220 protein-coding genes, 6 tRNA genes and 2 pseudogenes (2 of these 228 only partly in view) are annotated in these 230097 nt (G+C 71.0%); 75 read left to right on the plus strand and 153 right to left on the minus strand.

The features are described 5' to 3' along the window. The 5 genes from ACRAKI_RS32885 to ACRAKI_RS32905 all read left to right on the plus strand — a co-directional run. Window positions 1-5006, plus strand: partial view of a hypothetical protein gene (locus tag ACRAKI_RS32885; protein ID WP_447004374.1) — the 3' end only. 5704 nt of this gene lie to the left of the window's left edge; only the last 5006 of its 10710 coding nucleotides appear in the window; its start codon lies beyond the left edge, outside the window; it ends in the stop codon at window positions 5004-5006. Between the two features lie 249 nt (window positions 5007-5255). Continuing rightward, window positions 5256-5681 (plus strand): succinate dehydrogenase, cytochrome b556 subunit, encoded by a 426-nt coding sequence (gene sdhC, locus ACRAKI_RS32890; protein ID WP_447004375.1) that lies wholly within the window; start codon window positions 5256-5258, stop codon window positions 5679-5681. 2 nt (window positions 5682-5683) lie between these two features. Further along, window positions 5684-6097: a succinate dehydrogenase hydrophobic membrane anchor subunit gene (locus tag ACRAKI_RS32895; protein WP_447004376.1), complete on the plus strand. Its 414-nt coding sequence runs from the start codon at window positions 5684-5686 to the stop codon at window positions 6095-6097. Window positions 6098-6121: 24 nt separating this feature from the next. Beyond that, entirely contained in the window at window positions 6122-7873 is a 1752-nt protein-coding gene (sdhA, locus tag ACRAKI_RS32900; RefSeq protein WP_447004377.1) for a succinate dehydrogenase flavoprotein subunit, read from the plus strand. Further along, window positions 7873-8655: a succinate dehydrogenase iron-sulfur subunit gene (locus ACRAKI_RS32905; RefSeq protein ID WP_447004378.1), complete on the plus strand. Its 783-nt coding sequence runs from the start codon at window positions 7873-7875 to the stop codon at window positions 8653-8655. The genes sdhA and ACRAKI_RS32905 overlap by 1 nt, the downstream gene beginning before the upstream one ends. Before the next feature lie 87 nt (window positions 8656-8742). On the opposite strand, the gene ACRAKI_RS32910 is transcribed toward ACRAKI_RS32905, so the two are convergent. After that, window positions 8743-10041, minus strand: a complete 1299-nt coding sequence (locus tag ACRAKI_RS32910; RefSeq protein WP_447004379.1) for a D-alanyl-D-alanine carboxypeptidase family protein — start codon at window positions 10039-10041, stop codon at window positions 8743-8745. 60 nt (window positions 10042-10101) lie between these two features. Between ACRAKI_RS32910 and ACRAKI_RS32915 the strand changes: the two genes are divergently transcribed. Further along, window positions 10102-10335, plus strand: coding sequence for an SCO4848 family membrane protein (locus ACRAKI_RS32915; protein ID WP_447004380.1), 234 nt, complete (start codon window positions 10102-10104; stop codon window positions 10333-10335). A gap of 24 nt (window positions 10336-10359) precedes the next feature. Continuing rightward, window positions 10360-10707: a hypothetical protein gene (locus ACRAKI_RS32920; protein WP_447004381.1), complete on the plus strand. Its 348-nt coding sequence runs from the start codon at window positions 10360-10362 to the stop codon at window positions 10705-10707. 21 nt (window positions 10708-10728) lie between these two features. On the opposite strand, the gene yhjD is transcribed toward ACRAKI_RS32920, so the two are convergent. The 6 genes from yhjD to ACRAKI_RS32950 all read right to left on the minus strand — a co-directional run bounded on the left by yhjD (window position 10729) and on the right by ACRAKI_RS32950 (window position 18559). Further along, on the minus strand, window positions 10729-11745 hold the full coding sequence (gene yhjD, locus ACRAKI_RS32925; RefSeq protein WP_447004382.1) for an inner membrane protein YhjD: 1017 nt from the start codon (window positions 11743-11745) through the stop codon (window positions 10729-10731). A 70-nt stretch (window positions 11746-11815) separates the two neighbouring features. Beyond that, entirely contained in the window at window positions 11816-12799 is a 984-nt protein-coding gene (gene trpS, locus ACRAKI_RS32930; protein WP_447008586.1) for a tryptophan--tRNA ligase, read from the minus strand. Between the two features lie 106 nt (window positions 12800-12905). Further along, window positions 12906-13175 (minus strand): hypothetical protein, encoded by a 270-nt coding sequence (locus ACRAKI_RS32935; protein WP_447004383.1) that lies wholly within the window; start codon window positions 13173-13175, stop codon window positions 12906-12908. A 160-nt stretch (window positions 13176-13335) separates the two neighbouring features. Further along, the gene (locus tag ACRAKI_RS32940) at window positions 13336-15855 is read right to left on the minus strand and encodes a bifunctional FO biosynthesis protein CofGH (protein WP_447004384.1); all 2520 of its coding nucleotides are present in this window, start codon (window positions 15853-15855) and stop codon (window positions 13336-13338) included. Between the two features lie 84 nt (window positions 15856-15939). Further along, window positions 15940-17625 (minus strand): TIGR03767 family metallophosphoesterase, encoded by a 1686-nt coding sequence (locus ACRAKI_RS32945; protein ID WP_447004385.1) that lies wholly within the window; start codon window positions 17623-17625, stop codon window positions 15940-15942. Between the two features lie 631 nt (window positions 17626-18256). Further along, on the minus strand, window positions 18257-18559 hold the full coding sequence (locus tag ACRAKI_RS32950; RefSeq protein WP_447004386.1) for a hypothetical protein: 303 nt from the start codon (window positions 18557-18559) through the stop codon (window positions 18257-18259). 9 nt (window positions 18560-18568) lie between these two features. Here ACRAKI_RS32950 and ACRAKI_RS32955 point away from each other — a divergent pair, with 9 nt between their 5' ends. Continuing rightward, the gene (locus ACRAKI_RS32955) at window positions 18569-19066 is read left to right on the plus strand and encodes a hypothetical protein (protein WP_447004387.1); all 498 of its coding nucleotides are present in this window, start codon (window positions 18569-18571) and stop codon (window positions 19064-19066) included. Window positions 19067-19274: 208 nt separating this feature from the next. On the opposite strand, the gene ACRAKI_RS32960 is transcribed toward ACRAKI_RS32955, so the two are convergent. The 4 genes from ACRAKI_RS32960 to ACRAKI_RS32975 form a co-directional block, all read right to left on the minus strand. Further along, a complete protein-coding gene (locus tag ACRAKI_RS32960; protein ID WP_447004388.1) occupies window positions 19275-20075 on the minus strand; it encodes an exodeoxyribonuclease III in 801 nt (266 codons plus the stop codon). 9 nt (window positions 20076-20084) lie between these two features. Continuing rightward, a complete protein-coding gene (locus tag ACRAKI_RS32965) occupies window positions 20085-20303 on the minus strand; it encodes a hypothetical protein (RefSeq protein WP_447004389.1) in 219 nt (72 codons plus the stop codon). A 12-nt stretch (window positions 20304-20315) separates the two neighbouring features. Further along, entirely contained in the window at window positions 20316-20633 is a 318-nt protein-coding gene (locus ACRAKI_RS32970) for an SH3 domain-containing protein (RefSeq protein ID WP_447004390.1), read from the minus strand. Between the two features lie 190 nt (window positions 20634-20823). Beyond that, complete coding sequence (locus tag ACRAKI_RS32975) at window positions 20824-22044, minus strand: NADP-dependent isocitrate dehydrogenase (RefSeq protein ID WP_447004391.1); 1221 nt, start codon at window positions 22042-22044, stop codon at window positions 20824-20826. Between the two features lie 283 nt (window positions 22045-22327). Between ACRAKI_RS32975 and ACRAKI_RS32980 the strand changes: the two genes are divergently transcribed. Together ACRAKI_RS32980 and ACRAKI_RS32985 are read left to right on the plus strand one after the other, a co-directional pair. Then, window positions 22328-23134: a metal-dependent hydrolase gene (locus tag ACRAKI_RS32980; protein ID WP_447004392.1), complete on the plus strand. Its 807-nt coding sequence runs from the start codon at window positions 22328-22330 to the stop codon at window positions 23132-23134. A gap of 142 nt (window positions 23135-23276) precedes the next feature. Further along, window positions 23277-23756, plus strand: coding sequence for a hypothetical protein (locus tag ACRAKI_RS32985; protein ID WP_447004393.1), 480 nt, complete (start codon window positions 23277-23279; stop codon window positions 23754-23756). A 14-nt stretch (window positions 23757-23770) separates the two neighbouring features. On the opposite strand, the gene ACRAKI_RS32990 is transcribed toward ACRAKI_RS32985, so the two are convergent. From ACRAKI_RS32990 to ACRAKI_RS33005, 4 genes are all read right to left on the minus strand, one after another. Further along, window positions 23771-24028 (minus strand): Prokaryotic metallothionein, encoded by a 258-nt coding sequence (locus tag ACRAKI_RS32990; RefSeq protein ID WP_447004394.1) that lies wholly within the window; start codon window positions 24026-24028, stop codon window positions 23771-23773. A 58-nt stretch (window positions 24029-24086) separates the two neighbouring features. Further along, window positions 24087-24470, minus strand: coding sequence for an MmcQ/YjbR family DNA-binding protein (locus ACRAKI_RS32995; protein WP_447004395.1), 384 nt, complete (start codon window positions 24468-24470; stop codon window positions 24087-24089). 21 nt (window positions 24471-24491) lie between these two features. After that, window positions 24492-24565, minus strand: a tRNA-Arg gene (locus ACRAKI_RS33000). Further along, window positions 24566-24639, minus strand: a tRNA-Ser gene (locus tag ACRAKI_RS33005). Between the two features lie 57 nt (window positions 24640-24696). Between ACRAKI_RS33005 and ACRAKI_RS33010 the strand changes: the two genes are divergently transcribed. The 4 genes from ACRAKI_RS33010 to ACRAKI_RS33025 all read left to right on the plus strand — a co-directional run bounded on the left by ACRAKI_RS33010 (window position 24697) and on the right by ACRAKI_RS33025 (window position 29222). Then, window positions 24697-25806 carry a J domain-containing protein gene (locus tag ACRAKI_RS33010; RefSeq protein WP_447004396.1) on the plus strand — a complete coding sequence of 370 codons (1110 nt, stop codon included), beginning with the start codon at window positions 24697-24699 and terminating at the stop codon, window positions 25804-25806. Window positions 25807-25936: 130 nt separating this feature from the next. Beyond that, entirely contained in the window at window positions 25937-27115 is a 1179-nt protein-coding gene (locus tag ACRAKI_RS33015) for an LLM class flavin-dependent oxidoreductase (protein WP_447004397.1), read from the plus strand. A 52-nt stretch (window positions 27116-27167) separates the two neighbouring features. Continuing rightward, on the plus strand, window positions 27168-27743 hold the full coding sequence (locus ACRAKI_RS33020; RefSeq protein ID WP_447004398.1) for an HhH-GPD-type base excision DNA repair protein: 576 nt from the start codon (window positions 27168-27170) through the stop codon (window positions 27741-27743). Between the two features lie 9 nt (window positions 27744-27752). Next, entirely contained in the window at window positions 27753-29222 is a 1470-nt protein-coding gene (locus tag ACRAKI_RS33025; RefSeq protein WP_447004399.1) for a serine/threonine-protein kinase, read from the plus strand. Between the two features lie 3 nt (window positions 29223-29225). On the opposite strand, the pseudogene ACRAKI_RS33030 reads toward ACRAKI_RS33025, so the two are convergent. After that, window positions 29226-29811 (minus strand): annotated as a pseudogene (locus ACRAKI_RS33030) (MFS transporter); the annotation flags it as partial. 73 nt (window positions 29812-29884) lie between these two features. Here ACRAKI_RS33030 and ACRAKI_RS33035 point away from each other — a divergent pair. The 7 genes from ACRAKI_RS33035 (at window position 29885) to ACRAKI_RS33065 (ending at window position 33977) form a co-directional block, all read left to right on the plus strand. Then, window positions 29885-30202 (plus strand): ArsR/SmtB family transcription factor, encoded by a 318-nt coding sequence (locus tag ACRAKI_RS33035; protein WP_447004400.1) that lies wholly within the window; start codon window positions 29885-29887, stop codon window positions 30200-30202. Continuing rightward, window positions 30199-30639: a hypothetical protein gene (locus ACRAKI_RS33040; RefSeq protein WP_447004401.1), complete on the plus strand. Its 441-nt coding sequence runs from the start codon at window positions 30199-30201 to the stop codon at window positions 30637-30639. Before ACRAKI_RS33035 ends, ACRAKI_RS33040 begins: the two co-directional genes overlap by 4 nt. An 86-nt stretch (window positions 30640-30725) precedes the next feature. Continuing rightward, window positions 30726-31502 (plus strand): ABC transporter permease, encoded by a 777-nt coding sequence (locus tag ACRAKI_RS33045; protein ID WP_447004402.1) that lies wholly within the window; start codon window positions 30726-30728, stop codon window positions 31500-31502. Continuing rightward, window positions 31495-32301, plus strand: coding sequence for an ABC transporter permease (locus ACRAKI_RS33050; protein ID WP_447004403.1), 807 nt, complete (start codon window positions 31495-31497; stop codon window positions 32299-32301). Before ACRAKI_RS33045 ends, ACRAKI_RS33050 begins: the two co-directional genes overlap by 8 nt. Continuing rightward, on the plus strand, window positions 32298-33254 hold the full coding sequence (locus ACRAKI_RS33055; protein WP_447004404.1) for an ABC transporter ATP-binding protein: 957 nt from the start codon (window positions 32298-32300) through the stop codon (window positions 33252-33254). Before ACRAKI_RS33050 ends, ACRAKI_RS33055 begins: the two co-directional genes overlap by 4 nt. 35 nt (window positions 33255-33289) lie before the next feature. Then, the gene (locus ACRAKI_RS33060; RefSeq protein WP_447004405.1) at window positions 33290-33685 is read left to right on the plus strand and encodes a bacteriophage spanin2 family protein; all 396 of its coding nucleotides are present in this window, start codon (window positions 33290-33292) and stop codon (window positions 33683-33685) included. 67 nt (window positions 33686-33752) lie between these two features. Next, a complete protein-coding gene (locus ACRAKI_RS33065) occupies window positions 33753-33977 on the plus strand; it encodes a DUF1918 domain-containing protein (RefSeq protein WP_447004406.1) in 225 nt (74 codons plus the stop codon). On the opposite strand, the gene ACRAKI_RS33070 is transcribed toward ACRAKI_RS33065, so the two are convergent. Beyond that, a complete protein-coding gene (locus ACRAKI_RS33070; RefSeq protein WP_447004407.1) occupies window positions 33899-34609 on the minus strand; it encodes a TetR/AcrR family transcriptional regulator in 711 nt (236 codons plus the stop codon). The genes ACRAKI_RS33065 and ACRAKI_RS33070 overlap by 79 nt on opposite strands. A 72-nt stretch (window positions 34610-34681) precedes the next feature. Between ACRAKI_RS33070 and ACRAKI_RS33075 the strand changes: the two genes are divergently transcribed. After that, window positions 34682-35590 (plus strand): NAD(P)H-binding protein, encoded by a 909-nt coding sequence (locus ACRAKI_RS33075; RefSeq protein WP_447004408.1) that lies wholly within the window; start codon window positions 34682-34684, stop codon window positions 35588-35590. 34 nt (window positions 35591-35624) lie between these two features. Here ACRAKI_RS33075 and ACRAKI_RS33080 read toward each other — a convergent pair whose 3' ends face one another. After that, window positions 35625-36434, minus strand: coding sequence for an inositol monophosphatase family protein (locus ACRAKI_RS33080; RefSeq protein WP_447004409.1), 810 nt, complete (start codon window positions 36432-36434; stop codon window positions 35625-35627). Window positions 36435-36514: 80 nt separating this feature from the next. Beyond that, on the minus strand, window positions 36515-37504 hold the full coding sequence (locus ACRAKI_RS33085) for a malate dehydrogenase (RefSeq protein WP_447004410.1): 990 nt from the start codon (window positions 37502-37504) through the stop codon (window positions 36515-36517). 204 nt (window positions 37505-37708) lie between these two features. Between ACRAKI_RS33085 and ACRAKI_RS33090 the strand changes: the two genes are divergently transcribed. Further along, window positions 37709-38260: a pentapeptide repeat-containing protein gene (locus tag ACRAKI_RS33090; RefSeq protein ID WP_447008587.1), complete on the plus strand. Its 552-nt coding sequence runs from the start codon at window positions 37709-37711 to the stop codon at window positions 38258-38260. 4 nt (window positions 38261-38264) lie between these two features. Here the strand turns inward: ACRAKI_RS33090 and ACRAKI_RS33095 are convergent, their stop codons facing one another. The 3 genes from ACRAKI_RS33095 to ACRAKI_RS33105 all read right to left on the minus strand — a co-directional run bounded on the left by ACRAKI_RS33095 (window position 38265) and on the right by ACRAKI_RS33105 (window position 43437). Beyond that, window positions 38265-41198, minus strand: coding sequence for a glycohydrolase toxin TNT-related protein (locus tag ACRAKI_RS33095; protein WP_447008588.1), 2934 nt, complete (start codon window positions 41196-41198; stop codon window positions 38265-38267). 152 nt (window positions 41199-41350) lie between these two features. Further along, a complete protein-coding gene (locus tag ACRAKI_RS33100; RefSeq protein ID WP_447004411.1) occupies window positions 41351-42859 on the minus strand; it encodes a TNT domain-containing protein in 1509 nt (502 codons plus the stop codon). Then, complete coding sequence (locus ACRAKI_RS33105) at window positions 42856-43437, minus strand: hypothetical protein (RefSeq protein WP_447004412.1); 582 nt, start codon at window positions 43435-43437, stop codon at window positions 42856-42858. Before ACRAKI_RS33105 ends, ACRAKI_RS33100 begins: the two co-directional genes overlap by 4 nt. A 211-nt stretch (window positions 43438-43648) precedes the next feature. Here ACRAKI_RS33105 and ACRAKI_RS33110 point away from each other — a divergent pair, with 211 nt between their 5' ends. From ACRAKI_RS33110 to ACRAKI_RS33125, 4 genes are read left to right on the plus strand one after another with little or no spacing between them, the layout of a single operon-like run. Next, on the plus strand, window positions 43649-44857 hold the full coding sequence (locus ACRAKI_RS33110) for an MFS transporter (RefSeq protein ID WP_447004413.1): 1209 nt from the start codon (window positions 43649-43651) through the stop codon (window positions 44855-44857). Then, the gene (locus tag ACRAKI_RS33115) at window positions 44850-45779 is read left to right on the plus strand and encodes a DMT family transporter (protein WP_447004414.1); all 930 of its coding nucleotides are present in this window, start codon (window positions 44850-44852) and stop codon (window positions 45777-45779) included. The genes ACRAKI_RS33110 and ACRAKI_RS33115 overlap by 8 nt, the downstream gene beginning before the upstream one ends. 37 nt (window positions 45780-45816) lie before the next feature. Continuing rightward, window positions 45817-46674 carry a bifunctional methylenetetrahydrofolate dehydrogenase/methenyltetrahydrofolate cyclohydrolase gene (locus ACRAKI_RS33120; RefSeq protein WP_447004415.1) on the plus strand — a complete coding sequence of 286 codons (858 nt, stop codon included), beginning with the start codon at window positions 45817-45819 and terminating at the stop codon, window positions 46672-46674. A gap of 19 nt (window positions 46675-46693) precedes the next feature. Next, on the plus strand, window positions 46694-46987 hold the full coding sequence (locus ACRAKI_RS33125) for a DUF3017 domain-containing protein (protein WP_447008589.1): 294 nt from the start codon (window positions 46694-46696) through the stop codon (window positions 46985-46987). A 4-nt stretch (window positions 46988-46991) separates the two neighbouring features. On the opposite strand, the gene ACRAKI_RS33130 is transcribed toward ACRAKI_RS33125, so the two are convergent. Then, window positions 46992-47555: a TetR/AcrR family transcriptional regulator gene (locus ACRAKI_RS33130; protein ID WP_447004416.1), complete on the minus strand. Its 564-nt coding sequence runs from the start codon at window positions 47553-47555 to the stop codon at window positions 46992-46994. Between the two features lie 75 nt (window positions 47556-47630). On the opposite strand from ACRAKI_RS33130, the gene ACRAKI_RS33135 reads away from it, so the two are divergent. Beyond that, window positions 47631-48197: a dihydrofolate reductase family protein gene (locus ACRAKI_RS33135; protein WP_447004417.1), complete on the plus strand. Its 567-nt coding sequence runs from the start codon at window positions 47631-47633 to the stop codon at window positions 48195-48197. Between the two features lie 202 nt (window positions 48198-48399). Here ACRAKI_RS33135 and ACRAKI_RS33140 read toward each other — a convergent pair whose 3' ends face one another. The 10 genes from ACRAKI_RS33140 to ACRAKI_RS33185 all read right to left on the minus strand — a co-directional run bounded on the left by ACRAKI_RS33140 (window position 48400) and on the right by ACRAKI_RS33185 (window position 63473). After that, complete coding sequence (locus tag ACRAKI_RS33140; RefSeq protein WP_447004418.1) at window positions 48400-51714, minus strand: error-prone DNA polymerase; 3315 nt, start codon at window positions 51712-51714, stop codon at window positions 48400-48402. Between the two features lie 304 nt (window positions 51715-52018). Then, a complete protein-coding gene (locus ACRAKI_RS33145) occupies window positions 52019-53575 on the minus strand; it encodes a DNA polymerase Y family protein (RefSeq protein ID WP_447004419.1) in 1557 nt (518 codons plus the stop codon). Between the two features lie 87 nt (window positions 53576-53662). Beyond that, complete coding sequence (locus ACRAKI_RS33150; RefSeq protein ID WP_447004420.1) at window positions 53663-54349, minus strand: hypothetical protein; 687 nt, start codon at window positions 54347-54349, stop codon at window positions 53663-53665. Window positions 54350-54613: 264 nt separating this feature from the next. After that, the gene (gene purH / locus ACRAKI_RS33155) at window positions 54614-56197 is read right to left on the minus strand and encodes a bifunctional phosphoribosylaminoimidazolecarboxamide formyltransferase/IMP cyclohydrolase (RefSeq protein WP_447004421.1); all 1584 of its coding nucleotides are present in this window, start codon (window positions 56195-56197) and stop codon (window positions 54614-54616) included. Further along, entirely contained in the window at window positions 56194-56856 is a 663-nt protein-coding gene (purN, locus tag ACRAKI_RS33160; RefSeq protein WP_447004422.1) for a phosphoribosylglycinamide formyltransferase, read from the minus strand. Before purN ends, purH begins: the two co-directional genes overlap by 4 nt. Before the next feature lie 28 nt (window positions 56857-56884). Continuing rightward, entirely contained in the window at window positions 56885-58459 is a 1575-nt protein-coding gene (locus tag ACRAKI_RS33165; protein ID WP_447004423.1) for a cell division protein PerM, read from the minus strand. A gap of 105 nt (window positions 58460-58564) precedes the next feature. Further along, window positions 58565-59281, minus strand: coding sequence for a DUF5336 domain-containing protein (locus tag ACRAKI_RS33170; protein WP_447004424.1), 717 nt, complete (start codon window positions 59279-59281; stop codon window positions 58565-58567). Window positions 59282-59464: 183 nt separating this feature from the next. Further along, window positions 59465-60355, minus strand: coding sequence for a succinate--CoA ligase subunit alpha (gene sucD, locus ACRAKI_RS33175; protein ID WP_447004425.1), 891 nt, complete (start codon window positions 60353-60355; stop codon window positions 59465-59467). A 2-nt stretch (window positions 60356-60357) separates the two neighbouring features. Beyond that, window positions 60358-61527, minus strand: a complete 1170-nt coding sequence (gene sucC, locus ACRAKI_RS33180; protein ID WP_447004426.1) for an ADP-forming succinate--CoA ligase subunit beta — start codon at window positions 61525-61527, stop codon at window positions 60358-60360. Between the two features lie 305 nt (window positions 61528-61832). Continuing rightward, window positions 61833-63473: a hypothetical protein gene (locus ACRAKI_RS33185; RefSeq protein WP_447004427.1), complete on the minus strand. Its 1641-nt coding sequence runs from the start codon at window positions 63471-63473 to the stop codon at window positions 61833-61835. Window positions 63474-63586: 113 nt separating this feature from the next. Between ACRAKI_RS33185 and ACRAKI_RS33190 the strand changes: the two genes are divergently transcribed. Both ACRAKI_RS33190 and ACRAKI_RS33195 read left to right on the plus strand, forming a co-directional pair. Continuing rightward, window positions 63587-64594, plus strand: a complete 1008-nt coding sequence (locus ACRAKI_RS33190; RefSeq protein ID WP_447004428.1) for an esterase/lipase family protein — start codon at window positions 63587-63589, stop codon at window positions 64592-64594. 261 nt (window positions 64595-64855) lie between these two features. Further along, complete coding sequence (locus ACRAKI_RS33195; protein WP_447004429.1) at window positions 64856-65575, plus strand: M23 family metallopeptidase; 720 nt, start codon at window positions 64856-64858, stop codon at window positions 65573-65575. Window positions 65576-65896: 321 nt separating this feature from the next. Here the strand turns inward: ACRAKI_RS33195 and ACRAKI_RS33200 are convergent, their stop codons facing one another. Beyond that, window positions 65897-66316, minus strand: a complete 420-nt coding sequence (locus ACRAKI_RS33200) for a winged helix-turn-helix transcriptional regulator (RefSeq protein ID WP_447004430.1) — start codon at window positions 66314-66316, stop codon at window positions 65897-65899. A 116-nt stretch (window positions 66317-66432) separates the two neighbouring features. Continuing rightward, the gene (gene pcrA, locus ACRAKI_RS33205) at window positions 66433-68808 is read right to left on the minus strand and encodes a DNA helicase PcrA (RefSeq protein WP_447004431.1); all 2376 of its coding nucleotides are present in this window, start codon (window positions 68806-68808) and stop codon (window positions 66433-66435) included. 216 nt (window positions 68809-69024) lie between these two features. Here pcrA and ACRAKI_RS33210 point away from each other — a divergent pair, with 216 nt between their 5' ends. Then, window positions 69025-69285: a chorismate mutase gene (locus tag ACRAKI_RS33210; RefSeq protein WP_447004432.1), complete on the plus strand. Its 261-nt coding sequence runs from the start codon at window positions 69025-69027 to the stop codon at window positions 69283-69285. Here the strand turns inward: ACRAKI_RS33210 and ACRAKI_RS33215 are convergent. Then, window positions 69254-70339, minus strand: coding sequence for a histone deacetylase (locus ACRAKI_RS33215; RefSeq protein ID WP_447004433.1), 1086 nt, complete (start codon window positions 70337-70339; stop codon window positions 69254-69256). The genes ACRAKI_RS33210 and ACRAKI_RS33215 overlap by 32 nt on opposite strands. A gap of 64 nt (window positions 70340-70403) precedes the next feature. Here ACRAKI_RS33215 and ACRAKI_RS33220 point away from each other — a divergent pair, with 64 nt between their 5' ends. From ACRAKI_RS33220 to ACRAKI_RS33245, 6 genes are all read left to right on the plus strand, one after another. Next, window positions 70404-70721: a hypothetical protein gene (locus ACRAKI_RS33220; RefSeq protein WP_447004434.1), complete on the plus strand. Its 318-nt coding sequence runs from the start codon at window positions 70404-70406 to the stop codon at window positions 70719-70721. 341 nt (window positions 70722-71062) lie between these two features. Further along, window positions 71063-71908, plus strand: a complete 846-nt coding sequence (locus ACRAKI_RS33225) for a hypothetical protein (protein ID WP_447004435.1) — start codon at window positions 71063-71065, stop codon at window positions 71906-71908. A 277-nt stretch (window positions 71909-72185) separates the two neighbouring features. Further along, on the plus strand, window positions 72186-72884 hold the full coding sequence (locus ACRAKI_RS33230) for a hypothetical protein (protein WP_447004436.1): 699 nt from the start codon (window positions 72186-72188) through the stop codon (window positions 72882-72884). 158 nt (window positions 72885-73042) lie between these two features. Next, window positions 73043-73936: a hypothetical protein gene (locus ACRAKI_RS33235; protein ID WP_447004437.1), complete on the plus strand. Its 894-nt coding sequence runs from the start codon at window positions 73043-73045 to the stop codon at window positions 73934-73936. A 361-nt stretch (window positions 73937-74297) separates the two neighbouring features. Next, window positions 74298-75668: a serine/threonine-protein kinase gene (locus ACRAKI_RS33240; protein WP_447004438.1), complete on the plus strand. Its 1371-nt coding sequence runs from the start codon at window positions 74298-74300 to the stop codon at window positions 75666-75668. 108 nt (window positions 75669-75776) lie between these two features. Beyond that, on the plus strand, window positions 75777-77360 hold the full coding sequence (locus tag ACRAKI_RS33245) for a protein kinase domain-containing protein (protein ID WP_447004439.1): 1584 nt from the start codon (window positions 75777-75779) through the stop codon (window positions 77358-77360). On the opposite strand, the gene ACRAKI_RS33250 is transcribed toward ACRAKI_RS33245, so the two are convergent. Continuing rightward, window positions 77357-78250: a LysR family transcriptional regulator gene (locus ACRAKI_RS33250; RefSeq protein ID WP_447004440.1), complete on the minus strand. Its 894-nt coding sequence runs from the start codon at window positions 78248-78250 to the stop codon at window positions 77357-77359. The two genes, ACRAKI_RS33245 and ACRAKI_RS33250, sit on opposite strands and share 4 nt — an antisense overlap. A gap of 54 nt (window positions 78251-78304) precedes the next feature. On the opposite strand from ACRAKI_RS33250, the gene ACRAKI_RS33255 reads away from it, so the two are divergent. The 3 genes from ACRAKI_RS33255 (at window position 78305) to ACRAKI_RS33265 (ending at window position 81446) form a co-directional block, all read left to right on the plus strand. Then, window positions 78305-79249, plus strand: coding sequence for a DMT family transporter (locus ACRAKI_RS33255; RefSeq protein WP_447004441.1), 945 nt, complete (start codon window positions 78305-78307; stop codon window positions 79247-79249). Window positions 79250-79432: 183 nt separating this feature from the next. Further along, on the plus strand, window positions 79433-79843 hold the full coding sequence (locus tag ACRAKI_RS33260; RefSeq protein ID WP_447004442.1) for an SsgA family sporulation/cell division regulator: 411 nt from the start codon (window positions 79433-79435) through the stop codon (window positions 79841-79843). 22 nt (window positions 79844-79865) lie between these two features. After that, window positions 79866-81446: a protein kinase domain-containing protein gene (locus ACRAKI_RS33265; protein ID WP_447004443.1), complete on the plus strand. Its 1581-nt coding sequence runs from the start codon at window positions 79866-79868 to the stop codon at window positions 81444-81446. A 3-nt stretch (window positions 81447-81449) separates the two neighbouring features. Here the strand turns inward: ACRAKI_RS33265 and ACRAKI_RS33270 are convergent, their stop codons facing one another. Continuing rightward, on the minus strand, window positions 81450-82100 hold the full coding sequence (locus ACRAKI_RS33270; RefSeq protein ID WP_033436784.1) for a response regulator: 651 nt from the start codon (window positions 82098-82100) through the stop codon (window positions 81450-81452). Next, window positions 82097-83335 carry an ATP-binding protein gene (locus ACRAKI_RS33275; protein WP_447004444.1) on the minus strand — a complete coding sequence of 413 codons (1239 nt, stop codon included), beginning with the start codon at window positions 83333-83335 and terminating at the stop codon, window positions 82097-82099. The genes ACRAKI_RS33270 and ACRAKI_RS33275 overlap by 4 nt, the downstream gene beginning before the upstream one ends. A 110-nt stretch (window positions 83336-83445) precedes the next feature. Between ACRAKI_RS33275 and ACRAKI_RS33280 the strand changes: the two genes are divergently transcribed. Together ACRAKI_RS33280 and ACRAKI_RS33285 are read left to right on the plus strand one after the other, a co-directional pair. Next, window positions 83446-84654 (plus strand): PspC domain-containing protein, encoded by a 1209-nt coding sequence (locus ACRAKI_RS33280; protein WP_447004445.1) that lies wholly within the window; start codon window positions 83446-83448, stop codon window positions 84652-84654. Beyond that, entirely contained in the window at window positions 84647-84850 is a 204-nt protein-coding gene (locus tag ACRAKI_RS33285) for a hypothetical protein (protein ID WP_447004446.1), read from the plus strand. The genes ACRAKI_RS33280 and ACRAKI_RS33285 overlap by 8 nt, the downstream gene beginning before the upstream one ends. Window positions 84851-84940: 90 nt before the next feature. Here the strand turns inward: ACRAKI_RS33285 and guaA are convergent, their stop codons facing one another. After that, window positions 84941-86500: a glutamine-hydrolyzing GMP synthase gene (guaA, locus tag ACRAKI_RS33290; RefSeq protein ID WP_447004447.1), complete on the minus strand. Its 1560-nt coding sequence runs from the start codon at window positions 86498-86500 to the stop codon at window positions 84941-84943. A gap of 51 nt (window positions 86501-86551) precedes the next feature. Between guaA and ACRAKI_RS33295 the strand changes: the two genes are divergently transcribed. Both ACRAKI_RS33295 and ACRAKI_RS33300 read left to right on the plus strand, forming a co-directional pair. Continuing rightward, entirely contained in the window at window positions 86552-87277 is a 726-nt protein-coding gene (locus ACRAKI_RS33295) for a phosphotransferase (RefSeq protein ID WP_447004448.1), read from the plus strand. A gap of 35 nt (window positions 87278-87312) precedes the next feature. Beyond that, complete coding sequence (locus tag ACRAKI_RS33300; RefSeq protein ID WP_447004449.1) at window positions 87313-88758, plus strand: aldehyde dehydrogenase family protein; 1446 nt, start codon at window positions 87313-87315, stop codon at window positions 88756-88758. Here the strand turns inward: ACRAKI_RS33300 and ACRAKI_RS33305 are convergent. After that, complete coding sequence (locus tag ACRAKI_RS33305; protein ID WP_447004450.1) at window positions 88748-89314, minus strand: TetR/AcrR family transcriptional regulator; 567 nt, start codon at window positions 89312-89314, stop codon at window positions 88748-88750. The genes ACRAKI_RS33300 and ACRAKI_RS33305 overlap by 11 nt on opposite strands. A 113-nt stretch (window positions 89315-89427) precedes the next feature. On the opposite strand from ACRAKI_RS33305, the gene ACRAKI_RS33310 reads away from it, so the two are divergent. Together ACRAKI_RS33310 and ACRAKI_RS33315 are read left to right on the plus strand one after the other, a co-directional pair. Then, the gene (locus ACRAKI_RS33310; RefSeq protein WP_447004451.1) at window positions 89428-90219 is read left to right on the plus strand and encodes an SDR family NAD(P)-dependent oxidoreductase; all 792 of its coding nucleotides are present in this window, start codon (window positions 89428-89430) and stop codon (window positions 90217-90219) included. Beyond that, complete coding sequence (locus ACRAKI_RS33315) at window positions 90219-91580, plus strand: cytochrome P450 (RefSeq protein ID WP_447004452.1); 1362 nt, start codon at window positions 90219-90221, stop codon at window positions 91578-91580. Before ACRAKI_RS33310 ends, ACRAKI_RS33315 begins: the two co-directional genes overlap by 1 nt. Here the strand turns inward: ACRAKI_RS33315 and ACRAKI_RS33320 are convergent. From ACRAKI_RS33320 to ACRAKI_RS33330, 3 genes are read right to left on the minus strand one after another with little or no spacing between them, the layout of a single operon-like run. Then, complete coding sequence (locus ACRAKI_RS33320; RefSeq protein WP_447004453.1) at window positions 91555-92892, minus strand: FAD-dependent monooxygenase; 1338 nt, start codon at window positions 92890-92892, stop codon at window positions 91555-91557. The two genes, ACRAKI_RS33315 and ACRAKI_RS33320, sit on opposite strands and share 26 nt — an antisense overlap. Further along, window positions 92889-93848 carry an MBL fold metallo-hydrolase gene (locus ACRAKI_RS33325; RefSeq protein ID WP_447004454.1) on the minus strand — a complete coding sequence of 320 codons (960 nt, stop codon included), beginning with the start codon at window positions 93846-93848 and terminating at the stop codon, window positions 92889-92891. Before ACRAKI_RS33325 ends, ACRAKI_RS33320 begins: the two co-directional genes overlap by 4 nt. Before the next feature lie 34 nt (window positions 93849-93882). Next, window positions 93883-95601, minus strand: a complete 1719-nt coding sequence (locus ACRAKI_RS33330; RefSeq protein ID WP_447004455.1) for an FAD-dependent oxidoreductase — start codon at window positions 95599-95601, stop codon at window positions 93883-93885. A gap of 113 nt (window positions 95602-95714) precedes the next feature. Here ACRAKI_RS33330 and ACRAKI_RS33335 point away from each other — a divergent pair, with 113 nt between their 5' ends. After that, on the plus strand, window positions 95715-97514 hold the full coding sequence (locus tag ACRAKI_RS33335; protein ID WP_447004456.1) for a hypothetical protein: 1800 nt from the start codon (window positions 95715-95717) through the stop codon (window positions 97512-97514). A 105-nt stretch (window positions 97515-97619) separates the two neighbouring features. On the opposite strand, the gene ACRAKI_RS33340 is transcribed toward ACRAKI_RS33335, so the two are convergent. Together ACRAKI_RS33340 and guaB are read right to left on the minus strand one after the other, a co-directional pair. Then, the gene (locus ACRAKI_RS33340; protein ID WP_447004457.1) at window positions 97620-98753 is read right to left on the minus strand and encodes a GuaB3 family IMP dehydrogenase-related protein; all 1134 of its coding nucleotides are present in this window, start codon (window positions 98751-98753) and stop codon (window positions 97620-97622) included. 60 nt (window positions 98754-98813) lie between these two features. Beyond that, window positions 98814-100328: an IMP dehydrogenase gene (gene guaB / locus ACRAKI_RS33345; RefSeq protein ID WP_447004458.1), complete on the minus strand. Its 1515-nt coding sequence runs from the start codon at window positions 100326-100328 to the stop codon at window positions 98814-98816. Between the two features lie 67 nt (window positions 100329-100395). Between guaB and ACRAKI_RS33350 the strand changes: the two genes are divergently transcribed. Further along, window positions 100396-100845 (plus strand): DUF5319 domain-containing protein, encoded by a 450-nt coding sequence (locus ACRAKI_RS33350; RefSeq protein WP_447004459.1) that lies wholly within the window; start codon window positions 100396-100398, stop codon window positions 100843-100845. 59 nt (window positions 100846-100904) lie between these two features. Here ACRAKI_RS33350 and ACRAKI_RS33355 read toward each other — a convergent pair whose 3' ends face one another. The 5 genes from ACRAKI_RS33355 to ACRAKI_RS33375 all read right to left on the minus strand — a co-directional run bounded on the left by ACRAKI_RS33355 (window position 100905) and on the right by ACRAKI_RS33375 (window position 105435). After that, window positions 100905-101801 carry an anti-sigma-D factor RsdA gene (locus tag ACRAKI_RS33355; RefSeq protein WP_447004460.1) on the minus strand — a complete coding sequence of 299 codons (897 nt, stop codon included), beginning with the start codon at window positions 101799-101801 and terminating at the stop codon, window positions 100905-100907. Between the two features lie 36 nt (window positions 101802-101837). After that, window positions 101838-102410: a sigma-70 family RNA polymerase sigma factor gene (locus ACRAKI_RS33360; protein WP_447004461.1), complete on the minus strand. Its 573-nt coding sequence runs from the start codon at window positions 102408-102410 to the stop codon at window positions 101838-101840. A gap of 275 nt (window positions 102411-102685) precedes the next feature. Beyond that, window positions 102686-103282: a response regulator transcription factor gene (locus ACRAKI_RS33365; protein WP_015805222.1), complete on the minus strand. Its 597-nt coding sequence runs from the start codon at window positions 103280-103282 to the stop codon at window positions 102686-102688. Window positions 103283-103362: 80 nt separating this feature from the next. Further along, window positions 103363-104286 carry a hypothetical protein gene (locus ACRAKI_RS33370; protein WP_447004462.1) on the minus strand — a complete coding sequence of 308 codons (924 nt, stop codon included), beginning with the start codon at window positions 104284-104286 and terminating at the stop codon, window positions 103363-103365. 168 nt (window positions 104287-104454) lie between these two features. Next, a complete protein-coding gene (locus tag ACRAKI_RS33375) occupies window positions 104455-105435 on the minus strand; it encodes a MerR family transcriptional regulator (RefSeq protein WP_447008590.1) in 981 nt (326 codons plus the stop codon). A gap of 216 nt (window positions 105436-105651) precedes the next feature. Between ACRAKI_RS33375 and ACRAKI_RS33380 the strand changes: the two genes are divergently transcribed. Continuing rightward, complete coding sequence (locus ACRAKI_RS33380) at window positions 105652-105948, plus strand: WhiB family transcriptional regulator (protein WP_033428626.1); 297 nt, start codon at window positions 105652-105654, stop codon at window positions 105946-105948. Window positions 105949-106041: 93 nt separating this feature from the next. Here ACRAKI_RS33380 and groL read toward each other — a convergent pair whose 3' ends face one another. The 3 genes from groL to ACRAKI_RS33395 all read right to left on the minus strand — a co-directional run bounded on the left by groL (window position 106042) and on the right by ACRAKI_RS33395 (window position 108300). Continuing rightward, window positions 106042-107661 (minus strand): chaperonin GroEL, encoded by a 1620-nt coding sequence (gene groL / locus ACRAKI_RS33385; RefSeq protein ID WP_447004463.1) that lies wholly within the window; start codon window positions 107659-107661, stop codon window positions 106042-106044. Between the two features lie 82 nt (window positions 107662-107743). Further along, window positions 107744-108037: a co-chaperone GroES gene (gene groES, locus ACRAKI_RS33390; RefSeq protein WP_015105192.1), complete on the minus strand. Its 294-nt coding sequence runs from the start codon at window positions 108035-108037 to the stop codon at window positions 107744-107746. 104 nt (window positions 108038-108141) lie between these two features. Further along, window positions 108142-108300, minus strand: coding sequence for a hypothetical protein (locus ACRAKI_RS33395; protein ID WP_447004464.1), 159 nt, complete (start codon window positions 108298-108300; stop codon window positions 108142-108144). Window positions 108301-108425: 125 nt separating this feature from the next. Here ACRAKI_RS33395 and ACRAKI_RS33400 point away from each other — a divergent pair, with 125 nt between their 5' ends. Further along, on the plus strand, window positions 108426-109937 hold the full coding sequence (locus tag ACRAKI_RS33400) for an alkaline phosphatase D family protein (protein ID WP_447004465.1): 1512 nt from the start codon (window positions 108426-108428) through the stop codon (window positions 109935-109937). A 42-nt stretch (window positions 109938-109979) separates the two neighbouring features. On the opposite strand, the gene ACRAKI_RS33405 is transcribed toward ACRAKI_RS33400, so the two are convergent. Then, a complete protein-coding gene (locus tag ACRAKI_RS33405; RefSeq protein WP_447004466.1) occupies window positions 109980-110840 on the minus strand; it encodes an NAD(P)-dependent oxidoreductase in 861 nt (286 codons plus the stop codon). Between the two features lie 100 nt (window positions 110841-110940). Between ACRAKI_RS33405 and ACRAKI_RS33410 the strand changes: the two genes are divergently transcribed. Continuing rightward, window positions 110941-113952: a BTAD domain-containing putative transcriptional regulator gene (locus tag ACRAKI_RS33410; RefSeq protein WP_447004467.1), complete on the plus strand. Its 3012-nt coding sequence runs from the start codon at window positions 110941-110943 to the stop codon at window positions 113950-113952. A gap of 55 nt (window positions 113953-114007) precedes the next feature. Here ACRAKI_RS33410 and tsaD read toward each other — a convergent pair whose 3' ends face one another. Genes tsaD through tsaB form a run of 3 tightly spaced genes read right to left on the minus strand, consistent with a single transcriptional unit; the run spans window position 114008 to window position 116182 of the window. Further along, window positions 114008-115060, minus strand: a complete 1053-nt coding sequence (gene tsaD, locus ACRAKI_RS33415) for a tRNA (adenosine(37)-N6)-threonylcarbamoyltransferase complex transferase subunit TsaD (RefSeq protein ID WP_447004468.1) — start codon at window positions 115058-115060, stop codon at window positions 114008-114010. After that, window positions 115053-115511 carry a ribosomal protein S18-alanine N-acetyltransferase gene (gene rimI, locus ACRAKI_RS33420; RefSeq protein WP_447004469.1) on the minus strand — a complete coding sequence of 153 codons (459 nt, stop codon included), beginning with the start codon at window positions 115509-115511 and terminating at the stop codon, window positions 115053-115055. Before rimI ends, tsaD begins: the two co-directional genes overlap by 8 nt. Then, window positions 115508-116182, minus strand: a complete 675-nt coding sequence (gene tsaB / locus ACRAKI_RS33425) for a tRNA (adenosine(37)-N6)-threonylcarbamoyltransferase complex dimerization subunit type 1 TsaB (protein ID WP_447004470.1) — start codon at window positions 116180-116182, stop codon at window positions 115508-115510. The genes rimI and tsaB overlap by 4 nt, the downstream gene beginning before the upstream one ends. Window positions 116183-116253: 71 nt before the next feature. Between tsaB and ACRAKI_RS33430 the strand changes: the two genes are divergently transcribed. The 4 genes from ACRAKI_RS33430 to ACRAKI_RS33445 are packed head-to-tail and all read left to right on the plus strand — an operon-like array spanning window position 116254 to window position 119489. Further along, window positions 116254-116625, plus strand: a complete 372-nt coding sequence (locus tag ACRAKI_RS33430; protein ID WP_447004471.1) for a MerR family transcriptional regulator — start codon at window positions 116254-116256, stop codon at window positions 116623-116625. Then, the gene (locus ACRAKI_RS33435; RefSeq protein ID WP_447004472.1) at window positions 116613-116918 is read left to right on the plus strand and encodes a thioredoxin family protein; all 306 of its coding nucleotides are present in this window, start codon (window positions 116613-116615) and stop codon (window positions 116916-116918) included. The genes ACRAKI_RS33430 and ACRAKI_RS33435 overlap by 13 nt, the downstream gene beginning before the upstream one ends. A 34-nt stretch (window positions 116919-116952) precedes the next feature. Then, complete coding sequence (locus tag ACRAKI_RS33440; RefSeq protein WP_447004473.1) at window positions 116953-118278, plus strand: acyl-CoA synthetase; 1326 nt, start codon at window positions 116953-116955, stop codon at window positions 118276-118278. Continuing rightward, the gene (locus ACRAKI_RS33445) at window positions 118275-119489 is read left to right on the plus strand and encodes a carboxyl transferase domain-containing protein (RefSeq protein WP_447004474.1); all 1215 of its coding nucleotides are present in this window, start codon (window positions 118275-118277) and stop codon (window positions 119487-119489) included. The genes ACRAKI_RS33440 and ACRAKI_RS33445 overlap by 4 nt, the downstream gene beginning before the upstream one ends. Before the next feature lie 240 nt (window positions 119490-119729). On the opposite strand, the gene tsaE is transcribed toward ACRAKI_RS33445, so the two are convergent. The 5 genes from tsaE to glmS are packed head-to-tail and all read right to left on the minus strand — an operon-like array spanning window position 119730 to window position 125737. Further along, window positions 119730-120197 carry a tRNA (adenosine(37)-N6)-threonylcarbamoyltransferase complex ATPase subunit type 1 TsaE gene (gene tsaE / locus ACRAKI_RS33450; RefSeq protein ID WP_447004475.1) on the minus strand — a complete coding sequence of 156 codons (468 nt, stop codon included), beginning with the start codon at window positions 120195-120197 and terminating at the stop codon, window positions 119730-119732. Beyond that, entirely contained in the window at window positions 120179-121282 is a 1104-nt protein-coding gene (locus tag ACRAKI_RS33455) for an alpha/beta fold hydrolase (protein ID WP_447004476.1), read from the minus strand. The genes tsaE and ACRAKI_RS33455 overlap by 19 nt, the downstream gene beginning before the upstream one ends. Further along, window positions 121279-122391 carry an alanine racemase gene (gene alr / locus ACRAKI_RS33460; protein WP_447004477.1) on the minus strand — a complete coding sequence of 371 codons (1113 nt, stop codon included), beginning with the start codon at window positions 122389-122391 and terminating at the stop codon, window positions 121279-121281. The genes ACRAKI_RS33455 and alr overlap by 4 nt, the downstream gene beginning before the upstream one ends. Before the next feature lie 38 nt (window positions 122392-122429). Continuing rightward, complete coding sequence (locus tag ACRAKI_RS33465) at window positions 122430-123860, minus strand: NAD(P)H-hydrate dehydratase (RefSeq protein WP_447004478.1); 1431 nt, start codon at window positions 123858-123860, stop codon at window positions 122430-122432. Window positions 123861-123874: 14 nt separating this feature from the next. After that, complete coding sequence (glmS, locus tag ACRAKI_RS33470; RefSeq protein WP_447004479.1) at window positions 123875-125737, minus strand: glutamine--fructose-6-phosphate transaminase (isomerizing); 1863 nt, start codon at window positions 125735-125737, stop codon at window positions 123875-123877. Between the two features lie 134 nt (window positions 125738-125871). Between glmS and ACRAKI_RS33475 the strand changes: the two genes are divergently transcribed. Further along, window positions 125872-126687: a dienelactone hydrolase family protein gene (locus ACRAKI_RS33475; protein WP_447004480.1), complete on the plus strand. Its 816-nt coding sequence runs from the start codon at window positions 125872-125874 to the stop codon at window positions 126685-126687. Window positions 126688-126729: 42 nt separating this feature from the next. On the opposite strand, the gene ACRAKI_RS33480 is transcribed toward ACRAKI_RS33475, so the two are convergent. From ACRAKI_RS33480 to eccCa, 15 genes are all read right to left on the minus strand, one after another. Then, window positions 126730-127152: a hypothetical protein gene (locus ACRAKI_RS33480; RefSeq protein WP_447004481.1), complete on the minus strand. Its 423-nt coding sequence runs from the start codon at window positions 127150-127152 to the stop codon at window positions 126730-126732. A gap of 2 nt (window positions 127153-127154) precedes the next feature. Then, window positions 127155-129968 carry a hypothetical protein gene (locus tag ACRAKI_RS33485; protein ID WP_447004482.1) on the minus strand — a complete coding sequence of 938 codons (2814 nt, stop codon included), beginning with the start codon at window positions 129966-129968 and terminating at the stop codon, window positions 127155-127157. A 4-nt stretch (window positions 129969-129972) separates the two neighbouring features. Further along, the gene (locus tag ACRAKI_RS33490; RefSeq protein ID WP_447004483.1) at window positions 129973-130266 is read right to left on the minus strand and encodes a hypothetical protein; all 294 of its coding nucleotides are present in this window, start codon (window positions 130264-130266) and stop codon (window positions 129973-129975) included. A gap of 376 nt (window positions 130267-130642) precedes the next feature. Beyond that, on the minus strand, window positions 130643-131977 hold the full coding sequence (glmM, locus tag ACRAKI_RS33495; RefSeq protein WP_447008591.1) for a phosphoglucosamine mutase: 1335 nt from the start codon (window positions 131975-131977) through the stop codon (window positions 130643-130645). A 237-nt stretch (window positions 131978-132214) separates the two neighbouring features. Continuing rightward, window positions 132215-132877, minus strand: a complete 663-nt coding sequence (gene rpsI / locus ACRAKI_RS33500; RefSeq protein WP_447004484.1) for a 30S ribosomal protein S9 — start codon at window positions 132875-132877, stop codon at window positions 132215-132217. Beyond that, window positions 132874-133317 (minus strand): 50S ribosomal protein L13, encoded by a 444-nt coding sequence (gene rplM, locus ACRAKI_RS33505; RefSeq protein ID WP_053718450.1) that lies wholly within the window; start codon window positions 133315-133317, stop codon window positions 132874-132876. Before rplM ends, rpsI begins: the two co-directional genes overlap by 4 nt. A 285-nt stretch (window positions 133318-133602) precedes the next feature. Further along, window positions 133603-133890: a WXG100 family type VII secretion target gene (locus ACRAKI_RS33510; RefSeq protein ID WP_447004485.1), complete on the minus strand. Its 288-nt coding sequence runs from the start codon at window positions 133888-133890 to the stop codon at window positions 133603-133605. Between the two features lie 87 nt (window positions 133891-133977). Then, complete coding sequence (locus ACRAKI_RS33515; protein ID WP_447004486.1) at window positions 133978-134292, minus strand: WXG100 family type VII secretion target; 315 nt, start codon at window positions 134290-134292, stop codon at window positions 133978-133980. Between the two features lie 146 nt (window positions 134293-134438). Further along, window positions 134439-134861 (minus strand): hypothetical protein, encoded by a 423-nt coding sequence (locus ACRAKI_RS33520; RefSeq protein WP_447004487.1) that lies wholly within the window; start codon window positions 134859-134861, stop codon window positions 134439-134441. Between the two features lie 15 nt (window positions 134862-134876). Further along, on the minus strand, window positions 134877-136688 hold the full coding sequence (locus ACRAKI_RS33525; RefSeq protein WP_447004488.1) for a type VII secretion-associated protein: 1812 nt from the start codon (window positions 136686-136688) through the stop codon (window positions 134877-134879). Between the two features lie 138 nt (window positions 136689-136826). Continuing rightward, the gene (locus ACRAKI_RS33530) at window positions 136827-139952 is read right to left on the minus strand and encodes a BTAD domain-containing putative transcriptional regulator (RefSeq protein WP_447004489.1); all 3126 of its coding nucleotides are present in this window, start codon (window positions 139950-139952) and stop codon (window positions 136827-136829) included. Window positions 139953-140049: 97 nt separating this feature from the next. Beyond that, entirely contained in the window at window positions 140050-142779 is a 2730-nt protein-coding gene (locus ACRAKI_RS33535; RefSeq protein WP_447004490.1) for a BTAD domain-containing putative transcriptional regulator, read from the minus strand. 611 nt (window positions 142780-143390) lie between these two features. Beyond that, a complete protein-coding gene (locus ACRAKI_RS33540; RefSeq protein ID WP_447004491.1) occupies window positions 143391-146156 on the minus strand; it encodes a BTAD domain-containing putative transcriptional regulator in 2766 nt (921 codons plus the stop codon). Continuing rightward, window positions 146153-148903 (minus strand): BTAD domain-containing putative transcriptional regulator, encoded by a 2751-nt coding sequence (locus ACRAKI_RS33545; RefSeq protein ID WP_447004492.1) that lies wholly within the window; start codon window positions 148901-148903, stop codon window positions 146153-146155. Before ACRAKI_RS33545 ends, ACRAKI_RS33540 begins: the two co-directional genes overlap by 4 nt. A 553-nt stretch (window positions 148904-149456) precedes the next feature. Continuing rightward, window positions 149457-153461: a type VII secretion protein EccCa gene (eccCa, locus tag ACRAKI_RS33550; protein WP_447004493.1), complete on the minus strand. Its 4005-nt coding sequence runs from the start codon at window positions 153459-153461 to the stop codon at window positions 149457-149459. A gap of 324 nt (window positions 153462-153785) precedes the next feature. On the opposite strand from eccCa, the gene eccD reads away from it, so the two are divergent. Beyond that, window positions 153786-155180, plus strand: a complete 1395-nt coding sequence (gene eccD, locus ACRAKI_RS33555) for a type VII secretion integral membrane protein EccD (protein WP_447004494.1) — start codon at window positions 153786-153788, stop codon at window positions 155178-155180. Between the two features lie 7 nt (window positions 155181-155187). Then, a complete protein-coding gene (gene mycP / locus ACRAKI_RS33560; RefSeq protein WP_447004495.1) occupies window positions 155188-156618 on the plus strand; it encodes a type VII secretion-associated serine protease mycosin in 1431 nt (476 codons plus the stop codon). An 87-nt stretch (window positions 156619-156705) separates the two neighbouring features. Here mycP and ACRAKI_RS33565 read toward each other — a convergent pair whose 3' ends face one another. Genes ACRAKI_RS33565 through eccB form a run of 3 tightly spaced genes read right to left on the minus strand, consistent with a single transcriptional unit; the run spans window position 156706 to window position 159858 of the window. Continuing rightward, window positions 156706-157788 (minus strand): WXG100 family type VII secretion target, encoded by a 1083-nt coding sequence (locus tag ACRAKI_RS33565; RefSeq protein ID WP_447004496.1) that lies wholly within the window; start codon window positions 157786-157788, stop codon window positions 156706-156708. Further along, the gene (locus ACRAKI_RS33570) at window positions 157788-158156 is read right to left on the minus strand and encodes a hypothetical protein (RefSeq protein ID WP_447004497.1); all 369 of its coding nucleotides are present in this window, start codon (window positions 158154-158156) and stop codon (window positions 157788-157790) included. Before ACRAKI_RS33570 ends, ACRAKI_RS33565 begins: the two co-directional genes overlap by 1 nt. A 58-nt stretch (window positions 158157-158214) precedes the next feature. Next, entirely contained in the window at window positions 158215-159858 is a 1644-nt protein-coding gene (eccB, locus tag ACRAKI_RS33575; RefSeq protein WP_447004498.1) for a type VII secretion protein EccB, read from the minus strand. Window positions 159859-160030: 172 nt separating this feature from the next. On the opposite strand from eccB, the gene eccE reads away from it, so the two are divergent. From eccE to ACRAKI_RS33595, 4 genes are all read left to right on the plus strand, one after another. After that, window positions 160031-161326, plus strand: coding sequence for a type VII secretion protein EccE (gene eccE, locus ACRAKI_RS33580; protein WP_447004499.1), 1296 nt, complete (start codon window positions 160031-160033; stop codon window positions 161324-161326). Continuing rightward, window positions 161323-162045, plus strand: a complete 723-nt coding sequence (locus ACRAKI_RS33585) for a hypothetical protein (protein ID WP_184925445.1) — start codon at window positions 161323-161325, stop codon at window positions 162043-162045. The genes eccE and ACRAKI_RS33585 overlap by 4 nt, the downstream gene beginning before the upstream one ends. A 265-nt stretch (window positions 162046-162310) precedes the next feature. Next, on the plus strand, window positions 162311-163873 hold the full coding sequence (locus ACRAKI_RS33590; protein WP_447004500.1) for a S8 family peptidase: 1563 nt from the start codon (window positions 162311-162313) through the stop codon (window positions 163871-163873). A gap of 193 nt (window positions 163874-164066) precedes the next feature. After that, entirely contained in the window at window positions 164067-164813 is a 747-nt protein-coding gene (locus ACRAKI_RS33595) for a PIG-L deacetylase family protein (RefSeq protein WP_447004501.1), read from the plus strand. A gap of 46 nt (window positions 164814-164859) precedes the next feature. On the opposite strand, the gene truA is transcribed toward ACRAKI_RS33595, so the two are convergent. The 37 genes and pseudogenes from truA to rpsL all read right to left on the minus strand — a co-directional run bounded on the left by truA (window position 164860) and on the right by rpsL (window position 188231). Beyond that, the gene (gene truA / locus ACRAKI_RS33600; RefSeq protein ID WP_447004502.1) at window positions 164860-165651 is read right to left on the minus strand and encodes a tRNA pseudouridine(38-40) synthase TruA; all 792 of its coding nucleotides are present in this window, start codon (window positions 165649-165651) and stop codon (window positions 164860-164862) included. 59 nt (window positions 165652-165710) lie between these two features. Next, the gene (gene rplQ, locus ACRAKI_RS33605) at window positions 165711-166286 is read right to left on the minus strand and encodes a 50S ribosomal protein L17 (RefSeq protein ID WP_447004503.1); all 576 of its coding nucleotides are present in this window, start codon (window positions 166284-166286) and stop codon (window positions 165711-165713) included. Between the two features lie 58 nt (window positions 166287-166344). Next, entirely contained in the window at window positions 166345-167397 is a 1053-nt protein-coding gene (locus ACRAKI_RS33610) for a DNA-directed RNA polymerase subunit alpha (protein ID WP_447004504.1), read from the minus strand. A gap of 154 nt (window positions 167398-167551) precedes the next feature. Continuing rightward, on the minus strand, window positions 167552-168157 hold the full coding sequence (gene rpsD / locus ACRAKI_RS33615) for a 30S ribosomal protein S4 (RefSeq protein ID WP_447004505.1): 606 nt from the start codon (window positions 168155-168157) through the stop codon (window positions 167552-167554). Between the two features lie 23 nt (window positions 168158-168180). After that, a complete protein-coding gene (rpsK, locus tag ACRAKI_RS33620; protein WP_447004506.1) occupies window positions 168181-168588 on the minus strand; it encodes a 30S ribosomal protein S11 in 408 nt (135 codons plus the stop codon). 37 nt (window positions 168589-168625) lie between these two features. After that, a complete protein-coding gene (gene rpsM, locus ACRAKI_RS33625; protein WP_447004507.1) occupies window positions 168626-169006 on the minus strand; it encodes a 30S ribosomal protein S13 in 381 nt (126 codons plus the stop codon). 216 nt (window positions 169007-169222) lie between these two features. Next, window positions 169223-169336: a 50S ribosomal protein L36 gene (gene rpmJ / locus ACRAKI_RS33630; protein ID WP_010148647.1), complete on the minus strand. Its 114-nt coding sequence runs from the start codon at window positions 169334-169336 to the stop codon at window positions 169223-169225. 52 nt (window positions 169337-169388) lie between these two features. Further along, window positions 169389-169610 carry a translation initiation factor IF-1 gene (gene infA, locus ACRAKI_RS33635; RefSeq protein WP_005166804.1) on the minus strand — a complete coding sequence of 74 codons (222 nt, stop codon included), beginning with the start codon at window positions 169608-169610 and terminating at the stop codon, window positions 169389-169391. Between the two features lie 519 nt (window positions 169611-170129). After that, window positions 170130-170378 (minus strand): annotated as a pseudogene (locus tag ACRAKI_RS33640) (DUF1707 SHOCT-like domain-containing protein); the annotation flags it as partial. A gap of 39 nt (window positions 170379-170417) precedes the next feature. Then, on the minus strand, window positions 170418-171191 hold the full coding sequence (gene map, locus ACRAKI_RS33645) for a type I methionyl aminopeptidase (protein ID WP_447004508.1): 774 nt from the start codon (window positions 171189-171191) through the stop codon (window positions 170418-170420). A 50-nt stretch (window positions 171192-171241) separates the two neighbouring features. Continuing rightward, the gene (locus ACRAKI_RS33650) at window positions 171242-171793 is read right to left on the minus strand and encodes an adenylate kinase (protein ID WP_447004509.1); all 552 of its coding nucleotides are present in this window, start codon (window positions 171791-171793) and stop codon (window positions 171242-171244) included. Then, entirely contained in the window at window positions 171793-173106 is a 1314-nt protein-coding gene (gene secY, locus ACRAKI_RS33655) for a preprotein translocase subunit SecY (protein ID WP_447004510.1), read from the minus strand. The genes ACRAKI_RS33650 and secY overlap by 1 nt, the downstream gene beginning before the upstream one ends. A 771-nt stretch (window positions 173107-173877) precedes the next feature. Further along, window positions 173878-174321, minus strand: a complete 444-nt coding sequence (rplO, locus tag ACRAKI_RS33660; RefSeq protein WP_447004511.1) for a 50S ribosomal protein L15 — start codon at window positions 174319-174321, stop codon at window positions 173878-173880. Beyond that, window positions 174318-174503: a 50S ribosomal protein L30 gene (gene rpmD, locus ACRAKI_RS33665; protein ID WP_053715223.1), complete on the minus strand. Its 186-nt coding sequence runs from the start codon at window positions 174501-174503 to the stop codon at window positions 174318-174320. Before rpmD ends, rplO begins: the two co-directional genes overlap by 4 nt. 2 nt (window positions 174504-174505) lie before the next feature. Next, the gene (gene rpsE / locus ACRAKI_RS33670; RefSeq protein WP_184925483.1) at window positions 174506-175111 is read right to left on the minus strand and encodes a 30S ribosomal protein S5; all 606 of its coding nucleotides are present in this window, start codon (window positions 175109-175111) and stop codon (window positions 174506-174508) included. Between the two features lie 34 nt (window positions 175112-175145). Beyond that, window positions 175146-175544: a 50S ribosomal protein L18 gene (rplR, locus tag ACRAKI_RS33675; protein ID WP_447004512.1), complete on the minus strand. Its 399-nt coding sequence runs from the start codon at window positions 175542-175544 to the stop codon at window positions 175146-175148. 1 nt (window position 175545) lies between these two features. Continuing rightward, window positions 175546-176085, minus strand: coding sequence for a 50S ribosomal protein L6 (rplF, locus tag ACRAKI_RS33680; RefSeq protein WP_360789824.1), 540 nt, complete (start codon window positions 176083-176085; stop codon window positions 175546-175548). Between the two features lie 17 nt (window positions 176086-176102). Then, the gene (gene rpsH / locus ACRAKI_RS33685; protein ID WP_233825481.1) at window positions 176103-176501 is read right to left on the minus strand and encodes a 30S ribosomal protein S8; all 399 of its coding nucleotides are present in this window, start codon (window positions 176499-176501) and stop codon (window positions 176103-176105) included. Between the two features lie 127 nt (window positions 176502-176628). Beyond that, window positions 176629-176814 carry a type Z 30S ribosomal protein S14 gene (locus ACRAKI_RS33690; RefSeq protein WP_053715226.1) on the minus strand — a complete coding sequence of 62 codons (186 nt, stop codon included), beginning with the start codon at window positions 176812-176814 and terminating at the stop codon, window positions 176629-176631. A gap of 2 nt (window positions 176815-176816) precedes the next feature. After that, window positions 176817-177380 (minus strand): 50S ribosomal protein L5, encoded by a 564-nt coding sequence (gene rplE, locus ACRAKI_RS33695; protein ID WP_447004513.1) that lies wholly within the window; start codon window positions 177378-177380, stop codon window positions 176817-176819. Further along, window positions 177380-177694 carry a 50S ribosomal protein L24 gene (gene rplX, locus ACRAKI_RS33700; protein ID WP_447004514.1) on the minus strand — a complete coding sequence of 105 codons (315 nt, stop codon included), beginning with the start codon at window positions 177692-177694 and terminating at the stop codon, window positions 177380-177382. Before rplX ends, rplE begins: the two co-directional genes overlap by 1 nt. A gap of 2 nt (window positions 177695-177696) precedes the next feature. Further along, window positions 177697-178065, minus strand: coding sequence for a 50S ribosomal protein L14 (rplN, locus tag ACRAKI_RS33705; RefSeq protein ID WP_033436721.1), 369 nt, complete (start codon window positions 178063-178065; stop codon window positions 177697-177699). A gap of 75 nt (window positions 178066-178140) precedes the next feature. Continuing rightward, complete coding sequence (gene rpsQ / locus ACRAKI_RS33710; protein WP_033436720.1) at window positions 178141-178422, minus strand: 30S ribosomal protein S17; 282 nt, start codon at window positions 178420-178422, stop codon at window positions 178141-178143. Then, window positions 178419-178667 carry a 50S ribosomal protein L29 gene (gene rpmC, locus ACRAKI_RS33715; RefSeq protein ID WP_033428581.1) on the minus strand — a complete coding sequence of 83 codons (249 nt, stop codon included), beginning with the start codon at window positions 178665-178667 and terminating at the stop codon, window positions 178419-178421. Before rpmC ends, rpsQ begins: the two co-directional genes overlap by 4 nt. Then, window positions 178667-179086: a 50S ribosomal protein L16 gene (gene rplP / locus ACRAKI_RS33720; protein ID WP_033436719.1), complete on the minus strand. Its 420-nt coding sequence runs from the start codon at window positions 179084-179086 to the stop codon at window positions 178667-178669. Before rplP ends, rpmC begins: the two co-directional genes overlap by 1 nt. Before the next feature lie 3 nt (window positions 179087-179089). Beyond that, window positions 179090-179914: a 30S ribosomal protein S3 gene (gene rpsC / locus ACRAKI_RS33725; protein ID WP_184925493.1), complete on the minus strand. Its 825-nt coding sequence runs from the start codon at window positions 179912-179914 to the stop codon at window positions 179090-179092. Then, the gene (rplV, locus tag ACRAKI_RS33730) at window positions 179914-180330 is read right to left on the minus strand and encodes a 50S ribosomal protein L22 (protein WP_184925496.1); all 417 of its coding nucleotides are present in this window, start codon (window positions 180328-180330) and stop codon (window positions 179914-179916) included. The genes rpsC and rplV overlap by 1 nt, the downstream gene beginning before the upstream one ends. A gap of 35 nt (window positions 180331-180365) precedes the next feature. Continuing rightward, window positions 180366-180647, minus strand: coding sequence for a 30S ribosomal protein S19 (gene rpsS / locus ACRAKI_RS33735; protein ID WP_033436717.1), 282 nt, complete (start codon window positions 180645-180647; stop codon window positions 180366-180368). 18 nt (window positions 180648-180665) lie between these two features. Then, a complete protein-coding gene (gene rplB, locus ACRAKI_RS33740; protein WP_184925499.1) occupies window positions 180666-181502 on the minus strand; it encodes a 50S ribosomal protein L2 in 837 nt (278 codons plus the stop codon). A gap of 22 nt (window positions 181503-181524) precedes the next feature. Then, window positions 181525-181824: a 50S ribosomal protein L23 gene (gene rplW, locus ACRAKI_RS33745; protein WP_053715234.1), complete on the minus strand. Its 300-nt coding sequence runs from the start codon at window positions 181822-181824 to the stop codon at window positions 181525-181527. Then, window positions 181821-182513 carry a 50S ribosomal protein L4 gene (gene rplD, locus ACRAKI_RS33750; RefSeq protein ID WP_447004515.1) on the minus strand — a complete coding sequence of 231 codons (693 nt, stop codon included), beginning with the start codon at window positions 182511-182513 and terminating at the stop codon, window positions 181821-181823. Before rplD ends, rplW begins: the two co-directional genes overlap by 4 nt. A 2-nt stretch (window positions 182514-182515) precedes the next feature. Beyond that, window positions 182516-183166, minus strand: a complete 651-nt coding sequence (gene rplC, locus ACRAKI_RS33755; protein WP_447004516.1) for a 50S ribosomal protein L3 — start codon at window positions 183164-183166, stop codon at window positions 182516-182518. Window positions 183167-183218: 52 nt separating this feature from the next. Beyond that, complete coding sequence (gene rpsJ, locus ACRAKI_RS33760) at window positions 183219-183524, minus strand: 30S ribosomal protein S10 (protein ID WP_003938093.1); 306 nt, start codon at window positions 183522-183524, stop codon at window positions 183219-183221. Window positions 183525-183851: 327 nt separating this feature from the next. Further along, complete coding sequence (tuf, locus tag ACRAKI_RS33765) at window positions 183852-185045, minus strand: elongation factor Tu (RefSeq protein WP_033436712.1); 1194 nt, start codon at window positions 185043-185045, stop codon at window positions 183852-183854. A 141-nt stretch (window positions 185046-185186) separates the two neighbouring features. Next, complete coding sequence (fusA, locus tag ACRAKI_RS33770; protein ID WP_447004517.1) at window positions 185187-187289, minus strand: elongation factor G; 2103 nt, start codon at window positions 187287-187289, stop codon at window positions 185187-185189. Between the two features lie 97 nt (window positions 187290-187386). After that, entirely contained in the window at window positions 187387-187857 is a 471-nt protein-coding gene (rpsG, locus tag ACRAKI_RS33775; RefSeq protein ID WP_184925513.1) for a 30S ribosomal protein S7, read from the minus strand. Beyond that, window positions 187857-188231 carry a 30S ribosomal protein S12 gene (gene rpsL / locus ACRAKI_RS33780; protein WP_030473471.1) on the minus strand — a complete coding sequence of 125 codons (375 nt, stop codon included), beginning with the start codon at window positions 188229-188231 and terminating at the stop codon, window positions 187857-187859. Before rpsL ends, rpsG begins: the two co-directional genes overlap by 1 nt. 487 nt (window positions 188232-188718) lie before the next feature. Here rpsL and ACRAKI_RS33785 point away from each other — a divergent pair, with 487 nt between their 5' ends. From ACRAKI_RS33785 to ACRAKI_RS33800, 4 genes are all read left to right on the plus strand, one after another. After that, on the plus strand, window positions 188719-189588 hold the full coding sequence (locus ACRAKI_RS33785) for a phosphotransferase (protein WP_447004518.1): 870 nt from the start codon (window positions 188719-188721) through the stop codon (window positions 189586-189588). A gap of 38 nt (window positions 189589-189626) precedes the next feature. Next, window positions 189627-189929 carry a TFIIB-type zinc ribbon-containing protein gene (locus tag ACRAKI_RS33790; RefSeq protein ID WP_447004519.1) on the plus strand — a complete coding sequence of 101 codons (303 nt, stop codon included), beginning with the start codon at window positions 189627-189629 and terminating at the stop codon, window positions 189927-189929. A 107-nt stretch (window positions 189930-190036) separates the two neighbouring features. Continuing rightward, a complete protein-coding gene (locus ACRAKI_RS33795; RefSeq protein ID WP_447004520.1) occupies window positions 190037-190477 on the plus strand; it encodes a hypothetical protein in 441 nt (146 codons plus the stop codon). Window positions 190478-190539: 62 nt separating this feature from the next. Then, the gene (locus ACRAKI_RS33800; protein ID WP_447004521.1) at window positions 190540-190911 is read left to right on the plus strand and encodes a hypothetical protein; all 372 of its coding nucleotides are present in this window, start codon (window positions 190540-190542) and stop codon (window positions 190909-190911) included. A gap of 82 nt (window positions 190912-190993) precedes the next feature. On the opposite strand, the gene ACRAKI_RS33805 is transcribed toward ACRAKI_RS33800, so the two are convergent. From ACRAKI_RS33805 to rplJ, 16 genes are all read right to left on the minus strand, one after another. Continuing rightward, on the minus strand, window positions 190994-194890 hold the full coding sequence (locus tag ACRAKI_RS33805; RefSeq protein WP_447004522.1) for a DNA-directed RNA polymerase subunit beta': 3897 nt from the start codon (window positions 194888-194890) through the stop codon (window positions 190994-190996). Window positions 194891-195013: 123 nt separating this feature from the next. Beyond that, the gene (gene rpoB / locus ACRAKI_RS33810; protein ID WP_447004523.1) at window positions 195014-198496 is read right to left on the minus strand and encodes a DNA-directed RNA polymerase subunit beta; all 3483 of its coding nucleotides are present in this window, start codon (window positions 198494-198496) and stop codon (window positions 195014-195016) included. A 457-nt stretch (window positions 198497-198953) separates the two neighbouring features. After that, entirely contained in the window at window positions 198954-200072 is a 1119-nt protein-coding gene (locus ACRAKI_RS33815; RefSeq protein ID WP_447004524.1) for a hypothetical protein, read from the minus strand. A gap of 9 nt (window positions 200073-200081) precedes the next feature. Beyond that, window positions 200082-200594 (minus strand): hypothetical protein, encoded by a 513-nt coding sequence (locus tag ACRAKI_RS33820; RefSeq protein WP_447004525.1) that lies wholly within the window; start codon window positions 200592-200594, stop codon window positions 200082-200084. A gap of 13 nt (window positions 200595-200607) precedes the next feature. Continuing rightward, complete coding sequence (locus ACRAKI_RS33825; protein ID WP_447004526.1) at window positions 200608-201855, minus strand: MCE family protein; 1248 nt, start codon at window positions 201853-201855, stop codon at window positions 200608-200610. Continuing rightward, on the minus strand, window positions 201852-203042 hold the full coding sequence (locus ACRAKI_RS33830) for an MCE family protein (protein ID WP_447004527.1): 1191 nt from the start codon (window positions 203040-203042) through the stop codon (window positions 201852-201854). Before ACRAKI_RS33830 ends, ACRAKI_RS33825 begins: the two co-directional genes overlap by 4 nt. 41 nt (window positions 203043-203083) lie before the next feature. Beyond that, the gene (locus ACRAKI_RS33835; RefSeq protein ID WP_447004528.1) at window positions 203084-204253 is read right to left on the minus strand and encodes an MCE family protein; all 1170 of its coding nucleotides are present in this window, start codon (window positions 204251-204253) and stop codon (window positions 203084-203086) included. A 1-nt stretch (window position 204254) separates the two neighbouring features. Then, on the minus strand, window positions 204255-205283 hold the full coding sequence (locus ACRAKI_RS33840) for an MCE family protein (protein WP_447004529.1): 1029 nt from the start codon (window positions 205281-205283) through the stop codon (window positions 204255-204257). After that, window positions 205280-206308 carry an MCE family protein gene (locus tag ACRAKI_RS33845; protein ID WP_447004530.1) on the minus strand — a complete coding sequence of 343 codons (1029 nt, stop codon included), beginning with the start codon at window positions 206306-206308 and terminating at the stop codon, window positions 205280-205282. The genes ACRAKI_RS33840 and ACRAKI_RS33845 overlap by 4 nt, the downstream gene beginning before the upstream one ends. Continuing rightward, window positions 206305-207627 carry an MCE family protein gene (locus ACRAKI_RS33850; protein WP_447004531.1) on the minus strand — a complete coding sequence of 441 codons (1323 nt, stop codon included), beginning with the start codon at window positions 207625-207627 and terminating at the stop codon, window positions 206305-206307. The genes ACRAKI_RS33845 and ACRAKI_RS33850 overlap by 4 nt, the downstream gene beginning before the upstream one ends. Further along, complete coding sequence (locus ACRAKI_RS33855; RefSeq protein ID WP_447004532.1) at window positions 207621-207743, minus strand: hypothetical protein; 123 nt, start codon at window positions 207741-207743, stop codon at window positions 207621-207623. Before ACRAKI_RS33855 ends, ACRAKI_RS33850 begins: the two co-directional genes overlap by 7 nt. Further along, a complete protein-coding gene (locus ACRAKI_RS33860; RefSeq protein ID WP_447004533.1) occupies window positions 207740-208579 on the minus strand; it encodes an MlaE family ABC transporter permease in 840 nt (279 codons plus the stop codon). The genes ACRAKI_RS33855 and ACRAKI_RS33860 overlap by 4 nt, the downstream gene beginning before the upstream one ends. A 1-nt stretch (window position 208580) precedes the next feature. Continuing rightward, window positions 208581-209312, minus strand: a complete 732-nt coding sequence (locus ACRAKI_RS33865; protein ID WP_447008592.1) for an MlaE family ABC transporter permease — start codon at window positions 209310-209312, stop codon at window positions 208581-208583. A gap of 50 nt (window positions 209313-209362) precedes the next feature. Further along, window positions 209363-210508: an ABC transporter ATP-binding protein gene (locus ACRAKI_RS33870; RefSeq protein WP_447004534.1), complete on the minus strand. Its 1146-nt coding sequence runs from the start codon at window positions 210506-210508 to the stop codon at window positions 209363-209365. 208 nt (window positions 210509-210716) lie between these two features. Next, window positions 210717-211103 (minus strand): 50S ribosomal protein L7/L12, encoded by a 387-nt coding sequence (gene rplL / locus ACRAKI_RS33875; RefSeq protein WP_447004535.1) that lies wholly within the window; start codon window positions 211101-211103, stop codon window positions 210717-210719. Between the two features lie 63 nt (window positions 211104-211166). Beyond that, window positions 211167-211724 (minus strand): 50S ribosomal protein L10, encoded by a 558-nt coding sequence (gene rplJ / locus ACRAKI_RS33880; protein WP_447004536.1) that lies wholly within the window; start codon window positions 211722-211724, stop codon window positions 211167-211169. Between the two features lie 258 nt (window positions 211725-211982). On the opposite strand from rplJ, the gene ACRAKI_RS33885 reads away from it, so the two are divergent. Continuing rightward, complete coding sequence (locus ACRAKI_RS33885; RefSeq protein WP_447004537.1) at window positions 211983-212753, plus strand: hypothetical protein; 771 nt, start codon at window positions 211983-211985, stop codon at window positions 212751-212753. A 76-nt stretch (window positions 212754-212829) separates the two neighbouring features. Here the strand turns inward: ACRAKI_RS33885 and rplA are convergent, their stop codons facing one another. The 5 genes from rplA to ACRAKI_RS33910 form a co-directional block, all read right to left on the minus strand. After that, the gene (rplA, locus tag ACRAKI_RS33890) at window positions 212830-213546 is read right to left on the minus strand and encodes a 50S ribosomal protein L1 (RefSeq protein WP_447004538.1); all 717 of its coding nucleotides are present in this window, start codon (window positions 213544-213546) and stop codon (window positions 212830-212832) included. An 81-nt stretch (window positions 213547-213627) separates the two neighbouring features. Then, on the minus strand, window positions 213628-214062 hold the full coding sequence (rplK, locus tag ACRAKI_RS33895; RefSeq protein ID WP_447004539.1) for a 50S ribosomal protein L11: 435 nt from the start codon (window positions 214060-214062) through the stop codon (window positions 213628-213630). Window positions 214063-214168: 106 nt separating this feature from the next. Next, complete coding sequence (gene nusG, locus ACRAKI_RS33900; protein ID WP_447004540.1) at window positions 214169-215008, minus strand: transcription termination/antitermination protein NusG; 840 nt, start codon at window positions 215006-215008, stop codon at window positions 214169-214171. 64 nt (window positions 215009-215072) lie between these two features. Continuing rightward, window positions 215073-215474 carry a preprotein translocase subunit SecE gene (gene secE, locus ACRAKI_RS33905; protein WP_447004541.1) on the minus strand — a complete coding sequence of 134 codons (402 nt, stop codon included), beginning with the start codon at window positions 215472-215474 and terminating at the stop codon, window positions 215073-215075. A gap of 33 nt (window positions 215475-215507) precedes the next feature. Beyond that, window positions 215508-215580, minus strand: a tRNA-Trp gene (locus tag ACRAKI_RS33910). 186 nt (window positions 215581-215766) lie between these two features. Here ACRAKI_RS33910 and ACRAKI_RS33915 point away from each other — a divergent pair. From ACRAKI_RS33915 to ACRAKI_RS33925, 3 genes are all read left to right on the plus strand, one after another. Next, on the plus strand, window positions 215767-217008 hold the full coding sequence (locus ACRAKI_RS33915; RefSeq protein ID WP_447004542.1) for a pyridoxal phosphate-dependent aminotransferase: 1242 nt from the start codon (window positions 215767-215769) through the stop codon (window positions 217006-217008). 155 nt (window positions 217009-217163) lie between these two features. Continuing rightward, window positions 217164-217799 (plus strand): MmpS family transport accessory protein, encoded by a 636-nt coding sequence (locus ACRAKI_RS33920; RefSeq protein WP_447004543.1) that lies wholly within the window; start codon window positions 217164-217166, stop codon window positions 217797-217799. A 97-nt stretch (window positions 217800-217896) separates the two neighbouring features. Then, window positions 217897-218286 (plus strand): hypothetical protein, encoded by a 390-nt coding sequence (locus tag ACRAKI_RS33925; RefSeq protein ID WP_447004544.1) that lies wholly within the window; start codon window positions 217897-217899, stop codon window positions 218284-218286. Between the two features lie 33 nt (window positions 218287-218319). Here the strand turns inward: ACRAKI_RS33925 and ACRAKI_RS33930 are convergent, their stop codons facing one another. The 7 genes from ACRAKI_RS33930 to ACRAKI_RS33960 form a co-directional block, all read right to left on the minus strand. Further along, window positions 218320-218748 (minus strand): MaoC family dehydratase, encoded by a 429-nt coding sequence (locus tag ACRAKI_RS33930; RefSeq protein ID WP_447004545.1) that lies wholly within the window; start codon window positions 218746-218748, stop codon window positions 218320-218322. Beyond that, entirely contained in the window at window positions 218745-219194 is a 450-nt protein-coding gene (locus ACRAKI_RS33935) for an FAS1-like dehydratase domain-containing protein (RefSeq protein ID WP_447004546.1), read from the minus strand. The genes ACRAKI_RS33930 and ACRAKI_RS33935 overlap by 4 nt, the downstream gene beginning before the upstream one ends. A gap of 72 nt (window positions 219195-219266) precedes the next feature. Beyond that, window positions 219267-219431, minus strand: a complete 165-nt coding sequence (rpmG, locus tag ACRAKI_RS33940) for a 50S ribosomal protein L33 (RefSeq protein WP_015105301.1) — start codon at window positions 219429-219431, stop codon at window positions 219267-219269. A gap of 77 nt (window positions 219432-219508) precedes the next feature. Continuing rightward, window positions 219509-219581: transfer RNA gene (locus tag ACRAKI_RS33945), tRNA-Met, on the minus strand. A gap of 44 nt (window positions 219582-219625) precedes the next feature. Then, window positions 219626-219698, minus strand: a tRNA-Thr gene (locus ACRAKI_RS33950). Between the two features lie 72 nt (window positions 219699-219770). After that, window positions 219771-222374, minus strand: a complete 2604-nt coding sequence (locus ACRAKI_RS33955; protein ID WP_447004547.1) for a putative bifunctional diguanylate cyclase/phosphodiesterase — start codon at window positions 222372-222374, stop codon at window positions 219771-219773. Between the two features lie 175 nt (window positions 222375-222549). Continuing rightward, a complete protein-coding gene (locus ACRAKI_RS33960) occupies window positions 222550-223368 on the minus strand; it encodes a PhzF family phenazine biosynthesis protein (RefSeq protein ID WP_447004548.1) in 819 nt (272 codons plus the stop codon). A 38-nt stretch (window positions 223369-223406) separates the two neighbouring features. On the opposite strand from ACRAKI_RS33960, the gene ACRAKI_RS33965 reads away from it, so the two are divergent. Continuing rightward, entirely contained in the window at window positions 223407-224198 is a 792-nt protein-coding gene (locus ACRAKI_RS33965; protein ID WP_447004549.1) for a GNAT family N-acetyltransferase, read from the plus strand. Here the strand turns inward: ACRAKI_RS33965 and ACRAKI_RS33970 are convergent. After that, window positions 224195-224695 (minus strand): hypothetical protein, encoded by a 501-nt coding sequence (locus ACRAKI_RS33970; protein ID WP_447004550.1) that lies wholly within the window; start codon window positions 224693-224695, stop codon window positions 224195-224197. The genes ACRAKI_RS33965 and ACRAKI_RS33970 overlap by 4 nt on opposite strands. Window positions 224696-224962: 267 nt before the next feature. On the opposite strand from ACRAKI_RS33970, the gene ACRAKI_RS33975 reads away from it, so the two are divergent. Continuing rightward, the gene (locus tag ACRAKI_RS33975; protein WP_447004551.1) at window positions 224963-225205 is read left to right on the plus strand and encodes a hypothetical protein; all 243 of its coding nucleotides are present in this window, start codon (window positions 224963-224965) and stop codon (window positions 225203-225205) included. A gap of 81 nt (window positions 225206-225286) precedes the next feature. Here the strand turns inward: ACRAKI_RS33975 and ACRAKI_RS33980 are convergent, their stop codons facing one another. Together ACRAKI_RS33980 and ACRAKI_RS33985 are read right to left on the minus strand one after the other, a co-directional pair. After that, window positions 225287-225559: a hypothetical protein gene (locus ACRAKI_RS33980; RefSeq protein WP_447004552.1), complete on the minus strand. Its 273-nt coding sequence runs from the start codon at window positions 225557-225559 to the stop codon at window positions 225287-225289. Window positions 225560-225639: 80 nt separating this feature from the next. Then, window positions 225640-225720, minus strand: a tRNA-Tyr gene (locus ACRAKI_RS33985). Between the two features lie 123 nt (window positions 225721-225843). Between ACRAKI_RS33985 and ACRAKI_RS33990 the strand changes: the two genes are divergently transcribed. Both ACRAKI_RS33990 and rfbA read left to right on the plus strand, forming a co-directional pair. Further along, the gene (locus tag ACRAKI_RS33990; protein WP_447004553.1) at window positions 225844-226335 is read left to right on the plus strand and encodes a YajQ family cyclic di-GMP-binding protein; all 492 of its coding nucleotides are present in this window, start codon (window positions 225844-225846) and stop codon (window positions 226333-226335) included. After that, on the plus strand, window positions 226332-227204 hold the full coding sequence (gene rfbA / locus ACRAKI_RS33995; RefSeq protein WP_447004554.1) for a glucose-1-phosphate thymidylyltransferase RfbA: 873 nt from the start codon (window positions 226332-226334) through the stop codon (window positions 227202-227204). Before ACRAKI_RS33990 ends, rfbA begins: the two co-directional genes overlap by 4 nt. Before the next feature lie 3 nt (window positions 227205-227207). Here the strand turns inward: rfbA and htpX are convergent, their stop codons facing one another. The 4 genes from htpX to ACRAKI_RS34015 are packed head-to-tail and all read right to left on the minus strand — an operon-like array spanning window position 227208 to window position 229565. Continuing rightward, window positions 227208-228071: a zinc metalloprotease HtpX gene (htpX, locus tag ACRAKI_RS34000; RefSeq protein WP_447004555.1), complete on the minus strand. Its 864-nt coding sequence runs from the start codon at window positions 228069-228071 to the stop codon at window positions 227208-227210. A gap of 21 nt (window positions 228072-228092) precedes the next feature. Next, window positions 228093-228569: a 4Fe-4S binding protein gene (locus ACRAKI_RS34005; protein ID WP_447004556.1), complete on the minus strand. Its 477-nt coding sequence runs from the start codon at window positions 228567-228569 to the stop codon at window positions 228093-228095. Beyond that, a complete protein-coding gene (locus tag ACRAKI_RS34010; protein ID WP_447004557.1) occupies window positions 228562-229149 on the minus strand; it encodes an NADH-quinone oxidoreductase subunit C in 588 nt (195 codons plus the stop codon). The genes ACRAKI_RS34005 and ACRAKI_RS34010 overlap by 8 nt, the downstream gene beginning before the upstream one ends. Then, a complete protein-coding gene (locus tag ACRAKI_RS34015) occupies window positions 229146-229565 on the minus strand; it encodes an NADH-quinone oxidoreductase subunit B (protein WP_447004558.1) in 420 nt (139 codons plus the stop codon). Before ACRAKI_RS34015 ends, ACRAKI_RS34010 begins: the two co-directional genes overlap by 4 nt. A gap of 241 nt (window positions 229566-229806) precedes the next feature. Between ACRAKI_RS34015 and ACRAKI_RS34020 the strand changes: the two genes are divergently transcribed. Continuing rightward, on the plus strand, window positions 229807-230097 hold the 5' portion of the coding sequence (locus tag ACRAKI_RS34020; protein WP_447004559.1) for a LysR family transcriptional regulator. It continues 747 nt past the right edge of the window; the window shows 291 of its 1038 coding nt (coding positions 1-291); its start codon is at window positions 229807-229809; the stop codon falls past the right edge of the window.

The raw sequence follows: 230097 nt of genomic DNA on the forward strand, positions 1-230097 counted from the left end.
GCACGGCGGAGTCCTCGAACGCGGGCACGAGCACGACCAACCGCACCGGCATCCAGCTCAAGGGCGTGACCGGCCTCTACAAGGTGACCGCCGACGTCGAGGTGCGCACCCCCAGCGGCGGGAACGTCACCGTGCCGATCACCACCTACGTGCGGATGGGCACGCCGGAGGCCGCAGCGCTGAACCTGCCGGTGCCGGAGGGCACGCGGACGGGCATCGCCGAGCCGACCGCCGAACCCCGCTGGGCGCCGCCGTACCTGAACGGCGGGATCGCCGGCAACGCGAAGGTCGGCGACTTCGAGCCGGCCAGTCGGGTGCAGCCGCAGGTCGAGGCCGCGTTGAAGAACGTCAAGGGGCTCAAGGACTTCCTGCCGTCGTGGAACGACCCGAACGCGAACCCGCGCAGCGGCAAGGGCCAGGGCTTCACCGACGTGGCCCAGCAGCTGGCCAACCAGCGCAAGCTCAACCAGCTCTCACCGACCGCGCTCAAGTCCAGCATGGACAGCCTGCTCGGGCCGGGCGTCACGGTGCAGATGAAGAGCTCCGACGCCACCACCGACACGTACGTCAACATCACGGTCAAGGCGAAGCTCACCAACTCGACCCACCTCGGCCAGGCGGACGCCCGCAACGTGCGCGGCTCCTCGTCCAGCGGCCCGAAGCTGGACAGCTCCACCGCCACCACCAAGGGCTGGAGCGGCGGCGTCGAGGGCAAGGTGGTCCTCCCGAACAAGACCCCGGTCGCGACGGTCACGCCGACGCCGCAGGTGGGCGCGAAGTACAACCACTCGTGGACGACGAAGAACACCGGCGGCCCGTCGGTGAACAGCACCTCGCTGAACGTCGGCAGCCCGAACGCCCAGGTCTTCGCCAACGACGTCGCGTTCGAGGTCGAGATCACCACGTTCACCCGGCCCCGGTCGTGGGTGCAGCGGGTGACGCCGGGCAAGCCGGGCCGGCACGCCCCGGAGCCGCGCGTGGTCGCCCGCACGGTCGGCGCGTCGCTCGACCCCAGCGCACGGAACAACCCGGAGGTCCTGCCGCTGATCCACGGCAAGGTGAACCTGTGGGTGTCCGACAGCTCCGCCATGAAGGTGAACCCGTCCGGCTTCGCACCCGGTCCGCCGGTCGTGGCGGAGTTGGACGACGCGCCCACGATCAAGACCCTGCTCACCACCACCCGGCCGGTGCCGACGCCGGAGTTCCTGCACGTCGAGGCGGTGGCGAACACCACGGCACTGCGTGACCAGGCGATCGACGCGCTCAACCGGGCGGCGAACGGCGACTCCGCGCTGACCGTTCCGGGCACCGAGTCCCGCAACCAGGTCGACCGGCTGTTCAGCCAGGAGAACATCAAGGCCAACCTGCGCAAACTGGTCGAGACCGGGATGCAGGAGCCGAGCCTGCGGTACGACCGGCGGATCACCGACCGCACCGGCTCGGTCGGCATGTCGATGAAGCTGGGCAACCCGCAGCTGGTCTCGATCTCCGACGACACGGGCACCGAGAACGCCGTGACCGGTGGTTACAAGGCCGGTGACAGCAAGTCGGTGAGCCGGTCCGCGGACCTCACCGCCGGCATCAACGTGCCGGTCAAGCCGAACGTCACCCCCGGGCAGCCGAGCCCCACGAGCGGCGCTGGCGGCGTGGCCGTGACGGGCAAGTACACGCCGTGGGCGGACTCGAAGTCCGAAGCGCGGGAGATCAGCGGCAGCGTGGACCGCAACGTCGTGACGCCGCCCGGGGCGCGGACCGTGCTCGTGCAGCTGGACGCGGACGTGACGATCGTCGGCGAGAGCCGGGCGGGCAACGTGTTCCACGGCGGCACGCCGCGTGCCGAGGGCGCCACCGTGAAGCTGCCCAAGTCGGTGTTCGTGCGGGTCAGCGAGGACGTCGCCCGCCAGTGGAAGCTGCTCCCGGACGTCACGCCGAACGTCCCGCCGGCCGTGGTCCCGGGGATGGTGCCGCCGAGGATGCTGGCCGACGGGGAACCCGGCTCGCTCGGCCTGTCCACCGTGGACCAGGTGCCGGACATGTCCGGTGTGGTCACCGACCTGATCGCGGACGTGAACCGGAAGACGGCGAAGCGGTTCGGCGACCCGCTGGTGCCCGACTCGGTGCTCGAGGACTCGATGAACAACCTCCAGCGCCTGGTCGACTTCAGCTCGCCGACGAGCGTCAAGGCGATGATCGACAGCGCGCTCGACGGCGGCGTGCCGCTGGTGGTGCACCAGCCCGGCACGTTCGGCAAGGACTCGTTCCAGGTGACGCTGCGGGCGAAGACCGGCACACCGCAGTTCGACCGGGTGGTCAACGACGGCGTCGACATGGAGCACACGATCGCCGGCGCGGAGAAGGTCACCGGTGGCCAGGGGCGCGGCACGGGGTGGGGTGTCGGCATCAAGGCGCCCGGCCTGGCCCAGCCGGGCAGCGCGAACCCGAACGTCTCCGGCACGGCCGGTGTCGCCGTCGCCGCCGGCTTCAACCACGCGGTGAGCACGTCGACCACCGACGCCACCACGCGGCAGTTCGGCCACCTGCGCGCAGGCAGCGGCCCGGCGGTGAAGTACGCCGTGCCGGTCGAGTTCGAGCTGGTGGTCGAGAAGGGGTCCGAGACGATCGCCCGGGCCACCAGCGGGCCGCAGGAGATGGGCGTGCGGGTGCTCGCGGACAACCAGAAGGTCGCGGGCGGCGCTCCGAACCCGCCGTACATGGCGGCGGCGATCAGGCGCGGCGGCGAACTGGGCACCCCGACGGCCGCGCGGGCGTGGCAGCAGGCGGGCAGCCCGACGACGCTGCCGCCGAACGCGTCGGTGGAGGGCCTGCGCGGGGTGAAGGACCTGCGTGAGGCGGCGGTCCAGGCGTTGGTGGCGGCGGGCGCGAACCAGGGCGTGATCGGCAAGGGCTCGGGACCGCTGACCACGCTGCTGTCCACGGTGAGCTCGGAGAACCTCCAGCCGAGCCTGCCCGGGATGCTGCACGGGCCGCTTGAGGTGCCGGGTCTGCACGAGGCCGCGCTCACGTTCGGCCAACACGCGGACGTGAAGGTGTACGCGAAGCTCGTCAACCCGCGTCTGGGTGCGCTGAGCGACGGCGTGAAGCTGGAGAACCCTCGGTCCACCGTGAGCACGACCAGCGGTGAGGCGAAGGTCAGCGAGAACGCCGACGTGTCGGTGGGCTTCGCGACCGGCAGCGTCGGCGTGAAGCAGGGGACGGACCCGAAGGACACCGTCAACGTCCTCGCCAGCGGCATCGAGGTCCGGCACGCGGCCGAGGACTCGCAGGCCGTCTCCGGTGGCGTGACCGACAACAAGGTCAACAACCTGAAGCCCCAGGGCCGGTCGGGGTTGGTCGAGTTCGACGTCGAGTACCGGGTGGTCGCCACCATCGGCGGCCGGACCGGTGTGGTCGACCTGGCCGTGCCCGGCTCGGCTGTGGTGCGAATGCCGGCGCCGGAGGCGGAAGCCGCACTCGGCCGACCGCTCGGGCAGGCGCTCAGCGACGCCCAGGAGCAGGTCAAGGTGACCGCGAAGGCGTGGCGGGACGCGGAGGTCGAGGTGGACAGGGCTCGCAACGACGCCCAGGACACGATCAACGACGTTGCCGCCCAGCTCGCCAACCTCACTGCCGAGCAGGTCGCCGAACGGGCCGCCCAGCAGGAGCGCATCCGGGTGGCCGAGGTGGAGCTGAACGACAAGCGCCGGGCCGCGGACGTCGCGCAACAGGCCTGGTGGACCGCCAAGGGCGAGGTCGACCAGCAGGTCGACATCTTCAACACTCCACCACCGGCTCCCACACCGGCCCCCACACCACCCCCGCCGCCTCCCGCAGCAACCCAGCCCGCAGCAACCAGCCAGCCCGCAGCCACCCAACCCGCCGCAACCAGCCAGCCCGCAGCCCCGACCCCAGCTGTGCAGCCCACAACCGCACCGCCGGCACCCACACGACCCCCGCCCCCGCCGCCCACCCAGAACACCCCCGCCGTGCCGCCACCACTGCACGCGCCCCCGCCCCCGGCCAACACGAACGGCCGGCAACCCACCGACACCACCGCACCCCAGGCCACCGGCCCGAACCCCGTGACCGCCCCTCCCCCGGTGCCCATCACGACCACCCCCAGCACGACCACCGCCGGCACCAGCGCCCCCGCGAACGTGCCGGTCCCGAACGTGCCGCCGCCCAACGCTCCTTCCCCGAACGCCCCGATCGCGAACACCCCGGCCCTCAACACGCCTGCCCCGGCCGCCAACGTCCCGGCCGCGAACGCACGAGTCCACAACGCGGCGGTCGCCAACGTCCCGGTTCCCACCGCGTCGGTCTCCGACGTCGCGGTCCCGAACGCCCCGGTCCAGAACGCACCGATCCTGAACGCACCCGTCCCCAACCCACCAGCCCCCAACTTCCCAGTCCCGAACGTCCCGGTCCCCACCACACCGGCACCGAACGCGCCCGTCCCCAACGCACCGGCCCCGAACGTGCCGGTCCAGAACACGCCGGCCCACAACATCCCGGCCCCGAACATCCCGCCGGACGTGCCGCGAGCACTCGTCGACGAAGCCGTGCGCAGCCTCCAGCACACCGCGCACAACCTCCTCCCGACAGCACCACCGCCGACCCCGGACGGCCTGTACGCGGCCGTCGCGCACGCCGCCAAGATCCCGCCGGCGGCCCTCCGCCACGCCGTCGTCACCGCAGCCACCGCCCCGGGCGTCGCCGAGCACGTGGCGAACTTCACCGCCGCCCGCCCGATGCGCGAGAAGCACCTCTACGGCGCGCTGGTGGAGAACATGAACTGGACGCTCACCAACTCCCCGGAGGACGCCAGGGCCGCCAACGCCCGCGACCTCGCCGCACGCCTCATCGCAACCCGGTTGGGTGTGAACCTGGTCATCCACGTGCCCGGCGCACCACCGTGGCAGCTGCCGCCGTTCACCGCCCCGGTCACCCGGGAGATCCACGTCGACGTAGTCGTGGTGAACGGGGTGGCCACCTTCCGGCCGCGCTGACCCGCGCCCGGACCCGCGCTGACCAGGCACTGGTCAGACCCGGGGCCGGCCCTGAGCAGGCCCGCCGCACACCCGCGCACCCCGCGCTGCGAGGCGGATCGATCAAGTGGCCGTCAGGTGTCTCGTCGCTCACAGACGGGTCGGGCCGTTGGGTCGGGTGACGCGCACGGGTCTAGCATCCGATGGTCAAGGTCCGAGTACTCACGTACCCGGAGACCAGTCCACCACTGACGCTGGAGGCCGTTGCGCATGGCCGGCACCACCGCACCCGAGCGGTCGGGTACCCGTAAAGGGGTCGGAACGCTCTACCGCGGCGACCTGGGGATGTGGTCCTGGGTCGCGCACCGCATCACCGGTGTGTTGACGTTCTTCTTCCTGTTCGCGCACGTCCTGGACACCGCGCTGGTGCGCGTGTCCCCGGACGCGTACGACAAGGTCATCGAGACCTACAAGAACCCGATCGTCAACCTGTTCGAGGTCGGCCTCGTCGGTGCGGTCCTCTACCACGCGCTCAACGGCATCAGGGTGCTGCTCGTCGACTTCTGGGCCAAGGGCACCAAGTACCAGAAGCAGATGTTGTGGGCGATCCTCGGCATCTGGGTGCTGGTGATGATCCCCGGCACCTACTTCATGCTGGTCCGCACGGTGTCCAACCTGCTCGGTGGGGGTCACTGACCATGACTGATTCGCTGATCCTCGACAAGCCGCGCTCCCCGCGCCGCCCGGCCGCCCGCCGCAGCAACTTCGAGCTGCACAGCTGGCTGTTCATGCGCATCTCGGGTGTGGCGCTGGTCGTCCTCGTGCTCGGCCACCTGTTCATCATGAACGTGCTCGACGGCGGCGTGCACCGGATCAACTTCGCCTTCGTCGCGGGCCGGTGGGCCTCGCCGTTCTGGCAGTTCTGGGACCTGGCCATGCTGTGGCTGGCCCAGATCCACGGCGGCAACGGCCTGCGCACCGTGATCAACGACTACGCCCGCAAGGACACCACCCGGTTCTGGCTCAAGGTGCTTCTCTACGTCTCGATGGTCCTGATCATCTCCCTCGGCACGTACGTGATCTTCACCTTCGACCCGAACATCACCGACTGACCCGCCGCGGGGAGCACCAGAGCCATGCAGTTCCACAAGTACGACGTCGTGATCATCGGTGCCGGCGGCGCCGGTATGCGCGCGGCGATCGAGTCCGGCCAGCGCGCCCGCACGGCCGTGCTCACCAAGCTGTACCCGACCAGGTCCCACACGGGCGCCGCGCAGGGCGGCATGTGCGCCGCGCTGGCGAACGTGGAAGAGGACAACTGGGAGTGGCACACCTTCGACACGATCAAGGGCGGCGACTACCTGGTCGACCAGGACGCCGCCGAGATCATGGCGAAGGAGGCCATCGACGCGGTCCTCGACCTGGAGAAGATGGGCCTGCCGTTCAACCGCACGCCCGAGGGCAAGATCGACCAGCGGCGGTTCGGCGGCCACACCCGCAACCACGGTGAAGCGGCCGTGCGCCGGGCCTGCTACGCGGCCGACCGCACCGGCCACATGATCCTCCAGACGCTGTACCAGAACTGCGTCAAGCACGGCATCGAGTTCTTCAACGAGTTCTACGTGCTCGACATCTGCATGACCGAGACCGCCGACGGCCCGGTGTGCACCGGCGCGGTGGCCTACGAGCTGGCGACCGGCGAGATCCACGTGTTCCAGGCCAAGTCCGTGGTGTTCGCGACGGGCGGCTTCGGCAAGGTCTTCAAGACCACGTCCAACGCGCACACGCTGACCGGCGACGGCATGGGCATCGTGTTCCGCAAGGGCCTGCCGCTGGAGGACATGGAGTTCTACCAGTTCCACCCGACCGGTCTCGCGGGCCTCGGCATCCTGTTGACCGAGGGCGCGCGCGGTGAGGGCGCGATCCTCCGCAACGGCTCCGGCGAGCGGTTCATGGAGCGGTACGCGCCGACCATCAAGGACCTCGCGCCGCGTGACATCGTGGCCCGGTCGATGGCGCTGGAGGTGCTGGAAGGCCGCGGCGCCGGTCCGAACAAGGACTACGTGCTGCTGGACTGCACGCACCTGGGCGCCGAGGTGCTGGAGACCAAGCTCCCCGACATCACCGAGTTCGCCCGCACGTACCTCGCGGTCGACCCGGTGAAGGAGCCGGTGCCCGTCTACCCGACCGCGCACTACGCGATGGGTGGCATCCCGACCAACGTGCACGGCGAAGTGCTGCGGGACAACGACAACATCGTGCCGGGCCTGTACGCCGCCGGTGAGTGCGCCTGCGTGTCCGTGCACGGCGCGAACCGCCTGGGCACCAACTCGCTGCTGGACATCAACGTGTTCGGCCGTCGCGCGGGCATCGCCGCCGCCGAGTACGCGTTGGCACACGACCACGTCGACCTGCCGGAGTCGCCCGCCGCGGCCGTCGAGGCGCAGGTGGCGCTGGCGCTGTCCGAGCACGGCCACGAGCGCGTGGCGGACATCCGCACCGAGCTCCAGGCCACCATGGACGCCAACGCGTCGGTGTACCGCACCGAGGACACGCTCAAGACGGCGCTGCACGACGTGCAGGCGTTGAAGGAGCGCTACCAGCGGATCACCGTGCAGGACAAGGGGAAGCGGTTCAACACCGACCTGCTGGAAGCCGTCGAGCTGGGCTTCCTGCTGGAGCTGGCCGAAGTTCTCGTGGTGGGCGCGCTGGCGCGCAAGGAGTCCCGCGGCGGTCACGCGCGCGAGGACTACCCGAACCGCGACGACACGAACTTCATGCGCCACAGCATGTACTACAAGCAGGGGGACGGCTTGTCGGCCGACATCCGGCTCGACTACAAGCCCGTGACGTTCACCCGGTACCAGCCGATGGAGCGCAAGTACTGATGACCGCTACCGCTGAAGTGTCCACCGGCTCGCGCGGGAACCAGCCCCCCGTGCCGGACGGCGCGATCACCGTCACCCTGAAGGTCCGCCGGTTCAACCCGGAGTTCGACGACGAGCCGCGCTGGGACTCGTTCGAGATCCCGGCCCTGCCGTCGGACCGCGTGCTGAACCTGCTGCACTACGTGAAGTGGTACCTGGACGGCACGCTGACGTTCCGCCGGTCGTGCGCGCACGGCATCTGCGGCTCGGACGCCATGCGCATCAACGGCGTGAACCGGCTGGCGTGCAAGGTGCTGCTGAAGGACCTGCTGGCGCCCAAGGGCAAGCCGACCACGATCACCGTCGAGGCCATCAAGGGCCTGCCGGTCCACAAGGACCTGCTGGTCGACATGGAGCCGTTCTTCGAGGCGTTCAAGGCGGTCAAGCCGTACCTCGTCACGTACGGCAACGAGCCGACGCGCGAGCGGCTGCAGTCCGTCGCGGACCGCGAGCGGTTCGACGACACCACGAAGTGCATCCTGTGCGCCGCCTGCACCACGTCGTGCCCGGTGTACTGGACCGACGGCTCGTACTTCGGGCCCGCGGCGATCGTCAACGCGCACCGGTTCATCTTCGACAGCCGCGACGAGGGCGCCGAGGAGCGGCTCGACATCCTGAACGACGTGGACGGCGTGTGGCGCTGCCGGACGACGTTCAACTGCACCGACGCCTGCCCGCGTGGCATCCAGGTCACGAAGGCCATCCAGGAGGTCAAGCGCGCGCTGCTGTTCAAGCGCATCTAGCGCACCTGACGGCCGCTGACGTTCGAGGGCCCCCGAGCTGCGGCTCGGGGGCCCTCTGCGCGTTCCGAGCGTGGGACTCGCGCGGGGTCAGGGGGCTTGTTGGCTGGCGGCGCGGGCGGCGCGGGCGGCCTTGGCCCGGCGGCTGCGCAGGTACATGACGAAGCCGAGCACGAGGCCCAGGCCGGCCACGGCGGTGATCGGGCCGCCCACGTTGCCGAACGCCGTCTCCATGGCCGTCGGCGAGGTGGTGGTGCCGTCTGGCGACGTGTTGGCGACCTCGCCGACGCCCGCGCTGGTCGGCGAGGGCCGCGGCTCGGTGGTCTTCTTCTTCACCTGCGGCGCGCCCTCGACCAGCCGGCCGACCGGGTTGGCCGAGGCCGCGGGCTCCAGGTCGAACCCGTAGTCCAGCAGCCGGGCCGCCTGCTCGATGATCCGAACGGGCTGCTGCTGCCCGCGCAGCAACACCACGACCAGCCGCTTCCCGTTCCGCTGCGCCGCGCCGACGTACGTGTGCTGCGCGTCGTCGGTGAACCCGGACTTCCCGCCCAGCGCGCCCTGGTACGTGGTCAGCAGCCGGTTGTCGTTGACGATCGGCACGGTCCCGTTGCCGTTGGCCGCCGGGAAGTCGATCCGCTGCGTCATGACGGCCTTGACGAAGTCGGGGTACTTCATCGCCTCGCGGAAGATCAGCGCCACGTCGTAGGCCGACGTGGACGTGCCCGGCGCGTCCAGGCCGGACGGCGTCACCGCACGCGTGTCCAGCGCGCCCAGCTCGGCCGCCAGCGCGTTCATCTTGCGGATCGCCGACGGCACCCCGCCCAGGCGACGCGCCAGCGCGTGCGCCACGTCGTTGCCCGACGCCATCACCAGCGCCTGGAGCATCTGCTCCACGGTGTACTCGGCGCCGTTGCGGAGCCCGATGCAGGTGCACTCCTGCGCGATGTCCTCGGGCGTGGCCGCCACGGTCGCGTTCGGCGGCAGCTCCTTGGCCACCACCATCGCCAGCAGCACCTTGATCACCGACGCGGGCCGCTGCCGGCCGTGCGGGTCGAGGCCGGCCAGCACCGCGCCGCTGTCGATGTCGGCCACCAGCCAGCTCTCGGCCGTGATGCCGTCCGGCAGGGCCGGGGCGTTCGGCGGCAGCACCAGGCCGCACTCGCCGAGCCGCTGGCCGCCGATCGGAGTCTCCGGCACATCCAACGGCCGCGGTGGCGGTTCGCCCGGAGCGGGCTCTTCGGAGGTGTCCACCGCCGGGGGCGGTGACACCTTGTTCTCGCAGGCCGGCTGGGCCACGGCGACCGGCGCAGCCGCGAACGCCGCGGTGGCCATCAGCGCGCAGGCAGCCACGACCAGGGCAACGGGCCTTCGGAACGCGGAGGAACGCACGTGCCCAGGCTATCCACCCCGGATGAGTGACGTGCACCCGCCACGTCCGATACTGCTCCCGTGAAGCTCTCCCGAGGCATGTCCGCGTTCCTGCTTGCCTTCGGGGTGTGGTCCTGGGTGATCTGGCCGACCTTCCTGCGCAACATCTGGAAGGACCCCCGCTCGTGGGACGGCGGCCCGACCGCGTTCTTCACCGTCCACCTGCTGCTCGTTGTCGCGTCGCTCACATTCGGCACCGTCATCGGCGTGTTGGGCGCACGTGGCGTGCGCGCGGCCAAGAAGAGCACCGAGTAACCCACCACACCTGGAGGCTCCGCCGTGGAGTTCGTGCGCTTGCTGCTGCTGTTCCTGCACCTGCTCGGCATGGCCATGCTCGTCGCCATGTTCCTCGTCCAGCGCCGGGTCGGCGCGGACGAACCGCTGAACAAGGGCTGGCTGCACGCCGGTGCGCTCCAGCTGCTGACCGGCCTGGCGCTGGTCGGGTTGGCCCCGCTGACCGACCAGGACTACAACCACGTCAAGGTCGGCGTGAAGCTGGTGGTCCTCCTGGTCATCGCAGGCCTGGTCGCGGTGAACGTGAGCAAGCCGAAGCCCCCCACGTGGCTCACCCCGACGCTCGCCGGCCTGGTGGTCCTGAACACCGGTGTCGCCGTCTTCTGGACCTGACGGTCCCCCGAGCCGGGCACGTCAGCGACGGCGGAACAGCGCGCCCAGCAGCAGCCCCGCGCCGACCAGACCGGCGGCGGCGCGGGGGCTGGGGCCCGACCGCACCTCCACCACCGGCCGGATCACGGCGGGCGGCGGCGCGGGCGGCGGGTCGGACACCCGGTTCTCCCGCGCGGTCGCCGTCCACGCCGTGATGAACAGCAGGAACTGGGCCACCAGGTTCGCGAACACCAGCACACCGATGATCGGGCCGAACGCCACGCCCGCCGGTGACGTGGTCACGCTGGTCAGGTAGATCGTCCCGATCTGCTTCAGCACCTCGAACCCGATGGCCGCCGCCGCCGCGCCCTTGATCGCGCTCCGCCAGCCCACCGGCCTGCGCGGCAGCTTGGCCAGCACCCACAGGAACACCAGCCAGTTCGCCACCAGGGCGAGCACGATCGTGCCGATCTTCAGCAGCGCCTCGGCCCACCACACGCCGTCCAGCCCGATCCACCGCAGCACCAGCTCGGCGAACCCGGTGCCGACCGCCGTCAGGCCGAACGACACCACCAGCGCCAGCCCGAGGGTGACCAGCGCCACCAAATCCTTGAGGGCCGTCTTGAGCAGTGGCAGGTCGGCCTTCGCCTGGCCCCACTGCGCGGTCAGCGCGTCCCGCAGGTTGCTCATCCAGCCGAGGCCGGAGTAGGCGGCGGCCAGCAGACCGAGCACACCGACCGTGCCCTTGGACTTGATCGCCTGGTCGACCACGTCGTTGACGGTGTCGCCGAGCGAGCCGGGCACCGCCTCCGCGATGCCGGCCTTCAGCTCGTCCATCAGCTGGGGCTGCGTGGCGAGCACGAAACCGGCGACGGCGAACCCGATCATCAGCATGGGCACGAGCGACAGCACGCTGAAGTACGTCACGGCCGCCGCGTAGTGCGTCCCGTACTGCTTGCTGTACCGCTCGGCGGCGCGGAACAGGTGGTCGATCCACGGACGCCGTTCGCGCAACCGGTCGAGCTTCGACCCGCCCTTGGCCCCAGCCTGTTCCGCCACACGAAAACGCTAGACCGAGCGGTGATCACCCGCCAGTCGAAACCACCCGGGCGGGGTCAGTCGGGCGAGGTCAGTCGGCGGCGGGCAGGAACCCGATCCGGTCGTAGGCCCGCGCCAGCGTCCTGGACGCCACCGAACGCGCCCGTTCGGCGCCGCGCGCCAGCACCTTGTCCAGCTCGGCGGGGTCGTCCAGGTACTCGGCGACCCGCGCCCGCACCGGCGTGACGAACTCGGTGAACACCTCGCCCAGGTCCTTCTTCAGGTCCCCGTAGCCCTTGCCGTCGTAGTCCGCGACCAGCGACTCGACGGACCGCCCGGTCAGCGCGGAGTAGATCACCAGCAGGTTGCTCACGCCCGCCTTGCCGGCCGGGTCGTACACGATCTCGCGCCCGGTGTCCGTGACCGCCGACCTGATCTTCTTGGCCGACCGCTTCGGGTCCTCCAGCAGCTCCACCACGCCGGCGGGCACGGACTTCGACATCTTCGACGTCGGGTCCTGGAGGTCGTAGATCTTGGCGGTGTCCTTGACGATGTGCGGCTCGGGCAACCGGAACGTCTTGCCGTACCGGGTGTTGAACCGCTGCGCCAGGTCCCGGGTCAGCTCCAGGTGCTGGCGCTGGTCCTCGCCGACCGGCACGTGGTGCGCCTGGTAGAGCAGGATGTCCGCGGCCTGCAGGATCGGGTACGTGAACAGGCCGACGCCGACCGACGCCTCCTGCCGCGCCGACTTGTCCTTGAACTGGGTCATCCGGCTGGCCTCGCCGAACCCGGTCAGGCACTGGAGGACCCAGGAGAGCTGGGCGTGCTCGGGCACGTGCGACTGCACGAACAGCGAGGAGCGGTCCGGGTCGATGCCCAGGGCGAGGAGCTGCGCGGCGGACACCCGGGTGTTGTGCCGCAGCACCTTGGGGTCCTGCTCGACGGTGATCGCGTGCAGGTCGACGACGCAGTAGAACGCGTCGTGCGTCTCCTGGAGCGACACCCACTGCCGGATCGCGCCCAGGTAGTTGCCGAGGTGGAACGAGCCGGCGGTCGGCTGGATGCCGGACAGCACTCGGGGACGGTTCACCGGAGCGGCGTTGCCGACGGGCTCGCCGGCGTTCGCGGCGACGTTCTCAGCGGAGTTTTCGACGACCACGGGAGTGATTCTCCCAGGCCGATCAGACGCCCGTGGTGGCGGGCCGCACCTCGATCGGATCGGCTCCGCTCACGACGAGCTGCTCGGAGGCCGCGCGGACCACCACTCCCCGCCGGCGACGGACCAGACCGGCGACCAGGCCGATGATGCCGAGCGCCACCGCGCCGATGCCGACCGGGGCGTCCAGGGAGACCGGGGCCGCCACCGAATCGTCTGCCGCCGCCACACCCTCGATGACCAGGGATGACGCCGCGCCCAGGAGAACACCCGGAACCACACCGCGACCGCGCACTGCCCAGCCTCCTCACCAACATCGTGTCACCCACCGAGGAGTGAACCTTGTTGACGGACGGCCGCGAACCTACCGAAGCTGTGGGGCTGGGATGTTCGGTTCAGGTAAACACGACCGGCGGCAGAGTAACCACCGCCGATCGCGCGGTTCACCCCAGGGGTCAGCCCACCGGGTCCACTCGGCCATACGTCGTAGTCCGCTGCCGGGCCGGCCGTCCGGCCAGCGCCGCGGTCGCGTGGAGTTCCCCGGCGGTGCGCGCGGAACCGTGCTCGGAGCCCGCCATGCGGCTGATCGTCTCCTCCATGAGCGTCCCGCCCAGGTCGTTGGCGCCGCCGCGGAGCACTTCGGCGGTGCCCTCGTCGCCGAGCTTGACCCACGAGCACTGGACGTTGTCGACCCGCCCGTGCAGGGCCAGCCGGGCGAACGCGTGCACGGCCCGGTTGTCCCGTCGCGTGGGGCCGGGACGGGCCACACCGGCCAGGTAGATCGGCGCGTTGCGGTGCACGAACGGCAGGCCGACGAACTCGGTCAACCCGCCCGTCCGGTCCTGCAGGGCCGCCAGCGCCCGGAAGTGCACGAGCCAGTGGCCGGGGTGGTCGACGTGGCCGTACATCATCGTGGACGACGAGCGGATGCCCACCTCGTGCGCGGTGGCGACGACTTCGAGCCAGGTCGCGGTGGGCAGCTTGCCCTTGGTCAGCACCCAGCGGACGTCGTCGTCCAGGATCTCGGCGGCGGTGCCGGGGATGGTGTCCAGGCCCGCGTCGCGCAGTTCGGTCAGCCACTCGCGCACGCTCACGCCCGCCTTGGCCGCCGCGCTGACGATCTCCATCGGGCTGAACGCGTGGACGTGCATGCCGGGGACCCTGGCCTTGATCCCGCGCACGACGTCGGCGTAGTAGGTGACCGGCAGCTTGGGGTCGATGCCGCCCTGCATGCAGACCTCGGTGGCGCCCGCGTCCCACGCCTCCTGCGCGCGGTCGGCGACCTCGGCCACGGACAGCCGGAACGCGTCCGCGTCCCGCTCGCGCTGGGCGAACGCGCAGAACCGGCAGCCGACGTAGCAGACGTTGGAGAAGTTGATGTTGCGGTTGACCACGTAGGTGACGTCGTCGCCGACCACCTCGGCGCGCAGCTCGTCGGCCAGCCTGGTCATGGTCTCCAGGGCCGCGCCGTCCGCCGTCAGCAGCGCCATGGCCGCGTCCGCGTCGTCCAGGATCCTCGCCGGGTCGGACTCGGCGAGCCTGAGCGCCCGTGCCGCGTCCTCGGGCAGCCGCTCGACGGCCTTGGGGACGGTCAACGACGCCCAGTCGCCGTAGACGCTGTCGAAGTCGCCCCGGCGGTCCTCCGTGCGGCCCTCGGTGTCGATGGCCGTGTTCAGGTCGGCCCGGCCGTAGGTGTCGAGGCCGCCGTCCGGCTCCTGCCACTCCCGGCCGACGACCGGGGCGTCCGGGTCGGCCAGCCCGTCCTGCCCCGCCAGCGCGGAGACGTGCGCGGTGAGCCGGGTGTCGATCCACTGCCCGGCGGTCGCGTTCACGTACCTCGGGTAGACGGCGAGGCGTTCACGCAGGTCGAACCCGGCTTGCCGGGTGTGCGCGGCCAGCGCGTCCACGTGCGGCCACGGTCGTTCCGGGTTGACGTGGTCCGGCGTCACGGGCGACACGCCGCCCCAGTCGTCGATGCCCGCGCGCAGCATCAGGCCGAACTCGCCGCCGACCAGGTTCGGCGGCGCCTGCACGCTTGTGGACGACGGCATGACCAGCCGCGCGACCGCGATCGTGGCGGCCAGTTCGTCCAGGTCGGCGTCCGGCATCCCGCGCATCGCGGTGTCCGGCTTGGCCCGGAAGTTCTGGATGATCACTTCCTGGACGTGCCCGTACTGGCGCGCGACACCGCGCATGGCCAGCAGCGACTCGGCCCGTTCGGTGATCGTCTCGCCGATGCCGATCAGGATGCCGGTGGTGAACGGCACGTTCACCCGGCCCGCGTCGGTGAGCACCCGCAACCGGACCGCCGGGTCCTTGTCCGGGCTGCCGTAGTGCGCGCCGCCCGGCTCCGACCACAGCCGCTCGGCGGTCGTCTCCAGCATCATCCCCATGCTGGCCGCGACCGGCCGCAGCCGCTGCAACTCCTCCCAGCTCAGCACGCCCGGGTTGAGGTGCGGCAGCAGGCCGGTCTCCTCCAGCACGGCGATCGCGCTGGCCCGCACGTAGTCGAGGGTCGACTCGTAGCCCCGTGCCTCCAGCCACTCGCGTGCCTGCGGCCAGCGGTCCTCCGGTCGGTCGCCCAGCGTGAAGAGGGCTTCCTTGCAGCCCTGGGCGGCGGCGCGGCGGGCGATGTCCAGCACCTCGTCCCGCTCCAGGAACGCGGCGGGCAGCTTGTGCGGGACGGTCGCGAACGTGCAGTAGTGACAGCGGTCCCGGCAGAGGCGGGTCAGCGGGATGAACGCGTTGCGGCTGTAGGTGACGACACCCGGTCGTCCCTCCGCCAGCAGGTGGGCGTCACGCACCCGGCCCGCGGCCTCCAGCAGCACGTCCAGGTCGTCACCGCGGGCGTGCAGCAGCACGGCGGCCTCGGTGACGTCCAGCACCGCGCCGTCGGCGGCACGGCGCAACGCGCGCCGCATCGCCGACGGACTCGGCATCGGGTCCGGCGGGGTGATCGAGATGTCCACGGCCACGACAACGACCTTAGGTGGCGGAAATTCCTGTTCACCGCCGGAGTGACCTCCGGCACTGCGGACTTCCCGGCCATCGGGGGCGCGTCAGCGGACGGGCGTCCTCCCCGCGACGACCAGCTCGGTGTTGCGGTCGGTCACCGCGCCGACGGCGTTCGGGTCGGCGTGCGGGTCGTTGAACGCGAACTCCCGCCCCAGCGAGGCCAGGCCGCGCGGGGAGAAGTCGTCGTAGTCGGCCTGGTAGGGCGCGTCACCTTCCACCAATGTGGTGAACAGCGACAGCGTGCCGTCGCCGTTGTCGGCGAGTTCGACGATCCGGGCGTGCTGCGGGTGGTCGACGTGCGCGGCGGTGTTGATCTCCCAGAACGCCCGGTCGCCGGCGCCGTGCGGGGTGATCCGGTTCTCGTGGGTGTGGCCGTTGACCCAGGCGACCACGTTCGGGAAGCGGCCCAGGAGGCTGACCAGCGCGTTGCCGTCCAGGCGCGGGTCGAGCGGGCGGCGGCGGTCCGGCAGGAGGTTGCCCATGGTCCGGCTGGTGTGGTGGCTGAAGAGGACGAACAGCTCGTCGGTGACGTCCTGGCGGTGGCGGAAGCCGAGCACGTCGTAGTAGCGGGAGCTGTTGCGCTTCAGGGTCCGCTCCAGCCAGAGGTACTGGTGCAGGCCGATCGAGCCGTCCGCGAAACCGGCGGTGGTCGTGGTGTCGAGGCTGACGCCGGTGACGCCGGGTGCGATGCGGAACGTGTAGAAGACGTCGACGCCGTCCGCGTTGTCGGGGGTGAAGCCGTGGCCGTGCGGGCCGGGGCCGGTGTTGCGCGGGTCGAGGTGGGCCTGGACGAACTCGGCGGTGGTGAACGGCCGGCGGCGGGCGTCCGGGGTGACGGTCCGGACCAGCCCGCCCTCGGCGAGGACCTTCGCGGCGTCCAGCACGTGTGCCGGGTCGGTCATCGCGCGGACGAGGCGCTGGACCCGGGTGTCGCCGAACCCCATGATCTTGCGGTTCGAGGTGTAGAGGGCGTCGACGGGCGGGATGCCGTCGGGCAGCGAACCGACCACGCTGTCGTCGTGGTTGCCGAACGTGCAGTACCAGGGGATGCGCAGGCCGGGGCTGTCGAACGGGCGGATCGCGGCGTCGAGCAGGCCGGGGACGTGCGGGAAGCCGGCGGCCTTGTAATCGTCCGCTTGGGTGGAGTGCGGGTTCCAGTAGGTCGTGACGCCGGAGTCCTGCACGCCCTCGTACCGGGTCGGGTCGCCGGTGTTGGCGGTGATCCGGCCGCCGTTGAGGATGGTGAGGAACCAGTCCAGCTCGACCAGTTCGTGGTTGTCGGTGTTGTCGCCCGTGGTCATCATGAAGTCGATCGGACGGCCGGTGAACGGCCCGGTGCGGATGGCGTTGACCTTGTTCACCAGGGCCGTCGACGTGTGCTGGGCGAGCGTTTCGTGGGCGCGGAAGGCGCCGGAGCCGAGCAGCGGGTGGGTGTACTCGAAGCGGGCCGGGCTCTGCGTGTCGACCACGTGCATGTCGGTGAACTGGACGAAGCAGGCGAGTGACGTGCGCCGGTCCGCCCGCCCCGCGTCCGGCGTGGCCAGGTCGGGCCGGACCACCAACGGCCATCCCGGACCGGCCTGGAGCCTCCGGTAGCCGGCGGCGCCGACAGCCGTGGCCGCCACGTCCACCGTCGTGCCGGTGGTGGCCGCCCAAGCCGGCCCACCCCACAGCAACGCCGCCCCCGCCGCACCCGTCGCCTGGAAGAAACGCCGCCGGCTGATCCCCATCGACCGCTCCCCACGTCTCGGTTGTCGTGAAAAGTTCTCACGAGTTGGAGGGCCCGTCACGAACTCGGGGTGAAGTGGGGCCGAACGAGCGAAGTCGATCGTCGGGTGGATCGGTTCCGTTGCCCGACAACTCTTTTCACCCTCAGACTCCGGTCGCCACCTGGCGGCGGACTTGCGCTTGGCGCCAATGCGTTCAACATCGGTGCATGTCCAGCGGAAATGAACATGGCGAAACTTCGAACGCCGGCGTCCGGCTGGTCGAGCTGAGGGAGTGGCTGGGCCCGCTTGGTCTTGACGTCGACCTGCGGCTGGGCAAGCACGCTACAGACGAGGGTGCCGCCATGGTGGCCAGCGTCAGCCGAGCGTCGGGTGCGGCTCGGACATACACCGTCGTGATCAAGCGGGCTGTGCCACCCTAGCTCGCTACAGCCCTCCACCCGCACGCTTCACTACCCACGCTGGTCGTCGCCCGCTCGATCACCGAAGGAGCTGCGGGCATCCTGCGCCAGCGGGGCATCGACTACATCGACGAGGCGGGCAACGCCCACATCGCTTGGGGCGACGTGCTCATCGACGTCCGAGGGCGCCGCAGAGCGGGCGGGCGGTTCCTCGCCGCGCGGGAGCAAGGCGTTCAGCCGCGCAGGCTTGAAAGCCGCACTCGCTGATCGGAAAACGCCGAGTGGTGCGTGCCGAACAGACGGGAAACATCCACGTACGACGACGGTTCTGGACGATGCCGCGGCAGCCGTGGATCGTGCCGTCCACGTTGATCTACGCTGATCTCCTCGCCTCTGGCGACCCTCGCCGGCGCGAGCACGCGGACAGGATCAGAATCAGTGACGATCGACTTGCGGACCTCGACCGGCTTTGAGGTCTGCGGGCCGCCAAGGTGCTGGCACGAATCGATGAAGCGGCACGCGAAGCGGGGGTCCACTACCCGGTCGTGGGGGTGACCGCCCGCTCGCTCATCTCGTTCGACCTGCTGGGCAGCAGTCCCCACCGCCGGACCAGGGACATCGACATTGCGGCGGAGGTCGACTCCTGGGATGAGTTCGACAGTCTGGTTCGGGGACTCGACCGGCAAGGCAACAGCGTGCACGAGTTCATCGTCGAGGGCACCGAGGTCGACGTGGTGCCCTATGGCGGCATCGAACAAGACGACCGGACGGTCATGTGGCCCGATGACCACGCGATGAACGTGCTCGGTTTCCGCGAAGCAGTCGATACCGCGCAGACGGTGCTCCTGCCGGACGGGGTCGTTGTCAAGATCCCGTCCATTCCGGCGCTGGCTCTTCTGAAGCTATTCGCTTGGCGAGATCGCCATCGCGACGACACGCGCGACGCGCTCGACTGGCTACGACGCGCTCGAGAAGTCCGACTACGACCTTTCACGAGCAGGAGCGTGGCCGCTGGGTTCCCACATACCGGCTTTGCTCGATGACGATGGCACCGCCGAGTGCTTCGCATCCCGGACGACCACGAGTTGACGGGCGGTTGGCGAGAGATACGACCTCACCTCGTTCCACATCCCTGGTGCAGTCCATGGTCCAAGGTGTTCGGGACGCCATCAACGACGGCTGAGCGTCCACACCCGAGTGATAAACCCCAGGCGTGCGCTCGGTGTCGTGAGAAGTTCTCCAGCCGAGGCTTCAGTCGCCGTAGACGACCGTCACGGGTGCGTGGTCGGACCAGCGTTCGGCGTAACTGGCCGCGCGCTCGACCACGGCCGTGCGAGCGGTCCGGGCCAGGGCTTCCGTTGCGACGTGCAGGTCGATCCGCCAGCCCGAGTCGTTGTCGAACGCCTTGCCCCGGTACGACCACCACGTGTACGGCCCGGCCACACCGGGGTGCAGGGAGCGCACCACGTCGACGTACCGCGCCTCACCGAACACCCGGTCCATCCACGCCCGCTCCGACGGCAGGAACCCGGACGACTTCTGGTTCGTCCTCCACGCCTTCAGGTCCTCGGCCCGGTGCGCGATGTTCCAGTCACCGCACACCAGCACCTCCCGCCCGTCGGCGGCGGCCTTCTCGCGCAGCTCCACCAGGTACGGCAGGAACGCGGCCGTGAACCGGTCCTTCTCGTCCTGCCGGGGCGTGCCCACGTCACCGCTGGGCAGGTAGAGCGACGCGACCACCACATCCGCCAGCTGCACCTCGACGTACCGCCCGGAGTGCTCGAACTCCGGCACCCCGAACCCCGTCCGCACCGCCTCCGGCGCGACCCGCGTCAACACCGCGACCCCGTTGCGGCCCTTGGCCTCCGACGAGTGCGCGTGCGCCACGTGCCACCCCGCCGGCGACCGCACCTCCTCGGACAGCTGCCCCGGCTCGGCCCGCACCTCCTGCAGGCACACGACGTCCGCGGTCGTCGTGGCGAGCCACTCCAGGTAGCCCTTTTTGGCGGCGGCACGCAGCCCGTTGACGTTGATCGTGGAGACGGTCAGCACCGGCGCAGCCTAGCCGCGCTCGGCGACCGCCCAGCCGTACGGGTATTCCGCGCCGCACCGCGCGCAGAACGCCACCAAGCCCATCATGAGCACCAGCGGACTGCTGCCGTCCGGCGACGGCACGCCGGCCACGTCCTGCCCGTCCACCGAGGCGCGCAGGGCCGGCCACTCCGGCTCACAAGCGCACGTCACCACGCCACGGCGGAACGACCGCCACTTGAAGAACATCCACCCATCAGATCACGTGCAGTCGCTGTCCGACGTGGGCAGCACGAACTCGTCCTTCACCCACCGCCCGTCGAGCAGCAGCCGGAACCCGTTCTCCACCCGCCGCTCGGCCTTGGCCACCGCGTCGCGCCGCATCGTCGCCACGATCGGCTGGGTCTCGGCGGGCCCGGCGCGCACGTTCAGGATGTCGGCGACCACCGTCACCTCGCACTTGTGAGCGGCGATCTCCTCCAGCTCCGAACGCCCCCCGCCGTTGGAGACGTACATCAACCCGGCCAGACCCACCACACCGACGACGACCATGCCACGCACCGGAATCCCGAGCACCACGCCTCCCGACCTCGACTGAGGTGCAGATATAGCGCGACCACCACACCGGCGGGGCCTCCTGGGGCGGAATCCACCCGACCGGGAAACCGGACGGGTGAGCCGGCTACGGAGACGCATCAGGGGACCGCCCCGGAAGCCCGGAAGCGGTCCCCTGATGGAATCCCGGAAGGGATCAGGCGATGAGCGAGCCTCAGCCGGCCATCTTCTTCTGGAGGTTCTCGTCCAGCGTGCCGAGGAAGTCCTCGGTGGTCAGCCAGTCCTGGTCCGGGCCGACGAGCACGGCCAGGTCCTTGGTCATCCGGCCGCTCTCGACGGTCTGCACGATGACCTGCTCCAGCGTCTCCGCGAAGCCCGTCACCTCCGGCGTGCCGTCCAGCTTGCCGCGGTGCTTCAGGCCACCGGTCCACGCGAAGATCGACGCGATCGGGTTGGTGGACGTCGGCTTGCCGGCCTGGTGCTGCCGGTAGTGCCGGGTCACCGTGCCGTGCGCGGCCTCCGCCTCGACCGTCTTGCCGTCCGGCGTCATCAGCACCGACGTCATCAGGCCCAGCGAGCCGAAGCCCTGCGCGACCGTGTCGGACTGCACGTCACCGTCGTAGTTCTTGCACGCCCAGACGTAGCCGCCCTCCCACTTCATGGCGGCGGCGACCATGTCGTCGATCAGCCGGTGCTCGTAGGTGAGGCCGGCCGCGTCGAACTGCGCCTTGAACTCCTCCTCGAACACCTTCTGGAAGATGTCCTTGAACGCACCGTCGTACGCCTTGAGGATGGTGTTCTTGGTCGACATGTACACCGGGTAGTTGCGCTGCAACCCGTACGAGAACGAGGCACGCGCGAAGTCCTCGATGGACTTGTTGAAGTTGTACATGCCCATCGCCACGCCGCCGTCGGGGCCGTAGTTGGCCACCACGTGCTTGATCGGCTCGGAGCCGTCCTGCGGCGTGAACGTGATCGTCAGCTCGCCCGCGCCGGGGACCTTGAAGTTGGTCGCCTTGTACTGGTCGCCGTGGGCGTGACGGCCGATGATGATCGGCTTCGTCCAGCCCGGCACCAGCCGCGGGATGTTCGAGATGATGATCGGCTCGCGGAACACCACGCCGCCGAGGATGTTGCGGATCGTGCCGTTCGGCGAGACCCACATCTTCTTCAGGCCGAACTCCTCCACCCGCGCCTCGTCGGGCGTGATGGTGGCGCACTTCACGCCGACGCCGTGCTTCTTGATGGCGTTGGCGGCGTCGATGGTGACCTGGTCGTCGGTCGCGTCCCGGTGCTCGATGCCCAGGTCGTAGTACTCAAGGTCGACGTCCAGGTACGGGTGGATCAGCTTGTCCTTGATGAACTGCCAGATGATCCGGGTCATCTCGTCGCCATCGAGTTCGACGACGGTCCCCTGAACCTTGATCTTGCCCATACTCAGGGCGCTCCTCTCGCGACAATGCAAGCAAGACAAGCGTACTGCTATGTCGGGTTGCTTGCGTCCACCTCGGCTGAAAAAGGGAACGGCGTCACACCGGCGGGGACGCCGCGGACGAGGTGGCACGGGTGTTCTCGGGGCCAATACAACCAGCCGCCCCGCCGGTCCGCCGCACGGGGACCGCCACCCGGCGACACTCGAACACCCGTTCGCCGAATCACCACCGCCGGACGCGGCGCGTTCGCTAACCTCCCCCGGAAGAGTGATCAAGGGGGCAGCTTTGTCGATGGGTCCGACCCACGCCATGAGTGGACTGCTGGCCTGGGCGGCGGTGACCGCGATCGCGGAGAACCACCCCATCGGCCAACTCACCCCGCAGAGCTGGGCGGTCGGCGCGGTGCTCGCCACCGGCGCCGCCCTGCTGCCCGACCTGGACCACCCGTCGTCCACCGTCTCGCGCACGTTCGGGCCGGTCAGCGCGGGTGCGTCGACCCTGATCAACACGATCAGCTCGTTCGTCTACCGCACCACCCGCACCCGCAAGGACTCGAACCGGGACGGCGGCCACCGCGGCCTCACCCACACGTTGGCGTTCGCCCTGGCCGCCGCGGTCGGCACGACGGCCGTGGTGCAGCAGTCGCAGAAGTGGGCGCTGCCCGTGCTGATGTTCGTGTTCGCCGGCCTGGCCGTGCGCGGGATCATGAACGACTGGTGCCCGCAACGGGACGCCCTGCTCATCACGGGTGTCTCGGCCGCCATCACGGTGGCCTGCGTGGCGTGGACCGCGCAGACCCCGGCCAGCGCGGCGGCGTGCGGGGTGGCGGTCGGCGTGGGCTGCGTGGCGCACTACCTGGGCGACGCGATCACCGAACAGGGCTGCCCGATCCTGTGGCCGATCCCCCTGATGGGCAAGACCTGGTACCCCGTCGCGCCACCGAAGATCATGCGGATGAAGACCGGCGGCAAGGTCGAGATGGCGATCGTCGGCCCGCTGATCACGATCCTCAGCGTCTGGCTGTCCGCCGCCGCGCTCCAGCAGGCCGGCGCGCTGCCGTTCCTGGAGACCTTCGACCTGCTGCCGATCTAGATTTCAGATCACGGCCATTCGGCGGCTACCACTCCATCACCCGATCGGACTAGCCTCCACGAGATCCCCGTCCCGCGCCGATCCGCGTCGAGGAGGACTTCGTGGCACGACACGCGCACGACAACGTCGTCGAGGCGGCCGGATGACCACCTGGCTCGGCTTGAACGCCGGTCATGAGGACCGGGCGACCGCCGACACCACAGCGGTGGCGCTCTACGAGTCACTGCTGTTCCACGCCCAGGTCGTGTGCGTGCACGCGGTCGAAGGCCGGCACGCGATGTCGTTCCGGCTCACCGAGGACCCGTCGGACAACACCGTGTCGACGCTGATCGAGCGCGGTTACGGCGTGGCCGTGCACAACGGCAGCCTGCAACGGCTCGCCGGGCCGGAACCGCTCGCCAGGGGTGCGCTGAGGGCCGCGTTGGCGCACCGGGACCGGCGGGAGGGACGGGCGTTGAGGTTCCCCGGTCAGCGCGCGCTGCGCGGCCGTTACGGCGTGTCGGACATCCTCGCGTTCAGCGCGATCGAAGAGGTGCTGCCGCACGACACGAAGAGCGTGGACGCGCGCGGCGACCTCCAGCCGGTGTTCGTCAACGGCCGGCTGGTGCTGGACTGCGGCTAGTCCCGGGTCGGCCTTCAGCCCGGGTGGGCGCCGACGGTGTCCTTGATCTCCGCGCCGAGGCTGACCGCGCTGCGCGCGCAGTGGGCGCAGCAGAAGAACCGGCCCTCCACCTCGACGCCGTGGCCGAGGATGCGGCAGTCGCAGTGCTCGCAGCGCGGTGCGAGACGCTGGATCGCGCACTCGAAGCTGTCGAACGTGTACACGCCACCGCCGGTCGTGCGGACCTCGAAAGCCATCCAGTAGTCGTTGCCGCAGACGTCGCAAATCGCCATGGCCCGAGCCTGCGCCGGTCGTCCGGAGCCGGCAACTCGGACCGGCTGAGACCCGGCGTTAGTCCGACTGGCCGCTGATCCGACTGGGGCGCTGGTCCAACTGGGCGGCGAGTCGTTTCGGTGCGACCTGGCGGTAGGCGTCCCGGACGACCTCGGCGACGGCGTCCCAGTCGACGTCCACGTCGAGGTAGACGCCGAGCCAGCCCCGGTGCCCGACGTAGGGCGGCCGGAAGTACCGCTCGGGTTCGCTGCCGACCAACGCCTCCTGCACACCAAGCGGCGCCGCGCACCAGAACGCGAGCCGGTCGTCGTGGTGGTGGTCGGCGAACATGACGAACAGCTTCTTGTCGCGCACGAACCACGCCGGCTCACCGTGACTGGGCCGTTCGGTCGCCTCCGGCAACCCCAGGCACAGCTCCCGCAACCGCTCCAGCGTTCCCATGCGCGCCATCCTCACACCGAGCGGACCAGGCCGGACTCGAACCGGCGTACTCCCTCCACGCAGGAGGGCGCGTCAACCACTGCGCTACATGGTCCCGAGCCGGGCCGGATTCGAACCGGCGTCCTCCCTCCGAGCAGGAGGGCGCGACAACCACTGCGCTACCGGGCTCTTGTCCCAACACTAACCATGACCGAGGACGCGGAGACAGGGCCGCTAAGGTCTGCGCGTGCGCGGGGTCGACTATTACGAGCTCCTCGGGGTCGGTCGCTACGCGTCCGAGGCGGAGATCAAATCCGCTTACCGCTCCCTGGCCAAGGTCATGCACCCCGACGCGGGCGGGTCTTCCGGCACGTTCCGGATGCTGCAAGAGGCATATGACACCCTCCGCGACCCGTCCCGAAGACGGGACTACGACCGGGGTTGGACCGTCACCCGACCGGGCGCGCGGCCGACGTCACCGACCCGGCCGCCGCGCTCCGGCCGAACGGGCCGGTTGCGGAACTTCGGCGAGGACCCCGACTTCGTACCTCCGAAGCCAGTGGTGGACCTCGGCGCGATCGCGTGGTGGCACCTGGTCGACGTGGGCCAGCGGGTGCGTTACGTGCCCGCAGCCGGTCCCGGGCACGCGCCGGCGTTGGCCGCCGTGCTCGGGTGGTTCTTCCTCCTGCTGCCGGTGTTCCTGATCGACTTCTCGCCGCTCGTGCTGGGGGTGTGGCTCCTCCTGGTCGCCGCGGCGGCGATGGCGGCGTTCCGGTTGGTGCGGCGGTACCTGGCGGCGATCCGGGCGGACCGGGCGTTCACAGCGGACCACGACACCGGTGTGGTGCACGGGACCACCGACGACCGCCCGTGCGAACGGCTCACCGCCGACCTGCTCAGCCAGTACCTGACCCGGTTGCCGGGCGTGCGGATCTTCCACGGGTTGGCGTGGCCGGGCTCGGTGTTCGCAGACGTCGACCACGCGGTGCTGTGCGGGCGCAGGCTCGTGCTGATCGAGTCGAAGGCCTGGCTGCCGGGGCACTACGAGGCCGAGGACGACGGCTCGGTGTGGCGCAACGGGCACCCGTTCCGGGGTGGTGGCATGCGGATGCCGCGCAGCCTCGCCGCGTACCGGAAGTTGTTGCCGTGGCTGGACATCCGGACCGCGCTGCTGGTGTACCCGAGCCGGGCCGGTGCGGTGACGACCGAGGAACCGGCGGACACCGTGGTGCCGCCGATGACGCCGGCGCAGTTCGTCGAGGAGATCGGCGACTGGCTGGCGGAGGACCCGGCCACGGTGGACCGCGAGGCGTTGCGCCTGCTGCTCGCCCAGGTCGTGCCGATCGTACGTCCGTAGTCGAAGCTTCGGGCTCCGGGCTTGTGGGCTTCGGGCGTTCGGGCCTTGGACGCTGGTCAGCCGAATGGCGCATGTCCGTTCCGCCGCCGGAGGGTTAGGTTCGGCGGATCCAGCGCGGAGGAGCGGGCGCATGAAGGTCGACGTCTTCAACGAGATCCAGGACCCTCGTCCGTGGCAGGAAGGGCACCAGCACGCGCGCATCACGGAGGCGCTGGAGCAGGCGAGGCTGGCGGACTCGCTCGGCTACGGCTGTTGGTGGCAGGTCGAGCACCACGGCGCGGACGAGTTCAGCCTGTCGTCGGCGCCGGAGTTGATGCTGGCGGCGATCTCGCAGCAGACGTCCCGCATCCGCCTCGGCCACTCGGCGGTGCTGGCGCCGGCGCGGTTCAACCACCCGATCCGGGTCGCCGAACGCGCCGCCATGCTCGACCACCTCAGCGGCGGCAGGCTGGAGTTCGGCCTCACCCGCTCGACCGCGCCGGAGTGGCGGCTGTTCGGGGTCGACCCGGCGGAAGCGCGCCGGCAGACCCAGCAGGCGTTCGAGATGATCCCGCGGATGTGGACGTCGGAGCGGTTCTCGCACTCCAGCGAGGACTTCGAGATCCACGACGTGCCGATCGTGCCCAAGCCCGTCCAGCAGCCCCACCCGCCGCTCTGGCAGGCCGCCGCGAGCCCGGCGTCGTTCGAAGAAGCGGGGCGGCGCGGGGTCGGCGTGCTGGGGACGACGATCTGGGAGTCCATCGAGCGGGTGCGCCGCATGGTCGGGCTCTACCGCGCGGCGGCCGACGCGTGCACGTCACCGGTGGGTTCGTACGTCAACAACCAGGTCGCCTTCTTCACGTTCGTGCACTGCGCCGAGACCGACGAGCAGGCGGTCCGCAACGGCGCCGTGGCCGCGGCGGCGTGGTACACGGTCAAGGCCCTGACCTTCTTCGAGGCCGCGGACGCCTTCGTGGAGACCGTGCGGCACCAGCAGGAATTGATGATCGACCCGTCCGGCGGTGGCCTGACCGGCGAGTTCCTCCGCGAGGAAGCCGCGAAGTTCACCGGCCCGAACCGCGCCCAGGTGGTGATCGGGCGGGTGCTGCAAGGCGAGGACGTGGACCCGGAGGAGATCTTCGAGGCGCTGAACGAGCAGGACTCGCTGATCGTCGGGAGCCCGGAGACCTGCCGGAAGAAGCTGCGCACCTACGCCGACCTCGGCATCGACCGCTTGATGGCGTTCCACCAGGTGGGCAGCCTGAAGCACGAGGACGTCATGCAGAGCCTCCGCCTGATCGGCGACCTGATCCCCGAGTTCGACAGGTGAGCCGGCCGGGCATCCCGGGCGCGTTGCGCGGGTGGGGTGGGAAGATGGCGGCATGCCGAAGAAGCTGCGCCTGACCGGGGACCCGGCGGCCGACAAGCTGCTCAGCGAAGACCACTTCGCGCTGCTCACGGGGCTCCTGCTGGACCAGCAGTTTCCGATGGAACACGCCTTCGCCGGCCCCCGGAAGATCGCGGACCGGATGGACGGGTTCAGCATCGACAAGATCGCCGGGACGGACGTGGACGAGTTCGTGGAGCTGTGCGTGCAGCCGCCCGCGATCCACCGGTACGGGGCCTCGATGGCGCGCCGGGTCCACGCGTTGGCGTTGCACGTCCTGGAGAACTACAAGGGCAAGACGGCGAACATCTGGAAGTCCGGCAAACCGGACGCCAAGGAAGTGTTCCGCCGGGTCAAGGCACTGCCCGGCTTCGGCGACCAGAAAGCCCGCATCTTCGTCGCGCTGCTGGGCAAGCAGCTCGGCGTCACGCCGGAGGGCTGGCGTGAAGCCGCCGGGGCCTACGGCGAGGAAGGCTCACGCCGCTCCATCGCCGACGTCACCAGCCCCGAGACGTTGGCCGAGGTCCGCGCGTTCAAGAAGGCCGCCAAAGCAGCCGCCGCCAACAGCTAGAGTCCCAGGGTGCAGTTGCCGGGACTCTCCGATCTCACGCCGCTGGGCCAAGGCGGATTCGCCACGGTCTACCGCGCCCGCCAGGTCCAGCTGAACCGCGACGTCGCGGTGAAGATCGACAACCGGGTCTTGCAGACCGAACGCGACCGCCGGCGGTTCCTGCGCGAGGCGCACGCCGCCGCACGGCTGTCCGGACACCCGCACGTCGTCTCCGTGCACGACGCCAACTTCACCCCGCAGGGCACGCCCTACCTCGTCATGGAGTTGTGCACGGGCGGGTCGCTGGCAGACGCCGTCCGGCGGGACGGGCCGCTGTCGGCCGACCGGGTGCGGCAGATCGGCGTGCAGCTGGCGGACGCGCTGGCCACCGCCCACGCCGAAGGCGTGCTGCACCGGGACATCAAACCCGGCAACATCCTGCTGGACCGGTACGGCACGGTGAAGCTCGCGGACTTCGGGTTGGCGGCGCTGCTGGACGCCGAGGGCTCCAGCACGGTCACGCGTGACGCGTTGAGCCCCAGCTACGCGCCGCCCGAGGCGTTCGCGATGGCCCAGCCGACGCCGGCCGCGGACGTCTACGCGTTGGCCGCGACGCTGTACGACCTGCTCGCGGGCAAGCCTCCCCGGCCGGTGCCCTGGCCGGTCGAGTCGTTCGATCACCTGGGTGACGTGCTCCGGTCCCCCGTGCCGCCGGTGGCCGGGGTGCCGCGGGAGTTGCACGACGTGCTGGTGCGGGCGCTCGAACCCGATATCGCGCGCCGCACACCCAGCGCGGCGCGGTTGCGGGACGAGTTGAGCCGGGTGGCCATGGCGGCGGACCCGGTGGTTCCGGCCGGTCCGACGGGTCCGGTCGTGGTCGAGGGGCAGCGGTTCGAGCCGCAGTACGGGTCGAGCTACGTCCGGCCGCCCACCAAGAAGCCGTGGGCGCTCGTCATCGTCGCCGCGGTGCTGGCGACGATCGTGGCCACCGGCACCTGGTGGTGGGCGACGAGGAACAGCGACGCCGCGACCGGCGCGCAGCCCGGCGCCGCGGACGGGTCGAGCACCACGGCCGCGTCCACCACGACCGGCTCCACCACGGCAGCCAAGCTGCCTCCGCCGGACCTCAAGGAGTGCGTGACGGGCTACTGCGTCGACGAACCGACCTGCTACCGCGGCATCGTGTCGAACGGTGGCGAGGCCGCGACGGCACGCCGGGTCGGCAACTGCTCCGAAGAGCACTTCTGGGAGGCGTTCGCGGGCGGTTGGCTGTCCGGCCCCATCCCGAAGGTCGACAACGACGACCTGGTCAAGGCCCCTGAAGTCGCGAGCGTCTGCACGGCGGAGGCGATGAAGGCCAACACGCGGCCGACCGTGAACACCTCGGACTGGGTCTTCACCGCGGTCGGGTTCGTGGACGGCGAGGAGACCTACTTCCACTGCTTGGCCAGGCCTTCCGAAAGCGGCATGACGACCACCAGCGCGTTCGGCGGGTCCTGACTCGGCGGGGGCGAAGCGCTCGCGGAGGCGGACCACCGGCGGCGCCTCGACGCGGGGCAGCCAACGCCGGACCGCCAGCGCCGCTAGTGCGGAGACGGCCGCGATCAACGCGAACACGTCCTGGTAGCCGAGGGGTCCGCCGAGCAGGTTGCCTGCCGGGACGCCCAGGACGAGCGAGAACGTGAGGCCGCCGAACACCAGGGCCACGGCCCGGCCACGGCGTTCGGGTGGGACGAGGACGGTGGCCACGAGCGTCGCGGCGGGCGTGTAGACGGCTGCGCCCAGCGCGCTGATGACGCGTGCGGCCAGGAGGAGCGGGTGGTTCGGCGCGATGGCGGCCAGCAAGTGCCGAATGCGGAGACGCCCAGGGCGGTGACCAGGAGGTGCGGCGTTCCCAGCGGCCGGTGAGCGCGGCGAGCGGAGGTGCGGAGATCGCGTAGGCGATGGCGAACGCGGTCAGCAGCTGGCCGGCGGTGGCGTGGGAGACGTGCAGTTCTCGGCTCACGGCCGGGAGGACGCCCGACACGATGTAGGCGCTCGTGCCGATGGCGAACGCGCCGGCGGTGAGCAGGTACGCGCGGCCCGACATGCGCCCCCGATCGGGTGATGGTCCGATCGGCACCGTACTACGACGGCCGTCGAAGTTCGACCGATCTCGTAGTATGGGCGGCATGACGACCATGCTCGCGCACCCGGAGCGGGACGAGATCCGGATCGCGGCGGTGCTGCACGCGTTGGCCGATCCTGTGCGGCTGGAGATCGTGTGCGCGTTGGCCCGCGCCGAGGAAGGGCTGTCGTGCGGGGTGCTCGACCTGGGTGTCACGGCTTCGACGTTGACGCACCACGTGCGGACGCTGCGGGAGGCGGGCGTGGTGTGGGTCCGGCCGCAGGGGACTTCCCGGATCAGCTCACTGCGGCGGGATGACTTGGACGCGTTGTTCCCCGGGTTGCTCGATGGCGTGTTGGCGGCTCGGCGATGAGCGGCGCGAGTGGTGGCACGGGCAACGGCGCGGGCAACGGCGCGGGACCGGGCGACGCCAACGACTGGGAGTGGGTCCGGGTCTTGGCGCAGGGTCGGGTCTACGACGGGGAACGGCCGGCGGTGAATCGGGCGGCTTGGGCGGCGGTGGCGCTCGCGGCTTCGCACGGCGGCGAACGGGCGGGTGTGCGGCGCGCTCGGGCCGTGGCGGATCGGTTCGCCTTGCGGGCTCGACTGGTGGGATCGGTCGGCGTGTGGGCCGCCGATCCGGACGCGTTGATGGCCGATGTGTTGGCCGAGACGGATTTGCCGGATCGGTTCCTGAAGGCGGTGGCGCGGGGATTGGACCCGGTGGTGCCGTTGGTCCGGGATGGTGCTCTGCGGGAACGCGCGGAGCGCTGGTTGGCGGTGTGGGGTCCGCGTTCCGGCTCGATCTGACCCGGCGCGCCCGCTCCGACCGGGCGCGCCGGCGGTTCGGCGCGGGCGTGATAAATCGTTTGCGCCGGTTCCTAGGGTTTGTAGACGTGCGCGCCTACGCCCGTCTTGCGCTGGCCGGTTTCCGCAGGTACTCCACCTATCGACAGGCGATGGCCGCCGGGATGGCGACCAACGTCGTGTTCGGGCTGCTCAGGATGGCCGTGCTGGTCGCGGCCGTCGCGCAGGGGCCCATCGCCGGCTATGACGTCGCCGCCACCGCCACGTACGTGTGGCTCGGCCAGGGGTTGATGGCCGTCGTCGTGCTCTGGGGCGACAAAGAGCTCTCCGACCGCGTTCGCAGCGGGGACGTCGTGGTCGACCTCTACCGGCCCTGGCACCTCCAGATGGCGTTGCTGGCCGAGGACTTCGGACGGGCCGGGTACGCGGTCCTCGTGCGGCTCGCGCCTCCGATCGCGTTCGGCGCGTTGTTCTTCCCCTTTCGGTGGCCCGAATCGCGCACCCTGCCGTTGTTCGCGGTGAGCGTGGTCCTCGCGGTGGCCGTCAGTTTCGGAATGCGGTTCCTGTTGAACGCCACCACGTTCTGGCTCCTCGACAACCGGGGCGTGCAAGCGCTCTACACCGGGTTCGTGTGGCTGCTCAGCGGGTTGGCCGTGCCGCTCGCGTTCTTCCCCTCCTGGGCGATCCCCGTGCTGTGGTCCACGCCGTTCGCGGCCATGTTGCAGGCGCCGATCGACGTCTTCCTCGAACGCGGTTCGCCTTGGCCGCTGCTCGCGGTGCAGGCGCTCTGGGCCGTGGCGGCCCTCGGGACGGGGCACCTGGTGTTGAACCGGGCGGTCCGCAAGGTCGTGGTGCAAGGTGGCTGACCCGACTGCGGGCGTCTACCGCAAGCTCGTCGGCGCACGTCTGCGCGGCCAGATGTCCTACCGCGCCTCGTTCGTCCTCCAGTGCGTCGCCAACGCCCTCGGTCAGCTGACCGAACTGGTGATCATCCTCGTCCTCTTCAACCGGGTCAGCGGGCTCGGCGGCTTCTCGGTCGACGAGGTCGTGCTGATGTACGCGCTCGCGGGCACCGCGTTCGGGATCGCCGACCTCGTCGCCAGCCAGATGGACGAGCTGCCGACCTACATCCGCACCGGGACGTTCGACGTCCTGCTGCTGCGCCCGCTGGGCACGCTCGGCCAGATGATGGCCTCCGACCTCCAGTTGCGGAAGGTCGGCCGGATCGTGGCCGGTGTGGTGGCGCTCGTCTACGCGTTGAGCCACAACGAGATCGCGTGGTCGCCGTTCACGGCGGTGCTGGTGGTCGTGGCGCCGTTGAGCGGTGCGGTGATCTTCTCGGCCCTCTGGGTCGTGGCCAACGCGGTCTGCTTCTGGGTGGTCGACGGGCAGGAGCTGGCCAACACGGTCACCTACGGGAGCAACGCGTTCACCTCCTACCCCGCCACCGTGTACGACAAGTGGCTGCGTCGGTTCTTCGCGTTCGTCATCCCCGGCGCGTTCGTCGCCTACTACCCGAGCCTCGCCCTGCTCGACCGCCCGGACCCGTTGGGCGGACCCGCTTTCCTGAGCTGGATCTCACCGCTGGTCGCTGTGGCCGCAGCGGTCGTCGCGGGGCTGGTCTGGCGCACGGCCGTTCGACACTACCGAGGGACTGGATCATGATCGAGGTGCGCGACCTGTGTCGTGAGTTCACCGTGACGACGAAGGTCGGCCGCTTCCGGCGGGAGAAGCGGATCGTGCGGGCCGTCGATGCGGTGAGTTTCGACGTCGCCCCGGGGGAAGCCGTCGGGTACGTCGGACCGAACGGCGCCGGCAAGTCGACCACGATCAAGATGCTCACCGGCATCCTGGTGCCGACCTCCGGGCACGTCCGGGTGTCCGGTGTGGACCCGTCACGGGCTCGGCGCGACCTGGCACGGCGGATCGGTGTCGTCTTCGGCCAGCGCAGCCAGCTCTGGTGGGACCTGCCGCTCCGGGACAGCTTCGACCTGCTCCGGGCGATCTACCGGGTGCCGGAAGGCGACCACGGAGCACGGCTCCGGGAGTGCGTCGACCTGCTCGACCTCGGCCCGTTCCTGGACACGCCGGTCCGGCAGCTCTCCCTGGGCCAACGGATGCGCGGTGAGGTCACCGCGGCTCTGCTCCACGGGCCCGAGTTGCTGGTCCTCGACGAGCCGACGATCGGGCTCGACCTGGAATCCAAGGAACGCCTGCGCGAGTTCCTGGCCGATCTCAACGCCCAGCGCGGCACGACGCTCTTGCTGACCACCCACGACCTGGACGACATCGAGCGCCTCTGCCCTCGCCTCGTGGTGATCGACCGGGGCACCGTGCTGGCGGACGGACCGCTGGACGACCTGCGCGCCGAGGTCGCGCCGGACCGCGTGCTGGTGGTCGACCTGGAGAAACCGGCCACCGGGCTGGACCTGCTGGCCGGCGTCACCTCGGTGCGGACCGAGCTGAACGGATTGCGACACCACCTCACGTTCCGCCGTGCGGACACCACTGCGGCGGCGCTCATCTCGGCGGTGGCGTCGCGCGCGGAAGTGCACGACCTCGTGGTCGTCGAACCCGAGATCGACGATGTGGTGCGGCGCCTCTACGCGCGTCGGTAGAGTCGGGTGAAACGGTCAACGAACGGGAGCACTCCATGCGCGCAGGTCGTCCGCTCGCCACCATCATGCTGGCGCTGGGCCTCATCGGAGCTGCGACCGGCTGCGAGGCCGTGCAGCAGGCGTCGGACACCGCCAACCAGGTCGGTCAGGCCGCGGACAAGGCGACCCTCTGCATCGAGGCGCTCAAGCTCGCGAACTTCACCCCCGACAGCACCGACCCTCAGAAGGCGCTCGAGGAGACCCAGAAGAAGGCCGAGGAGCTGAACGCCCTCGCCGCGAAGGCCGGCGACACCACGCTCCAGGACGCCATCACCGGCGTTTCGGACAAGATGAGCAACGTGACGCTGGAGGACCTGAACCCGGCCAACGCCGCCGCTTGGGCGCAGGAGAAGCTGGACACCGTGGCGAAGCTGAGCAACGCCTGCTCCTGAGCGGAAATGCCAGGCTGTCGGTACCTTCGGAACCGTCCTACGCTGGGAGGCACCGGAGGTGTTGCAGATGCACGCGACAGTAGGTGACCGGTTGCACGTCCACAGCCGCACGGTGGGTCTCGACGAGAAGATCGGCGAGATCGTGGAAGTACGCGGCTCGGAAGGTGCGCCCCCGTACCTGGTCCGGTTCTCGGACGGCCACGAAGGGCTGGTCTACCCCGGCCCCGACACGCTGGTCGAACCCAGGACCTCTGATTCACCCAGGATCAAGGACTCGACCTCGGCGCGGTAGAGCAGCGCCGGGTCGATTCCCATCGGTCCGAACTGGCCGGAGAGCTCCAGGCTGAGCACGCCGTGCAGCCTGGTGAACCCGCGCACGCCGGCGAGCAGCACGGCGGGGGGCACGTACCCCTCGCCGCGTGAGTCGGCCCATGCCACGAGCTGGGCATCCAGCCCGGCCGTGGCGTCCTCCCGCGGCGGCGTCCTCTTCGGCAGCACGCTCAGGAACGCGCTCATCGTGCGGTGCGCGGCCATGATCGTGTCTTCCGGCGCGTGGTAGCCGGGCACCGGTGTGCCGAACAGCAGCAGGTACCGGTGGGGCTGGGCGACGGCCCACGACCGGAAGCCCTCCCCGAACGCACGCGTCCGATCCGGCACGTCCGCGCCCTCCGACGCCGCGACCGCCGCCTCCACGGTGTCCGCCAGGTCGTGCCACGCGTCCCGGACGAGCTCGTGCAGCAGGTCGTCGCGCCCCTTGAAGTACCGGTAGAGCGCGGGGCCCGTCACGCCCATGCGCTTGGCGATGGCGTTGACCGAGATCCCGGCGATCCCGTGGTCCGCCAGCTGCTCCAGCGCGATGCGCTTGGCCTCGACCTTCGTCTCCTCGCGGAACCGCTCGCGCCGCACGTTGACCACTTCCCGCACCTCCTTGACAGAAGCACCCTAACTTGTGTTAGAACTTCTAACAATAGTGAGAGAGTGGTACGAGGGGGCGTCGTGACGGTGGTCGTGCTGGGAGCGGGTCGGGGTATCGGTCGGGAGATCACCCGGCAGTTGGTGGCGGCGGGGAGAGAGGTCCGGGCTGTCACACGTTCGGGTGGAGTTCCGGAGGGCGCGCAGGACGTGCGCAGCGATCTGATGGACCGGGCGTCGACGCTCAGGGCCGTGGCGGGCGCGTCGGTGGTCCACCTGGCCGCCAACGTCCGGTACAGCAGTTGGGCGGACATGCTGCCGACGGTGGTCGACAACGCCGTCGCCGCAGCGGAGGCCGCGGGCGCGAAGATCGTGTTCGCGGACAACCTGTACGCGTACGGCCCGGTGTCCGGCCCGCTGACCGAAGCCACGCCGGAACGGCCAGCAGGACCGAAGGAGAAGCTGCGCGGCGAACTCGGCAAGCGACTGCGGCAGGCGTCCGTGCCGGTGGCGACCGGTCGTTCCTCGGACTACTACGGCCCCGGCGGCACGTCGTCGCTGCCCGGCGAGCTGGTGATCAAGCCGATGACGCGGGGCAAGGGCGGGCTGTGGTTCTGGCCGCTGGACGTGCCGCACACGTTCGCCTACCTCGCCGACACCGCGCGGGCGCAGATCGTGCTGGGTGACGACGAGCGGGCGGACGGGAAGGTCTGGCACACGCCGGCGGCCGAGACGTTGCCCGTGCGGGACTTCATCGCGCTGACCGGGCGGGTGCTCGGCAACGCGCGCAAGCCGCTGAGGCTGCCGTCGGTCGCCGTCACCGCGAGCGCGGTGTTCGACAAGCGGTTGCGCGGCGCGGCGGAGATGGACCACCAGCGGACCAGGCCCTGGGTGGTGGACCATTCCGCGTTCGAGGCGACTTTCGGCCCGTTCCCGGTGACACCGCACGAGAAGGCGATCGCGGAAACGGCACGGTGGTACCGGTCCGCGTGAGCGAAACGGCAACCTGGGAGCGGTCCCGGTCCGGTCAGCCGAGGATCGTGCCGATCAACTCGTCGGCGAGCGCCGGCGTGGCGGCGGCGATGCCCGACCACCGGCGGGACAGGTCCAGGTCGAAGGTCAGCGGCCGGCCGTGCAGGTCGAGCAGCGCTCCGCCGGCGGCGGGCACGGTCACCAGGGCGGCGATCAGGTCCATCAGCCGGTGGGTGTCCGAGCCGGGGTCGGCGAACGCGTCCACCGAGCCCTCGGCGACCAGCATCGCCTCCAGGCACGTCGTGCACAGCACGCGGATCCGGTCGGCCTCGTTCGCCACCCGCATCCACGCTTCCTCGGTGCCGCGCTTCGGCCGCATCATGCACACCGACGCGCCCTTCAGCTTCGTGCGGCCGGTCGTGCGGAACGACGTGGGGCGACCCGCCTGCGCCGACCACGCCCGGCCCGTGTCGAACCAGACGGTGAGGGCTTCGACCGGCTGGTCGTCGATCACCAGGGCGCCCGCGAAACAGGACAGCGGCACGCCGAGCGCGGCGTTCGCGGAACCGTCCACCGGGTCGATCACGAGGGTCGCGGCGGACCCGTTGTCGAGGAAACCGGCCTCTTCGGACAGGAGGTTCGCGCCCACTCCGGCGGCGGCCTCGGCGATCGCCGCCTCCACGATCGCGTCCACCCGCATGGTCGGCGTGCCGTCCGCGCCGTCGGCGACCTCCTCGCGCAGCTGCACGCGGGTGAACTCGCGGCGGGCTTCACCGTAGGCGCGGGACGCGGCGGTCGCGGTGGCGGCGAGCGCCGGGTGGACGTCGGCGGGCAGGTCTGGCGTGGGCACGGGCCACTGGTTCATGACCCCCAACATGCCACGAGAGGGCCACCCGTGGCGGCCCTCTCGTGGGGTACGACCCTTGTGACTCAGACCTCTGCGACTCAGATCAGGCCGAGGGCCTTGACCGCGTCGCGCTCCTCGACCAGCTCGGCCACGGAGGCGTCGATGCGGGCGCGGGAGAAGTCGTCGATCTCCAGGCCCTGCACGATCGAGTACTTCCCGTCGGTCACGGTGACCGGGAACGACGAGATGATGCCTTCCGGAACGCCGTACGAGCCGTCCGACGGGATCGCCATGGAGACCCAGTCGCCCTCGGCGGTGCCGTTCACCCAGTCGTAGACGTGGTCGATCGCCGCGTTCGCCGCCGACGCCGCCGAGGACAGACCGCGCGCCTCGATGATCGCCGCGCCGCGCTTGGCCACGGTCGGGATGAACTCGTTCTCCAGCCAGGCCTGGTCGTTCACGGCCTCGGCCGCGATCTGCCCGTCGACCTCGGCGTGGAACAGGTCCGGGTACTGGGTGGCCGAGTGGTTGCCCCAGATGGTCAGCTTCTTGATGTCGGTGACCGACACCCGGAGCTTCTTGGCCAGCTGCGCCAGCGCCCGGTTGTGGTCGAGGCGGGTCATCGCGGTGAACCGCTCGGCGGGCACGTCGGGCGCGTGCTGCTGGGCGATCAGGGCGTTGGTGTTCGCGGGGTTGCCGACCACCAGCACGCGCACGTCGTCCGCCGCGCCCGCGTTGATCGCCTCACCCTGCGGCTTGAAGATGCCGCCGTTGGCCTCCAGCAGGTCGCCGCGCTCCATGCCCTTCGTGCGCGGGCGGGCGCCCACCAGCAGCGCCACGTTCACGCCGTCGAAGGCGGTCTTGGCGTCGTCGGTGATGTCGACGCCGGACAGCAGCGGGAACGCGCAGTCGTCCAACTCCATCGCGGTGCCCTCGGCGGCCTTCACGGCCTGCGGGATCTCCAGCAGGCGCAGGCGGACCGGGACATCGGGGCCGAGCAGGTGGCCGGAGGCGATGCGGAACAGCAGTGCGTAGCCGATCTGGCCGGCCGCACCGGTGACGGTGACGTTCACGGGCGTGCGGGTCATGTGCCTTCCCGAATGTTGTGGCTTCAGTCCTCGGGCACGACCACCAGGCAGGCTGACGACCTGTCAGCGGCGGTCTCTACACCGGGACCGCGCACCGGGCGGGGTTACCCGGCAGGTCGGAGGTTACCAACTGGCGAACGATGACAAGGTGTGACAGTGGACATCATCGGGGACATCGTGGGTGAGGACTACTCCGACGCGGTCATGTACGGGGAGGAGTTGGCAGGCCGGTCGTTCGTCCGGTGCGACTTCACCGAGGCGGACCTGCGCGGGGTGACGACGTCCGGGTGCACGTTCACGGAGTGCACGTTCGACCGGACCGACCTGGGCGAGTCCACGCACGACGCCACCGCGTTCCGGTCGTGCCGGTTCACCCGGGCGGTGCTGGGGTCCACCACGTTCACGTCGTGCTCGTGGCTCGGGTCGGTGTTCGTGGACTGCGCGATGCGGCCGATCTTGTTGAAGGAGACCGATCTCACGCTCGCCGGGCTGAGCGGGGCCGTGCTGCCGAAGGCGTCGCTGCGCGGGTTGCGGATGCGGGAGGCGAACCTGGAGGGCGCCGACCTGCGCGACGCGGACCTCCGTGACGCCGACCTGACCGGCGCACGGCTGCTGGGGTGCCGGCTGGAGGGCGCCGACCTGCGCGGTGCGCGGGTCGACGCCGACGGGCTCGTCCAAGCCACCCTGCGCGGTGCGCGGGTGGACTTGGACACGGCCGTCGCCTTCGCCGCCGCGCACGGGCTGCGCGTCGACTAGGGCCTCAGTGGTTCGGGGCGTCCTGGTTGGCGACCTCCACCAGCACTCCGTCCGCCACCATGTCGTCGATCGTCTTCGGCATCAGGTAGGCGGTGCCGCCGCCCGGCTGCTCGAACCACGGCACGGCGATACCGGTCAGCACCTCGACCGGTCGGCGCAGGCGGTAGACGTGGTACGGGCGGTTGATCCAGGACGGCACCAGTGAGCGCTGGGCGAACGGGGTGCCCGCCGCGTAGACGAGGTTGCCCTCGCCCTCGCCGAAGCGGTCCACCTCCATGCCCGCCGGCAGTTCGACCATCTTCTTGTGCCGGAACAGGGTCAGCGGCGGTTCGCCGTTCATCGGGTTGATCGGCCAGGAGCGCTGGGACTTCGGCTCCTGGGTCGACGTCGCGGCGGCCGACTGCGGCGCGGGCTGCACGACCTGGGTGGCCTGCGCGGACGCCGGTGGTTCGACCGGCGGGCGCTGCGGCGGTCCGGGGCGACGAGGTTCTTCGCGGAACCCGTTGTTCAGGCCGTTGTTGAGGCCGTTGTTCGGGCCGTTGTTCGGGCCGGTGTTCATCGGCGGGCGCGGGGGGCGCTGCTGGGGCGGCGGAGGTGGCATCGGGGCCGGGGGCCTGGGTGCGCGGCGGTTGGTGAGCACCAGCCGGCCGATCAGGTAGGCGGCGGCGTCCTCCAGTCGGTCGAAGCGGACCGCGTTGGTGGGGCCGTGGTCGACGTACGACACCTCCCAGTCCTGGCCGTCGACGCGCAGCATCCAGGTGCGGTCGACGGGTTCGCCGCCGAACCGGTAGGCGCTGGGGGGCACGTCCAAGCCGTCCAGGGTGCGGCGGACGGCGGACAGCTCGCGCTCCTCCTCCGGCGTGACCTGGCGCGGCTCGACCTGCTTCGGCGCCTCGACCGGAACCGGTGGTTCGACCGGCGCCGGGGTCAGGCTCGGCGCCGGCGGCGCCGGCGGGTCCACGTCGTCGAACAGCTCCAGGGCGGGGGAGAACTGGGTCGCCTGGTCCGCGAACGGCGGCGGCACCTGCTCGGTGACGTGCTGTTCGCTGATGCGCTGCTCGGTGACGTGCTGGTCAGCGTCGTGCTGGTCAGCGTCGTGCTGGTCAGCGACGTGCTGCTCGTCCGGGTCGCTGAACGCCTGCTCGGCGAACCGCGACTCGGCCTGCTCGGCGAAGCGGTCGTGCGGCTCGGCGAAACCGGTGTGCTGAGGCGGGGTGTGGACGGCCTCGACGTGTTCCGGCTCGATGTGTTCCCGCTCGGTGTGTTCCCGCTCGGCGTGTTCCCGCTCAGCGGGCTCCGGCTCGGCGAACCGCGACTCCGTCCGCTCCGGCGCGTACAACCGGTCCTGGTCCACTTCGAACTCGGCGGTGACCTCGGCAGCGTCCTCGCCGGTGTCGTCGACCATGTCGTTCGCAGGGTCGTTCGCAGGGTCGCTCGCGGTGTCGTTCGCGGTGTCGTCAGCCGTGTTCTCGGCGGTGTCCTCGAAGTGGACCGCCGAGTGGCGTGCGTCGGCCCGCTCTTCGTGCGGCTGCGGTTCGCGCTCCGCCGACTGCTCGTACCCGGACCGCTCGTACCCGGGCCGCTCGTACCCGGGCTCGGTGTGCGCGGGCTCGTCGGTGACGGCCGCTGTCCGGGCGGCTTCCTCGGCGGGTTCGGGGTCCGATTCCTCGTCGGTGAACGGGTTCCAGGTCTGGGTGTCGTGCAGCTGGGGTTCGTGCGACTCGGGCGCATTCGACTCGACCTCGCCCGACTCCCGTTCGGCAGCCTCCCGTTCGGCAGCCTCCCGTTCGTAAGCGGCGGGGGCGAACAGGTCCATGCCGTCCACGTAGGACTCGCGCCGGTACCGGTCGTCGATGACCGGGCCGTCCTCGTCGAACCGCACCCGGTACGGCGGACCGTCCTGGGCGTACTCGATGATCTCCGGCCGGAGTTCGGTGAGGTTCGCGGTCTCCTCGACGTCCACCGGCGGGCCCGGCTCGTCGACCGGCACTCGCGCGTCCTCGGCGGCCGGGTCCGGCAGCGGCGCGGCGACCGTGGCGCCCACCTCCGGCTGCTCCACCGGTTCGGGGACCGGCAGCGTGGTGCCCTGCGGCGCGGCGGGCGCACCGAGGTTCGCCGCGGCGGCGACCCGTACCTCCTCCGTCACCTCGGGCAGCACGAAGTCCTGCGCCTTGGCCCGCTCCACCAGCTCCGGCTCCGGCGGCACGCCGTACGTCCGCAGGTAGTAGCCGACCGCGGCGGGCCAGATCCAGTGCCCGTCGGTCTGGAACGCCACCGGGACCAGCGCCGGCGCGTCCGGGTTCAGCACGTCCGCGTCGAACCCGCGACCGATCACCGCGACCGGCGCCCGGTCCAGGTAGCTCAGCAGCAGGTCGCGGTCCGCTTCGGCGACCGGCGGCCGGCTCACCGACGGACGCCCGCCCGGACCCGCGCCGTCGAACACCCGGGCCGTCCGGAACGCCCTCGGCGGCTGCGGCTGGTCGTGCGGTGACTGGTCGTGCGAGGGCTGGTCATGCAGTGGTTGGTCGTGGAGCGGCTGGTCGTGGAGCGGCTGGTCGTGCGGGAGCGGCGGCGCGGTCTGCTGGAGACGGCGGCGCAGCCAGTCCGGCACGTTCTCCTCGGTGCGCGGGAAGAACCGCATCTCGTCCAGGTACGCCTGCGGCGGCGGTGGCGTGGTCCAGGTCGGTTCAGCCCGGTCGAAGTCCAGGTTGTAGCTGGACGGGTGGTCCAGCTGGTACCGGGCGTTGGACCAGCTGCCCCGGCCGTCGCGGTACATGCCGGCGCGCAGCCGCGAGAACAGGCCGGCCACCTCGTGGGGCGGCGACCAGGCACGCAGGGCGCCGTCCGCCGTCCGCACCTCGGCGGCCAGCTCGAAGTACCGGCCGGTCGCGCGGTACTCGGCCGTCACGTGCCGCCACTCCTCCGGCGCGGCCCGCATCAGCGTCAGGCCGATCTGCTTGACCAGCGCATCCTGCTCGGTCGGGTTCAGCGGCTTCAGCTCGGACACGTGCAACATCTTCCCCCTCGGGTCCCGGTGCGCGCACGGGGACCCGCTGAGCCGAACGGACCAATGACGCCGTGCGACGGTCGTTAGACTCCCGGTGGCGACGTCCGGAGCGCCGTCGCGGCCTCCTCGACCAGGCTCCCACCGGCCGAAAGATCGCGCACCGACCGCGCCAGGAAGTACCCCGTGCCGCCACCGACCTGCCCGAACCACGGCACCGCGACGCCCTTCAGCGCCGGGATCGGCTTCAGCACGCGGTACACGTGGTACCGGCGGTTCGCCCACTCCGGCGGCAACGACCGGTTGTCGAACGCGGTGCCGGCCGCGTAGACGAGGTTGCCGGTGTCGTCGCCGAACCGGTCCAGCTCGGTGCCGACCGGGATGACGACGTCCTCGTGGTCCCGGAACAGCGACAGCGGCGGCTCGTCGGGCAGCGGCTGGATGCCCGCGACCGGCGTCACCAGCGCGCCCGTGTCCGCCGCGGGCGTCCGGTTCACGCCCCCCTGCCACAGCAGCTCGGCCAGCAGCGCCTTCGCCGCGTCCACCGCGTGCTCGTGCACCCGCGGCCGACCGTGCGGGCCTCGGTCGGCGTCCCAGTGCTGGACCTGCCAACCGAACCGACCGGGCGCGGGTTCGATCACCAACGCGTCGGGCTTCGGCTCGACGATGCCGTACGCGGACCCGGCGACGCCGTAGTGGTCGAGCAGGGACTTGAGGTGGTCCAGCGCGCGCTGGTCGACCTCGGTGATCACGCGTGGCCGGTGCTCGGGCGGCGACGCGCCCTCGGCCTGCCCGGTGGCGACGGCGATCGCCGCCTTCTCCGCCTCCGGTGAAACCGGCGGCACGGTGTACCCGTTGTCCCGGATGTGATCCACGAGCTGCGGCAGTGGCGGGACGCGGTGGTTGCGCAGGTAGTACGCCACGCCGGCCGGCCAGACCCAGGCGCCGTCGGTGTGGAAGGTCAGCGGCACGGACGGCGTCGCGTCCGGCTTGAACACGTCCGGTCCACAGGAGTGCGCGGACAGCACGACCGGCGCGTCCTCCAGGTAGGCGACGACGTCGTCGAGTTCCTGCGGGTGCACGGCCGGCCGGTGGTGCACCGGGTTGCCGTGCGGGTCGGTCCCGTCGAACACCGGCGCGGCGAACACGCTGCTCTTCGCCGGACCGAGCCCCGCCCGTTCCCGCAGCCACATCGGGAGCGCGTCGTCGTCACGCGGGTGGAGCCGCAGTTCCTCGGCGTGGTGCTCCGGCGTGGGCGGGTGGTCCCAGTCCGGCTCGTGGTCACGGTCGAACTCCGCCGAGTAGGTGTCCGGGTGCACGAGGTGGAACTTCATGGAGAACCACGTGCCGGCGCCCGGACTGGCCATGCCGTCGCGCAGGTGCACGAAGAACGGCAGCGCCTCCGCGGGCAGGTCCCAGTCGAACGACGAGCCGTACATCGTCGTCCCGGAGACCTGCGTCTCCACGTGGCTGCCCACCATCCGGAAGTCGACGAACAGCTGCTCCCAGTCGCCGGGCAGGCGCTGCACCAGCAGCGTGGTGACGGAGCCCAGGATGGCGTTCTGGTCCTCGACGTCCAACTGCGGCGCGGTCATGCCTTCTGCTCCTCGGTGCTTGCGTCCTCCGGGCGAGCGCCCCCCGCGTGAGCTTCTCCTGGGCGAGCTTCCTGCGGGCGAGCTTCCTGCGGGCGGGCTCCCTCCGGGCGTGCTTCAGCCGGGTCGGCGCTCGCCTCGACCAGCTTGGCGCGCAGCCAATCGGGGATGAAGCCCTCGTCGCGCGGGAAGGCCTGGAGGTCACGGACGAAGTCCGCCGCCGGCACCGGCGGGTCGAACCCGGGGTCGTGGTCGAAGTTGTAGGTGACGTCGATCGAGACCGGCGCGTTGACCACGCACCGCGCCGAGAACCACGTGCCGCGCCCCGGCTGGTACAGCACCTGCCGCATCTCCTGGAACGCGGTGATCAGCCCTTCCGACGGGACGACCTGGGGCGTGCTCCGGTCCGGCATGTACACCCTCAGCGTCGCGTCCTGCGCCGCCACCGTCATGCGCACCAGCAGGTCGATCCGCCGGAAGCCGTCCGGTGCCGCGTCCAGCAGCACGCCGCCGATGTGCTGGAGCAGCTCGTCGTGGCGCTGCTCTGGAGCCGGCCGGTCAGATGGCTGCGTTGGGCTCATTCGGATAGCTCCTGACGTAGATCTCAGTGGTGCCGCCGGCGGGCGTCACACGCCATCGGGTTGGTCCGTGTGCCGGTGGTGCTGCGGCGGGACGCGCAGGGCGACCGTGTCGATCACCCCGACCGTACCGCCGGGCTTCGCGCGCACGCAGGGCCGCGGGTCCACCGGGGCATCGGGCACGGCCTGCCGGGGGTGGGGGCAGAGTGTCACCGTGCTCCGTCCGTACCGGCAACTCGCCGCGATCCCCCACCTGCCACGGCTGTTCCTGTGGTCGATGGTGGGCCGCATCCACCTGCCCGCGACGCCGTTGGCGGTGTCGTTCCTGATGGCCGGGTGGACGGGCTCGTACGCGGTGGCGGGTGTGGTCGGCGGGGCGTTGACCTTGGGCTTGGGCGTGGCCGGACCGGTGCGGGGGCGTGCCGCGGACCGGAGCCCGGCCGGGCGGTTGCTCGTGGTCACGGCGTCTGGCTACGGCGTGGGCATCGCGGTGCTGGCGGTGCTGCCCGCGTTCATGCCCGGCTCGGCGTGGCCGGTCGCGGCGGCGGTGGCGTTCCTGGCGGGGTTGAGCACGCCGCCGGTGACGGCGATGAGCCGGGCGAGCCTCGGGAGGTTGGCCACCGGTTCGGCGCGATCGGCGGTGTTCACCGTCGAGACGTCCATGCAGCAGGCCATGTACATCGCCGGTCCGGCCGGAGCGGCGGTCGTGGTGGCGGTGTGGGACGGGCAGGTCGCGCTGTGGCTGTGCGGCGCGCTGGCGGTGCTCGGCGCGATCGGGTTCGGTGGCGCGTTGCGCCGTGCGGGGCTGGACCAGCCGGTGGGTGTGGCGGCGGCGCGGGGCGGGCGGACGTTGTTGCGCGACGGTCCACTGGTGCTGGCGTTCGGCACGGCGCTGTGCGTGGTGGCGTCACTGGTGTCGATCGACCTGGTGATCATCGCTTTCGCCCGGGACCTCGGCACGCCCGCGCTCGCCGGTGCGCTGACGGCGGTGTGGGGTGTGGGGTCGCTGATCGGCGGGTTCATCGCGGGCGGGCTCGGCGGGCACGCCCGGCTCCCCCGGCGGATGCTGGTGATGGCGCTCGGGGTGGCGCCGCTGGTGCTGGTGCTGCCGCCGGTGCTGGAACCGTCGTCGGCGTGGGTGATCGGTCTGGTTCTGGGGGTGGGCGGGATGGCGATCGCGCCGGCCATCGCGGCCAACAACGAGCGGATCGGCGGGCTCGCGCCGGAGGACCGCAAGGTCGAGGCCTTCGGCTGGATGGGCACGTTCACCACCGCTGGTGCGGCGTTGGCGCTACCGCTGGCCGGGTCTTTGCTGGACCACTCAGGGCCGGCGGCGGCGGCCGGGGCGAGCACGGCGGCGGCGCTGCTGGGCGCGTTCCTGGCGAGTCGGGTGGTCGAGCGGGAGGCTGTTCCGGTTGGGTGACCGGGTGCGGCTGGTCGGCGGGCTCGTCGCGTTCGTCGGCGGGGTGTTCCTGGCCGTTCAGGGGCGGTTGAACGGCCAGTTGGGGCACGTGTTCGGCGACGGGTTCCTGGCCGCGCTGGTGTCGTTCGGCGGCGGGTTGGCCTTGTTGCTCGTGGGCGTGCCGACGACGGCCGCCGGACGTGCCGGGCTGGCTCGCCTGCGCTCGTCCCTGCGCGCCGGGCGGATCCGCTGGTGGCAGTGCGTCGGCGGGGCGTGCGGGGCGTTCTTCGTGTCCACGCAGGGGTTGACGATCACGGTGCTGGGCGTGGCCGTGTTCACGGTGGCAGTGGTCGGAGCCCAGGCGGTGAGCAGCCTGCTGGTGGACCGGGCGGGGATCGGCCCGGCCGGACGGGTGCCGTTGAGCGGATCGCGCGTGATCGGTGCCGGGCTCGCCGTGGTGGCGGTCGGGGTGGCGGTGTCGGACGAGTTCGGCGACCCGTCCGCCTTGTGGCCGGCACTCCTCCCCGCCGTGGCCGGGATCGGTCTCGGCTGGCAGCAGGCGGTGAACGGGCTGGTCCGCGAGGCGGCGCAGAGCACCCGCGTGACCACGTTGGTCAACTTCGGCGCCGGCACTGCCGTCCTGCTCGTGGTGTGCGCGATCGACCTGGCCGTGCGCGGGTTCCCCGCCCAGGCGCCCACCGAGCCATGGCTCTACCTCGGCGGGGTCCTCGGCATCGTGACCATCGGGACGGCCGTGCTGGCGGTGCGCTGGCTGGGCGTGCTGGTGGTGGGCCTGTGCCAGGTCGCCGGGCAGCTGGTCGGCGCGATCGCGGTCGACGTGGTCGCACCCGCCCCGGGCGGGCACCTGTCGGCTGCGACGGTCGTCGGCACGGCGTTGACGCTGATCGCGGTGGTGGTCGCGGCGCGCCCGCGAGCACGGTGATGCGGGCGCGGGCGGCGGTGATGAGAGGATGAGGCACGTGACTGCGACGATTCTCGACGGCAAGGCCACCCGGAACGCGATCTTCGAAGACCTGCGCTCGCGGGTAGCCGCGTTGGCCGAGCACGGGGTGACACCCGGTCTGGCCACCGTGCTGGTCGGTGACGACCCGGGTTCGCACTCGTACGTCCGCGGCAAGCACCTGGCCTGCGCGAAGGTCGGCATCACGTCGATCCGCCGCGACCTGCCCGCGGACGTCACGCAGTCACAGCTCGAAGACGTCATCGACGAGCTGAACGCGGACCCGGCCTGCACCGCTTACATCGTGCAGCTGCCCCTGCCCAAGCACCTCGACCCGAACCCGATCCTGGAGCGCATCGACCCGCGCAAGGACGGCGACGGCCTGCACCCCGTCAACCTGGGCAAGCTCGTCCTGGGTGACGAAGGCCCGCTGCCCGCCACGCCGCGCGGGGTCGTGGAGCTGCTGCGCCGGTTCGACGTGCCGATCGCGGGGGCGAACGTGACCGTGGTCGGTCGTGGCGTGACCGTCGGCCGGCCGATCGGGCTGCTGCTGACCCGGCGCAGCGAGAACGCGACCGTGACGCTGTGCCACACCGGCACCAAGGACCTGGCGGCCGAGGTGCGGCGCGCGGACATCGTGATCGCGGGCGCGGGCAGCCCCGGCTTGATCACGGCGGACATGGTGAAGCCCGGCGCGGCCGTGGTCGACGTCGGCATCACCCGGACCGATGCCGGTCTGGTGGGCGACGTGCACCCGTCCGTGGCCGAGGTGGCCGGCTACCTGGCGCCGATCCCGGGTGGCGCGGGTCCGATGACCATTGCGATGCTGCTGACCAACACGGTCGAGGCAGCCGAGCGCAACGCGGCGACGGCCTGAGGCGGAAGCGGTGGAGTTGTTGCCGGAACAGCGCTGGCGGTCCGCGGCAGGCAGGCACCTGCCGTTCGCGCTGGTGCTCGGCGTGGTCGGGTTGGGCCTGCTGAGGATCGTGCAGTACCACTGGCGGCAGGGCGCGGTGCTGATCGGGCTCGCGCTCCTGGTCGCGGCGCTGCTGCGGGTGCTGGTGACCGACGAGCAGGCAGGCCTGATCGCGATCCGCAGCCGCAGCGTCGACGCGTTGCTGTACTCGGGTCTGGGGTTCTCCGTGATCGTGGTGGCGATGACCATCGTCGGCGGCCCTCTGGACCGCTGACGGATCACGTGCGGTCGACCAACGCCGTGATCAGCTCCTGCATCTCGTCCTCCGGCAACACCTCCGGCAGGGTCAGGTGCTCGACGATCATGCCGCTCATCGCCAGGTAGAGGGACACGACGGTGGTCCGGTCCCCCGGCAGCCCCGAGTCCAGGTGGAAGCGGACGTTCTCCTCCAGGTTGTCACTGATCGTCTTGGTCAGGGCTGCCTGCAACTCCGGGCGCCTGGTCGCCTCCAGCCGTAGCTCCAACAGCGCCAGGTACCCCGTCCGGTCGACCTGGAGCCGTTCCAGCAGGTCTCGGAGCAGCCGCTCCACGAGGCTCTTGTCCGGAGGTGCGGCCATCACCTCGGCCAACCGCCGCGCACTGGGCGTGAGCCGCACGTGCACGTGCTCGCCCACCTGCCGCAGCAGGTCGTCCCGGTTGGCGAAGTAGTTCGACGCGGTGCCGTTGGGCACCCCCGCCTCCTGATCCACGGCCCGGAACGTCAGACCACGGGCGCCATCTCTCGCCAACACCTCGATCGCCGCGTCGACGAGCGCCGTTCGCCTGGTCGGGTTACGCACCATGTCTCCTCCTTGACAACCACTCCAAGCATAGTACTACAGTCAGAGTGGTAACCAGCCCTCCCCGAGGAGAACCCCATGCGAACCCTGACCTACTTCGTCGCGACCTCGCTCGACGGCTTCATCGCAGACCCGAAGGGCGGGTTCGGCGACTTCCTGTTCGAAGGCGACCACATGACCGCCCTCTTCGAGGAATACCCCGACACCATCCCCGCGCAGGCACGCGAGGCCATGGGCATCGACGCGCCGAACCAGGACTTCGACACGGTCCTCATGGGCCGCGCCACCTATCAGGTGCCAGGCGGCCTGCCGAGCCCTTATCCACACCTACGCCAGTACGTGGCGTCCACCAGGCTCAGCACCACACCGACCGACGTGGAAGTAGTCGCCGACCCCTTGACCAAGGCCCGCGAACTGAAAGCCGAGCGAGGCCTGGGAATCTGGTTGTGCGGTGGCGGCAGGCTGGCCGCCACCCTGCTGCCGGAGATCGACGAACTGATACTCAAAGTCCACCCGGTCGTGCTGGGCAAAGGCATCCCCCTCTTCGCCGGCGAGTTCCCGACAGCCCGCTTCACCAAAGCCTCAACCAGAACCTTCGACACCGGCGTCGTATTCACCACCTACGCCAAAGCAGACACCCCCTAACGCCCAACCGCCCCAGCCGGCCCGCCTTCACCCGGCCCACCCTCACCCGCCCAACCGGCCCCGCAACACACCGCCGGTAACCAACGAGGCCCGATGTGGCATGGGTTCGGGGTCCGTGAGGGCCCATGTCGCATCGGGCCGGATCCGCCGCTCCCGGAACCTCAGCCCACCACAGATTCCCAGCTCACCACGAAGTCCCAACTCACCGAAAATCCCGAGACCGCGACGGTATGCGCAGATCCAACTGCTGCAACCGCTCAGCCCGAATACTGATCACCCCTTCCGCCGACTCGACCACGCCCCGGACGAGCAACGCCGGACTGCTCCGAGCGACCTTCCGATAACGTGCCCACAACCCGGTCGTGCACACCACGTTCACCATCCCGGTCTCGTCCTCGATATTGAGGAACGTGACACCCCCCGCAGTACCGGGCCGTTGCCGATGCGTCACAGCACCACCGATCAACACCCTGGTGCCATCAGGCACCCGAACCAACTCGGCCGTAGTCAGCGCTCCAAGACCGCTCAACCGGTCACGCACGAACTCCGTCGGGAAACTGTCCGGCGACAACCCCATGGCCCACACATCCGCCACCGCCGACTCCACCTCGTCCATACCCGGCAGAGCAGGGGCATCAGTACCGACCACGGTGCCCGGCAGCCGGTCGGGTCGGATCTTCGCCACGGCCCCCGCCGACCACAGCGCAGCACGCCGGTCAAGCCCAAAACAACCAAACGCCCCCGCAGTTGCCATGGCCTCGACCTGCGCGGTAGTCAGCCGCACCCTGGCACCGAAGTCCGCCATACCCGCGAACGGACCTCCCGATTCCCGTTCCGCGACAACAGCCTCGGCAGCTTTCTGACCCAAAGTCCGAATACCACCCAACCCAATACGCACAGCCTGCTGACCACCCGCACCCCCGCTCTCAACCAACTCAAGGGTGGCGTGCGCAAGGCTGGCATTGACATCAGGCCCAAGGACGCGCACGCCATGACGACGGGCGTCGGCAACGAGTGATTGAGGGGAGTAGAAGCCCATGGGCTGAGCCCGCAGCAGAGCCGCGCAGAACGCGGCCGGGTGGTAGAGCTTGAACCAGGAGCTGACGAACACGATGTGCGCGAAGCTGAGCGCGTGGCTTTCCGGGAAGCCGAAGTTGGCGAACGCCAACAGTTTCGCGTAGATCTTTTCCGCCAGTTCCGGCCCGACGCCCTTGGCCTGGGCGCCTTCGTAGAAGCGGTCGCGGAGGCGTTCCATCCGGTGGGTGGAGCGCTTGGCACCCATGGCGCGTCGCAGTTCGTCGGCCTCGGCGGGGCTGAAGTCGGCCACGTCGACGGCGATCTGCATCAGCTGTTCCTGGAACAGCGGCACACCGAGGGTCTTCTTGAGCGCACCTTCCAGCAGGGGGTGGTCGTAGTCCCACTCCTCCTTCCCGTTGCGGCGGCGGATGTAGGGGTGCACCGAGCCGCCCTGGATCGGGCCGGGGCGGATCAGGGCGACCTCGACCACCAGGTCGTAGAACGTCCGGGGCTTGAGCCGAGGAAGGGTCGCCATCTGGGCCCGGCTCTCGACCTGGAACACACCCACCGAATCGGCGCGCTGCAACATCTCGTAGACGCGTTGGTCCTCCAGGTCGAGGTTGCCGATGTCGACTTCGACGCCCTCGTGCTCGCGCACCAGGTCGATGGCGTAGTGCAGGGCCGAGAGCATGCCCAGCCCGAGCAGGTCGAACTTCACCAACCCGATGGAGGCGCAATCGTCCTTGTCCCACTGCAACACCGTGCGGTCGACCATCCGGCCTTTCTCCACCGGGCACACCTCGCTGACCGGCCGGTCGCAGATGACCATGCCGCCGGAGTGGATGCCCAGGTGGCGAGGGAAGTTCTCCAGCTCGGCGGCCAGCTCCAGCACCGGACGCGGTATGCCGCCTTCGTCCACTGTGGACCGTAGTGGACCCCAGCGGTCGATCTGCTTGCTCCACGCGTCCTGCTGGCCGACCGAGTAGCCGAGCGCGCGCGCCACGTCCCGGATCGCCGACCGGCCGCGGTAGCTGATGACGTTGGCGACCTGCGCGGCGTGCCGTCGTCCGTACTTGCGGTAGACGTACTGGATGGCCTCTTCACGGCGGTCCGACTCTATGTCGAGGTCGATGTCGGGAGGGCCGTCGCGGGCCGGGGCCAGGAAACGCTCGAAGAGGAGGTCGAACCGGACCGCGTCGACGTTGGTGATGCCGAGCGCGTAGCAGACCGCGGAGTTCGCGGCCGAGCCGCGGCCCTGGCACAGGATGTCGTTGCGCCGGCAGAACGAGACGATGTCGTGCACGACGAGGAAGTAGCCGGGGAAGTTCAACTCCTCGATGATCTTCAGTTCGTGCTCGATCTGCCGGTATGCCCTGGGGTTCTCGCCGATGGACCGGTAGCGGCGGGCCGCGCCTTCGTAGGTCAGTTCGCGCAGGTGGCTGTTCTCGTCGTGACCGGCCGGCACGTCGAACGGCGGCAGTTCCGGCGCGATGAGCTTCAGGTCGAACTGGCACTGCATGCCGAGCACGGCCGAGCGGTGCACCGCGCCGGGGAACCGGGCGAACCGGCGGGCCATCTCCTCCCCCGACCGCAGGCACGCGGTGCGACCGGGCGGCAGCCAACCGGTCATCTCGTCCAGGCTGCGCCGCGCCCGCACGGCGGCCATCGCCGCCGCCAAGCGACCGCGCGCGGGCACCGCGTAGTGCACGGCGTTCGTCGCCACGGTCGGCAACCCCAGGTCGTGGGCCATCGCCCACAGCAGGTCGTTGCGCGGACCGTCCTCGGGGTAGCCGTGGTCGGTCAGCTCCACGAACACCCGGTCCGCGCCGTACAGGTCGACCAACCGGCGCAACTGGGCGAACGCCGCCTCGGGACCTTCCCGCGCCAACGCCCGGCGCACCGCGCCCTTGCGGCAGCCGGTGAGCACGACGCAGTCGTCCTTGGTGTCCTCGACGACCTCGTCCAGCCGGTAGACCGGCCGTCCTTTCTCGCTGCCGTCCGCGAGTTGGCCGGTGGTGATCGTGCGGCACAGCGCGTGGTAGCCGTCGCGGTTGGTGGCCAGCAGGAGCAGGTGTTCACCCTCCGGGTCGGCCACGCCGTTCTGCGGTGCGGACAGCCCGAGGCTCAGCTCGGTGCCGAACACCGTGCGCACGCCCAGTTCCCTGGCCGCCTCGGCGAACCGCACCACGCCGTACATGCCGTCGTGGTCGGTCAACGCCATCCCGTCCAACCCGAGCTGCTGCGCCGCTTCCACCAGCTCTTCGGGGTGGCTCGCGCCGTCGAGGAAGCTGAAGTTGGAGTGGCAGTGCAGTTCGACGTACGGCACGCGGTTGCGGGTGGCGCCGAGGTCGTCCACCTTGACCGCGAAGTCCGGTGGCGCCTCGTAGCGGTCACGATGACGGGTCCACGCGGGACTGTCGCCACCGTCCGGGAGCGGGGGTTTCCCGGACAGCGCGCGCTCCAGGTCCGGCCAGCGGACCGGCGGGTTGTTCCAGCCCATCAGCGCAGGTCGTCGGGAGCGCGTCGGGGCTGCGGGATCGGCGATGCCGGGGGCAGCTGCGCCGGCAACCAACCAAAGCTCACCACGTAGGCCGGCCCGCCGCACTCATCCGACACCGCACGCTGACCCGGTACGGCACAGTCGCCCAACCACTCGGCCAAACCACGGCGATCCCGGCGGTCCCCACGACCTCGGCGACCCCGGCGGTCACCAGAACCTCGGCGATCCCCGCGATCCCCACGACCTCGGTGCTCCTGGCGCTCCTGGCGCTCCCCACGATCCCGCTCGAAAAAGTCACCGCTCATCAGTCGTACACCCCTTCCACCGCCCACTTCCCACCCGCACGGATCAGCAGGAACGCCAGTTCCTCGCCATCCGACGCGGTACCCAGCACCTGGAGCCGCGCTCCGCGCATCGCGCTTCCCTCGTCCCACCAGCGCTCGTCCACCGGCCACGGCCCCGACCACGCCACCACCTGCCTCACCCGCCCGGCATGCACGATCCGGTGCGGCTGGACGACCAGCTCGGCGTAGCCGGTGACCACGACGTCCGCGCCCGACTCGTCCAGCAACGCCACCGGTTCCGGTTCGGAGAACACCGTCGCCGGCGACGGCGCGGGAAGCTGCCCCGGCCACGGCTGGTCCGGGTCCGCTGCCGGGGTGCGCTCGTCGCCCCACGGCACCAGCCGCACCCGCTCCACCGGCCCACGTCCGCCGCCGAGCACGGGCGTGAGCACGGCGTCCGGTCCGAGCAGGCCTTGGACGTGCACCATCGCCCGCGCCGCGCGTTCGGCCGCCTCGCCCTGGTCCTGCCCCGCACCCGGCCACAGGCCGAGTTGCAGGACGGTGGCGTCGACCACCTCTTCCGGGTCCAGTCGGAGCAGGTGGATGCCGGCGGTGAGCCGGGCGCGGGTGAGCCAGCCGTCGAGCTGCCAGCGAACCCGGTCCGCGATGCCCTGCGGGGTGAGCGGGTCGGCGCAGCGCCACACCCGGTGCAGTTCCTCGCCGTTCTCCGTCGTCGCCCGGATGCCGAGGCGGGTGCAGGCCAGGCCACGGTCGGCGAGGCCCGTGTGCAGGTGCTCGGCGAGGCCCTTGGCCGCGAAGGCCGCCGCGTCGACCCGGTCGATCGGCGGGTCGAGGCGCCGGGTGACCGACAGCTCGGGCGGCGGCCGGCGGCGGGACCGGGGGCGTTCCTCCAGCCCTCCGGCCAACCGGTGGGACAGCACGGCCGCACGGCCGAAGCGGGTGGCGACGTCCCGTTCGGGGATGGCGGCGAACGCGCCGAGGGTGCGCAACCCGAGGCGGCGCAACAGGTCCACCAGTTCCGTCCGGTCCGCTCGGCGCTCGGCGGGCTGGTCGAGTTCGTGGATGCCCAGCGGCGCGAGGAAGTCCTTGGTCCCGCCGGGCGGCACGACCAGACCGCGGTGCGCGGCCAGGGTCGCCGCGAACAGCCCGTCGGCGAACCCGACCTGCGCTTCCACCCCGGCGGTGACCGCGACGTGGTCCACCAACCGCTCAGCGGCCTGTTCGGCGGACTTGTAGTAGCCGACCGGCCCTTGGGCCGCGACGACGACCAGCCCGGCCCGCACCACCTCGATCCCCGGCGCGAGCTCCTCCACCGCCGCCGCGACCGGTTCGAAGAGCCGGGCGTCACGCACCTCGTCGTAGTCGAAGACGACCAACTCGGGGCACTGCCCCTGAGCCGCACGCCGACGCATCCCACGCCGCACGCCCTCCGCCCGCGCGACAGCCGAACAGGCGACGACTTCACCAGCTCCGATCACGGCAGCGGGCACGTGCGGCGGGAGCGAGGCCTCGGCGGAAGCCGCCACCACCGGCCAGTCGGGACACCAAACGGCCAACGTGTACAGGGAATTCACCTCTTCGGCGGATTCAACGGATCCGGCAAATTCGGTGGATTCGGCGGAACGCGAGAAGGGCAGCACCGGTCACACCGCCTCTGCCGTGGTCGGACGCGGTGCGGTGAGGGGAACCAGAGTGGGACGCGGTGCACCGGCAGTCCCCGGGAGGGGAAGACGGGTTTGCCTCGGCCTGGCGGCGGCACCCCGCCCGGTCGCCTGGACCGTGACGGTCCGCGTGGACAGCACGCCGTGACCGGCTTCCAAGCCTGTCCACGGACCGGGGATCGCGGTCAGCTCCACGTCGGCGCCCGGCCACGGGACCGCGAACGGCAGCAGGACGGCTTTGCGGTGACGGGCTCGGGCCGAGAGTTTGCGGGACGTCACCGGAGTGACCGGCGTGGCCACCACGACCAGGTCGAACCCATCGAGCAGGGCCGCGACGGTCTTCTCGACCTCGCCCTGGTCCCTCCCTGGACGGGGGACCAGGGCGAGCCGATGGACGGCCACCCCCAGTTCGGCCGCCGCGAGTGCCCCACACCGCGGCAGGCCCACCAAGGCCGCCCAGCACCCTTCCGCCGTCGCCTCGGCCACCAGCGCGAGCAGCAACGATGTCGACCCGCGCACCGACACCGTGCTGCCCCGCCGCAGGCCGCCCCACGGGAGGAGCTCTGCCAGTTCCCCGCGAACCGGCAGAGCCAAGGCCGGTGCTGTGGTCAGCTCGCCCGCCGCGCCCACCCCGAGCGCGGTCAGCGACGCCGTTGCCGACCTGGACACCCACCCTCCTCCCACTGATCCGCGCGCACCCCTGTGCGCGGATCGCCGTGGGAAGTCGGCGACCTGTCTGTCGAACGTGTGTTCGAACGACGGGACGATCTTATCCCGAAACAGCCCATCGGTGTCAATGCCACCGGCGTCCCCGATCGGGTGGCACGCAGACTGCCCACGAAAACACCGAGGGCTCCCCGTCAGCGAACGGGGAGCCCTCGGCAACGCTCAGCGCTCGAAGCGCAGGACCTCAGCGGATCGAAGCGCGGAACCTCAGTGCGCGAAGTGCCGGGTACCGGTCAGGTACACGGTCGCACCGGCCGCCTCGGCCGCCGCGATCACCTCGGCGTCGCGGACCGACCCGCCGGGCTGCACGACCGCACGCACACCGGCCTGCACCAGCACCTCCAGCCCGTCCGGGAACGGGAAGAACGCGTCCGACGCGGCCACCGCGCCCCGCGCCCGGTCACCCGCACGCGCGATCGCGAGCCGTGCCGCGTCCACCCGGTTGACCTGGCCCATGCCCGCACCGACGGTCGCACCACCGGACGCCAGCAGGATCGCGTTCGACTTCACCGCCCGGCACGCCCGCCAGACGAACGCCAGGTCGGCCAGCCCCTCGTCGTCCAACGGGGTGCCGCACGCCAACGTCCACTTGGCCGGGTCGTCACCCTCGGCCTCGATGGTGTCCGTCGTCTGCACCAGCAGCCCGCCGGACACCGCGCGCATCTCCACCCCACCGCGCTCGGGCTCCGGCGCGACCAGGATGCGCACGTTCTTCTTGCGCGTCAGCACGTCCACCGCGCCATCCGCGTACGAAGGCGCGATGACGACCTCGGTGAAGATTTCCGCGACCTGCTCGGCCATCTCCACGGTGACTTCGCGGTTCGCCGCGATCACCCCGCCGAACGCGCTCACCGGGTCGCACGCGTGCGCGTTGCGGTGCGCCTCGGCGATCGCACCCGGACCGTCCACACGGGACACCGCGATACCGCAGGGGTTGGCGTGCTTGATGATCGCCACGCACGGCAGCTCGTGGTCCCACGCCGCACGCCACGCGGCGTCCGCGTCGACGAAGTTGTTGTAGGACATCTCCTTGCCGTGCAGCTGCGACGCCGTCGCCAGGCCGGAACGCCCGTCACCCTGCGTGTACAGCGCCGCCCGCTGGTGCGGGTTCTCGCCGTAGCGCAGCACCTGCTTGCGGTTCCACGTCGCACCGACCCAGCCGGGGAAGCCCGAGCCCTCGTCGTCGGGCGCGACCACGCTGCCCAGCCACGACGCCACCGCCACGTCGTACGACGCGGTGTGCCGGAACGCGTCCACGGCCAGCCGCTGCCGGTCCGCCAGGGTGAACCCGCCGTCCCCGACCTGCTCCAGCACCCACGAGTACCGCGACGGGTCCACCACGACGGCCACGCTGGCGTGGTTCTTCGCCGACGCGCGGACCATGGCCGGACCACCGATGTCGATCTGCTCCACGCACTCGTCCGCCGACGCGCCCGAAGCCACCGTCTGCGTGAACGGGTACAGGTTCACCACGAGCAGGTCGAACGGCTCGATGCCCAGCTCGCGCAGCGTCTCCACGTGCGACGAGCGACGGGTGTCGGCGAGCAGGCCCGCGTGCACGCCGGGGTGCAGCGTCTTCACCCGGCCGTCCAGCGCCTCCGGGAACCCGGTGACCTGCTCGACCGGGGTGACCGGCACACCCGCGTCGGCGAGCGCGCGCGCCGTGCCGCCGGTGGAGACGATCTCGACCCCGGCCGCGTGCAGGCCGTTGGCCAGTTCCAGCAGCCCCGACTTGTCGGACACCCCGATCAGGGCCCGACGAACCGGTCGCCTCTCGGCAGGAGTGGTCACGGAATGCTCACCTTTCGTCCGTTCACGGTGCAGCCCTCGCGGGCCAGGCGGGCGACCACGTCGACCAGCAGCCGCCGCTCCACCACCTTGATGCGCTCGTGCAGGCTTTCGACGTCGTCGTCATCGGCGACGACGACCGCCTCCTGGGCCAGGATCGGCCCGGTGTCCACGCCACCGTCCACCAGGTGCACCGTGGCCCCGGTGACCTTCACGCCGTAGTCGACGGCGTCGCGGACGCCGTGCGCGCCGGGGAAGGCGGGCAGCAGCGCGGGGTGGGTGTTGACCATCCGGCCGCCGAAGCGGGCCAGGAAGTCGGGTCCGAGGATCTTCATGAACCCGGCGGAGACCACCAGGTCCGGCTCGTGCGCCTCGACGGCGTCGGCCAGCGCGGTGTCCCACGCGGCGCGGTCGGCGTGCTCGCGCAGCTTCACGGTGAAACCCGGGATGTCGGCGCGCTCGGCGCGGCGCAGGCCCTCGATGCCGTCACGGTCGGCGCCGACGGCGACCACCTTCACCGGGAAGCCGGGATCGGCCGCCGCGTCCAGCAACGCCTGCAACAGGGTGCCGGAACCGGAGACGAGGACGACGACCCTGGCGGGGACGGGAAGCCGGAGTGTGGTCGCGGCGCTCAGCGTGCTCTCCTTGCTGGGGACTGTCACAGCAGCTCAAGAGCAGCCTAGGCGTTGGCTAGCGGGGCTTGTCGGCCAGGTCCGGGTCGGCCGCGTCCGGCTCGTCGGGACCGTCCGAGCCATCCGCCTCATCCGCCTCATCCGACTCGTCCGAGCCGCCCGACTTGTCCGACTCGTCCGAGCCGGCTTCGTCTTCGAGGTCCTCGAACTCTTCGAGGTCGTCGTACTCGTCCAGGTCGTGCTCGTCCAGGTCGTGCTCGTCCAGGTCCTGCCCGTCCGAGTCCTGCCCGTCCGAGTCCTGCCCGTCCGAGTCCTGCCCGGTCTCCTCGTCTTCTCCTCCCTCTTCTCCTCCCTCGTCCTCGTCGTACTGCTCGTCGTAGTCGTCGGCGACGGCTTCAGGCTCGGGCTCGGCCTCCGGCTCGGGCTCGGGCTCGGGCTCGGGCTCCACCACCCTCGGCGGCCGGGGTCCGGAGAACCAGGCCACGATCGCCCCCGGCACGGCCACCCACGCGAACGTGAGCACGGCCAGCAGCCCCGCCGGGATGGTGACCGGGTTGAACACCCCACCGCCCAGCGCGCCACCGGCCACCGCCGCCAGCACCAGGGTGCCGACACCCGCCGTGACGGCCGCGACCAGCACCGCGCGCACCCGCGACCGGGGCGCCTCGGCAGCGTTGCGCAGCGAGAACCCGGCCAGCACACCCACCGCGCCGGGCACCACCAGCACCAACGGCAGGTAACCCGCCTGCGCCTCCGGCAACGCGGCCAGCAGCGGCACGGCGGGCACCTGGCCGCCGGTGAACTCCAGCGGTCCGACCACCACCGCCCCGATCGAGAACCCCGAGCCCACGACGTACGACAACGCGCCGACCACCGCGTTCGGCAGGTAGGCCAGGCACATCAGCCAGATGCCGAGGCCGGTGCCGATGGTGCCGCCGGCCGGGCGGAACAGCGAGGCCGTGGTGGACCACGAGAACGCCAGGCCCAACGCCAGCAGCAGCGCGCCCGCCGCGGCCAGCGAGAACAACGCCAGCGCACCGGCGCGCAGCCCGCGCCGGGCCACCGGGTCGATCCGCTCGAACACGACCTCCACCAGGCCGCACCGCTGCGCGACACCCGCGACCGCCGCCACCGCGGACACCGCCGCGCACCCGAAGAACGCCACCGCCGGCGTGGCCCGCACCGGACCGTCGCCACCCATCAGGAACGCGATCACGCTGCCGACCACGGCGTGCGTGCCCGAGATCGCGAACACCACCGACCGCGCCTGCAACGGCTCGAACAGCCCCAACCGGTCCGCCGCGCTCGCCGCCGCCCGGTACACCAGCAGCATCACCAGCGCCGTGGGCAGCAGCGGCAGCAGGCCGAGCTGCCCGCCGTCGAACCGCAGCGGCACGTGGTGCGCGACCAGCCAACCCGGCGCGGCGGCGGTGAGCACGCCGGTCGTGGAGAACGACGCGTGCGCGGCCGTCGACGAGACCAGCGCGAGCAGCGCGGCCACCGCCGCGTAGCCGACGACCACCGAACCGACGGCGGTCATGGTGAGCACCCGCCCCCGTTCGGCGCGGGAGAACTCGGGCGGGCGGACGGAATCCGTCACGACGCCGTGCGAAGTCGTTTGCTGCACCGACATCCTCCCACTGTCCCAGTAGCGATGAGCCGTTCGGGCGAGGCTCGCCGGGTACGCGAAAAGGGGTGGCACCGGAAATCCGGTGCCACCCCCCTCGCACGATCTGGCTCAGCCCTGCTGTGGTCCGCCGAACCCGCCGGGCGGGGTGCCCTGGCCCGGCTGCTGCTGGACGGGCTGCGCCGGCTGACCGGACTGGACGGCCTGTCCCGGCTGACCGAACTGACCCGGCTGCGGCATGTAGGACGTCGGCTGCGGCTGACCCGGCTGCTGGCCCTGCTGCTGGCCCTGCTGCTGGCCCTGCTGCGGCTGCACCGGCTGGCCGAACTGGCCGGACGGCGGGCCGAACTGCTGCGGCTGCTGCGGCCCCGGCGGGGGGAAGCCGCCGGACTGCGGGTTCCAGCCACCCGGCTGGCCGTAGATGTTCGCCGCCTTCGGCTGGAAGTTCACGATGCCGACTTCGAGGAGCAGGGCGAGCACGACGGCCGCCGTCTCCAGCAGTGCCACCAGCAGCAGCACGATCTGCATGCCCTGGACGTCGGCCTCGGTCGTGATCAGGCCCTGGAGCAGCCCGAGCGTCGAGATCAGCGCGAACGGGACCGCCGCGTACAGCAGGCCCTTGGGCGCCTTCGGCAGCACCGAGAGGCCCGCGAGGATGCCCGCCGCGTACAGGTAGGACTCCGAGTGCACGTCATCCGCGAACGCGAGGAGGTACGCGACGAACGCCATGCCCGCGGCGAGCAGCGGCAGGATGAGGTTCAGGTTCACGCCCACCGCCGGCTGCGCCGGACCCGGCTGCTGCTGAGGGGCGCCGTACGGCTGGGACATGGTGCGGTCTCCTCCACCTGGGGCTCTGACGTCGGTTCGACAGAACGCTAGCCGATGCACACTCTCCGACGATGACCGGACTCCCGTGGTTCCCCCGGATGTGCTCGCCGACCGGCCCCGGACGGCCTGAGGGCCACCTCCGCGCGGAGGTGGCCCTCAGTGTGTTGCACGAACGGACGAACGTCAGCCGATCGACTGCATGATGTCGCGCATCAGCCCGGCGGTCTCGCTCGGCGTCTTGCCGACCTTGACGCCGGCGGCCTCCAGGGCTTCCTTCTTGCCCTGCGCGGTGCCGGCCGAGCCGGACACGATCGCGCCCGCGTGGCCCATCGTCTTGCCCTCGGGCGCGGTGAAGCCCGCCACGTAGCCGACGACCGGCTTGGTGACGTTCTCCTTGATGTACGCCGCCGCCCGCTCCTCGGCGTCGCCGCCGATCTCGCCGATCATCACGATCGCCGCGGTCTCCGGGTCGGCCTCGAAAGCCGCCAGCGCGTCGATGTGGGTGGTGCCGATGATCGGGTCGCCGCCGATGCCGATGGCGGTGGAGAAGCCGAAGTCGCGCAGCTCGAACATCATCTGGTAGGTCAGGGTGCCGGACTTCGACACCAGACCGATCTTGCCCGCGCCGGAGATGTTCGCCGGGATGATGCCCGCGTTGGACTGCCCGGGGCTGATCAGGCCGGGGCAGTTCGGGCCGATGATCCGGGTCTTGTTGCCGGTCGCGACGGCGTGCGCCCAGAACGCCGCGGTGTCGTGCACCGGGATGCCCTCGGTGATCACGACGGCCAGGCCGATGCCCGCGTCGATCGCCTCGATCACGGCCGCCTTGGCGAACGCCGGCGGCACGAAGATCACGGTCACGTCGGCGCCGGTCGCGCTCATGGCCTCGGCCACGGAGCCGAACACCGGGAGCACGTTGCCGTCGAAGTCGACCTTCTCGCCGGCCTTGCGCGGGTTCACGCCGCCGACGATGTTCGTGCCGGAGGCGAGCATCCGCTTGGTGTGCTTGGTGCCCTCGGCGCCGGTCATGCCCTGGACGATGACCTTGCTGTCCTTGGTGATGAAGATAGCCATCGTCAGACCCCCGCAGCCGCGAGCTCGGCAGCCTTGTCGGCCGCGTTGTCCATAGTGTCCACCACGGTGACCAGCGGGTGGTTGGCCTCGGCGAGGATCCGCCTGCCCTCCTCCACGTTGTTGCCGTCCAGGCGGACCACGAGCGGCTTCTTGGCCTCGTCGCCCAGGATGCCCAGCGCGGCCACGATCCCGTTGGCGACCGCGTCGCACGCGGTGATGCCGCCGAACACGTTCACGAACACCGAACGCACGTCCGGGTCGTGCAGGATGATGTCCAGGCCGTTGGCCATGACCTCGGCCGACGCGCCGCCGCCGATGTCGAGGAAGTTCGCCGGCTTGACGCCCTTGTGCTTCTCGCCCGCGTACGCCACCACGTCCAGGGTGGACATCACGAGGCCGGCGCCGTTGCCGATGATGCCGACCTGGCCGTCCAGCTTGACGTAGTTGAGGCCCTTGGCCTTCGCCTTGGCCTCCAGCGGGTCCTCCGCCTGCTTGTCCACCAGCGCCTCGTGGGCGGGGTGGCGGAAGGAGGCGTTCTCGTCCAGCGTGACCTTGCCGTCGAGCGCGACGATCTTGCCCTGCGGGTCGCGGACCAGCGGGTTGACCTCGACCAGCGTGGCGTCCTCGGAGACGAAGGTCTCCCAGAGCTTCACGATGACGTCGGCGACCTGGTCGGCCACCTCGGCCGGGAACTTGGCGGCGGCCACGATCTCGTCGGCCTTCGCGCGGTCCACGCCGGTGATCGCGTCGACCGGCACCTTGGCCAGGGCCTCGGGCTTGGTCGCGGCGACCTCTTCGATGTCCATCCCGCCCTCGACGCTGGCCATGGCCAGGAAGGTGCGGTTGGCGCGGTCGAGGAGGAAGGAGAAGTAGTACTCCTCCGCGATGTCGGACGCCGGCGTCACGAGCACGCGGTGCACGATGTGGCCCTTGATGTCGAGGCCGAGGATCGCCTCGGCCTTGACTTCGGTCTCCTCCGGGGTCTCGGCCAGCTTGACGCCGCCCGCCTTGCCCCGGCCGCCGGTCTTCACCTGGGCCTTGACCACGACGGTCTGGCCGAAGCGCTCGGCGATGGCCTTGGCTTCGGCGGGGGTGGTCGCCACGTCGCCCGGAAGTACCGGGACGTCATGGGCGGCGAAGAGATCCTTCGCCTGGTACTCGTACAGGTCCACTCGGGTCTCCTGCGACGTCGGTGTCGGACACCGCGTCCTTCGTGCGGTCCTCTGAGGTCCGGCGCTCCAGGCTGGGGCCTGGCGCCCACACGTACCAGGCATCACCTGGAACGCCGGCATAGCCGAGGGGGACCGGCTCGACGCGGCTTCGCAAGACACTATCGACCGGCCAGGACTACTCCGCACCCCACGCCCGTGAAGTCGGTCATAGCGGTGGTGAGGTCGATCACCACACCGATTCAGCAGCCCCTTCCTCACAACCGCTTCCGGTGCGCTGTGCGGTCGGCCGGCGGTTCGGCGGCGGCTCAGCGGGCGGTGCGGACCGCTGCGGAGACGAGGAAGGCGACCGTCGCCGCTGCCGCGAGCCACAGGCCGGGACCGGGCACGGCGCCGGCCGCGCGGGCCGCGGTGAGCGGGTACTCCAGCGCGCGGACGCCCGTGACGACGGCCGCGCCGAGGAGCAGCGCGGCGCCCCGGTCCGGTCGGGCCTTCAGCGCGATCGCGGCGGCGGCCACCGCGGCGACCAGCGCCACGAGCAGGCCCCACGAGCCGACGCCCAGGCCGAACGCGCCGAACGGCACGTAGTCCGCGGCCCGCAGCACGGGCAGGGCGAACGCGCCGATCGCGAGCAGCGCGGCGATCATGACGCCGGCGAGGAGCGGGAGCGGCGGCTCCGACGTGGTGCTGCCCACCTCGTCCCGCTCGACCGCGCCGGCCAGCGCGGCGGTGCCGGCGGCGGCTGCCGCGGCGACCACGGACGCGACCGTGAACCAGACGCCCGCGCCCGGCTCGGCGCCCAGCTCGGTGGCGGCGAACGCGGCGTCCAGCACGCCGCCGGCCGCCGGCGTGACGGTCGCGGTGGCGACGGTGAACGCGGGCCTGACTGCGGCCTTGGCCAGCAGCGCGGCGGCGAGGACGGCGGTGGCGATCGCGGCCGGCCAGAGCAGGCGGGCCGCGTAGTCCGTGGGCGCCGGGAAGCCGGCGGGGAAGACGAGTTGGTCGGTCGTCGCGCCCGCGACGGCTGCCGCGGCGGCGACCAGGCCGAGCCCACCGGCGATGACGTGCAGGCGGCGCGGGCCGGGCAGCTCGACGTCGTGCACCTCTTGGTCCTCCTCCGGACCGGCCTCGGCCGCACGCTGCGGCCGGGCGAGCGCGACGGCGGCGCCCAGGACCAGGAACGGGCCGACGGCGGGGCCGATCCCGTCGACCGCGAGGGCGGTGGCGATCGGAGGGAGCGCGAAGGTGAGGAGGACGGCGGCCAGGCCGAGGAGCCCGCCCTTGCGGGCTTCGTTCGTGGTGGCGCTGGCGGCGAGGACGGCGAGGGCCGGCGCGGCGAGCGTGACGAGCAGCCCGCCCACCATCGGCAGGGTCGGCGAGTCGAGCGGGGCGCGGGCCGGGACCAGGGCGTCGGACGAGGTGAACGGCACGGTGAACAGGCCGATGCCCGCGACGATGCCCGCCGTGGCGGGGAGGACGAAGCTCGCGCGTTCGCTGCGGACGTCCGGTTCGGCGCCGAGGGTCGCCATGGCGCCCACGCCCGCCGCGATGAGGAGGACGTGCCCGGCGACCAGCAGCCACACGCCGGTGGTCGGGGTGGGCGGCAGGAGGCTGGTCGGGCGGAGCAGCTCGGGACGTGAGGCGTCGATCGGGCCGACTGCCAGCTGGAGGTCGTCGAGCAGGCGGCCGACGGCGAACACGGCCGGTGCGACGAGAGCCGCCGCAGCGGTCGTCCCCTGACCTCGAACGAGGAACACCGCGGCCAGAACCGCGGGGAGAAGGGCCAGGAGGGCGAGCAGCGGCCAGGCCGTGAACGCGGGCGGGGCGGAGGCGTCGACCACTCCGACAGCCGGGGCGACCGCGGTGAGCAACGAGCCCGCCAAGGCCACCCCGACCGCGGCACGCAGTCTCGTGGGGGCGGCTGAGACCGGTTCAGCGGTTCGGATCACCGCTCGGACGCTAGCAAAACCGGGCACGGCCCGATGGGCGGGCGGCTCGGAGCCGGGCACGCGGTGTGACGTGCCCGCGCATGTGCGGCAACAAGTCTGGGTACCACCAATGGGTGACGGCATCACTTACCTTCAGCCCCATGGGCGGTGGCGTGCGGCGGCTGGTCGAGACGTGGTGGGGCGCCGGTCGGTGGTTGGCCGAAGAGGTGCTCGACGTCTCCGGTGGGGTGCTCCGCGCCATGGCCACGCCGGGCGGGGTGCGCGGTGTCGCCGTCGAGGCCGCCTGGTTGGCGGCGCACACAGTGCTGTACCCGTGGGGCGTCCTGGAAGAGCAGTTGAAGCCCGACGGGCACTACCGCGCCTACCGGACCGACGGCCTGCCGCCCCGGCAGCGCGGCCTGGTGGTTTCGGCCATGGACGCGGCGGGAACCCCGATCGTGTTGGTGCACGGCATCGGGGACAACAGGTCTGCCTTCGCAGTGCTTTCGGGGGCGCTGCGAAGGCGCGGCTTCGGGGTGGTGCACGCGGTCAACTACAGCGTGCTGACCGCGTTGACGGGGGACGTCCGGCGGTCGGCGGCGCTCTTGGGCGAGCACGTCGAGCGGATCTGTGAGCAGACCGGATCCGACCGGGTGCACATCGTCGGGCACTCGCTGGGTGGCCTCATCGCCCGCTACTACGTGCAGCGCCTGCGGGGCGACGCACGGGTGCGCACGCTCGTGACCCTGGGCACCCCGCACGGCGGCACGCTGGCCGCCTACCTCTTCCCCACCACGTTGACCAGGCAACTCCGGCCCGGTTCGGACCTCTTGTCCGAATTGGCCGAACCGTCCCGACCGTGCCGCACGAGGTTCGTGGTGGTGTGGAGCGAGATGGACCAGGTGATCGTGCCGCAGCGGAACGCCCGGCTGACGCACCCGTCACTGGTCGCCGAAGAGCACCGGATACGTGATTCAGGTCACCTGTCCCTGCCCGTTGACTCGCGGACGCTACGCGCCGTCATGAGCGCTATCACACGTTCGGATGACGAGCAAAATCACCACATCGTGCCTGCACGCACGGGGTCTCGGAGTCAGTCGATGACCGACTGTCACGACTCACACTCCAGCCTGACCCACTGACCGCTAAACGGTAGACATCCGCATCGGGGATTGCCCTTAAGGGCTCCGCGCCGTTATCTTCCCCCGGTCCGTTGTCACGGTCTGGTCACAAGCAGGACGACGAGTCGGTACCCCGACCGGCTCAACCGGGATCCCCCGCCCGGTGTCCGACCGGACTCCCCGAAGACGGAAGGCCAGGTTTTGTCTCAACACCGCTCCCCCGGCGGCCATCCGAGTTCAGCTGTGCTCGAAGAGGCGGTAGACCGCGCTTCGACGCGTCCAGTGAGCACGCACCGGCTTCCACCACCGCCTTCGGCGCTGCGCGGACGGATCGTCGTCGCCGCTGTCGCCGTCGGCGCGTTCGCCGCCGCAGGCGCCGGGCAGACGATCCACGCGTTGGGCACCGGCGGCTCCCCGGCCGCGTCCGACGAGATCACCCCGCTCGCGAACGCCTCCGAAGGCGCCGCGGCGTTCGGCGTCGGCGGCACAGGTCCCGCGTCACCGCAGGTCCTGCCCGTCGCCAAGACGGTCGACTCGGCCGCCGAGGCGCAGAAGCTCGTCAAGAGCCTGCAGATCACCGAAGACCGCGAGGCCGCCGAGGCCGAGGCGAAGCGCCCCAAGTTCTCCCGTCCCGCAGCCGGCCTCTACACCTCCGGTTTCGGCGGCCGCTGGGGCGAGATGCACTACGGCATCGACATCGCCGGCCCCATCGGCACACCGATCCTGTCCGCTGCGGATGGTGTCGTGATCGAGGCCGGTCCGGCAAGCGGTTTTGGCCTCTGGGTCAAGGTCGAGCACCCCGACGGCTCCGTCACCGTCTACGGCCACGTGGACACGTACTCCGTCTCCAAGGGCCAGCGGGTCCGCGCGGGCGAGCAGATCGCCCGGATGGGCAACCGCGGCTTCTCCACCGGCCCGCACCTCCACTTCGAGGTCTGGAACCCGGACGGCAAGAAGATCAACCCGTTGCAGTGGCTGAACTCCAAGGGCATCAGCGTCTGACGTTCAGGAGCGTCCGACGTGCACGCGGTCCGACGGTCTGACGCACGGCAGGTCTGACGCACGGCAGGACACGCACCACAAGAAGGGCCGGGCTGCGCTGAGCAGCCCGGCCCTTCCACTGTGCAACTCCACTGTGGAACCGCCCCCCGAAGGTGATTCCCCCTCCTGCGGCCACCGCCCCGACACGGCGCCCGCACCCTCACTACCTTCCCCCCGTTGCCATGGAGCGGGTTCCCCCCAGCCGGTTCACCCCGAACGTCCCGGCCGTCCTGCTCCTGACACCCTTAAAGACGCGCGGACCCGATCCGGGTTGCACGCGATTCAGGCCACGATCGGGTGACGGCCAGGTGAACGATCAGGCACCCCGACCGTGGTGTCGTACGCCGCCCTGGCCGCCACGATCTCCGCCTCGTGCCGCTCCGACCACGAGCTGAGCACCTGGACCGTGCGGTGCAGGCTCGCGCCCAACGGCGTCAGCTCGTAGTCCACCCGCGGCGGCACGGTCGGGTGGACCGTCCGCAGCACGAGCCCGTCGCGTTCGAGCCGGCGCAGCGTCACGGTGATCACCCGCCGGCTCACGCCGTCGATCCTGCGCCACAGCTCGGCGAACCGGTGCGACCGCTCGGCCAGGTACGCCAGCGCGAGCAGCGACCACCTGTCCCCGACCCGGTCCAGCACGGCGCGCACCTCGCACCCGGCCCGGTGGTCCCACTGCCGTGCTTCGCCGTCTGAGCAATCCACGACCGCCCTCACCACGCGTTCGTCCACGAGCCGAGATTGTGCTCGCCTTTGCATGCACATGCAAGCGACATGCCCACACCGGGGGACGCGGCTGACGAGCTACCGCTGAACGGCCCTCAGAGCTTCACGAGGGGCACGCCGCCGATGAGCATCAGCCGCACCGTCCCCGCGCCGCCGAAGTCGATCGTGGCGGTCGCACGCGGGCCCGAGCCGTCCACGGCCACCACCCGACCCAGCCCGTACTTGTCGTGGCTCACCCGGTCGCCCACGTCCAGCGACACCGCCGGCGTGTTCTTCCACCCGGTGTTCGTCGGAGCCGGACGCGGGGTGGACGACCCGCGGCTGCCCCACGACGTCGGCGCGGACGGCGCGGAGCGCTTCGGCTCCACCCGCCGCCACTCGACCAGGTCGGGCGGGATCTCGTCCAGGAACCGGGACGCCGGGTTCGCGGACGGCTGGCCCCACGCCGAGCGCACCAGCGCCCGCGACAGGTACAGCCGCCGCTGGGCACGGGTGATGCCGACGTACGCGAGCCGGCGCTCCTCGGCCAACTCCGTCGGGTCGCCCAGCGCCCGCATGTGCGGGAAGACGCCGTCCTCCCAGCCGGTGCAGAACACCACCGGGTACTCCAGGCCCTTGGCGGTGTGCAGCGTCATCAGCGTGACCACGCCGTCCGACTCCGCGTCCGGCACCGAGTCGGCGTCCGCGACCAGGGACACCCGCTCCAGGAACGCCGCCAGCGAACCCTCGGCCGGCAGGCCCTCGTCCGCCGCGGGCGCAGCCTCCGGGGACACGGCCTCACCGGGCGCGGTCTCGTCGGCCGCGGGCACCGCCGAGCCGAGGTCGGTGAACTCGCGGGCCACCGTGACCAGCTCGTTCAGGTTCTCGACCCTGGTGTGGTCCTGCGGGTCCTCGCTGGCCTCCAGCTCGGCCCGGTAGGCGGTCTTCTCCAGCACCGCCTCCAGGATGTCGGCCACGTCGTCGCCGCGCTCGACCAGCACGCCCAGCTCGTCCATCAGCTCGACGAACCCGGCGATCGCGTTGCGGGAGCGCGGGTTGAGCATCGGCACCCGGCCCTCCACCGCCGCCCGCAGGGCTGCCGCGAAACCGATCCGCTCGCGCTCGGCGTACGTCGACACGCAGGCCTCCGCGCGGTCGCCGATGCCGCGCTTGGGCACGTTGAGGATGCGCCGCAGCGACACCGTGTCGTCCGGGTTGGACAGCGCGCGCAGGTACGCCAACGCGTCCCGCACCTCGCGCCGCTCGTAGAACCGGACGCCGCCGACGACCTTGTAGGGCAGGCCGAGGCGGATGAAGATCTCCTCGAACACGCGCGACTGGTTGTTGGTCCGGTAGAACACGGCGATCTCGCCGTTGTTCGCCTCGCCGCTGTCCACCAGGTGGTCGATCTCGCGCGCGACGAACGCGGCCTCGTCGTGCTCGTTGTCCGCGACGTAGCCGACGATCTTCTCGCCGTCGCCCAGGTCGCTCCACAGCCTCTTGTCGCGCCGGTTCGGGTTGCGCGAGATCACCGCGTTCGCGGCGCTCAGGATGGTCTGGGTGGACCGGTAGTTCTGCTCCAGCAGGATGGTGGTGGCCTGCGGGTAGTCCCGCTCGAACTCCACGATGTTGCGGATCGTCGCGCCGCGGAAGGCGTAGATCGACTGGTCCGCGTCGCCGACGACGCACAGCTCGCCCGGCGGGACGCCGTCCCGGCCGGTGCCGATCAGCTCGCGGACCAGCGTGTACTGCGCGTGGTTGGTGTCCTGGTACTCGTCCACCAGCACGTGCCGGAAACGGCGGTGGTAGTGCTCGGCCACGTCCGGGTGGTCCTGCAGCAGCTCGACCGTCCGCATGATCAGGTCGTCGAAGTCCAGCGAGTTCGACTCGCCGAGCCGGCGCTGGTAGCTCTCGTAGACCTCGGCGACCCGGCGCTCCAGGTCGTTGGTCGCCCGCTCCTTCGCGGTGGGCGCGTCGACCAGCTCGTTCTTCAGGTTCGAGATGTGGATCGCCAGCGTGCGCGCCGGGTAGCGCTTGGGGTCGAGGTCGAGGTCCCGCGCCACCAGCGTGATCAGCCGGCGGGTGTCGTCCGAGTCGTAGATCGAGAAGTTGGACGACATGCCGAGGGTCTTCGCCTCGCGGCGCATCACCCGCACGCACATCGAGTGGAACGTGGACACCCACATCGAGCGGGCCCGCGCGCCGACCAGGTCGGACACGCGCTCCTTCATCTCGGCGGCGGCCTTGTTGGTGAAGGTGATCGCCATGACCTCGCCGGGGTGGACCTGGCGCTCGGCGAGCAGGTAGGCGATCCGGCGGGTGAGCACGCGCGTCTTGCCCGAGCCCGCACCCGCCACGACCAGCAACGGCGCGCCGGCGTGCTCGACCGCCCGGCGCTGGGACGGGTTGAGGTCGTCGAGCAGCCGCCCGGAGCGGGAATGGGCGGAACGGGAGGCGGGGGGACTTGCGGGCAAGTCGAACAAGGCGCTCATCGCCTGTTCACGTTACTCGGTAGCCCCGACAGTCCGTGGCTGTGGCATGATGAGCCTGTGCGCATCGCCCACTTCGAGTTTTTTTACGGGAACCGGACTCCGGCTCCCGTGGAGCGCTAGCGCAACCAAGCCACCACGAAGCCCCGGAGTCCTCGGACGCCGGGGCTTCGTTGCTGCCCGGGCTGGGACTCCCACCAGACTCGAGAGGTCGTCACGATGAACAGCACCGAAGCCGCGCCCGACATCGACGCGCTGCGCGATGAGATCGACCACCTGGACGCCGAGCTGCTGCGGCTGGTCAAGCGCCGGGTCGAGATCTCCAAGATCATCGGAGCCGCGCGGATGGCCGCCGGCGGCACGAGGATCGTGCACAACCGCGAGATCGACGTGATCAACCGGTACAAGGAGCTCGGCCCCGAGGGCCACAACCTGGCGATGATCCTGCTCAAGCTCGGCCGCGGCCCCCTGGGCCGGTAGCGAAGTCCCACGCGGTGAGCGTGGACTTGGCCCTGGCCAAGTCCACGTCCACGAGCTGGGTGTCGTCCGGCACGTAGGCCAGCGGGTCCTCCAGCAGGTCCAGGTCCAGCAGGCCCTCCACCAGGGCGTGCAGGCACAACGCCGAGTAGCCGCGCAGGTACCCGCCCTCCTGGGTGAGCACGGTGGGCAGCCCGAGTCCCGCCACGGCCCGCCCGATGCCGCGGTACCCGCCGGCGGTCAGGTTGTGCCTGCCGTTCGGGTCGAACGCGGACCCGTCGAAACCGGAGGCGCAGACCAGGAAGTCCGCGCCGAACTCGGCCACCGCCGGGAACGCGATCTCCGCCAACGCCCGCCGGTAGGCGCCGTCACCCGCGCCCAGGGACAGCTCGACGTTGATGTTCGACGCCCCCGACTCGGCCGGCGACCCGGTCTGGACGTGGTTGGCGCCCCACGGCCCGTGCCGCATGTGCACGGACACGGTGAGCACGTCGGGGGTGTCCCGGAACACCTCCTGGGTGCCGTTGCCGTGGTGCACGTCCCAGTCCAGGACGGCGACCCGGCGGCCGGCTCGACGGGCCGTCTCGGCGACCAGCGCGGCGTTGTTGACCAGGCAGTACCCGTCCGCCAAGGCCGGTTGGGCGTGGTGGCCGGGCGGGCGGACCAGGGCGTACGCCAGGCGCGTCCGACCGGCCGCGACCGCCTCGTAGGCCGCCAGCGCGGTGCCGGCGGCGGCACGGATCGCGTCCCACGAGCCGGGGCCGACGACCGTGTTCACCTCGACGGCCGTGCGCCGCCCGCACGCCGCGCGGAGTTCGTCCAGGTAGGACGGGGCGTGGACGCGCCGCAACTCCTCGTCCGTGGCGAACCGGCCGGCGGACCACGACAGGTGCGGCGCGACCGGACCGCGCGCCAGGGCGTGCCGGAACGTGCGCAGCCGGGCCGCGTTCTCCGGGTGCGGTTCGGCTGCGTCCAGCCAGTCCCAGCGGCCGGGCAGCTCCCACAGGCCGGTGCCCGTGTCGTGCTCCAGGCAGGCGTCGTGCCAGAAGACCTCCACCTCAAGTGGATATCAGGGCGATCACGGATGGTCCAGCGGCTTTGATCGAGGGCACACTGTGCGCATGGGAGTCATCGGTCTGATCACCGGCCTCGTCGCGATCCTGGGTGTGCTGGCCTCGCTGGCGCACGACGGCTACCTCGCGATGCTCGGTTCCGCCGCCAAGTCCAAGCGCGCCGCCGGTGCGCCCATCGCGCAGTACGTGCGCAGCCGGTGGACCGTCGCCGGGGTCACCACGATCATCGCCCTGGTCGGTCTGCTGATCACGTCGGGCGACGCCCCCGTGGGCGACGTCATCGGCGCGCTGATCGCCGGCGGTGCGGGTCTCGCCGCCACCAACGCGCTCCAGAGCACCCGGAAGAAGCTGAACAGCGGCAGCTAGCCCCAGGGTCCTCGCCCACCGGCCCGGATTCACACTTCCGTGTGCCACTCCGCGCCACGGGCCCGATCCGCCCGGCTCTGCCGAGACCCTGCACCTACTCTGAAGTAGTTGCGGGGTCCTCGGTGTCCCACCCCCATGCCCCGCGCCACTTGAACATCCAGGTGAGCGTGAAGCCGATCAGGTGAACAGGGCTGCGAGGGCCGTCGGGCCAGGGGGCGGGAGGGGTCTGCACAAGCATGGACATCGGGGAACCAGGACGGTCGGGCCGGCATCGGCATGGGGACGGGGCGCCGCTCTGGCCGCCCCCGGGCGGCGGGTCGGAGCACCCGACGCCACGCGGGGTGGGGCGTCCGCTGCCCCCGCCGCCGGACCCGTTCGTCGACACCGACGCGGTGGGCCTGGGCAAGTTCAACATCGGCATGGTGCCCGCCTCGGTGACGCCGCCCCGGACGTGGAAGCGGGCCGCGTGGTTCGCGGTGCTGTCCTCGGCCGGCGTCCTGGTCGGCCTGGCGATCGTGGCGGTGAAGCTGGTCGGTTCGACCGGGCCGGTCGAGCGGATCGGGATGCCGGGCTACCCGACGGACGTGCCGCTGCTCACCGGTTTCGCCACACCGTCGCCGCCGCCGCACGTCACCCCCGCGCCGGGTCGTGAGCCCGCCGCCCTGGCCGCGCGGGAGGACCTGCGCCTGCCGGCCGGCAACCGCACGTCCGCGGACGGCTCCCCAGCCGACCGCACCCCCGCCGACCGCACCCGCGCCGACCGCACCCGCGCGGACCGCACCCCTGCCGACCACGCCACCGGCACGTCCGGCACGTCCGGCACGTCCGCGTCGCCGCACGTCACCACGGTCCCCGCGGACGCGCAGCCGGTGGTGGACGCCGCCGCGATCGCGAGCAGCACCGAGTTGTTCTACGAAGAGGTCGCGCACGACTCGGAGAGCGCGTTGGCGCTGGTGTCCGACTCGTTCCGGCCGAACGGCGGCGCGGTGCTGCAGCAGCGGTTCGCCGGCGTGTCGTCGATAGAGGTGGTCGAGATCAGCGTGGACCCGGTGCGGGGCATCACGGTGAGCACGTTGCTGATGACGCACGACGACGGCACCACGACCACCGAGAAGCGCCGGCTGGTGTTCACCACCACCACGGGTGTCCCGCTGATCGACGACGAACGCCCGGTCGGCGGCGCGTAGCCGCCGGAGGCGCGCCGTGACGCACGTCCCGTACGCCGTCTCCGTAGCGTCGTTCCGTAGTCCTTCGTCCGTTCGAGCGACGGCTGTTGACCACTGGCCGCCACGAACGAGTGAACTCCCGCGCTGAGCTGGCTTCTCGTCCGCCGGGCACGGTACGAGTCTTGGCGACGTCACGACGAGGGAGTCGCCAGTGCAGCGCCCTAGGACGAGCGGTCGCAGGCACAGCCGCGCGGGTTCGGTCACGGTGGCCGAGTTGATCAGGAAACAGCCGGGACCAGTGCGTATCCAGCACCACGGGCACCCGGCCGGCCACAGCCTGGTGGCCGAACTCCTCGGTGACGAGGAGCCGCCGGCGGTCAGACGACCGCCCACCCGGGTGGTGAAGCTCGCCGGCGTGGCCACCGGGGCGATTGTGCTGTTCGCCGCCGTCGCGACTGCCTCGATCATGGCGGGGAACCGCCCCACCGGTCCCGAGCAACCGCACGCGGCGGCGCCTGCGGGGATCAACGGGGCGTCCGCGTTGCGCCCGGATGTGCTATCGGCGGAGCTGGGCGGCGGCGAACGACCGCGGCCGGCGTCCGCCCCGGCTCAGCACGGCGCGCCACCGGCCGTCGACCTGCCGGTGGAGCCGGCCGTCGTGGTGCCGTCAGCCGAGCTGGTCGTCGGGCCGAACCCCCAGGTGGACGTGGTGCGGCGGTTCTTCGAGCTGCTGCCGGCCAACCCCGCGGACGCGTCCCGGCTGCTGTCGCGGGACCTCCTCGGCGGCGACGCCGGTGATTTCGTCGCGTCGTGGGACGAGGTGCAGGCGATCACCATCGAGTCGACCACCCTGCGACCGGACGGCACCGTGCTCGCGGTGGTCTCGATGCAGGAGCGCACCGGCCGGTGGATGCGGGTGGAGCAGGTCTTCCGGCTGACCGAGACGACCGTCCCGCGCATCGTCGGGGCCGAGGTCCTCTCGGCCCAACGCAGCTGACTGTCCGTAGTGATCCCCCCTAGAAGCTGACGCAGCGTACATAAATCACACCATTGCCCAACAAACTTCACTCAAAGGGGTTACGAAGACGGTCACGATTCGGTATCCATGGTCCCGGTAAGTAGCGCAATGCACTCCCCGGGAGAGGTGTTCCAGCGGTGTCGAACGACGACAAACGCCGTCGACAGGATGGCTCGACGGCCAAGCTGTCGGTCGCCGACCTGCTCGCCAGGCGCGAGGCGGAGACGCAGCCCATCCCGCGGATCACCGAGCGGATCAACGAGGACGAGGAGACGGTGCGCTTCTCGGTCGCCGCCCTGTCGTCGGCCGCGGGCAAGTCCACCACGACCAACCTGTCCGGCCGCGAGCTGCACATCACCGAGCTGCTGCGCCGCGAGGGGCGCGCCGGTGAGGAAGAGCGCGGTGGCGGGTTCTCCGTGCCGAAGCTCGTCGCGATGGCCAGTGGTGGCGTGGTGCTCGCCGGCACCGTCGCGTTCTCCGCGTCCAGCCTGATGTCGTCCCCGGACGAGCGTCCGCTGGCCGAGGTGCGCTTCGACGCCCGTGCCGCCGCGCGGGGCACCAACCCGCTCACCAAGGACCTCGGCACCGCCGCCGCCAAGCAGCAGCAGGTGCAGCAGGCGCACGCCGAGACCACCACCACGACGCCCGAGCAGACGCAGCAGGAGACGCAGCGGCAGGCCGCCCAGCGCGCGCCGCAGCCCGCACCGCAGCAGACGACGACCACGACCTCCACGACGGAGCAGTCGACGACGACGCAGGCGCCCACGACGAGCAGCCGGCAGACGACGACCCCGCCTCCGCCCAGCACGAGCACCGAGACCACGACGCCGGCGCCCACGACGACGACCACGGCTCCGAGCGCCAGCACGCAGCCGTCGTCGCCGCCCCCGTCGTCGTCGCCGCCCCCGTCGTCCGGGACGAGCACCCCTCCGCCGCCCGAGGAGAAGGACGGGTTGGACCTCGGCCTCGACCTCGGCGGGATCCTGAGCCCGCTCGGCGGCGGGTTCGACTTCTTCGCTCCGGCAGGCTGACCGGCCATCGTCCGCACCTGTCCGCTCGGGAATCCCGAGTGGACGGTTCGTGGTGTCCGGGTGCGCGACTCGCGGTGCCTGGGCGGACGACTCGCCAGGCGGTTGGGCCGTTCGGCCGCAAAACTCGTGATCTTCATGCGAACGGGTGGCCCTACGGGTCGGTATCAGGTATCCCTTCCCGGTCACCCCTCGGCTCACGTGACCTGCGCAACGGCTCGAAAGACGTAGTCACGGCCGGGGTAGGCTCTGCGGGCGAGCGGTGGCCTAGCCTGTTCCGCGCACCGATCCGCACGACGAGGAGCCCGAGCGTGAGACCTGCTGCCATTGCCGCGGTCACGCAGCGCCCCAGCGAGGTGGTCCGGTGAGCAACGACGATCGCGTCATCGCCGACCGCTACCGCTTCCTCGACCGGATCGGCAGCGGCGCGATGGGCATCGTGTGGCGCGCGCAGGACGAGCGCCTCGGCCGCATCGTGGCGATCAAGCAACTGCTGCTCGCGCCGAGCCTGGACGAGCGCGAGCAGGACGAGGCGATCCAGCGCGCCATGCGCGAGGGCCGCATCGCCGCCAAGCTGCACCACCCGAACGCCATCGCGGTCTACGACGTGGTGGAGGAGAACGGTGCTCCGTGCCTGGTCATGGAGTACATGGAGTCCTACAGCCTGGCCGACACGATGGCCCAGCACGCCCCGCTGGACCCCATCGAGGTGGCCCAGATCGGTCTGCAGGCCGCCGCCGCGCTGGCCGCCGCGCACGCCGCCGGGATCGTGCACCGGGACGTGAAGCCCGGCAACGTGCTGCTCGCCGACAACGGCCTGGTCAAGATCACCGACTTCGGCATCTCGCGGGCCAGCGACGACGTCACGGTGACCAAGACCGGCCTGATCGCGGGCACGCCCGCCTACCTGGCGCCGGAGATCGCGCGCGGCCAGGACCCGTCGCCCGCCTCGGACGTGTTCTCGCTCGGCTCGACGCTGTACGCGGCGGCCGAGGGCGAGCCCCCGTTCGGCTTGTCGGAGAACACGCTCGGCGTGCTGCACGCGGTCGCGGCGGGCCGGATCAACCCGCCGACGCTCGACCACCCGCTGACCGACGTGCTGCTGCGGCTGCTCGCCTACGACCCGGCGGACCGGCCCACCATGGCGCAGGCCCGCGACCTGCTGAACGCGGTCGCGCAGGGGCGCAACCCGACCCTGACCGGTCTCCTCCCGGCCAGCTCGCCCGGGTTCCCGCCGGTGGCCGCCGCCGGCGCCACGGCCCTCATCGACGGCGACCGGACCCGCGTGGTGCGGCCCGGCCACCGCTCGACGGGCGGCGCGGTGCCGGTGCCCCCGCCCCCGCCGCCACCGGCCAACAGCCGGCCGCTGGTGATCACCGCCGTGGTGCTGGGCGCGGTCCTGCTGTTCGGCATCCTGCTGGTGGCGCTGGACGTGTTCGACCGGGACCCGGGCAACCCGCCGGCCGGCGACACGAGCTCGCTCACGCCCACCCCGACCACGACGGTGCAGACGACGACCGTGGTGCCGACCACCGTGGAGACCGAGACGGTGACGGTCCAGCCGGTCCCGCCGCCCGAGCAGCCGGCCCCGACCACCACCACGACGCCGCCACCACCCCCTCCGACCACCACCACCACGGCGAAGACCACCTCGTCGCAGCCGGCCCCCACGACGACGACGACAACGACTCCGCCGGCCCCGCCAACCACCACCGTGGCGCAGGAGGGAACGTGAACCTCGTAAGGTGGTGCCGATCCCGTTCGGGTGAAGCAACGTTCTTGTCCTAGTGGCGTCTTGTCGTGTGCCACTGAATGAAGCCCTAGCAGCTACTGGGAGCACGCCGTGAGCGACGATGGCCGCCTGGTTGCCGGCCGCTACCGACTTGGCCGGCGGATCGGCAGCGGTGCGATGGGCATCGTCTGGCAGGCGCACGACGAGCGCCTGCACCGAACCGTCGCGGTCAAGCAGCTGTTGCTCCAGCCGGGTCTGGCGGAAGCCGACACGGACGAGGCGAAGCGCCGCGCCATGCGCGAGGGCCGGATCGCCGCCCGCCTCCAGCACCCGCACGCGATCGCGGTGTACGACGTGGCGGAGGACGACGGCCAGCCGTGGCTGGTGATGGAGTACCTGCCGTCCAAGAGCCTCTCCTCGGCCCTGTCGGAGCGCGGCACGCTGTCCCCCCGCGACGTGGCCTCGATCGGCTCCCAGGTCGCCTCGGCGCTGGCCGCCGCGCACAACGCGGGCATCGTCCACCGCGACATCAAGCCGGGCAACATCCTGCTCGGCAACGAGGGCACGGTGAAGATCACCGACTTCGGCATCTCCCGGGCCACCGGCGACGTCACCGTCACCGCGACCGGGATGCTCGCGGGCACCCCCGCCTACCTCGCGCCCGAGGTGGCCAAGGGTTACGACCCCGGTCCGCCGTCCGACGTGTTCTCGCTGGGGTCGACGCTGTACGCGGCTATCGAGGGCGCGCCGCCGTTCGGGCTGAACGAGAACACCATCGCGCTGCTGCACCAGGTCGCGTCCGGGAAGGTCGTGCCGCCGAAGCAGGCCGGTCCGCTGACCGCGCTGCTGATGCGCCTGCTGCGCGCCGAGCCCGAGGACCGGCCGACCATGGCCGAGGCCCGCGAGGCGCTGGCCGCCGTGGCCGCGGGACGGGCCGCGCCCGAGTTCCCGATGGCGCTGCCGCAGTCGCACCCGCCGTCGTGGCAGGGCACGCCCGTGCAGGCCCAGGCGGCCAGGGCACAGGCCCCGCAGCCCAGCGCGCAGCCCGCCGCGACCAGGGTGGCGCCCGCGCCGACGCCCCCGCCGCAGCGGCAGCAGAGCCACAACCCGCCGCCGCCCGTCCACCCGGGTGGCGCGCCGAGGCCCGCCGCCAAGGGCGGTCCGATGAGGAGCAAGCGGTCCGCCGTGGTCACGGCGCTCGCCGTCGCGGGCGCGGCCGCCGTGGGCATCCTGCTGGCCAGCGTGCTGTCCAGCGGCGATCCCTCCGACGACCAGGCCGGCGCGCCGACGTCGACCACGGCCGTGGAAGCGGGCGCCTCGGCGTCGGCGACGCCGTCGAAGAAGCCGGCCAGCCGGCCCACCAACATCACCGCCGACCCGACGAACGACCAGCTGGAGCAGACGGTCCGCGCCTACTTCGACCTGCTGCCGGAGCACGTGGACGAGGGCTACCGCTGGCTGACGCCCAAGGCGCAGGCCACGGTGGGCGGCGCGGCGGCCTACCAGGGCTGGTGGAAGCAGGTGAAGTCGGTCGAAATCAGGAACCTGAAGTGGAACTCGCCCTACGCCTACGAGGCCGAGCTCGCCTACGAGATGAAGGACAACACGGTCACCACCGAGCACAAGCTGATCGTGGTGAAGTGGGAGGCGCAGAGCCTCTACATCGACGCCGAGCGGAAGATCGGCCGGTCCTAGGCGGACGAGGCCTTCAAGGCGTCGAGCAGGCTGGTCACGGCGGGCGAGCCGATGCCGTCCTCCCTGATCGCGGCGCAGATGGTCCTGGTGGGTTCCGGGTGGCGCAGCTTGCGGACCACCACGCCGGGGTGGATCACGCCGAGGCTGAGCTTGGGCACGATGGTCACGCCCAGGCCGGCCGCGACGAACCCCTGGGCGGTCGGGTAGTCGTCCGCCTCCACCACGACGTTCGGCGCGAACCCGGCGCCCGCGCAGGCGTCGAGCACGATGTCCCGGCACGGTCCGGGCGACATCACCGCGTCCACCCACGGTTCCTCCGCCAGGTCGGCGAGGTCGAGCACCCGCTTGCGGGTCAGCTCGTGCCCGCGCCGCAGCACGGCCAGGTACGGGTCGTCCATCAGGTGCACGAGGTGCACGCCGCGCGGCGGCTCGTCGTCGCCGTGGTGGACGACGATGGCCACGTCGGCGCGGCCCGCCTCGACCTCCACCATCGGGTCGACCGGCTCGGTCAGCTTGAGGTCCAGCCGGACGTCCGCGTGCTTGGCCCGGAACAGCGCCACGGCGGGCGGCACCAGCGCGGCGCCGGCGGTGGCGAAGTACCGGACCCGGAGCCGCCCGGTCCGTCCCGCCCGCAGGTCGGCGAGCGCGGACTCCGCCTCGACCAGCCGGTCGGCGATGTGCGCGGCGTGCTCGGTGAGCATCCGGCCCGCCACCGTCGGCCGCACGCCCCGCCCGACCCGGTCCAGCAGCGGTAGGCCTGCCTGCTTCTCCAGGGCCGTGACCTGCTGGCTGACGGCCGAGGGCGTGTACCCGAGGTTCACCGCGGCGGCGGTGATGGAGCCGGTGGCCACCACGGCCCGGAGCACCTGCATGCGTCGCACGTCCAACATGGCTCGACCTTACAGCTGTGCTTAAGGATCGTGCATTTCTATTCACTTGTGCTGATGTCTGCGACCGCGCAAAGTGGACTCGTGAACAAGCCCGGCACGCTGATCAGGATGGGTGTCCTGGCCCTCATCTGGGGTTCCAGCTTCCTCTGGATCAAGATCGCACTGACCGGCCTCTCGCCGATCCAGATCACCTTCACCCGCACCGTCCTCGGCACCTTGGTGCTGGTCGCGCTCGTGTACTGGAACAAGCAGCGGCTGCCCCGGGACAAGCAGTCCTGGGTGCACCTGAGCCTCGCCGCGTTCTTCAGCACCGCGCTGCCGTTCGCGCTGTTCGCGATCGGCGAGCAGACGGTGGACTCCGGCGTCGCCGGTGTGCTCAACGCCACCACGCCGCTGTGGGCGCTGGGCATCGGCCTGGCCCTGGGCACGGAGCGGCAGCGCAACCCGGCGCGGCTCGCGGGCCTCGTGCTCGGCTTCGCGGGCGTGCTGCTCATCTTCGCGCCGTGGCAGAAGGCCGGCCTGGCCAGCTGGGGCGCGCTCGCGTGCCTGGCCGCCGCGGCCTCGTACGCGGTCGCCTACGCCTACATCGGCCGCACGGTGTCGGGGCGTGGTCTGTCCTCGATGCAGATCTCCTCGACCCAGCTGGTGGCCGCGACGGGCATGACGGCGATCGCGATGCCGGTGGCGGGGTTGCAGCCGGTGCAGCTGTCCTGGCCGCCGCTGATCGCCGTGGCGATCCTGGGCGTGTTCGGGACGGGTGTCGCGTTCGCGCTGTACTACCGCGTCATGGAGGACGAGGGCCCGACGAACGCCACGATGGTCGGCTACCTGCTGCCGGTGGTCTCGGTGCTGCTCGGCGCGCTGTTCCTGGGCGAGGCGCTCAACGCCCGGGTCGTCATCGGCATGGTGGTGGTCCTCGTCGGCGTCGCCCTGACCCGGAGGCAGCCCGCGACCGCGATCGTGCCGGTGCCCGGAGAACCCGTCGCTACGCTCAAGTGACCTGCGGTAACCCCGCGTTACCCGCGGGTACGGCCAAGTGAGACATCGGCTGTGGGCAAACGGGTGGACTTGAGACCCAGGTCTCCCCCGATCGTATGGTGTTCACGCGAACCACGTCCCGATTCGCCCGCTCGGACGTCTCCTCAGTTGAAAGGGACGACTCGGGAAGGGAACCCACAGGACATGAGCAACGACAGCATCACCATCACGACGACGTTCCACCTCCTCGTCCCGGGCATCGCCCCGGCGCCGGTGGAGGCCGAACTCCACTACGAACCCGAGGACCCGTACGCCGTGGCCGTGCTGTTCCACACCGGGCAGGGCAAGGTCGAGTGGATCTTCGCCCGCGACCTGCTCGCCGACGGCCTGCTGACGTCGTCCGGTGAGGGCGACATCCTGGTCCGCCCCGCCGCCGACGACCCGGAGCGGGTGCTGGTGGAGCTGAACGCGCCGACGGGGTTCGCGATCCTGTCCGCCGAGGCGGAGGACATCGCCGAGTTCCTGGACCTCACCTACGACGTGGTCCAGCCCGGTGAGGAGGACCTGTGGATCGACTTCGACCGTGAGCTCGCCAAGCTGGTCTCGACCAACTGACCGATCGCCTACCCTCCTGGGCGTGGGGGAGTCCGGGGGGACCGTCGGCGGCAGGTACGCGCTGGTCGAGCAGATCGGCAGCGGCGCGATGGGCGTCGTCTGGCTGGCTCGCGACGCGCTGCTGGACCGCGAGGTGGCGGTGAAGGAGCTCCGGCCGGACCTGGCGTTCGAGGACGGCCAGGTGGTCGGGGCACGGGCCATGCGCGAGGCGCGGAACGCGGCCCGGCTCCAGCACCCCAACGCGGTCGCGGTCTTCGACGTGGTGGTCGAGGACGACCGGCCCTGGCTGGTCATGGAGTACGTGCCCGCGCGCACCCTGGCCGCGCTGCTGACCGAGCGGGGCACGCTGGAACCGGCCGAGGCGGCCCGGATCGGCGGTCGGGTGGCCGCCGCGCTGGCCGCGGCGCACGCGGCGGGCATCGTGCACCGGGACGTGAAACCGTCCAACGTCCTCATCGGCGAGGACGGCACGGTCAAGCTGACCGACTTCGGCATCTCCCGCGCCGCCGGCGACGGCACGCTCACCGGCAGCGGCATGATCACCGGCACCCCCGCGTACCTCGCGCCCGAGGTGGCGCGCGGTGAACAGCCGGACACCTCTTCCGACGTGTTCTCGCTCGGCGCGACGCTGTACGCGTCGACGGAGGGCCAGTCACCCCACGGTGTGAGCGACAACAGCTTCGGGCTGCTCTACCGGGCCGCGCTGGGCAAGGTCGAGCCGCCGACCCGCTCCGGACCGTTGACCGGGGTGCTGACGCGGATGCTCGCCACCGACCCGGAGACCCGCCCGACCGCCGCGGAGGCGGTCGGCCTGCTGGCCGAGCCGGCCACCCGGTTCCTCACCCAGTCGCTCCAGCCGCCCGCCCAGTCGCCTGCCCAGGCGTCCGCGGAGCCGTCCGCAGAGACACCTGCGGAGTCGCCCGCTGAATCGCCTGCGGAGCCGCCGGCCGCACTGCGCGCGAAGTCTCGCGCCAAGTCGCCTGACGAACCGCGCGCCGAGCGGCGTGCCGAGTCGACTGGCGAGCCGGATGCCGGATCGGGTGCCGGATCGGGTGCGAATCCGCCTGTCGAGCCCCCCGCCGAGGCCCGTGCCGGGAAGTCCCCCGAGAAGTCGGCCGAGCGGACCGGCGCAGCGTCCGGGAAGCCGTCCGCCGAGCGCAAGCGGCGCCGTTGGTTGGTGCCGGCCCTCGTGGCCGCCCTGCTGCTGGTGGCCGGAGGCGCGGCCGTGTACCTGCTGCCCCGGTGGGGCGACTCGCCCGGATCCGCCGGGTCGTCCGGCTGGGAAGCGCCCTCCTACAGCACGGCCGACGCGACGGCGCTGGTGCGCAACCACTACGAGTCGCTGCCGCACGACCCGGAGACCGCGTACCGGAACCTGGCCACCCACTACCGGCCGACGTACGAGGACTACACCGCGAACTGGGGCGTGTACGACCAGGTCCACGCCGACGGGATCACGGCGGAGCAGGGCCACCCCACCCGGTTCCTCGTGCGGGTGCGGGTGACGTTCGTCCGGGCCGGGGCCGAAACCTCCGGCTGGTACGAGCTCGTGGTGGAGCCCGCCGAGGGCATGCTGCGGATCGTCCAGTCCAGGGAAGTCTGACGCTCAGACGAGCCTGCGGTCCGACGCCCAGCGGGACAGCTCGTAGCGGTTCGACAGCTGGGTCTTGCGCAGCACGCTCGACACGTGCGTCTCGACCGTCTTCACCGAGATGAACAGCTCCGACGCGATCTCCTTGTACGCGTACCCGCGCGCCAGCAGCCGCAGCACGTCCCGCTCGCGCGGCGTCAGCAGGTCCAGTTCCGGGTCGCTGATCGGGGCCGCGCCCGGCCGGTCGGCGAACGCGTCCAGCACGAACCCGGCCAGCCGCGGGCTGAACACCGCGTCGCCCTCCGAGACCCGCACCACCGCGCGCACCAGCTCCTGGCTGGAGATGGTCTTCGTCACGTACCCCCGCGCACCGGCGCGGATGACCGCGATGACGTCCTCGGCCGCGTCGGACACCGACAGCGCCAGGAACACCACCTCGGGCAGCGCCGTGCGGATCTGCCTCAGCACCTCCGCGCCGCCGCCGTCGGGCATGTGCACGTCGAGCAGCACCACGTCGGGGCGGTGGTGCCCGATACCCGCGACTGCCTCCCCGACCGAACCGGCCTCGCCGACCACCTCGATCTCGTCGGTGATCGAGTCCAGCTCGGCCCGCACCCCGGCGCGGAACAACGCGTGGTCGTCCACCAGGAACACCCGGACGGTCATGTCCTGGCCCCCGCCTCTCGCTTGTCTGCGGTCTTCCTCGGCATCATCAGCTGCACCTCCGTGCCCTCACCCAGCCGGGTGCGGATCCGGACTTCGCCGCCGTGCCGCTCCATCCTCCCCCCGATCGAGTCTGCGAGGCCATGCCGGTCCTCCGGCACGGCCTTCGGGTCGAAGCCCTTGCCCCGGTCCCGGACGAACACCGTCACCCGTTCGGGCTCCACTTCGCCGTAGACGCTGATCTCCCCCACGGCCGCGTGCTTGGCCGCGTTCACCATCGCCTCACGGGCCGCCTGGACCAGCGCGTACAGGTTCGGGTCCAGCTCGCAGTCGCCGACCACGACCTGCTGCACGGCCAGCGCGAAGCTGTCCTCCACCTCGCCGGCGGCCTTGGCGATCGCCGCGGACATGGTCGTCGGCTGGCTGTTCTCGTCCACGACCCGCCCGTACAACCACTCCCGCAGCTGCCGTTCCTGGCCGCGGGCCAGGCGCTTCACCTCTCGCGGGTGCTCGGCCTGCTTCTGGATCAGCGCCAGCGTCTGGAGCACGGAGTCGTGCAGGTGGGCGGCGATCTCGGCGCGTTCCTCGGTGCGGATGCGGACCCGGCGCTCCTCGCCCAGGTCGTTGATCAGCTTGATCCACAGCGGCACGGTGAGCACCGCGACACCGCCCAGCGTGGCGACCACGGCCAGCAGGGCGAACCGCAGCTGGTCGATGCCGTAGCTGTTGACCAGCAGCACGCCGATGCCGATGGCGACCAGCGCGACACCCGCCAGGACGCGCACGATGGTGCTGCGGCCGGTCCCGAGGAAGCCGGACCTCGCGCCGTCCCGCCAGCGGCGGCGCTGCGCCTCGTCCGCCTCGCGCCAGACCACGGCGGCGCCGACCAGGGCCACCGCGAGCGGTCCGGCGATCCAGCCGCTGACCGGGCCGGAGAAGAGGCCGGCCAGCACGGCGGCGGCGATGCCGAGCGCGACCAGGCCGAGCGCCTGCTGGCGTTCCCTCGGGTTCGAGGGTTCCTCCGGTTCGCTGATCGGGCGTTGGGGCACGAACAGCCACAGCAGGCCGTACGCGACCACGCCGACGCCGTTCAGCGCGGTCAGCGCGGCGAACGCCGCACGCACCCAGAACACCTCGATGCCGAGGTGGTCGGCGACACCGCCCGCCACGCCCGCGACCACGCGGCCCGTCCGCCTGCGGCGCACCGGCTCGACGACGGCCTTCGTCTCCACACTCACCCCCCGATGGTCACACGTGCGTCGGGGCCGGTCATCAGGGTTCCACCCGATGCCCGGTTCAGGGTGGGTCCCCGATGTGCGGGCGGCCGACTTTGAGCAAGCTGGTCATCGTGAGCGGGAACATCAGCGCAGCCAACGTCGAAGAGACGCTGAGGGACTTCTGGGCCACCAGGCCCAGGCGGCCACACGACGGTCGCAAGATCGCCGGTGTCGCCGCCGGTATCGCACAGCGGTACCAGATCGACCCGGTGATCGTCCGGGTGGCGTTCGTCGCGATGGCGCTGTGCAACGGCGCCGGGGTGCTCATCTACCTGCTGGGCTGGTTGCTGCTAGCGCAGGCCGATGACGAGGTGTCGGCGGCGGAGGCGCTGCTCGGACGGGGCCGCAGCTCGACGCCGACCGCGTTGACCGTCCTGCTCGGGCTCGCGGTGATCCCCGCGACCGGATTCTTCGTCGACGGCGGCTTCACCATGGTCGGTGGCGTGCTGCTGTCCGTCGGCTCGATCTACCTGCTGCACCGCGGCCGCGGGCAGCTCAACCGGCCGGACGCACCGGCCTTCACCGTGGGGGAACCGGTGTCGACGGACGACCAGACGACCGCGCGGGTGTCGCCGCCCGCCTGGGACCCGCTCGGCGCGGCCCCGTTCGCGTGGGACCTGCCCGAGCCCTCGACCTCGCCGACGCCGGTGGTCGCCGCCCCGCGGCCGGTGCGCCGCAAGTCACGGGTGGGGCTGGCCGCGTTCGGCGCCGCCCTGGTGGTGCTGGCCGGGTCGCTGGTGGCGTCCTCGTACTCGCCGTGGTTCGACTTCGAGCACACCCTCGGCCTGGTGGTCGCGGTGCTCGGCGCCGGCATGGTGCTCGGCTCGCTCCGGGGTGACGGGGGGCGCGGGCTGCTCTGGCTGGTCGTGCCGCTGTCGGTGCTCGGGGTGGCGATGACGTCGGTCGACTTCGACGGGGTCGACTCGGACCGGATGGGCAGCACCCGCGCCAAGCCGACGTCGGTGGAGCAGGTCGACGCCCGGTACGCGACGAGCGTCGGCGAGGTGGACCTGGACCTGACCGGCCTGCCGAACACCGGCTCCGTGACCACGGAGGTCGAGGTCGGCCTGGGCAGCGCGAAAGTCAAGGTGCCCGCCGACGCGGACGTGACGGTGACCTGCCGGACCGACCTCGGCGCGATCACGTGCCTGGACAAGAAGTCCGAGGGCAAGGGCGGCCACGTGGAGGTCAGCGACGACGGCGCCGACGGGCCGGGCGGATTGAAGATCGTGCTGGACGTGCGGAGTGAACTCGGAGAGGTGGAGGTGAGTCGTGGCTGACCAGGATTCGATCGAGAAGCGTGGGGTCGACGTGGTGGGGCTGGTGTTCGGGGTCGCGGCCCTGGTCGCCGCCGCCTACATGCTCTCCGACGGCGCGGCCTGGCCGGAGTTCCTCGACCTGAGGTGGGCGCTGGCCGGCGGGGCGATGGTGATCGGCCTGGGACTCCTGGCGGGGTCGGCTCGACGACACCGCTAGCGGGGGATCACGGGGGTTCGGGGAAAGCGGAAGGCCCGTCCTGGGGAGGACGGGCCTTCCGCGTGCTTCCGGACTGGCGCTTCGGGAGGGCTACTCCCACTCGATGGTGCCCGGCGGCTTGCTCGTCACGTCCAGGACCACCCGGTTGACCTCGTTCACCTCGTTGGTGATGCGGGTCGAGATGCGCTCCAGCACGTCGTACGGCAGGCGCGTCCAGTCCGCCGTCATGGCGTCCTCGCTGGACACCGGGCGCAACACGACCGGGTGACCGTAGGTGCGGCCGTCACCCTGCACGCCGACGCTGCGCACGTCCGCCAGCAGCACCACCGGGCACTGCCAGATGGACCGGTCGAGACCGGCGCTGGTCAGCTCCTCGCGGGCGATCGCGTCGGCCTTGCGCAGGATGTCCAGGCGCTCCGCCGTCACCTCGCCGATGATCCGGATGCCCAGGCCGGGGCCGGGGAACGGCTGGCGCTGCACGATCGTCTCCGGCAGGCCCAGCTCGGTGCCGACCCGGCGCACCTCGTCCTTGAACAGCGCGCGCAGCGGCTCGACGAGGGTGAACTGGAGGTCGTCCGGCAGGCCGCCGACGTTGTGGTGGCTCTTGATGTTCGCGGTGCCCGCGCCGCCGCCCGACTCGACCACGTCGGGGTAGAGCGTGCCCTGGACCAGGAACGAGTAGTCGCCCTCGGCCTTGAGGTCCCGCTCGGCCTGCTCGAAGACCCGGATGAACTCGCGGCCGATGATCTTGCGCTTCTCCTCGGGGTCGGTGACGCCGGCCAGCGCGTCCAGGAAGCGCTCGCGGGCGTCCACGGTCACCAGGTTCACGCCCGTCGCGGCCACGTAGTCCCGCTCGACCTGCGCCCGCTCACCCGCGCGCAACAGGCCGTGGTCGACGAACACGCAGGTCAGCCGGTCACCGATGGCGCGCTGGACGAGGGCCGCGGCCACCGCCGAGTCGACGCCGCCGGACAGGCCGCAGATGGCCTTGCCGTCGCCGACCTGCTCCTTGATCCGGGCCACCTGCTCGTCCACGATCGAGGACGTCGTCCACTGCGGCCGGATGCCCGCGATCTCGTGCAGGAACCGGCGCAGCACCTCCTGTCCGTGCGGCGAGTGCCCCACTTCCGGGTGGTACTGCACGCCCGCGAACCGGCGTTCGGTGTCCTCGAACGCGGCCACCGGCGCGCCTTCGCTGCTCGCCGTCACGGTGAAGCCCTCGGGCGCCTTCGTCACGCAGTCGCCGTGGCTCATCCACACCGGGTGGTTGGCGGGCAGTTCCTCGTGCAGGAGGCCGCCGGTCTGCTGGACGCCCAGCTCGGTGCGGCCGTACTCGCGGGTGCCGGTGTGCTCGACCGTGCCGCCGAGGGCGCCCGCCATGGCCTGGAAGCCGTAGCAGATGCCGAAGACGGGGACGCCGACGTCGAACAGCGTCGGGTCGAGCTGGGGCGCGCCGGGCTCGTAGACGCTCGACGGGCCGCCGGACAGCACGATGGCGAGCGGGTCGCGTTCCAGCAGTTCCGCCACCGGCGTGCTGTGCGGGACGACTTCCGAGTAGACCTGCGCCTCCCGGACTCGCCGGGCGATCAGCTGCGCGTACTGCGCGCCGAAGTCGACTACCAGCACAGGGCGGTTGCTGCTCTCGGCCACTGGGGGAAAACCTCTCGTCTGGCGGATCCGCGCAGGTGAAGGATGTCATGCGTGGAAGAGGAAGCGCTCACCGGAGGCGGGCTCAACGAGGTGGTGCGGGTCGGGTCGACGGTGCGCAGGCCGACCGGCCCGTGGACCCCGAACGTGCACCGCCTGCTGGAACACCTTGCACCGCTTGGCATCGCGCCGGTCGTGCACGGCGTGGACGACCGCGGGCGCGAGGTGCTGTCGTACCTGGAGGGTGAGGTGGGCCACCCGCCGTTGGCGGACGGGCTGCGCACCGACGAGGTGCTGGTGGCGGCGGCGCGGATGGTGCGCCGGCTGCACGACGCGTCGGCGGAACTGGTGGCGGCCGGCGCGGTGTCGTTGGTCGACGGCTGGCAGCACCCGGCCCTGTCACCCGTAGAGGTGATCTGCCACAACGACCTCGCGCCGTACAACATGGTGTTCCGCGACGGGCTGCCCGCCGGCGTGTTCGACTTCGACACCGCCCGGCCGGGGCCGAGGTGGTGGGACGTGGCCTACACGGCGTACTGCCTGGTGCCGTTCTCCCCCGAGTTCGGCACGCCCGATGAGCAGTGGCGACGGGCCGAGCTGTTCTGCGCCGAGTACGGGATGCCGGCGGCCGGGATGGGGCGGCGGGTGCTCGCCAGGCTGGACGACATGATCGCGATGATCCGCGAACGGCCGGAGTTCGCACGGCAGCGGGAAGAGGGCCACGACCGCTACTACCTGGGCCATGCGGGGTACGTCCGGGACCACTTCCAAGATCGATAGGTCGAACCGCCCCGTACGGGCATACGGTGTGGACCATGGACGCGTTCACCCCGCAGCCACGACCCTGCTGGATCGCCGGACACGCCGAGCAGGGCGGGCAAGCAATCACCGTCCACCACCCGTTCGACGGCACCGAGGTCGCCTCGGTCGCGGTGCCCGGACCGGACCAGGTGGAACGGGCGGTCGCCGCCGCGGCGGCCGTGGCCAAGGAGTTCCGCCGCACGCCGGCGCACGTGCGGGCGACAGCGCTGATGCACGTGTCGGAGGCGATCGCGGCGCGGGCCGAGGAGATCGCGGAGACCATCACCGCCGAGAACGGCAAACCGCTGAAGTGGGCCGACATCGAGGTCCGGCGCGCGGTGAGCACGTTCCGGTTCGCGGCCGAGGAGGCGCGGCGGTTCACCGGCGACCTCCAGCGGCTGGACACCGACGCGAACGGCGAGGGCCGGATGGCCGTGGTGCGCCGGGTGCCGCGCGGGCCGGTGCTCGCGGTGGCGCCGTTCAACTTCCCGCTGAACCTGGTCGCGCACAAGGTCGCGCCCGCGCTCGCGGTGGGCGCGCCGGTGATCGTGAAGCCTTCGTCCTCCACACCGCTGTCGGCGTTGCTGCTCGGTGAGCTGCTGGCCGAGACGGGCCTGCCGGAGGGCGCGTTCTCCGTGCTGCCGGTGCGGGGCTCGGAGATGAAGTCGCTGGTCACGGACGAGCGGTTGCCGGTCATCTCGTTCACCGGCTCCACCTCGGTCGGCTGGTCGCTGACGGATTCGGCGCCGCGCAAGCACGTGGTGATGGAGCTGGGCTCCAACTCGGCCGCGATCATCTGCCCGGACTGGCCCGACCTGGACTTCGCCGCGTCCCGGATCGCCACGTTCGGCAACTACCAGGCCGGGCAGTCGTGCATCGCGGTGCAGCGGGTGCTGGTGCACCGGGACGTGGCCGAGGCGTTCGTGCCGAAGCTGGTGGCGGCGGTGCGGGCGCTGAAGACCGGCGACCCGCACGACCCGGAGGTCGAGGTCGGGCCGCTGATCGACGAGGACAACGCGAAGCGGGTCGAGGAGTGGGTGGCCGAGGCCGTGGCGGCCGGCGCGACGCTGCACGTCGGCGGCGGGCGCGACGGGACTTCCGTCGAGCCGACCGTGGTGCAGGACGTGCCGCCGTCGGCGCGGGTGTGGCACCAGGAGGTGTTCGGGCCGGTGCTGGCGGTGTCCGTGGTGGACTCGGTGGCCGAGGCGTTCGAGCAGGCCAACGCCACGGAGTACGGGTTGCAGGCCGGCGTGTTCACGCGGGACGTCACGGTGGCGTTCGAGGCGGCGGCCGAGCTGGAAGTAGGCGGCGTGATCATCGGCGACGTGCCGTCCTACCGGGCCGACCAGATGCCGTACGGCGGGGTGAAGGGGTCGGGCACGGGCCGCGAGGGCGTGCGGTCGGCGATGGTCGACTTCACCGAGGAACGCACCATGGTCCTGACCGGGGTCACTCTCTGACGGCACCTCTGGCGAGCAGCACCAGGCCGTCGACCAGGTCTTCGGTGCCGGAACCGGTGGCGAGGGCGCGGAGCTTCAGGCCCATCACCATGCCCACCACGGCACTGGCGACCTGGTCGGCGTCCTTCACCCCGATGGACGTCAGCACGGTCGCGGCGAGCCGGTCGTAGGCGGCGAAGCACTCGGCGGCTGCGGCCCGCAGCTCCGGGTCGCGGCCGGCGTGCAGGTACAGCTCGTAGGGCGCGAGGCGCTCGCTGTCGGTCCGGGTGGCCTCGGCGACCTGGCCGACGATCTCGACCACCTCCGCCAGGTCGGCGCACTCGGTCGAGTTCTCCTTCGCCAGCTCGCCGAACCGCTTGGTCTCCTCGGTGACGAAGTACCGCAGGCTCTCCCGCAGCAGGTCCTGCTGGGTGGCGAAGTGGTAGGTGACCGACCCGAGCGAGACACCCGCCTCCTGCGCGATGCGCCGGTTGGTCACGCCCGCGATCCCGTCGTCGCCGACGATCCGCAGCACGGCGCTGATGATCCGCTGCCGGGTTTCGGCGGGCCTCGTCATGGCGTCATTGTCCCCTGCTCGACCTCGTCCACCCGAACACCGGTCCCCGTTCACGGCCGGCGTCATCCGCGATACTGTTCGTTCGAACGAACAGTATCGTCGCTGGAGGTTCGATGCACGTAGAGGGAACTACCGTTCTGCTCACCGGGGCGACCGGCGGCATCGGCCACGCCATCGCCCGCGCGTTCGCCCGCCGGGGCGCCGAGCTCGTGCTGACCGGCCGGAAGACGTCCGAGCTGGAACGGCTGGCCGTCGAGACCGGCGGCCGGGCGATCACCGCCGACCTCGCCGACCCGGACGACGTGCGGAGGCTGGTCGAGGAGGCGGGCGCGGTCGACGTGCTGGTCGCCAACGCCGCGCTGCCCGCCGGCGGAGGACTGCTCGACTTCACGCCCGAGCAGGTCGGGCGCGCTCTGGCGGTGAACCTGGAAGCGCCGATCGCGCTGACGCACGCGCTGCTCCCGTCGATGCTCGCCGCCGGACGCGGGCACGTCGTGCACGTCGGCTCGCTGTCGGGCAAGGTCGCCTCCGCGTACTCCTCGCTGTACAACGCCACCAAGTTCGGGCTGCGCGGGTTCGCGCTGGGGCTCCGCGACGAACTGCACGGCACCGGGGTCGGCGTGTCGATCGTCCAGCCCGGGTTCGTGCGGGACGCCGGGATGTTCGCCGACACGGGCGCGAAGCCGCCCGCCGGGGTGCGGACCGTGTCACCGGAACAGGTGGCGGACGGCGTGCTGACCGCGATCCGGCAGGACAAGGCCGAGCTGAACGTGGCGCCGGCGGAGTTGCGGGTGCTGAGCGCGCTCGGCAGCGCGTTCCCGGCGTTCTCGGCCGCCTTGCAGCGCCGGATGTCGAACGACGAAGTGATGCGGCAGATGAGCGGGGCGAACCAGGGGAAGCGCTGATGACCACGAACGCGATGGGCTCCATGGACACGACGTCGATCCCGCACCCGCGCTGGCGGGTGCCGCTGCTGGGCGACGTCGTCGGCGCGGGTGCGCGCACGCCCGTGCAGGACACGATGCGGCAGGCCGGCGACCTCGGGCCGATCTTCACCCGGCGGTTCCTCAAGCGCGAGATCGTCTTCGTGGCGGGCGCCGAGCCGGCCGCGGAACTGGCCGACGAGTCGCGGTTCTCCAAGCACCTCGCGCTGGCCGTGGAGGCGTTGCGCGACATCGGCGGCGACGGGCTGTTCACCGCGTACAACGAGGAGCCCAACTGGAAGGCGGCGCACGACGTGCTGCTGCCGGCGTTCACCCAGAGCGCGATGCGCGGCTACCACTCGGCGATGCTGGACGTGACCGCGCGGCTGGTCGAGAAGTGGGACCGGGGCGGGGTCGTGGACGTCTCCGCGGACATGACCAAGCTGACCCTGGAGACCATCGGGCAGGTCGGGTTCGGGTACTCGTTCGAGTCGTTCGAGCGGTCGTCCACCCACCCGTTCGTGCGCGCGATGACCGGCTCGCTGGCGTACGCGCAGGGCACGACGACCACGTTGCCGCTGGTGCGCAAGCTGTTCGGCCGCGCGGCGAAGCAGCAGTACGACCGCGACCTCGCCTACCTCACCGAGGTCGTGGACGAGGTGATCCGGTCGCGGCGCGGCGCGCACGGGACGGACCTGCTCGGGCTGATGCTCGCGTCCGGCGCGCTGGACGACGTGAACGTCCGCAACCAGGTGATCACGTTCCTGGTGGCGGGCCACGAGACCACGTCCGGCGCGCTGTCGTTCGCGCTGTACTACCTGTCGAGGCACCCCGAGGTGGTCGAGCGGGCGCAGGCCGAGGTCGACGCGGTGTGGGGTTCGGCGCAGGTGCCGGAGTTCGAGCAGGTCGCCAAGCTGCGGTACGTGCGGCGGGTGCTGGACGAGGCGCTGCGGCTGTGGCCGACCGCGCCGGGGTACGGCCGGCAGGCGCGGGAGGACACCGTGCTGGGCGGGAAGTACCCGATGCGGGCCGGGCAGTGGGCGCTGGTGCTGCTGCCGCTGGTGCACCGCGACCCGGCGGTGTGGCCGAACCCGGAGGCGTTCGACCCGGACCGGTTCTCGCCGGCCGAGGTGCGGGCCCGGCCCGGACACGTCTACAAGCCGTTCGGCACGGGCGAACGGGCGTGCATCGGGCGGCAGTTCGCGCTGCACGAGGCGACGTTGGCGCTGGGCACGGTGCTGCGCCGGTACGACCTGGTGGGTTCCCCCGACTACCGGCTGAAGGTCGCCGAGACGCTGACGCTGAAGCCGGAGGGGTTCACGCTGACGCCTCGCCGGCGGTGAAGCCCTTGGCACGGCGCAAGGCCCGGTCGAGGTCGGCCGGGGCGACGGCGGCGGTGTGGCCGTCGGGGCGGACCAGCGCGTCCGCCTCGACGGTGAAGCCGGGGCCGTAGCGGTGGCTGTGCGGGCGCAGCGCGCCGTCGCCGTTGGTGGTCAGCGGCGAGTCCCGGTACGGGAAGGGCTCGAACAGCCTGCCGGAGTCGATCCGGTCGGTGGGGCCGTGCTCCAGCACGTGCTCGCGGTGGACGCGCTCGGCTTCCGTCTGGGGCACCAGGAACCGCATGGTCTCGCCGGTGACGCGCAGGTTCTCGTCCGCCGCCGCCGCGCGTTCGTCGTGGTAGGACTCCAGCAGGCGGGGGCCTGCCTCACCGGCGCGGTCGAGCGCGATCTTCCACGCCGCGTTGTCCGCGTCGCACACCCCGGAGTTCAGGCCGCGCGCGCCGAACGGGCTCATCACGTGCGCGGCGTCGCCCGCCAGCAGGACACCACCGACCCGGAAACGGGCCGCTCGGCGCTGGTGGAAGCGGTACGTGGACTGCCACAGCACCTCGTACGGCCGGTCACCGGTGATCGCGCGGATGTGGTCCGCGGTCAGCTCGAAGCCCTCCGGCACCTGCCAGTCGACGCGGTGCACGCCGTCCGGCTGCGCGTGGACCAGGACCTGGCGGCCGGGGACGCCCAGGAGGTCCAGCGCCGGCGGGTCGAAGTAGAAGCGGCGCTCCGGCTCGGGGTGGCCCAGGTCGACCCGGATGTCCGCGATGACGAACCGGTCGGCGAACGAGTGGCCCTCGAACGGGATGCCGAGCAGGTGGCGGACCGCGGAGTGCGCGCCGTCCGCCGCCACGCAGTGCGTGCCTTCGTACGTCTCGGACGCCGTCCGCACGACGACGTGGTCGGTCTGATGGAGCCCGACGACTTCCCGGCCGTAGCGGAGGTCGATCAGCGGCTCCCGGCGTGCTCGGGCGGCGAGGATCCGCTCCACGACGGTCTGCGGTGTGTTGACGAACGGCGGGAACCCCTCGGCGTGCGGGAACCCCTCGGCGTGCGGCAGTTCGACGGTGAGCACCTCGCGGTCGCGGACGTAGGTCCGGCCGCGGTACCAGGTGACGCCCGCGTCCACCACGGCCCGGCCGACGCCGACCCGTTCCAGGACGGCCAGCACGTCCCGGTGCACGCAGATGGACCGGGAACCCACGGCCTGGTGGCGCTCGGCGGCTTCGAGGACGGTCGTCGGCACGCCCGCGCGGGCCAGCAGGAGCGCGGCGGTGAGGCCCACCGGACCCGCCCCGACCACCAGCACCGGCGGCGTGGTCATCGCAGCGCCGCCCACACCTCGCGGTCCCTTTCGGCGGTCCAGATCCGGGGCCACGCCACGCCGTCGCACTCGTCCCAGTACCGCTGCACGTCGAACGGGAGGCAGTGCTCGAAGATCGGCCACCGGCCGTAGCGCGGGGCGAGGGCGGCGTGCGCGGCCTCGAACGCCTCCTTCACCGTGCCGCCGTTGACGTGCACCGTGCCGACCGTGCAGCGCAGTTCGTCCAGGAAGTGCCGGGACTGGGCGATGGCCGCGGCCACCTCGGCCCGGTCCCGCGCCGGCGCCCCGCGCCCGCCGACCAGCTGCTCCGCGCCCAGGGCCGCGACGCGGTCGAGCGTCGTCGTGGCCCACTCGTCGTGGAACGCGTCGCCCGTGTACAGGGCGGCCTGCGACTCGACCAGGTCACCGGCGAACAGGATCCGCTGGTGCGGCAGCCACGCCACGATGTCGCCCGCGGTGTGCCCGCGGCCGGAGAACCTCAGCTCGACCTCGCCCCGGTCACCGCCGAGCGGGATGGTGAGCCGGTCGGAGAAGGTGACGGTCGGCCAGGTGAGGCCGGGGATGCCCTCGGGTTCCTCGAACAGCCGGGGCATCCGGCCGTACTCGCTGAGCCAGTCCGCCCGGCCGCGTTCGGCGATCAACGTCCTGGTGCTCTCGTGGGCGATGACCTCGGCCGCGTCGAACGCGCTCGCGCCCAGCGTGCGGACCGCGTGGTAGTGGCTCAGCACCAGGTAGCGGACGGGTTTGTCGGTGCGCCGGCGGAGCAGGCCGAGCCAGCGCCGGGCGGCTTTCGGCGTGGCGCGGGCTTCCACGCAGACCAGGAAGTCCTCGCCCTCGATCGCGCCGACGTTCGGATCGCCCTCGGCGGTCAGGGTGTAGACGCCATCGGCCAACTCCACGAACTTCTCGTCCTTCGGCGCGAGGTCGGCGCTGGACGCGAACGGCTTCGTTGCCACGCAACCCACCATAGGGCCGTCGGCACGCCCCGCGTCAGGACGACTTGACCTCCACGATCGGCAGCCGCAGGGCGCCGGGCGCTTCGGCCGGCACGGCGGGTTTCACCGGCGGCACCGGGGCGATCCGCCGGTACCCCGCGGCCTGGTCCGGGCGCCGGTCCGGCTCGCCCTTGTTCGGCCACACCGAGAACGCCCGCTCGGCCTGCGCGGTGATCGTCAGCGACGGGTTCACGCCCAGGTTCGCCGAGATCGCCGCGCCGTCGACCACGGACAGGCCCGGGTAGCCGTAGACCCGGTGGTACGGGTCGATCACGCCGCTCTCCGGGTCCGCCCCGATCGGGCAGCCGCCGATGAAGTGGGCGGTCAACGGGATGTCGAACAGCTCGCCCCACGTGCCGCCCGCCATGCCGTCGATGTGCTCCGCCGCGAGCAGGTTCGCCCGGTGCCCGGCCGGGATGAACGTCGGGTTCGGCTCGCCGTGCCCCTGCTTCGAGCTGAGCTTGCGCCCGAACAGGCCCTTCTTCGTGAACGTGGTGATGGAGTTGTCCAGGCTCTGCATCACCAGCAGGATCACCGTCCGCTCGCTCCACCGGTGCACCGACAGCAGCCGGGCGAACCGGAGCGGGTGCCGCACCGCCTGGGACAGGAACTGCAGGATGCGGGGCATCGACTTCGCGCCGTCCGTGGCCAGCGTCTGCAGCAGCCCCATGGCGTTGCTGCCCTTGCCGTAGCGCACCGGCTCGACGTGGGTCTGCTCGTCCGGGTGGATGGACGACGTGATCGCCACGCCCTGGCTGAAGTTGCGCTCCTCGTCCACCGTGAAGCGGCCGGCGCCGATGATCGACTCCGAGTTCGTCCGGGTCAGCTCGCCGAGCTTGGGCGAGATCCGCGGCAACGCGCCCTCGTCGCGCATCCGGTGCAGCAGCTGCTGGGTGCCCCACGTGCCGGCAGCCAGCACGACCTGGCCCGCGGTGATCGTGCGGCGGCCCTTGCGGAGCTTCCCGCCGGTCCGCCGGGTGCCGACCGCCCACGTGCCGTCCGGCGCCTGGCGCAGGTCGGTGACGGTGGTCAGCGGCAGCACCTCCGCGCCGTTGCGCTCGGCGAGGTAGAGGTAGTTCTTGACCAGCGTGTTCTTCGCGCCGACGCGGCAACCGGACATGCACGCGCCGCACTCCGTGCAGCCGGTCCGGCTCGGGCCCGCGCCACCGAAGTACGGGTCCTCGGCGGGCTTGCCCGGCTCGCCGAAGAACACGCCGACCGGCGTCGGGTGGTAGGTGTCGGCCACGCCCATGTCCTCGGCGACCTGCCGCATCACCACGTCCGACGGCGTCGTGGTCGGGTTCTCCACCACGCCGAGCATCCGGCTCGCCTGGTCGTAGAACGGGGCCAGCTCGGCTTCCCAGTCGGTGATGTGCGCCCACTGCCGGTCCGCGTAGAACGGCTTGAGAGGCCGGTACAGGGTGTTGGCGTAGACCAGCGACCCGCCGCCGACGCCGGACCCGGCCAGGATCATCACGCTGCGTAGGGCGTGGATGCGCTGGATCCCGTAGCAGCCCAGCGCGGGCGCCCACAGGTAGCGGCGCAGGTTCCAGGACGTCTTGGCGAACTCGTCGTCGGCGAACCGGCGGCCGGCCTCGACCACGGCCACCCGGTAGCCCTTCTCGGTGAGCCGGAGCGCGGCGACGCTGCCGCCGAAGCCCGACCCCACCACCACGACGTCGTAGTCGGTGTTGTTACCGGCGAGTTCACCCATGGTTGCGAGATTAGGGGTTACTTCGGGTAACAGCTAGTCCTCGATCGGTTCAGGCCGGTGGTGGACCCGGACTCCCGACGGGTGCGGGCCGACCCGACGCCTACGCTGCATGGGTGTTCCGCAGGCGAGCGGACCGTGACGCGCGGTCGACCAACCCGGCACGCCACCTCGCGGTGGTCGGCGCCGTAGTGCTGCTCGGCGCCGTCACGCACCCGTCGAGCGCGCTCCGCTCCGACCCCGGCGTCTACTCGTACGCGACCGACGACCACGTCGTCGTCATGCGGGGCGACGACGTGGTCACCCGCTGGACGCCCGCGCCGGGCGAGGTGACCGGGCGCATGGTGTGGACCGACGACGGCGACCGCGTGGCCTTCTTCGCCGAAGGGGACGCGTCGCGCCGGCTCGTCGTGCTCGACGCCCGTTCCGGCGCCGAGCGGGCCCTGCCGTGCGACACCTGTGCGCGCATCGCCGCCGCCGGCCACGACGTCCTCCTGGTCAGCACCCACGACGGTGACGGCCTCGCCGGCCTGCTGCGGCTCGACCTGGACCGCGCCACACCGCCGGCCGACGTCCCCGCCGAACTCCCGCCGCTGGTCGACGCGGCGATCTTCTCCGGCACGAACGGCGAAGTGCTGCTGCAGGGCGTGGACCGGACGGGCGACGAGGTCTACCTCCGCGTCCGCCCCGACGGCACGACGTCACCGGTCGGCACCGCGACCCACGCCCGCCGCGACCGGCACGGGCGGACGTTCCTGCGCGAACTCGTGGACGCCGCCGTGGCCGTGGACCACGAGGGCAACACCGTGTACGCCGTCGTCGGCGGCTTCCAAGCGCCGCAAGGGTCGTGCGAGCACGCCGCCGAGGTGTTCGTCGCCCTGCCGTCACGGGAGAGCACCGTGCCGACCGACCTCAGCCTGGCCACGCCCGTCCCCGACGTCGACGCCGCCACCAGCACCACCGTCCTGTCCGTGTGGTGGGACCACGACGACCGGCTGCACGCGGCGGTGCTGGCCGACGTCTGCGACGGTCGCGCGTCCATCGGACCCACCAGCGGCGAGTGGGTGCTCGACCACAACAGGTGGACGCAGGTCTCGTCCGACCTCACGCTCGGCTCGCGGTACCTGCGCGACGGGTCGAAGGTCGCCACCCGGTTCGCCGGCGACTCGTGGGAAGGCGCGACGCTCGTCCTGGAGCGCGGGTCCGACCCGGCCCACATCGCCGACGGCGTGCTCAGCCTGGCCGCGCCGATGCCCCGCCGCGCCGGGAGCGACCAGGTGCTGGAGCACCTCTGCGACCCACGTGACGCGGTGTGCCTGGCCCGCGTAGGGCGCGAGTACGAGGTGGGCTCCGCGACCGGGGACTTCGACGGCGACGGCGCGCCGGACCGCGCCACGATCGTCCGCGACCAGCGGAACGGCACGTCCGTGAAGATCGGGTTCGGCGGTGGGCGCTCGGAGACCGTCGCCTTCCCCGGCACGATCGACCAGGGCGTGCCGCACTGGGCGGGCGCCACCGACGTCACCGGGGACGGCCGGGCCGAACTGCTCGTCCCGCTCGGCACGAAGGCGAACGGCGTGCTGCTCGGGCTGTTCGAGTACGCGGACGGTCGGCTCACCGAGGTCCGGGGCGACCTCGACGACCCGGTCGTGGGCGCCGGCGCCGAGGAGGCGTCCGGCATCCAGTGCCTGGAGGAGGACGGCCGCCGCCTGCTCCGGACCCGGACCGCCCGCACGGGCTCCGCCGAGCACGTGCTCCGGGAGGTCACGTACGCGCCCGACGAGTCCGGTCGGCTCGTGCGGATCACCGACGAGACCTCCGCGTTCCCGGCCGCCGCGGACGGCGCACTGCCCGCGCGGCTGGCCGACGTGCCGGGCGTGCACTGCCCCGGCGTGCCGGACCTGCTCCAGCCCTGAACTGTTGGAGGGCTGGAACTGGACCCGGCCGGAAACGGCCGCTGCCCCCGGAATGGTCCCCGGGGGCAGCGGCGTGGATCGACGGCGCGGGTCGACGGCGCGGGGTCAGCCGCGGATCGTCAGCCCGACCTTCTGGAACTCCTTCAGGTCCGAGTAGCCGGTCTTCGCCATCGCGCGGCGCAGCGACCCGAACAGGTTCGTCACACCACGCGGGTCCACGGACGGCCCGAACAGCAGCTCGCGCAGGTCCACCACCTGGTCCACACCGGTGGACACGTGGCTGCGCGGCACCGACGGGTGCGCCGACGCGGCGGTCCAGTACAGGCCCTGACCGGGTGCCTCGGAGGCCGACGCCAACGGCTCGCCCAGCATCACCGCGTCCGCGCCGCACGCGATCGACTTCGCGATGTCACCGCTGGTCAGCACACCACCGTCGGCGATCACGTGGACGTACCGGCCACCGGTCTCGTCCAGGTAGTCCCGACGCGCGGCGGCGGCGTCCGCGATGGCCGTGGCCATCGGCACACCGATGCCGAGGACGGAGTCCGTCGTGGTGACGCCCGGCGTGTAGCCGTAGCCGACGACCACGCCCGCCGCGCCCGTGCGCATCAGGTGCATCGCGGTCCGGTAGTCGCCGACGCCACCCGCGATCACCGGGATTTCCAGGTCGGCGATGAACGACTTCAGGTTCAGCGGCTCGCCGTCGCGGGACACGTGCTCGGCCGAGATGATCGTGCCCTGCACGACCAGGATCTCGACGCCCGCCGCCAGCAGGTCCGGCGTCAGCTCGGCCGCGCGCTGCGGGCTGACCCGCACCGCGACCGTCACGCCCGACTCGCGCACCTGCTTGATCGCCTCGGCGATCAGGTCCATCCGGACCGGCGCCGAGTGCAGCTCCTGGAGCACCTTCACCGGCGCGGCCGGGTCGTCGGTGTCCTCCACCGCCTGCACCAGCCGGAACAGCGCCTCTTCCACGTCACCGTGCCGGGCCCACAGGCCCTCCGCGTTGAGCACGCCCAAGCCACCCAGCTCGCCGATCGCGACGGCCGTGCCCGGCGACACGATCGCGTCCGTCGGGTGGGTGATCAGCGGGATCTCGAACCGGTAGGCGTCGATCTGCCACGCGGTGGACACGTCCTTGGAGGAGCGGGTCCTCCGGGACGGGATGATTTCGAGGTCGTCCAGCTCGTAGGCCCGCCTCGCGGTCCGGCCCATGCCGATCTCGACCAGATCGCGCACCTTCGTCGTCCTTCCGTGGAGCCAGCGGAACTTGGGAACCCTAGCTCACGCGGGTGATGTTCAGCGGGTCGTGTAGTTCGGGGCTTCGACGGTCATCGTGATGTCGTGCGGGTGGCTCTCCTTCAACCCGGCCGCCGTGATCCGCACCAGCTGCTTCTGCTGGAGGTCGGCGATCGTCTTCGAGCCGGTGTACCCCATGGCCATCCGCAGACCGCCCACCAACTGGTACGCCACCTGCGACAACGGCCCGCGGAACGGCGTGCGGCCCTCGATGCCCTCGGGCACCAGCTTGTCCTCGGACAGCACGTCGTCCTGGAAGTAGCGGTCCCGGGAGAACGACTTGCTGTTGTCGCCACGGCCGCGCAGGGCCGCCAGCGACCCCATGCCGCGGTAGGTCTTGAACTGCTTCCCGTTGACGAGGATCACCTCGCCCGGCGCCTCCGCGGTGCCCGCGAGCAGGCTGCCGAGCATGACCACGCTCGCGCCGGCCGCGATGGCCTTCGCGATGTCACCGGAGAACTGGATGCCGCCGTCGCCGATCACCGGGACGCCCGCGGGCCCGCACGCCAGGTTCGCCTCGTAGATCGCGCTGATCTGCGGCACGCCGACACCCGCGACGACGCGCGTGGTGCAGATCGAGCCGGGCCCGACACCGACCTTCACGCCGTCCGCGCCCGCGTCCACCAGCGCCTGGGCGCCGCCGCGGGTGGCGACGTTGCCGCCGACCACGTCGACCTCGTCGCCGAGTTCCTTCTTCACCCTGGCGACCATCTCCAGCACGTAGCGCTGGTGGCCGTGCGCGGTGTCGACCATGATCACGTCGATGCCCGCCTCGGCCAGGCCCATGGCTCGGGTGAAGCTGTCGTCCCCGGTGCCGATCGCGGCCGCGCACAGCAGCCGGCCGTCCGGGTCCTTCGAGGCGTTCGGGTACTGCTCGGTCTTGACGAAGTCCTTGACCGTGATCAGGCCGCGCAGCTTGCCGTCGCCGTCCACGATCGGCAGCTTCTCGACCTTGTGCCGGCGCAGCAGGCCCAGCGCGGCCTCGGCGGACACGCCGACCTGGGCCGTGACCAGCGGACCCTTCGTCATCACCTCGCTGACCTTGCGCGAGTGGTCCACCTCGAAGCGCATGTCGCGGTTGGTGATGATGCCGACGAGCTTGCCGTTCGGGTCGGTCACCGGCACGCCGGAGATCCGGTACCGGGCGCACAGGTCGTCCACGTGCTTGATCGTGTCTTCCGGGGTGCAGGTGACCGGGTCGGTCACCATGCCCGCCTCGGACCGCTTCACCGTCTCGACCTGGCGGGCCTGGTCCTCGATCGACAGGTTGCGGTGCAGCACCCCGATACCGCCCTGGCGGGCCATCGCGATGGCCATCCGGGCCTCGGTCACCGTGTCCATCGCGGCGGACGCCAGCGGGATGCCCAGGCTGACGTTGCGCGACAGCCTGGTCCTGGTCTCCACGCCGCTCGGGATCACCTCCGACTCGGCGGGCAGCAGCAGTACGTCGTCGAAGGTCAGTCCCAGCATGGCGAACTTGGGCGGGACTCCGTCAGCGTTGAGCTCGCTGGTCATGGCGGCTGGCTTGCCTTCCGTCGTGCGGTGATCCCGCCGCCGCGGATCTGGGGTTTCCACAGGCGGGATGGGTTCAGGTCATGGTATCTGGACGCGGACGGGGGTCCGCCCGGTACCGTGCGGGGTCGTGCCGCACGACGCGTTGCCACCAGACCCGTTCGCGGGCGACCCGGAAGACCCGGCCCGGGTCCTCGGGGAGCCCGACCACGACCACGACCAGTCGCCGATGGACGACGCCGAGCGGGCCGAGCTGATCGGCGACCTCAGCGACCTCGCCGTGTACCAGGCGCTGCTCGAACCCCGTGGTGTCAGGGGAATCGTGGTGGACTGCGGCGAGTGCGAGGAGCCGCACTACCACGACTGGGCGCTGCTGCGGTCGAGCCTGGAGCAGCTGCTGGCCGACGGCCGGATGCGCCCGCACGAGCCCGCGTACGACCCGGACCCGACGTCCTACGTCAGCTGGGAGTACTGCCGCGGCTACGCCGACGGCGTCACCGCCACCGAGAGCGCCCGCTGAAGATGTGACGAAGCCCGCCCCCCGTGCGAGGGGCGGGCTTCGTCACGTCTGCCGTCCGGCTAGTTCCCCGGAGCGGTCTGGACACCGTCGCCGGTGCCGGGGGTCACCTCGGAGGTCTCGCCCCGGGTCTGACCGCCCGGCGTCTCGACCGAGGTGGGCTGGGCGGTGGCCACCGTGGTCGGGACCGACTCGGTGGTGGTCACCGTCGGCACGGTCGTGAGGGCCGGCGGCGTGGTCGTGGACACCGTGACCGAGGTCGGCCCGGCCACCGACGTCGTCGGCTGCGACGGCGTGGTGGCCTTGCTGATCGTGGGCGGCGGGGCGGTCGGCGTCGGCGTGGTGCTGGTCAGCTCCTGCAACAGCGACTCGCGCTTCTGCGTCAGGTCGTCCTTGCCGTCGTCCGGTGAGACCGACGGCAGGCTCTGGCCCGCCTTCAGCAGCGCGTCGCGCGCCTCGCCGTACCGGCCGTCGCGCAGTGCGGCGCGGGCGGTGTCGAGATCGCCCTTGACCGCGACGGCGGCTTCGACCGAGCGGGCGTGCTCGGAGTAGAGGACCCTCGTCAGCCCCCAGAGCGTGTCGCCCGGCTGGGCGTCACGGGCCACCAGGCTCATCCCGGTGAACGCGATCGCCAGCACGGCGGCGGCACTCGCGATGGGGATCAGGAAGCGGTGCCGGACGCGGGGCTGGGTACGGGCGGCGGCGATCGTGGCCACCGCGGTGTCGGTGTCGACCAGCTCGCCCATGGGCGGGTCGTCGACCTCCTGGCGCCAGGCCAGGAGCAGTGCGTTCAGCTCGTCGCCGACGAGCGACTCCGGCTGCTCGCCGGCCCGGTCGCCCAACGCGTCGAGCAGCTCGTCGTCGGCCCTGATGCCCGCGAGGTCGTCGCCCGGCTCGATCGACGTGTCGTCGGCCGGGGTGTCATCAGACTGCGGCGGTCTCTCATCTCGTCCGCGCACGACGTCTCCATTGCCCTTCTCGTGCTGGTCGGCCACTCAGACCACCTCCTCCGCTGCCAACGTCTTGCGCAGGCGGGCCAGGGCGCGGTGTTGCGCCACCCTCACCGCACCCGGCGTGGAGCCGACCGCGTCGGCGGTCTCCTCGGCCGACAGGCCGACGACCACTCGGAGCAGCAGGATCTCCCGCTGCTTCTCCGGCAGGATCTTCAGGAGCACGGCCATCCGCTCCGACAGCTCGCCCTGCATGGCGCGCTGCTCGGGGCCCGCCTCCGTCTCCGGGGCGTCCGGAACCTCGGACACCGGTTCGGACCTGTTCCTGGCGGCGGAGCGGTGTGCGTCCGCGACCTTGTGCGCGGCGATGCCGTAGACGAACGCCAGGAACGGCCGACCCTGGTCTCGATAGCTGGGAAGGGCCGTCAGCACCGCGAGACACACCTCCTGGGCCACGTCGTCCGCCGAAGCGAAAGACCTCTCCTGCCTGCCGACTCGGGCGCGGCAGTACCGCACCACGAGGGGTCGGATGGATGCCAGGAGCCGTTCGATCGCGTGGCGGTCGCCATCGACGGCTGCGCCCACTTCGGCGTCCAGTCCGTCCCCCAAGTTGGTCATCGCAGACAACTGCCCTGGTGTTACGCGTAGGCGTACGACATAGAACAGCACGGGACGATCGACGTCGCCCGTACCGGTGATGCTTACCGTACCGGTCGCGTGACCGGAAGCACGGCAACGGGGTCCTGAAGGGGTCTTTGGACCTAGGCCGACCAGGCGACACACTCCCAGGACGCGAACCGGCCCGGCGACGGTGACGTCGCCGGGCCGACCCGGGAAGGAAGGAGTGCCGGTGTGACCCGCCTTACGGGCCCCGCTGATCCTCGCAGGCCCTACTACGACACGAGGCCACGGCGGAAGCCGTGCGCCACGGCCTGCGCCCGGTCCCGCACGCCGAGCTTGCGGAACAGGCGCCGGGCGTGCGTCTTGACCGTGTCCTCCGACAGGTAGAGCTCGCGCCCGATCTGCCCGTTGCTCTTGCCCTGGCTCATCCCGCGCAACACCTGGAGCTCGCGCTCGGTGAGCTGGACGCCGGGGTCCGATGGTTGCCGCGGCGCGGGCACGCTGGTGCTCGCCAGCGTGTGCGCCAACGCGGCCACCAGCTCGGGACGCGAGGCGTCCCAGCGGAGGTAGCCGCGGGCGCCGCCGGCGATCGCCGCGGCAATGCTGCCCGCGTCGTCCGGCGCGCCGAAGACGATGACGTTTGCCTGCGGGTTGGCCGAGACGAGTCGTCGGGTCGCTTCGACCCCGGTCGGGACGGCGCGCTGGGTGCCAACCAGTACGACGTCGACCGGCTGCCGAGAGAACCGAGCCAACAACTCGTCACCGTGCGCTACGCAGTCGATGCGGCTAACCCCTGGGACAGCCGACATCACGCGGGTGAGACCCTCCCGCACACTGCGCCGGTCGTCGCAAATAAGGACCGTGGTCACGGGGACTCCTTCCTGCAGCCGAGTGACGTTCCACATCCCCTATCGGACGCTAGAGGCCGAACCTTGACACGATCCGGTGCTTAATCCGTCAAGAAGTTCGTCTCAGCGTCTGCGTTCGGGGGTTCCCCGGAACGGAGCAGCGCAGTCGGGATCCACGGCGAGCGGGCGGCGAGGCGGCGACCGAGGGGGTCGGCTCTGCGCAACACGCAGCTCAGAGCGTTTTTGGCGCTCTCCTTCACGTTTTGGCTTCCCGCAATACTGCGGTCAGCCTCGACGTTTGCCAGGACGAGCGCCGTCGGCCAGGTCAACGAGAAAAGGCCGCTCCGGTATGTGTGATTTAGATCACAGTACAGCAGGTCCATGCCCCGACTGACGCTTTCGGGGGTCCCCCACACCACGAGTGCGGTCCCCAGGACGAGGTCGGACTTGAGGATGTGTCGCGTCGCGCCGGCTTCCCGGGCGGTCGCAGCGGCGACCTCGGCCGGCCGCACCGCCCGCTCGGCGTGGCCACCGGCCAACGCGATCTCGGCCGCCAGCCACTGGTGCCGCACCCGGCTGCGCCAGCCGCGCGGCTCGACCCTCGCGTGCAGCCGCCGGGCCTCCGCCAGCCGACCCGCCCCCACCGCGTCCGCCGCCAACCCCAACAGCGCATCGACCCGAGCCCCCTCCAGATCGACGTCGTCCCCATCCCCGCCCCCTCCACCTCCCCCTTCAGCGGCGACCACCATCGCCAGCGCCCGCCCATCGAGCGCCCGCGCCGCCGCGTGCCCACCCAACTGCCGCCGGTGCGAGGCCAACGTCGAAGCCGCCAACGACCCGAACAACCCCCCGCCCCGCATCAGCTCACCCAGCACCCCGGCCGCCGCCGCGTAGTGCCCCTGGCCACCCAGCGCCACCGCCGCCAGCCACCGCTCCTCCACCCCACCGCTCAACGCCCCCCAGACCTCGGCCTCCGGCCGATCCCCGAACGCCACCCGCCGCACCCCACCCACCACAACCTCCACCCCCGCGAGTCCTACCTCCAGAACCCCCGAGTTCACCACTCAGGCACCCCGAACCGACCACTCAAGCACCGCGAACCCACCGCTCAGACACCCCGAGCCGACCACTCAAGCACGCGAGTCCGCCGGCCAGGCACCTGAGCCGACCGCACTGTGAAGGGAAGGGGGCGGCTAGCAGACGGCGCGTTCCACGGCGTCCGCCGCCGACGCCAGGTCATTGATCCGCTCCGCAGGCTGCGGCACGACGCCGCGTTCCCAGCCGGGGCCGCCCGCGAAGATGCGAACCTGCTGCCGGGTCCTCGGCAACGCCGCCACGACACCCGGATCGGCGTAGCGCGGCAACTGCGCCCACAGGACCACCGCGGCCGGTGCCGTACGGCGTACCGCGACGGCCAGGGCGTCCGCCGGCACCGCCGCACCCAACTGCCGGGCGCCGATCCCGCGCTGCGCCAGCACCGCCGCCAACGGGTACAGCGGCAGGTTGTGCCGCTCGTCCGGCATGCACGCCAGCAGCACGGGCCGGTGGTTGCGCGGGCTCGTCACGATCGGCGTCGCGCGCAGCACGGCGGCCAGCACGCACTCCTCCACCAGATGCGACACCTCGACGCCCGCGCCCGACTGGTCCCACCTCGCCGCGAGCGCGGACATCACCGGCCGGACCACCTCGTCCCACGTCGTCACCACGCCGTCGGCCTCGATCGCGTCCCCCAACAACGTCTGCACCGCCGCCGAGTCCATCGCCAACGCCGCACGCCCCACCCCGCGCGCCCGCCGGTTCGCCGCCTGCAACCTGAGGCCACGGCCACCGGCCGACGCGGACGCCCCGTCGAGCTCACCGCCGGTCAGCAACGCCGGCCCGGCCACCCGCGCCGGCCGCACGGGGCTCGACAGGGCGTACTTCGCGGCCTCGGCGGACGACGCCCCGCGCAGCAGCGCCCGCTGCATCAGCTCAAGGCGCGCTACGTCGAGTGGCGCGTATTTCCTGTGTCGCCCGGTCGTGTGATCGCTGGGTCCGAGGCCGTACCGGCGGTCCCAGGTGCGGAGAGTGGCCGGCGCGACCCCCAACCGGCGTGCCACGGCGGCCACCGAGAGGGTCACCGAATGCGCCGGATCATCTTCTGCCGCAACGGTTTCCGGCTCGCCGTCCGGCACGGTCCCGGTGTGGTCGGGGGGCGTCATCACGCTGACATCGTCCGTTCACTTGACGTCACCGGCAACTCCGGGACGGGCACCGGCCGCACACCCATCGAATGAATTGCCGGGAAATGCCCCCGCACCCCCTTGAACAAGTATTGGCGCGGTTCTACGGTGGATCATCGTTAAGCCGAATGGAGCAGTTCACGTCCATGGGCCAAGGAGGCGGTCTCGATGGCGGACACCCGAAGGCTTCCCGGTCCCAACGCGGATCTGTGGGACTGGCAGATGCGCGGCTCGTGCCGCGGGATGGACAGCGCGTTCTTCTTCCACCCGGACGGGGAGCGCGGACCGGCACGGGCACGGCGGGAGGCACGGGCGAAGGCCGTGTGCCTGTCGTGCCCGGTGCTGGAGATGTGTCGGCGGCACGCCTTGGCGGTGCAGGAGCCCTACGGGATCTGGGGCGGCCTCTCGGAGTCCGAGCGGGACAGCATCATCAAGGCGCGCAAGCGGCAGTTGACGCCCGCTTGACCAACACCAGGCGGACCGAGCGCGAGCAGCCGAACGTGCGGGAGGGGCGACACCTCGCGGTGCCGCCCCTCCTGTGCGCGCTGAAAGCCTGGGTCAGTGGCCGTGACCGTGACCGTGGCCGTTGCCGCCCGAGTTGTCCTCTTCCTTCTTCTCCACGATGGCGCTCTCCGTGGTGAGCACCATGCGGGCGATGGAAGCGGCGTTCGTGACCGCGGAACGGGTGACCTTCACCGGGTCGATGATCCCGGCTTCGAGCAGGTCACCGTAGACGAGCGTGGCGGCGTTGAGGCCGAAGCCCCACTCCTGCTCGCGCACCTTGTTCACCACGACGGCGCCTTCGAGGCCCGCGTTCGCGGCGATCCAGAACAGCGCCGAGCCCAGGGCCTCGCGGACGATCGCGACACCGGTCGCCTCGTCACCGGACAGGCCGAGGCCGTCGTCGAGCACCTTGGCCGCGTGCACCAGCGCCGAACCGCCGCCGGGCACGATGCCCTCTTCCACCGCTGCCTTGGTCGCGGCCACCGCGTCTTCGATGCGGTGCTTGCGCTCCTTCAGCTCGGTCTCGGTGGCCGCGCCGACCTTGATCACCGCGATGCCGCCGGACAGCTTGGCCAGCCGCTCCTGCAGCTTCTCGCGGTCCCAGTCGGAGTCGGTGGCCTCGATCTCGCGGCGCAGCTGCTCCGCGCGACCGGCCACGTCCGCCTTCGCGCCGCCGCCGTCGACGATGGTCGTGTTGTCCTTCGACACCACGACCCGCCGGGCGGAACCGAGCACGTCCAGGTTGGACTCGGACAGCTTGAGGCCGACCTCGGCCGCGATGACCTGGGCGCCGGTGACGACCGCGAGGTCGTCCAGGAACGCCTTGCGGCGGTCGCCGAAGTACGGTGCCTTGACCGCGACGACGCGCAGCGTCTTGCGCAGGGCGTTGACGACCAGGGTCGACAGCGCCTCACCCTCGACGTCCTCGGCGATGATGACCAGCGGCTTGCCGCTCTCGGCCACCTTCTCCAGGATCGGCAGCAGGTCGGCCAGCGCCGAGATCTTCTCCCGGTGCAGCAGGATGCGGGCGTCCTCGAACACCGTCTCCTGGGCTTCGAGGTCGGTCGCGAAGTGCGCCGACACGTAGCCCTTGTCGAACTGCACGCCCTCGGTGATCTGGAGCTCGGTGGCCATCGAGGAGGACTCCTCGACGGTGATCACACCGTCCTCGCCGACCTTCTCGATGGCTTCGCCGAGCAGGGCGCCGATGGACTCGTCGCGGGACGAGACGGTGCCGACCTGGGCGATGTTGTCGCGGCCCTTGACCGGGGTGGCCTTGGCCTTGAGTGCGTCCACGACGGCCTCGGCGGCGGCCTGGATGCCGACACCGAGGGACATCGGGTTCGCACCCGCGGCGACGTTGCGCAGGCCCACCCGGACCATGGCCTGGGCCAGGACGGTCGCGGTGGTGGTGCCGTCGCCGGCCACGTCGTTGGTCTTGGTCGCGACGCTCTTGGCGAGCTGCGCGCCCAGGTTCTCGAACGCGTCTTCCAGCTCGATCTCACGGGCGATGGTCACACCGTCGTTGGTGACGGTCGGCCCACCGAACTTCTTGTCGAGCACGACGTGCCTGCCGCGCGGACCGAGGGTCACCTTGACCGTGTCCGCCAGCTTGTTCACGCCGCGCTCAAGGGCCCGACGAGCGTCCTCGTCGAAGCTGATCTGCTTGGGCATTGCTTAGCCTCTCTTGATGCGAAACGCCCCGGGAAGCCCCGGTGATGGGGTTCGCCGGGGCGCCTTGCGTGTCAGCCGATCGTCAGTTGATGACGGCCAGCACGTCGCGGGCGGAGAGGATGAGGTACTCCTCGCCGTTGTACTTGACCTCGGTGCCGCCGTACTTGGAGTAGATGACGACGTCGCCGACAGCCACGTCCACCGGGACGCGGTTGCCCTTGTCGTCGATCCGGCCGGGGCCCACCGCGATGACCTTGCCCTCCTGGGGCTTCTCCTTCGCGGTGTCCGGGATCACGAGGCCGGAAGCGGTCGTGGTCTCGGCCTCACTGGCCTGGACGACGATCTTGTCCTCGAGCGGCTTGATGTTCACGCTCACCGGGCTGACCTCCACGGTCGTCGAAAGCGTTGGCAGGTTTACGGCTCCTGCCACCCCGCCGTCGCGGGGGTCGGGGCGGTTGCTGGTGCCGTGCATCTAGCACTCTACCCACGCGAGTGCCAACGCTTCAACGAGCCCCCGTCACTCCTTCCGGGCACCTGGTCCGCGACGCCCGCCACGTCGGCGTGGAACGGTGCGCCCGCCCGCCCGCCGAGCACGTCACGGGCCTGCACGCCGATCGGGAACAGCTCGCTGGGGCGCACCCGGTCCAGCATCACGTCCGGCCGCGTCGGGGGGCGGTTGCCCCTCGTCGGACTGCGGAGTGCTGGATGCCCTGAGTAATACCTGCGTTCACCCGATCGCCACCCTGTTCGGTCACGGTGAGCGCATGACGGTGACCCGACGTTCCCTGCTCATCGGCGGCGTGGCCCTCGCGACCGCAGCCACCGCGGGTGCGGGCTTCCCCAAGCTCGCCGACCCCTTCACGCTGGGTGTCGCCTCCGGCGACCCCCTTCCCGACAGCGTCGTGCTGTGGACGCGCCTCGCGCCGCAGCCGCTCGCGGAGGACGGCCTCGGCGGCATGCCCGACCGGGTGATCCCGGTGCACTGGGAGCTGGCCGAGGACGAGCGCTTCCAGCACGTGGTGCGGCGGGGCGTGCAGCCCGCGAAGCCGCAGTCCGGGCACAGCGTGCACGTCGAGCCGTTCGGCCTGCGGCCCGGACGCGAGTACTTCTACCGGTTCCAGGTGGACGGCCACGTGTCCCCCGTCGGCCGCACCCGGACCGCGCCCGACCCGTGGGTGCTCGGGCAGGACCTGACCATGTGCTTCGCGTCGTGCGCGCACTACGGCGAGGGCTACTTCACGGCGTACCGGCGGCTGGCCGAAGATCACCCGGACGTGGTCCTGCACCTGGGCGACTACCAGTACGAGTACGCGGCCAAGGCGGCGGACGTGCGGAAGGTGGTCGGGCCGGAGACCCGGACGTTGGCCGACTACCGGCTCCGGCACGCCCAGTACAAGACGGACGCCGACCTCCAGCTCGCGCACGCGGTCGCGCCCTGGGTCGTCGTGTGGGACGACCACGAGATCGAGAACAACTGGGCCGACGACGTGCCCGAGCAGCCCGACCCGAACTTCGCGGCGCGGCGCGAGGCGGCGTTCAAGGCGTACTACGAGAACATGCCGCTGCGTCGGGGCGCGCGGCCCAACGGCGTCGACCTCCAGCTCTACCGGCGGCTCGGCTGGGGCGGGCTGGTCAACTTCCACATGCTCGACACCCGGCAGTACCGGGACGACCAGGTGTGCGGCGACGGGTGGAAGACCTGCGCGGACGCCGCCCTGCCCGGCCGTTCGATCACCGGCGCGGCGCAGGAGGAGTGGCTGCTGGACGGGTTCCGCCAGTCCCGCGCGCGCTGGGACGTGCTGGGTCAGCAGGTGTTCTTCGCCGAGCGCGACCGCAAGGACGGGCCGGAGAAGGAGGTCTCGATGGACGCGTGGGACGGCTACCTCGCATCCCGCGACCGGGTGACGCGCGGGTGGGTCGACGCGGGTGTGCGCAACGCCGTCGTCCTGACCGGTGACGTGCACGCGCACTACGCGGCGGAGGTGAAGCTGGACTGGAACGACCCGGCGTCCCCGACCGTGGGCACCGAGCTGGTGTGCTCGTCGGTGACGTCCGGCGGGAACGGCAACGACACGGTCGACCAGGTCCAGCTGCGGAACAACCCGCACATCAAGCTGCACAGCCGGCGGCGCGGGTACGTGCGGACGAAGTTCACCGCGCAGGAGATGCGGGCGGACTTCCGCACGCTGCCGTACGTGCGCACGGCCGGGGCCGAGGCCACGACCCTGAGGTCGTTCGTGGTCGAGGACCGCAACCCCGGCCTGAACCCGGTGTGACCGGCAGCCCGTGTGATCAGCAGCCCGGTGTGACCGGGGTGCTCAGCCGCGGATGACGTCGATCAGGGCGGTCCAGCTGTCCTTGCCGCGCCCCGCCTCGGTGGCGCGGTCGTAGAGGGCCTGGACCGCCCCGGGCAGCGCGGTGTCGAGCCCGGCGGTCTCGCTCGCGCCGACGACGTGCGCCGCGGTGGCGCCCATCATGGTCACGTTCGCCAGGTCGCCGGGGTGCCGGTCGGAGTCGACGTGCCGGACCGTCTCGTCCACGTACATCGACAGCGAGGAGAGCACGTCGGTCAGGTAGGGCGCGTACCGCTCGGCCGTGAGGCCCGTCGACTTGACCAGCGCGATGGCGTGCAGCATCCCGGCCAGGGACGTGAGGAAGACGTCCAGCTGCGCCTGGTAGAGCAGCTGCGCCAGGGTGTGCTCCGCGCCCATGTAGTCGGGCCTGCCGATCACCGCGAGGGTGTCGGCGTGCCGGTCGAACACCTCGCGCGGACCGCTGTAGAAGACGTACGCGGAGTCGTCGCCGACCAGCGGCGCGGGCGCCATCACGCCGCCGACCAGCAGTTCCGCGCCCCGTCCGGCGAGCCAGGCGGCGGCCTCCAGGGTGGTGCCCGGGGTGTCGGAGCTGAGGTTGACGACCACCCGGCCGGCGAGGTCGGCGCCGTCGAGGACGTCGTACATGGCGGCGTAGTCGGTGAGGCTGAGGACGACCAGCCGGTTCGCGGCGACGGCTTCGGCGGCGGTGGCGGCGCGGGTGGCGCCCTGGGCCACGACGGCGTCGGCGCGGGCGGGGGTGCGGTTCCAGACCGTGGTCGGGTGCCCGGCGGCGAGGAACCGGGTGACCATGGCCTGACCCATCGGGCCGAGGCCGATCAACGTCAACGGGGTCTTGTCGGTCATGTGCTTCTTGCTCCTTCAGGTGATGTGCTGCCCACGGTGGCCGGAGGCGCGCACGGTCCGCTGGGGGTTCGCTGGGGGTGGCCCGGTTACGGTCCGGGGCGTGAGATTCGGGGTGTTGGGGCCGCTCGGGGTGTGGACGGCGGGCGGTGCGGCGGTCCGGGTGCCGGAGGTGAAGGTCCGGCTGCTGCTGGCGGACCTGCTCGCGCACGAGGGGCGGCCGGTGTCGGCGGACCGGCTGGCGTTCGACCTGTGGGGTGACGAGCCGCCCGGCAACCCCGTGAACACGCTCCAGACGAAGGTGTCGCAGCTGCGGCGGGCGTTGGAGGCGGCCGAGCCGGGTGGTCGTTCGCTGGTCGCGCACGGGCCGGCGGGGTACGTGATCCGGGTTGACCCGTCCACGTTGGACCTCCTGCGGTTCCGGGAGCTGGTGGCCGCCGGGCGGTCCGGCGAGGCGCTGGCCCTGTGGCGTGGCGAGCCGCTGGAGGAGCTCGCCGACGCGCCGTTCCTGGCTCCGGTGGTGGCGCGCTGGACGTCGGAACGGTTGGCAGCGCTGGAGGAATCCGCTCGGACGAGTGAGGTCGACCTGGCCGCTGAGGTGGCGCGGCACCCGTTGCGCGAACGCTTGCGCGGCTTGCACATGCGTGCCCTGTACCGGGCCGGCAGGCAGGTCGAGGCGTTGGAGAGCTACGCCGAGCTGCGGCGGCTGCTGGCCGAGGAGCAGGGGCTGGAGCCCGGTCCCGAGCTGGCCGCGCTGCACCAGGCGATGCTCAACCACGATCCGGTGCTCGGGGCACCCGCGACCGGGGCTCCGGCGCGGACGAACCTGCCCGTGCCGGTGAACGACCTGGTCGGCCGGGAGCGGGCCGTCGCGGACCTCTGCGAGCTGCCCGGTCCTGCCCGGCTGGTGACGCTCACCGGTCCGGGCGGGGTGGGCAAGACGAGCCTGGCGCTGGAGGTCGCGCGGCGGGTGTCGGTCGCCGACGGCGTGTGGCTGGTCGAGCTGGCGGGGGTCGGGCGGGCCGAGCAGGTGGTGAGCGCGGTGGCCGACGTGCTCGGCGTGCGCGAGGACGCGTCGGGGACGGCGCTGGTCGACGCGTTGCGCGGCCGTGAGGTGCTGCTGGTGCTGGACAACTGCGAGCGGTTGGTCGAGCCGGTCGCCGCGCTGGTGTCCCGGCTGCTGCGGGCGGCGCCGGGGCTGCGGGTGCTCACCACCAGCCAGGAACCGCTCGGCCTGTCGTTCGAGACGGTGTGGGCTGTCCCGCCGCTGGACGTTTCCGACGCCGTCGCGTTGTTCGCAGCGCGCGCTGCCGCCGCCGCTCCGGGCTTCACCGTGACGCCCGACAACGCGCCCGTGGTCGAGGCGATCTGCCGCCGGCTCGACGGGCTGCCGCTGGCGCTGGAGCTGGCCGCGACCCGTGTGCGGGGCCTGGGCGTGACCGCGCTGCTGGAGCGGCTGGACGACCGGTTCCGGCTGCTGGCCACCGGGCACCGGGACGCGCCGGCCCGGCAGCGCACCCTGCGCTCGATGATCGACTGGAGTTGGGACGTCCTCGGTGAGGCCGAGCGGATCGTGCTGCGGCGGCTGTCCGTGCACGTGGACGGGTGTGCGCCGGACTCCGCCGAAGCCGTGTGCGCGGGTGGCGGTGTGGCTCCCGGCGAGGTGCTGGACGTGCTGACCCGCCTCGTCGACCGGTCGCTGGTGGTGGCGCCGGAGCAGACGGGCGAGCCTCGGTTCCGGCTGCTGGAGTCGGTCGCCGACTACGGCCGGGAGCGGCTGCGCGCCGCCGGGGAGCACGAGGAGGTGCGGCGGCGGCACGCGGCGTTCTACCTGGCGTTGGCCGAACGGGCGGACCCGGAGTTGCGCGGGGCGCGGCAGCTGGCGTGGCTGGAGCGGTTGGACGCCGACACCGCGAACCTGCGTGCGGCGCATGACGCGCTGGACGCCGGTGACGCGGCGCGGCTGGTGGGCGCGCTGACCTGGTACTGGTTCCTGCGCGGGCGGCTGCGCGAAGGGCGTCGGCTCATGACGTCGCCCGATCCGGTGACGGTCGCGTGGCGGGCCGGGTTCGGGGTGCTGCTGGGTGAGGCGGCGGACCCGTCCGCGCCGGCCGGGACGGACTCGATCGCCGATCGGCTGGACCAGGCGCGGGCCCGGTGGTTCCTGGGGTACGTGCTGTCGACGGTCGGGGACATGCCGACCGGTCGGCGGCTCACCGACCAGGCGTTGGCGGCGTTCGAGTCGCTGGGCGACCCCTGGGGCGTGGCCGCCGCGCACAGCGATCGGGTGAGCCAGGCACTGGCTCGGGGGCGGGTGGACGAGGCCAGGGAGGCGGCCGAGCGGTGTGCCGCGTTGTTCACCTCATTGGGTGAACGTTGGGGGCAGCTGAAGGCGTCGTTCGGGTTGGGGGTGCTGGCGCAGCTGGCCGGTGACAACGTGCGGGCGGAGGCCGTGCACCGGGAGGGGTTGCGGGTGGCGGAGGAGCTGCGGTCGTGGCCCGAGGTGTCGTACAAGCTGTCGTGGCTGGGCCGGGTGGCGTTGACCGACGGCGCCTATGCGAAGGCCCGTGACCTGCATGAACGGGCTCGTCGGGTGGCGGCTGAGCACGGGTTCTCGCCGGGTGAGGTGTACGCGGAGACGGGGTTGGCGCTGGGCGCGCGGCAGGAGGGGCGGCTGGACGCGGCGGAGGCGCACTGGGACCGGCTGCGGTCGTGGCACCGGCAGGTCGGGTTCGAGGCGGGCGGGACGTTGGCGTTGGCGGAGCTGGGGTTCGTGGCCGAGTTGCGCGGTGACGCGGTGCGGGCGTTGGAGCTCCAGTCGGAGGGGTTGGCGCTGGCCCGGCAGGTGGGTGATCCGCGGGCGATCGCGTTGGCGTTGGAGGGGGTGGCGGGGGCGTTGGCGTTGGCGGGTGACGCCGAGGAGGCCGCGCGGTTGCTGGGTGCGGCGACGGCGGCGCGTGCGTCCGTGGGCGTGCCGCTGCCGGCCGGGGAGCGCGGTGACGTCGACCGGATCACGGCCGCGACCCGTGACGCGTTGGGGGCGGACGGGTTCGCGGCGGCGTTCGGCGCCGGCCTGCGTGAGGGCGTCGGCGTGCGGGTCCGTTCTGAGCGTTGAACTCACGCGTTCAGAACGGAGGACTCGCGGTGTCCGGGTGGAGGACTCGCGCGGGTCAGAGGATTTGGATGGTGTTCACGGGGAGGCCGGGGGTGGTGGAGAGGTCCAGGGACGAGGGCTTGGCGTCGGCGGCGACCAGGTGGGCGCCGAGCGCGGCGATCATCGCGCCGTTGTCGGTGCACAGGCGCGGACGCGGGACGCGCAGTTCGATGCCCGCCTCGGCGCAGCGCTCAGCGGCCAGGCTGGAGAGGCGCGAGTTGGCCGCCACGCCGCCGGAGATGACGAGCGTGTCGATGCCCAGGTCCTTGCAGGCCCGGATCGCCTTCGCGGTGAGCACGTCCGCCACCGCCTCCTGGAACGACGCGGCGACGTCCGCCAGCGGGATCTCCTCGCCCGCGCGTTCCCGCTTCTCGACCCACCGGGCCACCGAGGTCTTCAGCCCGGAGAACGAGAAGTCGTACTTGGAGTCACGCGGCCCGGTCAGCCCGCGCGGGAACGCGATCGCGCAGCCGTTGCCCTGCTTGGCGAGCTTGTCGATCGGCGGCCCGCCCGGGTACGGCAGGTCGAGCAGCCGGGCCACCTTGTCGTAGGCCTCACCCGCCGCGTCGTCCACCGTGGACCCGATCTCGGTGATCTTCTCCGCCAGCCCCTCCACCAGCAGCAGCTGCGAGTGCCCGCCGGACACCAGCAGCGCCAGGCACCGCTTCGGCAGCGGGCCGTGCTGGAGGGTGTCCGCGGCGACGTGGCCGGCGAGGTGGTTGACCCCGTACAGCGGCTTGCCCAGCGCCGCCGCGTAGGCCTTCGCCGCCGACACGCCGACCAGCAGCGCGCCCGCGAGCCCCGGCCCGGCGGTGACCGCGATGGAGTGCACGTCGCGCAGTTCGATCCCGGCCTGCTCCACCGCGCGGCGCATGGTCGGGACCATCGCCTCCAGGTGGGCGCGGGACGCGACCTCGGGGACCACGCCGCCGAACCGGGCGTGCTCCTCGACGCTGGACGCGACCTCGTCGGCGAGCAGTTCCATCGACCCGTCCGGGCCGAGCCGGACGATGCCGACACCGGTCTCGTCGCACGAGCTCTCGATTCCGAGGATGAGCCGGTCAGTCACGGTTCGCGGGCCTTCCCATCGTGTACGCGTCGGCGCCCGACGGCTGGTAGTAGCGGCGGCGCACGCCCAGGTGCTCGAAGCCGTGCGCCAGGTACAGGTTGATCGCGGGCACGTTGTCCGTGCGGACTTCCAGGAACACCGGCAGGCCCGCCTCGTCGGCCTTCGCGAGCAGGGTCCGCAACAACGTCCGACCGACGCCGCCGCCCTGGTACGCCCTGGTCACGGCGATGGTGTGCACGCTCGACTCGAAGTCCGTCAGGCCGAGGCCCGCGTACCCGATCAGCACGGCGCCGACGTGCGCGGCGACGTAGAAGTTGCCGTTGTCCAGCTCGCTGCGGAACGCGTTCTCGGTCCACGGGTCGTCACCGGGGAACAGCTCCTGCTCGATCTCCGCGCACCGCGGCACGTCCTCGTGGCGCAGCGGCGCGATCGTGACGGTGCCGGCGTTCACGCCTTCGTCACCCGCTTGCGGCCGACCGGTTCCACCGCGTCCGGTCGACGCAGGTAGAGCGGGGTGAGGGCGGCCGGCCGGGCGCCCGCGAGCAGCTCCTGGGCCGCCACCGCGACCAGGGACGCCGGTGACGGGTAGCGCGCCCCGACCACCGGGAGCCCGATGACGTCGGCGTAGATCTCGGCGCCCTCGCCGGCCGCGTCGGACACGGCGGGCAGCTTGTCGACCAGGTCGGCGGGCCGGTCCACGTGCGGGCCGTCGGTGCGCCGGCCGGCCGCGTCGTAGGCCGCCCAGTACACCTCCTTGCGGCGCGCGTCGGTGGCGACCAGCAGCGGCCTGGAGGTGGCGGCGTCCAGCGCGATGGCGTCCGGGGTCGGCACCGGGTAGACGGGCCGGTTGAGGGCCTGGCCCAGGGCGGCTGCGGTGACCAGGCCGACGCGCAGGCCGGTGAACGGCCCCGGCCCCGACCCGCACACGATCGCGTCGAGGTCGGCGAGCGTGTGCCCGGCCTCGGCGAGCGCCTCCAGCAGGTGCGGGGTCAGCAGCTCACCGTGCGCCTTCGAGTTCACCGTCACCCGCTCGGCGAGCAGGCGCGGTGGCGAATCGGGCGTCAGTTCCACCACGCCGGCCGTGACGGCGGGCGTGGCGGTGTCCAGAGCGAGCACCAGCACAACGGACAAGAGTACGGGTGGCACGAGCCACACTGGACTTGACGTCCACGTCAAGGCGGAGGATCGGGTCTGTGCGCATCGGAGAACTGGCGCGGCGGGGCGGTACGACCACCCGGGCGCTGCGGTACTACGAGTCCCTCGGCCTGCTGTCCTCGCGGCGCGGGGCGAACGGGCAGCGGGAGTACGACGAGGACGACCTGCGGCTGGTGCACGAGATCCGCTCGCTCGCCGGCATCGGGTTCGCCCTGGAGGACACCCGCCCGTTCGTCCAGTGCCTGCGTGACGGCCACCGCACCGGGGACTCGTGCCCGGCGTCCGTCGAGGTGTACCGGCGCAAGGTCGCCGAGCTGGACGCCTGCATCAGCCGGCTCCAGGCGGCCCGGGACCAGGTGCGCGCGCAACTCCAGGAAGCCGAGCAGAGGAGCAGGCCGTGCGGACGTTGACCGACGACGAGTTCACCGAGGCAGTGGGCGCGGGGAACGTGCTGGTGGAGTTCCGGGCCGACTGGTGCGGGCCGTGCCGGATGCTCGAACCCGTGCTGGCCGAGATCGACCGCGAACGCGACGACCTGACCGTGGTCAAGGTCGACACCGACGCCAGCCCGCGGACGGCGCGCGACCAGCGGATCATGTCCGCGCCGACGCTCCAGCTCTACAAGGACGGCCAGTTGGTCGCACAGACAGTCGGCGCCCGGCCGAAGATCCACCTGATGGCGTGGCTCGAACCACACTTGTGATGCGCGCGACGGCGTGGCCGGTCACTGTAAGGGGATGCTGCTGCCAGCGTTGGCCACGCCGTCGTCGAAGATCGCCCTGAGGTTCCCCGAACGGGAACTGACGTACGAGCAGTTGGCCGCCGAAGCCCGCCGCGTCGCCCACGGGCTGGTGGGCAGGCGGCGGGTCGCGGTGTGGGCGCGGTCGACGCCCGAGACGTGCGTGGTGATCGTCGGCGCGTTGCTGGCGGGCGTGCCGGTCGTGCCGCTCAACCCGAAGATCGGCGAGAAGGAACTCGCGCACATCCTCGCCGACAGCGCGCCCGACCTGGTCGTCGACGACGAGTTGCCGCGCGGTGAGCCGGTCGACCTGCCCGAGCCGGACGGCGAGGCGCCGGCGCTGATCGTCTACACCAGCGGCACGACCGGGCCGCCGAAGGGCGTCGTGCTGCCGAGGCGCGCGCTCGCCACGAACCTGGACGCGCTGGCGCGGGCCTGGGCGTGGACCGGGGACGACGTCGTGGTGCACGGCCTGCCGCTGTTCCACGTGCACGGCCTGGGTGTCGGGGTGCTGGGCCCGCTGCGGCGCGGCGGGACCGTGCACCACCTGGGGTCGTTCAGCGTGGCCAAGGCGGCGCAGGCGCTGGCGTCGGGCGGCACGATGATGTTCGGGGTTCCCACGATGTACCACCGGATCGCGGCGGAGCCCGAGCACGCCGCCGCGTTCGGCGAGGCCCGGCTGCTGGTGTCCGGTTCGGCCGCGCTGCCCGCGTCCGTGCACGAGCGCATCGAGCAGCTGACCGGCCAACGGGTGGTCGAGCGGTACGGGATGACCGAGACGCTGATGAACACGAGCATCCGCGCGGACGGCGACCGGCGGCCGGGCACGGTCGGGCTGCCGCTGGACGGCGTGGACGTGCGGGTCGTCGGCGAGGAGCCGGGCGAGATCGAGGTGCGCGGGCCGAACCTGTTCCTGGAGTACCTGAACCGGCCGGACGCCACCCGCGACGCGTTCCACGACGGCTGGTTCCGCACCGGGGACCTGGCCGTGGTCGAGCCGGACGGGTACCTGCGGATCGTCGGCCGGCGCGCCACGGACCTGATCAAGAGCGGTGGCTACAAGATCGGCGCGGGCGAGATCGAGAACGCCCTGCTGGAGCACCCCTCGGTGGCCGAGGTGGCGGTGACCGGCGAGCCGGACGAGGACCTGGGCGAACGCGTGGTGGCGTGGGTCGTCGCGCGGGGTGAGGCGGCGGCGGCGGAGGTGCTGAGCGATCACGTGGCCCGGCTGCTGTCACCGCACAAGCGACCCAGAGTGGTGCGGTACCTGGACGCGTTGCCGCGCAACGACATGGGCAAGGTGCTGAAGCGGGAACTCCGGTGAACCCGTTGGGCTGGCCGGGGTACGAGGAGCAGCTCGCGCGGGCGCGCGAGCGGACCGGTGGCGGGGAATCGGTCTCGTGGCGGCGGCACCGGCACGCCGTGGTGATCACGTTCGACTTCCGGTTCCTCGGCGGTTCGGTGGGCACGGCGACCGGTGCGCTGATCGAGGAGGCGTTCACCGAGGCGCGGGCCACGCAGCTGCCGGTGGTGTCGATGATCGCGACCGGTGGCAGCCGGATGCAGGAGGGGATGCTGTCGCTGCGGCAGCTCCAGCGGGTGGCGCGGCTGTGCGCGGCGCACCGCGAAGCCGGTCTGCCGCACGTGTCGGTGCTGTGCGACCCGACGACCGGCGGCCTGTGGGCGTCGCTGGGCGCGGGCGCGGACGTGGTGGTCGCGGTGTCCGGCGCGCAGGTCGGGTTCGCGGGCAGCAGGGTGAGGCCGGCCGACGACCCCGCCTACACGGCCGAAGGCCAGTTCGCGGCAGGGACGGTCGACATGGTGGTGTCGCCGGAGGAAGTCGACCCGATCGTGTCGCAGATCCTCGACGTGCTGACCCGCGGTGACGCGGTGCCGGCCGAGGTGCCGCGCGCCCTGGGTGCTCTCGGGCTGCCCGAGGACGGGTGGAGCGCGGTGTTGGGCGCGCGCGTCCCGGAACGTCCCCGTGCGGCGGCGTACCTGGACGACTACTTCGACTTCCGCGTGCCGATCAGCGGCGACCGCGCGGGCGGGGTGGATCCGGGGATGCTGTGCGGCGTCGGGCGGCGGGGTGAGCGGGCCATCGCGTTCGCCGCGCAGACCGGCACCGCCACCACTCCTGCCGGCTTCCGCACCGCGTCCCGGCTGATCCGGCTGGCCGAGCGGTTCGCGTTGCCGGTGCTGACCTTGGTGGACACGCCCGGGGCGGCCAACGACGCGGCGGCCGAGCGGGCCGGGGTCGGCGCGGCCATCGCGGAGCTGTTCGCCACCGTCGCCGAGGCGCGCGTGCCGATCACCACGCTCGTCATCGGGGAGGGCGGGTCCGGTGGCGCGTTGGCGCTGTCGTCACCGGAGCACACGTGGATCACGCCGAACGCCTACTTCTCGGTGATCGCGCCGGAGCTCGCGGCGGCGATCCTCAAGCGCGACGACGTGCCCCGGCTCGCCGACGACCTCCGGCTGCGACCGCAGGACCTGGTCGAGTTGGGCGTGGTGCGCGGCATCCCGGACCACTAGCAGTCCACAGGGCCACCGATAGGGCCGGCGGTAGTCCACAGGGCCGGAGGTAGTCCACAGGCGGTCGCCGATCGCCGCCGCCCGCCGCTCCCCGCCCGTAAGATCAAAGCAGGGGTCCCCTGGCGGGGACGCCTGCGCAGCCCGCACGCCGCCCTGGCCGAGCCCGCCGGACAGGCAGCGCGCGTCGGAGCGGTAGCGCGGTGTCGGACCGGTAGCTCGGGTCGGACGAGCAGCCAGGCGTCAGACCGGTAGCTCGCGGTCGGTCCAGGCGCCGTGCGGGAGCAGGTGGGCGATCCGGACGTCGTCGTCCCGCCGTTCCAGCCTGATCAGCAAGTGGTCCTCGGACAGCCGCTCGGCCGCGCCCTCGCCCCACTCCACGGCCACCACCGCGTCCACCAGCTCGGTGTCCAGGTCCAGGTCGTCCAGTTCGTCCAGGTGCCCGCCGAGCCGGTAGGCGTCCACGTGCACCAGCGGCACGCCACGACCGTCCGGCGCCGGCTCGTGCACCCGGGCGATCACGAACGTCGGCGAGCTGACCCGCCCCGTCACGCCCAGGCCGTCCGCCAACCCGCGCACCAGCGCGGTCTTGCCCGCGCCGAGAGGCCCGGACAGCAGCACCAGATCACCGCCCCGCACCAGACCGCCCAGCTTGCGCCCGAACTCCTCGGTGTCCCGCACCTCGGGGAGCCTCACGCTCGTCGCCACCACCGTCGCTCGCTTTCCGACCGTTCGGCGGCACTGCGCCGAACCAGGTTGACCAGGTGCCCGGTGACCAGGTCGGGTTGTTCCAACATGAGCATGTGGCCCGCCCCGGACACGCGGACCAGTTCACCGTGCGGCATCTCCTCGGCCATCCGCTCGGCGTGCGAGAACGGCGTCAGCTTGTCCGCGTCGCCGCTGATCACCAGCACCTCGCAGTGCCGCAGACCGGCCAGCGCCTTGTACCTGTTGTGCGTGCCGAGGGTTTCCAGGAACTCGGTGAGCACCTGCACCGTGGCACAGTTCATCATCTGCTCCATCAGGTCCACGAGCGACGGGCTGATCTTGCCGGTGCCGAACGCCAGCGCCCGGATGCCGCTCCACGTGAGCGTGGTCGACCGCCTGCGCACCCACTCGACGAGGCCCGGTTGCAGGCCCGCCAGCCGGCCGACGGTCATCGTCACCGGGTTGTAGCGGGACAGCACCGACTTCGGCAGGCCCGCGCCGCCGATCGCGCCCGCCGCCGTGCCGACGAGGGCCACGCCGCGCACCCGGTCGGCGAACAGGTCCGGCCGCTGCTCCGCCAACGCCATGATCGTCATACCGCCCATGGAGTGGCCGACCAGCACCAACGGGCCTTCGGGCGCCATCGAGCGGATCACCGCGTCGAGGTCCCTGGCGCACTGGTCGATCGTGCTGCCCTCGGCGGTGGACCGACCGGAACGGCCGTGGCTGCGCTGGTCGTAGACGACCTGCCGGATGCGCGGCTCGGTGAGCGTGGCCAGGTCCCGGCGCTGGAAGTGCCAGCAGCGGCGGTCCAGGGCGAAACCGTGCACGAGGACGACGGTGACCTCGGGTTCTCCGCCGTCCGCGGGGTCGACTTCCTCGACCGACAGCGGCACGCCGTCGTCCGCCGCGACGGTGGACTCCCGGCTCGGCGTGAGGCGGCCCAGGGGTTCGTCGGCGAGCGGGTCGTCGGCGCGGCGGTCGTGCTCCACCTTCTTGTGGTTCGCCGCGACACCGACCGCGACACCTGTCGCGGTGGCTCCGATGATGCCGCCCGCCCAGCCCAGGGCCTTCCACACCGTGTTCACCGGCGCGTCCCGGTGTACGTCCTGGCCACCCTCGGTCGGTACATGCCGGTGACGATCTCGTAGTCGATGGTGCCGGTGGTGTCGGCCCACTCGCGGGCCGTCGGCCCGCCCTCGTCGCCGGATCCGAACAGCACGACCTCATCCCCCTCCGCCACCACGTCGTCGCCGCAGTCGACCACGATCTGGTCCATGCAGACGCGGCCGACGACCGGGCGGCGCTTGCCGGCCAGCCACACGTGCATCCGGTTCGAGAGGCTGCGCGGCACGCCGTCGGCGTAACCGACGGGCACCAGGGCCAGGTTCGTGTCGCTCGTCGCGGTCCAGCTCAGACCGTAGGACACGGATTCGCCGGCCGGGATGCGCTTGGCGAGGGCGACCGTGGAGCGGAACGTCATCACCGGGCGCAGGTCGGCCGGGACGGGGACCGGGTTGAGGCCGTAGATCGCGATGCCGGGGCGGACCAGGTCCAGGTGGAGGTCCGGGCGGGTGATGACGGCGGCCGAGTTGGCGAGGTGCCGGCGCGGGTCGAGGCCGGCGGCGAGGGCTTCGCGGTAGGCGTCGTCGAAGCGTTCGGCCTGGGTGTCGGTGGCGGGGTGGCCGACCTCGTCGGCGACGGCCAGATGTGACCAGATCGAGTGGACTTCGACGTTGGCGGTCCGGGCGGCCAGGTCGACCAGGGCGGGCCAGTCGGCGGCGGGGCAGCCGTTGCGGGACAGGCCGGTGTCGATCTTGAGGTGGACGCGGGCGGTCTTGCCGGCCTTCTCGGCCGCCGCCGTGATGTCCTTCAGCTGGGTGATCGAGGAGGCGGCGAGGTCGACGTCCTGCTCGACGCCCGGCGCGTAGTCCGTCCCGGGCGGGTCGAGCCAGGCCAGGATCGGCACCGTGAACCCGGCGGCCCGCAGCGTGAGGGCTTCGGCGAGCGAGCAGGAACCCAGCCAGGTCGCACCCGCCTCGACGGCCGCTCCCGCGACCTCCACGGCGCCGTGCCCGTACCCGTCGGCCTTGACCACGGCCATCGTGTCGGCGGCCTTGGCGAGGCCGTCGAGGTAGGCCACGTTGTGCCGGAGGTTGTCGAGGTCGATCACGACCTCAGCGCGAGGAGCAGCCATAACACCGCTCATGGTGACACAACCACGTGCCGGTGGGTTCAGTGCCCGAACCCGCGAGCCGACCCCTGACCCCCGGGAGCGGGGCGGACGGCGCGGATGGCGTCGGGGACGGCCTGGAGCAGGGCGGTGGCGGGGATGGGAGCGCCGTCGGCGGCCAGGTCGGCGGCCAGGACGTGGACCTTGGCGGCGCAGCCCGCGGCCAGGACCGGGTCCAGGCCGGCGGCGAGCAGGGAGCCCAGGAGGCCCGAGAGGACGTCGCCGGAGCCGGCCGTCGCGGCCCACGAGGTGCGGGTGTGGTTGACCAGGACGCGGCCGTCAGGCCCGGCGACCACGGTGGCGTGGCCCTTCAGGAGCACGACGGCGTTGTAGCGCTCGGCGGCTCTCCGCGCGGCGGCGACGCGATCGGGACCGACCGGGCCGGCCAGGCGCTCGTACTCGCGGTCGTGCGGGGTCAGCACGAGCGGGGTGTCCGGGTCGCGGGCGTCCCACAGGTCCGGGTTGTCGGCGAGCATGGTGATCGCGTCGGCGTCGGCGCACACCGGCACACCGGCCTCCAGCACGGTGCGGAGGACGGCCTCCGCACCCGGACCGGTGCCCGAGCCGGGGCCGACGACCCACGCCTGCACACGGCCGGCGTCCGTGATCGACCCGGTGCAGATCGCCTCCGGCCACCGCGCCCGGACGTCCTCGGCCGCCGCACCGGCGTACCGGACCATCCCGGACGTGCCCAGCAGCGCGGCGCCGGTCGCCAGCACCGCCGCACCGGGGTACGTCGCGGAACCGGCGGCGACGCCCGTCACGCCCTGCGTGTACTTGTCGTCCTGCGGCCCCGGCACGGGCCACGCCGACCCGATGTCGGCGACGTCCAGTTCGACCAGGTCGGGCCCGGCCAGCTCGGCGTCCAGCCCGATGTCCACCAGCCGCACGTCGCCGCAGTCCGCCAGCGCGTGCACCGGCTTCAGGCAGCCGAACGTCACGGTGGTGTGCGCCCGGACGGCCGGTCCTGAGATCGCACCGGTGTCCGGGTCGATCCCACTGGGCAGGTCCACGGCGAGCACCGGCGCGTCGAGGTGCGCGACGTGCTCGGCGGCGTCCGGCCGCAGCGGGCCCCGGGCGGACAGCCCCACGATGCCGTCGATCACCAGGTCGACGTCGGCCAGTCGGGCGACCACCCGGCCACCGGCGCGACGGAACGCGGCCAGACCGTCCTCATGCGCGCGATCAGGCGTCAGCAGGACGGCGGACACGGCGACACCGCGTTTGCGGAGGTAGTAGCCCGCCCACAACGCGTCGCCACCGTTGTTGCCCGCGCCGACGAGCAGCCCGACCCGCCGCCTGCCCGCGAGCAGCTCCGACGCCACGACCGCCACGCCGAACGCCGCCCGGCGCATCAGCGCGCCCGGCGGCACGACCGCCATGACGCGTTCTTCCGCCGCCCTGACCCGTGCCGCAGTCCACAGACCCCGCATGGGCCAAGCCTGCCCTACTCGACCGTGACGGACTTCGCGAGGTTGCGGGGCTTGTCCACGTCGTACCCGCGGCTGCGCGCGATCTCCGCCGCCAGCACCTGCAACGGCACCGTCGAGATCAACGGCTGGAGCAGCGTCGGCACCGCCGGGATCTCGATCAGGTGATCCGCGAACGGGCGGACCGTCTCGTCACCCTCTTCGGCGATCACGATCGTGCGCGCGCCGCGTGCCTGGATCTCGGAGATGTTCGACACGAGCTTCGAGTGCAGCACCGCCCGGCCCGTGGGCGACGGCATGATCACGACCACCGGCAGGCCCTCTTCGATCAAGGCGATCGGACCGTGCTTCAGCTCGCCCGCCGCGAAGCCCTCGGCGTGCATGTAGGCGAGTTCCTTCAGCTTCAGCGCGCCTTCGAGCGCCACCGGGTAGCCGACGTGCCGGCCGAGGAACAGCACGGCCTTCGAGTCGGCCAGCTCACGGCCCAGCGCGCGGACCTGGTCGACCGTGCCCAGGACCTTCCGCACGGCGTCCGGCATGGCCTCCAGCTGGTGGAACTCCTGGGCCACCTCGTCCGGGTACTTCGTGCCGCGCGCCTGCGCCAGCGCCAGGCCGACCAGGTAGTTCGCCGCGATCTGGGCGAGGAACGCCTTGGTCGAGGCGACACCGATCTCCGGCCCGGCGTGGGTGTAGAGGACGGCGTCGGACTCGCGCGGGATCTGGGCGCCGTTCGTGTTGCACACCGCCAGCACGCGGGCCTTCTGCGCGCGGGCGTGCCGGACGGCCTCCAGCGTGTCGGCGGTCTCGCCGGACTGCGACACGGCGACCACCAGCGTGTCCCGGTCCAGCACCGGGTCGCGGTAGCGGAACTCGCTGGCCAGCTCGACCTCGACGGGCAGCCGGGTCCAGTGCTCGATGGCGTACTTGGCGACCAGGCCGGAGTGGTACGCCGAGCCGCAGGCGACGACGAAGACCTTGTCCACGTCCCGCAGGTCCTGGTCGGACAGGCGCTGCTCGTCCAGCACGATCCGGCCGTCGAGGAAGTGGCCGCGCAGCGTGTTGGCCAGCGCCTCCGGCTGCTCCTCGATCTCCTTGAGCATGAAGTACTCGTGGCCGCCCTTCTCGGCGGCCGACAGGTCCCAGTTGACGGTGAACGGCTTGGCCTCCGCCGCCCCGCCGTCGAAGTCGGTCACGGTGTAGCCGTCGCGGTCGATCACCACGACCTGGTCCTGGCCCAGCTCGACGGCCTCGCGGGTGTGCTCGATGAACGCGGACACGTCGCTCGCGACGAACGTCTCGCCCACGCCGACACCCACCACCAGCGGGGACGAGCGGCGGGCGGCGACGACCAGGTCCGGGTGGTCGGCGTGCGTCACGACGAGGGTGAACGCGCCTTCCAGGCGGCGGACCACCAGCCGGACGCTCGCCGTGAGGTCGCCCTTGGTGTCGCCCTCGTCGTACGCGCGGGCGATGAGGTGCGCGGTGGTCTCGGTGTCGGTGTCGCTGGTCATCTCGACGCCGGCGGCCTCCAGCTCGGCGCGGAGGGTGGCGAAGTTCTCGATGATGCCGTTGTGGACGACCGCGACGCGCCCCGTGAAGTCGCGGTGCGGGTGCGAGTTGCGGTCGATCGGCGCGCCATGGGTCGCCCAGCGGGTGTGGCCCATGCCGGCCGTGCCCGCGAAGCCCTCGCGGCCGACCTCGTCCAGGCGGGCCTCCAGGTTCGTCAGCCGACCTGCCTTGCGTTCGACGGCCAGGCCGCCCGCGCCGTCGAGCACGGCGACGCCCGCCGAGTCGTAGCCCCGGTACTCCAGCCTGCGCAGCCCGTCGAGCACGACGTCGAGCGCCGACCGGTGGCCCACATATCCCACGATTCCGCACACGCCGCACAGAGTAACTAGACCAGGGCCATCACCCTAAAGGGCCACATCCCGGCGTTTGCCCTGGTAGTGCCCATTATTGGTGTAGACCAATCCTTTCGTGCGCGGCGCGGGCACGATCGACTACCGTTCGCGGGGTGAGCGGCTACTCGGCGAAGCAGGTGCTCGACCAGCTCAGCAGGCCGGGCGAACACCCCGTGCTGCGCGGCGACCTGGCGTTGGTGGGACTACCGGGCCTGGTCTACACGCCCTCGGTCGGCCTGGGACTGCCCGCCGTGGCCTTCGGGCACGGCTGGTTGCAGCCGGTCAACCGGTACCGGGCGCTGCTGCGGCACCTGGCTTCGTGGGGCTTCGTGGCGGCGGCGCCGGGCACCCAGCGGGGGCCGTTGATGTCGTCCCGGCTGCTGGCGGGGAACCTGCGGACGACGCTCGACATCTGCACCGGGGTGCGCCTGGGCGACGGCGGGATCAGCGTCGACGCATCGCGGCTCGCGTTGGCCGGTCACTCGATGGGCGGAGGCGCGGCCGTGCTGGCCGCCGCCGACGACCCGCGGATCCGGGCCGTGGTGACGTTGGCCGCATCGGAGACCAGGCCGTCCGCGTTGGACGCGGCGAGGCGGGTCACGGCGCCGGGGTTGCACCTGACCGGTGGTGAAGACCGCATCGCGCCGCCGGTCGGGCACGCGGACGCGATCGCGCAGGCGTGGCAGGGGCCGGTGCAGGTGCGGTCGTTGCCGAAGACCAGCCACCTGGGGTTCGCCGAGGGTCGGCACTGGAGCGAGCTGCTGCTCGACGGCAAGGGTGAGCGGGCGGCGCAGAAGCTGGCGCGGGCGCTGATGACGGCGTTCCTGCTGCGCATCCTCAAGGGCGAGAAGCAGTGGGACGTCTTGCTGGAGGGTGACGTGAAGGGCGCCGTGCTGACGTACCAGCGCGGCCCGCTCGTGCGCCACTGACCTCCTTGAACGCATGAGCCCCGCCGAGGCGGGGCTCATCGGTCACGTCAGCCAGCTCTGGCCGCTGAGATCGTCGTCCTCGTCGACCAGCGAGGACCGACGACGCTGGACCACCGGTGGGGGCGGAGGCGGCAGCGGGGGCTGGAGAGGCGGCGCGACCGGAGCAACCGCGGTGTCCGGCTCGTCGTCCTCCGGCCCCAGCGCCAGTTCCCCGGAGGACTGCGGCCCGCGCTCCCACTGCGGCTTGCGCGCGGGCTGGGTGCCCGCTGCGGCGAGCTGCTGCGCCTTCTCCTGGAGCTTGGCGCGTTCGGCCGCCAGGCGTTCGTCGCGTTCCCCCGCCTCGGCGGCCAGCCGCGCCTGGCTCTCCCGCAGGGCGCCGGTGACCTCGGCGTTGGCCCGCCGGAACCGCTCGGTCTGCTCCGCGAACGCCTGCTGCACCTTCGGGTCCACCACGATGACGTCCACCGCTAGCGGCCTCCCTCTTCACCGAGCACGCCTTGGACGCGGCTCAAGCTCAGGTCGTCGTCGAACAGCGACCCGGTGGTCCGCCACTGGCTGGGGCTGCGCTCGCTGTCGCCACCGCCCTGCTGGCCCCCACCGGCCATCCCGCCACCCATCATCCCGCCACCCATCATGCCGCCGCCGGCCATGCCGCCGCCCGGCTGCCCGGCGCTGTGGCCGTCCTGCATGGACGGCAGGGTGGCCGGTCCCGGCTGGGCCGCTTGGGAGGCGTTCGTGTCCGCGAGACCGTGGTCCGCCGCGTTGGCGGACGGGCTGCTCCACGGGCTCTCCGCACCGCCCGGGGAACCGCCGAGCAGGGAGTCGGCGCTGTCGAAGCCGCTCGGTCCGCCGAACATGGACGCCCCGGACGTGGAGGTGGTGCCTTCCGTGTTCGGGTTCGGCGGCTGCCCGAACGCGGCGTCGGACCGGGGTGCGAAGTCCTGGAAGGACGACGCTGCCGCGGGTTCGGTGAAGCCGGGCGCGAAACCGGGATCGGGGGCGGGCACCGCCCGGAAGTTGGAAGCCGCACCACCCTCAGCGGGCATCGCGGTGAAACCGGGCGCCCCGTCGCCGCCCCCAGCCGGCATGGCGCTGGAACCAGGCGCCGCACCGCCTTCCGCGGGCATCGTCGTCACCGGCTCGGTGAAGCCCGGCATCGCTCCCTCGGCGGGCAGCGTGGTGACCGGCTCGGTGAAGCCGGGAACCCCGCCGTCCACGGGCATGGCGCTGAACGCCGGCTCGCCCATCGCGGGCAGCGGTGCGGCGGTGTCCATGCCCGGGATGCCGGCCACGCCCCTGTCCGCGTCGTCCTCGCCGAACTCGACGCCGTACTCCTGCGGCTCGCCCGCGCCGTCGTCCACGGTGAGGTTGATCTCACCGGTCAGCGGGTCGACCTCGGCGGTGACCGACAGGCCGTCCAACTCGATCAGCGCCTTGCCGTCCGCGCCGGCCTGGACCGGGGTCGCCCCGTCACCGCTGCCACTGCCGCCCATCCCACCTCCCGCCGGGGTGCCGGGGGTGCCGGCGAGCGCGCCGCCGGGTGCGGTGGTGGTCGCCCCCGCCGGCGCACCGGCCAACGCCGCCCCGCCGTTCTGGCCCATCAGGGCCTTCGCGGCGTCCGGGTTGTTGCTGAAGTCGACGTCGTAGGTCTTCGGCGGGCTCTGCGGCGTGTCGATGGTGATCCTGACGTGGCCGTTCGCGTCCGGCTCGGTGATCTGGATCTCGTTGTCACCGCTCTTGATGGTGACGGTCTCCGGAGCCTCTTCGCCTTTGATGCCGTCGGGCGTGCCCTCGGGCGCGCCGTCGGGCTTGCCGTCACCGTCGAGGTCGTCCGGCTTGCCGTCGCCGTCGGTGTCACCCGGGACGTCGAGCTTGCCGTCGCCGTCCTTGTCCAGCGGGTTCTCGACCTTCGGCACCTCCGGCATGCCGCCACCCGGAGTGCCACCTCCGGGAGTGCCACCTCCGGGAGTGCCGCCTCCGGGAGTGCCGCCACCCGGCGTCCCACCACCGGGAGTGCCACCGCCCGGGGTTCCCCCGCCGGGCTGCTGGACCTGCTCCCGGTCGCCACCGTCCTCGCCGAACACGGGCGGGTCGCCCAGCTGTCCGAACGGCTGGTCCTTGATCTGGCCTTCCAGCTGGCCGAACATCGTGTCGTAGGCGGTCTGGACGCCCGTCTGCACGGTCTGGCAGTAGCCGTCGAACGCCTGCTTCTTGCCGTCGAACTCCTGGCACAGGCCGCGCAGCTTCTGCTTGGCCTCGTCGATCAGGCGCTGCCGGACCTCCTTGGCGTGGTCCGCCCACCCCATGAAGTTGCCGATGATGCCGCCGACCGGACCGCCGAGCACGATGCCGATCGCGCCGCCGACGAGCATGTCCGGAATTCCCGAGAACCAGTCGCCGAGGCTGAAGTCGCTCTCGCTGATGTCACCGCGGGCCATTCGGAGCTGCTTCTTCGCCTCGTCCACCGAGAGCCCGCCGCACTGCTCGGCGTACATGTCGTGGATGTGCTGCGCGAATTCCTTGACCTGCTGCTGGATCGTGGTCACGCCGGTCACGATGGTGCCCGGCGCGTTCTTCGTGTCCTGGATGAAGGTGCCGGCGGTGTTGAGGAACTTGCCGTTGTACCCGTTGGCGGCCTGCGCGGCTTCGCCCTCCCAGGACGCGAGCCCGTTCCACGCGGTGCCCAGGCCGTTCTGGTGGTTGTCCAGTTCCGCGACCGCTTTGTTGAGCTTGTCGGCGTCTTCGCGGAACTTGCCGAAGTCGATGTCGCGGACTTCGTCGTAGTTCTTGTAGACGTAGCCCTGGAGGTCGGGGGCCTGGCCGCCGTGACCGGCGAGCGGCGCCGCCTCCTGGTAGATCGGGATGAACTTCTCGAAGAACCGCAGCCCGGGAGCGCCCGCGTCGAGCAGCTCGTTGGAGTTGCCGAAGTCGCCGGTCTCGTTGAGCACCTTCTGCGTGCTGCCGAGCTCGCGCTCTTCCTTGGCCTCGGCGACGAGCTTGTCCGCCTCGTCACCCTCTACGGTCCAGTCGCCGTGCCGCACTTCCTGCCCGACGTTGTAGGCGACGCTCGCGCCCCCGGTCACCGGGGCGAGCAGGACGCCGCCCGTGTGCTGCCAGAAACCGGGGTCGTTGGGCACGTCGACGCCGTTGGCCTCGGCGTAGCGCCGCACGTCCTCTTCACTGCCACCCGCGCCCGCCAACGCGCGGACCAGTTGCTGCTTGGTCTCCGGCGTGACGTTGGGGTCGTCGAGGAGCTGCTTGATCTCGTTCTGGTCGGCCACCCGGTCACCCCTTGAACTGGTCGCTGGTGGCGGCTTCGTTGCTCTCGTACGTCTTCGCCACGTCCTTCAGGCGCAGCGCGACGTTGCTCGCCTCACGACCGAACGTCTCCATGCTCGCCTGGAGGCGGTCGAAGGAGACCTTGTACTTGGTCTCGACGCCCTGGAACTTCCGGCCGACCTGGCCCGCCCCCACCGCCGGTGTCACCGAGTTCTTGAGCTGGATGATGTCCGCGCTGTGGTCTTCGTACTGCTTGGCAGCGTTGTGGAGTTCACCCGGCCCAATGCCGAAGCCCGCCATCGAATGCCTCCCCGTTTCCCCGGATCAGACGCCGGAAGACGTGCTCCGGTTCCGAGGACAGGGTGCCGGCTCGGGCAGGTGCGCAGACCGGGAACGCGCATTGCGGTTGCCCGAGCAAACGTGGTCGCACCGCGGGAAACCGGTGCTGCGGGTAGGGATGCTGCGGGTGAGGGCCGCCGGCCGTAGCCCTGGGGCGGGCCGTGACCGGGCGGAGGGTGGCCGGGCGGCTGGAGGTGACCGGGTGGGTATCCCTGTGGCCGCTTGCGGTTCTTCGTCACCACCACGGTGACCACCACCACCGCGGCCACGAGTCCGAGAAGGACGATCAGCACGATCGGTCCGACGACCAGCATCGGCGAATCCCCTTCTCCGACGATCAGCGCACCGAGGAAACCACACCGGCCAACCGTTGTGCGGCGGACTCGGCCAGCTCCGGCGTGGCGGCCTCGACCATGACCCGGACCAGCTGCTCGGTGCCGGACGGTCGCAGCAGCACCCGGCCGGTGTCGCCCAGCTCCGCCGACACCGCGGCGACGGCCTCGTTGACCGCCGCGTCCTTCGCCACCGCCGCCTTGTCGCCGACGACCACGTTGATCAGCACCTGCGGCAGCTTGCGCATCACGCCCGCCAGTTCGGCCAGCGGCTTGCGGGTCTCCGCCATCCGCGCCATCAGGCGCAACGCCGTCAGCAGGCCGTCACCGGTGGTGGCGTGCGCCGGGAGGATCACGTGCCCGGACTGCTCACCGCCCAACGCGTACCCGCCCGCGCGCAGCTCCTCCAGCACGTAGCGGTCGCCGACGGCGGTGGTCTTGAGGGCGATGCCGTGCTCGCGCATCGCCAGGTGCAACCCGAGGTTGCTCATCACGGTGGCGACCAGGGTGTTGTCGGTCAGCTCGCCGTTCTCCTTCATGCCCAGCGCCAGCACGGCCATGACCTGGTCGCCGTCGAGGTCGTTGCCGTCGGCGTCGACCGCGACGCAGCGGTCCGCGTCACCGTCGTGCGCGATGCCCAGGTCGGCGCCGTGCTCGACCACGGCGGCGCACAGCTTCGCGACGTGGTTGGAACCGCAGCCGTCGTTGATGTTCAGGCCGTCCGGTCCCGTGTGGATCTCGACCACCTCGGCGCCCGCGCGGCGGTAGGCGTCCGGCGCGGCCACGGAGGCGGCGCCGTTCGCGCAGTCCACCACGACCTTCAGGCCCTCCAGGCGGTGCGGCGTCACCTTCAGCAGGTGCTGCACGTACTGGCCTTCGGCGTCCTCGATGTCGCGGACGCGGCCGATGCCGGCGCCGGTCGGGCGGTGCTCGCGGTCGCCGAGCTTCTGCTCGATCTCGTCCTCGACCGCGTCCGGGAGCTTGTGCCCGCCCGCGGCGAACAGCTTGACGCCGTTGTCGGGCATGGGGTTGTGCGAGGCGGAGATCATCACGCCGACGTCCGCGCCCAGCGCGGACACCAGGTAGGCGACCGCCGGGGTGGGCAGGACGCCCGCCCGCAGGACGTCCGCGCCCGCCGATGTGAGGCCGGCCACCACGGCCGCCTCCAACATCTCGCCACTGGCGCGCGGGTCACGGCCGACCACCGCGACCGGGCGGTGCGAGCGGTCGTGCTCGGCCAGCACGCGCGCCGCCGAGGCGGCGATGGACAGCGCGAGTTCGGGGGTCAGGTCCGCGTTGGCGAGACCGCGTACGCCGTCGGTGCCGAACAGCCGAGCCATGATCGCCGTGTCCTCCATGGGTGAACCGAGCACTACGCGCCGGCGGTGCCGGCAATTCAGGACGTTCAGACAACTGTGACGGCGCCGACCCGCGAACCGCTGTCGCGGTGCGGTGAATCGGACGACCGCGTGAATCGACACTCGCAGAACCACACCGGAAATGCACTGCGGGAGCAGCAGTTCGAGGAAAGAACTGACTGCTCCCGCAGGATGGTGCTCGCCGAACCTGGTGAAAGGTCAGCGCTTGCTGTACTGAGGCGCCTTACGGGCCTTCTTCAGGCCGTACTTCTTCCGCTCCTTGACCCGCGGGTCACGGGTGAGGAAGCCGGCCTTCTTCAGGACGGGGCGGTCCTCGGAGTCGACGGCGATCAGCGCACGCGCGATCGCGAGGCGCAGCGCGCCGGCCTGGCCGGTGGTGCCGCCGCCACGCAGGGTCGCGATGACGTCGAACGTCTCCGGCTTCTCCGTCGTCACCAGGGGCTCGCGGATGAGCTGCTGGTGCACCTTGTTCGGGAAGTAGTCGTCCATCGACTTCCCGTTCAGGGTGAACTTGCCGCTGCCGGGGAGGAGCCGCACGCGGACGATCGCCTGCTTGCGGCGGCCGACGGTCTGCGCGAGGTGGTGCGCACCCGCGTTCAGGGTGTGCCGCACGGGGCCGGGCTCGGCCTCGGCGTCGGTCGCCTCGGCCTCGGGGGCGTCGGTCGCCTCAACCTCGGGCTCGGCCTCGGTCTCCGCCTCGGGGGCTTCGACCTCGGTGGCCTCCGCGTCGGTGGCCTCCGCGTCCGCGGCCTCGGCCTCGGGGGCGGCTTCCGCGTCGACGGCTTCGGTCTCGACGACCTCGGTCTCGAGCTCGGCCTCAGGGGTGGTCACGTCGATGTCCTCGGTCTGCTTCTCGGTCACTGGGCGACCTTCTTGATCTCGAACGGCTGCGGCAGCTGCGCAGCGTGCGGGTGGTTCGGTCCCGTGTAGACCTTGAGCTTGCCCGCGATCGCGCGGCCGAGGCGGTTCTTGGGCAGCATGCCCTTGATCGCCTTCTCGACCAGGCGGTCGGCACGGGTGTCGAGCACCTCACCGAACGAGCGCTGGCTCAGGCCGCCCGGAAAACCGGAGTGCCGGTACACGAACTCCTGGTCACGCTTCTTGCCGGTCAACGCCACCTTGTCCGCGTTGATGACGATGACGAAGTCACCGGTATCAACGTGTGGGGCGTAAGTCGGCTTGTGCTTGCCGCGCAGCAGCGTCGCGGCCTGGGTGGCGAGCCGACCGAGCACCACGTCCTGGGCGTCGATCACGTGCCAGGTTCGGGTCACCTCGCCGGGCTTCGGGCTGTACGTGCGCACGGGTCTACCTCGTCGTCACTTGCGTCTGGGGTCATTGCGGCGGCTGCTCAGGCCAGAGACCCCAGGTGGGCAGAGGACCAGAACACGAGGTACGCATAGTACGCACCAGTTACCGCACAACAACGTAGGAAGATACCGGTTGAGGTCGGGGCGGGTCAAAACGGCCCCTCCGAAACCGGCTGGAACAGGGCGGGAACGCCGCCCGGGCACACGGCTGCGGGCCCCGGATCCTCGAGGATCCCGGGGCCCGCGACTCATGCGGCGGTCACGCGGAGGTGACCTGGTTCACCAACGCTGGGTGTTCCGCTGCTCGGCGGCCTGGTAGGCCTCGGTGGCCGACGCGACGGCGGTACCGATGGTGGCGAGCACCTGCTGGAGGTCGGCGGCGGAGGTGTCCCACTTCTCCTGCGCGGCGCGGTAGGCCTCCTGCGTGCCACCGTCCCACTGCGCGAGGACGGGCGCGATCCGGGACTTCAGGTTCTCCAGCTCGGACTCGACCTTGGACGCCTGGCCGCTGATGTCCGCGGCGGCGCTGCCCAACTGGTTGAAGTCAACCTTGATGCGGTCGTTCATGTTCTCCCCTTGGAAGTTGAGTCGAAAGAGGCAATGCGAAGCGAAGGTGAAGCACCAGCGCGATCCGGAAATGAATTCCGGATGAAATCAGGCGCCGCCCAGACGACCGGCGATCTGCGACATCTCCTGCGACTGCGCCTCTTCCTCCTGGACGTAGGTCACAGCGGTGGAGTCCATCTGCTCGGCGATGGCGAGCAGCGCCTCCTGGAGCTTCTTCGCGTCTTCGTCGAAGCGCATGATCAGCTTGTTGAACGCGTCCGCGGCGCTACCGACCCACGCACCGGACAGACCGTCCACGGTGTTCCGGAGCTGGCCGAGGATGCCCTGCACGTTCTGGTTCGTGCCGGTGATGTCCTTCGCGGCCTGGAACAGCTCGGGTGCTCCGGTGGAGTAACCAGCCATTGGTTGTGACCCCCTAGGTCGTTGAGATCAGGCGCTCTTCGTTCCTACGCCTCTTACGACGCAGACCTTCCCACGGTCGGTTCCACCCTGTCCCGACTTCTTGAGAAGTAGTTGCGGTTGTAAACGCCCGGGGTGTCCGAACACCCTCAGTAGAGGATTCGCGCTTGCGAAAAGTCCTCGTCATCGCCGCTTTCGGGGGGCAGTTGACCGCTCGGGCCGGCGACCGCGCGGGAACCGAGCACGGGCCGTTCGGGGGCCGCATTTGCATTTGCGTGCGTTTGCTCCTGCGATTTCTCCGGCGCGAGCAGTTCGGCGGCCGGCGGCAGTTCCTCGACCGGCAGCCCCTGGTGCCGGCGGAAGCCGGTGGCGACGCGCTGCACGTCCGGTGACGTGGCCGCGTGCCGGTCCGGCCGGACCTGCCGCGCCTTGGCCTGCTCGGCCAGCTCCCGGTTCCGGTCGCGCTGGGCCGCGCTCTTCGCGCCGGCGGCGGCTGCCGCACGCCTGCCCCTGGTCACCGCGGCGTCGAGGTCCGAGCGGAACCGGGCGAACGCCTCCGGGATGCCGGTCATCACAATCCCCACAAGTCAGCTGGTCACGGTCAGCGTGCGGACGACCTGCTCGCACGCGGGGCGGACCCGGTCACGCCCGTCCTCCGGGTACTGGCAACCGACGCTGACCTGGACCTCGTCCTGGAACAGCACGTACCAGTCGATGGTGGCCGGACCCGCCTCTTCCCGGTAGTAAACGACATCCTTGGCCGCGAAGCTGGCAGAAGGGTCGAAATCGGACACGTTCACGCGCGCGTCGTACTGGTCGCGCAGTTCCGTTTCGGCGCGGGTCCGGTCCCGGGTGGCGTCATAGGTGAGCTTGCGCTCCTCGACCACGATGACGTCCAGGTCGGATTCCGCCGATTCCGGTTCGAGCAGCACCTTGCGGCTCTCGACCTGACCGCCGGTCTGCTGCCACCCCGGCGGCGCGACGAAGCTGTAGTCGTACTGCGCGATGGTCTTCCCGCCGGCCGACGTGGTGGTGGCCGACGTGGTGGTGGCCTGCGGTGTGGTCGGCCCACCGGCTCCGACGCCGCTCCTGCTGAGCGCGAACGCCACCGAGGCGCCGACGACCGCGAGCACCGCGACGACGACCGTCACGATCAGCGGCACCCGGCTCTTGCGCGGTGGCGGTGGAGGCGGCGGGGAGAAGAAGTGGGGCTGCGCGAACCCGGACGGCGGTGACGGCGGCGTGATCCGCCGGGTGATCTTGCGGGTCGTCTGGCCCTCGGTGATCTTCTGGGTGACGTCGCCCCCGCCCGGCGGCAGCGCGCCGGTCCGCAACGGGTCCACGCTCACCGCCCGCAGCGCGCCGCGGGCCACCACCGTCTCGGGTTGGTCGATGCTCGTCGGCACCACGCCGGACTGCTCCAGCACCAGCCGGGCGACCAGCGGGATGCGGCTCGACCCGCCGACCAGGAACACGCCGGCCAGCCCGCGCGGGTCCAGCCCGGCGTCGCGCACGGCCGTCACCACGAGCGCGGCGGCGCGGTTGAGGGGTGCGCTGATCAGGCGTTCGAGGTCGGTCCTGGTGACGTGGGCGTCGGGGAACGGGGGCGGCATCGGCACGTCGGTGTAGGCGTGCCGGGACAGCGTCTCCTTGGCGCCGCGCACGTCCTGCCGCAGCACCCGGCGCTTGCGGCGGTCGGCCATCTCCCGACCCTCCACGAGCTGCCGCCACGCGTCCGGGTCACCCGGCGCGACCAGCGAGCCGACGTGCTCCAGCAGCGCCTGGTCGACGTCCGCGCCGCCGAAGCCGGGGTCGCCCTTGGTGGCGAGCACCCGGAACGTGCTGCCCCGGCGGGCGACCACGCTGGCGTCGACCGTGCCGCCACCGAGGTCCAGCACGGCCAGCGCCGCGCCGTCCTGGATCGCGTGGGTCGCGGAGTGGAACACGGCCGCCGCCACCGGCTCGGGCACCAGGCGGAGTTCCTGGCCGAGCCCGCGGGCGGCTTGCAGCAGGACGCGGGTGCGGATCGCGCCCCAGTCGGCCGGGTGGGTGAGCACGAGCAGGTCGACCCGCGCGCCGCCGGCGACGCGACGCGCCTCGTCCACCGCTCTGGTCAACACGCCCCGCACGACGTCGGCCACCGGCAGCACGCTGGTGCCGAGCAGCAGCTCGCCCTCGTCGATGCGGCGCTTGGGGTGCGGCTCGTAGCGGGACGGGTCCACGGCGGCCTGGCGCTCCGCCTCCTGGCCGACGAACAGCGTGCCGTCCGCCGCGGCGAACACCGCCGAGGACATGATCGGCTGGCCGTCGACCACGACGACCTGCGGTTCACGGCCGCGCAGGGACATGGCGACGCAGGTGCTGGACGTGCCGAAGTCCACCGCCACGCGCAAGCTCATCCGTCATCCCCTCGTCGGCCGGGGCGGGCTCCGCATATGCATACCTCACGGGCCGGTGTGCCCGTCGGCAGGTCGTGTGACGGTGGCGGTGAGCACCTCGATCAGCCCCGCGCACCACCTCGGGCGAACCGATCGCGGTCACCCGAGCAGTTTTCGCGCCTCGTCCGCCTCCGGCATGCCCATGCTCCCCGCCAGCTCCAGTGCGCGTTCGAGCAACGACCTCGCCTCCCGACCGCCGATCAGCTCACCGAGCAGCAGCGAGGTCCTGGCCTCGTCCGGCCGGTACCCGTGCTCCCGCTGCGTCGCCAACGCCGACTCGGCCGCCGACCGCGCGGCCGTCCGGTCGCCGCGGGCCCGGTGGACCCGCGCCAACGCGGCCAACGCCCGGGCGCCGACCATCCGCGCGCCCATGGTCGAGGCCAGCTCCACGGCCCGGCCGGCGGCCGGCAGCGCACCGTCGTCGCCCGGCTCCACCAGTGCCACGCCGATCAGCGCCTGCAGCTCGCCCAGCGCGTAGCCGCTCTCGGCGGCGCCGCGCAGCGCGGCCCGGTACCGGTCCGCGGCCGCGCGGGTGTCGCCCAGTCGGTGCTCCACGGCGGCCAGCGCGTTCCACGCGTCGATCCGGTTCCAGTGGTCATCGGTGTCCTCCGCGATGGCCAGCGCCTCCCGCGCGAGCCCCGCGGCCACCGGGTAGTCGCCGAGGTGGCGGGCGATCGCCGCCAGGTTGTCCAGGGTGGCCGCCTCCCCGCGGCGGTGCCCGGTGGCGCGGAACAACTCCAGCGCCCGGTCCTGGAGCTCCCGGGCGGCGTCGGCGTCACCCTCCGCCAGGCTGACCCCGCCGAGCACGTTGAGGACAACGGCCTGCCCTACCTGCGAGCCGGCCGCAGTGAGGAGGTCGAACGACTCCTCCAGGGCCGCCCTGGCGTCGGCGAGGGCGCCGCTGTCGAACAGGGCCGTGCCGAGGTTGCACAGGGTGACCGCCTGGCCCCTCGTGGACCCGCTCTCCCGGTTGACGGCGTGCGCCTGCCGGAACATGCGCGCGGCCAGCACCAGCTGTCCCTGCTCTTGGTAGACGTTGCCGAGCCCGCCCAGCGCGATCGCCTTCCCCCAGGGCCACGCACCGTGCTCGCCGATGGCGACCACCCGCCGGAAGTGCTCGATCGCCTCCGCCTGCCGGCTCAACGAGTGGTCGTGGATCGCGAGGCAGATCCCCACGGCCATCTGCCCGACGTCGTCGGATTCGGACCGGGCGGCGGCGAGGGCCACCCGGCTCGTCTCGGCCCACCCGTCGAAGAGCCTGCGGGTCCAGGTGAACAGCCTCAGTGCGAACAGCAGGTCCCACGCATAACGCCGGGGCCCGTGCTCGGCGGCGTCCGCGACGGCGGCCAGCAGGTTCAGGCGCTCCGTCTCCAACCACCGCAGAGCCTCGTCGTGGTCGGAGAAGGCGCTCGTGTCCGGTTCCGCCGTGGTCGTCGCCCGCGCATGCGGGTACAGCAGCGTCGACGCCGCCACGGCGCGGCGGAGGTACCCGTCGAACAGGCGGGACCGGCCCTCGGTCGTCTCGCGGTCGTCGAGGAGTTCGCGGGTGTACTCCCGGACCAGGTCGTGCAGCCCGAATCGGCCCCGACCGTCGTGCTGCACCAGGTTGGCGGAGGTGAGACGGTCCAGCGCGCGACCCGCGTCCCCCACCTCGACCCCGGCCAGGTCGGCCACCGCGACCGGGTCGAAATCCGGTCCCGGCACGACTCCGAGCAGTCGGAACACCCGTCTCACCGGGTCGTCCAACGTCCGGTGGGACAGGTCGAAAGCGGCCCGGACGGCGGCCTGCGGGTCGTCTTCGACGGCGAGCCGGGACAGCCGGTCACCCCCGCGCAGTGCCGCCAGGTACGGGTGGAGGCCCTGCGCCACCGCGTTCGCGACCGCGATCCGCAAGGCGAGCGGCAGGTGCCCGCACAACTGGGCCAACTCGGTCACCTCCGCCGCGGCGGCCTCGGGCATCGCCGCCCGCAGCAGGCCGGCGGACTCCGCCGGCGTCAGCACGTCGAGCCTGAGGGCGCGCGCGCCGTCCAGTGCGGCCAGACCGCGCAACTCGCTCCGGCTGGTGACCACGACCAGGCACGTGTCCGTGCCGGGCAGCAGCGGCCGCACCTGGTCGGCCGACGCGGCGTTGTCCAGCACCACCAGGAAGTGGCGGTCCGCGACCAGCGAGCGGTAGAGGCCGACCATCTCGTCCAGGCCCTCGGGTATCCGCTCGGCCGGCACGTCGAGCGCGCGCAGGAACCGCGCGAGCACCTGCTCAGGGCGCACCGGGCCCGCCGGGTCGTAGCCGCGCAGGTTCGCGAACAGCTGTCCGTCGGGGAACATCGGCCGCACGCGGTGCGCCCAGTGCACCGCCAGCGCGGTCTTCCCTATCCCGGCCGAGCCGGTGACGGCGGTGATCGCCACGAACCCACCGGCGGCCTTCGGCATGCCGTCCAGCACCGCCAACTGCTCCCGCCGCCCGGTGAACCCGGCCACGTCCGGCGGGAGCTGCCGCGGCACGGTGGCGCGACCCGGCGCCACGTCGTCGGCGCGCAGGATCCGGCCGTGCAGGTCCTGGAGTTCGGCGGACGGGTCCACGCCCAGCTCCTCGGCCAGCGCCGCGCGGATCTCGCCGTAGGCGGCCAGCGCCTCGTCCTGCCGGCCCGACCGGTACAGCGCGAGGATCAGCCGCACCCACAGCCGCTCGCTCAGCGGGTGCCGCCGGGTCAGCGCGCGCAACTCGGCCACCAGCTCGTCCGCGCGGCCGGCCGCCAGATCGGCGTCGATCCGGCGCACCACGACCGCGAGCCGTTCCTCCAGCAGCGGCACGACGTGCTCGCGGTACAGCGAGTCCGACCCCACGTCCGGCAGCGGCTCGCCCCGCCACAGCTCCAGTGCCTCGGCCAACCGGCCCTGCTTCACCCACTCGCGGAACACCAGCAGGTCCAGCGAACCCGGCCCGACCTCCGCGAGATAGCCGTTGGTCACGGTGCGCACCACGTTCGCCTCGCCGAGCGCCTGGCGCAGCCGGGCCACCACCATGTGCAGCGTCGCGCGCACCCGTGCCGGATTCGGCGTGCCGCCCTCCCAGAGCCGGTCGACCAGGGTGTCCACCGTGACCAGCTGGTTGGGGTGCAGCAGCAACACCGCCAACAGCACCCGCGCCCGACCGGCCGGAATCGTGAGGCGCACGCCGTCGTGCCACACCTCCAGCGGACCGAGCACCTTGAACTCGGTCGTCACGCCTCTCCCCCCGCGCCACAGCTCCGCACCGCGCCTCGCACCTTCGACCCCTCCCGACGGCGGCAAGCTCGTCGCTGTCATCGCCCAGGGGACATTGTCACGGCGGCTCCGCCACCTTCTCCCTGAGCGCCGCCACGCCGCCGTGGCCGATGCTCTCCAGGATGGCGAGGGCCTGGGACCACGCCGCACGGGCGGCGGCACGGGCGGCGGCCAGCTCGTGGCTGTTCCCGAGGCGTTCGAGCGTGGCGGCTTCCTCGAACCGGTCACCGCTCACCCGGTACAGGGACAGGGCGGCCTCGTAGCACCTGACCGCTTCGTCCAGCGCGCCCAGGTGGTGGTGGATGTAGCCGAGGCTGTCCCAGGTGGCTGCCTCCGCCAGCACGTCGTTCACCTCGCGGAACAGGGTCAACGCCTGCTCGCAGTCCTCGAGCGCGCGGACGTGGTCACCCAGCTTCGCCCGGTTCCAGCCGACCGCGTTGAGCGCCCTGGCCAGGCCCGCGCGGTCGTCGAGCAGCTGGAACAACGCGAGGGCCCGCTCGGCGTGGTGCAGCGCGTCCCGCGGTCGGTCGGCGACCTCGTACAGGCCACCGAGGTGGCGGTGGACGTGGGCCTGCACCTGGTGGTCGCCGAGTTCCCGCGCCAGGTCCAGCGCCGCCAGGAGGTGGTGCTCGGACTCGTCACGCCGGTGCAGCATGACGCACATCCGGCCGATGCCGCGGTGCGCGGACATCATGCCCACCCGGTCGCCCGACCGCTTCGCGGAGCGGAGCGCCGCCTGCTGGCACTTCACCTCTTCGTGCCAGTACGCGCGCAGCCTGGCGAACGCCGTGGTCGCCCACGGCAGTTGCCACGCGTGGCGGTGGAACCCGTGCTCGTCCGCGTGGGCGACCACGGCGCACAGCACCGGGTACTCCAGTTCGAACCAGGCCATGGCCTCGGCGCGGTCGGCGAACTCCACCACCACCGCGCCCGGGACCGGCGGCGGGAGCTCGATCTCGGCGCGGTGGGCGTACAGCAGGCGGTCCGCGGCGTCGGCGGTGTGCAGGTAGTGGTCGAGCATCCGCTCGACGTCGCGGCGCAGGTCCGCGCGAGTCGACGCGACGTCGTGCGCGTAGGCGCTCACCAGGTCGTGCAGCGAGAACCGGCCCGGCGCGTGCTCCACGACCAGGTGCATCCGGCTGAGCTCGCCCATGGTCGTGCGCGCCTCGCGCAACCCGACACCCGCCAGGCTCGCCACCGCCGGGATGGACACCTCCGGGCCGGGGTGGGACCCGAGCAGCCCGAACACCCGGGCTGCCGCCGTGGTCAGCCTCTCGTAGGACCAGGAGAAGACCGCCTGGACGCTGGTGGCCTCGTCCCCCGCGTCCAGCGCGGCCAGGCGCGTCCGCTCGTCGGCCAGTTCGTCGGCCAACGCGTCCAAGCGGAACTCCGGGTGCGCGGCAGCGCGTGCGGCGACGATCGAGAGCGCCAGCGGCAGCCCGCCGCAGTGCCGGATCAACCGCACCACCGCGGCCGGCTCCGCGGCCACCCGGTCCGCGCCGAGCCGGTGTTCGAGCAACGCCGCCGACTCGGTGTCGCTGAACATCGCGAGCGTCAGCGGCCGTGCGCCTTCCCGCACCACCAGCCCGTCGAGCCGGGCGCGGCTCGTCACCACCACGAAGCACCCCGGCCCGCCCGGCAGGAGCGGTCGCACCTGGTCGCTGTCACCGGCGTTGTCCAGCACCACCAGCACCCGGCGGTCCGCGAGCAGGCTCCGGTAGAGCCCCACCTGCTCGTCGACGGTGGCCGGGATCCGCTCCCGCGTCACACCCAGGGCGCCCAGGAAACCGCAGACGGCCTCGGCCGGGCTCATCGGCGCGTTGCTCGGGTCGAAACCCCGCAGGTTCACGTAGAGCTGGCCGTCGGGGAACCGCTGGTGGTTGCGAGTCGCCCAGTGCAGGGCCAACGCGGTCTTGCCGATGCCGGCCGCGCCGTTGATCGCCGAGATCACCACCGTGCCGCCCGCGTCGGCCGCCGAGTCGAGCAGTTCGCCCAGCACGGCGCACTCCCGCTGCCGTCCGACGAAGAACGGTGTGCGGACGGGCAGTTGCCGGGGAACCGGGGAGGTCCGGCCGCCGGCCGCCACGTCCGGCGCGGTCGTCAGGACGCGCTGGTACAGCTCCTGGAGGCGTGGGCTCGGATCGGCACCCAGTTCCTCCGCCAACAACTCGCTCAGCGTGCGGTACGCGGCCAGCGCCTCGGTCTGCCGGTCCGACCGGAACAGCACGGTCATCAACTGCGCCCAGAAGCGTTCGCGCAACGGGTGCTCCCTGGTCAGCGACCGCAGTTCCGCGACCAGCTCCCCGGTGCGGCCGGCCTCCAGGTCGGCGTCGATCCGGCGTTCCACGACGGCCAGGTGTTCCTCGACCAGCGGTGCGACCTCGTCGGGGTGCAGCACGTCGGACGGAACGTCGGACAACGGGCTGCCGCGCCACAGTCCCAGGGCCTCGGCGAACCGGCCGGACGTCACCAGGTCGCGGAAGCGGTGGAGGTCCAACGCACCCTCCGGGACGTCCGCCACGTACCCGTTCGCCACCGTGCGCACGACGTTCGCCTCACCGAGCGACTGGCGCAGCCGGGTCACCGCCATGTGCAACGTCGCGCGCGACCGCGCCGGACCCGTCGACGCGTCCGGCCACAGCGCGTCCACCAGCTCGTCGATGGTGACGACCTGGTTGGCGCGCAACAGGAGCAGCGCGAGCAGGACCCGCGCCTTGCCCGCGGGCACGACGACCGGCTCGGCGTCGTGCCACACTTCGAGCGGCCCGAGGACGTTGAACCTGATCACGTGGTCGCCGCGGGAGGTGGGGCCGGACGATCTCCCGACCCCGAAGGCAACGGCAGCGTCAACCGCCCGTGTGTCATCCAACGCCCCCTCGGCTTCGACCAGGTGCACCAGGACTCGTGCTGTCCACCGCGTGGACGGATCGCGGCGACGGCAGCTCCGCCCACCGGTCCGAACGCCGGTGGCGACCTCGGAGTTCACCGGGAACAGCCGAGCGCGAACCGCCACTCGTGACCGGGGAATCCCGATCCCCCGGCGAAGCCGTCCGCCGCGGCCGGGTTCGACTGCTCGACTCCCCACCGTTCCAGCGCCTGCCGGCGATCGGCGCATCCGGGCCGTGCCACACCTCCAGCGGACCGAGGACCCTGAGCCTGGTCGTCATGCCGCTCCCCAGGCACTCCAGCTTACGACGTCACCTTTCGGGCACCCCGGTGAGCACGCCGTGAGCCGATTGTGAGCCGCGGCGTGCACAGTGGAAACCGTTCACCGCCGCTGCCCCCAGGGGGACGCGGGACCGGATCCCGAGGGGCAGGCCGGTCCGGTGGTCGGCGGGTCGTCGGGGGGCGGCGCACCGCACGGCCCCAGGCGCGGTGACGACCGGACCGCGGGCGCCTTCAACACCTTCCCGTTGAGGGCCCCGCGGCGTCGGTCCGGGGTTCTCGCCCGTAGTCGGCCAGCCACGACCGCACCACCTCGGCCTGGCCGCCCTCGTACTCGTCGTAGATCGCGAGCGCGTACCGCCACGACTCCAAGGCCTCCTCCAGGCGGTCCAGGCAGAGCAGCACCGTGCCCAGCTCGTCGTACAGGTACGACTGGCCGAGCGGGTCCGCGAACGCCGTCAGCGCCGAGATCCCCTCGCGCACCACCGACTCCGCCTCCTCGAACCTGCCCAGCGCGCGGCACGCCATGCCGAGGACACTGGTGGCCCGCGCGGAGTGGTAGCCGTCGCCCTGGCTGTCGAAGATCTCGCGCGCCCGCAGGCCGTGCTCCAGCGACTCCTCGTACCGGTAGAGGCTGAGCAGGCTGTACGCGAGGTTGAAGTGCGCCGCCGCCTGGCGGTGGTGGTCGTCCTGCTCCTGCGCGACGGCCAGCCCGCGCGACTGGTGCTCGACCGCCTCGGCGTACCGGCCGACCCGGCTGTACGCGCCGCCGAGGTTCGCCTCGATGACGCCCTCCAACCGCCGGTCGCCGTCCCGCACCGCGATCTCCAGCCCTCGCTGGAACGCCTCGACCGCCGCGTCGTGCCGGTTGACCTGCGAGTAGATCCAGGCGAGGTGGTTGATCGCGATGCCGCGCAGGTGGTGCCGGGACGTCTCGCCGACCGAGTCGCAGCCGATCTCGAAGATCTCCGCGACGTCGTCGCCCTTGGGCAGGAGGTCCACGATCCACCACACCGCGTCGCTGATCCGCCACGCCTGCGCCTGCCACCCCCGTTCGGCCGCGGTCCTGATCACCGCGGCCAGGTTGGCGAGTTCCAGCCGGCCCCACTCGCCGGAGTCCGCCACCGCCCCGATCTCGAACTCCGCCGCGTCGGCGGGCAGCTCGGCACCGGGGTGCGGCCGGTAGGACGGCGTCCTCGCCGCGGCGGCCTCGGCCGCGCGGACGTACCACTCGACCAAGGCGCGCAGGGCGTCCTCGCGGTCGGCGTCCGGCAGCTCCCTGGAGTACGCCCGGAGCAGGTCGTGGAACTCGTAGCGGCCGGGCGCCCGCGAGTCGAGCAGGTGGTCGGCGGTCAACCGCTCCAGCTGCCGGCGCGCCACCGGCTCCGGCACACCCGCGAGCGCGGCGGCGGCCAACACGCCGATGTCCGGACCGGGGTGCACCGACAGCAACCGGAAGAGTCGGGCGACGTCCGGGGTGAGCGCGCGGTAGGACCAGAAGAACACCGACCGCACGTCGGTGTCGTCGCCGTCGTCGGCGTTGAGGTGGTCCAACCGCGACCGCTCGTCGGCCAGCTCCGCCGCGAACGCGCTCATCGGCGTCCGCGGGAACCGCGCCACCCGCTCGGCGAACACCCGCAACGCCAACGGCAGGCCGGTGCAGCGCGCCACGACCTGCCTGCCCGCCACCGGGTCGGCGGCCACCCGGTCGCGGCCCAGCACCGACGACAGCAGCTCGGTCGACTCGTCCGGGGACAGCGGGCTCAGCGGGATCCGGCGCACGCCGTGGTGGGCGACCAGCCCGCGCAGCTGGTTGCGGCTGGTGACCACGACGGTGGCGGTCGGCGTGCCCGGCAGCAGCGGCAGGACCTGGTCGCTGTCGGCCGCGTTGTCCAGCACGAGCAGCATCCGGCGGCCGGCCAGGGTGGCGCGCAGCAACGCGGTGCGCGCCCCCAGCCCCGCCGGCACGTCCTCCGGGAGCACGCCGAGCGACACCAGCAACGACTCGGCGGCGCCCACCGGCTCGACCGGGCGGCCCTCGGCGTCGAACCCGTGCAGGTTCAGGTGCAGGTCACCGTCGGGGAACCGGTCGCGCCGCCGGTTCGCCCAGCTCAACGCCAGCGCGGTCTTGCCGACGCCACCGCTGCCGTGCAGCAGCACGACCGCGCCGGGTTCCGCCGCCGCCTCGTCCAGGGCGGCCAGCTCCCGTTCCCGCGCGACGAACAGCGACACCTGCGGCGGCACCCGGCGCGGGACCTCGCGCGACGCCGTGGCGGCCGGGCCGAGGGGCACCTCGTCGCGCAGGATCCGGTCGTACAGGTCGGTCAGCGCCGGACCGGGGTCCGCCCCCAGTTCCTCGACCAGCACCTCGCGCACCGCGCGGAAGGCCGCCATCGCCTCGGCCTGTCGGTCGGAGCGGTAGAGGGCGAGCACCAGCTGACCCCAGAACCGCTCCCGCAACGGGTGGTCGCGGGTCAGCGACCGCAGTTCCGGCACCACCTCGGCGGCCCGGCCCGCGTCCAGGTCGGCGTCGATGCGGCGTTCGAGCACGACCAGGTGCTCCTCCAGCAGCGGCGTGACCTCCTCGCGGTGCAGCACGTCCGACCGCACGTCCGACAGCGGCGCGCCGCGCCACAGCTCCAGCGCCTCGGCGTAGCGCTCCCGTGCGGCCAGGTAGCGGAACCGGTGCAGGTCAAGGGCTTCCGGCGGCACGTCCGCCACGTACCCGTTGGTCGCCGTGCGCACGACGTTCGCCGCGCCGAGCGCCTGCCGCAGCCGCGTCACCACCATGTGCAACGTCGACCGCGCCCTGCGCGCGTTCGGCACGTCCTCGTCCCACAGCCGTTCGACCAGGTCGCCCACCGGAACGATCCGGTTGGCGCGCAACAACAACGTGGCCAGCAGCACGCGCGTGCGCCCGGCGGGCAAGTGCACCGGCTCGTCGCCGTGCCACACCTCCAACGGCCCCAGGACGCGGAAACGGGTCAGGGGACCGGTCACGGCAGACCGTCCACCTTCGCCCGCAGCGCGTCCGCCGTGCCGTGGCCCAACTCGTCCAGGACCGCCAACGCCTCCCGCCACACCGCACGCGCGGCGGCGTGGTCGCCGGCCTCCAGGTGCGCGTCGCCGAGTCGTTCGAGCGTCGCTGCCTCCTCGTAGCGGTCGCCGCTCTCCCGGTACTTCGGCAGCGCCGCCCGGTAGCAGCGGACGGCCTCGTCCAGGTCGTGCAGGCGGTGGTGGATGTAGCCGAGGCTGTCCCACGTCGCCGCCTCCGCCAGCACGTCGTTCACCTCGCGGAACAGCACGAGCGCCCGGCCGCAGTCGGTCAGCGCCCGGTGCAGGTCCTCGCCGAGCATCGCCCTGGCCCAGCCCACGGCGTTCAGCGCGCGGGCCGTCCCGGCGCGATCACCCAGCGCCTCGAACACCTCCAGGGCCTGCTCGGCGTGGTGCAGGGCGTCGTGCAGCCGGTCCGCCGCCTCGTACAGGCCGGCGAGGTGGCGGTGGATGTGCGCCTGGCTCTGCCGATCGCCCAGCTCCCGGGCCAGCTCCAGCGCGGCGGTCAGGTTGGCCTCGGACTCGGCGAACCGGCGCAGCGGGATCATGATCCGGCCCAGGCCGCGGAGCGTCGAGGCGAGCGCGACCCGGTCGTCCAGCCGCTTCGCCGCCGCCAGCGCGGTCTCCAGGCACCTCGCCTGCTCGTGCCAGAACGAGCGCAGCCTGGCGAACGCCGTCGTGGTCCACGCCAACTGCCAGGCGTGCGTGTCGAAACCGTGCGCGGCGGCGTGCCCGACCGCGGCCATCAGCGACGCGTGCTCGAGGTGGAACCACGCCAGCGCGTCGGCGCGCTCGGTCAACTCCGGGACGACCACGCCGGGCGCCGGTTCGGCGAACGCGATCTCCTCCCGCTGCGAGTACAGCAGCCGGTCGGCGTTGTTGGCGGTGTGCAGGTAGTGGTCGAGCACCCGGCGCATGGCGTCGCGCAGGCCGCTCCGGTCCTCGTGCGCCATGGCGAGGTCCCGCGCGCAGGCGTGCACCAGGTCGTGCAGCGAGAACCGGCCCGGCTCCGGCTCCGAGATCAGGTGCAGCCGGCTCAGCTCCCCCATCAGCCGACGGGCGGCACGCGGCGGCACACCGGCCAGGCTCGCCCCCGCCGGTATCGACACCTCCCGCCCGGCGTGCACGCCGAGCAGCAGGAACATCCGGGCCGCGGGCGGGCTCAGCCGCTCGTAGGACCACGAGAACACCGTCTTCACGCTGACCGTCGCGTCGCCCGTGTCCAGCGCCTCCAGCCGGGTCCGCTCGTCGGCCAGCTCGCCGGCCAACGCCCGCAGCCGGAAGTCCGGGTGCGCCGCCGCCCGCGCCGCGACCACCGACAGCGCCAGCGGCAACCCCCCGCAGTGGCCGATCAGCTCGCGCACCGCGTCCGGCTCGGCCGCCACCCGCTCCGGACCGAGCTGCCGCTCCAGCAGCGCGGTCGCCTCCTCGTCCGTCAGCACGTCCAGCTGCAACGGCCGGGCGCCCTCCCGCACCACCAGCCCGCCGAGCTGGTTCCGGCTGGTCACCAGCGCCAGGCAGCGCGAACCGCTGGGCAGCAGCGGGCGGACCTGCTCGCTGTCCGCGGCGTTGTCCAGCACCACCAGCACCCGGCGTTCGGCCAGCAGGCTGCGGTACAGCCCCACCTTCTCGTCCAACCCGGACGGGATCCGCTCACGCGCCACGCCCAACGCGCCGAGGAAGCCGCGCAACGCCTCGTCCGGGCTCATCGGCACACCGGTCGGGTCGAACCCGCGCAGGTTCACGTAGAGCCGGCCGTCCGGGAACCGGTTGCGGCTCTCACCCGCCCAGTGCAGGGCCAACGTCGTCTTGCCGACGCCCGCCGTGCCGTTGATCGCGGAGATCACCACCGTGCCGTCCGCCGCGGCCGTGTCCAGCAGTGCCCACAGCGCCTTCAGCTCGTGCTCGCGCCCGACGAAGAACCGGGTGTGCATCGGCAGCTGCTGCGGCGCGGGCGGGTCGCAGGCGTTCGACGTGCGCGCGGTGACGTCCGGTGCGGCGGTGAGGATCCGCTGGTGCAGCTCCTGCAACCGCGGACCCGGGTCGACCCCCAGCTGCTCGGCCAGCAGCTCGGCGACCGAGCGGTAGGCGGCCAGCGCCTCGGCCTGCCGGTCCGACCGGGACAGCGCCTCCATCAGCTGGCCCCAGAACCGCTCCCGCAACGGGTGCTCGCGGGTCAGCGACCGCAGTTCCGGCACCACGTCGGCGGCCCGGCCCTCGGCCAGGTCGGCGTCGAGCCTGCGTTCCAGCGCGTCGAGGCGCTCCTCCAGCAGCGGCACCACGTCCTCGCCGTGCAGCACGTCCGACGGCACGTCCGACAGCGGCGCGCCGCGCCACAGGTCCAGCGCCTCGGTGAACCGGTCCCGGCCGACCAGGTCGCGGAACCGGTCCAGGTCCAGCGCGCCCGGCGGCACGTCCGCCGCGTACCCGCCGGTCGCGGTCCGCACCACGTTCGCCTCGCCGAGCGACTGGCGCAGCCGCGTCACCACCATGTGCAGGGTCGCCCTGGTGCGGGCCGGGTTCACCGACCGGCCGTCCCACAGGCGGTCGACGAGGTCGTCCATCGGGACCACGCGGCCGGCGCGCAGCAGCAGGCTCGCCAGCAGCACCCGCGCCTTGCCCGTCGGCAGGGCCACCTGCCTGCCGCCGTGCCAGACCTCAAGGGGCCCGAGCACCTTGAACTCAGTCGTCACGCGCCTCCCTCGGTCCGGCCGCGGCGGCGAGGCCGCCGTGACCCGCTTGTGCGGGACGCCCCTGGGAACGGTCCCCCGTGGTCCGTCGCCTGTGATCCACTACTCGGAGTGCGCCGCCACCGCCGCTCCGTCACATGCAGGCCGGAGCATAGAGGAGGAGACGGACATCCGGAGGGTCGCGCGAGTCGAGTGCGAGCGTGCTCCGACGCAGTGGCGGGCGTGCACCGCGAGCAACCGCCTGGGCGCGCACGGCAGTGGGCAACACCGGCGGGTACAGCCGTTCGCGCAGGTGGCATGGCCGCTCCGACAAGCGGCGAGCCTGCGGCGACACCACGACGCGTCGGTTCGACGGCACTCCGCCGCACCGGCGTGCGCCGTGGGCCAGGGCCACGTCCCGCGCCCGTCCGCTCAGCGCGAAACTCCCCGTCCTTGGCCCCACAACGCCCACGAAGCCCAAAACGGGCAGCAGGGGAACGCCGGGACGCGCGGCCGAAACCCGGAACGCCGGAACGTGAAGGCCCCGCCGAAGCGGGGCCCTCCACGTGGTCCGGGACTACTCGGGGTCGATCCAGGCGACCTGGATGCGCTGCTGCCCCAGCTTGCGGGTGACCAGCGTGCCCCGGCCGGGGGGCTGCGGCGACGGCTTGAGGTTGCCCACGATGGCGCCCTCCTCCTTCGAGCCCGAGCCCACCATGATCGGCGCCGAGATCTCCTTCAGCTTGCCCATGATCGGGTCGTACATCGCCCGCGACGCGCCACCCATGCGGCGGACGACGACGATGTGCAGACCGACGTCCTTGGCCTGTGGGATGAACTCCGCCAGCGGCTGCAACGGGTTCTGCCCGCCCTGCGGCGCGACCAGGTCGTAGTCGTCCACGACCACGAACAGCTCGGGGCCCTTCCACCAGGAGCGGTTCTTCAACTGCTCCTGGGTGACGTCCGGACCGGGCAGCCGGCCCGTCATCGAGCCGCGGACGTCCTTGATCATGTCCGTCAGCTGCGCCGACGACACCGCGTAGGACAGCAGGTGGTCCGTGTCGATGAAGCCGAGCATCGTGCGCCGGTAGTCGACCAGCATGATCAGCGCCTCGGACGAGGTGTAGCTGGTCATGATGCCGCGCACGATCGTGCGCAGCAGGTTGGTCTTGCCGGACTCGCCGTCGGCCAGGCACATGAAGTGCGGGTCGGCGTCGAAGTCCAGGTACACCGGCGCCAGCTCGTCCTCGTTGACGCCGACCGGCACCAGGTGACCCCGGTTCGGCCGGACCTGCTGGACCTGTCCCATGAAGTCGGCGTAGGGCAGCAGGTCGGGCAGCAACCGGACCTGCGGCGCCCGCTTGCCCCGCCACGCGGCGTTCACCTTGCCGATCATTTCCTGCACGCCGGCCGCCACGTTCCCGGCGTCCGAGGACGCGTCGACGCGCGGCAGGGCGGTCAGGAAGTGCAGCTTCTGCGGCGACAGACCGCGACCGGGACGGCCGGCGGGCACGTTGACCGCGACCTTCCGGTCCACCTCGGACTCGCTCGTGTCACCGAGGCGCAGCTCGAACCGGGTGCCGAGCAGGTCCTTCATCGCGGGCCGGATCTCCGCCCACCGGTTCGCCGTCACGACCACGTGCACGCCGTACGACAGGCCCTGGGCGGCCAGCGCCTGCACCATGGGCTCCAGCGCCTCGAACTCCTGCCGGAAGTTCATCCAGCCGTCGACCAGCAGGAACGCGTCACCGAAGTTGTCGTCCCGGATCTCGCCGCGCCGCTTGCGGTTGCGGAACTCGACCATCGAGTCGATGCCCTGCGCCCGGAACCGCTGCTCGCGCTCGGAGATCAGGCCCGACAGCTCGGCCACCATGCGGCGCGCCTTGTCCACGTCCAACCGGCTGGCGAACCCGCCGACGTGCGGCAGCTTCTCGAACGCGGCGAGCGTGCCGCCACCGAGGTCGAGGCAGTAGAACTGCACTTCCTCGGGGGTGTGCGTCAGCGCCATGGACGTGACCAGGGTCCGCAGCATCATCGACTTGCCCGACTGCGGGCCGCCGACGAACGCGCCGTGACCGGCCGCGCCGGAGAAGTCCGCCCACAGCAGGTCGCGCCGCTGCTCGAACGGCTTGTCCACCACGCCGAGCGGAACCTGGAGCTTGCCGTTGGAGAAGAACCCGGGCGCGGTCAGGCCGCGGTCCTCGGTGGCCTGCAGCGGCGGCAGCAGGGTGTCCAGCGACGGCGGCTCGTTGAGCGGCGGCAGCCACACCTCGTGCGCCGGCGGACCCTGGCCCACCAGGCGTTCGACGATGACTTCCAGCTCGGACGGCTCGTTGCTGTCCTCTTCCTTCTTCTCCTGCTTGACCGGTTCGAGCGGCCGGACCGGTTCCTTGGGGATCTCGATGTAGTCCGGCACGAAGTACCGGGGCCGCTTGTCGCTGCTCACCGGCGCGGACGGGCCCGCGACCTGCAACCCGGCGGGCCGGTACGGGCCGGACACGTACAGCGCCTTGAACCGCGTCAGCGGCGAGCCCTGCACGCCCAGGTACCCGGAGCCCGGGATGGGCGGCAGCTCGTAGGCGTCCGGCACGCCGATCGCGGCCCGCGACTCGGCGGCGGAGAACGTCTTCAGACCGATCCGGTACGACAGGAACGTGTCCAGACCGCGCAGCTTGCCCTCCTCCAGGCGCTGCGAGGCCAGCAGCATGTGCATCTGGAGCGACCGGCCGACACGACCGATCTGGAGGAAGATGTCGATGAAGTCCGGCTTCGCCGTCAGCATCTCGGAGAACTCGTCGATGCAGATGAACAACGCCGGCAGCGGGTCGAGGTCGGCGCCGTTCTCCCGGGCCTTCTCGTAGTCCCACACGTTCTTGTAGTTGCCCTTGGCGAGCACTTCCTGCCGCCGGGAGACCTCACCGGCGATGGCGTCCTTCATCCGGTCGACCAGGGTCAGGTCGCCCGCCAGGTTGGTGATCGTCGCGGCGACGTGCGGCGCCTTGTCCAGGCCGAGGAACGTCGCACCGCCCTTGAAGTCGACCAGGATCATGTTGAGCGAGGTCGACGAGTGGGTGGCCAGCATGCCGAGCACCAGCGTGCGCAGGAACTCGGACTTGCCGGAACCGGTGGCGCCGATGCACAGGCCGTGCGGGCCCATGCCCTCCATCGCCGCTTCCTTGATGTCCAGCTCGACCTGCTGACCGAACTCCCCGATGCCGAACGGCACCCGGTAGCGGTCGCGCACCGGCCGTGGCCGCCACGCGCCCTGCACGTCGAACGTCATCGGGTCGCCGGGGATGCCCAGGAACTCCAGCAGCGGCGGGTTGTTGCTCATCGACAGCGGGTCCTCGTCGGTGCCGCCGGTGTCGACACCACCGACCCGGTACGGCGACAGCCGCCGGGCCAGCGCCTCGGCCTCGACCACGCTCAGCCAGTCCGGCCCGCCGAACCACTCGACGCCGCTCGCGCTGCGCGCGCCGAGCTTGCCGTCCTCGATCACCAGCCGCAGCCCGCGGCGGGCGGTCAGGTTGCCCAGCGACTCGGACAGGTCGAGCAGGGTGACGCCGACCAGGCCCTCCTCCAGGATGATCTGCTCTTCCCGGGTGACGTCGCCGTCGTCGATCACGACCACGATGTGCGGCTGGTCGGCGGGCGGCGGCGCGTTGCGGGTGAACCGCTGCCGGTCGCGCAACTGCTCGTCCAGCATCTGCTCGACCTCGGCGAGCGAGCTCGCCATCATCCGCATCTGGCCGATGCCGTCCACGATCTGCGGGTGCTGCACGTGCGGCAGCCACTTCATCCACTCCCACTCGGCCTTGGTGCGGCCGGTGGTGACGACCGCGATCAGCAGGTCGTCCGGCGAGTGGAAGGTCGCCATCTGGGCCAGCAGCGCACGGGCCAGGCCGCGCTTCTCCTCGATGTCGCCGAGCAGGCCGACGGCGGCGAAACCGCGCAGCGCGATGGAGATCGGCAGGTCGGGCACCAGCGAGTGGGCGCGCACGAACCGGCGCAGCGCCAGCGTCGCGATCGGCTCCAGCTCCTCGACCGGACCGGTCTGCGGCGGCACCAGCCGGGTCGCCAGCCGCTGCGAGCCGCGGCCCGCGCGCAGGTGGCAGAAGTCCGGGTCGTTCTGCCGGCGTTCCCACATCCGCCGGGTGGTGGCCAGCGACCACAGCATCTGCGGGTCGGGGTGGACCCACTCGCGCTCGGCGCGCTGCTCGTTGGCGGCCTCACGGGCGCGGTCCCGCATCTGCCCGAGGTACCGCAGGTAGTCCTTGCGGTCCTCGTTCATCTCGGCCTTCTTCTGGCCCTTGCCGCTGCCCATGCCGCCGGCCATCATGCCGATGGTCGAGATCAGCATCATGCCCGGCATGATCATCGCGGCCGGGCTGCGGGCGCTGTACTGGAACATCAGCACCATCATCCCGACCGATGAGATGATCATGACGACGGGCATCGCCTTCATCATGATGTTGCCGGGGATGACCCGGGGCACCTCGGGGGGCGGTTCGAGGTGGACCTCACCGCCTGGCGGGCGGGGAGCAGCGAGGCGTGCCGTGCGCTTGAATTGCAGCGTGCTCACCTGACAGGCACCTCTTCAGCGTCGATCCCGTTGCGATCCTCCCGACCCGGAGTACCGGGCAGGCGGGCGGGCCACCAGCGGTGCGCTCCACCCGTGGCAACCGACACTATGGCGCATCGGAACCCCGCAAGGCGGGGGGTCGGTGAAATCCGCCTCCCACCTGTTGCGCGGAACGGCCCTGCCCGGACACCCGCTGCATCCATACTGTGTCCGCTCCGATGGGGACTGCGTCCGCTCCGATGGGGCGGACCCAGGCACGTCCGACCGCACCAATAGGGTCGCGGGCGGAACCACAAGCACACACTCATGACTTAGGGGGCGCTGGTGGCGACCGGTACGACGGTGTTCAGCAGGGTGACGGTGGTTGCGCCGCGAACGCGTATCGACGTTGCGCTGCCCGCCGACGTCGCGGTGGCCGACCTGCTGCCGATGCTGCTGGACATGGCCAAGGAGGCCACTCCGGACGGTGGCGTTCGACACGGCGGGTGGGCGCTGGCCAAGCTCGGCGACAGCCCGCTTGACCCCAGCCGCACGCTCGCGTCGCTCGGCGTGGTCGACGGCGAGCTGCTCCAGCTGCGCAAGCGCAACGAGAACCCGCCGCCCCCGCTGTACGACGACGTGGTCGACGCGATCGCCGAGTCCGACCCGGACAGCTTCCGCCCGTGGACCAAGGACACGGCCCGGCGCTACGGCCACCTCGCGGGTGCGTTGGCGCTGATCACGGCCGCGATCGCGGTGCTGATGGCCGGCCCGTTCGGCGGTGGCGGCAACCTCGCCCCGGCGATCTGCGCGGGTGTGGTGGCCATCGCGGCCCTGGCCGCGGGCGCCGTGGTGGCGCGGTCCTACAACGCGACCGACACGGGTGTGCTGATCGCGGCGGCCGGCGGCCTGCCGATGGCGTACGTGGCCGGCCTCTACATCGTGCCCGGCCCGCTCGACCGGCCGAGCCTGCTGCTCGCCAGCGTGCTGGTGCTGATCTTCGCCTCGGCCGCGATCATGCTGATCGGCCGCGGCATCACGGTGTTCATCGCCGCCGCCACGGCCGGCGCGCTGAGCGCCATCGCGTTCCTGGTCGGCATCCTCGTCGACCACCCGATGCACGGCATCGCGGCGGCGACCACGGCCGTCTCGCTGGCGATGCTGTCCGCGCTGCCCCGGCTGACGATCCAGCTGGCCAAGCTGCCGCTGCCGACCGTGCCGGGCAGCGCCGAGGACCTCAAGGAGGACACCGGCTTCCCGGAGTACTCCGTGATCGAGCGGCGCACGGCCAACGCGCACGAGTACCTCACCGGCATGATCATCGGCTGTGGCGGCATCGCCGCCCTGTTCGCCGTGATCGCCGCCGGCAACGGCTCCATCTGGGGCCCGCTGCTGGCGATCGTGGTGACGCTGGTGCTGCTGCTGCGCGGCCGGTCCTACGCGAACGGCGCGCAGGCGGTGGCGCTGCTGGCCAGCGGCATGGCCGCCGGCGCGGGCGTGCTGCTGGGGTGGCTCATGGAGTCCTCGCCCGGCGACCGGCTGCTGTTCGTGTTCGGCACCCTCGTGGTGATCGGCGCGGGCGCGCTGGTGCTCGGCGTGATCTTCCCCCACCAGAAGTTCTCCCCGGTGCTGCGCCGCACGGTCGACGTGCTGGAGGCCATCCTGATCGCCGCGGTGCTGCCGCTGGCGCTGGCGGTGATGGACCTCTACGTGGCCATGCGCCAGCTCATCGCCGCGTGAGGCCGTGATGCGCATCCGCAGGATCGCCGCGCTGGCCGCGGTGACGGCCATGCTCGTGGGCACGCCCGGCGCGCACGCGCAGCCGACCACGACCACCGCACCGGACAGCCGGCCGAACTCGCAGCCGCCACCCGTCGACAAGCGCTTCCTCAAGCAGTTCGTCGAGCCGCAGGAAGACGTCAACTACGAGAAGCACGTCCAGTGCATCACCTCGGGCACCGGTGACCAGCGCATCGTGAACAAGCCCTGGGGCCAGATGCAGCTCCGGCTGGAGGAGGCGCACCGCTTCGCCACCGGCAACGGCATCATGCTGGCCATCATCGACACGGGCGTCAACGCCGAGCACCCGCGCCTCGCCGGGCGGGTCACCGCGGGCGGCGACTACGTGGAGACCGCCGAGCGCGGGGTCGTCGACTGCGACGGCCACGGCACCGGGGTCGCCGGCGTGGCGGCGGCCAGCCGGGACGACGAGACCGGGTTCGTCGGCGCCGCGCCCGAGGCGGACCTGCTGGCGATCCGGCAGACCAGCGACCGCTACAAGTTCGACGACCCGAAGAAGGTGGACAGCCGGCCGTCCGCCGGCAAGGTCGGCACCCTGGCGCAGGCGATCGTGACCGCGGCCACGAAGGGCGCGAAGGTCATCAACATCTCGCTGACCTCGTGCGAACCGCCGCACGAGCCCAGCAACTCGGAACGCGAGCTCCAGGCCGCGATCGACTGGGCGGTGAACGAGAAGGACGCCGTCATCGTCACCGCCGCCGGCAACCTCGGCGACGAGGGCGGGTGCGGCGCGCAGAACGACAACCAGGACCCGAAGAACGTCAAGGTCGTCGCGTCACCGCCGTGGTACGCCGACGACGTGCTGTCCGTCGGGTCGGTGAACATCGAGGGTGAGGTGTCGTCGTTCTCGGTGTGGGGCCCGTGGGTCAGCGTGGCCGCGCCGGGTGAGGACATCGTGACGCTCGACCCGGCCGGCAAGGGCCTGACCAACGCCAACACCGACCCGACCGGTCGGACCACCGCCATCCAGGGCACCAGCTTCGCGTCGCCGTACGTGGCGGGCGTGGCCGCGCTGGTGCGCGAACGCTTCCCGCACCTGAACGCGCGCCAGGTGATGGACCGGATCAAGGCCACCGCGCAGCACCCGGGCAACCCGAGCGGCCGGGACCACAAGGTCGGCTACGGGATCGTCAACCCGGTGGCCGCGCTGACCGCCGAGCTGCCGTCGGAGCGCGAGGGCGCGAAGCCGGTGTCGCCCAAGCAGCTGATGACCACCCTCGACCCGCTGGACCCGCCGAACAACGCGCCGATGATCGTGGCGCTGTCCGGGACGGGCGCGGGCGTCGGGCTCCTGCTGCTGACGCTGTTCATCGTGCACACCGTCAACCGCAACCGGGCCAGGCGGGCCGCCGTCCCGGTGAGACGGTCCTCCGCCTAGTCCGCTCACGACAGTCCACTGACGGCAGAAGGGCCGCCTGTCCCAGGCGGCCCTTCTCTTGTCCGGCTTCGGTTCTCTTGTCCGGCTTCAGTCCTCGCCGAGGACCGGCGGGGCGGCCTTCTTGGGCTTGCCGAAGACCTGCTCGGTCGAGCCGGCCAGCTGGACCTTCGACTTGTGCTCCTTGTCGCCGCCCTGCTGACCGCCGGCGCCCATACCGCCCATCATGCCCATGCCGCCGCCCACCACCCCGGCGCCACCACCGGCGGACGGCGGGCCGGACGGACCGGCCGCCGCAGCGGCCGGGCGGACGCCCTGCTCCGAGAAGCGCGGCTCGGACACCGCCGTCGACCCGCCCTGCTGCATGCGCTCCGGGGCGTCCCCGCCGGACAGACCTCCCGGCACACCACCGCCGCCACCGCCACCGGACCCGGCACCGCCACCGCCACCGGACCCGGCACCGCCGCCGGCACCACCACCACCAGCCGCAGCGGCGGGCTTGGTGTCCGCGGGAGGGGTGGCCGAGGGCTGCGGCGCGGTCGGCTTCGCCGGCTCCGTGAACGTCCAGTCCTGCTCGGGGTACTTGTGGTCCATCTTCACGTCGGCGAAGTCCGCCGATCCGGAGACACCGTCGCACAGCCGGAGGAACGCCTCCAGCACGTCGCGCACCGACTCGTGCAGCTCCTTCGCCGGGTCCTGCAGCTCGTCCAGCGCCTCGATCACGCGCCGGTCGCCGTCCACCGGCAACGCCGCCGCGCCGGACACCACGTCGGCCGCCTCGGCGTACACCCGTGACATGTCCTCGACGATGCCGCGGATGCCCTCGGCGGTGTGGTCCAGCGCCTCGCCCATCGCGTGCATCGCGTCGGACATGTCGTGCCCGGCGAGACCGACCTTCTGCATGTGCTCCACGAACGAGTCCGCGTCCTTGCCCTGCCACGCCGAGTCGAGCTTGCCCAGCGGCTTGGTCAGGTCACGCGTCACGTGCTCGGCGACCAGCCCGGCCTTGCGCCAGCGCTCCGCCTCGTCGTGCAGGTCGTTCCAGTCGCCCACGACGGGCGTGAAGTAGTCCGCCACCAGGTCGCGCACGCCGAGCCGGCGGCTGATCCCGGACAGGTAGTCCAGCTCCGGCCCGACCTCGGCGGCGATCTGCCTGCCGTCCTTGCCCCGCATCAGAGCGACCCCGTCCGGCGTTCCACGGCCTTGATCAGCGCGACGGCTTCGTCGTCCTGGGCGCCGTAGTGCTCGGCCACCTCGTGCAGGCCCTTCCCCGCCGACGTCAGCACCTCGCACGCCCGGTCCAGCTGCTGGTTCAGCATCGCCGCGGCCCGGCCGTACGCCTCGGCGTTGCGCAGCGCACGCCCCAGCTCGCCGAAGCTCTGCGGGCGCACCGGGTCCTCCCGGAGCTCGTCCCGCGCACGGGTCAACTCCTCGGCCGCCTCGTCGACGCGCTTCGCGTACAGCTCCAACCACCGCGGGTCGACCGACACCTGCCGGGTGCCCGCCGCCGCGACCGCGGGCCTGCGTGTGACCTCGTTCACCGCGCCACCTCCCGCACCGTCTGACGGGAACCGGCCCGCGCCGGTTCCGCCACAGGGGTCAGCTGCCCTGTTTGCGCGCCTGTTCCTCGGGCAGCAGGCTGTTGCTCTTCGGCACCGGGATGGAGTCCCAGCTGCGGGAGGCGTCGTTGCGGTTGAGCTGCGGCCCGTTGGGGAGCAGTCGCAGGATCGACTCCGGTCCGGGCGCGAAACCGTCCGCGCCCAGCCCCAGCGCGGCACTCGTCGTCGTGTCCGGGATGCCGTACTTCACGCCACGACCGGTGATCAGGTGGATCGGGCCGCTGGCGAAGTCCTGGGTGGACGTCGAGCTGCGCACCACCGCCGACTTGCCCGGCATCATCACGAACTCGCTGACGACCTCGCCGGTCGCGCCGACCTGGTTGATGGGCACCGGTCGCGCGTCGGCCGGGATCGGCAGCGACGGCGCGATGGTCACCTTGGTGTGCTGCGACTTGTTGTCCGACGTGACGTCCTTCGCCTGCCAGCCGAGGCAGATCACCCGGTTGTTCTGGTTGGGCTCCAACACCTCCGGCACGTCCGGCGGGTAGTCGGCGAAGTCGAGCTGCTCGGTGGTCGGCGCGTTGTTGATGTCCGCGATGTCGACCAGCTTCGGCGCGGTGCCCTGCGCGTCGGCCGCCCGGAGCAGGTCGGCCGCGGCCCGGCTGACCCTCTGGAGGCCGTCCTTCAGCAGCACGTGGAACTCGGACGCCGCGCCGGCGCGCCGGACCTCGATCACGCCGCCGACCTTCAGCCCGCTCGGCCTGGTGATGTACGCCACCGGCTGGCCGCGACCCGGGACCTCGGGCGCCACCAACGGCTTCGCCTCGGGGATCGCGTTGAGCAGACCACTGCTGATCGCCCGCGGCCTCTTGTTCGTCAGGTTCAACGCGTTGAGGACTTCTTCGTCGCCCAAGTCGACCTTCGCCCGGACCGTGGAGGTCGAGGTGATCTTGGAGTTCACCGGCGCCTTGTAGATCAGGTACGCCTGCTTGTCGTCGGTGCCCGCACGCACCAGCAGGGCGCGGTTGCCGTCGAGCAGGTCGCCGCCGCCGCTGATACCGGCCAGCACGGTGGTGGTGAACTTGCCGGGCGACGACGGGTCGTTCAGCGTCTCGTCCAACATCAGCGTGTCGCACACGGACCAGTCCGAGCCGATCCGGTCCTCCGGCTTGGGCAGCACGTCCGGGCCGTCCGGGATACCCGTCAACCGGCCCTTGGGCAGCTTCGCCAACGCCTTCTCGGTGACCAGCTTCGGCGCGCCGCCCGCGACCTGCGGCGCCTGGTTGACCGCACCGGCCGCCGCGTCACCGCCGCCGACGCTCGCCTGGCTCGTGTCCGCGGCCTGTTGCTGCAGCAGCAACAGCCGCGCGGACGCCAGGTTCGTCATCGGGATCAACGTCTTGGCCCGGTTGATCTCGCGCACGACGTAGACCTGGCCCGTCTCCTTGGAGATGGCGATCTGCGTGTCCCCGTCGATCTGCGGGTCCGGCGAGAAGAAGCCGAAGATGAGGAACCCGATCATGCCGATGATGCCGAGCAGGACACCCACCGCGGTCGCGCGCGAATGCGTGCGCATCGGGTCGTGCAGCATCACCGCGTCTCTGCGCACCAGGGCGGACTGCATCCGGCGCAGCACGAAGCGGTAGGCCTGGACCTGTGACTTGGTGGTGGGTGTTGATGCCATTCTCGGCTCGCTGCTCTCCCAGTCGCGGTACGGTCTGCACGATAGCCGGACGGCGGGTGGTCCGTGTGCGGGTTGGTCAGACCCGGTCGGCCCCACCCGGCGCACGCCGACGGAAAGAGAACCAGAGCGGATGTCCGTGACCACCCCACATCCGGGCCCACCCAACCCCGCCATGGCGCGCGCGCAGGCCGCGGGTGGCGCCGTGCGCGCCGCGCTGCTCCGGGCACGGCGCCGCACCGCAGGTGCGAGCCTGGGCGCGCTGCCGGTCGCCAACCTGGTCGTGCTCGAAGTCGGCATCGCCATCGCCCTGGTCCTGCTGGCGGTCGGCGCCACGGGTGACGGCGTCGAGCCCGTGCACGTGTACATCGCGGGCGGCATCGTGCTGATCGCGCTGGTCCTCGCGTTCACCAGGTCGCGAGGTCGCTGGCTGACCCAGTGGATCTCCCTGGTGGTGCGGTACAGCTTCCGCTCGCACGGCCGCACGGCCGCACGCAGCGGTCCGGCGGAGATGAAGCCGCCGTCGGAGGAGGAGTCCTCGGTCATCGGCCCGGACGACCCCCGCGTGGCGTTGCTGCGCCTGGCGGTGCCGGACCTGGTGGTGGCCAAGGGCGTCGACCACGAGCGCCGTCCGCTGGGCATGGCGTGGCACCAGGGCGCGTGGACCGCCGTGCTGCTGGTCGACCCGGCGCCGGGTCTGATCACCGCGGTGGGCAGCGCGCCTTCGCTGCCGCTGGGCGCGCTCGCGCCGACGTTGGAAGACCGCGGTGTGGTGTTGGACGCGATCTCCGTGATCTGGCACTGCTACCCGGGCAGCGCGGCGCTGCCGGTGAACTCGCCCGCGCTCAACTCGTACCTGGAAGTGCTCGGCCCGCTGCCCGCGGCGGCCCGCCGGACCACGTGGATCGCGGTGCGGCTCGACCCGCGGCGGTGCGCGGCGGCGATCCGGGAGCGCGGTGGCGGCGTCGTGGGCGCGCACCGCGCGTTGATCGGCGCCCTGTCCCGGGTGCGCAACGCGCTGGAGTCGGCGGGTGTGTCCATCCGCCCGCTCGACCCGGACGAGCTGATCCGGGCGGGCATCTCGGCGGCCGAACTGACCTCGGTGGCCGGTGCGAACAAGTCGGTGTCGCTGCGCGAGAAGTGGTCCGGCGTGACGGCGGGCGGCGTCGGCCACGCCAGCTACGCGATCACCGGCTGGCCCGCCAAGGGCATGCGGAACAACCTGAACGCGCTGACCGGCGTGCGGGCGCTGTCCTCGACGCTGTCCATGACGATCTCGCCGAGCAGCGAGCAGGGCCAGGTCGGCCTGCGCGGCATGGTGCGGGTGAGCGCGCGGACGCCGTCCGAGCTGGACCGCGCCGACGACCGGCTGAAGGCGTTGTCCGACAAGCTCGGCATCACCCTGACCCCGCTGAACGGCCTCCAGGTCGCCGGGTTGGCCGCGACGCTGCCGCTGGGAGGTGTGGCGTGAGCAACTCCCGCCTGCTGAACTCGCAGAGCAGGGGCGTGGCGCCGGAGTTCCTGGTGTCGCCGCAGCTGCTGGACGTGGTGAGCCCGTCCGGCGATCGCGGCGGCATGGTGCTCGGCTCGGGTCTGCAGGGCGAGCCGCTGACGATCTCGGTGCTGCGGTCCGCGCCGACCCGCATGGTCGTGGTCGGCGGGCTGTACCTGGCCCGGCAGATCGCGCTGCGGGCGATGGCGACGGGCGCGTGGATCACCATCGCGACGGGCCGCCCGGCGGCGTGGCAGCCGGTGGTGCGCGCGGCGGGCGCGGGCCCGGACGGCCGTCCCTCGCCGCTGGTGCAGCTGCGGCGACTGAGCCCGGTGGAGCTGCCGCGTCCGTCCGAGGACAGCCCGCTGCTGGTCGTGCACGACGGCGGCCACGTGCCGCAGGAGCTGTTCCCGCCGCGGTCGCCGTGGCAGACGACGATGTACGTCCTGCCCTATTTGCACCCGCAGGCGGCGAACACCGCGAATTCCGCGGACCTGGTGCTGCTCCAGCGGCTGCCGCTCGGGCAGGCGCAGTTGGCGTCGCAGATCTGGCGGCTGCCGCCGCAGATGGCGCACCAGCTCACCACGCTCAAGGACGACCAGGTGATCGCGCTCGGCACGAACCTGTGGCGGCCGTTGCGGCTGGTCACCACTCCCGGTGAACAACAGATCCTGGGTGCGGTCCGCCGCGGCGACTGACCTCCCCCGAAGACCCGACCTGCCCGATGTGCCCGATGTGCCCCCGGACGATTCGTCCGGGGGCATATTTTTCGCGGCCGGTCCAGTCACTCCGCGCAGTAATGCGTTCACAGCGCGACAAAATCTGTGGACCGTCCGTCCGTCGGTTGTTGCCGGCAAATCATTGCGCGCCACCCGCAGGGCGAACTAGGAACAACTCACCGTGTCCGGACGGTTTCGCGGTGACACCGTCCGACACCACCCTGCGAAGAGGAGACCCCCTGCCATGGCAGACGTTCGCGCGTCCTGGACGAAACGGTTGACCGGTGTCGGGCTGGCGACGGGTACGGCGTTCGCGGTGACGGCCGCGCTGACCACCTTCACGTCGGCGGCCGAAGAGGGCCCCATCCGCGGGTCGGGTGCGCCGAACTCGGTGAAGGACAGCTACATCGTCGTGCTCCACGACGTCAGCGCGAGCAGCGTGGACGCGTTGAGCGACAAGTACGAGGCGAAGGTCCGGCACCGGTACTCCAGCGCGCTGCGCGGCTTCTCGGCCACCATGACCGAGGCGCAGGCCCGCAAGCTCGCCGCCGACCCGTCGGTGTCGTACGTGCAGCAGGACGGCGAGGTGACGATCTCCGGCACGCAGGCGCCCACCCCGTCGTGGGGCCTGGATCGGGTCGACCAGGCCGCGCTGCCGCTGGACAACTCGTACACGTACCCGAACGAGGGTGAGGGCGTCACCGCCTACATCATCGACACGGGCATCCGGCTCTCGCACACGGACTTCGGCGGTCGCGCCGTGTCCGGCCGCGACACCGTGGACAACGACAACGACGCCTCCGACTGCAACGGCCACGGCACGCACGTGGCGGGCACCGTCGGCGGCGGCGCGCACGGCGTGGCGAAGAAGGCCAAGCTGGTCGGCGTGCGGGTGCTGAACTGCGCGGGCTCCGGCACGTACGCGGGCGTCATCGCCGGGATCGACTGGGTGACGGCGAACGCCGTCAAGCCGGCGGTCGCGAACATGTCGCTGGGTGGCGGCGCGGACGCCACGGTCGACCAGGCCGTGCGCAACTCCATCGCGTCCGGCGTGACGTACGGGCTCGCGGCGGGCAACGACAACGGCGCCAACGCGTGCAACACGACCCCGGCGCGCACCCTGGAGGCGATCACGGTCGGCTCCACGACCAACACCGACGCCCGGTCGTCGTTCTCCAACATCGGCACCTGCCTGGACATCTTCGCGCCGGGCTCGTCGATCACGTCGGCGTGGCACACCAACGACACCGCCACCAACACGATCAGCGGCACGTCCATGGCGACGCCCCACGTGGTCGGCGCGGCGGCCGTCTACCTCGCCGCGAACCCCACGGCGACGCCGCAGCAGGTGCGGGACGCCCTGGTGAACGGCGCCACGAACGGCGTGGTCGGCAACGCGGGCACCGGTTCGCCGAACAAGCTGCTGCGCCTGGTCGGCGAGTCCACCCCGCCGCCCGGCGGGTGCCCGGCCAAGACGAACGCGACCGACGTGGCCGTGCCGGACCTCGGCGTCGCGTCCAGCCCCATCACCGTGACCGACTGCGGTGGCAAGGCGAGTGCGGCGGCCACGGTCGAGGTGCACGTCAAGCACACGTACCGGGGCGACCTGGTGATCGACCTGGTGACGCCGAGCGGCGCGGTCAAGCAGTTGAAGGTGCAGTCCGGTTCGGACAGCGCGGACAACGTGGACGCGACGTACAAGCTGAACCTGTCGGCGGAGAACGCCAACGGCACCTGGCAGCTGCGGGTGCGTGACGTCTTCAGCCAGGACACCGGCTACATCGACTCCTGGACCCTCGACCTCTAGGACGCCCGGACCAACCGCCCCACAGCGGCCCCTCACCACCTTCCGCCGGTGAGGGGCCGCTCCGCGTCTCACCTGCCGAGCGGAGAAGCGGAGACGTCACGCCAGCGCCTGGAGCGGCGACCGGCGACGCGGGTGATCGACCGGCGCAACTCCCGTCAAGCCGCCGAACGGCGCAACTGACACTCTTGCACCCGTGAGCCGAACGTGCGTCTTCTTCCACGCCCATCCCGACGACGAAGCCCTGCTGACGGGCGGCACGATGGCGCGCCTCGCCGAGGAGGGGCACCGGGTGGTGCTGGTCTTCGCGACCGCCGGTGAACGGGGGTTGAGCGCCCGGCGCACCGACCTCGGCGCCGTCCGGACGAGAGAGGTCCACGCGTCGGCCCGCGTGCTCGGGTGCGCGCGCGTGGAGTTCCTGGGCTACGCCGACTCCGGGCTGTCCGGTCGCGAGAACGGCGAGGGGTTCGCGCACGCCGACGTGGCCGACGCCGCGGGAGAACTCGCCGAGCTCCTGCACGAGGAACGCGCCGACCTGGTCACCACCTACGACCCCCACGGCGGCTACGGGCACCCCGACCACGTCCAGGCCCACCGGGTCGGGACGCTGGCCGCCGAGCTCGCCGGCACACCCAGGGTGTGGGAGGCGACCGTCGACCGGACCCTGCTGCTGCGCGGCCTGAAGCTCGCCCGGCTGGCCCGCAGGTTCGACCTCGCCCCGTTCGAGCAGGCCTTCACCGCACGCCACGAGATCACCCACTCGGTGGACGTGCGGCGGTACGCGGGCGTGAAGCGGGCGGCGATGGCGGCTCACGCCACGCAGACCACCGGCGGCGAGTCGACCAAGACCCTCGCCGCGCTGCTCACCCTGCCGCCTCCGCTGTTCAGAGTCGTGCTGGGCACCGAGTGGTACATCGAGCGCAAACGCTTGCGCGCCCGATGAGGCGATGGCGCCGGACGCGGTTCAGCGGTCGACGCGGTCGCGCGGTTCAACCGGTCGAGGCGACGCGCACGTTCCGGGTGACGGCGGCCCGCGCGGCCAGCTCGTCGTCCGGTGGGTAGTCGACCCGGACCAGGGACAACCCGTGCGGCGGCGCCACCGTGACCTCGCTGGACCGCGCGGTCAGCGACAGCAGCGACGCGGGCCAGTCCACCGGCTTGCGCCCCTCGCCCACCGCGACCAGCGCCCCGACCAGGCTGCGCACCATCGAGTGGCAGAACGCGTCCGCGGACACGAAAGCGGTCAGCACGTCACCGTCGCGCACCCACTCCAGCCGTTGCAGCTCGCGGATCGTCGTCGCGCCCTCACGCCGCCGGCAGAACGCGCAGAAGTCCCGTTCGCCCAGCAACAGTCGCGACGCGGCGTTCAACGCGTCGAGCGACAGCGGGCGCGGCCAGGCCAGCGTGTCCAACCGGCGCAACGGGTGCGCGCCGAAAGCGGCGTCGGTGACCCGGTACTCGTAGTGCCGGCGCAAGGCGGCGAACCGCGCGTCGAACGCGGCGGGCACCACCCGTGCCGAGAACACCCGCACATCGGCCGGCAGCGCCCGCGCCAGGCGCTTGGGCAGCCCGGCGACGTCCACACCGGACGGCAGGTCCACGTGCGCCACCTGCCCCGACGCGTGCACACCGGCGTCCGTCCGGCCCGCCACGGTCAGCTGCACGTCCTCGCGCAGCACCGTCGACATGGTGTCCTCCAGGACACCGCACACCGTCCGGCGATCGGGCTGCCGCGCCCACCCGGAGAAGTCCGTGCCGTCGTACGCCAAGTCGAGTCGCACACGAACGAGCCCGTCGTCCCCAGCGGGAACGACGGGCTCGTCGGTGAAGTCCGCGTCCGTCAGGACTCGTCCTTCTTCTCGGCCTTCGGAGCCTCGTCGGAGCCCTCGGCGGGCTCCTCGGCGGCGTCCTTCGTGGCGGACTCGGGCGCGTCGGCGTCCTGGTCCTCCACGTCCGTGGCGGCGTCCTCGACCTTGGTCTCCTCGGTCGCGGCCTTGGTGGTGGCCTCGTCCTTGGCGAACTTGGTCTTGCGGGCGCGCTCCGCCTCGGCGGTGACGGTCTGCTCCGCGACCAACTCGATGACGGCCATGGGCGCGTTGTCGCCCTTGCGCGGCATCGTCTTGGTGATGCGGGTGTAGCCACCGGGGCGGTCGGCGAACTGCGGACCGATCTCGGCGAACAGCTTGTGCACGATGTCCTTGTCGCGGATCACCTTGAGGATCTCGCGACGGTTGTGCAGGTCACCGACCTTCGCCTTGCTGATCAGCTTCTCGGCGTACGGACGGAGCCGCTTCGCCTTCGCCTCGGTGGTCGTGATCCGACCGTAGGTGAACAGGGACGTGGCCAGGTTGGCCAGCATCAGCCGCTCGTGGGCCGGCGAGCCCCCGAGACGGGGTCCCTTGGTGGGGGTGGGCATCGAATTGCTCCTCGGATTTCTTTCTGATCCTCTGCTCCGGCCCGGCCGCTAAGCGACCTCAGAGCTGCTCGGTCTCCGCGTAGTCCTGGCCGTCGTCGTGGTTGTCCACGGCGGTGTCCGTGCCCCAGCCTTCGGCGGGGTAGTCGGACGCGGCGGCCGACGGGTCGAACCCAGGGGGGCTGTCCTTCAGCGCGAGGCCGAGACCGACGAGCTTCATCTTGACCTCGTCGATCGACTTCGCACCGAAGTTGCGGATGTCCAGCAGGTCCGCCTCGCTGCGCGAGACCAGCTCGCCCACGGTGTGGATGCCCTCGCGCTTGAGGCAGTTGTAGGACCGGACGGTGAGGTCCAAGTCCTCGATCGGCATCGCGAACGCCGCGATGGTGTCCGCCTCGGCGGGCGAGGGGCCGATCTCGATGCCCTCGGCGTCGACGTTCAGCTCGCGAGCGAGACCGAACAGCTCGACCAGCGTCTTACCCGCCGACGCGACAGCGTCACGCGGCGTGATGGACGGCTTGGTCTCGACGTCGAGGATCAGCTTGTCGAAGTCGGTCCGCTGCTCGACACGGGTGGCCTCGACCTTGTAGGTCACCTTCATGACGGGCGAGTAGATCGAGTCGACCGGAATGCGGCCGATCTCGGCACCGGCCTGCTTGTTCTGGACGGCGGGGACGTAGCCGCGACCGCGCTCGACCACGAGCTCGATCTCCAGCTTGCCCTTGCCGTTCAGGGTGGCGATGTGCAGGTCGGGGTTGTGCACGGTGACACCGGCCGGAGGCACGATGTCGCCCGCGGTCACCGCGCCCGGCCCCTGCTTGCGCAGGTACATGGTCACCGGCTCGTCCTCCTCGGAGCTGACGACCAGCTCCTTGAGGTTGAGGATCACGTCGGTGACGTCTTCCTTCACACCGGGGACGGTCGTGAACTCGTGCAGCACACCGTCGATGCGGATGCTGGTCACGGCCGCGCCGGGGATGGACGACAGCAGGGTGCGGCGAATCGAGTTGCCGAGGGTGTAGCCGAAGCCCGGCTCCAGCGGTTCGATGACGAACCGGGAGCGGGTCTCGTTGACCGATTCCTCGCTGAGCGAGGGACGCTGGGAAATCAGCACTGGGTTCTTCCCTTCTCACCCCGACGCCCGCTATTTGACGTCGTGGAAGCCGGTCGCGGAGACCGGCAAACGCATGCGACACACCATTTCGTGCCGCCGCGGGACCCGGCTGGAGGGGGTTCCACCCGATCGGGTGGAACCCCCTCCAGGAGGATCACTTCGAGTAGAGCTCGACGATGAGCTGTTCCGTGACGGGCGTGTCGATCTGCGCCCGCTCCGGGAGCTGGTGCACCAGGATGCGCAGGTTGGACTGCACGACCTGGAGCCACGCCGGGATCGGCCGGTCACCGAAGGAAGCGCGCGCGGCCTCGAAGGGCAGCGTGGGCAGCGACTTCGGCTTCACGTCGATGATGTCGAACTTCGACACCCGGAAGCTCGGGATGTTGACCTTCTGGCCGTTCACGATGAAGTGACCGTGGTTGACCAGCTGGCGGGCCTGACGACGGGTGCGCGCGAGACCCGCGCGGTACACCACGTTGTCGAGCCGGGACTCGAGGATCTGCAGCAGGTTCTCACCGGTCTTGCCGGTGCGGCGAACCGCTTCCTCGTAGTAGCGGCGGAACTGCTTCTCGAGCACGCCGTAGGTGTAACGAGCCTTCTGCTTCTCCTGGAGCTGAAGCAGGTACTCGGACTCCTTGATCCGACCGCGGCCGTGCTGGCCGGGCGGGTAAGGACGACGCTCGAACGCCTGGTCCCCGCCGACGAGGTCGACCTTGAGACGGCGCGAGATGCGAGTGGCCGGTCCGGTATAGCGAGCCATAGTGTCTTACTCCTCCCCGTGCCTCAGACCCGGCGCCGCTTGGGCGGGCGGCAGCCGTTGTGGGGCTGCGGGGTCACGTCCTGGATGGTGCCGACCTCGAGGCCGGCGGCCTGAAGCGAACGGATCGCGGTCTCGCGGCCGGAGCCGGGACCCTTCACGAACACGTCGACCTTGCGCATGCCGTGCTCGGCGGCCTTGCGCGCGGCGCTCTCGGCGGCCATCTGCGCGGCGAACGGCGTGGACTTGCGAGAGCCCTTGAAGCCGACGTGGCCGGCGGACGCCCAGCTGATCACGTTGCCCAGCGGGTCCGTGATGGACACGATGGTGTTGTTGAACGTGCTCTTGATGTGCGCCTGGCCGTGCGAGACGTTCTTCTTTTCCTTGCGCCGGACTTTCTTGACCCCGGCGCCCGTGCGGGACTTGGGTGGCATGTCTGGGTGAACTCCTACTTGCTAGAGACGCGAGGTCTTACTTCTTTCCGGCCTTCTTCTTGCCGGCGACGGTCTTCTTCGGACCCTTACGAGTGCGCGCGTTCGTCTTGGTGCGCTGCCCGCGGACGGGCAGGTTGCGACGGTGGCGCAGCCCCTCGTAGCAGCCGATTTCCATCTTCCGGCGGATGTCGGCCTGAACCTCGCGGCGGAGGTCACCCTCGACCTTGAAGTGGTTCTCGATGTATTCCCGCAGCTTCGCCAGGTCGTCGTCAGCGAGATCCTTCACCCGGACGTCCGGGGAGATCTCGGTGGCGGTCAGCAGCTCCTTCGAGCGCGTCCGACCAATACCGAAGATGTAGGTGAGCGCGATCTCCAACCGCTTTTCGCGGGGGAGGTCGACGCCAGCGAGTCGTGCCATACGGCGCTTGCTCCTAACAGTGGTGTTGCTCCAGGTCTGCTCCTCGCCCGATCCCGGGACTGACTCGCTGTGTCAGTGTCCGCTCGCTCTCGCGACCGGTGTCCCGGCCCCGGCCTGGAGTCCGGGGGTGCGCCACACGTGGTGCCCGTGTGTGGCAGGTGCGAGGAGGCTTACTCGGTGTCGCGTCCGCTGAAGACTCGACTCGTGCTGGTCTGGTCAGCCCTGGCGCTGCTTGTGGCGCAGGTTCTCGCAGATCACCATGACCCGGCCGTGACGGCGGATCACCTTGCACTTGTCGCAGATCTTCTTGACGCTCGGCTGGACCTTCACGCCTGAGCTTCTCCTGCGTCAGCCGGCGCGCCCTGTGCGAGCACGCCGGAGGTCACTTGTAGCGGTAGACGATGCGCCCGCGGGACAGGTCGTAGGGCGAGAGCTCCACGACAACCCGGTCCTCAGGGAGGATGCGGATGTAGTGCTGACGCATCTTGCCGCTGATGTGTGCCAGGACCTTGTGACCGTTCTCCAACTCGACGCGGAACATCGCGTTGGGAAGCGGCTCGACTACGCGGCCCTCGACCTCAATGGCCCCGTCCTTCTTGCCCATGTCCTCCGCGTTTCGTGACGGTGGGTGTTGCTTCCGGAGTGTGGCCAAGCGGCGCCCCGACTCCTCCGGGCCCTTGCGAACCCTGCCCACGCCGGGAAGGAGATCCCCGGGCATGACGGAACCGGCGCGACGTGTGCGCCACCCGTCCATACTACGCGGGTCCGCGCGAACACCCAAATCGGACCTCGGGACCACCACCCGGGCCGGGTCGACCGGAGCCACCGCCGCGGCCGGTGCCCGCCGTCGACGACGGGGCTCGGCGCTCAGCCAGAGGACCCCGAGCACGGAGCCGGCGGGCACGGCGACCCACAGGAACCACGGGTGCACGAACCCCTCGTCACCGAGGAAGCCGACGAGCAGCCAGAGGGCGAAGTTGAGCGCGCTGACGGCGAGCCAGGTCGTGGTGAGCACCTTCAGCGCCTTCCGCCCACCACCGGTTTTCACCGGTTCAGGTGATACCTGGGCGGTGACGGGTGGGACGGCGGCGGGTTCGGCGGGCAGCACGCTCGGCAGGTCGGCCGTGAGGACGGCCAGGTCACCACGGGTCTTCGACGCCCAAGTGCGCACCACCCGGGCGTCGAACTCGGCGAGGTCGAGGCTGCCGTCGGCGTCGGCGTGGGCGCGGTGCAGCCACTGCTGGACCAGTTCGCGTTCGGCATCGGAGGCTCGGACGTCTTCGGGCCGCACTGGCTGGTTCACCGGTCGATCCCACCGCACCGGCCGGCCGACGACCAGGGGGCCAACCCCCGCTTTCACGCCTCCGGGCACCCTGTCACCGACACCGCGAAGGGCGCGGTGGACCAGGGGTCAAGCCTCCAGGGCGGTGAGGACCCAGGGGCCGTCGTCGGTGATCGCCACCGAGTGCTCCCAGTGCGCGGCGCGGGAGCCGTCGGACGTGACGACCGTCCAGCCGTCGTCCAGCTCGACCGTCTGCTCGGACCCCAGCGTGAGCATCGGCTCGATCGCGATCGCCATGCCGACCTTCAGGCGCGGGCCCTTGCCGGGCTTGCCGTAGTTCGGCAGGAACGGGTCCATGTGCATCTTCGTGCCGATGCCGTGGCCGCCGTACCCCTCCACGATCCCGTACTCGACGCCGTGCTCCTCGCCGGCCAGGATCGTGGCCGACTCGATCGCGAACGAGATGTCGCTCAGCCGACCGCCCGGCACCGCCGCCTCGATGCCCGCGAGCATCGAGGCACGGGTCGCGTCGGACAGCTTCAGCTCCGCGTCCGTCACCGCGCCGACCGCCAGCGTCACGGCCGAGTCGCCGTGCCAGCCGTCGAGGATGGCGCCGCAGTCGATCGAGATCAGGTCGCCCTCGGTCAACACCTGCGTGCGGCTGGGGATGCCGTGGACCACCTGCTCGTTCACCGACGCGCAGATCGACGCCGGGAACCCGTGGTAGCCCTTGAACGAGGGGACGGCGCCGGCGTCGCGGATGCTCTGCTCCGCCAGCTCGTCCAGCTCGGCGGTGCTGACCCCGGCCTTGGTGTGCGAGGCCACCAGGGCCAACGTCCGTGCCACGACCAGCCCGGCGGCCCTCATGGCATCCAGCTGCCCGCGACTCTTGATCTCGATCATGCGGTCCCGACCCGGGACGATCCGACGCAGCGCACCGACGAGTCCACCGCTCACTTCAGGTCGCGCAACGCGCGGAGAGCGCGCTCGCTGATCTCGTCGACCTCGCCGACCGCGTCGATGGTCACGACGATGTCGGCGTAGTAGTCGAGCAGCGGCGCGGTCTCCGTCCGGTACACCTGCTGGCGGTGCCGGATCACGTCTTCCTTGTCGTCCGTTCGACCGCGGGCGAGCAACCGCTCGACCACGATGTCCTCGGGGATCTGGAACTCCAGCACCGCGTCCAGGGCGAAGCCGTCCGCCGCCAGCATCTCGCCCAGCACGCCCGCCTGGGCGGTGTTGCGCGGGAAGCCGTCGAGCAGGAAGCCGTCCGCCGCGTCCGGCTGCGAGAGCCGGACGCGGACCATCTCGTTGGTGACCTCGTCCGGCACCAACTCGCCCGAGTCCAGGTACTCCTGGACTTCCTTGCCCAGATCGGTCTGCTCGCTGATGTGCGCGCGGAACAGGTCCCCGGTGGAGATGTGCGGCACGCCGAGCTCATCGCTGAGCGTCTTGGCCTGGGTGCCCTTGCCCGCTCCAGGCGGGCCGACGAGAACGAGTCGCACTAGCGGAGGAACCCTTCGTAGTTGCGCTGCATGAGCTGGCTCTCGATCTGCTTCACGGTGTCGAGGCCGACACCGACCATGATCAGCACCGCCGTGCCGCCGAACGGGAAGTTCTGGTTCTGGCCCTCACCGGTGAGGTCGAGGAACAGGTTCGGCAGGATGGCGACGATGCCCAGGTAGAGCGAGCCTGGCAGCGTGATCCGCCCCAACACGAAGCGGAGGTACTCGGCGGTGGGGCGCCCGGGCCTGATGCCCGGGATGAACCCACCGAACTTCTTCATCTCGTCCGCACGCTCGTCCGGGTTGAACGTGATGCCGACGTAGAAGTACGTGAAGAAGACGATCAGCAGGAAGTAGAGCGAGATGTGCACCGGGCTGGACTGCCGCACCAGGTGCTGCCCGACGAACGTCTCCCACCAGCCGGGGGCCTCACCGGCGACGGTCGACGCCGTCAGCCTGGAGATGAGGTCCGGCAGGTACAGCAGCGACGAGGCGAAGATGACCGGGATGACACCGGCCTGGTTCACCTTGAGCGGCAGGTAGGTCGACGTGCCGCCGTACATCCGGCGACCGATCATGCGCTTCGCGTACTGGACCGGGATGCGGCGCTGCGCCTGCTCCACGTAGACGACGCTCGCGATGATCAGCAGTGCCGCGACGCAGACCAGGAAGAAGGTCAGGCCACCGCGGTCGAGGATGTTCTTGCCCTCGACCGGGATGCGGGCCGCGATGCCGGTGAAGATCAGCAGCGACATGCCGTTGCCGATCCCCTTCTCGGTGATGATCTCACCGAGCCACATGATCACGCTGGTACCCGCGGTCATCACGACCACGAGGACGACCAGGTTGAAGATGCTGTCGTCGGGGATGACGTCGTACTCGCAGCCCTGGAACAGCTGCCCCCGCACGGCCAGGGCGATGATGCCCGTGGACTGCAGGACCGCCAGCGCGATGGTCAGGTAGCGGGTGTACTGGGTCAGCTTGCCCTGACCCGCCTGCCCTTCCTTCTTGAGCTGCTCGAACCGCGGAATCACCACGGTGAGCAGCTGCACGATGATGCTCGCGGTGATGTAGGGCATGATCCCCAGCGCGAAGATCGACAAGTTCAGCAGCGCGCCGCCGCTGAACAAGTTGATCAGGGAGTAGATCCCCGACTGGTCGACCTGCTCATAACACTGTTTGACGTTCTTGAAGGAGACGCCCGGCGCGGGCATGGTCGCGCCCAACCGGTACACCACGACGATCCCGAGTGTGAAAAGGATCTTCTTGCGTAGGTCCGGCGTCGCGAGAGCCGAGCGGAATGCGCCGAGCACGCGAACCTCCATCAGCGTTGCCGCCCCACGGGGGTCGGCATCCTGCGGTACCGGCTGTGTTGCCGGCACAGTCTTGCGGACGTGCCGTCGACCATCGCCGACGGTGGCGGAAGCGACGGGTAGCCGCGACCGACCCGGAGGGCATCCGGGTTCAGCCCGCGACTTTAACAGTCGCTTGCCCGATCGCCGTAGCCAGTCTTCCTTCACACTTCGTACATGATCGACCACGGCGGCCCACAAGCCGCCGAATGGATCAAGTTGCCCTCGTCGCCGGCACTCTGCCACGCCCGGCGGGACAACGCGATGCCCAGGGCCCAACCCATTCGGGTGCCGCGCGCCGAGCACGCGGCGCCGCCGGCTTCCTCCGCCGCCGGGGCGGACGTGCGGCGAAGGTGGTGGACCGGGCGAGGGCCACAAGACGGCCCAGGAGCGCCGTAGCGGCCCGCGGGGACCGGCGCCCGCGTCCGGGGCCGCGCCGAGGACGCCGCCGTGCGTCTGGGGTCACTGCGACGTGGACCACTCCCCCGACCCCCTGCCGTCACGGCAACCCCGCCGCCCACCCGTTACGCCCTGGGCGAACTCCCGTCTCACCAGCCCGAACCGCGCCAGATCCACGCCGCCCCCACCAGCCGGCAACGGTCAAAAACCGGCGAGTCCTACGCCCGGAACGCGTGAGTCCCACGTCCGGTACACCCGAGTTCAACGCTCGGAACGCGGAACGGCCCCCGGAGCGGGAGGCTCCGGGGGCCGTTCGGCGGTGCTTCGTGCGTCTTAGAGCACGGTGGTGGTGCCACCGGCTGCGGCGATCTTCTCGACCGCGCTGCCGGAGAACTTGTTCGCCACGACGTCCAGCTTGACGCCTTCGAGGTCGCCGTTGCCGAGGACCTTGACGAGCTCGTTCTTGCGCACCAGGCCCGCGTGGATGAGAGCGTCCACGTCCACCCGACCGCCGTCCGGGAACACCCGGGCGAGGTCGCCCACGTTCACCACCTGGTACTCGGTGCGGAACGGGTTGCGGAAGCCCTTCAGCTTCGGCAGGCGCATGTGCAGCGGCATCTGGCCACCTTCGAAGCGCGGGGAAACGTTCTTCCGCGCGCCGGTGCCCTTCGTACCGCGACCGGCCGTCTTGCCCTTGGAGCCCTCACCGCGACCGACACGGGTCTTCGCGGTCTTGGCGCCGGGTGCCGGACGCAGGTCATGGATCTTGATGGTCACGACTGGACCTCCTCGACGACCACCAGGTGGCGCACGGTGTGGATCAAACCGCGCACCTGCGGCGTGTCCTCACGGACCACCGACTGGCGGATCTTGCGCAGACCGAGGGTCCGGAGGGACTCGCGGTGGTTGCGCTTGGTACCGATGCTGCTCTTGACCTGGGTCACCTTGAGCTCGGCCATGGTCACACCGCCCCTGCACGGGCACGGAGCATGCCGGCGGGAGCCACATCCTCGAGCGGCAGACCGCGACGGGCGGCCACCTCCTCGGGACGCTGCAGGCCCTTGAGCCCGGCCACGGTGGCGTGCACGATGTTGATGGCGTTGTCGCTGCCCAGCGACTTGCTCAGCACGTCGTGGATGCCCGCGCACTCCAGCACCGCGCGGACGGCGCCACCGGCGATGACACCGGTACCGGCCGAGGCCGGACGCAGCATCACCTCACCAGCTGCCTTCTTGCCCGTGATCGGGTGAGGGATCGTGCCGCCGATGCGGGGGACGCGGAAGAAGTTCTTCTTCGCCTCCTCCACACCCTTGGCGATCGCCGCGGGCACTTCCTTGGCCTTGCCGTAGCCGACACCGACCATGCCGTCCCCGTCGCCCACCACGACCAGCGCGGTGAAGCTGAAGCGACGACCACCCTTCACGACCTTGGAGACGCGGTTGATCGCGACCACGCGCTCCAGGTGGGGGGTCTTCTCCTGGGCCGCTCCGCCGCGGCCACCGTCACGGCGGTCGCGGCGCTCTCCGCGCTCGCCCCCGCCGCCTTCGCGACGCGTGCGTCCTGGCATCAGGCGTCCCTCTCAATTCCGGTGATGTGCATTGTCAGAACTCCAGCCCCGCCTCGCGGGCGGCGTCGGCCAGAGCGGCGATCCGACCGTGGTAGGCGTTGCCGCCGCGGTCGAACACGACCTTGGTGATCCCGGCGTCCTTGGCACGCGCGGCGGCCAGCTGGCCGACCTTCGTCGCACGGGCCTTCTTGTCGCCGTCGACCGCCCGGACGTCCGCCTCCACGGAGGAGGCAGCCGCAAGGGTGTGGCCGGCGATGTCGTCGATGATCTGCACGGTGATGTGCTTCGACGAACGGTGCACGACCAGGCGCGGGCGCTCCGCCGTGCCGCTGACCTTCTTGCGGAGGCGGAAGTGACGGCGGGTCTTGGCGATGCGGCGAGTGGTCGAGATGTCCTTGCCCACCGGCTTGCGCTTCGTTGCAGTCTCGCTCATGTCACTTACCCGTCTTTCCGACCTTGCGGCGGATCTTCTCACCCGAGTAGCGCACGCCCTTGCCCTTGTACGGGTCGGGCTTGCGCAGCTTGCGGATGTTCGCGGCGACCTCGCCGACGAGCTGCTTGTCGATGCCCGACACGGAGAAGCGGGTCGGGGTCTCCACCGCGAAGGTGATGCCCTCGGGGGCCTCCACCTTCACCGGGTGGCTGTAGCCCAGCGCGAACTCCAGGTCGGAACCCTTCAGCGCCACGCGGTAACCGACGCCGTGGATTTCCATCTTCTTCTCGTAGCCCTGCGTGACGCCGACGACCATGTTCTGCACCAGGGTGCGCGACAGGCCGTGCAGCGAGCGGCTGCGACGCTCGTCGTTCGGGCGCTTCACCTCGAGAGTGCCGTCGTCGGCCTTCTCGATGATGATCGGCTCAGCGATGTTGAGCGACAGGGTGCCCTTCGGGCCCTTCACGCTCACAGCCTGGCCATCGATGTTCACGTCGACCCCGGAGGGGACGGTGATCGGCAGTTTTCCGATGCGCGACATTGCCTAGTCCCCCTTCCTCACCAGACGTAGGCGAGGACTTCTCCGCCCACGCCCGACTTGTTGGCCTGGCGGTCGGTCATCAGACCGCCAGAGGTCGAAATGATCGCGACGCCCAGACCGCCCAGCACCTTCGGCAGGTTGGTCGACTTCGCGTACACGCGCAGGCCCGGCTTCGACACGCGGCGAAGGCCGGCGATGCTGCGCTCCCGGTTCGGGCCGTACTTCAGCTCGATAACCAGGTTCTTGGCCACTTCGCCCTGCTCATCGCGGTAGCTCGCGATGTAACCCTCGCGCTTGAGGATCTCGGCGATGTTGGCCTTCAACTTCGAGTGCGGCATCACGACCTTGTCGTGGTAAGCCGAGTTCGCGTTCCGCAGACGCGTCAACATGTCTGCGATCGGGTCGGTCATCGTCATGGTGACCTGGTCAACCTTTCTCGCTGCGGTTCCCCAGCCAGGGTCCGAGCCGGCCTTGCGGCCGGCTGGTCGTGGACGGGCCTACAGCGAAGTGATGAGTCTTAGAAAACCTGCCGCCGAGCCGGACTTACCAGCTGGACTTGCTCACACCGGGCAGCTCGCCCCGGTGCGCCATCTCGCGGAGGCAGATCCGGCACAGGCCGAACTTGCGGAACACCGAGTGCGGGCGACCGCAACGCTGGCAGCGGGTGTAACCCCGCACCTTGAACTTCGGCTTGGCCGCGGCCTTGTTGATCAGCGCCTTCTTGGCCATGATCAGTTCTCCTTGAACGGGAAGCCCAGGAGCTTCAGCAGCGCCCGGCCCTCTTCGTCGTTGGTCGCGGTCGTCACCACGGTGATGTCCATACCGCGGGGACGGTCGATGGCGTCCGGGTCGATCTCGTGGAACATCGACTGCTCGTTGAGACCGAACGTGTAGTTCCCGTTGCCGTCGAACTGCTTGCCCGAGAGGCCGCGGAAGTCGCGGATACGCGGGAGAGCGATCGTCAGCAGGCGGTCCAGGAACTCCCACATGCGGTCGCCGCGCAGCGTGACGCGCGCGCCGATCGGCATGCCCTCGCGCAGCTTGAACTGCGCGATGGACTTGCGGGCCTTGCGGACCTCGGGCCGCTGGCCCGTGATGATCGACAGGTCCTTGACGGCGCCTTCGATCAGCTTGCCGTCACGGGCGGCGTCACCGACACCCATGTTGACGACGACCTTCACCACGCCGGGGATCTGCATGACGTTGGCGTACTCGAACTGCTCGCGCAGCGCGACGACGATCTCTTCGCGGTAACGGGTCTTCAACCGCGGCATGGTCTTCTCAACGGTGGTCATCAGATGTCCTTCCCGTTACGACGGGAAATGCGGACCCGCTTGCCCTCGTCGTTCGTCCGGTAACCCACGCGGGTCGGCTTGCCCTCCGCGTCGACCACCATCACGTTGGACACGTGGACGGAGGCTTCCTGGGTCACGATGCCGCCGGACTGCGCGCCGCGCTGCGTCTGCGAGACCCGGGTGTGCTTCTTGATGCGGTTGACGCCTTCGACCAGGACGCGGTTCTCAGCGGGGTAGGCCATGATGACCTTGCCGCGAGCACCCTTGTCCTTGCCGGCGATAACCACGACGGTGTCGCCCTTCTTCACCTTCATGATCAGAGCACCTCCGGCGCCAACGAGATGATCTTCATGAACTTCTTGTCGCGGAGCTCACGACCGACGGGGCCGAAGATACGGGTGCCCCGCGGCTCGTTGTCGTTCTTGATGAGCACCGCGGCGTTCTCGTCGAACCGGATGTAAGAGCCGTCGGGACGGCGCTTCTCCTTGACGGTGCGGACGATGACCGCCTTGACGACGTCGCCCTTCTTGACGCCGGCACCCGGGATGGCCTGCTTCACCGTCGCGACGATGATGTCCCCGATGCCCGCGTAGCGGCGGCCCGAGCCACCGAGAACACGGATGCAGAGGATTTCCTTCGCACCGGTGTTGTCGGCGACGCGTAGCCGCGACTCCTGCTGGATCACTTACCTACTCCTTGACCATTCCTGGCCCGCCAGATTTCCGACCTGACGGGCTCGGTCCGCTGCACCCGTCGGGGTTTACTTGGCCTTCTCGAGGATCTCGACAAGACGCCAGCGCTTGGTAGCCGACAGCGGACGCGTCTCCATCAGGAGGACGCGGTCGCCGACGCCGGCGGTGTTCTGCTCGTCGTGCGCCTTCACCTTGGTGGTGGAACGCAGGACCTTCGAGTACCGGGCGTGCTTCTTCCGGTCCTCCAGCGCGACCACGATCGTCTTGTCCATCTTGTCGGACACGACGTAGCCCTCGCGGACCTTGCGGTCGTTGCGCACCTCGGTCTTCACTTCGTTGCTCTCGCTCATGCCGCACCCTCACCAGTGGAAACCGCGTCGGGGGAGGCCGAGAGGCCCAGCTCCCGCTCCCGCATCACGGTGTAGATCCGGGCGATCTCATGCCGGACCGTGCGCAGGCGGCGGTTGTTGTCGAGCTGCCCGGTGGCCATCTGGAAGCGGAGGTTGAACAGCTCCTCCTTCGCCTCCCTCAGGCGCAGCACGAGCTCTTCCTCGGTGAGCTCACGCAGCTCGGAAGCGGTGGTACCCGCTGCCATCAGAACTCACCACCCTCACGCGTAACGATGCGGCACTTCATCGGGAGCTTGTGGATCGCGCGACGCAGCGCCTCGCGGGCCACAGCCTCGTTCGGGAAGCTCATCTCGAAGAGCACCCGACCCGGCTTGACGTTGGCCACCCACCACTCCGGCGAACCCTTACCGGAACCCATGCGGGTCTCGGCCGGCTTCTTGGTCAGCGGGCGGTCCGGGAAGATGTTGATCCAGACCTTGCCACCACGGCGGATGTGCCGGGTGATGGCGATACGAGCCGACTCGATCTGCCGGTTGGTCACGTAGGCGGGCTCCAGAGCCTGGATGCCGAACTCGCCGAAGGTGACCCTCGTGCCGCCCTTGGCAGCACCGGATCGTCCGGGGTGGTGCTGCTTGCGGTGCTTAACCCTGCGCGGGATGAGCACGACTCAGCCCTCCGTCTTCTCTTCGGTCGGCGCGGCGGCCTGGTCGCCCGCAGCGGCCCGGCCGGCCTCGGTGCTGGTCGCGGTGGTGCCGCTGGCGCCCGAACGACGCGCCCTGTTCGGGCGGTCGGCACGGTCGCGGTCGCGGCGCGGCGCGCGGTCGGCCGCCGGAGCGGCGTCACGCTCTCGCTTGGCGCTGAGGCCACCGACAATGTCGCCCTTGTAGATCCACACCTTCACGCCGATACGGCCGAACGTGGTGCGGGCCTCGAAGAAGCCGTAGTCGATGTCGGCACGCAGCGTGTGCAGCGGCACGCGGCCATCGCGGTAGTGCTCGGAACGGGACATCTCGGCACCGCCGAGACGACCGCCGCACTGCACGCGGATGCCCTTCACCTGGGGTGAGCGCATGGCCGACTGGATGGCCTTGCGCATCGCGCGGCGGAAGGCGACCCGGTTGGACAGCTGCTCCGCCACGCCCTGCGCGACGAGCTGCGCGTCCGACTCGGGGCTCTTCACCTCGAGGATGTTGAGCTGCACCTGCTTCTTGGTGAGCTTCTCCAGCTCACCGCGGATGCGGTCGGCCTCGGCGCCGCGACGGCCGATGACGATGCCCGGCCGGGCGGTGTGGATGTCGACGCGAACCCGGTCACGGGTGCGCTCGATCTCCACCTTGGAGATGCCGGCCCGCTCCATGCCCTTGGAGAGCAGCTTGCGGATCTTGACATCCTCGCCCACGTACTCGGCGTACTGCTTGTCGGCGTACCAGCGGGACTTCCAGTCCGTGGTGATACCAAGTCGGAAGCCGTGCGGGTTGATTTTCTGGCCCACTACCGAGCCCCCTTCCTGTCAGCGCCGGCCTTCGCGCTGGTCTTCTTCGGACGGCTCTCCACCTCGACGGTGATGTGGCTCGTCCGCTTGCGGATCCGGTAAGCGCGGCCCTGGGCGCGCGGCCGGAAACGCTTGAGGGTCGGGCCCTCGTCCACGTAGATCTTCGACACCCAGAGGGTGTCGGGGTCCAGGGACAGGTTGTTCTCGGCGTTGGCCACGGCGCTCTGCAGCACCTTGCGGACCGGCTCACTTGCCGCCTGCGGCGCGAACTGGAGCACGGCCAGGGCCTCGCTGGCGCTACGACCCCTGATGAGCTCGACGACGCGACGCACCTTCATGGGCGTGTCACGGACGTAGCGAGCCCGAGCCACGGCGCGCGGGAGCTCCGGCGCTTCGGCTTCGTTACGGGCGTTCATCGCTGCTTCCCCTTGCTCTTCCTCTAGTTCGTCGCCTAGCGACGGCGCGACTTCCGGTCGTCCTTGATGTGGCCCTTGAACGTGCGGGTCGGGGCGAATTCGCCGAGCTTGTGCCCGACCATCGCTTCCGAGACGAACACCGGCACGTGCTTGCGGCCGTCGTGCACCGCGATCGTGTGGCCCAACATGTCGGGGATGATCGTCGACCGGCGGGACCAGGTCTTGATCACGGTCTTCTTGCCCGACTCGTTGAGAACGTCCACCTTCTTGAGCAGGTGGTCGTCCACGAAGGGGCCCTTCTTAAGGCTGCGAGGCATCCTTCACTCCCTCCCTGCTCAGCGCTTCTTACCGGTGCGACGACGCCGGACGATGAGCTTGTCGCTTGGCTTCTTGCGGCTACGGGTACGACCCTCGGGCTTGCCCGCCGGGTTCACCGGGTGGCGACCACCGGAGGTCTTGCCCTCACCACCACCGTGCGGGTGGTCGACCGGGTTCATGGCCACACCGCGGACGGTGGGCTTGCGACCCTTCCACCGCATCCGGCCCGCCTTGCCCCAGTTGATGTTCTGGTGCTCGGCGTTGCCGACCTCGCCGACCGTGGCGCGGCACCGGACGTCCACGTTGCGGATTTCGCCCGAGGGCATCCGCAGCTGGGCGTAGGGGCCGTCCTTGGCGACGAGCTGCACGCTGGCGCCTGCCGACCGGGCGATCTTCGCGCCGCCGCCGGGGCGGAGCTCGATCGCGTGGACCACCGTGCCGACCGGGATGTTGCGCAGCGGCAGGTTGTTGCCCGGCTTGATGTCAGCCTTCGGGCCGTTCTCCACCATGTCGCCCTGCGACAACTTCGCCGGCGCGATGATGTACCGCTTCTCGCCGTCGAGGTAGTGCAGCAGCGCGATGCGCGCGGTGCGGTTGGGGTCGTACTCGATGTGAGCGACCTTGGCCGGCACGCCGTCCTTGTCGGTGCGACGGAAATCGATGAGGCGGTACGCCCGCTTGTGGCCACCACCCTTGTGCCGCGTCGTGATCTTGCCCGATGCGTTGCGGCCACCACGGCCGTGCAGCGGGCGGACCAGCGACTTCTCCGGCGTCGTCCGAGTGATCTCGGCGAAGTCGGAGACGCTCGCACCGCGACGACCGGGGGTCGTCGGCTTGTACTTGCGAATGCCCATCTCTACGCAGTCCTCGTCGTCATCAGGCGGCCGGGCCGCCGAAGATCTCGATCGGCTTGCTCTCGGCGGACAGCGTCACGATGGCGCGCTTGGTGTCCTTGCGCTTGCCATAACCGGTCCGGGTGCGCTTGCGCTTGCCCTGGCGGTTGAGCGTGTTGACGCTGACGACCTTGACGCCGAAGACCTTCTCCACGGCAATCTTGATCTGGGTCTTGTTCGAGCCGGGAGCCACCACGAAGGTGTACTTGTTCTCCTCGAGCAGCCCGTAGGACTTCTCGGAGATGACCGGCGCGAGCAGGATGTCCCGGTGGTCGGGGATCACTTCGCGGCCTCCTCGTCCGACTCCGACGACTCGGCGGTGGCCTCGGCAGAGCCCTGGCCGCGCTGGGCCTTGCTCGCCAGGAACACGTCGAGCGCGTCCTTGGTGAACACCACGTCGTCGTTGACCAGCACGTCGTAGGTGTTGAGCTGGTCCGGCGCGATGATGTGCACGTGCGGCAGGTTGCGCAGGCTGACCCACGAAACCTCGTCAGTGCGCAGCAGCACGGCCAGCACGCGGCGTGCCTCGGTGACCGTCTCGACCACCTTGCGGGCCGCCTTGGTCGACGGAGCGTCGCCCTCGACGAAACCGCTCACCACGTGCACCTGGCCGGCGCGCGCCCGGTCGGAGAGGGCACCGCGCAGGGCGGCGGCCTTCATCTTCTTGGGGGTGCGCTGGCTGTAGTCACGCGGCTGGGGGCCGTGGACGACGCCACCACCGGCGAACTGGGGCGCACGGGTCGAGCCCTGACGGGCGCGGCCGGTGCCCTTCTGCCGGTAGGGCTTCTTGCCACCACCGCGAACTTCGCCGCGGGTCTTCGTGGAGTGCGTGCCCTGGCGTGCCGCGGCCAGCTGGGCCACGACGACCTGGTGCAGCAGCGCCACGTTCGCCTGCGCGTCGAAGATCGCGGGGGGCAGCTCGACGGAACCGTCGGTCGCGCCTGCCGGGGTGCGGATCTCAACGGAAGTCATGATCAGGCACCACCCTTCGCAGCGGTCTTGATGAACACGGTGCCGCCCTTGGGGCCGGGAACCGCGCCCTTGATGAGCAGCAGGCCGGACTCGGCGTCAACGCGGTGCACCTTGAGGTTCTGGGTGGTCACGCGGACGTGGCCCATGCGGCCAGCCATGCGCATGCCCTTGAACACGCGACCCGGGGTGGCGCAACCGCCGATGGAACCGGGGGAACGGTGCTTGCGCTGCGTGCCGTGGCTCGCGCCGAGGCCGTGGAACCCGTGGCGCTTCATGACACCCGCGGTGCCCTTGCCCTTGCTGGTGCCGACCACGTCGACCACCGCGCCGGCCTCGAAGACCTCGGCGGTGATTTCCTGGCCGACCGTGTACTCGGACGCGTCCGTGGTGCGCAGCTCCGCCAAGTGCCGGCGGGGCGTGACGCCCGCCTTGGCGTAGTGGCCCGCGACGGGCCTGTTGACCTTGCGCGGGTCGATCGCGCCGAACGCCAACTGCACGGCCGAGTAGCCGTCGATTTCCTGGGTCCGAACCTGGGTGACCACGTTCGGCTCGGCCTTGACGACGGTAACCGGAACGATCCGGTTGTTCTCGTCGAAGACCTGAGTCATGCCGAGCTTGGTGCCCAGGAGGCCCTTAACCTGCCTGTCAGACATGGGTCTCGTTACTCTCCGCCCCAAATGGGATCAACACTGCCGCGTCCAACGCTTACTGGATGTTGACGTCGACGCTCGCCGGCAGGTCGATGCGCATGAGCGCGTCCACCGTCTTCGGCGTCGGGTCGAGGATGTCGATCAGACGCTTGTGCGTGCGCATCTCGAAGTGCTCGCGCGAGTCCTTGTACTTGTGCGGCGAGCGGATGACGCAGTAAACGTTCTTCTCAGTGGGCAGCGGCACAGGCCCGACGACCCGAGCGCCGGTGCGCGTCACGGTCTCGACGATCTTGCGCGCGGACGCGTCGATCGCCTCGTGGTCGTAGGCCTTGAGCCGGATGCGGATCTTCTGTCCCGCCATGATGGCTTGCCGTTCCTCTGCTTCTAGTACCGCTGCGGTGCGGGCACCTTGCACGAGGTCACGGGACCTCCGGCGCGCTCCGCCCCCTATTCAGGATTGACACCGAGCGGTGTCACGGTGCCCGGTCCACGCGGTCGGGCGTGTCGCGCCCCAACGCACAGACCGGTCCCACTGTTGAAACCTGTGGGATTGCATTACTCGATCAAACCCCACTCGTGACGGGGCGGCCGAGTCCAGAACTCGAACCGGCCGCCCCGACGAGCAACCCGTCAATGGTCGCACACGTAGGTGCGCAGACCAAATCGGGGGTGTGGTTGTAGAGCTAGATCACTTGATGATCTTGGTGACCGAGCCCGCACCCACGGTGCGACCACCCTCGCGGATGGCGAACCGCAGACCCTCGTCCATGGCGATCGGCTGGATCAGCTTCACGGCCATGGTCGTGGTGTCGCCCGGCATGACCATCTCGGTGCCCTCGGGGAGGGTCACGACGCCGGTCACGTCGGTCGTGCGGAAGTAGAACTGAGGGCGGTAGTTGTTGAAGAACGGCGTGTGGCGGCCACCCTCGTCCTTCGACAGGATGTAGACCTGCGCGTCGAACTCGGTGTGCGGGGTCGTGGTGCCCGGCTTCACGATCACCATGCCGCGCTCCACCTCCTCGCGCTTCACGCCGCGGAGCAGCAGCGCCGCGTTGTCGCCGGCGCGACCCTCGTCGAGGAACTTCTTGAACATCTCGATCGAGGTGACCGTGGTCTTCTTCGAGGTCTCCTTGATGCCGACGATCTCGACCTCTTCGTTGACCTTGACGATGCCGCGCTCGATACGACCGGTCACCACGGTGCCGCGGCCGGTGATCGTGAAGACGTCCTCGACCGGCATGAGGAACGGACGGTCGACCTCGCGCTCCGGCTCCGGGATGTTCTCGTCCACGGCGGCCATGAGGCCGAGCAGCGCCTTGCCCCACTCGGCGTCGCCCTCCAGCGCCTTCAGCGCGGAGACGCGGACGACCGGCAGGTCGTCACCGGGGAACTCGTACTCGGAGAGCAGCTCGCGGACCTCGAGCTCGACGAGCTCCAGGATCTCCTCGTCGTCCACCATGTCGGCCTTGTTCAGGGCCACCACGATGTAGGGCACACCGACCTGGCGGGCCAGGAGCACGTGCTCCTTGGTCTGCGGCATCGGGCCGTCGGTCGCCGCGACCACCAGGATGGCGCCGTCCATCTGCGCCGCACCGGTGATCATGTTCTTGATGTAGTCGGCGTGACCGGGGCAGTCGACGTGCGCGTAGTGCCGGTTCGCCGTCTGGTACTCGATGTGCGCGATCGAGATCGTGATACCGCGCTGCTTCTCCTCCGGCGCCTTGTCGATCTGGTCGAACGGCGTGAAGGGGTTCAGGTCCGGGAACTCGTCGTGCAGCACCTTGGAAATCGCCGCGGTCAGCGTCGTCTTCCCGTGGTCGATGTGACCGATGGTGCCGATGTTGACGTGCGGCTTCGTCCGCTCGAACTTCGCCTTCGCCACTGGATTGTCCTCCTGGACTTCTATTGCTTAGCCCGGCGGGCGGATTGCTGCCCGCCGGACGTCACGTCAGGGTCGGTTGTTGCGGACCCCGGGGCGATCCCCCCGGAGAGCCCGCGTGGTGCTGCGGTGCTCCGGTTGGGGTTACTCGCCCGTAGCCTTCGCGATGATCTCCTTCGCCACGTTCGCGGGAACCTCGGCGTAGGAGTCAAAGGTCATCGAGTAGTTCGCGCGACCCTGGGTCCTGGACCTCAGGTCGCCGACATACCCGAACATCTCCGACAGCGGGACCAGCGCCTTGACGACACGGGCACCACTGCGCTCTTCCATGGCCTGGATCTGACCACGGCGGGAGTTCAAGTCGCCGATCACGTCGCCCATGTAGTCCTCGGGCGTGGTGACCTCGACGGCCATCAACGGCTCGAGGATGGCAGGGCTCGCCAGGCGGGCCGCTTCCTTGAGCGCCATGGAGCCCGCGATCTTGAACGCCATTTCCGACGAGTCGACCTCGTGGTAGGCGCCGTCGACCAGCGTCAGCTTGACGCCCACCAGCGGGTAACCCGCCAGCACGCCGTACTGCATCGCGTCCTGGGCGCCCGCGTCCACCGACGGGATGTACTCCCGGGGGATGCGACCGCCGGTGACCCCGTTGACGAACTCGTAGAGAGCGCCGTCCTCGGTCTTCTCCAGCGGCTCCAGGTCGATGAGGACCTTGGCGAACTGGCCCGAACCACCGGTCTGCTTCTTGTGGGTGTAGGAGTACTTCTCCACCTTGCGGCGGATCGTCTCCCGGTACGCCACCTGCGGCTTGCCGATGTTGGCCTCGACCTTGAACTCGCGGCGCATGCGGTCCACCAGGATGTCCAGGTGGAGCTCGCCCATGCCGGCGATGATGGTCTGACCGGTCTCCTGGTCGAGGTTGACCCGGAACGTCGGGTCCTCCTCGGCCAGCTTCTGGATCGCGGTGCCCAGCTTCTCCTGGTCGGCCTTCGTCTTGGGCTCGATCGCCACCTGGATGACCGGCTCGGGGAAGGTCATGGACTCCAGCACGATGGGGTTCTGCGGGTCGCAGAGGGTCTCACCGGTGGTGGTGTCCTTCAGGCCGATGACGGCGTAGATGTGGCCCGCCATGGCCTCGTCGACCGGGTTCTCCTTGTTGGCGTGCATCTGGAAGATCTTCCCGATGCGCTCCTTGCGGTCCTTGGTCGAGTTGATGACCTGGGTGCCCGCGGCGACCTTGCCCGAGTAGACCCGGATGTAGGTGAGCTTGCCGAAGAACGGGTGGGCCGCGATCTTGAACGCGAGCGCCGAGAACGGCTCCTCGGTCTTGGGCGCGCGGAAGGCAGGCGTCTCGCCGTCCTGGAGCGTGCCCTCGACCGGCGGGAGGTCCAGCGGAGCCGGCAGGTAGTCGATCACCGCGTCGAGCATGGGCTGGACGCCCTTGTTCTTGAACGCGGAGCCGCACAGCACCGGGTAGCCGGAGCGGTTCTTGACGATCGCCCGGATGCCCGTCTTGATCTGCTCGACGGAGAACGCCTCGCCGGCGAGGTACATCTCCATCAGCTCGTCGTCGGTGTCGGCGACGGCCTCCACCAACTGCTCGCGGTACTCGGCGGCCTTGTCGGCGAGGTCGGCCGGGATCTCCTCGACCGTGTAGTCCTCGCCCTTCTGGACCTCGCCACGCCAGGTCAGCGCGCGCATCTCGACGAGGTCGATCACGCCGATGAAGTCGCTTTCCGACCCGATCGGGAGCTGGATCGGCAGCGGCTTCGCACCCAGGCGCTCCTGGATGGTGCGGACGGTGAAGTAGAAGTCCGCGCCGAGCTTGTCCATCTTGTTGACGAAGCAGATGCGCGGGACGTCGTACTTGGTGGCCTGCCGCCAGACCTGCTCGGACTGGGGCTCGACACCTTCCTTGCCGTCGAACACCGCGACGGCGCCGTCGAGCACCCGCAGGTTCCGCTCGACCTCGACGGTGAAGTCGACGTGGCCCGGCGTGTCGATGATGTTGATCTGGTGGTTCTTCCAGAAGCAGGTCGTCGCGGCCGACGTGATCGTGATGCCGCGCTCCTGCTCCTGCTCCATCCAGTCCATCACCGCGGCGCCGTCGTGGACCTCGCCGATCTTGTAGCTGATCCCGGTGTAGAACAGGATCCGCTCGGTCGTCGTGGTCTTGCCCGCGTCGATGTGGGCCATGATCCCGATGTTGCGGACCTTGGCCAGGTCGGTGAGCACGTCCTGTGCCACGGGTTTCTTCCCCTGTCTTGAGCTAGCTGGTAGCAGGCTCACTAGGGCCGGGAGGCGCCAGGCGGGACAACTCGGGGCTGTCCCGCCGGGCGGCACGTCACCAGCGGTAGTGGGCGAAGGCCTTGTTCGACTCGGCCATCTTGTGCGTGTCCTCGCGGCGCTTGACGCTCGCGCCCAAGCCGTTGCTCGCGTCGAGCAGCTCGTTCATCAGGCGCTCGATCATGGTCTTCTCACGGCGCTGCCGGGAGTAGGTGATCAGCCAGCGCAGCGCCAGCGTGGTCGAGCGGCCGGGCTTGACCTCGATCGGCACCTGGTAGGTGGCGCCACCGACGCGGCGGGACTTCACCTCGAGTGCCGGCTTGACGTTGTCCAGCGCGCGCTTGAGCGTCACGACCGGGTCGGTGCCGTTCTTGTCGCGGGCGCCTTCGAGGGCGCCGTACACGATCCGCTCGGCCACGGAGCGCTTGCCGTCGACCAGCACCTTGTTGATGAGCTGGGTCACCAGCGGAGAGCTGTAGACCGGGTCGGTGATCAGCGGCCGCTTCGGGGCCGGTCCCTTGCGGGGCATCAGCTCTTCTCCTTCTTCGCGCCGTAGCGGCTGCGAGCCTGCTTACGGTTCTTCACGCCCTGCGTGTCGAGCGACCCGCGGATGATCTTGTACCGAACGCCGGGGAGGTCCTTCACACGACCGCCGCGGACGAGCACCATCGAGTGCTCCTGGAGGTTGTGGCCCTCACCGGGGATGTAGGCCGTCACCTCGATACCGCTCGTCAGCTTCACGCGGGCGACCTTGCGCAGCGCCGAGTTCGGCTTCTTGGGCGTGGTCGTGTAGACGCGGGTGCACACACCGCGCCGCTGCGGGCTGCCCTTGAGCGCCGCGGTCTTCTGCTTGGCGACCTTGTCCTGCCGGCCCTTGCGGACCAGCTGCTGGATCGTTGGCATACGCCGGCTGCTTCTTCCGTTTGCGTGCCCGCCGCGTGGGCGACGAGCGCTGTTTACTTGGTCCCTCTCTGCACCCGAGGTCGGGCGTGTCGCTGCCCTCGGCGGAGCCGAAAGGGCAACGCCATCTCCTCAGGTCCGCAGGCGACATCCCAGGATGCCCCTACGCGTGGAGGTCACCGCGGCCGGCTTTCCAGCACCACTGGCGCGTAGGCACGCGGAGCGGCCCGACATGGGTCGGGCACGAGTACCAAAGATACCCCGCTTGGTTCCCACGGGTCAAAACGGATCCGCGCTGCGCCTGCGCTCGAAGTGGTCGGCCGCAAGGCGGAAGAGCTACTCGACGCCCATCAGAACACGGACGCGGCGACGTCGCAGCGTGGCGAGACCGCCGATTCACCCGATCGTGCCGTCGATTCAGGGACGGGTGACCTTGCTCACCGGCACCCCGCGAGATCGGCCGGTCACCGGGGCCGGTCACACTGACGGGGTGAACTCGGACCTCGTCGCGGGCATGGCGGCGCTCGTGGCCGCCGACGCGGCGCCCGAGGTGCTCGCGGTGCGCGGCGACGTCGTGGTGGTCCGGGTCGCGGACGTGGTGCTCAAGGCGCACGAACCGGGCACCGACCTCGCGGTGCTCACGGCGCGGCTCCGGGTGGCCGCCGACCCGCGGTTGGGTGGACTCCTGCTGACGCCCCGGTCCGCGCCCGCGGTGGTGCTCGGACGGGTGGTGACGGCGTGGCCGCTGGGCACGCCGGTGCCGCAGGCCGAGCCGGAGGACCTGCCGATGGAGGCCGCCGGGGAGATGCTGGCGGCGTTGCACCGGTTCGCCGCCGACGACTTCGCGCCGCCCGTGCCGCTCGCCGGGGCGCACCCCCGGATGGAACGGGCCGTGCGCGACCTGACCCTGGACACGCCCGCCGCGCGACTGGTGCGACGGGCGTTCACGACGCTGCCGGAGTTCGACCGGGCCGGGACCACCCTCATCCACGGCGACTGGCACCTCGGTCAACTGGTGTGGCGGGACGGGTACCGGTTGATCGACGTGGACGACCTGGGCGTCGGCGACCCGGCGTGGGACCTGGCCCGGCCGGCCGCGCTGCACGCGGCGGGTGTGCTGGACGCCGAGGCGTGGGGGCGGCTGCTCGGGTCGTACCTCGGTGCCGGCGGGGCCGGTGTGCCGCGGGACGACCCCTGGTCCGCGCTGGAGGCGCCGGCGCGCGCTTTGGTCGTGCAGATGGCCGCGCGTGCCCTTTCCGCTGCGCAGCGCGACGAGAAGGAGTTGACCGAAGCCCAGGAAGCGCTGATCGACGCGTGCGCCCGCATCGTGTCGACCCATGAACCCATTCCGCGCGGCTAATATCGGATTTATCGCGTCAAGAGCAGGAGGCTCACACGATGCAGTGTCCCAAGTGTCATGCGAACATGCGCACCTTCGACCGCATGGGCGTGCACATCGAGCAGTGTGATGGCTGCCGCGGGGTCTTCCTCGACTACGGCGAGCTCGAGGCCATCACCCGCTTGGAGCAGCAGATGGCACCGCCGCCCCCGCCGCCCGTCGCGCCGCAGCCGGCGCAGGTGCACTACGTCCAGCAGCCGGTCCAGCCGGGTTGGGGCGCCGCACCGGGGTACGGCAGCCACGGCGGTCACTACGGCCACCGGAAGCACCGCGGTCTGGGCGGGCTGTTCTTCTCGTCCTGACCTTCCGGTCCGTTCCTTCGACGGTGGCCCCGCGCCTGTGCGCGGGGCCACCGTTGCAACTACCGAAAAACCGGGTGATAATCGGTAGTGACCGGAGGAGGCCCGCCATGTCCGTCGCCACCGAGGCCGCGCAGATCCGTGACCTGTTCGATCGGATCGAGGAGATCGAAGAGGTCGCGTCGAGCCTGGCGGAGGGCGACGAGCGGCGGCGCAAGCTGCACGGCGTGGTGACGAAGACCCTGCGCAAGGCCCCGCCGGTGCGTCCGGTGGTGGCCGGCGAACTGCTGGACCTGACCGAGAAGACGGTCAAGGCGTGGGCGCGCGAGGGCGTGCTCGCCATCCACAGCCGTGAGCCCCGGATGTTGTTGGACGCCGAGCGGCTGCACGCGGTGCTGCACGTGGTGGCGGACCTGAGGCGGGCCGGCAGGAGCCGCGCGCTGCTGGACGAGGTGCACCGGCGGTTGAGCGATTCGGCGCTGCTGGAGCGCGAGGACCTGGCCGACAGCCTGGCGCAGATGCACCGCGGTGAAGGACGCGTGGTGCGCTGATCAAGGTCGTCGAGACGCCGGTCGCGAGTCATCAGGCGGCGGGTCTGCGCGGAGCCGCACGCGTGGCGTACGACAGGTTCCTGGACGAACTGGCGCACAGCGGGTGCCTGGCTCTCGGGTACCGCGTGACGGGCCCTGAACCACTGCCCCGGCTCTGCGTGAAGCACCTCCGCGGCGCCGACCGCGTGGTGGTCGCGTTCCCCGCCCCCCGGACCGCGTGGGTCTTGCTCGTCGGACCGCACGACGACGATCCCGGCCGGGACCTCTACGAGACTTTGTACGAACTCGCGGGCGTGCGCCCGAAGCTGACCGAGAAGCGCACCAAACCACCGTGCTGCGAGGACGCCGCTCCCCCGGTCGCCGACGTGGACCTGGTCGACGACCTGGTGGCCCGGGCCCGCGCCCTCGCCAAGTCCCGCCGCCGCTCGCCCTGACTCTTCCCGCCGCCTCGGCGCGCGGAATGCGAAAGGCCCCCGGAGCGGGAGGCTCCGGGGGCCTTTCAGGCAACTAGCTGCTTCAGCGGTAGTCGCGGCCGAAGTCGTAGTCGTCCAGCGGGACGGCTGCGCCGGTACCCGTGCCGAAGACGTCCGGCGTGTAGTAGCCGTCGTCGTAGCTCGGGATGGCGTACGCCGCCGCGCGGGCTTCCTCGGTCGGCTGCACCTGGATGTTCCGGTACCGGTTGATGCCGGTGCCGGCCGGGATCAGCTTGCCGATGATCACGTTCTCCTTCAGGCCGATGAGCTTGTCCGAACGCCCGTTGATGGCGGCGTCCGTCAACACCCTCGTCGTCTCCTGGAAGGAGGCCGCCGACAACCACGAGTCCGTGGCCAGCGACGCCTTCGTGATACCCATCAGCACCGGACGACCGGCAGCGGGCTCGCCGCCTTCGGCCACCACGGCCCGGTTGCCCGACTCGAACTCCGCGCGCTCGACCAGCGAGCCCGGCAGGAACTCGGTCGCACCCGAGTCGATGATCGTCACCCGGCGCAGCATCTGCCGGACGATGACCTCGATGTGCTTGTCGTGGATCGCCACGCCCTGGGCCCGGTAGACCTTCTGGACCTCACCGACCAGGTGCAGCTGGGCCTCACGCGGGCCCATCACGCGCAGCACCTCGTGCGGGTCGGGCGTGCCTTCCAGCAGCTGCTGGCCGACACCCACGTGGTCGCCGTCCTGCAGCGGACCGGTGGCCGTGTTCGCGAGCCGCTGACGCTTGGACAGCTTCTCGAAGATGATCTCCTCGGACCCGTCGTCCGGGATGAGGGTGATCTTCCAGAAACGGTCGCCGTCCTCGATGCGCACCCGGCCGTCGACGTCCGCGATGGGCGCCTTGCCCTTCGGCACCCGGGCCTCGAACAGCTCCTGCACACGGGGCAGACCGGTGGTGATGTCGTCACCGGCCACACCACCCTGGTGGAAGGTGCGCATCGTGAGCTGCGTGCCCGGCTCACCGATGGACTGCGCGGCCACGATGCCGACGGCCTCGCCGACGTCGACCAGCTTGCCGGTCGCCATCGAGCGGCCGTAGCAGGACGCGCACACACCGACCGCGGACTCACAGGTCAGCACCGAGCGGACCTTGACCTTGGTCACGCCCGCCTCGATGAGCGTGGCCAGCGCCGGGTCGCCCAGGTCGTCGCTCCGGTTGAGCACGACGTTGCCGTTGGCGTCGGTGATCTCCTCGGCGATGGTCCGCGCGTACACGCTGGTCTGCGCGAACTCGGCCAGCACGACCTTGTCGCCCTGGCGCTCACCGACGATCATGTTCACGCCACGCGTGGTGCCGCAGTCGACCTCGCGGATGATGACGTCCTGCGAGACGTCCACCAGACGACGGGTCAGGTAGCCCGAGTCCGCCGTGCGCAGCGCGGTGTCGGCCAGACCCTTGCGGGCGCCGTGCGTGGCGATGAAGTACTCCAGCACCGACAAGCCCTCGCGGAACGAGCTCTTGATCGGGCGCGGGATGTACTCGCCCTTCGGGTTGGTCACCAGACCACGCATACCGGCCAGCGAGCGGACCTGGGTCATGTTGCCCGCCGCCCCGGACATCACGATCATGCGGATCGAGTTGTCCTCGGGGAAGTTGGCCTCCATCACCTCGGCGACCTCTTCGGTGGCCTTGGTCCACACCTTGACCAGCTCGTTGTTGCGCTCCGTGTGGGAGAGCTGACCGCGCTGGTAGCGCTTCTCGACCGCGTCCGCGAGCTTCTCGTGCTCGTCCAGGATGCCCTGCTTGGCTTCCGGCACCAGCACGTCGGAGATCGCGACCGTGACGCCCGACCGGGTGGCCCAGTAGAAACCGGCGTCCTTCAGCTTGTCCAGCGTCCGGGCGACGGTCACCATCGGGTACCGCTCGGCGAGGTCGTTGATGATCGTGGCCTGCCGCTTCTTGGGCATGACCTCGTTGATGAACGCGTAGTCCTGCGGCAGGACCTCGTTGAACAGCACGCGACCGAGGGTGGTCGTGGCCAGCCACGGCTGACCGGGCTCCCAGCCCTCCGGCTCCTGGCCCTTCGGCGGGTTCTTGTCCGTGATCCGGATCTTGACCATGGCCTGGAGACCGAGGACCTTGCGGTCGAACGCCATCTGCGCCTCGGCCGGCGAGGAGTAGGCCTGGCCTTCGCCGAGGTCGCCCTCCTTGTGCCGGGTCAGGTGGAACAGGCCGGTCACCATGTCCAGACGCGGCATGGCCAGCGGCTTGCCCGACGCGGGCGAGAGGATGTTGTTCGAGGACAGCATCAGCACGCGCGCCTCGGCCTGGGCCTCGGCGGACAGCGGCAGGTGGACCGCCATCTGGTCACCGTCGAAGTCGGCGTTGAACGCCTCGCAGACCAGCGGGTGGAGCTGGATGGCCTTGCCCTCGACCAGCTGCGGCTCGAACGCCTGGATGCCCAGTCGGTGCAGCGTGGGCGCCCGGTTCAGCAGCACGGGGTGCTCGGTGATGACCTCTTCCAGCACGTCCCACACGGCGGGGCGCGCGCGCTCCACCATCCGCTTGGCGGACTTGATGTTCTGCGCGTGGTTGAGGTCGACCAGCCGCTTCATCACGAACGGCTTGAACAGCTCCAGCGCCATCTGCTTGGGCAGACCGCACTGGTGCAGCTTCAGCTGCGGGCCGACCACGATGACCGAACGGCCCGAGTAGTCGACGCGCTTGCCGAGCAGGTTCTGGCGGAACCGGCCCTGCTTGCCCTTGAGGAGGTCGGACAGCGACTTGAGCGGCCGGTTGCCCGGACCCGTCACCGGCCGGCCGCGGCGGCCGTTGTCGAACAGCGCGTCGACGGCCTCCTGCAGCATCCGCTTCTCGTTGTTGACGATGATCTCGGGCGCGCCGAGGTCGATCAGTCGCTTGAGGCGGTTGTTCCGGTTGATGACCCGGCGGTACAGGTCGTTCAGGTCGGACGTGGCGAAGCGGCCACCGTCGAGCTGCACCATCGGGCGCAGGTCCGGCGGGATGACCGGGACGCAGTCCAGGACCATGCCCTGCGGGTTGTTGCGGGTCGCCTGGAAGGCGGCCACGACCTTCAGCCGCTTGAGGGCGCGGAGCTTCTTCTGGCCCTTGCCGCTGCGGATGGTCTCGCGCAGCACGTCGGCTTCGGCGTCCACGTCGTAGTCACCCAGGAGCCGCTGGATGGCCTCGGCGCCCATGGCGCCGGTGAAGTAGTCGCCGTAGCGGTCGTACAGCTCGCGGTACAGCATCTCGTCCGCGATCAGCTGGGCGCGCTCGAGCTTGGTGAAGGTGGACCAGATCTCGTCGAGCCGGTCCAGCTCGCGCTGGGCGCGGTCGCGGAGCTGGCGCATCTCACGCTCGCCGCCCTCCTTGACCTTGCGGCGGACGTCGGACTTGGCGCCCTCCGCCTCCAGCTCGGCCAGGTCGGCTTCCAGCTTCTGCGCCCGTGCCTCGACGTCCGCGTCACGGCGGTTCTCGACGCGCTTGCGCTCGACCTGCATCTCGTTCTCGAGCGTGGGCAGGTCGTTGTGGCGCAGCTCGGTGTTCACGCCCACGATCACGTAGGCCGCGAAGTAGATGATCTTCTCGAGGTCCTTGGGAGCCAGGTCGAGCAGGTAGCCCAACCGGCTGGGGACGCCCTTGAAGTACCAGATGTGCGTGACGGGCGCGGCCAGTTCGATGTGGCCCATCCGCTCACGGCGCACCTTGGCACGCGTCACCTCGACGCCGCAGCGCTCGCAGATGATGCCCTTGAAGCGGACGCGCTTGTACTTGCCGCAGTAGCACTCCCAGTCCCGGGTGGGACCGAAGATCTTCTCGCAGAACAAGCCGTCCTTCTCCGGCTTGAGCGTGCGGTAGTTGATGGTCTCGGGCTTCTTTACCTCGCCGAAGGACCACTGGCGGATGTCATCGGCGGTCGCGAGACCGATACGAAGCTCATCGAAGAAGTTGACGTCGAGCACGTCTACTCTCTTCCCCTTTTTTGGATCGGTTGCCCCAGAAGAGCGGGCTCAGGAGCTGGTGGCGGGGCCACCGGGAGGCATTTCCCCTTTCGGGGGAAGCCACCTCCCGGTGACCGGCGAGGGTCAGTTGACGACGTCGTCCACGGACGGCGACTCGGACCTCGACAGGTTGATGCCGAGGTTCGCTGCCGCGCGTTCGAGGTCTTCGTCATCGCCGTCGCGCATCTCGATCGCGGCACCGTCCGAAGACAGCACCTCGACGTTGAGGCACAGCGACTGGAGCTCCTTGAGCAGCACCTTGAAGGACTCCGGGATACCCGGCTCCGGGATGTTCTCGCCCTTGACGATGGCCTCGTAGACCTTCACGCGGCCGAGCACGTCGTCGGACTTGATGGTGAGCAGTTCCTGGAGGGTGTATGCGGCGCCGTACGCCTGCATCGCCCAGCACTCCATCTCACCGAAGCGCTGGCCACCGAACTGCGCCTTACCACCCAGCGGCTGCTGCGTGATCATCGAGTACGGGCCGGTCGAGCGGGCGTGGATCTTGTCGTCGACCAGGTGCAGCAGCTTCAGGATGTACATGTAGCCGACCGACACCGGGAAGGGGTACGGCTCGCCGCTGCGCCCGTCGAGGAGCACCGCCTTGCCGTTCTCCTTGACCATCCGCTCGCCGTCGCGGTTCGGGATCGTCGAGCCGAGGAGGCCCGTGATCTCGTCCTCGCGAGCGCCGTCGAAGACCGGGGTCGCGGTCTTCGTGCCCGGCTCCACGTCGTACAGGTCCGCCGGCAGGTTCTTCGCCCAGTCCGGGTCCCCGTTGATGCTCCAGCCCTGCTTGGCGATCCACCCGAGGTGGGTCTCCAACACCTGGCCGATGTTCATACGACGCGGCACACCGTGCGTGTTCAGCACGATGTCGACCGGGGTGCCGTCCTCCAGGAACGGCATGTCCTCGACCGGGAGGATCTTGCCGATGACGCCCTTGTTGCCGTGGCGACCGGCGAGCTTGTCGCCGTCCTGGATCTTGCGCTTCTGGGCGACGTAGACGCGGACCAGCTCGTTCACGCCGGGGGGCAGCTCGTCGTCGTCCTCGCGGCTGAACACGCGGATGCCGATGACCTTGCCGTACTCGCCGTGCGGCACCTTCAGCGACGTGTCGCGCACCTCGCGCGCCTTCTCGCCGAAGATCGCGCGGAGCAGGCGCTCCTCCGGGGTCAGCTCGGTCTCGCCCTTGGGCGTGACCTTGCCGACCAGGATGTCGCCGGGCTGGACCTCGGCGCCGATCCGGATGATGCCGCGCTCGTCGAGGTCGGCCAGGACCTCCTCGGAGACGTTCGGGATGTCCCGGGTGATCTCCTCGGCGCCCAGCTTGGTGTCCCGCGCGTCGATCTCGTGCTCCTCGATGTGGATCGAGGTCAGGACGTCGTCCTGGACGAGGCGCTGCGACAGGATGATCGCGTCCTCGTAGTTGTGACCCTCCCACGGCATGATCGCGACGAGCAGGTTCTTGCCCAGCGCCATCTCGCCGTTCTCGGTGCACGGACCGTCGGCCAGCACCTGGCCCACCTGCACCCGGTCGCCCTCGTTCACGATGGGCTTCTGGTTGATGCAGGTGCCCTGGTTGGAGCGGCGGAACTTGTGCAGGCCGTAGGTCTGCCGCGAGCCGTCGTCGGCCATGACCGTGACGTAGTCGGCGGAGATCTCCTCGACCACACCGGTCTTCTTGGCCACCACGACGTCACCGGCGTCGACCGCGGCGCGCAACTCCATGCCGGTGCCGACCAGCGGGGACTCGCTGCGCAGCAGCGGCACCGCCTGGCGCTGCATGTTCGCGCCCATCAGGGCGCGGTTCGCGTCGTCGTGCTCGAGGAACGGGATCATCGCGGTCGCGGCGGACACCATCTGCCGCGGCGAGACGTCCATGTAGTCCACGTCGGACGGGTCGATCTGCTCGACCTCGCCGCCCTTCTTGCGGACCAGGACCTTCTCTTCGAGGAAGTTGCCCTCGTCGTCGATCTTGGCGTTCGCCTGCGCCTTGACGTAGCGGTCTTCCTCGTCGGCCGTCAGGTAGTCGACCTGGTCGGTGACCCGGCCGTCGACGACCTTGCGGTACGGCGTCTCGATGAAGCCGAACGGGTTGACCCGCCCGTAGGAGGACAGCGAGCCGATCAGGCCGATGTTCGGGCCTTCCGGCGTCTCGATCGGGCACATGCGGCCGTAGTGCGACGGGTGGACGTCGCGGACCTCCATGCCGGCGCGCTCACGGGACAGACCACCGGGACCCAGCGCCGACAGGCGGCGCTTGTGGGTCAGACCCGCGAGCGGGTTCGTCTGGTCCATGAACTGCGACAGCTGGGAAGTGCCGAAGAACTCCTTGATCGCCGCCACCACCGGGCGGATGTTGATCAGGGTCTGCGGCGTGATGGCCTCGACGTCCTGGGTCGTCATGCGCTCGCGGACGACGCGCTCCATGCGGGACAGGCCGACCCGGATCTGGTTCTGGATCAGCTCGCCGACGGTGCGCAGGCGGCGGTTGCCGAAGTGGTCGATGTCGTCGACCTCGACGGGGACCTCGACCTCGCCGGGCTTCATCGACGTCTCACCGGCGTGCAGGCGGACCAGGTACTCGATCGTCGTGACGATGTCGTCCTCGGTCAGCACACCCGTGGAGATCGGGGAGGCCAGGCCCAACTTCTTGTTGATCTTGTACCGGCCGACCTTCGCGAGGTCGTAGCGCTTGTCCTTGAAGAACAGGTTCTCCAGCAGCGCCTGCGCGGACTCCTTGGTCGGCGGCTCGCCCGGACGCAGCTTGCGGTAGATGTCGAGCAGTGCCTCGTCGGTGCCCGCGGTGTGGTCCTTCTCCAGCGTCGTCAGCAGCGTCTCGCTGAACGAGAAGCGCTCCCGGATCTGCTCGGTGGTCCAACCCAGGGCCTTCAGCAGCACGGTCACCGGCTGGCGGCGCTTGCGGTCGATGCGGACACCGACCGTGTCGCGCTTGTCGACGTCGAACTCCAGCCAGGCACCCCGGGACGGGATGATCTTGACGCTGAAGACGTCCTTGTCGGTCGTCTTGTCGATCGCGGTGTCGTAGTAGACACCCGGCGAGCGGACGAGCTGGGAAACCACGACCCGCTCGGTGCCGTTGATGATGAACGTGCCCTTGTCGGTCATCATCGGGAAGTCACCCATGAACACCGTCTGGCTCTTGATCTCGCCAGTGGTGTGGTTGGTGAACTCCGCCGTGACGAACAACGGGGCGGCGTACGTCATGTCCTTGTCCTTGCACTCCTCGGTCGAGGCCTTGACCTCGTCGAAGCGCGGGTCGGAGAAGGAGAGCGACATCGAGCCGGAGAAGTCTTCGATCGGAGAGATCTCGTTCAAGACCTCTTCGAGGCCGCCCGTCGGCGCCTCGTCACCTTCGTCGACGCGGCGCTGGAACCACGCCTCGTCGCCGGTGAGCCATTCGAACGACTGAATCTGCAGGTCGAGCAGGTTGGGCGTCTGAAGCGGTTCGTGGATCTTCGCGAAAGAGACTCGCTTCGGCGCTCCGGGAATCCCCGACGTGGAGTTGGTCGCAGCAGTGGCCTTGGTCGCGCGAGAGATCGCCAAGATGCGTCCTTCCAGGGACAGGTAGCTGGCCAGTCAGCGGAACTGGCACGGCTGTCAAGGGTGCGGCGATGCCCGGCAATCCAGCTCTCGGCGAAGGGCAAACGGAAAGAGGGCAGCGCAAAGGAGCAGTCTAGCCACGCGCGCGGCAACTGTCGAGAGGCACCTGGAAGGACCTTTCTCGTGCTCACGGACAGAGTGACCCCGCCGACGCCCACAGTCAAGATGCCACGCGGCGATCACTCCACTGGCGCAAGCGGTGATAACGCGGAGTTACAGCCGTGACCTGCGAAAATACATGGACGTGAGCCAGGGCGGGCCTTTGGCGGGTGCGCGGACCCCGAAGGGACATGCCGACGACACCGTTCGGTTACCTCAAAAAAAATGTGGCCTAGATCACGTTGTGCTGCCGGGAATTCTGGGGTTTGGGACCTTGATCGGCGTCTGCCAGGCCCGTTCCTCAGCACTTGGCGGTCTCGACCGCCTGGTCCCCGGACTGGCCGAACATCTCCATGTTGTCGACCTTCCACCGGCCCTCGACCTTCCGCGCGCCCACCCGCATCATCGCGATGCCGCCGCTGCTCTGGTTGTCGGTGGTGCGGAGGGCGACCTGGTCGACGAAGAGGAGCACGGTGGCGCGGTCGTCGTCGAGCGAGGTCACGCCGGTGGAGACGGCCTTCACCGTGACCACCAGCTTCTGCTCCGGCGCCAGCTTGCGGACCGGCTCGAAGATCGCGTTGTACTGGCACTGGGCCTTGCCGACCAGCAGCTCGTTGGCGGCCTTCTCGGTGGCGGTGACGTCGGCGTAGTTGTAGGAGAACGCCTTCTCCACGGCTTCGCGGGTCTGACCGGCCACCTCGGTGGTGCCGGCGCTGTCCACGAGGGCCTGGTTGTAGCGCACGTCGCCCGCCTGGCTCTGGAACCACAGGCCGAGGGCGACCAGCAGGCCGGCCAGCGCGACCAGCGCGATCGGGAGGACCAGGCCGTTCCGGTCGGCGCCGGTGTCCCGGGCACGGGCGGCGCGGCGGTCGGCTGCCCAGGCGCCTCCGGTGGAGAGCTTGGCCCCGGGCTTGAGGCGCTTGAGCCGGGGGTGCTCCGGCTGCGGGTGCTCCGGCTGCGGGTGCTCCGGCTGGGATTGCTTCGGCCGGGGGTCGTCGGTGAGCACGCTGGCTGCCACGGCCTCGCCCGTGCGCTTGCGGCGACCGGTGGGGCGGGGGCCCGGTGCCGGGGCGACCAGGTCTTCTTCGACCTCGTCCGGACCGCGGTCGCCCAAGCCGGGCTCGATCAGACCCCCCTCGGCACCGGGCTCGACCGGACCGGGTTCGGCGGCGGAGTTGGCGGCGGGGGCGGGCTCGGCGGTGGTGGGCTCGGCGGGGGTGGGCTCGGCGGCGCTTGCGTCCTCGACCTGCGTGATCCCGGTGCCCGCCTCAGGGCTGGCGGTGTCAGGCCCGGTGCTCTCCGGACCGGCGGCCTCGGCCGGCGTGGTGCCGGGGCGTTTGCGCAGGCCGGCCACGCGCGGACGGGTGGAGGGGGTCGTGGGGACGGGACGGCGGCGGGGTGGGGGTGGCACTGACGTCATCTCCTCGGGTCACGCGCCGCCGGCGGCGACCGGCCCCAGCGCGCTCAGCTTCCAACCGGCATCGGTGCGGACCAGGTCCGTCTGGTACCGGTTGACCTTCTTCACCGCCTGCCCGCCCTCCGGCGTCACGGTCGTCTCCACCACGGCGATCAGATGCGCATTCCCCGCCCGCGCGTCCAGCTCCGTCACGGCCGCGTCCAACACCCGGCTGGCGGTCACCGTCTTCGCGTCCTCGATCTGCTTCTTGCGGGTCGCCCGGTCGCGCTCGACCTCGCCGCGCAGATCACCGGTCGACGTCTCGATCCACCGGTCGAGGTCTTCGTCCACCTTGCGGTAGTCCAGCGTGGTGAAGTTCGCGATCCCGACCTGCCCGACCCGCAGCACCTCTTCCCGCTCCCGCGAGAACGCCACCGAGTCGTCGGACGACGCGCTCCACCAGGACACCCCGGCCCACACCGCGTACCCGGCGGCCAACACCGCCAGGACCGCCGCGACCGGCAGCAACCACCGTCGAACGTCCATCCGCACCCCTTCCTCAGCCCGGCAGACCGAGCAACTGCCCCAGGCTGGTCAGCACCGGCGCCTCGACGGCCCGGCCCGAGTCCGGGTCCGGGTCCGCCCCCGGTTCACGACCCGGCTGCGACGTCGCGTCACCGGCCGGCGTCCCCGGCGTGCCACCGTAAGGGGCGTTCTGCGCACCCCGCACGCTGGTGGCGCTCCCCCGCGCCAGCGCGCAGTAGGCCTGGGTGTTCACCCCGACCGGAGCGGTGTCGGCGCCGGTGCGGATCGGCGTCCCCTCGTAGCCGACGGTGCACGGCGGCGGGTCGAACACGTTCAGGGCCAGCCCGAAGTGCGCGCCCGTGCCGTCGCCCTTGGCCACGGTGAACCCGCCGCCGACCGCGATCGGGTACGTCACGGCGATCTGCTCCAGCCCGTCCAGCCTGGTGACCAGGATGTTCCCGGTCGTCAGCAGGTTGGCGAACACCACGCCCAGGTCGGGCCCGGACTCCCGGAGCAGCGCCGACACCTGCTCGGCGGCCTGCGGCGACACCGCGATGAGCCGCCGGATGTCGGCGTCCGAGTTCTTCAGCTGCTCGGCCAGCGCACGCAGGTCGGTGGAGAACGACCTGATGGCGCTCCCGTGCTCGGCCTGCGTGTTCAGCACGACCAGACCGTCGTCGATCAACGCCTTGGTCTGCGGCAGGTGCTCGGTCGCCGCCTGCGTGAACGCCCTGGTGTTGTCCAGCAGCACCTGGAGGTCCGGCCCGGTGCCGTTGAACGCCAGGTCCAGCTCGTCCACGACGGTCCGCAGCGACTCCGTCGGCACCGACTTGGCGAACGAGTCGAGGTTCGTCAACAGGGTGTCCACCGGCGGCGGCGTCTTGGTCGCCGAACGCGGGATGACCGACCCGGCCTCCAGGTACGGCCCGTCCTCACCGCGTGGCCTCAGGTCGACGAACTGCTCGCCCACGGCGGACCGGTTGGCGACCACGGCCTCCAGGTCGGCGGGGATGTCGGGCGCGCTGGGGTCGATGTCGAGGTCGACCTCCAGGCCGTCGGCGGTCAGCCGCATCTGGCCGACCCGGCCGACTGCGACGCCCCGGTAGGTGACCTCGGCGTTGGTGAACACGCCACCGGAGTCGGCGAGCTGCATCGTCACCACGTACCCGGACGCGCCGAACAACCGGCCGAGCCCGACGTACCGGGCGCCGACGTAGCTCACACCGAGCAGCGCGATCAGCACGAACACGCCGATCTGGACCTTGATCTTGCCGGGGATCACCGCCCACCTCCGAGGAGTCCGCCGAGCACGTCGCCCAGCCCGGGGGTGCCGGACGTCCCGGGCGTTCTGGGCAGGGGCAGGGGCAGGTTCGGCAGCGGCAGCGGCAGGGACGGCGCGTGGCCGTCGATACCGGGCAGGCCGGGCAGGGTGGGCAGCGGCGACTGCCGGGACCGGCCCAGGTTGTCCACGATCGTGCCGAGGTTCAGGTCCAGGTCCACGTACAGGTTCGTGTAGTCGCCCTTGATGCCGTCCACCGCCGAGTCCGGGAACGGGTAGGTCAGCAGCAGTTCGAAGGCGTTCGGCAGGTCCGTGCCCGCCTCCGCGAGCTTCTGCAGCGTCGGCGCCAACGCCTTCAGGTCGGCCACCACGTCGTCCTTGGACTTGTTCACCGTGTCGACCGCGACGTCGGCCAGCGCGTCCAGCGCCTGGAGCAGGGTGACCAGCTGGGTCCGCTGCTCGCTGAGCACCTTCAGGCCCGGCTCCAGCCCGTCCAGCACGCCCGCGATCTGCTCGCGCTGGGTGCTCAGCGCGCCGCCGAGGCGGTTCATGCCGTCCAACGCGCGGGTGATCTCGTCCTTGTGCCCGTCGAGCTCGCCTACCAGCGTGTTCAGGTTGGCCAGCAGCGACCGGATCTCCGGCTCGTTGCCCTCCAGGGCCGCGTTCAGCTCCCGGCTGATGTCCTGGAGCTGGGCGATGCCACCGCCGTTGAGCAGCATGGACAGCGCGCCGAAGACCTCTTCGACCTCGGGGTTGCGGTTGGTCCGCTCGACCGGGATGACAGAGCCCTCACCCAGCGAGCCCTCTTCACGTCCCTCGACCGGCTCGTCCAGCTCCACGTACTTCTCGCCGAGCAGCGCGGACTGGCGCAGCCGGGCGACGGCGTTGCCGGGCAGCTTCACGTCGCCGTTGACCAGCACGGTCACCTCAGCGGTCCAGCCGTCCGCCCCGAGGTCGATCCGGTCCACCCGGCCGACCGGCACGTCGTTGACCTTCACGCCAGCCTGCGGCACCAGGTCCAGCACGTCCTTGAACTGCACCTTCACCCGGTACGGCCGGTCGCCGACGTCCGCGCCGCCGGGCAGCGGCATGTTGTAGACGCCGTCGAAGCCGCCCGAGCCGCAGCCGGTCAGCACCGTCAGCGCCAACGTGCTCGCCAGGAGCACCGCGTTGCGCGGTGAACGCCGCACCGGGACAGATTTCGCTGGAACGGATCCCACCGGGACACGTTTCACTGGGGCACCCCCGCGAGTGGCAGGGGCAGCGGGACCTTGCCCTGGGACAGGTCGGTGAGCACTTCGGCGGGCGTCTTCAGCGGCACCGCGCCGCTCAGGACCGGCTCCAGCTGACGGCACGCGTCGGCGAGCGGGCCAGGCACCCGACCCGGTTCGACGCCCTGGATGAGCTTGCAGACCAGCACGATCGGCGGCTGGTTCAGCTCGTTGATGTCGGCGCGGACGTCGAGCGTGCCGGACGCCGCGTTGTAGGCGTTCTGCAGGTTGCCCAGGGCCAGCGGCGCGACGTCCAGCGCCTCGGCCAGCGAGGCGCGCTGGTCCACCAGGACCTGGGTGATGCCGGCGAGCTTGTCGACGTTCGACTTGAGCACGGCCCGGTTGTCCTGGATGAACCCCTGCACCTGGCCGAGCGCGGTGGCCAGCTCGTTCAGCGCGCCGCCCAGGTTCTCCCGCTCGTCGGCCAGGAACCCGGCGACCTCGGCCAGCTGGAGGTTGAAGTCGCGCACCTGGCTGTCGTTCGCGGCGAGCATGCCGGTGAACTTCTGGAGGTTGTCGACGGTGCCGAACAGGTCGTCCTTCGAACCGGACAGCGTGCGGGTGGCCTCACCGAGCTGCTTGATCGTGTCGCCGAGCGCCTGGCCGTTGCCCCGGAGGTTGTTCGCGGCCGAGTCGAGCAGCTCGGACAGCGCGCCGTCCTTGTTCGCGCCGTTCGGGCCGAGCGCGGTGGTGAGCTTGTTGAGGCTGTCGTACAGCTCGTCCAGCTCGACGGGGGTGGCGGTGCGCTCACGCGGGATGGTCGCGTTCTCACCCATCGCCGGTCCACCGGTGTAGACGGGGGCGAGCTGCACGTACCGGTCGCTGACCACGCTCGGCGCGACCACGACGGCCTGCGCGTCCGCCGGCACCTTGACCGCGCGGTCGAGCGACATGACGACCTTCACCGTCTTGCCCTGCGGCTCGACTTCCTCGATGGTGCCGACCTTCACGCCGAGCACCCGCACGTCCGAGCCCGCGTACACGCCCACGGCCGCACCGAACACCGCCGTCACCCTGCGGCTGTTGGCGCCCGCGAAGACCCACCACACCGCCAGCGCGGCCACGAGCGCGAGCACGCACGCGATCGCGACGGCACGGGCCAGGTCACGGCCGACCTTGGTCGTCGCCATGTCAGTTCCCACCCCCTGGCTGTCCTGACCGCTGCACGCCGGGCGGGAGGCAGCCCTCTTCGTTGAACCCGACCGCGCCGAGATTCACCGACGGCGGCAGCAGGCCGCAGATGTACGTGTCGAACCAGCGGCCGTTGCCGAGGGTGTTCGCGAACACCCGGTAGAACGGCCCCATCAGCGCCAGGCTCCGGTCGAGCTGGTCCTGGTTGCGCTGCAACATCGTGGTCACCCGGTCGAGCTGTTCCAGCGCCGGTCGCAGCTGGGCCGAGTTGTCGGCGACCAGGCCGGACAGCTCGCGGGACAGCTCGCGGGTGCCGGTGAGCAGCGCCGAGATCGCGTCCCGCCGCTTGCGCAGCTCGCCCAGCAGCAGGTTGCCGTCCGCGAGCAGCTTCTCGAACTGCTCGTTGCGGTCGGCCAGGGTCTGGGTGACCTGGTTCGCGTTGGCCAGCAACCGCGCCAGCTGCTCGTCCCGGGAGGAGATCGTCCTCGACAGGGCGGACAGGCCGTCCAACGCGCCGCGCACGCTGTCCGCCGAGCCCTGGAACGTCTCCGACAGCACCTCGAAGCTGTCCGCGAGCTGCTTGGTGTCGATCCGGCCGACCGTGGACGCCAGGCCGTTGAACGCCTCCTGCACGTCGTACGGCGACAGCGTGCGCTCGCGCGGGATCGGGTCGCCCGGGTTCAGCGGCTCCGACCCCTGCGGGTCGAGGGCCAGGAACTTCTGCCCGAGCAGGGTCTTGATCCGGATCGTCGCGGTGGTGCGGTCGCCCACCCAAGCGTCCTTGACCTTGAACGACACCTTCACCTTGTCGCCGTCCAGCTCGACCTTGGTCACCTTGCCGACCTTCACGCCCGCCACGCGCACCTCGTTCGTCGGGATCAGGCCGGCCGCCTCGGTGAACTCGGCCGAGTACGTGGTGCCGCCGCCGATGAGCGGCAGGTCGTCCGAGTAGAAGGCGGCGAGCATCAGCAGGGCGATCACGGTCAGGCTCACCGCGCCCACGGTCACCGGGTTGCGTTCGGTTCTCACGGGCGGCACCTCGGCTGGGTGATCGGCAGCGGCGTGATCGCGATCGGGTCGTTGACGACCGGCGGCACGGTCACCGTCCCGGAGCCCTCGCACAGGAAGAAGTTGAACCAGGACCCGTAGGACGCGGTCCGCGTCATCGCCTCGATCTTGCCGGGCAGGCGCTGGAGGACGCCCTCGACGACCGCCTCGTTGTCCGCGAGCGTCTGCGACACCAGCCCGAGCTGCGCGATGTTGTCCTTCAACGGCTGTCGCGACTCTTCGAGCAGGCCGGCCGTCGTCGTGCTCAGGTCGCCCATGGCGCTGATCGCCTCACCGATGGGCTGCCGGTCGGCGGCGAGTCCCGCGGTCAACTCCTCCAGCGTGGTGACCAGCGTGGACACCTGCTCGGTGCGCGAGTTGACGGTGTCCAGCACCGAGTTCAGGTTGGTGATGACCTCGCCGATCACCTTGTCGCGGCCGGCCAGCGTGGACGTCAGCGACGCGGTGTGGCGGAGCAGGCTGTCGATCGTGCCGCCCTCGCCCTGGAGCACCTGGATGATCTCGTTCGACAGCTGGTTCACGTCGTCCGGGTTCAGCGCCTGGAACAGCGGCTTGAAGCCGTTGAACAGCACGGTCAGGTCGAGCGCCGGCTTCGTGCGCTCCAACGGGATCACGTCACCGGGCTTGAGCGGTGACGCGTCGCCGACGCCGTGCTCCAGCGCGATGTACCGCTGGCCGACCAGGTTGCGGTACTTGATCGTCGCGGTGACCGACGACGGCAGCGTGCGCTCGCCTTCCAGCGCGAAGTCCACCTCCGCCACCCGCCGGTCGACCACCCGGATCTCCTCCACCTGGCCGATCCGCACGCCCGCGATGCGGACGTCGTCGCCCTCGTTGAGCGCCGTCACGTCGGTGAACCGGGCGGTGTAGGCGGTGGCGGGGGCGAAGCTCACGTTGGAGATGGTCACCGCGAGCAGCGTCGTCGCCAGGATGGTGATCGCGGCGAACACGCCGAGCTTGACCAGCGGTGCGGCCAGGGACCTCATGCCGTCACCTCCGCGCCCCGGTACAGCGGGCCGAGCAGCAACGAGGTGAAACTCGGCATCTCGCTCTTCCGCATCCCGAACTGCGGCGCGAGCAGCGCGGCCAGGAAGTCCTGCTCCTCCGGGGAGTTCGCCAGCGACGGCACGCCGTGGAACGCCGAGGGCGACGTCGTGCCGCCCGGGGAGGTGGCGGGCGGCAGCACGCCGTCGCTCACCGAACGCGCGGGCGCGGGGGTCGACGAGCCGTCCTTCACCGGGCCCTCCGGCGGGTACTGCGGGAACGGGTCCGGCCGCGGCACGATGTCGTAGCAGCGCGGGCCGCGCTTGTCGGCGTACTCCGGGTCGTCCTTGCCCGGCTCGTACTTGCCGCGGTTGGCGGTGACCTCCAGCGTGATGTGCAGGCCGGGCTCGTTCGTGCCCTTGCCGAACACCTCGTCCATGATCGGCTTGAACTCGGCCAGGCCCTTGAGCAGGCACGGGTACTGGGGCGAGTACTCGGCCAGCAGCTCCAACGTCGGCCGGCTGACGTCGGCCAGCTGGATCAGGTTGTTCTTGTTCACCGCGAGGAAGCTGTTCACGTCGAGCGCGGTCGTGGTGAGCGTTCCGTACATGGCCAGCAGGTTCTCCCTCTGCTCGACCAACGTGCGGCTGGTGACGGTGGCGTCCGTGAGGGCCTGGACCAGGTCCGGCGCGGCGTCGGCGTAGACCTCGGAGACGTCCGCGAGCCGGCTGATGCCCTCCTTGAGCGCGGGCAGCTGCGGGTTGAACTCGCCCAGGTAGGCGTCGAGCTGGACCAGCGTCTCGCCGAGCGGCCTGCCCCGGTTCTCCAGCGCCTGCGACAGCGCGGTCAGCGTGGTGGCCAGCTTCTCCGGCTGCACCGCCTGGAGCACCGGCATCAGGTCGTCGAGCACCCGTTCCAGCTCGATGGCGCTGCTGGACCGGTCCTGCGCGATCACGTCGCCCTCGGCCAGCGGCTGCTGCCCCTGCTTCGGCAGCACCAGGTTCACGTACCTCTCGCCGAACAACGTCTTCGGCAGCAGCCGCGCGGACACGTTGGCGGGGATGTGCCGCACCTGCTCCGGGTCCAGCGCCAGTTCGAGCTCGGCGCCGTCACCCGAGGTCCGGATCGCCTTGACCTCGCCGACGATCATGCCGCGGACCTTCACGTCCGAGTCCAGCTGGAGCTGGTTGCCGACCCGGTCGGTCTTCAGCGTCACCTTGACGACCTCGGTGAACGCGTCGTTGTACAGCGCCACCGTGAGGCTGAGGAAGAGGGCGATGATCGCGAGGAACGCCACGCCCAGGAGCCGGATCTTCAGCATGTCGCCGCCTCCGCTGAGAAGAGCACGTCGACCGCATTCGTCGCCGCCTCCGCTGAGAAGAGCACGTCGACCGCATTCGTCGCCGCCTCCGCTGAGAAGAGCACGTCGGCGGTCATCCCGCGATCCTCACCGTCGTCGTGGTGCCCCAGATCGCCATGCTGAGGAAGAAGTCCAGCAGGCTCGTCGTCACGATCGCGGTGCGCACCGCGCGGCCGACCGCGACACCCACGCCCGCCGGGCCGCCGCTGGCGCGGTAGCCGTAGTAGCAGTGCGTCAAGATGATCACGACGGCGAAGACGAGCACCTTGCCGAACGACCAGAGCACGTCCACCGGGGGTAGGAACAGGTTGAAGTAGTGGTCGTACGTGCCCGCCGACTGCCCGTAGAACTGCACGGTGATCAACCTCGCCGCCAGGTACGACGTGAGCAGGCCGATCACGTACAGCGGGATGATCGCGATGAACCCGGCGATGATCCGCGTGGTGACCAGGTACGGCAGGCTGGGGATGCCCATGACCTCCAGCGCGTCGATCTCCTCGGAGATCCGCATCGCGCCGAGCTGCGCGGTGAAGCCGGAGCCGACCGTGGCGCTCAACGCGAGCCCGGCCACGAGCGGCGCGATCTCGCGGGTGTTGAAGTACGCGGACACGAAGCCCGCGAACGCCGACGTGCCGATCTGGTTCAGCGCGGTGAAGCCCTGGAGGCCGACGACCGTGCCGGTGAACACGGACAGACCGACCATCACGCCGATCGTGCCGCCGATGACCGCCAGCGCGCCGGTGCCGAAGCTGACCTCGGCCAGCAGCCGCAGCGTCTCGCGCAGGTAGCGGGTCAGCGTGCGCGGGGTCCACGCCAGCGCGCGGATGTAGAACCACAGCTGGTCGCCGAACGTGTCCAGCATGGTGAGCGGCGCGTTGGCGACCTTGCGCAGCCGGTCGTTGATCGTGGCCATCTCAGCTCCCCTTCGCCGGGACGACCTGGAGGTAGATCGTGGTGAGCACGAAGTTGACGAAGAACAGCAGCAGGAACGTGATGACCACGGCCTGGTTGACCGCGTCGCCCACGCCCTTCGGGCCACCCGCCGGGTTGAGGCCGCGGTAGGAGGCGACGATGCCCGCGAGGAACCCGAAGATCAACGCCTTGATCTCGGAGATCCACAGGTCCGGCAGCTGCGCCAGGGCGCTGAAGCTCGCCAGGTACGCGCCGGGCGTGCCGTCCTGCAGGATCACGTTGAAGAAGTAGCCGCCCATCACGCCGACCACGCTGACCATGCCGTTCAGCAGCACGCTGACCAGCATCGCGGCCAGCACGCGCGGCACGACCAGGCGCTGGATCGGCGAGACGCCCAGCACCTCCATCGCGTCGATCTCCTCGCGGATCTTGCGGCTGCCCAGGTCGGCGCAGATCGCGCTGCCGCCCGCGCCGGCGATGAGCAGGGCCGTCACGATCGGGCTGGCCTGCTGGATGATCGCCAGCACGCTCGCCGCGCCGGTGAACGACTGGGCGCCGATCTGGCGGGTCAGCGAGCCGATCTGGAGCGCGATGACCGCGCCGAACGGGATCGAGACCAGGGCCGTCGGCAGCACCGTCACGCTCACCACGAACCAGCACTGCTGGATGAACTCGCGGAACTGGAACGGGCGGCGGAACGTGAGGCGGACGACGTCGATGGCGAGCGAGAACATCCGTCCCGTCTCGCGCAGCGCGCCGACGCCGGGGAACGACGTCGGTGCGCTCACAACAGGCCCCCTCGCCGGGGCCACGGGCTCGGGGTCGTCGGGCCGGGCGTGGTCGGGCCCGGCGCGGCAGGACCGGGCACGACCGGACCGGGCACGACCGGACCGGACGCGGCAGGATTGCCCTGGGTGACCCCGGCCATGACGCCGTAGCGGCGCTGCTCGTCCGAGGTCAGGCTGGCGATGATGCCCTGCTGGGCCTCGGGCGGCAGGGTGTGCAGGATGCTCATCACCCGGTCCTTGCGCCGCCGCACCGCGCCACGCGGCGGGAGGCCGGGCGTCGGCTCCAGCTGCGGCACCACACCGCGCATGTCCTCGTCCGGCGAGCCGTCCGCGTGGCCGGCGTCGCGGTGGGCGAGTTCGGCGGCCATCGTCGCCTGGTCCTTCTCCTCCGACATGCCGATCGGACCGATGCGGCGGCCGTTGAGAAACTGCTCGACCACCGGTTCGTCGCTGGTCAGCAGGACTTCGCGGGGACCGAACATGATCAGCTCGCGGCGGAAGAGCATGCCCAGGTTGTCCGGGACCGTGCGCGCCACGGTGATGTTGTGCGTGACGATCAGGATGGTGGCGTCGATCTGCGAGTTCAGGTCGATGAGGAGCTGGCTCAGGTACGCCGTGCGGACCGGGTCGAGGCCGGAGTCCGGCTCGTCGCACAGGATGATCTCGGGGTCGAGCACCAGGGCGCGGGCCAGGCCGGCGCGCTTGCGCATACCGCCGGAGATCTCGCCGGGGAGCTTCTTCTCCGCGCCGACGAGGCCGACCATCTCCATCTTCTCCAGCACGATCCGCCGGACCTCGGCCTCCGTCTTGCGGGTGTGCTCGCGGAGCGGGAAGGCGACGTTGTCGAAGAGGTTCATCGAGCCGAACAGCGCGCCGTCCTGGAAGAGGACGCCGAACAGCTTCCGGATCTCGTAGAGCTTGTGCTCGGAGCAGCGGACCAGGTCCGTGCCGTTGATGATGATCTTGCCCTGCTCCGGCTTCAGCAGGCCGACCAGGGACTTCAGGAACACCGACTTGCCCGTGCCGGACGGACCGAGCATCACGCTGACCTCGCCAGGCGGGAGGGTGAGCGTGACGTCCCGCCAGATGGTCTGCTTGCCGAAGGACTTCGTCAGGCCCTCGACGACCACCTCGACGCCCATCACACCTCCTGGTCACCGGCTGCAACGCCCAGCCGCCGGCCAGGCCGGCGTCATACCGGTGCAACGAGGCCACCCCGTCCCGGTTACTCACCGGTTGGGCTAACGCGGTCTCGGATGGATAACGGTGCGGACAGCACGAGGGCGGGCACCCCGTGGGGTGCCCGCCCTCGTAGCGGCGCGCGGTGTTCGGATCCCTCGCGGGATCAGATCACTTGAGCGAGATCTTGGCGCCGGCAGCCTCGAGCTTCTCCTTGGCGGCGTCGGCGACGTCCTTCGCCACGTTCTCCAGGATCGGCTTCGGAGCGGCCTCGACCAGCTCCTTGGCCTCCTTCAGGCCCAGGCCCGAGACGACCTCGCGGACGACCTTGATGACCTGGATCTTCTTGTCGCCGGCGCCCTCGAGGACGACGGTGAACTCGTCCTTCTCCTCGACCTCGGCGGCGGCCGGGCCGGCCGGGCCGGCAGCGGCAACGGCGACCGGAGCGGCGGCGGTGACCTCGAAGGTCTCCTCGAACTGCTTCACGAAGGACGACAGCTCCAGGAGCGTCATCTCCTTGAACGCGTCGAGCAGCTCGTCGGTGCTGAGCTTCGCCATGATGGCGGTCCTTTCTCTTTCAACGCCCGAACTGCGGCCGGGACGCGGATGTCTGGGGTGTGATCAGCTTTCGGCCGGAGCATCGGCCTCGGCGGCGACGGGCGCCTCCGCGGCCTTCTTCTCCTGGAGGGCAGCAGCCAGGCGAGCGACCTGGGAAGCCGGGGCGTTGAACAGACCCGCGGCCTTGGCCAGGTTGCCCTTCATCGCGCCCGCCAGCTTGGCGAGCAGCACCTCACGGGTCTCGAGGTCCGCGATCGCGGCGACCTCTTCGACCGAGAGGGGACGGCCATCCATGTAGCCGCCCTTGATGACCAGGGCCTTGTTGTCCTTCGCGAAGTCACGCAGGGCCTTCGCCGCGTCGACCGGCTCGCCTTCGACAAAGGCGATGGCGGTGGGGCCGACGAGCAGGGCTTCGAGGCCCTGGACGCCCGCGTCCTCAGCGGCACGCTTGACCAGCGTGTTCTTCGCAACGGTGTACGTGGTGCCCGCGCCGAGAGCGCGACGCAGCGTGGTGAGCTGCGCCATGGAGAGGCCGCGGTACTCGGTCACGACAGCGGCCGAGCTTCCACGGAACTTGTCCGTGAGCTCGGCGACGGCCGAAACCTTGCTGGGCTTCGCCATGATCGCCTCCTCTCTGGGCTAGTGACGCGCCGGTCGAGCCGAGAGGGCCGCACAAAGCAAAAACGCCCCTGCGCAGCAGCACGGGGCGTGACGGGCGCATGAGCGCCTTAGTCTTCCTCGTTCTCCTGCGCGGGCCGCCCGCTTCGCGGGACCTTCGCTCCCAGCCGACAAGGGCCGGGACGACCAGCGGTCTTTGGTGAACCATCGGCAAGACTACGGGATGTGTCGTCGCGGCTCCAAATCGGCATGATGTGACCCGTGACCGAAGAGCCCCCGAGGAACCCGCCGCCACCGGACGTCGACCCGGAACAGCTCCGGCAGTTCCAGGAGTTCCAACGGTTCCAGGAGTTCCAGCGCTACCAACAGGCCCAGGGCACCGGCCTGCCGCCGAGCCTGCCCCCCGGCGCCACGCCGCCCCCGGCGCTGCCGCCCACCGGACCGCCACCGCCCACTGGACCGCCACCGGCCTCGGACCCGCCGCGCAAGCCGCTGTGGAAGATCCTCCTGCGCAGCAAACTGGTCCGCCGCCTCGTCTACCTGGTGGTGGTTCTGCTCGTGCTGTCGTACTTCTACGACAGGTTCTTCGGCGGTGAGGATCCCGGCAGCATCGCGGTCGACAGCGGCGGCGACAAGGGCAACGTCATCGCGCCCCAGACCCCGTACGGCCTCCAGGGCACTGTCGCGCTGTTCTACAAGCACGTCATGAACGACGACTCGGGCCGCGCGTGCCTGCTTTTCTCGGAGGAGGACGCGGAGAAGGCGTTCGCCACCGCGTTCGGCGCGCCCGACTGCGAGGCCGCGGTGCATGAGCTGCACGGCCAGGTCACGCGGGAGGTCGACTACCGGCAGATCAGGTTCCCCAGCACCATGCGGGAAGTTCCCTCGGGCGGGTCGGTCGAGGTCAGCTCGTGCGCGCTGGACGTGCGGGGTGGGCCGCGGCTGGGCAAGTTCGTGCTGTCCGCGCAGCAGAACAAGACCTGGGTGATCACCGGCTACGAGGCCGAGCCCGCGGACTGCGTCGGCCCGTGAACCCCATTTGACGAAAGCGGCAGCGCCCCTCGGCGGGAGGCCGAGGGGCGCTGCTGGGTGCTTCGACGCGCCGAGATCAGGCGGTGGCGTCGTCGGTGAGCAGGTTCCGAGTCCGGTTCGGGTCGACCGGGATACCGGGGCCCATCGTGGTCGAAACGGTGATCTTGCGGAGGAACCGGCCCTTCGCCGCCGACGGCTTGGCCCGCAGGATCTCGTCCAGCGCGGCGGCGTAGTTCTCGACCAGCTTCTCCGGCTCGAACGACACCTTGCCGATGACGAGGTGCAGGTTCGCCTGCTTGTCGACGCGGAAGTTGATCTTACCGCCCTTGATCTCGTTCACGGCCTTGGTGACGTCGGGCGTCACGGTGCCGGTCTTCGGGTTCGGCATCAGGCCACGCGGGCCGAGGATGCGGGCGATGCGACCGACCTTCGCCATCTGGTCGGGCGTGGCGATCGCGGCGTCGAAGTCGAGCCAGCCACCCTGGATGCGCTCGATCAGGTCCTCGGAGCCGACCGCGTCCGCACCGGCGGCCTCGGCCTCGGCGGCCTTGTCACCGGTTGCGAAGACGATCACGCGGGCGGTCTTGCCCGTACCGTGCGGCAGGTTCACGGTGCCGCGGACCATCTGGTCGGCCTTGCGGGGGTCGACGCCGAGCCGGATGGCGACCTCGACGGTCGCGTCCAGCTTCACCTTGGACGTTTCCTTGGCGAGCTTGGTTGCCTCCAGCGGCGAGTAGAGCCGCTCACGGTCAACCAGCTCAGCAGCGTTCTTGTACGCCTTGCTGCGCTTCATGCTTCTGTCCTTAAAGTGGATCAGCTGTGGTGACGAGCCAGCGCGTGGCTCTCCCACGACTACGAAAAAGAGAGAGAAAGGTCAGCCTTCGACGGTGATGCCCATGGAGCGGGCGGTGCCGGCGATGATCTTCGCCGCCTGGTCCACGTCGTTGGCGTTGAGGTCGATCATCTTGTTCTGCGCGATCTCCCGCACCTGGTCCATGGTCACCTTGGCGACCTTGAGGCGGTGCGGCTCGCCCGAGCCCTTCTCCACACCGGCAGCCTTGAGCAGCAGCTTCGCGGCCGGCGGGGTCTTGAGCTTGAAGTCGAACGAGCGGTCTTCGTACACGGAGATCTCGACCGGCACGACAGTGCCGCGCTGCGACTCGGTCGCGGCGTTGTACTGCTTGCAGAACTCCATGATGTTGACGCCGTGCTGACCCAGCGCGGGGCCAACGGGCGGCGCGGGGTTCGCGGCCCCGGCCTTGATCTGCAGCTTGATGATCGCTGCGAGCTTCTTCTTCTTGGGTGGCATCTCAGTGCTTCCTGTTATTGCGGTGTCCGCGCGCGGCCCTGCCAGCCGCAGCGTGGCTGCCGGCGCCTGTCCGTCCAGAGGGGCACCGGAGTTTGTGTTGTCCTGGCTAGATCTTGGAGACCTGGCTGAACGACAGCTCGACCGGGGTCTCGCGGCCGAAGATCGACACCAGCACCTTCAGCTTCTGGCCGTCCGCGTTGACCTCGCTGATCGTCGCGGGCAGCGTGGCGAACGGGCCGTCCATGACGGTGACCGACTCGCCGACCTCGAAGTCCACCTCGACGGTCGACTTCGCGGGGCCCGTGGCGCTCTTCTTGCCCGCGGCGGGCTTCTGCTCGACCTGCGGCAGCAGGAACTTCAGCACGTCGTCGATGGTCAGCGGCGACGGCTTCGACGTCGCGCCGACGAAACCCGTCACGCCGGGCGTGTTGCGCACCGCGCTCCACGACGCGTCGTTGAGCTCCATGCGGACCAGGATGTAGCCGGGCAGCACCTTGCGCTGCACCAGCTTGCGCTGGCCGTTCTTGATCTCGGTGACTTCCTCGGTCGGCACCTCGACCTGGAAGATGTAGTCCTCCATGTCGAGCGTCTGGATGCGCGTCTCGAGGTTCGTCTTGACCTTGTTCTCGTAACCCGCGTACGAGTGCACCACGTACCAGTCGCCGGGCGCGCGCCGCAGTGCTTCGCGCATCTCCTCGGCGGGGTCCGCGGGCTCGGCGTCGATGTCGACGGCCTCGATGTCGCCACCGGACTCGACGTCGCCGCCCGACTCGACGTCGCCACCGGACTCGGGCTCGGCAGCGGACTCGGCCTTGACGGGGGCGGACTCCTGGGTGTCCTCCGTCGCCTCCGCCTGCTCGACGTCCTCGACACCACCGTCGAAGTCCCGCTCGTCGGTCAGGTCGTTCAGCTCCTGGGCGTCAACGCCGCCGTTGTCGGAGGTCACTGTGGGTCTCGCTTCCTCTCATGCATCACATGTCCGCCGCCACCGGGGGCGGCGGGTGTTCGGCTCAGCCGAACACCCTGAACATGCCCCAGGCGAAGGCCGTATCAAGGCCGAACACAAACGCCACCATGAAGGCCACGAAGACCAACACAACTCCGGTGTAGGTGATCATCTGCTTGCGGGTCGGCCAGATGACCTTCCGCAGCTCGCTGACCACCTCGCGGATGTACCGGAAGATGCGGGCGATGAAACCGACCCGCTTCTCCGAATCCGTCCGCGAGCGCGTGGGGCGGCCCTTCTTGGCCTCCTCGGCGTCGGAGTCGGCCTCGGCCGACTTCTTCGCCTCGGCGTCCTTGCGGCCCGCCGGTCGCGCGGAGCCACGGCGCTCACGCCGCGCTGCGGCGGTAACCGGCCGGGACGCGCTCTCGCGCTCGTCCGGCTGGTCCTGCTCGCGGCCCTCGCTCATGCCGTCCTCCGCTTCAACCATCGCGCTTCGACGCAGGGGCGACAGGACTTGAACCTGCAACCTGCGGTTTTGGAGACCGCTGCTCTGCCAGTTGAGCTACACCCCTTTGAGGTTCTGGACCAGAACCCCCTGGCTGGAGACGCCCCGCACCCTCCTCACGTGGCTCGCGAGGCAGCGACTGGACGTTCCAAGACCGGAAGCATACGGCACCAAGGGGCACTCCTTCCAACTGACCCGGTCAGAGGGGGTGCCGGAGGCCGAGTCCGATGTGCCGTCTGCCACGATTGGGGCCATGGGCAAGCCTGAAACGACCACCGGGACCAGTACCTCCGAGCACCCGCGAATCTCGAAGCGGATCGCCGGCATCGCCGAGTCCGCCACCCTCGCGGTCGACGCGAAGGCGAAGGCGCTCAAGGCCGCGGGCCGACCGGTGATCGGTTTCGGCGCGGGCGAACCGGACTTCCCGACCCCTGACGCCATCGTCGCCGCCGCTCAGGCCGCGTGCGCGGACCCGCGCAACCACCGCTACACGCCCGCCGCCGGCCTGCCGGAGCTGCGGGAGGCCGTAGCCGCGAAGACGAAGCGCGACTCCGGCTACGAGGTGACCGCCGCGCAGGTGCTGATCACCAACGGCGGCAAGCAGGCCGTCTACCAGGCGTTCGCGACGATCGTGGACCCGGGCGACGAGATCCTGCTCCCGGCGCCGTACTGGACCACGTACCCCGAGGCGATCACGCTGGCGGGCGGCGTGCCGGTGCAGGTCACCGCGGACGAGTCGACCGACTACCTGGTCACGGTGGAGCAGCTGGAGGCGGCGCGCACCCCGAAGACCAAGGTGCTGCTGCTGTGCTCGCCGTCGAACCCGACCGGCTCGGTCTACACCCGCGAGCAGATCACCGCGATCGGCGAGTGGGCGCTGGAGCACGGGCTCTGGGTGATCACCGACGAGATCTACGAGCACCTGGTGTACGACGGCGCCGAGTCGGTGTCGCTGCCGGTGGCCGTGCCAGCGATGGCGGACCGGACGATCGTCCTCAACGGCGTGGCGAAGACGTACGCGATGACGGGCTGGCGGGTCGGCTGGATGATCGGCCCGGCGGACGTCGTGAAGGCCGCCGCGAACCTCCAGTCCCACCTGACCTCGAACGTGGCCAACGTGTCGCAGCGGGCCGCGCTGGAGGCCGTGTCCGGGCCGCTGGACGCGGCGCACGAGATGCGCGAGGCGTTCGACCGGCGTCGGCGCGCGATCGTCGACCTGCTGTCCGCGATCCCCGGCGTGGAGTGCCCGACGCCGAGGGGCGCGTTCTACGTGTACCCGTCGGTGAAGGCGTTGGTCGGCAAGAAGCTGCGCGGCGTCGAGATCACCGACACGGTGCAGCTCGCCGCGCTGGTCCTGGAGCACGCCGAGGTGGCCGTGGTGCCCGGTGAGGCGTTCGGCACGCCCGGCTACCTGCGGCTGTCGTACGCGTTGGGCGACGACGACCTGAAGACGGGCGTGACCCGGATGGCCGAGCTGTTGGCCGAGGTCGAGTAGCGCAAGATCAACAGGCAGTGACGAAAGGCGCCCGATCGGGGGTGCCTTTCGTCGTCTTCGGACACAGTTCAATCACGGCCGGTAATGGTTTGGGTAGCACCACGATGGATCGGAGGTCCGGCTCGCTCCAGGAGCCGCCCCCGACAGGAGAATCCATGTCCTACCCCCAGCCGCCGGTGATGCAGTACCAGCAGCCCGTGCCGCCGCCCCCGCCCGAGAACGGCCTCGGCACCGCCGGTTTCGTGCTCGGCCTCCTGGGCCTCCTGTTCAGCTTCATCCCGATCATCGGCGTTATCGCGTGGCCGCTCGTGATCCTCGGGCTGGTGTTCGGCCTGGTGGGGCTGTCGAAGGCCAACAAGGGCCGGGCCAACAACAAGGGCCTCGCCATCGCGGGCATCGCGCTGTCCGTGGTGGGCCTCGTGATCTCCATCCTGTGGGCGGCGGTGTTCACCAAGGCCGCGTCCGACGCCACGGACGTGATCGCGGACCTGGAGGCGCAGTCCAACAAGGAGTCCGTGCTGGTCTACGAGATCACCGGTGACGCGCCGTCGGCGACCGTCAACTACTCCACGTTCAGCGACGGCGGGTCCTCCACCAACGACGAGGACGTCACGTCGTTCCCGTGGACCAAGGAGTTCACCGTCAAGGGCCTCTTCACCGGCGGCACGCTGACGGTCATGACCGGCGCCGAGGGCGGCACCGTGACGTGCAAGATCACCGTGGACGGCGTCGAGAAGAAGACCGCGACCGGCACCGGTCCGCACGCGCTGGCGAGCTGCTCGAACTTCTGACGCCGCGTAACTCCTTTGGGTGAGGTGAGTAACCGTCGGTAGAACTACACCGATGGTCTATTCAGCCGCACGGATATTCACCCAAGGAGCGCAGCGCATGACGGAGTCCGACCTAAGCGAGCGTCCGGACCGCAGGTGGCTGGTGATCACGGCCTCGGTGGCGCTCGTGCTCGGCGCGCTCGTGCTCGTCCTGCTGACCGACTCGCCGGACCCGCCGGTCCGGGTCGTCTACCACGTCAGCGGCTCGGTGACCGGGGTCACCATCACCTACTCGACCTTCGCCGGCGACGAGACGCGCCAGGAGGAGCTGAGCACGCTCCCCTGGCGCATCGAGATCATCGCCCCCGACGAACCCGACCACGGCGTGCTCACGGTCACCATCGGGCCGGGCGGAGGGAACGTGGCGTGCGAGGTGAGAGTGGCCGACGCCGTGCGGCGTTCGGCCACCGCCACCGGCCCCCACACCAGCGCGCTGTGCGGTTTCTAGGTGGGCGGCTCCCGAAGGGCCCCTGAAGGGTTCCTAGAGGCCCTGGGGCAGCCGCACGCGGGCCGACGCGCCCCCGAGCACGGACTTGCCCTCGAACGACGCCGTCACGGTGACCTTGAACGTCCCGTCCTCCAGGACCTTCGCCACCTTCCCGGTCACCTCGATCAACGCGCCCTCGTCGTCGTCAGGCACCGGTACGGGCCTGCTGAAGCGCGCGCCGTACTCCACGACGGCGCCGGGGTCGCCCGTCCACTCGGTGACGATCCGGCCGGCCAGGCCCATGGTGAGCATCCCGTGCGCGATCACGCCGGGCAGGCCGACCTCGCGGGCGAACCGCTCATTCCAGTGGATCGGGTTGAAGTCGCCGGACGCGCCCGCGTACCGGACCAGGTCGGCGCGGGTCACGCGGACCGACAGCGGCGGCAGCTCGTCGCCGACGGAGACTTCCGATGCGGTGATCACGCGTTCTCCCCCCGGACCACCAGCGTGGACTTCGCGGTGGTCACCGGCTCGCCGTCCTCGGTGGTGATCTCGGCGCGCAGCGCCAGCATGTCGTTGCCCATCCGGGCCGTCACGTCGTCCACGTGCAGCTCCACCCGGAGCCGGTCGCCGGCCGTGATCGGGCGGTGGTGGACGAACGACTGGTCGCCGTGCACCACGCGGCCGTAGTCGAGGCCCAGGTCCGGGTCGTCGATCAGCAGGTCGTTGACCTTCAGGGACAGCACGACAGCAAACGTGGGCGGCGCGATGACGTCCTTGTGCCCGGCCGCGCGTGCGGCGTCCGGGTCGCGGTGCACCGGGCTCGTCGCGCCGACCGCGTCGGCGAACTCGCGGATCTTCTCGCGGCCGACCTCGTAGGGCGGCGACGGCGGGTACGAACGTCCGGCGAACGACTGGTCGAGTGGCACCCGAAGAGGTTATACGCGACGAGGCCCGCCCCGGTTTCCGGGACGGGCCTCGTCGGAAGTGCGACTACCGGCTCAGCGGGTTTCCTTGTGAGCGCGGTGGGTCTTGCAGTTCGGGCAGAACTTCTTGATCTCCAGGCGATCCGGGTCGTTGCGCCGGTTCTTCCTGGTGATGTAGTTCCGGTGCTTGCACTCCTCGCACGCGAGGGTGATCTTGGGGCGTACGTCGGTTGCAGCCACGGGTTCCTTGCCTTCCTAGAGCTCGCCAGCCCCGATTCCCCAGTGCGGGCTTACCGCCTGGCGGGGATCCTGCTGAGTAGCGGTGGCCGGACTTGAACCGGCGACACAGCGATTATGAGCCGCTTGCTCTACCAACTGAGCTACACCGCTGAGACAACGCAGCCGCGATGCTTGAGCACCGCGGCCGGTTGTTGAGCCCCTTTACGGAATCGAACCGTAGACCTTCTCCTTACCATGGAGACGCTCTGCCGACTGAGCTAAAGGGGCTTGCTGTCGCGCTCTTGCAGCGAGGAGAACTCTACAACAGGGCTGCCACGGGAAGGAAATCGGGGTGCCCGCTCAGTGCACCAACGTGAGCACCGTCTCATCCCTGGCACCCCTGACCTGCACCGTGCGCGCCCGCAGCCACGCCTCGAACCGGTCCTCCGACAGCGGCCTGGAGATCAGGTAGCCCTGCGCGATGTCGCAGCCCATGCCGACCAGCTGGTCGCGCGCCGCGTCGTCCTCGACGCCCTCGGCGACCACGATCAGCCCCAGCGAGTGGCCCAGTTCCACGATCGAGCGGACCACCGCCATGTCGCCGAGGTCGGTGCCCATGCCGAGCACGAAGCTCTTGTCGATCTTCACCTCGTCCACCGGCAGCTGCCGCAGGTAGGCCAGCGACGAGTAGCCGGTGCCGAAGTCGTCCACGGCCAGCACGACGCCCATCGCGTGCAGCCGCCGCAGCACCGGTAGCGCGCGCTCCGGGTCCGCCATCACGCCGGACTCCGTCAGCTCGAACGTCAGCAGCTCCGGCGGCACCTCGTGGCGCGCCAGCGCGGCGGCCACCCGGTCCGGGAACCCCTCGTCCGCCAGCGTCCGCACGGACAGGTTCACCGCGATGGACATCCGCAGCCCGCGGTCGATCCAGCGGCGCACCCGGGCCAGCGCCTTGTCCATCACGAAGTCGGTCAGCACGTCGATCAGCCCGGTGGCCTCGACGGCGGGCACGAACTCGTCCGGGTCCACCCGGCCGAACTCGGGGTGCTTCCAGCGCACCAGCGCCTCCGCGCCGACGACCTGGCGGCTCGGCAGGGCCACCTTCGGCTGGTAGTGCACGGAGATCTGGCCGTTCTCCAGCGCCGACCGGAACTGGGTGACCAGCTGGAAGCGGCGCAGGAAGATCTGGCCCATGCTCGGCGCGTACTGGCGCAGCGGCTCGTTCTCGCTGGTCGCCCGCACCGCCACGTCGGCGCGTTGGAGCAGTGCGTCCGGATCCGGCTCCTCGACCTCGCAGTCCGCCGTGGTGGCCCAGCCGACGACCGCGCCCGCCTCGACGGTGAGCCGGTCGACCGGGTACGGCACGGACAGCGCCGCGCGCAGCCGTTCGGCGATCTCCTGGATGCGCTCGGCCTGCCGGTCCAGCAGCAGCGCGGCGAACGCGCCGCCCTCCAGCCTTGCCAGCGGCGCCTCGGGTCCCAGTTCGTCGCGCAGCCGTCGTCCGGCGGCGACGACCATCCGGTTGCCCCACGCCTGGCCGAGCGCGTCGGAGACCGTGGACAGCACGTCGAGGTCGATCCGGACCACGACGGCGGTGTCCGCCTGGCGCATCGGCTCGTTCGCGGCCTCGCGGAAGCCGGGCCGGTTGAGCAGGCCGGTCAGCGGGTCGTGGTAGGCGTCGTGGCGCAGCCGGGCGAGCAGCCGCCGGTTGTCCACGGCGGTGGAGAGGTGGCTGGCGAGCGTGCGGAGGAGCTGGATGTCGGCCTTGCCGAAGCCGCGCCACCGGCTGAGCCGGTCGTGCACCTCGACCGCGCCGAGCAGCTGGGTCGCCCCGCGCAGCGGCACGACCAGCGCTTCCTGCGCGTCACGGCGGGACAGCGCCTCGGAGACCTCTTCGCCCGCGTCCACGATGCGGTAGTAGCGCACCGAGTTGCCGGGCAGTTGGAGCATCGCGTCCTCGCGCAGCACGCGCGGGTCGTCGCGGCGCATGCCCGGCGACAGCGGCTCGCCCGCGACCAGCGTGCGCATCGGCGCCTGCGGGTCGGTGCGCAGCCTCAGCACGACCCGGTTCGCGTTCAACTGCTCGCGGATGCGCTCGGCGATGAGCTGCCACTCGTCGTCCTCGCTGCCCTCCCCGTCGTCCGGGGCGGTGCCGCGCGGTCCGGTGGCGTGCCTGCCGGAGCGGGCCACCCGCAGCGAGACCTCGCTCAGCGCCTCCAAGTCGCGCTGTTCGCGCAGCAGACCCGAGTAGGCGAGGTAGATGGCGGTGATGCCGAGGAAGACCAGGCCGATCAGCAGGCCGCCCCACGGCGCCTTGTCGACGATCTCGTAGCCGGCCAGCCCGGCGGACGTGTTCAGCAGGGCGACCACGAGCGTCTGGAGCACCAGGCGCAGGCTCGGCGCGACCCGCATGCCCTTGCCCATGATCCGCAACGCGGTCAGGCCGAGCACGCTGGCCAGCAGCGGCACCGCGATGGTGCCGACGAACGCGCCCGCCCAGAACGGCCCTTCCGAGCCCAGCAGCCGCTTGATCCACTCGGCGACCGCGAAGGCCACCGAGATCTCCATGAACATCAGGCCCGCGTTGTAGACGGCGCGGTCCAGCACGCGGCGGCCGAGCAGGGTGCCGACGCCCGCGACGACGTGCGCGGCAAGGACGATCTCGAACGGCGCCACCAGCAGGCCGAGCACGAGCGGGATCTCGGTGAACGAGATCGTCCAGGCGACACCGCTGCGCACGTCGACGTTGATCGCCAACTGCTCGGCGAGCAGGAACCCGATGACGAGCAGCGGTCCGGTCGTCCACAGCCGGTCGACGTCCGGGGAGGTGTCGGGCAGCCACATGCCGACGGCGATGGCGGTCAGGACGCCGGCGACCAGGAGCAGGCCCGCGAACACGCTGAACGCGCGGTTCGTGGACCGGGTCGGCGCGTTGGGCGCCGTGGCCGACACGTGGTCGGACATCCAGCCTCCTCGTCGGCCGTCGTCGCGGTCGGCCGGGTCGCGGCCTACGTGCTCCGAGCGTGACTGAGGGGTCCCGAACACCGACCAGGACCCCTCCAAGGAGGCCAATGTACCCCGGTCGGGGGATGAAATGGCAGGTCGAGTAGCGGATTGCCACGAGAAGTAACAGATCGGCTCACACGATCAGTCGGCCCCTGATCACCGTCACGGCCTGCCCGGCGAGCCGCACCCGATCTCGGTCGAGGGTGGTCCGGACCAGCCCGCCTCGGCTGGACGCCTGCTCCGCCAGCAGGTCGGCGCGGCCGAGCCTGGGCGACCACCACGAGGCGAGCGTGCAGTGGGCGGAACCGGTTACGGGATCCTCCGGGACCCCGTAGGAGGGGTAGAAGCAGCGGCTGACGACGTCCAGTCCGGGGCGGTCGCCGCGTGCGGTGAGGATCACACCGCGGCCGGGCACGGCGGCCACCGCGTCGAAGTCCGGGCGGACGGCGCGGACCTCGGCGGCGGAGGCGGCTTCGACCAGGACGTCGCTGACGGCCCGCGCGGCGGCCCGGATCGTGACGCCCGGCAGCGCGGCGCGGAGGGCGGCGGCCGTCCCGGTCTCGGCGGTCGCCCCGGTCGCGTCGCTCCCGGCGGTCGGCTCGGACGACTCGATCGGCTCGGCCGGGTCCGCGGGGAAGTCCATCTCCACCCAGCCGTCCTCGGCGGTGCACGTGAGCACGCCGCTGCGGGTCCGGAAGGCGTGGCTGCCGAGCACGTGCGCGGCGGCGAGGGTGGCGTGGCCGCACAGGTCGACCTCCGCGACCGGCGTGAACCAGCGCAGCGGGAGCGGGTCCTCGTGGTCGACCCGCACGAACGCCGTCTCCGCGTGCTTCATCTCGGCGGCGACGGACTGCATCCACGCGTCGTCCACCGGGCCTTCCAGCAGCACCACGCCCGCCGGGTTGCCCGCGAACGCCCGGTCGGTGAAGGCGTCGACCACGTAGATCTCCACGGCGGGCAATCTAGTTGCCGTGCGGGTTAGCTTCAGGTGTGGACTCGCTGCTGCCCCACTTCCCGCCCGTGGACGACCCGTACTCGTTCACCCAGCTGTCCGAGGACGACCTGAACGCGAGCTGGGGCGCGTTGCGCACGCACGCCCTGAAGTGGCATCCCGACGCCGACCTGGACGACCAACTGCGCCACTGGCCGTTGACCGGAACCGGTGACCACGACACCGCCGCGCTGGTGACCGTGCCCAGTCGTGCGGTCGACGCCGCGCACACGCTGGTCCGGCACGGCTTCGCGCCGCTGCTGGCGATCGCCGCCCGGCTGCCCGGACGTGGGCACGACGGCGGTTCGACGGTGAAGGTCCGACCGTTGACGCACGACGACCTGGACGCCGCGGTGGAGCTGAACGTGGAGACCACGCGGTACGACAGCCGGTTCGGCATGGTCACCACCCGGCCGTCGACCCCGGACCGGTTGCGCGAGCACATCACCGAGGTGCTCGGGCGCTCGGAGCCGTGCGCGTGGCTGGCGGAGAGCGAGGGCGAGGTCGTCGGGTTCCTGTACTACGACCTGCCGGGGCACTCCGACTGGATCGCCGGCCGGACGTCCGTGCGGCCGGTGGCCTACCTCGGGCTGCTGGGGGTGCGGGAGGACGCGCGTGGCGGCGGGATCGGCGCGGCGCTGGCCGACCACGCGCACGGCCTGCTGGACGAGGCGGGCGTCGGCGTGACCCTGCTGCACCACGCCCTGCCCAACCCGCTGTCCACGCCGTTCTGGTACTCGCACGGTTACCGGCCGCTGTGGACGACCTGGCAGCGGCGTCCGGCGCGCTAGACCCGGACGAGCTCCCCCGCCGCCTTGGCCTCGTGCCGCAGCCCGGCACGGATCTCGTCCAGCAGCCGCCGGGCCTCCGTGGCCGCCAGCCGCTGCGCCGCGCCGCTGCCGATCGCGTCGCGCAGCGCCAGCCACACCGCGGCCTCGTCCTCCCGGACCGCGGCGAGCAGGTCGCTCTGTTCCGGGTAGGGGTGCAGGGCGATCTTCTCGGTGTGGGTCTTGAGCGTGGCCAGCACCGACTTCGCCACCTCACCGGTCGAGGCGACGCGGTCGAGCTTCGCCGGCAGGTCGACCGAGGCCAGTTCGGACTGGGACAGCGGGCCGAAGTCGAGCACGGTGTTCAGCCCGTACTCCAGGTCGTCGGCGGCGTGGAGCAGTTCGCGCGCGGTCGTGCGCCGGGTCCGGGTGGACGAGCGACGCCGTCCCGTGAAGCGGACGACCAGGCCGAGGGCGACGCCGGCCGCCAGGGCGGTGACGGCGATGAGGATTTCGCTCATGTCAGCAGTCTCGGGGCTGCGGCGGGGAGGTCTGGACCGATCGGCGGCAGCGGGTCGATCCGAGCGCCGGCCGGTCAGGGGTAGTTCGGTTGGGCTGATCGGCCCAACCGGTCGGCGTGGCGTCGTGGTCCGGACGGCTCTCCGGGGCAGAGTGGGGATGCCTCGTCCACACGGGTGAAGTCTTCTCGACGGGGTACTCGAAGCGTGGGTCTAGACCTCCTACAGGACGAGGAAGCAGGAACGGGAAGGACGGGCGAGGGGGTCGCCGTGATTGTCGTGAAGGAGCTGTCCGGCCGGGCCAAAGCCATGCTCCGCGCCGTTGCCGCCGGTAGGGGTCAGCTGTCCGGGGGACGTGAGCCGGACCTCTACGTGGACGGGCTGCCGTGCTGCGACCAGACGGTCACGCACGACCTGGTGCGCGCGGGGCTGTTGAGGGCGCGTCGAGCGGTGCGCCTGGACGAGCGCGCGGACGCCGAGCTGACCGACGAGGGAAGAGCCGCGATCGCCTAACTCTCGAACAAGCGTTCGATATGAGTTATGCTGCATCGCGAGGCCGGCACGCAAGCGAGAGGAAGCGCTTGCGCGCCGGCCTCACCTACGTCGGCCCCAGGTGGTGGCGGCCACGTCGAAGTGCTCCCGCACCGCGGCCAGGTCCACTCCGGCCAAGGTCGTGGTTCGACCGCCCAGTGGTGCGTACGACTCCTGGACCTGTAGTACCGGCGCCACGCAGACCTGCGCGGTGGCCGGGTCCACGGCCACCAGCCCACGGTCGAACAGCACGTGCACGTCGGCGTATCCCGTGTTGCCCCGGAAGTACCTGTCGTCACCGACCGAGAGCGAAATACCAAGCCTGCACGACCTCACCCCCGGGTCCAGGCCTATCCCTTGAGACGAGAAAGTCCCCGTGACCGGTGCTGACTGGTCACGGGGACTTCTCGGTGGTGTGGCGGGTAGAGGATTCGAACCTCTGTAGCTTTCGCGACGGATTTACAGTCCGCTCCCATTGGCCGCTCGGGCAACCCGCCCCGCCCCCGGTGGTGCCGGGTGCGGTGGAGACAATACATAAGCCCGTGGGGCCGTGCGCAACCGGGATACCCCGGTAGGCTTCCGGTCGGTTCCAGACCCACAGACGCGGAGGTACCGGGCACGTGGCAGATCCGTCGTTCGACGTGGTGAGCAAGGTCGACCGCCAGGAAGTCGACAACGCGCTCAACCAGGCCGCCAAGGAGCTGAGCACGCGGTTCGACTTCCGCGGCACGGAGACCTCGGTGGCCTGGGCGGGCGAGGAGGCCATCACCTTCCAGTCCGAGACCGAGGAGCGCTGCCGCGCCGCGATCGACGTCTTCCAGGAGAAGCTGGTCAAGCGGGGCATCTCGATGAAGGCCTTCGAGATCGGCGACCCCGCCCTCTCCGGCAAGGTGTTCAAGGTGACCGGCACCCTGGTCCAGGGCATCACCAGCGAGAAGGCCAAGGAGATCGCGAAGAAGGTCCGCGACGAAGCGCCCAAGGGCGTGCAGGCGCAGATCCAGGGCGACCAGCTGCGCATCTCCGGCAAGAAGAAGGACCACTTGCAGGACGTCATCGCCCTGCTCAAGGGTTCCGACTTCGGTATCGCGCTCCAGTTCACCAACTACCGGTGAAGGGGATCGTCCTCGCCGGCGGCAGCGGCACGCGCCTGCACCCGATAACGCAGGCCGTGTCGAAGCAGTTGCTGCCGGTGTACGACAAGCCGATGGTCTACTACCCGCTGTCGGTGCTGATGCTCGCCGGCGTCCGGGAGATCCTGCTCATCTCCACACCGATCGACCTGCCGCTCTTCCGGCGGCTGCTCGGTGACGGCTCGCAGTTCGGCCTGAGCATCGAGTACGCCGAGCAGGCCCACCCGAACGGGCTGGCCGAGGCGTTCGTCATCGGCGCCGACTTCGTCGGCGAGGACGACGTGTCGCTGGTCCTGGGCGACAACATCTTCTACGGCCACGGCTTCTCCAAGGTCCTCCAGCACAACGCCGCCACGCTGGACGGCTGCGTGCTGTTCGGCTACCCGGTGAAGGACCCGGAGCGCTACGGCGTGGGCGAGATCGACGCGGACGGCAGGCTCGTCAGCATCGAGGAGAAGCCCGCGCAGCCGAAGTCCAACAAGGCCATCACCGGCCTCTACTTCTACGACAACGCGGTCGTGGACATCGCCCGGTCGCTGAAGCCGTCGTCGCGCGGCGAGCTGGAGATCACCGACGTCAACCTGGCCTACCTGCGTGACGGCCGGGCGCGCCTGGTGGACCTGGGCCGCGGTTTCGCCTGGTTGGACACCGGCACGCACGACTCGATGCTGGAGGCCGGCCAGTTCGTCCAGGTGCTGGAGCACCGGCAGGGCGTGCGCATCGCGTGCCTGGAGGAGATCGCGCTGCGGATGGGCTTCATCACCGCGGACCAGTGCTACACGCTGGGCGAGAAGCTGGCGAAGTCCGGCTACGGCCAGTACGTGATGAACGTCGCACTGGAAGGCCGCTAGAGGTCAGGACCTGCGGGCCAGTTCCTCCAGTCGGCGCACGCGGTCCGCGATCGGCGGGTGGGTGGAGAACAGCCTGGCCAGGTGCTCCCCCGGCCGGAACGGGCCGGCGATCATCAGGTGCGACTGCGCGACCACCGCCGGTTCGGGGGCCAGCGGCGCGGCGCGCGTGCCGTGGTCGATCTTCCGCAACGCCGAGGCCAGCGCCAGCGGGTCGCCGGTCAGCTCGGCCCCCGACGCGTCGGCCTGGTACTCGCGGGACCGGCTCACGGCCATCTGCACGATGCCCGCGGCGATGGGGCCGAGCACGGCGATGAGCAGCATCGCGAACGGGTTGGGCCGGTCCTCGTCACCGTCGCCGCCGAAGACGCTCGCGAAGATGGCCAGGTTCGCCAGCATGCTGACGGCGCTGGCCAGCGCGCCCGCCACGCACGAGATCAGGATGTCGCGGTTGTACACGTGCGACAGCTCGTGCCCGAGGACGGCGCGCAGCTCGCGCTCGTCCAGCAGTTCCAGGATCCCGGTCGTGCAGCACACGGCGGCGTTGCGCGGGTTGCGGCCGGTGGCGAACGCGTTCGGGGCGATCGTGGGGCTGAGGTAGAGCCGGGGCATGGGCTGGCGGGCGGCCATGGCCAGCTCGCGCACGATCCGGTACATCGCGGGCTGCTCGACCTCGGACACGGGCCGCGCCCGCATGGCGCGCAACGCGAGCTTGTCGGAGCTGAAGTACGCGTAGGCGTTCACGCCCAGCGCCACGACCAGGCCGATGACCAGGGCGGTTCGCCCGAACAGCGAGCTGATCCCCACGATCAGCCCGCCCATGGCACCGAGCAGCAACGCGGTCTTCAGCGCGTTGTAGTGCTTGTGCACGTCGTCTCGCCTCCGGCTGTCCTACTTCCCCTCCCTCAACGCGCCTGGCCTGCGCGTGGTTCCGGAACCCAGGCGTCCCGGGCGGCCGGCGGTGGTCTCCGGCGCGGGTTCGGCGGCCGGGTCGAGGGGCGGCGGAGGTGGCACCTGGGCGACCCACGTGCCCAGGACGTCGCGTTCGTGCACGAGTTCGGCGACCGCGCCGTCGCCCTCCGGGCCGCCCGTGCCGGGGTACGAGAAGTCCGGCGCCCAGTGCAGGGCGTCGAACGGGCACGCCTCCACGCAGATGCCGCAGTACAGGCACTGGCCGTAGTCGATGGCGAACCGGTCGAGCACGTTGCGGGCACGGGGGCGGGCCGAGCCGGCCGACTCCTCCACCTCGGTGTGCGAGTCGATGTGGATGCACCAGTCGGGGCACTCGCGGGCGCAGATCATGCACACCGTGCAGTTGGCCTCCAGCAGCGCGATGACGCCACGGGTGCGCGGGGGCAGGTCAGCCACGGGTGTCCTCCGGTCGGTCGCCTTCGTATCGCGGTCCCCAGGACGGGTCGGGCACGCCGGGCGGCGCGGCACGCCTGCGGCTGGGCGACGACGTGCCGTCCTCGCCCGGTTCGAGCCTGCCGGGCCACGGGCGCACGACCCGCGAGGCCAGCACGAAGTCCTTGCGCAGCGGGTGGCCGCTGAAGCTGTCCGGGAGCAGCAGGTGGGCGGCGTCGGTGTCGGCGAGGGCGATGCCGAACATCTCCACGGCCTCGCGCTCGTGCCACGCCGCTCCCGCCCAGTGCGCGGCGACGCTGGGCAGCGCGTCGTCGGGGCCGAGTTCGGTGCGCAGCAGCACGCCGTCGCCGCTCTCGGGGTCGATCACGTGCAGCAGCACGGCGTGCCGTTGGCCGGCGGCGCCCGGACGTCCCGCGTCCTCGACGCCGAGCCAGTCGAACTGCGTGCAGCCCAGGTCGTCGTGGGCGTAACGGGCGGCTTCCGACCACGCGGTCAGCTCGACGTGCGCGGTGGTCTGGCCGAACGCCGTCTTGGGCCGGGCGTCGGGGATGCGGGCGGCGAGCGCCTCGGACGCGGCGCTCACGACACCATCCGGTGCAGCGCGGCGAGCCCGTCGAGCAGCGCCTCGGGCCGCGGCGGGCAGCCGGGGACGGCGACGTGCACGGGCAGTGCCTGGTCGATGCCCTTGGTGACGCTGTAGGAGTCCCAGTAGGGGCCACCGGTGTTGCTGCACGCGCCGACTGAGATCACGTAACGCGGTTCCGGCATCTCCTGGTACGTCGCGATCACCGCGGGCAACATGACGTCGGTGACCGTGCCGGAGACGACGAGGACGTGCGCCTCGCCCGCCGAGTGCACCGGATCGACCCCCAGGGCTTCGAGGTGTTCCGGGCGGTGGCCCTCCAGTGCGGCCATCACCTCGACGCCGCAGCAGGCGAGGCCGAGGTCGAGCACGGTGACCCGGTACGTCGTGCCCCAGTCCAAGGTGGAAACCGTCACCCGGGTGAGGCTAATACGTGGGGGCCCGTCGGGCTGCTGCCCGGCGGGCCCCCAACCCCCCAATACCCCCCTGATTGCGCCCAAGTGAACACGCACCCGGTTGCGGGGGAAGTCTCTTACGGATCGCGTATACCTGTCCAGGGAAAGCGGACAAGATCTTCGGATAATTTCACCACGAACTGCGGTCAAGTTCAGTACAACTAACCGGTAGAACATCACGCACCGACCCGAGAGGCCCTGCATGTCGACCTCGGCCCAACTGCTCCTGCCGGTGGGAAACCAGCTGAGCAGGCTCCTGCACGCCTCGCCGCTGCTGCTGGACACCACGTTGGACCAGCTCAGGACGTTGATCGCGGTGTACGAGACCCGGTCGGCACTGCGCGCGGCACGGGTGCTCGGCCGCGAGCAGTCGAGTGTGCAGAAGCAGATAGACACGCTCAACCGCAACTTCAAGTCGCTGTGCGGTGAGCCGCTCGTGGTCAAGCAGGGCCGGGGAAAAGATGTGCTGATCACACCGACCGGTGAGGCGTTG

The organism is Saccharothrix isguenensis, from assembly GCF_052936305.1.

Coding starts and splice junctions, on each gene's coding strand:
- sdhC (WP_447004375.1), top strand. CDS start 5,256: ATGGCCGGCACCACCGCACCCGAGCGGTCGGGTACCCGTAAAGGGGTC.
- ACRAKI_RS32895 (WP_447004376.1), top strand. CDS start 5,684: ATGACTGATTCGCTGATCCTCGACAAGCCGCGCTCCCCGCGCCGCCCG.
- sdhA (WP_447004377.1), top strand. CDS start 6,122: ATGCAGTTCCACAAGTACGACGTCGTGATCATCGGTGCCGGCGGCGCC.
- ACRAKI_RS32905 (WP_447004378.1), top strand. CDS start 7,873: ATGACCGCTACCGCTGAAGTGTCCACCGGCTCGCGCGGGAACCAGCCC.
- ACRAKI_RS32945 (WP_447004385.1), bottom strand. CDS start 17,625: ATGGGGATCAGCCGGCGGCGTTTCTTCCAGGCGACGGGTGCGGCGGGG.
- ACRAKI_RS32965 (WP_447004389.1), bottom strand. CDS start 20,303: ATGTTCTTCAAGTGGCGGTCGTTCCGCCGTGGCGTGGTGACGTGCGCT.
- ACRAKI_RS32975 (WP_447004391.1), bottom strand. CDS start 22,044: ATGGGCAAGATCAAGGTTCAGGGGACCGTCGTCGAACTCGATGGCGAC.
- ACRAKI_RS32985 (WP_447004393.1), top strand. CDS start 23,277: ATGACCACCTGGCTCGGCTTGAACGCCGGTCATGAGGACCGGGCGACC.
- ACRAKI_RS32990 (WP_447004394.1), bottom strand. CDS start 24,028: ATGGCGATTTGCGACGTCTGCGGCAACGACTACTGGATGGCTTTCGAG.
- ACRAKI_RS32995 (WP_447004395.1), bottom strand. CDS start 24,470: ATGGGAACGCTGGAGCGGTTGCGGGAGCTGTGCCTGGGGTTGCCGGAG.
- ACRAKI_RS33015 (WP_447004397.1), top strand. CDS start 25,937: ATGAAGGTCGACGTCTTCAACGAGATCCAGGACCCTCGTCCGTGGCAG.
- ACRAKI_RS33020 (WP_447004398.1), top strand. CDS start 27,168: ATGCCGAAGAAGCTGCGCCTGACCGGGGACCCGGCGGCCGACAAGCTG.
- ACRAKI_RS33035 (WP_447004400.1), top strand. CDS start 29,885: ATGGGCGGCATGACGACCATGCTCGCGCACCCGGAGCGGGACGAGATC.
- ACRAKI_RS33040 (WP_447004401.1), top strand. CDS start 30,199: ATGAGCGGCGCGAGTGGTGGCACGGGCAACGGCGCGGGCAACGGCGCG.
- ACRAKI_RS33055 (WP_447004404.1), top strand. CDS start 32,298: ATGATCGAGGTGCGCGACCTGTGTCGTGAGTTCACCGTGACGACGAAG.
- ACRAKI_RS33060 (WP_447004405.1), top strand. CDS start 33,290: ATGCGCGCAGGTCGTCCGCTCGCCACCATCATGCTGGCGCTGGGCCTC.
- ACRAKI_RS33065 (WP_447004406.1), top strand. CDS start 33,753: ATGCACGCGACAGTAGGTGACCGGTTGCACGTCCACAGCCGCACGGTG.
- ACRAKI_RS33080 (WP_447004409.1), bottom strand. CDS start 36,434: ATGAACCAGTGGCCCGTGCCCACGCCAGACCTGCCCGCCGACGTCCAC.
- ACRAKI_RS33085 (WP_447004410.1), bottom strand. CDS start 37,504: ATGACCCGCACGCCCGTGAACGTCACCGTCACCGGTGCGGCCGGCCAG.
- ACRAKI_RS33090 (WP_447008587.1), top strand. CDS start 37,709: ATGTACGGGGAGGAGTTGGCAGGCCGGTCGTTCGTCCGGTGCGACTTC.
- ACRAKI_RS33095 (WP_447008588.1), bottom strand. CDS start 41,198: ATGCGGGCCGCGCCGGAGGAGTGGCGGCACGTGACGGCCGAGTACCGC.
- ACRAKI_RS33100 (WP_447004411.1), bottom strand. CDS start 42,859: ATGACCGCGCCGCAGTTGGACGTCGAGGACCAGAACGCCATCCTGGGC.
- ACRAKI_RS33105 (WP_447004412.1), bottom strand. CDS start 43,437: ATGAGCCCAACGCAGCCATCTGACCGGCCGGCTCCAGAGCAGCGCCAC.
- ACRAKI_RS33130 (WP_447004416.1), bottom strand. CDS start 47,555: ATGGTGCGTAACCCGACCAGGCGAACGGCGCTCGTCGACGCGGCGATC.
- ACRAKI_RS33135 (WP_447004417.1), top strand. CDS start 47,631: ATGCGAACCCTGACCTACTTCGTCGCGACCTCGCTCGACGGCTTCATC.
- ACRAKI_RS33140 (WP_447004418.1), bottom strand. CDS start 51,714: ATGGGCTGGAACAACCCGCCGGTCCGCTGGCCGGACCTGGAGCGCGCG.
- ACRAKI_RS33165 (WP_447004423.1), bottom strand. CDS start 58,459: ATGTCGGTGCAGCAAACGACTTCGCACGGCGTCGTGACGGATTCCGTC.
- ACRAKI_RS33170 (WP_447004424.1), bottom strand. CDS start 59,281: ATGTCCCAGCCGTACGGCGCCCCTCAGCAGCAGCCGGGTCCGGCGCAG.
- sucD (WP_447004425.1), bottom strand. CDS start 60,355: ATGGCTATCTTCATCACCAAGGACAGCAAGGTCATCGTCCAGGGCATG.
- pcrA (WP_447004431.1), bottom strand. CDS start 68,808: ATGAGCGCCTTGTTCGACTTGCCCGCAAGTCCCCCCGCCTCCCGTTCC.
- ACRAKI_RS33210 (WP_447004432.1), top strand. CDS start 69,025: ATGAACAGCACCGAAGCCGCGCCCGACATCGACGCGCTGCGCGATGAG.
- ACRAKI_RS33220 (WP_447004434.1), top strand. CDS start 70,404: ATGGGAGTCATCGGTCTGATCACCGGCCTCGTCGCGATCCTGGGTGTG.
- ACRAKI_RS33250 (WP_447004440.1), bottom strand. CDS start 78,250: ATGTTGGACGTGCGACGCATGCAGGTGCTCCGGGCCGTGGTGGCCACC.
- ACRAKI_RS33255 (WP_447004441.1), top strand. CDS start 78,305: ATGTCTGCGACCGCGCAAAGTGGACTCGTGAACAAGCCCGGCACGCTG.
- ACRAKI_RS33260 (WP_447004442.1), top strand. CDS start 79,433: ATGAGCAACGACAGCATCACCATCACGACGACGTTCCACCTCCTCGTC.
- ACRAKI_RS33270 (WP_033436784.1), bottom strand. CDS start 82,100: ATGACCGTCCGGGTGTTCCTGGTGGACGACCACGCGTTGTTCCGCGCC.
- ACRAKI_RS33300 (WP_447004449.1), top strand. CDS start 87,313: ATGGACGCGTTCACCCCGCAGCCACGACCCTGCTGGATCGCCGGACAC.
- ACRAKI_RS33305 (WP_447004450.1), bottom strand. CDS start 89,314: ATGACGAGGCCCGCCGAAACCCGGCAGCGGATCATCAGCGCCGTGCTG.
- ACRAKI_RS33310 (WP_447004451.1), top strand. CDS start 89,428: ATGCACGTAGAGGGAACTACCGTTCTGCTCACCGGGGCGACCGGCGGC.
- ACRAKI_RS33315 (WP_447004452.1), top strand. CDS start 90,219: ATGACCACGAACGCGATGGGCTCCATGGACACGACGTCGATCCCGCAC.
- ACRAKI_RS33320 (WP_447004453.1), bottom strand. CDS start 92,892: ATGACCACGCCGCCGGTGCTGGTGGTCGGGGCGGGTCCGGTGGGCCTC.
- ACRAKI_RS33330 (WP_447004455.1), bottom strand. CDS start 95,601: ATGGGTGAACTCGCCGGTAACAACACCGACTACGACGTCGTGGTGGTG.
- guaB (WP_447004458.1), bottom strand. CDS start 100,328: ATGACCAGCGAGCTCAACGCTGACGGAGTCCCGCCCAAGTTCGCCATG.
- ACRAKI_RS33350 (WP_447004459.1), top strand. CDS start 100,396: ATGGGTTCAGGTCATGGTATCTGGACGCGGACGGGGGTCCGCCCGGTA.
- ACRAKI_RS33360 (WP_447004461.1), bottom strand. CDS start 102,410: ATGACCAACTTGGGGGACGGACTGGACGCCGAAGTGGGCGCAGCCGTC.
- ACRAKI_RS33380 (WP_033428626.1), top strand. CDS start 105,652: ATGGCGGACACCCGAAGGCTTCCCGGTCCCAACGCGGATCTGTGGGAC.
- groL (WP_447004463.1), bottom strand. CDS start 107,661: ATGCCCAAGCAGATCAGCTTCGACGAGGACGCTCGTCGGGCCCTTGAG.
- ACRAKI_RS33400 (WP_447004465.1), top strand. CDS start 108,426: ATGACGGTGACCCGACGTTCCCTGCTCATCGGCGGCGTGGCCCTCGCG.
- ACRAKI_RS33405 (WP_447004466.1), bottom strand. CDS start 110,840: ATGACCGACAAGACCCCGTTGACGTTGATCGGCCTCGGCCCGATGGGT.
- ACRAKI_RS33440 (WP_447004473.1), top strand. CDS start 116,953: ATGCTGCTGCCAGCGTTGGCCACGCCGTCGTCGAAGATCGCCCTGAGG.
- alr (WP_447004477.1), bottom strand. CDS start 122,391: ATGGCTGCTCCTCGCGCTGAGGTCGTGATCGACCTCGACAACCTCCGG.
- ACRAKI_RS33465 (WP_447004478.1), bottom strand. CDS start 123,860: ATGCGGGGTCTGTGGACTGCGGCACGGGTCAGGGCGGCGGAAGAACGC.
- ACRAKI_RS33490 (WP_447004483.1), bottom strand. CDS start 130,266: ATGGCGGGCTTCGGCATTGGGCCGGGTGAACTCCACAACGCTGCCAAG.
- glmM (WP_447008591.1), bottom strand. CDS start 131,977: ATGGCTCGGCTGTTCGGCACCGACGGCGTACGCGGTCTCGCCAACGCG.
- ACRAKI_RS33510 (WP_447004485.1), bottom strand. CDS start 133,890: ATGAACGACCGCATCAAGGTTGACTTCAACCAGTTGGGCAGCGCCGCC.
- ACRAKI_RS33515 (WP_447004486.1), bottom strand. CDS start 134,292: ATGGCTGGTTACTCCACCGGAGCACCCGAGCTGTTCCAGGCCGCGAAG.
- ACRAKI_RS33520 (WP_447004487.1), bottom strand. CDS start 134,861: ATGACCGGCATCCCGGAGGCGTTCGCCCGGTTCCGCTCGGACCTCGAC.
- ACRAKI_RS33525 (WP_447004488.1), bottom strand. CDS start 136,688: ATGAGCTTGCGCGTGGCGGTGGACTTCGGCACGTCCAGCACCTGCGTC.
- mycP (WP_447004495.1), top strand. CDS start 155,188: ATGCGCATCCGCAGGATCGCCGCGCTGGCCGCGGTGACGGCCATGCTC.
- ACRAKI_RS33565 (WP_447004496.1), bottom strand. CDS start 157,788: ATGCGGGGCAAGGACGGCAGGCAGATCGCCGCCGAGGTCGGGCCGGAG.
- eccB (WP_447004498.1), bottom strand. CDS start 159,858: ATGGCATCAACACCCACCACCAAGTCACAGGTCCAGGCCTACCGCTTC.
- eccE (WP_447004499.1), top strand. CDS start 160,031: ATGGCGCGCGCGCAGGCCGCGGGTGGCGCCGTGCGCGCCGCGCTGCTC.
- ACRAKI_RS33590 (WP_447004500.1), top strand. CDS start 162,311: ATGGCAGACGTTCGCGCGTCCTGGACGAAACGGTTGACCGGTGTCGGG.
- rplQ (WP_447004503.1), bottom strand. CDS start 166,286: ATGCCCACCCCCACCAAGGGACCCCGTCTCGGGGGCTCGCCGGCCCAC.
- rpsD (WP_447004505.1), bottom strand. CDS start 168,157: ATGGCTCGCTATACCGGACCGGCCACTCGCATCTCGCGCCGTCTCAAG.
- rpsK (WP_447004506.1), bottom strand. CDS start 168,588: ATGCCACCCAAGTCCCGCACGGGCGCCGGGGTCAAGAAAGTCCGGCGC.
- rpsM (WP_447004507.1), bottom strand. CDS start 169,006: ATGGCACGACTCGCTGGCGTCGACCTCCCCCGCGAAAAGCGGTTGGAG.
- infA (WP_005166804.1), bottom strand. CDS start 169,610: ATGGGCAAGAAGGACGGGGCCATTGAGGTCGAGGGCCGCGTAGTCGAG.
- map (WP_447004508.1), bottom strand. CDS start 171,191: ATGATCGAGATCAAGAGTCGCGGGCAGCTGGATGCCATGAGGGCCGCC.
- rpmD (WP_053715223.1), bottom strand. CDS start 174,503: ATGGCCGAGCTCAAGGTGACCCAGGTCAAGAGCAGCATCGGTACCAAG.
- rpsE (WP_184925483.1), bottom strand. CDS start 175,111: ATGCCAGGACGCACGCGTCGCGAAGGCGGCGGGGGCGAGCGCGGAGAG.
- rplR (WP_447004512.1), bottom strand. CDS start 175,544: ATGAGCGAGACTGCAACGAAGCGCAAGCCGGTGGGCAAGGACATCTCG.
- rplF (WP_360789824.1), bottom strand. CDS start 176,085: ATGTCGCGCATCGGAAAACTGCCGATCACCGTCCCCTCCGGGGTCGAC.
- rpsH (WP_233825481.1), bottom strand. CDS start 176,501: ATGACGATGACCGACCCGATCGCAGACATGTTGACGCGTCTGCGGAAC.
- ACRAKI_RS33690 (WP_053715226.1), bottom strand. CDS start 176,814: ATGGCCAAGAAGGCGCTGATCAACAAGGCCGCGGCCAAGCCGAAGTTC.
- rplE (WP_447004513.1), bottom strand. CDS start 177,380: ATGACCACCGTTGAGAAGACCATGCCGCGGTTGAAGACCCGTTACCGC.
- rplX (WP_447004514.1), bottom strand. CDS start 177,694: ATGAAGGTGAAGAAGGGCGACACCGTCGTGGTTATCGCCGGCAAGGAC.
- rpsQ (WP_033436720.1), bottom strand. CDS start 178,422: ATGAGCGAGAGCAACGAAGTGAAGACCGAGGTGCGCAACGACCGCAAG.
- rpmC (WP_033428581.1), bottom strand. CDS start 178,667: ATGGCAGCGGGTACCACCGCTTCCGAGCTGCGTGAGCTCACCGAGGAA.
- rplV (WP_184925496.1), bottom strand. CDS start 180,330: ATGAACGCCCGTAACGAAGCCGAAGCGCCGGAGCTCCCGCGCGCCGTG.
- rpsS (WP_033436717.1), bottom strand. CDS start 180,647: ATGCCTCGCAGCCTTAAGAAGGGCCCCTTCGTGGACGACCACCTGCTC.
- rplB (WP_184925499.1), bottom strand. CDS start 181,502: ATGGGCATTCGCAAGTACAAGCCGACGACCCCCGGTCGTCGCGGTGCG.
- rplD (WP_447004515.1), bottom strand. CDS start 182,513: ATGACTTCCGTTGAGATCCGCACCCCGGCAGGCGCGACCGACGGTTCC.
- rplC (WP_447004516.1), bottom strand. CDS start 183,166: ATGTCTGACAGGCAGGTTAAGGGCCTCCTGGGCACCAAGCTCGGCATG.
- rpsJ (WP_003938093.1), bottom strand. CDS start 183,524: ATGGCGGGACAGAAGATCCGCATCCGGCTCAAGGCCTACGACCACGAG.
- rpsG (WP_184925513.1), bottom strand. CDS start 187,857: ATGCCCCGCAAGGGACCGGCCCCGAAGCGGCCGCTGATCACCGACCCG.
- rpsL (WP_030473471.1), bottom strand. CDS start 188,231: ATGCCAACGATCCAGCAGCTGGTCCGCAAGGGCCGGCAGGACAAGGTC.
- ACRAKI_RS33790 (WP_447004519.1), top strand. CDS start 189,627: ATGCAGTGTCCCAAGTGTCATGCGAACATGCGCACCTTCGACCGCATG.
- ACRAKI_RS33795 (WP_447004520.1), top strand. CDS start 190,037: ATGTCCGTCGCCACCGAGGCCGCGCAGATCCGTGACCTGTTCGATCGG.
- ACRAKI_RS33815 (WP_447004524.1), bottom strand. CDS start 200,072: ATGACGTCAGTGCCACCCCCACCCCGCCGCCGTCCCGTCCCCACGACC.
- ACRAKI_RS33820 (WP_447004525.1), bottom strand. CDS start 200,594: ATGGACGTTCGACGGTGGTTGCTGCCGGTCGCGGCGGTCCTGGCGGTG.
- ACRAKI_RS33835 (WP_447004528.1), bottom strand. CDS start 204,253: ATGGCGACGACCAAGGTCGGCCGTGACCTGGCCCGTGCCGTCGCGATC.
- ACRAKI_RS33845 (WP_447004530.1), bottom strand. CDS start 206,308: ATGAGGTCCCTGGCCGCACCGCTGGTCAAGCTCGGCGTGTTCGCCGCG.
- ACRAKI_RS33850 (WP_447004531.1), bottom strand. CDS start 207,627: ATGCTGAAGATCCGGCTCCTGGGCGTGGCGTTCCTCGCGATCATCGCC.
- ACRAKI_RS33855 (WP_447004532.1), bottom strand. CDS start 207,743: ATGACCGCCGACGTGCTCTTCTCAGCGGAGGCGGCGACGAATGCGGTC.
- ACRAKI_RS33860 (WP_447004533.1), bottom strand. CDS start 208,579: ATGGCCACGATCAACGACCGGCTGCGCAAGGTCGCCAACGCGCCGCTC.
- ACRAKI_RS33865 (WP_447008592.1), bottom strand. CDS start 209,312: ATGTTCTCGCTCGCCATCGACGTCGTCCGCCTCACGTTCCGCCGCCCG.
- ACRAKI_RS33870 (WP_447004534.1), bottom strand. CDS start 210,508: ATGGGCGTCGAGGTGGTCGTCGAGGGCCTGACGAAGTCCTTCGGCAAG.
- rplL (WP_447004535.1), bottom strand. CDS start 211,103: ATGGCGAAGCTCAGCACCGACGAGCTGCTCGACGCGTTCAAGGAGATG.
- rplJ (WP_447004536.1), bottom strand. CDS start 211,724: ATGGCGAAGCCCAGCAAGGTTTCGGCCGTCGCCGAGCTCACGGACAAG.
- rplA (WP_447004538.1), bottom strand. CDS start 213,546: ATGAAGCGCAGCAAGGCGTACAAGAACGCTGCTGAGCTGGTTGACCGT.
- rplK (WP_447004539.1), bottom strand. CDS start 214,062: ATGCCACCCAAGAAGAAGAAGCTCGCAGCGATCATCAAGCTGCAGATC.
- secE (WP_447004541.1), bottom strand. CDS start 215,474: ATGAGCGAGGGCCGCGAGCAGGACCAGCCGGACGAGCGCGAGAGCGCG.
- ACRAKI_RS33915 (WP_447004542.1), top strand. CDS start 215,767: ATGGGCAAGCCTGAAACGACCACCGGGACCAGTACCTCCGAGCACCCG.
- ACRAKI_RS33920 (WP_447004543.1), top strand. CDS start 217,164: ATGTCCTACCCCCAGCCGCCGGTGATGCAGTACCAGCAGCCCGTGCCG.
- ACRAKI_RS33925 (WP_447004544.1), top strand. CDS start 217,897: ATGACGGAGTCCGACCTAAGCGAGCGTCCGGACCGCAGGTGGCTGGTG.
- ACRAKI_RS33955 (WP_447004547.1), bottom strand. CDS start 222,374: ATGTCCGACCACGTGTCGGCCACGGCGCCCAACGCGCCGACCCGGTCC.
- ACRAKI_RS33970 (WP_447004550.1), bottom strand. CDS start 224,695: ATGAGCGAAATCCTCATCGCCGTCACCGCCCTGGCGGCCGGCGTCGCC.